The organism is Streptomyces sp. HUAS CB01, assembly GCF_030406905.1.
Taxonomy (GTDB): domain Bacteria; phylum Actinomycetota; class Actinomycetes; order Streptomycetales; family Streptomycetaceae; genus Streptomyces; species Streptomyces chengbuensis.
The window spans coordinates 2,705,560-2,932,609 of record NZ_CP129137.1; the positions used below are offsets into that span (position 1 = coordinate 2,705,560).

Below are 227,050 nucleotides of genomic sequence, written 5' to 3' on the forward strand. Positions count from 1 at the left end.
GCAGCCCCCGAACCCCCGGCACCCGAAGATCGCGGTCGTGGGTGGCGGGTCCACCTACACCCCCGAACTGATCGACGGTTTCGCCCGGCTGAGGGAGACCCTGCCGATCGGCGAGCTGGTCCTGATCGACCCCGCGGCCGTCCGGCTGGACCTGGTCGGCGGGCTCGCCCGGCGCATCTTCGCCCGGCAGGGCCACCCCGGGACCATCACGACCACCGCGGACCTGGACGCCGGGGTGGCGGGCGCCGACGCCGTGCTGCTGCAGTTGCGCGTCGGCGGCCAGGCCGCGCGGGAGAAGGACGAGACATGGCCGCTGGAGTGCGGCTGCGTCGGACAGGAGACGACCGGCGCCGGCGGTCTGGCCAAGGCGCTGCGCACCGTCCCGGTGGTGCTGGACATCGCCGAACGGGTGCGACGCGCCGCCCCGGACGCGTGGATCGTCGACTTCACCAACCCGGTGGGCATCGTGACCCGCGCACTGCTCCAGGCCGGCCACCGGGCGGTCGGACTGTGCAACGTCGCGATCGGCCTGCAGCGGAAGTTCGCCGCGCTGCTGGACACCGCCCCGGGCGATGTGCACCTGGAGCACGTGGGCCTCAACCATCTGACCTGGGAGACGGGTGTGCGGCTGGGCGGTCCGGAGGGCGAGAACGTCCTGCCGCGGCTGCTCGCCGAGCACGGCGACGCCATCGCCGGGGACCTGCGGCTCCCGCGACAGATCCTGGACCGCCTCGGCGTCGTCCCGTCGTACTACCTGCGCTACTTCTACGCGCACGACGCGGTCGTCCGGGAGATGCGGACCAGGCCCTCCCGGGCCGCGGAGGTCGCGGCGATGGAGAAGCGGCTCCTGGAGATGTACGGCGACCCGTCGCTGGACGAGAAACCGGAACTGCTGGCCTCACGCGGCGGCGCCTACTACTCCGAGGCCGCCGTCGACCTCGTCGCGGCGCTCCTCGGGGGAACGGGCAGCCCGTACCAGGTGGTCAACACGTACAACGACGGCACGCTGCCGTTCCTCCCCGACGACGCCGTCGTCGAGGTGCAGGCCGCCGTCGGCACCAAGGGCGCGGCGCCGCTGCCGCTGCCCGACGTCGACCCGCTGTACGGCGGGCTGATCGCGGGCGTCACCGCCTACGAGGAGCTGGCGCTGGAGGCGGCGCTGCGCGGCGGCCGCGACCGGGTCTTCAAGGCGCTGCTGGCCCACCCGCTGGTCGGTCAGTACGAGTACGCCGAAGCGCTCACGGAGCGCCTGGTCGCCCACAACCGGGAGCACCTTCCGTGGGCGTGAACGTCCCGGCCGCGCACGGCCCGTCCGTCCACGGCCCGGGGGCGGGCGGTCCCGCGGCCGCGGTGCTCGCCGTGGACGCCGGCAACAGCAAGACGGACGTGGCGGTGGTCGGCGCGGACGGCTCGGTGCTGGGCACGGCCCGCGGCGGTGGCTTCCAGCCTCCGAGGGTGGGGGTCGCGGCGGCGCTCGACGAACTGGACGGCACGGTGCGCGAGGCCCTCGGCAGCGCCGGGTTCGGGTCCGTCGCTCATGTCTCGGCCTGTCTGGCCAACGCCGATCTGCCCGTCGAGGAGGAGGAGTTGGCGGCCGCGGTACGGGCCCGCGGCTGGGGCGGGACGAGCGAGGTCCGCAACGACACCTTCGCGATCCTGCGGGCCGGGGTCGACGAGCCCAGGGGCGTCGCCGTCGTCTGCGGCGCCGGCATCAACTGCGTGGGCATGGCGCCGGACGGCCGCACCGCCCGCTTCCCGGCGATCGGCAGGATCTCCGGGGACTGGGGAGGGGGCGCCGGACTCGCCGAGGAGGCGGTGTGGTTCGCCGCACGGGCCGAGGACGGGCGCGGGGAACCGACCGCACTCGCCCGCACGCTCCCCGCGCACTTCGGCCTGCCGTCGATGTACGCGCTCATCGAGGCACTGCATCTGGGCCGTGTCGCACCCGGGCGCAGGCACGGGCTCGTCCCGGTCCTGTTCTCGACCGCTGCCGCCGGTGACGCCGTGGCGGGCGCGATCGTCGACCGGCTCGCCGAGGAGGTCGTCCTGATGGCCACGGTGGCGCTCGGCCGGCTCGGCCTGCTGGACGAGAAGGTGCCCGTGGTGCTCGGCGGCAGCGTGCTGGCGGCGCGGCATCCCCGGCTCGACGCCGGGATCGAGGAGTCGCTCGCCCTCCGGGCGCCGAAGGCCGTCGTGTCCGTGGTGACGGCACCACCCGTCCTGGGCGCGGCCCTGCTGGGCCTCGACCACCTCGGCGCGCCCGCCGCCGCACGGGCCCGGCTGCGGTCCCGCTACGAGGAACAGGCCGGTCCGCGGTAGGGGGCGCGCGCGGATCGCGCCCGGGCGCACGGCGGCGCGCCCGGCTCGTCGGGGACGGCCGCGCGGAACCGATCGGCCACCGGCGGCGTATTCATGGGAGGGGCGCTGAACAGGGGGCGGCATTGACGCGACACGCCGGATGGCACAAGATCCAGTGAATCCTGGGTGTGGAATGTCCGCCCCCGCGGCCATACTTCTGGCCGGAAGCCGTCCCCCGCCCGCGGGAGGTGGGACGCCGTCAGTGACCGAGGGGGAGGTCAAGTGACACACATGCCGAGCGCGGCAGGCCCGCCCGCGCCGCCGGCGCCGTACGTCCCGGCGCAGCCGGGGCCGCCGCCCGGCCCGGGATCGGGGCCCTCCGCCGAGGGGTCCGCACCGCCCCCGGCACCGCCCGCGCGGCGCAGTGCCTGGGCGGAGACGACGGCGCAGCTGCGCGCCGCCGCGACGACGGAGCCGGGCCGGCTGCGGATCATCGGCGCCGTACTGGCCGCGCTGGTCGTGGCGTTCGGCGCGGTGACGGCCCTCGAGATCGCCGACCGTGCCTCCTCCGCCGACGCCGTGGTCAACCGCAGCCAGCCGCTCAGCGCCGACGCGGCGAGCATCTACCGCTCGCTCGCCGACGCCGACACGGCCGCCGCGAGCGGCTTCCTGGCCGGGGCGCAGGAGCCCGCGGCGGTACGGGAGCGCTATCGCCGGGACATCGCCAGCGCCTCCCGGCTGCTCGTGAAGGCCGCCGCGAACACGGACGGCTCGACCGACTCGCGCCGCTGGATCACCACGCTCAACGAACAGCTCCCCCGCTACACGGGCCTCGTCGAGCGGGCCCGGGCCAACAACCGCCAGGGCCTGCCGCTGGGCGGCGCCTACCTGCGGTACGCGAACCAGCTGATGACCACCGAGCTGCTCCCGGCTGCCCAGAAGCTGTACGAGGAGGAGACGGCCCGGCTCGACGACGACCACGGCGACGCCCGGCTGTGGCCCTTCGTGTCGCTGGGGCTCGGAGTGGTCGCGATCGGCGGACTGGTCTGGGCCCAGCACCGCAACTACCGGCGCACGAACCGGGTGTTCAACCACGGACTGCTCGCGGCGACCGCCGCGTCCACGGTGGTGCTGCTCTGGCTGGGCGTCGGGCACGCCGTCGCCAGGGCGGGTCTCGACGAGGCCCGCGCCAAGGGGCAGGAGTCGCTGAAGGTCCTCAACGACGCCCGGATCAGCAGCCTGAAGGCCCGGGCCAATGAGAACCTGACCCTGGTCGCTCGCGGTGCGGTGCTCACCGCGGACGGCAAGAGCGACAAGTACGAGACGGACTACACCGCGGGCATGAGCAGTCTCACCGCCTCGCTCGGCCGCGCCGGGCAGCTCGCCGACGACGGCGCGGGCCGCACGCCGGTCGCCGACGCGGTCTCGGCGGCGTCGGAGTGGAAGAACCGGCACAAGGACGCCGGTGAGACGGACAGGGCGGGCGACTACGACGGCGCGCTGGCCAAGGTGATCGGCAGCGAGGGCTCCACGGGCCAGTGCTTCGACCGCGTGGACGCCGCGCTGGAGAAGGCGCTGGCGCACGAGCAGGCCGAGTTCACCGAATCCGCCGAGGGCGGCCGGGGCGCGCTGGCGGCCCTGCCGGTCGGCGCGGCCGTGCTGGCGGTCCTCGGGGCGGTCGGAGCCGTCCTGGGCATCGGCCGCAGGCTTTCGGAGTACCGGTGAGAGGAGGAGAGATGGCTGACTCGTTGCCGGGAGCGGCACCGGACGTGACACCGGAGGCCGGTGCCACCGCTGACGGCGGGGCCGCCCGGCCGCGCGTTCCGCGCCGGCGGGGACGCCTCGCCGACCGGCTGCGCGGCTGGGGCGGTGTCGCCGGGATGGCGGCGGCCTGCGCGCTGACCGCCGCCCTCACCCTGGTCCCCCTCTCGCACGGGGGGCCGCCCGCCGGTGTGACCCCGGGTGCCGATCCGGCGGCCGTGCCGCCCGCGAAGGCGGACGACTGCACGAGCCCGGAGGCGTCGCTGCGGCCGTCCTCGGCGGACGGCCCGGCGATCGAGGAGATCAAACGGCGCGGCAAGCTGGTCGTCGGCGTCGACCAGAACAGCTACCGCTGGGGCTACCGCCGGGCGGACGGCAAGCTGGAGGGCTTCGACATCGATCTGGCCCGGGCGATCGCGCAGGACATCCTCGGCGATCCCGAGAAGATCATCTTCCGGGCGGTGCCGACCAACCAGCGGATCACGGCGCTCAACAACGGCACCGTGGACCTCGTCGTACGGACGATGACCATCAACTGCGCCCGGATCGAGCAGGTCGCTTTCTCCACGGCCTACTTCCAGACCGGACAGCAGGTGCTCGCCCCCCGGCAGTCCGGGATCACCGGCTTCGACGGGTCCCTCAAGGGCCGGCGGGTCTGCTCCGCGGAGGGGTCGACGGCGTACGAGGCGCTGGAGAAGGACCCGCACGGGGCGGTCTTCCAGGACGAGGACGACGACGGCCCGGGCGACCGGAACAGGCTGACGGTCCCCAACCAGCTGGACTGCCTGGTCCGGCTGCAACTGGGCGAGGTGGACGCGGTCGTGACGGACGCGGCCCTCGCCGCGGGCCAGGCCGCCCAGGACCCATCCGTCGAACTCAAAGGCGACAGGCCTTTCACCACCGAGTACTACGGCGTGGCCGCCAGACTGGGCAGGGACGACCTGGTCCGCAGGGTGAACAAGGTGCTGGAGGAGTACCGGACGGGCCCCTGGATGCAGGCGTACGTCAAGTGGCTGAAGAAGGACCTGCCCGGTATATCGGGTCCCCCGGCACCGAAGTACCGGGACAATTGAGACCGTTGGGAAGACAGCCGGCGGAACAGGGCGGTCCGGCAGGGAAGCCGGGCCGGCCTGGACGTCCGGCCGTGGATCCGAGTACACGAGCGGAGAGGTGATCGATGGGCGTCGCGGGACCCCCTGGGCCGGTGATGGACCGGGACGAGGTGGACCGTGCGCTGGCGCGGCTCGGGGAGGAGCACGAGGCGATCGAGACCTCGCTCCTCGCCCTGCAGGACCATGCGGGCCGCAGGCTCCTGGAGGGGGCGGAGCTGACGGGTGTCACCAAGGACCGGTGGGCCTCCACCGAGCAGGCGATCACGCTGCTGTGGGGCTACTTCGACGCGTACGCGGGGGCCCTGCGTTCGGCGCGTGAGCTGCGGGCACGGCGCCGCTGGCCGAGCCGGGACGACCTGGTGGCGCTGACCGACCGGCTGCGCGGTCCCAGCGTCACCGTCGCGAGTGCCGCCGCCCATCCCGCGCCGTCCGTGACGGGACCGGCCAAGCTCTCCGAGCGCTTCACGCTGGAGGGCCTGGTCAGCCGGATGAACACGCTGTACGCCCGCTCCCTGGACGTGGTGGTGGCCGCCGACGCGGTGTGGTCGGCGCTGCCCGCGCGGATCGACCTCCTCTCAGCCGAGTTGCAGCGCACGCGTTCGCTGGCCCACTCGGTGGGCGTGCGGCCGGGCGAGCACCCGGCGGGCGACGAGCTGGAGGCGATCACCCACGAGCTGTCCTCGCTGCGGGCGCAGGTCGTGTCGGACCCGCTGGCCTTCTGGTCGCCGGCGACGGCGAGTTCGGCTCCGGGCGGCGGCCGGCCCGACACGGGACGTTACGACCACGCCGCGCGTGCGCTGGAGGACGTCCGCCGTGAGATCGAGGCGGTCCTCGCGGTACGGCAGGACTCGGAGACCCGGCTGCTCCGGCTGCGGGACGTGCTCTCCCGGGCGGACCGCACGCTCACGGAGGCACGTGCCGCACGCGGCGAGGTGCTGGCCAAGATCGCGGCGTCCGAGGTGCCCGCGGTCAGCGGCCCGCCGACCGTGCTGCAGGAGCGGCTGGCCACCGCCGCCGAGTACCGCAGGCACGCCCAGTGGCACCGGCTGTCCCCGCTGCTGGAGTCCCTGGAGCGGGAGGCGGAGGACGAACTGATGCGGGCCCGTGAGTCGTTGACGGCCGTGACGGCGCCGCTCGCGGTCCGTGCGGAGCTGCGCGGACGTCTCGACGCGTACAAGGCGAAGGTCGCCCGGCACGGTATGGCCGAGGACCCGCTGCTGATCGAGCGGTACGACGCGGCGCGCCGGATGCTGTGGAGCGCGCCGTGCGATCTGCGCGCCGCCGAGCAGGCGGTCCTGCGCTACCAGCGGGCCGCCGCGGAGGTCCTGGTGCCCCGGCAGCCGGGCCCCGTGGACGGCACCGGCCACCAGGGGGGATCGTGATCCGCGCACACGTCACCGCCGTGCCGCGGATCCCGTCCGCGGCATCGGTGACCGGGCAGGCGAGCAGGCAGGGGGAGCCGTGAGTGACCTGACGAAGTGCAGCCACCCGGGCTGCGAGGGCGCCTACGAGGACGTCGGCGGGGGCGAACTGTACTGCGACACCTGTGGACTCGCCCCGGAAGCGGGACGCACCGCCACACCCGCAACCGGCAACAGCACCAACGGCACCACCGCGGGCCCCGGCACACCCACGGGCGCATGCCAACGCCCGGGCTGCGAGGGCGCCTACGAGGACGTCGGCGACGGCGAACTCTACTGCGACACCTGCGGACTCGCCCCGGTCGTCGCGAGGAACGGAGCGCTGTCGTCGCCGCCCACCGGCATGACCGGGGGCGGGCGGAGCGGGAACAGCGGTTCGGACCGGGGAAGTTCGCCGTCGGGCTCCCGCTCGTCCCGTTCGGCCCGGTCGTCGCGCTCCTCGACGTCACGGCGGTCGGTCTCGGGCCGCCTGTCCCGTTCGCTGTCCGGCCGCACCTCGGGCCGCTCGGTGTCGGTCCGCAGCTCGGGCTCGTCGGCTTCCTCCTCCGGGCGGAACCGCCTGGGAGCCGGGCTGGTCTCCGTCCCGGACGTACCGCGCCCCGACCCGCGTTCCGCGGTGATGGCCGAGCCGGAGGTCCCGGAGCGGAAGCGATTCTGCAGCCGCAGCGAGTGCGGGGCGCCGGTGGGCCGGGCGCGCGGCGACCGGCCGGGCCGCACGGAGGGCTTCTGCACCAAGTGCGGCCACCCGTACTCCTTCGTGCCCAAGCTGCGCGAGGGCGACATCGTGCACGGGCAGTACGAGGTGATGGGCTGCCTGGCACACGGCGGCCTCGGCTGGATCTACCTCGCCATAGACCGGGCGGTCTCCGACCGCTGGGTCGTCCTCAAGGGCCTGCTGGACACGGGCGACCAGGACGCGATGGCGGCGGCGATCTCGGAGCGCCGGTTCCTCGCGGAGATCGAGCACTCCAACATCGTCCGCATCTACAACTTCGTCGAACACCTGGACCAGCGGACCGGCTCCATGGACGGCTACATCGTCATGGAGTACGTCGGTGGCAAGTCCCTCAAGGAGATCGCGAACGAACGGCGCGCCCCCGACGGCCGGCGCGACCCGCTGCCGGTCGAGCAGGCGTGCGCCTACGGGATCGAGGCGCTCGAGGCGCTGGGGCATCTGCACAGCCGCAACCTGCTGTACTGCGACTTCAAGGTCGACAACGCCATCCAGACCGAGGACCAGCTCAAGCTCATCGACATGGGCGCCGTGCGCCGGATGGACGACGACGAATCGGCCATCTACGGCACGGTCGGCTACCAGGCGCCGGAGGTCGCCGAAGTGGGCCCGTCGGTCGCCTCGGACCTCTACACGGTGGCGCGCACCCTCGCGGTGCTCACGTTCGACTTCCAGGGCTACACGAACGTCTTCGTGGACTCCCTCCCGGACCCGGACAACATCGAGGTGTTCCGGACGTACGAGTCGTTCTACCGGCTCCTCGTCCGCGCGACCGACCCCGACCCGGCCCGCCGGTTCGCCTCCGCGCAGGAGATGGCGGACCAGCTGACGGGCGTGCTGAGAGAGGTCGTGGCGCTCCAGACGGGCCGGCCGCGCCCGTCGCTGTCCACCCTCTTCGGCCCGGAGCTGCGCGTCACGGACACCCAACTGTTCGCCGAACTCCACGGCGAGGTCTCGGTGCTGGGTGCCCGGCGGACCCCGCGCCGCGGCGGCGGCACAGGAGCGGCCCCCGCCCCGCAGACGCCCGGCGCCTTCGGCGCACCGCGGCATCCCGGACAGCCGGCCCTCCCGCCCGCGCGGGTACCGGCCCAGTCGGCAGTCGGCCATCCGTACGCCGGCGCGGCGCCGGGGGCCACGGGAACGGCGGGACCCCCCGGGACCGGCGGCCCCGCCATCCCGTATCCGTACGCGCCCGCCCCGGCCGGTGCGACGGCGCCCGTACAGCGAGGGGAGCGGGCGGCGGCCCCGCAGTCGCACCTCGCCGGCCTGGACGTCCGCGCCACCGCACTCGCGCTGCCGGTCCCCCGGGTCGACCCGAACGACCCCAACGCCGGCTTCCTCGCCGGACTGATGGCCTCCGCGCCCGCAGAGCTGATCGCCGCGCTGCACGGCGCGCCGACGAACTCCCTGGAGCTGCGGCTGCGCGAGCTGCGGGCCCGACTGGAGATGGGCGAACTCACCTCCGCGACGACCTCGCTGGCGGATCTCGAGGCCCGGCACCCCGACGACTGGCGGGTCGTCTGGTACCGCGGCATCGCCTCGCTGGCCACCGGCGACGACGAGACGGCCGCGCTGTCGTTCGACGCGGTCTACGACGCGTTCCCGGGCGAGGCCTCGCCCAAGCTGGCGCTCGCCGTCTGCGCCGAGGTCCTGGGGCAGCTGGACAACGCCGCGGAGTACTACCGCCTGGTGTGGGCCACGGACCCGAGCTATGTGAGCGCCGCGTTCGGTCTGGCCCGGGTGCAGCTCGCGGCCGGCGACCGCGCCGCGGCCGTACGCACGCTGGACTCCGTCCCGGAGGCGTCGATCCACTACACGGCGGCCCGGGTCGCGGCGGTACGGGCACGGCTGCGCCGACGCGCCGTACAGGATCCGCTCATCGACGACCTCACGGCCGCCGCCGACCAGGTCACCGCGCTGGAGGGACTCGGACTTGACGCCGTGCGGCGCGAGCGGCTGTCCACGGAGGTTCTGGGCACGGCGCTGGACTGGGTACTCTCCGGCAGTGCCGGCGCCAGGCCGGCGAGGACTGTTCTGCTCGGCAGCGAACTGGACGAACGCGGACTGCGGTTCGGCCTTGAACGCTCGTTCCGGGTGCTCGCCCGGCTCGCCCCGAACGGCGAGGAGCGCATCGAACTGGTGGAGCGGGCCAACCGCTACCGCCCCCGGACGTGGGTGTGATGCTGTGCTGTCGCGGGGACAGGTCCCCGGACCTCCGGCGGAAGGACCGAGGCGCGCCCGGCACATCAAGGCGAGGTGAAAGCGAATGACGCCGCAGATGCCCCAGCAGGCGGCCTGGTCGAAGTGCCCCGGATGCGAGGAACCGCTCGAATCCGGCGATCTGTTCTGCGGAGCGTGCGGGTACGACCTGTCCGTCGTACCCGAACCGCCCCGGGACCGCCCCACGGTCGCGACGGGTACGCAGGTGGACTGGCCCGAGGCCGACGGCGCCGGCCGGCCGGGGACGTCGCAGCGGTCCGGTGAGGTGCCGGGTACGGACTCGGGCGGCCGGGAACTGCCCGGGGCCGCCGTCCGCTTCGACGGCCCGGCCGCGGCGCCGGCCGCCGCCGCGGCCCCCTCACCGGCCCAGCAGGCCGGTGCCGCCGCGCGGGTCGGACCGGGCGGACCGGAGGCCGGCGGCCCCGAGGCGCCCCGGGCCGCCGGTCCGGGATCCGCTTCGGGTTCCGCTCCCGGGTCCGGCGACTTCGAGCCGGCCGCTCCCGATCCACGTGCCGCCGGGCACTCCGGTGGACACGCCACCGCGCCCCCGCCCGGCGCGAAGCTCTGTGTCGCGTGCCGCGCGGGCCATGTGGACCCCGACGGCTACTGCGAGAACTGCGGGCACGCCCAGCCGCGCGAACGCGACCACATGGAGCAGGAGCTGGGTTCGGTCGCGGCGGTCAGCGACCGGGGTCTGCGGCACCACCGCAACGAGGACTCGTTCGCGGTGTCGTCCACGGCCCTGCCCGACGGCTCCCCCGCCGTGATCGCGATCGTCTGCGACGGCGTGTCCTCCGCCACCCGGCCCGACGACGCGTCCTCGGCCGCGGCGAGTTGCGCCAACGAGCACCTGCTGGAATCGCTGCCCCGGGGCACGCATCCGCAGCAGGCCATGCACGACGCGATCCTCGCCGCCGCCTCTGCGGTGAACTCCCTGGCGGCGGAGCCCGGCGCGGCCATGGAGCACGACCCGCACCGCCATCAGAACGCTCCCGCGTGCACGCTGGTGGGTGCCGTCGCCGCCGGCGACCTGCTGGTGGTGGGCTGGGTCGGCGACAGCCGCGCGTACTGGGTCCCCGACGACCGCGGCGGACCGCCCGCCCGGCTCACCGAGGACGACTCCTGGGCGGCCCAGATGGTCTCCGCCGGTCTGATGAGCGAGGCCGAGGCGTACGCGGACGAGCGCGCGCACGCGATCACCGGCTGGCTCGGCGCGGACGCCTACGAGCTGGAGCCCCACACGGCCTCGTTCAAGCCGGACCGTCCCGGTGTGGTGGTGGTCTGCACGGACGGGCTGTGGAACTACGCGGAGGCGCCGGAGGACATGGCGCAGGTCCTGCCGGCCGACGCTGCGGGCCGTCCGCTGCACGGGGCGCAGGTCCTGGTCGGCCACGCCCTCGACGGCGGGGGCCACGACAACGTAACAGTGGCCGTGCTCCCGTTCGCCGTGCCGCGACAGGGGGCAGGATCGGCCTGAACAAGGCCATATCCCCTCGCCCCGGCGCCCGTTCGGCACCCTTTTCCACACGTCTGTCTGCCCAGCTGAGCCTCGAGGAGCCAGTTCAGATGGCCAATTTCTCCAAGTCGAACGTGCCGCAGTTCTCCGTCGAGGTGTACCAGAACGAGTTCCTGCCCGAGGGCGGGCGCGAAGTGAACGCGATCGTGACGGTCACCTCCACCGGCGGCGGCACGAGCGGCGGCATTCCGCTCGCCGGAGCCTCCTCTTCCCCTTCCTCTGTTTCCTCCGTTTCCCCGATGTCCTCCATACCCGGACAGCGGACGGACGCCGCCGTGGTCGTGATGGTCGACTGCTCGGGCTCCATGGACTATCCGCCCACCAAGATGCGCAACGCGCGCGACGCCACGGCCGCGGCGATCGACACCCTGCGCGACGGCACGGCCTTCGCCGTGGTCTCGGGTACGCACGAGGCCGCCGAGGTGTACCCGGGCGGCGGGCGGCTGGCGACCGCCGACGCCACGACGCGGGCCCGGGCCAAGGAGGCGCTGCGCAGGCTGAGCGCCGGCGGCGGCACCGCGATCGGCACCTGGCTGCGGCTGGCGGACCGGCTGCTCGGCGACGCCGACGTGTCCATCCGGCACGGCATCCTGCTCACCGACGGCCGCAACGAGCACGAGACGCCGGAGGAGCTGCGCGCCGCCCTGGACGCCTGCGCGGGCCGATTCACCTGCGACGCCCGCGGCGTGGGGACGGACTGGGAGGTCAAGGAGGTCACGGGCATCGCCTCCGCGCTGCTCGGAACGGCCGACATCGTCGCCGATCCCTCAGGGCTCGCCGCCGACTTCACGCGGATGATGGAGAGCGCGATGGGCAAGGAGGTCGCGGACGTGGCGCTGCGGCTCTGGACGCCCGTCGGGGCGGAGGTCGCGTTCGTCAAGCAGGTGGCGCCCACGGTCGAGGAACTGACCGGCCGGCGCACGGAGGCGGGGCCGCGCGCCGGGGACTACCCGACCGGCTCGTGGGGGGACGAGTCCCGCGACTACCACGTGTGCGTGCGGGTGCCGGAGGCGGGCGTGGGCCGGGAGATGCTGGCCGCCCGGGCCTCCCTGGTCATTCCGGATCCGGCGGGCGGCACCCCGCGCCCCCTCGCCCAGGGGCTCGTACGGGCGGTGTGGACCGACGACATGGCGGCTTCGACCTCCATCAACCCCCAGGTCGCTCACTACACCGGTCAGGCCGAACTGGCACAGGTGATCCAACAGGGTCTGGATGCCCGCAAGTCGGGAGATTTCGACAACGCCACCGCGAAACTCGGGCGCGCCGTACAGCTGGCGGCGGCCTCCGGCAACGAGGACACTGCGAAGCTGCTGGCGAAGGTGGTGGACGTCGTCGACGCGGCGACGGGTACTGTGCGGCTGAAGGCAAGGGTCACGGAAGCGGACGAGATGACACTCGAAACACGCTCCACCAAGACAGTTCGCGTGAAGAAGTAGTTCACGCGGCGATCACAGACCAGCCGACAGCAGTCGAGAAACGACAAAGAGCACAAAGTGTCCGGCTCGCCGGCCGGACGGAGGAGAGGGGGAAGCGCCGACATGCCGACCTGCCCGAACGGACACCAGTCGGGTTCCGACGACTGGTGCGAGGTCTGCGGCCATCGCATGGCCGGGGCGGGGGCTCCGGCGGGCGCGGTTCCGCCGCCACCCCCGCCGCCGGCTCCTTCGCCGCCGCCCGCACCGGGCTACGGCTACCCGGGGCCCGGCGACCCGAACGCCACGGCCCAGGCGGAGCTGTGCCCCCAGTGCCGAACCCCCCGCGAGGCGATGGCGCCGTACTGCGAGGAGTGCCGCTGGAACTTCCTCACGAACACGGCGACGTCGTACACCCCGGTGGCCCCGCCCCACCGGCCGGGCCCCGGCGGTCCGGGTGGCCCCGGCGGTCCGCCGCCAGGGCTGAACCTGCCGCCCGGCTTCCAGGCCCAGCAGCCGCCGCGCCCGCCGGACCCCTTCGACTACCAGAGCTCGCGGCCCTCGCAGATGAACCGGCCCGCCGAGCCGCTCGGCGGCGAACCGCAGGCGCCCCGGCCGCCGCAGGCCGGTCCGCCGGCCCCGCCGCCGTTCCCGCAGCCGGGCCCGTCCGGCTCCGCGGACGTCTCCGAGTCGCCCGGACAGCAGCGCCACCCCGGCCCGCCCGAGTTCGGCCGGCAGGCCCCGCCTCCGCCGCCGCAGCAGCAGGGGTTCCCGTCGGGTCCGCCGGCGCCCCCCGGCTTCCCGCAGGCAGTACCGGCTCCGCCGCAGCGGCCGCAGGGCGGCGCCGACGACGACTGGACGATCCCCCCGCCCTCGCAGCCGCACGCCCCGCACCAGCCCGGGCGGCCCCAGCCGGCCCCGCCTCCGCAGCAGAATCCGTACGAGCCCGCCGGCTGGACGGCGGTCATCGCCCCCGACCGCGAGTACTTCATGGCGATGATGCAGCGCAGCGGCCCCGAGGCGGCCGGGCTGAACCTGCCCGCGTACTCGCCGGAGCAGCAACTCGCGCTCTCCGGCGACCAGATCACCATCGGCCGCCGCCGGCACTCCACGGGCGAGTCCCCCGACATCGACCTGTCGGTGCCGCCGGAGGACCCGGGCGTCTCGCACCAGCACGCCGTGCTGGTGCAGCAGCCCGACGGCTCCTGGGCCGTCGTCGACCAGAACTCCACGAACGGCACCACGGTGAACGGTGCCGAGGAACCCATCCAGCCCTACGTCCCCGTCCCCCTGCGCGACGGCGACCGGGTGCACGTGGGCGCCTGGACGACGATCACCGTCCGCCGGGGCTGACCGCGGTCACCGGGCGGGGCCGGGCGCGTCGAGGGGCCAGGCATACGGCCCTTCGGGCTCGTCCAGCCACGCCCACTGGCTGTCCCCGCTCACGGTGACCCCGAAGCGCTCCCGCTCCGGCCTGCCTTCGCGCTGCCACAGCGAGAGCGCCTCGTGCGGGTCCAGCACGCCCGCGGTCAGGGTGAGCAGGAAGCAGAACTGCCCGCTCTCCGCCACGCGCCGCGGCAGCCCGCCCACGTGCGGTACCGATGTCCGTACCGGCCCGCCTCCGCGCAGCGGGACGAAGTACGCGGGCATGTGCAGGAAGCGCCCCTCCGCGTGGCCCTCGGCACGCACCCGCAGCACCACCAGCCCGTTGGCGAGCGGGGCGAGGATCAGCCCGCCGGGCGTGCACTGCGGCAGCCAGGCCGGCGGCACCGACGGCAGGGCGCACGTGGCGACGACCCGGTCGAACGGGGCGCGCACCGGACAGCCGCGCGCACCGTCACCGGTGATCACGGTCGGGTGGTGCCCGGCGGCCGCGAGGTGGCCGCGCGCGGACTCGGCGATCTCCGGGTCCAGCTCGACGGTCGTCACGAGCGGGTCCCCGAGCCGGTGCGCCAGGAGCGCGGCGTTGTAGCCGGTGCCGGCGCCGATCTCCAGCACGCGGTGCCCGTCCGCCACCTCCAGCGCCTCCAGCATCCGCGCCATGAGCGACGGCCGGCTGCCGGAGGAGACGAGTTCGCCCTCGCGGACGCGGGTGGCGAGCGGACCGTCGGCGTACGCGCCCCTCAGCCAGCGTTCGCGCCGGTCGGGGTCGGAGTCGCCCGACCAGAGCCTCTCGTACCCGGCGAAGGCCGACACGTAGTAGTACGGCACGAACAGATGGCGCGGCACCGCCGCGAACGCCGCCCGCCAGGCCGGGTCGCGCAGCGCGCCGCTCGCGGCCATCCTCCGCACCAGCGCCGCGCGCAGTTCGGCGGCGGGCCCGGCGCAGGGGTCCCGTACCGCGCGCGCCTCCCGGTCCGCACCCATGCCTCCACTGTCCTGCGGGCCGGGGCGGGAGGCGAGCACCCGGGGCGGGCGCCTCCGGGCCGGAGTGCTCCCTCGGGGGGGTCCTAGGGCCCGGGTCCTCGTCCGGTCCGTCTGAGACCATGGAGCCGTGAACGAGATTCCGCGGGGCACACTTCAGGAGCAGACCTTCTACGAGCAGGTCGGCGGCGAGGAGACCTTCCGCCGCCTCGTGCGGCGTTTCTACGAGGGCGTCGCCGAGGACCCCCTGCTGCGCCCGATGTATCCCGAGGAGGACCTGGGCCCGGCCGAGGAGCGCCTCACGCTCTTCCTGATGCAGTACTGGGGCGGCCCCCGCACGTACAGCGAGAACCGCGGCCACCCGCGTCTCCGTATGCGCCACGCGCCGTTCGCCGTCGACAGGGCCGCGCACGACGCGTGGCTGAGGCACATGAGGGCCGCGGTCGACGAACTCGGCCTCTCCGAGGACCACGAGCGGCAGCTCTGGGACTACCTCACGTACGCCGCCGCCTCGATGGTGAACACGGCCGGCTGAGCTCCCGCGCCGCCCGCGCGCGTCCCGCACGAAGCGTCACCGCCTGGTCACTTCAGGCCACAGCTCGCCGACTTCCGGCCGTCTCGGCCCGCTCCCGTACCTGATCACCGCACCCACCCCATAAGTTCACAGCCGCAACACATCGAACGGGCATCCGCATCCGGCGGGTGCCCTCTTCCTGTGGAGGATTCGACGTGCGTCGGGGAACCTTGCGAGCGGGCGCGGTACTGATCGGCCTGACCACGGCTTTGCTGGGGTCGAGCACGGCGTACGGCGACAACTTCTACGTGTACCAGGGCGACGACTTCGGGTTCATCACGTACAACCACAAGGCCGCCGGGGCCTGCGACCGGGAAGCCGACGGCTTCAACGTCTACGCGAACTTCAAGCGCACCGTCCCGAACACGGTCGCCCGGGTCGAGGAGAAGGACGGCTACTGCAGGACCTCGACGACCGGCACCTACCCCGTCCACCGGATCCAGGCGTGCGAGAACATCCCGGTCTTCCCCGACGCCTGCTCCGCCTGGAAGCAGCACCCGTAGCCATGACCGCCCCCACCCTGGAGGTCCGCGGGCTCACCTGCGCGATCGGCCGGCGCACGCTGCTGCGGGACGCGGACCTGACCGCCCGGCCGGGGACCTCCCTGTCCGTCATGGGACCGAGCGGCAGCGGCAAGTCCACGCTGCTGTCGTGCCTCGCCGGGCTGCACACCCCGCAGGCCGGGACCATCAGGGTGGACGGGACGGACGTCGCCTCGCTGCGGCCCGCGCGGGCCGCGGCGTTGCGGCTGCGCACGATCGGCTTCGTCTACCAGTTCGGCGAACTGCTCCCGGAGTTGAGCGCCGTCGAGAACGCCGCCCTCCCCCTGCTGATCGCCGGCCGGGGACGCCGGGAGGCGTACGGCACCGCCGAGAGCCTTCTCGGCGAACTCGGCGTCGGCGGGGTCGCGGACTCGCCCGCGAGCGTGCTGTCCGGCGGCGAGCGCCAGCGCGTCGCCGTGGCCCGGGCCCTGTCCACGCGGCCGCCGCTGATCCTCGCCGACGAGCCGACGGGTGCCCTGGACGAGCGCACCACCGACGACGTCTGCGAGACGCTGTTCCGGCTGCCCGGCCGGTACGGCTGCGCGCTGGTCGTCGTGACCCACAACCCGGTGGTCGCCCACCACGCCGACCACCGGCTGACCCTGCGCGACGGCACGCTGCACGACTCGACGCCCGGAACCCCACCGGACACCACGACGGCGGAGGCATGACGAGGACCGCGCGGCGCGGCACCACCGCCCAGTTCCTCGCGGTGGGGCGCAGGCTGTCGCCGGTGCACCGTGACCCACGCAACGCGCTCCAGGCACTCTGCCTGGTCCTCGCCGCGATGGGCGCCACCCTGCTGGTCTGGGGACTGCAGGCGACCGACGCCGCCTACGACGGCCGGGACGCGCGGACAGCCGCCCGCCACCCGGTGCGCGCCGCGGCCGAGCCGGGCACCCGACCGACCGCCCGGTGGTGGGAGAGCCGTGACGTGGTCGGCGGCCGGGGCTTCTCCGTCGTGACGATCGAACCCCTCGCCGCGGACGCCCCGCTTCCGCCCGGTCTGCCGCGCTGGCCGGAACCGGGCGAGTCGTTCGTCTCACCCGCCCTGCTCGACGCCGTGCCGGCCGCGTCCACGCGCTACGGGAAGCACGCCGGCGCCATCGCCGCCGAGGGGCTCGCCGAGCCCTCCGAGTTCCTCGTCTACCGCCGGCCACCGCCGGGGACGGCGCTCTCCGCCGGCCCCGGCGGCTTCGCCGGCGTCGTCGGCTACGGAACTCCGCTCCCGGAGGCCTCCGACTTCGCCGGCCAGTCCTTCGACCGGGCCCGGTCCGACGTCCAGTTGCTGATGGCCCCGCTGCTCGCGCTTCCCGTCGTGGTCCTCCTCGTCACCGCCTCGCGGCTCGGCGCCCGGCAGCGCGACCGGCGTCTCGCCGTCCTGCACGCCATCGGTGCCGGACGGTCCGTACGCGCACGGATCGCGGTCGGCGAGTGCCTGGGCCCGCTGGCACTCGGCACCGCGGCCGCGGGCGCTCTGCTGACGGCCGTGACCCTGACCGGCGTACGGCTGCCCGTCACCGGGCACACGATCGCGGCGGCCGATCTCGCGCCCCTGCGCCTGTGGTTCCCGCTCTCCCTGCCACCTGCCCTGACGGTCCTGTGCCTGGCCTTCGCGGCGCTGCATCTGCGCATCCGTCCCGCCGGGGGCAACCGGCCACGGCCGGCGCGGGACCGGCCGTCCGCCTGGCCCGGGTACCTCTGCGGCACCGGCACACTCCTGGCGCTGTGGGGAGCGATGATCGGGCATCTGCCGGGCGTCCGGATCTTCGTGCTCGGCCTGGTCCTCGCCATGGCCGGGCTCCCGCCGCTGCTGGGACGCGCCGCCGCGCGGGCGGCCGTCCGGCTGACCGCGCACGGGCGCGGCGACGCCGCCCGGCTGATCGGAGGGCGCTGGGCATCGGCCCACCCCGGCGTGATCGCCCGGTCCTGCGCGTCGCTCGCCGTGCTCCTGGGCCTGCTGACCCAGGTCCAGGTCCTCATCACGGAGTTGACGTCGGAAGCCCGGCACGCCACTGCGCTCGCCGAACGGCTGGACGGCAGGCTGCTCCACGTCTCCACCGGGACCGGCGACGAGAAGGCGCACACCGCGTTCCTGGCCGCCCTGGGCCCGGAGCACCGCGTGCTCCGTCTGGCTCCGGGCGCCGGGGGCGCACCGCCCGTGCTCCTCGGGCACTGCCGCGATCTGGCGGCCCTGGCCCCCCTGTCCGACTGTCCCGGCACCGAACCCGTGCCCGCAGCCCGGGCGTTCCGGGAACGCACCGCCCGTACCGAGGCCCTGCGCTGGATGAGCTTCGGCGACGTGAACGTAAGGGCCGTCGCGTCTCGCGCCCCGCTCACGGGCGGGGAGGGCGACTACGTGGTGCTGACCCCGAGGTCCGACGGCCGGGAGCACGTCAGCCGGGTGGCGTTCGCGACGCTCGCCGCCCCGTCGGTGGGCGTGCCCGGTGACGAGTTCGTCATCGGCGCGAGCGCCCGCGCCCGTATCGCCGGCTGGGTCCTCCTCCTGGCCGCGCCGGGTTTCGCCCTCCTCGCGGTCACGGGCGCCGCCGGCCTGCTGCACGCCTACCTCGACCGGGCCGACGAACTGCGCCCGCTCGCCGGCTACACCTCGGGCGTACGGTTCCATCTGCGCACCGCGTGGTGGGGCATGGGCGTGCCCACGGCCTGCGCACTGGCCCTGGCGGCGGCGTTCGCCGGGCTGCTCGGGGCCGTCAACCTCGCGTTCCTCGCCCCGTCCGGCGACTCCCCGCTCCCCCTGCTCACCGGCGGGCTGGCGGCGGCCCTGGTGCTGTGCACGGGAGCGACCGTGGCCGGCGGACTGCTGTCGAGCCGCTTCACCCACCGCTGGGTGCCGCGCGGCGACTGAACGGGGAAGGGGCGGGGTGGGTGAGGGGTGGGGGGCGGGTTGAGGTGGGGGGCGGGCCGGTCTCGGCCCCTTGGCCGGGCGGGGGCGTGGCCCGTGGCGGCCGGGCACGAGGCCGGCACCGAACGGGCGCGACCCGGGCGCACGCGGGCCGCGAAGCCGGAACCGGACCGGCGTGGCCCGGGACAGGCCGGACAGGGACAATCGCCCCCGTCACGTAGACCTTGGCGGCCGAGACAGCCTCCGGGACGTCCCCGGAACCGAACGGGGCACGACCCAGGAACAGGCCGGACACGAAGCCGGAATCAGGCAGGGGTGACGTTCAGCGTGCCGAGTCCCGCCCTGCGTACCGCGACCGAGCCGAACGGCGTGCGCAGCCGGAGCCAGCCGCCCGCGGCCAGGAGCGCGGCTCCCGGGACGTCGTCCGGAGTGGGACGGAGGAAGCCCAGCGCCTGGGCGGCGTGCACGGCCCGCAGCGGCAGGCCGGTGTCGTCGAGGGTCCGGGACCAGATCTCGCGGCCGATCCGGTCGCGTTCGGCGCGGGTGCGCCGCTCCACGGGCAACGCCTGGTCACGTGCACGGAACTCGGCGACCGCAGCGGCCACCGCGCCCCGCATCCGGTCGACCGCGGGCAGTCCCGGAAGCTCTCGCCAGCCTCCGCGGGGAGGCAGCACACCGGCCCACGGCGGACCGGTGACGGCGGGCGGCACGGCGAGCGCCGAGCCCTCCACGGACTCCAGCAGTTCACCCGCGGACACGGTGGTGTCCAGCTCGACCGGCTCCGCCAGCCGCGCCGTCCGGATCGCGAGGACCTCGAACGACGGCGGTCGGCCGAACACGGCGAGCGCTCCCCCGCCGGCCTGCAACCGCACCGCGGCGGCCCGGTCGTAGTGGATCAGCCGGCCGAGGAAGGCGGCGAGGTCCGCCGCCTCCCGGCCATCGGCCAACCGCAGGGTCTGCACGGGCGCAGTCATGCCGCGAGCGCGTCCTTCACGCCTTCGTCCAGGTACTCCTGGAGGAAGGACTTCTCCTCGGCGGAGATACGGCGCGGGCGCCCGGCCGCCAGGTCGTACGGGACGACGACGGTCGAGGCCCGGACGTACACCTGGTCCGGGTCCTTGATCTCGTAGGCGATCGTGAGCGACGCCGCACCGATCTTCGTCACCCAGGACTCGACGGTCACCGGCTCGTGGCGGTGCACGAGCGGGCGCACGTAGTCGATCTCATGACGGGCCACGACGGACCCGCCGGAGAACGACGGAGAGCCGTTACCCGGCGCCAGCCGGAACATGAAGTCGATGCGCGCCTCCTCCAGATAGCGGAGGAAGACCACGTTGTTGACGTGCCCGAAGGCATCCATGTCCGACCAGCGCAGGGGACAGCGGTAGATATGGCGAGCCACGTGCTGCCTCAGCCCCGGGTGAGCTTCTTGTAGGTGGCACGGTGCGGACGCGCCGCGTCCGGACCGAGCCGCTCGATCTTGTTCTTCTCGTACGACTCGAAGTTGCCCTCGAACCAGAACCACTTCGAGTCGCCCTCGTACGCCAGGATGTGCGTGGCGACCCGGTCGAGGAACCAGCGGTCGTGGGAGACGACCACGGCGCAGCCCGGGAAGTCGAGCAGGGCGTTCTCCAGCGAGGAGAGCGTCTCCACGTCGAGGTCGTTGGTCGGCTCGTCGAGGAGCAGCAGGTTGCCGCCCTGCTTCAGGGTGAGCGCCAGGTTGAGGCGGTTGCGCTCACCGCCGGAGAGCACACCGGCCGGCTTCTGCTGGTCCGGGCCCTTGAAGCCGAACGCCGACACATAGGCGCGGGAGGGCATCTCGACCTGGCCGACGTTGATGTAGTCGAGCTCGTCCGAGACGACGGCCCACAGCGTCTTCTTGGGGTCGATGTTCTCCCGGCTCTGGTCGACGTAGCTGATCTTGACGGTGTCGCCGACCTTGATCTGCCCGGCGTCGGGCTGCTCCAGGCCCTGGAGCATCTTGAACAGCGTGGTCTTGCCCGCGCCGTTCGGGCCGATGACGCCGACGATGCCGTTGCGCGGCAGCGTGAAGCTCAGGTCGTCGATGAGGACCTTCTCGCCGAAGGCCTTGCTGAGGTTCTCGACCTCGACGACGACGTTGCCCAGGCGCGGGCCCGGCGGGATCTGGATCTCCTCGAAGTCCAGCTTCCGGGTCTTCTCCGCCTCGGCGGCCATCTCCTCGTAACGGGCGAGTCGGGCCTTGGACTTGGCCTGGCGGCCCTTGGCGTTGGAGCGGACCCACTCCAGCTCTTCCTTGAGGCGCTTCTGGCGCTTGGCGTCCTTCTGGCCCTCGACCTTCAGACGCGCGGACTTGTTCTCCAGGTAGGTGGAGTAGTTGCCCTCGTACGGGTGGGCGCGTCCGCGGTCCAGCTCGAGGATCCACTGGGCCACGTTGTCCAGGAAGTACCGGTCGTGGGTGATGGCGACGACGGTGCCGGCGTACTTGGCGAGGTGCTGCTCAAGCCACTGCACGGACTCGGCGTCCAGGTGGTTGGTGGGCTCGTCGAGCAGCAGCAGGTCGGGGGCCTCGAGCAGCAGCTTGCAGAGCGCGACGCGGCGCTTCTCACCGCCGGAGAGGTTGGTGACCGGCCAGTCGCCGGGCGGGCAGCCCAGCGCGTCCATGGCCTGCTCCAGCTGCGCGTCGAGGTCCCAGGCGTTGGCGTGGTCCAGGTCCTCCTGGAGCTTGCCCATCTCCTCCATCAGCGCGTCGGAGTAGTCGGTGGCCATCAGCTCGGCGATCTCGTTGAACCGGTCGAGCTTGCCCTTGACCTCCGCGACACCGTCCTGGACGTTCTCCAGGACCGTCTTGCTCTCGTCGAGCGGGGGCTCCTGCAGCAGGATGCCGACGCTGTAACCGGGCGAGAGGAAGGCGTCACCGTTGGAGGGCTGCTCAAGGCCGGCCATGATCTTCAGCACGGTGGACTTACCGGCGCCGTTCGGGCCGACCACACCGATCTTCGCACCGGGCAGGAAGCTCAGCGTGACGTCGTCAAGGATCACCTTGTCGCCGTGCGCCTTGCGCGTCTTGCGCATGGTGTAGATGTACTCAGCCAAGAGAAACCGTCCGGCAATCAGTGAGTGGGCAGATACACCCCATCTTGCCTGACCGCCACCCCGGGAACGAAACCAGTACGCCCGGGGTCCCACGACCAGCCATACTGCGACCCCCTTCCGCAGTCGCTCTGTCACCCTCGGTCGTCGGCGATCGGCGCCGAAGGCCCCTGCCGCGCGCAGGGCAGGTAGCGGCAGCCCCGAGCGGGTGCGGCAGCCGCCCGCGCCGTGGACGGCGCTCCGGTGCCGCGTCCTGCGGCCTCTCCGATACATGGCGTGCGGGCGGACGCAGTAGCCCGCCCAGTCGAGGCAGGCACGACCCCGGGGCCCGGGACGCCGTGCTCCGGGCCCGCATGCCCGGGTGCCCGGCAGCGCGCCCCGATCGCTCAGTCCTCCGTGGAGGGCGCCTTCTTCCTGCGCACGAACAGGATCGCGGCGCCGCCGACGACCACGAGTCCGATGGCCACGCCCGCGATGATCGGGGTGGCGCCGGAGGCGCCGGTCGCCGCGAGGTTCTCGTCGATGGGCGTTTGCCCGGCCGAGGCCGCGCTGAGCTGGGGCGCCGGCTCGTCCGGGACCGGACCGGCGCTGCCGGTGGTCCTGCAGTCCAGCACGCCCTTGAAGTTCTTCGAGAAACCGCCCGGCCCGGTGATCGTGAAGTCATAGGCCTGGTCCTCGGGCACGGGGACGGCCACGGTGCGGGACTCACCGGGGGCTATCGCGTGCTTGAGACCCAGCAGCTCGAAGGTGAACGTCTCGTCACCCCGGTTGGTGGCGGTGATGTCGATGCCACCCTCGGCACAGTTCTTCTTCGCGGTGAGCGCGGGTATCGCGCCCTTCTTCGCCCAGGTGGCCGCGGCGGTCGCGGAGACGGTGGAGCGGCTGGAGCCGGCGAGGATCTGCGTCTGGCTCTTGGTCACCCCGGAGAACGCCCGGCCCACCGGCACATTGGTGGTGGCCTGCAGGCTCAGGGCGGCCGTGCCGTCGGTGGCACCGGCCGGCACGTCGAAGTACAGCCTGCTGCCGTCGACCGCGGTGGTGACGGGCCGACCCGCCTGGTCCGTCACGATGACACCGCTGGCCGCGGAGTCCGCGGGCGGGGTCACGGTGACCCGGTCGGCGTCGGTGCGGACCGTGATGGGGCCGAGCCGCCCGCCGGCCTTCCCCGAGACCGCGTTCGGCTCCAGGCTCAGCGAGGCACGGGGCTCCCCGACGTTCCTGGCCTTCTTCTCCAGCCAGTCGGCGAGCTGCTCCGCCGCGGGGTCGAGCGCCTCGACCTCGGCCCCGTCCGAGTACCGCCAGATCGCGACCTGGGTGCCGGCCGCCGCCGTCCGCTCGGTGAGCGGTCCCGTGCCCGCCCTCTCGGCCAGCGCCGTGAGGTCGTCGACCTGCGGATAGGAGTGCTGCAGGATCCACCGGATCTTCCCGGCGCCGCCGTTGGCGCCGAGCGAGGTCTGCTCCCAGGGGGTCTCCAGGTACTTGGCCTGCTCCTGCGTGGGGTTGTGGATGTCGATGCAGTACGTCTTGAGTCTGCCCCCACCGTCGACGGTCATCTCGAAGAGCCCGGCGGGGAGTTCGTGCCGCTGTCCGCCGTCGTGCAGAACGGCCCGGTCGAAGGTGGTCAGGCCGTCCAGAGTCGCGGAGGCGCCACCCTGGTGCTGGGGGATGTCCTCGGCGGCGGCCGGCCCCGCGGAGGCCATGGCACACGCCGCGAACAGACCCGACACCAGAGCCGTCACGGCGAGCCGGGCGGCGCCCCGCCCGCATACAGAGAGCGCAGTAAACACAGAATTCCCCTTCGGGCGAGGCCGTTTCGCGTGGGGTGCGTGGGGGGAGTGCCTCGCCGGCAGACTCAAGTGCCCCGTGATTACTGAGGAATCCTAAGGACGTGGTGCGACCCGATCCCCCGTCATGCCGTCAGATAACCATTCCGAATCGGAATCGTTATCGCCGACGACGCACCCCCCGTTCGGCTGTCGACAAATCTCCACAGCCGCAGTTCAGGACGGTCGGAGGACACCGTCCGAAGCCCCGATCCGAGCGCCGGGGACCGTGCCGGAAAGGGCTCCCGAACCGGCGTGTGCGGACGCCGGGAGAGTCGCGGCGACCTCCGTGCCCCACAGGCTCCCGGTCGCCGTCGCGGTCGCCGAAGCGGCACGGGACCGGCTCGAACGCGTCCGCCCCAGCCGCCTCGAGCGGGTGGGAAAGCGGCGACGGTGCCGACGGGGTCGGGGAACCGTGAACGCCCGTGGCCGGGACCGTCGAGGACGCCGCTCCGGTCGATGTCGCGCTGGTCGTCGGGGTCGTCGGCGCCGTGGGAGGCATGGGCACCGCCGAGGGCACGGGAGGCGGCGGGCCCATGCCGGGTGCGGCCACGGCCGGTTGGCCCGCCGGCGGCGCCTCCGTTCTCGTCACACGGCGGAACGCCGAGGTACCGCGCGTGAGATCGTGCCCGGCCGCCATCGCGTCGACGTCGACCGAGGTCCTGAGCTTGCCCTCCCACTCCTCCTCGCGCACCCTCAGACGGCCGTGCACCACGAGCGGTTCGCCCACCCCGACCGATGCCGCGAGATTCGCGCCCAGCGCCCGCCAGGCCCACACCGTGTAGAAGCTCGTGGGCCCGTCGGTCCAGGCGTCACGCTGCCGGTCCCACCGCCGAGAGGGCACCGCGAACCGGAAACGCGCCCTGCCCCCGGTCGCGGACTCGCGGTATTCCACGGCCGTCGCGACATTCCCCACCAGTGTCACCATCACGTCACTCATGACGATCCCCCTGCCTCGTTGTCCCGTATCCGGTGTCCGCGCGCCGCCGCGCCGACGGATCCCATGCTGGGCCGTCGGGCGAATTCCCGCCGACGCCTGTGGACACGGGCACGACTGTGGAAAACCCCGCCACCCTCTCGGGTGACGGGGTCCCCGTGGGAGCGTCCCGGCGGCCTTTCCCACGGCCGTTCCTCGGTCTCTTCCGCAGCCTTTCCCACGACTGGTCCCCAGGGCTGCTCCCACAACCGTTCCCTCGGCCGTTCCCTCGGCCGTTCCCTCGGCGGGCCGGAAGCCGTTTCCGGCAGCCTTCGGCGTCCCTTCCCGGCGGTCCGCCGCCTCCACGCCGTCCTTCCGCAGGCCCCGCACCACCCCGGTCAACCGCCGGGCGGCCTCCCCCGCGCGGCGGCACGCCGCCCCGGTCGGTCCGCGACGGCCCCCGGCCGACGGCTCACCGCCGGAAGGACACGACCCCGTACTGTTCCCGCACCTCGCGGTAGCGCAGCAGCTCCGCCGCGATCGGATCCAGCACCTTCGCCCGGCCGCACGCCGCCGCGGCCTCCCGCAAGCGCCGCTCGGCATCCTGGCCGTACCGTCTCGCGGGTCCCTTGGCGGCTGCGGCACACGCCCACTCCACCAGCGGCCCGCCGATGATCCCGGCCAGCATGACCAGCACCGGCGGGAGCAGCCCCGGCTCCAGGACGCCGATGATCTGGCCCACCAGCCAGAGCCCTCCGAGGATCTGCAGCAGCGTCATGCACGCCTGGACGAGCACCGCGGCCGGCCACCACGCCGGCCGGGGCAGTCGGCCGCTGGGCGTACCCAGCTCGGCGGCCAGGTCGTCGAGCTCCTCGGGGAGTCCCTCCGCACCGCGCACCGCCGCCTCCCGCACGGCCTGCGCCCACGGAGCCGGCAGCCCGTGGGCCGCGTCGTCGACCACCGTCCGTACCGCCTGCTCGACCCGCTGACGGGCCGTGAGCTCCTCCTCCGCCGGTTGCGCGGGCTGGGGCAGACCCCCGCCGGGCATACGGACGCGCTCGTACCAGCGCCACAGCCGCAGCCACGGCGTGCCGCAGGCCCGTCCGGCGTTCCTGCGCCAATGGCGCTCGGCCTCCTCGCCGACGGCGGTGGCGCCGACCGCGTTCGCCAGCCGGGCCGTGAAGTCGTCGCGGGCGCGCTCGCTGAGGCCGGGCCGGCCGTCGGCCACGTACATGGACCGCAACCGGCCCGCCGCCGCGTCGATGTCGGCGGAGACACGACGGGCCGCGGCGGTCTTCTCCTGGACCAGCCGCCCGAGCAGCTCGCGCAGCTCGCCGACGCCCTCACCGGTCAGAGCCGACAGCGCGAGCACGGTCGCGCCCGGCTCGCCGTGCTCGCCGACCGCCATCCCGTCCTCGTCGAGCAGCCTGCGCAGATCGTCCAGCACCTGGTCGGCGGCGTCGCCCGGCAGTCGGTCGATCTGGTTGAGGACGACGAAGGTGATCTCGGCGTGGCCCGCGAGCGGCCGCAGATAGCGCTCGTGGAGTGCCGCGTCCGCGTACTTCTCCGGGTCGACGACCCAGATGACCGCGTCGACCAGCTTAAGCACCCGGTCGACCTGTTCCCGGTGGACCGTCATCGCCGAGTCGTGGTCGGGGAGGTCCACCAGGACGAGGCCCTGCAGTGCCTCGTCTCCGCTGCCCCCGGCGAGGGGCCTGCGGCGCAGCCGGGGCGGGATGGCCAGCCGGTCGAGCAGCCCGGCGGCCCCCTCGGACCAGCTCAGGGAGATCGGCGCGGACGTCGTCGGACGGCGCAGCCCGGTCTCCGAAATCGGCACCCCGGCCAGGGCGTTGAAGAGCGTCGACTTTCCGCTGCCGGAGGCGCCCGCGATGGCGACGACGGTGTGCCGGGCCGACAACTGCTGTCGCGCCGCCGCCTCGTCGAGCACCCGGCCCGCCTCGGCCAGGGCCTTCTCGTCGAGTCGGGTACGGGAGAGCCCGACGAGTTCGCGGAGCGCGTCCAGCCTGCTGCGCAGGGGGGCGGCGTACGGGCCGCCGATGGGGACGTGCCGTTCCTCGCCGACCAGCGAGCCGTCCTCCCCGGCGAGCTCCGACGGGTCGACCGCGCGGCGGGCGATGAGACCGTCGGCCCATTGCTCCCCTTCGCCGTCGTCGGGAGCGCCGGGCGACCGCCCGTCCTCGCTCTTCTCCACGGTCCGTGACGACGGGGACGTGTCCCCGGCGTCATCGGAGCTCCCGTGCTCGCCGTCGGGACGGGCCTCCTCGCCCAGCCGGCCGACTGCCCCCGGGGGCCCGCCCGGCGCAGTGCCGGCCGCGGCGCCTTCCTGCGCCCCCGGCTCGCTCTCCGTCCCGGACGCGTCCCCGGACGCCTTCCCGGTTCCGGTCCCCGAGCGACGGCCCTCGGTCTCGCCAGTGACTGCGGTCACCGCGGTCACCTCTCCTTCTGCAGTACGGACAGCGCGGCGATCAGCTCGGCCTGCGGCTCCGGGCACAGTTCGAGGGAGTCGAGCGGCGCGAGGCGCCGGTCGCGCTCCTCGTTCATGACACGTTCGATGCAGGTGGTGACGAGCTCCCCGCCCCTGTCGCGCAGCCTGAGCGCGCCCTGGGCGCCCATCCGCTCCGCCAGCATCTCCCCCGCGGCCCTGGCCCGCCTGCCGCCGAGCAGAGCGGTGGCGAGCAGTGCGGCGACCGTCTCCGGGTCGGGGGCCGCTGAGCGTTCCATCGCGCGGACCTCCTCCTCGGCGAGCTCCTCGATGACCCGCCGCCAGCGCCGTACGGCCATGCCGATGCGCTCGGGGGTCTCCCCGTCGGCGCGTGCGTGCCGGGCGAGTGCGGGCCCGGCCGGTTCGCGCCGCCATGACTCGTGGAGCCGCTCGTCCGCGGCGGCGACGGCGCACTGCAGCAGCGCGGTCAGGCTCTCCGCCAGCGCGTCGAGGAGTTCACCCGCCGAGCTGTCGCGCGGATAACCCCGCCATCGCGTCCGGGCGTCCCCTGCGAGGACGGAGCCGCGCTGCACCTGCTTGCGCACCCGCTCGGTCTCCACGCCGTATGCCGCCTCGACCGCGGCGGAGAGGCGCACGGCGGCGGCGTACTGCGCGGCCACGGCACCCGCGAGCTCCGGCATCCGGACGTTCAGCGAGTCGATGACACCGGCCGCGGTGCGGACGACCGTCTGCTGGCGCGCGGCGGGGTCCAGTGCCCGGTGCGCCAGCCAGTCGCGGAGCGCGGCGACCGCGGTGTCCGGGAGCAGCCCCCGGCCACCGCCCGCGGACTCGGGCAGCTCCGGGATCGTGAAGCGCGGTACGTGCCCGAGCCCCGCCTTCGTCAGCAGGGCCGCGTACTGCCGGGACACCTCGTTGATCACCTGGTGCGGCACCCGGTCGAGCACGGTCACGAGCATGGCGTCGTACTCCTTGGCCGTGCGGAGCAGATGCCAGGGGACGGCGTCCGCGTACCGGGAGGCCGTGGTGACCATGACCCAGACGTCGGCTGCGCAGATCAGCTCGGCGGCCATGATCCGGTTCTCGACGACGAGGGAGTCGATGTCGGGCGCGTCGAGCAGGGCCAGCCCCGGCGGCAGCGACGCCGCGGTCTCGATCCGCAGCGCCCTCTCCTCCGGCTTGGTCTTGGTCTTCGTCCGGCCGCGCACGGCTCCGGGCGACTGCTCCGTCTCGTCCTGCTGCGGCAGCCAGACGCGGGTGAAGTTCGGCAGTACGCGCGTATCGGCGAACCAGGGGCGATCGTCGGGGTGGCAGACGAGGACGGGTGTGCGGGTGGTCGGCCTCAGCACCCCCGCCTCGGTCACCCGCCGCCCGACAAGGGAGTTGACCAGCGTGGACTTGCCGGCGCCCGTCGACCCGCCGATGACCGCGAGCAGCGGCGCGTCGGGGTTTTTCAGCCGGGGCACCAGATAGTCGTCGAGCTGCGCGAGCAGCTCGGCTCTCGTCTGCCGCGCCCGCGGAGCACCTGGAAGGGGGAGTGGAAGACGCACGGCTGCGACTCGGTCGCGCAGGGCGGAGAGTGCGTCGATGAGCTGAGGCCGTACTTCCATGGTCACCACATGCGAAGAATGCCCAACTTTAGAGGTTTTTTGAAGCGTATGAGCCCCCCTGCGCGCCGATCAGGCAGACGGGACAGACGGGACGAGTGGGGCGCAGGCATAACGAGTGCACAACACCCGAGGTGTGACGTGAAAAAAGCGCTGCGAGAATCGCATCTGCCTGCGATTATCGGTTCGCTTCACCGAACCTCCACATCGTGCCACGCAGGTGAAGCATCCGGGGCAGGGCGATCGGAGCCCTATCCTTGTCCCGGCAAGGTCACGGCCGACCCACCAGGGGCTCCAGGCCACCGAGGCCACATCGGGCCCCCGTAGCTCAGTGGATAGAGCAGGCGCCTTCTAAGCGCTTGGCCGCAGGTTCGAGTCCTGCCGGGGGCGCACAGCGCGTACGGCCCGCAGGCCCTCCCACCGGGAGGGCCTTCTTGCTGGTCAGGGGGACTTTAGCGGGCGGGTGGTAGTGGACGCGTAAGCGCCGGACACCAACACGGCGTGCCCTACTCGCGGGCGGCCGCCCCGGCCCCGTGTCGTTTCGCGGAGGCGATCACGGCGGACACGGCGGTGGTCGCGACGAGGCTCCCCACCATCACCATCCCCGCACCGACCGCGTAGAGGCCGCTGGCGTCGTCCGACCAGTCGACGAAGGCGGCGGCGGTCAGGCCGGCCGTGGTGCCCAGCACGGCGCCTGCGATGTGGCCCCGGGACGCGGCCCAGTACACCGGCGCCGACAGGGTCAGTACCAGGCCGATCACCTGCCACGCCTGGTACGGGCCGGTCGTCGTGCCATCGGGGTGCACGTCACGGTGCTGGTCCCAGCCCAGCCAGACGGCCCACAGCGCCGACGCCGCGAGGGCCGGCACGGCGAACCCCGGCAACCGGGGAACCAACTTCAGGAGTCGTTGTCGCATGGCCCGAGCCTTCCGGCACGCTCCGCCGACAGGCCAGAGCGCACGTACTCAGTCCCGTCCGAGTACTTCGACCGGTACGCCTACGTCATGGGATCCCGCCCGCAGTCCCTCGCCGCACTCGCGGACTCCCCCGTCGGCCTCGCCGCCTTCCTCCTCGACCACGACCGCGACAGCCTCGCCCTGATCAGCCGCTCCTTCGCGGGCCACGACGAGGGCCTCACCCGCGACGACGTGCTGGACAACATGACCCTGTTCCGGCTGACCAACACCGCCCTGCCCGCCGCGCGCCTGTACGCCGAGAACACCGCCCCCTTCTTCGGCGCCAAGGGCGTCACCCTCCCCGTCACCGTCAGCGTCTGTCCCGACGAGCTCTACCAGGCGCCGCTCAGCTGGGCCCAGCAGGCCTACCCAAACCTGGTCCAGTACAACTGGCTGCCCAAGGGTGGCCACTTCGCCGCCTGGGAGCAGCCGGAGCTCTTCGTCCAGGAAGTCCGCACCGGTCTCCGGTCGCTCCGCTAGACCACCCCTCCGCCGCCTCCGTCAGGCGAGGGGCGGGCCCGGCACCCACGCGGTGCGCCAGCGGGCGTGAGCGGGGAGAGGACCGGCGGTGCCGGCCGTCCCGGGTCCGCGTTCAGGGAGCCGGTCTCGGCGCGAGCAGTTCGAGCGCCTCCTCCCAGCGGAACACATCGGCACCACCGGTCTCCGGCCGCGCGGACGGCTCATGGGAACCGATCAGCACACCCATCTCCCGCAGCCGGTCCAGGCTCTGGCGGTAGGCGGGGTGGGCGGCCTGGGCCGCGTTGAGGCACGGCAGCACGGCGATCGGGACGCCGGAGCCGTACGCCTCGCACAGGATGCCCAGGGCCAGGGTGTCGGAGATCCCGGCCGCCCACTTGTTGAGGGTGTTGAAGGTGGCCGGGGCCACCGCTATCGCGTCCGGGGGAGGCAGCGGGCGCGGGTCGCCGGGCCGTCGCCAGGCCGAGCGGACCGGGTGGCCCGTCAGGGCCTCGACGGCGTCCCGGTCGATGAAGTCCAGGGCCTGGGGGGTGGCGACGACCCCGACGTCCCAGCTCCGTTCCTGCGCCGCGGTGATGAGCTTGCCGACGCCTCCCGCGACCCCCGCGGCGCAGACGACGACGTACAGGACCGGCTTCCCGCGGGACCCGGACCGCCCGGGGGCGGCGTGCTGCGCGGGCCGGCCTGACGGCACGGGTTCGCTGGGCTGGTTCGGCTGGTCGCTCACGTGGGTCCCCCGGTCGGCGGCTGAGGCGGTACGGCTGCAGGCAGGGTAAGCGCACCGGTGACGCCGCCCGTACGGCCGTGCCCGACGGGACGGAGACGCGGATGCGTTCGCCGACAACGGCAGCCGCCGCCGGGACGGCGGTCGCCGGGGCCGCCCGCTCCCCGGCCCTGCGGTACGGCCGGCCACGTCAGACCGTCGGGTCCCGTTCCCTCCCGTGCGCGGACGCCTCTGCCTCCGGCGGCTCCGCTTCCCCCGGTGCGTCCGGCGAGTCCCCGGCTTCCGGGTCCGGGGACGCACCCCGCGCCGTCGCCCGCTCGACCAGCAGCGCCGCGACCGCGGCGGCGAGCGACGCCAGACCGCCCACCACCAGCCCGGAACGGGCGCCGAAACGCTCGGCGAGCCAGCCGGTGCCCAGGGCGCCCAGCGGCGTGGACCCCTGGACGATCAAGGTGTACAGCGCCATGACCCGGCCGCGGTAGCGCGGGTCGCTGCCCAGCTGGATGCGGTGGTTCGCCGCCTGGACGAAGTAGATCGAGGCGAAACCGGTGAGCGCGAGCAGCACCATGGCGGCCATGAAACCCGGCGACCAGCCCGCCACCGTCTCCAGCACCCCGAACAGGAGCGCCGACACGACCACCGTCCGGCCGGACGGGCGGCCGCGGCGCGCGGTGGTGACGAGGGCGGCCGCGAGCGAGCCGGCCGCGAACGCCGTGGTCAGCAGCCCGAACGCATCCGCGTCCGCCCCGAAGACGGTCTTCGCCAGCAGCGGGAGGGTGAGCTGGAAGTTCAGCCCGCACAGACCCACGACCCCGAGCAGCGCGAGTGGCAGCACCAGATCCGGCCGGGCCAGCACATGGCGCAGCCCGTCCACGATCCGCGCCCGGCTCTCCGGGGCGCTTCGGTACAGCTCCTCGGGACGCATCATGCGCAGCGCCACCACCGTCGCCAGATAGCTCGCCGCGTTGAGCAGCATCACCCAGCCCGTGCCCAGGGTGGCGATCATCAGCCCGGCCAGGGCCGGTCCGACGACACGGGCGGTGCTGAAGTACGCGGCACTCAGGGCCGAGGCGTTCGGGAGCAGTTCCGCCCCCACCATCTCGCTGACGAACGACACCCGGGCGGGCACCTCGACCGCGTTGACGACGCCGAGGGCCAGGGCGAACAGGCCGATGTGCCACAGGCGTACCGCCCCGCTCAGCACGAGCGCGGCGAGCAGCAGGGCGAGGACCGCCGAGACCGCGTTGGCCACCGTGAGCAGGAGCCGCTTGTCGTGGCGGTCCGCCAGGCGCCCGCCGAGGAGGGTGAGGAGGAGCAGCGGGGCGAACTGCAGGGCCGTCACCACGCCGAGCGCACCGGCGGAGTCGTCCGTCAGGGCGAGAACCAGCCAGTCCTGGGCGACGATCATCATCCAGGTGCCGGCCACGGACACGACCTGGCCGGCGGCGAAGAGCCGGAAGTTGCGTACCGTCAGCGAACGGAACGGGCCCGTCACGGATCAGACCGCCGCCGCGTGCTCGGGCGGCGCGCCGGACACGTCCCGCCCGCCGCCGGCGGACTGCAGGCACTCCTCCAGGAAGCCCAGCGCCCGCAGGTGGTAGGCGCGCGCCGCCCATCCGAGGCTGATGTTGTGGCCCGCGCCCGGCAGCCGGTCCACCACGGTCCGCGGCGCGGCGAGCTGCGCGGTCAGCTCGGCGACGGCCTCCTCGTCATGGCGCCACCACGCCTCGAACTCGGCGAAGGTCAGCCGGACGGGTACGCGGACGTCGGCGGCGACTGCGGGGAACTCCTCGGGCCAGCGGGCCGCTTCGGCGCGCTCCCGCGCCGGCATCCCGGCCACGACCGAGGCGGCGGTGGTGAAGGTCTCCGGCGGGTAGAGGCTGAGCGGCCCCCAGTTCAGCCTGCGGCTTCCGTGGCCGCCCTCGTCGGGCAGTTCCTCCGGGGTGACGTCGTAGCGGTGGCCGCAGCCGGAGACGTCCAGCCCGAGCAGCAGGTCGTGGACGCCCCGCGCGGCCGCCGTCAGCGCGAGCTTGCCGCCGTAGGAATGTGCGAGCAGGAACAGGCCCGCGCCATGGGGGTGGACGGAGGTGAAGCCGCGCAGCGCGGCGCTCAGCGAGGTGGCCTGCTCGGCCAGGGTCTGGCCCTCCGGCAGCCGTTCGGCGGAGGCTCCGTAGCCGGGGCGGTCCAGTGCGAGGACGGTGTAGCCGAGGCGGGCGCCGAGCGTGAGCAGGGACAGGCCGGGGTCCGCCTGGCCGTCGAAGTAGCCGGCGTTCATGCCCCCGCCGTGCAGGGCGACGACCGTGGCGCGCGGGGTCCCGGCGGGGACGGCCAGCAGGGCGGAGAGCGGCAGGCCGTCGGCGTCCAGGGTGATGCGCCGCACTCCTCGGGAGTGGAGGGGACGGGACATGGCTGCTCCTCGGGAGGGTCGGCGTACGGGACGGGGCGCCGGGTGGGCCCGGAGCCTCACGGGGCGGAGGGCGGCGGGCCTTCCCGTCGTGGCGGGTGCGCTCCGCGGTGGGCCGCGGACCCGGGTGCGCGGTGGGGCACGGGCGCGGCGCCGCCGTGGGCCGCGGGCGCGGAGCCGTGCCGGGGTGCGGGGTCCCGGTGTCGGGTGCGGACGGGAAGGAGCACGGGACGACCGTATGCGCATCCCTGTTCACGGCACCGTCACCACGGCACGACCACGGCGGGGCGGCTCACCCGCTCGGAGCAGCGCGAGTCGCGGGACGCCCGCACGGAGGGCCCCTCGGGCGGGTGGCGCAGGGTGGCTTGTCCGGTTCGGGCGGGTAGGCAACACGGGGTAACATGCGGGGCTTTGGGGTCCGGATGGATCCGGTGGGGACACGAGCGCAGGAGGAACGACACATGGCGCCCACTCCCCGGCCAGGCGTGCTCGCACTGCTGACCGAACTGACCGGCGATCTGCCCCCGGACCGGGCCGGCGCGCTCTGGCGTCTGGCGGAGGAGTCACGGCAGCTCGACGCGAACGTGGTGCGGTTGCCCGCCGGCGGCCGGATCGCCGGGCATGTGGAACCCGATCTGGACGTGCTGCTGTACGTGGCCGCGGGGGACGGGGTGCTCGAACTGGAGGGCCGGTCTCAGGACGTGGTCGCGGGCTCCGTGGTGTGGCTGCCGCGCGGCAGCCGGCGGGCGCTGCGGGCGGGGCCCGGGGGTCTGGTGCAGCTGAGCGTTCACCGGCGGCGTCCCGGACTCGCCATCAAGACGGCCGCCGCGACGTCCGAGGGAGGCGAGGCCGCCTGTCTGCTGGACCGGGTCTGCACGGATTGCGGACGTCTGGCGGTCGAGTCCGACGCCCGGTACTGCAGCCGGTGCGGGGAGGAACTGCCCGGCCGCTGAACCCGGTCCGGGGGTGCCTTCCCGAGGCGTCAGGCCAGCGCGGCGCCGACGAGGAGGACGAACGCGGCCAGGGCCAGGGCGGTACGGATGCGGTGGTAGCGGTTCCACTTGGCCTCGAAGGCGGCGCGGACCTCGGAGTCCGGCGACGGTTCCGAGGAGGCCAGCGCGTTGTTCAGCGGAATGTTCCCCGCGATGGTGACGAGGTGGTTCAGCGCGGCGCACACGAGCCCCGCCGCCACCAGCCACGTCCGGGTGCCCGAGCCGTCCTCGCCCGGCACGGCGAGGGCGGCGGCCGGGAACACGATCACGGTCAGGAAGACGACCAGGAACACCGGCCGCGGGACCTCTTCGTTGATCCGGCGCATCGCGGGGACGAACCGGTCGTCGGAGAGCCTGGCGAGCGCGGGCATCACACCGGTCTGGAAGATCAGCATGAAACCCGCGTACAGACCCGTCGCGATGACGGCCAGGGCGAGCAGCAGGTCGGCCATGGCGCTCATCATGGCGCCAACCGGGCCGCACCGCAGCCCACTTGCGGGGCCGCGGTTCGACCGAGACGGCGGGCCGGCCCGGTGGAAGGTGCCCTCGACCGGCCCGCCGTCGTCCCGTTCCTCCCGGCCTCAGTCCAGGAGCCGGTCCGCGCCGCGGATCGACTCGGCGAGCTGGCGCACGGAGGCGTCCTCCGTGCGGCGGGCCAGTCCGTCCGCCCGTTCCGCCAGGTCGGCCAGCCGGGGCGCGCCGGGGGTCTCCGCCCCTCGCAGCCGCTGGGCGAAGTACGCGGCCGCGGCGCTGATCTGGAGGCGCGGCGGGGTGCCGCGCGCCCACAGATCACCGTCGAGCCGGTCCGCCCCGACGGTGCCCGTCGCCTCGTGCGGCGCCCTGGTGCGCGGGTCGAGCCAGCGGACGGTCGCCGTGGCGACGCGCCCGGACGCGCCTTCCTTGAGCCGCACCGCGTACAGCGCCGTCACCGCGTGGCCGGGGCCGACCTCGCCGCCGTCCACCCGGTCGTCGCGGAAGTCCTCGTTGTCGACGTGCCGGTTCTCGTATCCGACGAGGCGGAACTCGCGGACCGTCCCCGGGTCGAAGGCGACCTGTGCCTTGGCGTCGCGGGCGCGCAGTTCGATGTGGGCGGGGAGCTGGTCGACGAAGACCTTCCGGGCCTGGGCGGGGGTGGAGACGTACGTGGTGTGCCCGTCGCCGCGGTTCGTGAGCCGTTCCATCAGCTGGTCGCCGTACTCGCTGCCGACCCCGACGCCGAAGAGGGTGATGCCGAACTCCTTCCGTGCGCTCCCGATCCGCTCCAGGATGGCGTCCGCCTCGGTCTCGCCGGTGTTGGCGAGTGCGTCGGAGAGGAGCACGACGCGGTTGTTGGCGCCGCGCCTGCGGCCCTCGACGGCCACGTCGTAACCGGTGCTGACACCCGCTTCCACGTTGGTGGAATCGGTCGGCTCCAGGGAGGCGACGACCTCGTGGACCCGGTCGCGGTTGCCGGCGAGACGGGTCATCGGCAGCCGGGTCTCGGCCTCGTCGCTGAAGGTGACGACCGCGAGGGAGTCGTCGTCGCGGAGCTGGTCGGTGAGGATGCCGAGGGATTCCTTGACCAGGTCGAGCCGGCCCGGCTCGGCCATCGACCCGGAGATGTCGACGACGAACGTCAGTGCGGCCGGGGGGCGTTCGGCGGTCCTGCTCGACGGGCGCGTGGCCAGTCCGACCCGCATCAGCGACCAGTCGCCGCCGTCCCCGCTCTCCACGCGCGCACCGTCCACGGTCACGGAGAAGCCGTTGCCCTCGGGGCGCGGGTAGTCCTGGCGGAAGCTGTTGACGAACTCCTCGGGCCGTACCGAGCCGGGCTCCGGCAGCCGGCCGGCGGCAAGTGTCCGGCGCGCGTAGCCGTAGGAGGCCGTGTCCACGTCCAGGGCGAAGGTGGACACGAGGTCCGGTGCGGGGACGGCGTCGCGCTCCTCCTCGCCCTGGGTTCCGTCCGCCGTGTCGTCCCGGTCGCCCTCGGCGACGCGGCCGCCCCCGTCCGGTGTCACGGGCGCGGGAGCCCCGTCCGCGCGGCGCTGGGCGCCGTCCGCCGAAGTGCCGTCGGACTGTGCCCCCGTCCCGCAGCCCGTCAGCAGCACCGCCCCGGCGAGCAGCGCCACCAGCGCTGCCCTCCTGCCGGCACGTACGCCTGACTCGGCCGATCGCGTCCTCGTCCAGGCTGTCATGCTCCACCCCCTGAAATCGTCAGCACTTGTGAATGTGACGTCCGGGGCGGCCGGAAGGAGCAGACGAACGCGTTGCGGATGCGTCTCGATGCGGCAACGGCCCTCCGTACCGGAACCGTTGGCGGGCGGCGGACACACGTACGGCGTGAGACGCCGGGAGCGCGTCTCACGCCGTACGGGCGGGCTTCCCGCGGCGGTCAGGACACGATGTCCTTGCGGGCGAACCCGCGGAAGGCAAGGGCGATCAGCACGAGGGCGAACGTCACGGACACCGCCGTGCCCTTCAGCATGCCGCCCCATTCGAGCTGGGGCTGGAGCGCGTCGGCCCAGGCGAACTGCCAGTGCGCCGGCAGGAAGTCGCGCCAGGAGCCCAGCGCCGTCACGGCGTCCAGGACGTTCCCGATGATGGTCAGCCCGACCGCGCCGCCGACCGCGCCCAGCGGTGCGTCGGTCTTGGTGGACAGCCAGAACGCGAGCCCGGCGGTGACCAGTTGGGAGACGAAGATGTACGCGACGACGAGTGCGAGCCTGGGAAGCGTGTCGGCCGTCGCCAGCGAGCCGCCGGTCGGCAGTCGCAGGGGCCCCCAGCCGTAGGCCACCGTCCCCACCGCCAGTCCCACCAGCGGCAGCAGGACCATCGCCGCCGCGCTGAAGCCCAGCGCGACCGCCAGCTTCGACCACAGCAGCCGGGACCGGGGCACGGGCGCCGCCAGCAGGTAGCGCAGGGACGACCAGCTCGCCTCGGACGCCACGGTGTCGCCGCAGAACAGCGCGACCGGCACGACCAGCAGGAAACCGGCCGACACGAACAGGCAGGTGGCCGCGAAGTTGGCACCGGACGCGGTCGCCGTGTCCATCAGGTTGATCCGGCCGCCACCGCCGTCGCCGCGCTCGTCCGGGGAGCCGCCGATCGCGAAGGCCACGATCAGCACGAACGGCAGCGCCGCCAGGATCGCGCCCATCACGAGCGTCCGCCGCCGCTTCAGCTGGCGGACCGCCTCGACACGCAGCGGCAGGGTGCGCCGCGCCCGATAGCCGGGCGCGGTCGCCACGCTCGCCGCGCGGGCCTCGGTGCGCACGGGGGTGGTGCTCATGCGGATGCTCCTCCGATCAGGGTGAGGAACGCGTCCTCCAGGCGCCGGTGCGGTCCCACTCCGGTCACCGGTACGTCCAGCCGGACGAGTTCGGCGACCAGGGCGGCGGCGCTCGCCCCGTCGAGGCGGACCAGCACACCGCCGCCTCCGTCGGCGCGGACGGCGGAGCCGACCCCCGGCAGTGCGGCGATCTTCTCCACGAGCGGTGCCGACAGGTCCTCGGCCGTGGTCACCAGCAGGGTGTCGCCGGCACCGGTGATGTCGGCGACCTGTCCCGCCTGGACCAGCCTGCCGCGGTCCATGACGACGAGATGCGTGCAGGACTGCTCGACCTCCGAGAGGAGGTGGCTGGAGACGATGACGGTCCGGCCCCCGGCCGCGTACCGGATCATCACGTCCCGCATCTCGCGGATCTGCGGCGGGTCCAGTCCGTTGGTGGGTTCGTCGAGGATGAGCAGATCCGGCAGTCCGAGCATCGCCTGGGCGATGGCGAGGCGCTGCCGCATGCCCTGTGAGTAGGTGCGGACCGCGCGGGCGAGGGCGTCGCCGAGGCCCGCGATCTCCAGGGCCTCCTCGACGTGGGAGTCCTCGGTGGGACGGCCGGTGGCACGCCAGTACAGCTCGAGGTTCTCCCGGCCCGACAGATGCGGCAGGAAGCCCGCGCCCTCGACGAAGGCGCCGACCCGGGAGAGGACGGGCGCTCCGGGCCTGACGGCATGTCCGAAGACCCTGATCTCTCCGTCGTCGGGGGTGATGAGTCCCATCAGCATGCGGAGCGTGGTGGTCTTGCCGGCGCCGTTCGGGCCGAGGAGCCCGAGCACCTGGCCCTTCTCGACGCGGAACGAGAGCTCACGTACCGCGTACTTGTCGGCCGATCCGGCGTACCGCTTGGTGAGTCCGGTGATCTGCAGCGGTACGCCGGCGAGCCCGGGGTCGGGGGCGGGCGCCGCGGTCCGGCGGTGCGCGGTGATCAGCAGGACCGCCGCCACCACCGCGCCTGCGGCGGGCAGGCCCCACACCCACCAGGGCAGCCCCGCCGCCTGGGTGGTGACGGCGGGCGCGGTGGGCACGGTCAGCGGTCCCACGGGGGTGACGGTGTAGGCCGCGGGGGCGGTCGGCGACGCGTGGGCGAGGTCGGTGGCCGCGAGCACGAGCCGCAGCCGGTGGCCCGCCTCGACCTCGTGGTCCACGGCGGGGAGCGTCAGTTCGACGGTCCGGCCCGCCTTGGCGTCCTCGATCCGGACGGGGGCGACGAGCTGGGCGGGAAGCACCTGCTGACGGCCGTCCGGGCCGACGTCGTAGACCTTGCCGAACAGGACCGCCTCGCCGCTGTCCGAGCCCACCTCCACGCGGACGGTGGGCGAGCCGGTGACGCGGGTGCTGCGGTCGAGCGGTGCGGAGTCGAAGCGGGCGTGCTGGCCGGGGAAGTCGAGCGAGAGGCCGACGCCGAGCGAGGAGAACCGGGAGAGCCCGCCGCCCAGTCCGGGCACGCTGGAGATTCCCGGGGGGTTGGCCCCGGCCGGGTTGCGGAAGGACTGCGTCCCGCCGGCCAGGGCGACCTCGCGGCGCCCCGCGCCCAGGCCGGGGTACGCATCGGCCGTGGCTCCGCGCAGCGTCGCCTGCCCGTCGGTGGAGTCGACGCCTCCGGTGCGGCTGACGCGGAACGCGGGGCCGGTGTCCGCGGCCTTGTCCCCGTTCAGGTACCGGTCGAACCAGGCGGAGATACGCCCCTGGACCCGCGCCGTCTCCAGATCGCCGCCGTCGTGTCCGCCGGCGATCCAGTCGACGGCCACGGGCGCGCCGTTGCCGGCGATCGCCCCGGCCATGGCGTCGGCGTGGGAGAGCGGGAAGAGCGAGTCGGACTGTCCCTGGACGATGAGCGCGGGGACCTTGATCCGGTCGGCCACGGCGGACGGGCTGCGGGCCTCCAGCAGGGCCCGCGCCTCGGCGTCGGGCCGACCGCTGGTCGCGACGCGCTCGTACATGGCGCACAGGGCGGGCTCGAAGCGTCCACAGGCCGCCGCGGGCTGCGTGGCGGAGGCGCGGGCGTCGTCACGGCCCGTGGCGCCGGGCTGCGTCGGAGCTCCGGTCCCGGTGCCTGCCGCGGCGTCGTCGCCGGTTCCGGCTCCGCCGCCGTCCCGTGCCCTGCCGGTGCCCGGTCCGTCCCCGGCGGGAGCGTCCGCCGGGGCTTCGCCCGCGTCGGGGACGAGCCCCGAGCCGCCGGCCGAACCGGCCGTGAAGAACATGCCCGCCCAGAGCTTCTTGAAGACGCCGTCCGGGAACAGCGCGTCGGCCAGGTTCCAGTACGTGATCTGCGGCGCGACGGCGTCGACCCTGCGGTCGTGGCCTGCCGCGAGCAGGGCGACGGCGCCTCCGTAGGACACCCCGGTGACCCCGACGCGGGGGTCGCCGTCGGCGTCCAGTTCGACCTCCGCTCGCCCGGCGAGCCAGTCGATCAGCCGCGAGACGTCCTTGACCTCGTGCTCGGGGTCGTTGAGCCCGATGGTGCCGGTGGACTCGCCGAAGCCGCGCGCGGACCAGGTCATGACGGCGTAGCCGTCTCTCGCCAGCGTCTCCGCCTGCTGCCGTACGGAGTCCTTGCTGCTGCCGAAGCCGTGCCCGATCAGCACCGCGGGACGGCGGCCGTCCCCGGAGGTGAAGTACGAGGTGTCGATCCTCGCGCCCGGCATGGTCAGTACGTGGTCCTCGCGGTGCACGGGGGGCTCGTCGTCCGAGACGGCGGCGGTCCAGGTGCCCGCCCCCGCGAGCACGGTGAAGGCGGCGACGGCCGCGAGCCATCGGCTTCGGCGCCGCGGCAGCACGGCTCGTCCGGGGAGTCGGATCCTCATGCCCGAAACCATAAGCGGACGGCCGGTCCGGCCGCCGCTGCCGCCGGTCGGAACTCCATGACCTCCTCGGGTAGTACCCGTCGGCCTCGCCGTACACCAGGCGCGGTACACGGGCCCGGGGTGCGGGCACTCCGTTGCGCGCCGCCCGTACGTCCGGTCCGGCGCCCGGAGACGTCCCGAGCAGGGCGGATCCACCGTCTTCGACCGGCACTTCACGGCGGGTCACTTTTGGCCGTTTCGCCCGAATGAACGGACGGGGCGCCAACACCTGCGTGCACCCTGCAGATGTCGCCGATGTCCACCAAATTGCCCATCCCACCAGGGCTTTTGATCCAAGCCATCGGTAACAACCCCTTGTGTGCCGCATCACCTCACGAGACGCTGTGCCGACGTCCGCACCGCCGCGCGGATGTTTGTCGTGTTCCGATCAAAGAGAGAGGTCAGGTGCACGAGATGAGATTCACTGCCCGCCGCTCCATACGCATGGGCGCGCTGCTCTCCGCAGCCGTCGTCGCGGCCGGTCTCCAGTTCGCCGTCACCCCCACAGCGCACAGTGCGCCGCTCGGCGATCTCCGTCTCGCCCCCACTGCAACCGCCGTACAGAACAGCTGGATCGTCGTCCTGAAGGACGGCAGCACCCGTGTCTCCGAACTGACCGCCGATCAGGACGTGACCCCCAAGCACGTCTTCCGGTCGGTGCTGAACGGCTTCTCCGCCTCCATGTCCAAGGCCGAGGCCGAGCGACTCGCCGCCGACCCGCGGGTGGCGTACGTGGAGCAGAACAGCGTCATCCGCCTCAACGAGACCCAGACCAACGCGACCTGGGGCCTCGACCGCGTGGACCAGCGCAGTCTGCCGCTGTCGACGACGTACACGCACAACACGGCGGCGTCGAACGTGAACGCGTACATCATCGACACCGGCATCCGCACCTCGCACGGAGAGTTCGGCGACCGGGCGAGCGTCGGCACCGACACCGTCGGCGACGGCCGGAACGGTCAGGACTGCCAGGGCCACGGCACCCACGTGGCCGGCACCGTGGGAGGCAGGACCTACGGCGTCGCCAAGGGCGTCAACCTGATCGCCGTGCGCGTCCTCGGCTGTGACGGCTCCGGCACGACCGAGGGCGTCATCGCGGGCGTCGACTGGGTGACGGCGAACGCGGCCAAGCCGGCCGTGGCCAACATGAGCCTCGGCGGCAGCGCCAGCGCCGCCCTGGACAGCGCGGTGAAGCGGTCCATCGCCTCGGGTGTCAGCTACTCGATCGCGGCGGGCAACGGCATCCTCATCGGCATCCCCGTGAACGCGTGCAACTACTCCCCGGCCCGCGTCCCCGAGGCCATCACGGTCGGCGCCACGGACAGGACGGACCGGCGGGCGTCGTTCTCCAACTACGGCACGTGCCTGGACCTGTTCGCCCCCGGCGTGGACATCACCTCGGCGTGGAAGGACAGCGACAGCGCGACGAGCACCATCTCCGGCACGTCGATGGCCACCCCGCACACCGCGGGTGTCGCCGCGCTCTACCTGGCGGACAACCCCACGGCGTCCCCGGCACAGGTCCGCGACGCCCTGGTGAACAACGCGACCAGCGGCAAGGTCACGGACCCGCGCACGGGGTCCCCGAACAAGCTGCTGCACTCGCTGTTCTGATCCCGGCGGCCCGGTCGGCACGGCCGGCCCGGTCCGGCGTCCCGGCCGGGCCGGCCTCCGCCCCTACGGTGCCGGCTCCGGCCGCGCCGGGGCCGTGAGATGCCCGAGGAGCCCCTCCCCCACGGGGTAGGCCCGCTCCTCGGGCATCAGCTTTCGGGCGGCCTCCAGATCCCCGCGCCGCACCCGGGCGTGGATCTCGTGCGCGAGCGGGGTCACGTCGTCGATGCGCACGGTCCACTCGTCCGCGAACCGGGCCGACGCCTCCCCGGCCAGTCCCAGCTGCAGAGAGCGGTACGGCAGCGGCGTCAACCGCAGGTCCCGCTCCGGATCCCACTGCACCCGGGCCGGCGCCTGCCGGAGCCGGCGCTTCCAGTCCGCCTGATCCCTGTGGACCCCCGGTGAGTAGTGGGACAGACAGGCGTTGTGCAGCGCCCATTCGAACCCGTCGCGGCCGATCTCGATCGCGAGGACGGTCTGCTGGCCCTCCTTGGTGCCCCAGCCGCAGCGGTACATCATCCACAGGAACGACGGCTTGATCCAGGTCATCCGGTCCCTCTTCCAGGAGACCGGGAACCGGCCGTCCCGGGCGGCGGGCACGCCGATCGCCGGGTCGTACGCCTGGTAGACCGTGATCGTCGTCTCGGTGTGAAGTGCGCGTATCTCGTACGTGGGTGGTGTCATGGCCCTCGCACGGTATCCGCGGGCACCGATGGAACGCCCGTGGATTTCCGCGGGCCCCGGGATGCGCCGCCGCCCCGGACGCGCCAAGGCCCTTGCCCCATGAGCAGATTCCCGTGCGCCGGGAGCTGCGGCCCGCGACGCCGGACGCGGCCCGTACGGGGTGAGGGTTCCGTACGGGCCGCGTGGCGTTGCGGGCCGCGTGGCACCCGGAGGGCCGGGCGCGGGGCCGTCAGTGGTTGCGCGGGAAGCCGAGGTCGACGCCGCCGTGCGGCTCGGAGGGGTCCGGCCAGCGGGTCGTCACGACCTTGCCGCGGGTGTAGAACTGCACGCCGTCGTTGCCGTAGACGTGCAGGTCGCCGAAGAGCGAGTCCTTCCACCCGCCGAAGGAGTGGTAGCCCACCGGGACCGGGATCGGCACGTTCACGCCGACCATGCCCGCCTGCACCTCCAGCTGGAAGCGCCGGGCGGCGCCGCCGTCGCGGGTGAAGATCGCCGTGCCGTTGCCGAACGGCGAGGCGTTGATGAGCGCGAGGCCCTCCTCGTAGGTGTCGGCACGCAGCACGCACAGGACGGGGCCGAAGATCTCGTCCCGGTACGCGTCGGAGTCGGTGGACACCTTGTCCAGGAGGGACAGCCCGATCCAGTGGCCGTCCTCGCAGCCGTCCACGGTGTAGCCCGTGCCGTCGAGGACGACGTCGGCGCCCTGGTCCGCGGCGCCGTGGACGTACGAGGCGACCTTGTCCCGGTGGGCCTTGGTGATGAGCGGGCCCATCTCGGACGACGGGTCGTCGCCCGGGCCGATCTTGATCTTCTCCGCGCGCTCGCGGATCTTGTCGACGAGTTCGTCGCCGACCGCGCCGACGGCCACCACCGCGGAGATCGCCATGCAGCGCTCGCCCGCGGAGCCGTACGCGGCGGAGACCGCGGCGTCCGCGGCCGCGTCCAGGTCGGCGTCCGGCAGGACGAGCATGTGGTTCTTGGCGCCACCGAGCGCCTGTACGCGCTTGCCGTTCGCCGAGGCGGTGGTGTGGATGTAGCGGGCGATCGGAGTGGAGCCGACGAAGGAGATCGCCGAGATGTCCGGGTGCTCCAGGAGGCGGTCGACGGCGACCTTGTCGCCGTGGACGACGTTGAAGACGCCGTCCGGCAGACCTGCCTCGGCGAGCAGCTCGGCGATCTTCAGCGCGGCGGACGGGTCCTTCTCGCTCGGCTTGAGCACGAAGGTGTTGCCGCAGGCGATGGCGAGCGGGAACATCCACATCGGCACCATCGCCGGGAAGTTGAAGGGCGTGATGCCGGCCACGACGCCGACGGGCTGGCGGATCGCCGCCACGTCCACCCGGTTCGACACCTGTGTGGACAGCTCGCCCTTGAGCTGCGTGGTGATCCCGCAGGCCAGGTCGACGATCTCGAGGCCCCGGGCCACCTCCCCGAGCGCGTCCGAGTGGACCTTTCCGTGCTCCGCGGTGATCAGCTCGGCGATCGCGTCGCGGTTGGCGTCGAGCAGCGCGCGGAAGCGGAAGAGGATCGAGGTCCGCTGGGCCAGGGAGGAGGTGCCCCAGGTCTCGAAGGCGGCCTTGGCCGCGGCGACGGCGCTGTCGACCTCCTCGACCGACGCGAGCGCGACCTTCGTGGTCACGGCACCGGTCGCCGGGTCGGTGACCGGTCCCCAGTTGCCGGACGCGCCCTCGACGGTCTTGCCACCGATCCAGTGGTTGACGGTCTTCGTCATGACGGAAAGCTCCTTCGGGTCCCTCAGAGATGGCGGCGCCGGGTCGCGGCCTGCCGGTCGTACTCCTCCCGGGCCTTGACCGCCGACGGCCGGGTCGCGGTCTCGGCCACAGGAACATCCCACCACGCCTGTGCCGGCGGCGCGCCCGACACAGTGTCTGCCGTTTCGGTCTCGACGTAGACACATGTGGGGCGGTCCGCCGCGCGGGCCTCGGCGAGGGCTTCGCGCAGGTCACGCAGGGTCTTGGGGCGGAGCACCCGCATTCCGAGGGAGGCGGCGTTGGCGGCGAGGTCGACCGGGAGGGGCGCTCCCGTGTAGGGGCCTCCCCCGGCGGCCCCGGGCCCTCCGGCGCGCGGCGCCCCAGGCTCCCGGTGGCGGTAGGCCGTGCCGAAGCGCTCCGAGCCGACCGCCTCCGAGAGGCAGCCGATCGACGCGTACCCGTGGTTCTGCAGGACGACCACCTTGATCGGGACGCCCTCCTGGACCGCCGTGACGATCTCGGTGGGATTCATCAGGTACGTACCGTCCCCGACGAGGGCCCAGACGGGCCGTCCGGGCGCTGCCATCGCGACCCCGATCGCCGCGGGGATCTCGTAGCCCATGCACGAGTAGCCGTACTCGACGTGGTACTGGTCGCGGGAGCGGGTCCGCCACAGTTTGTGGAGGTCGCCCGGGAGGGATCCCGCGGCGTTGATCACGATGTCGTCGCCGGTGACCAGGCCGTCGAGCGCGCCGAGCACCTGGGTCTGGGTGGGGCGGACGTCCGGGTCGGGCGCCTCGTAGGCGGCGTCGACCCGGCGCTCCCAGCGCTCCTTGGCGTCGGCGTACTCCGTCTCGTAGCGGGGCTCGGCACGGTGTCCGCCCAGGGCCGCAGTCAGCGCGTCCAGTCCGGCCCGGGCGTCCGCGACGAGCGGGAGCCCGGCGAGCTTGTGGGCGTCGAATCCGGTGATGTTGAGGTTGAGGAAGCGGACACCGGGGTGGGCGAAGAGGGTCGCCGAGGCGGTGGTGAAGTCGGTGTAGCGGGTGCCGACGCCGATGACCAGGTCGGCCGTCCGGGCGAGTTCGTCCGCGGTCGCGGTGCCGGTGTGCCCGATGCCGCCGACGTCCGCCGGGTGGTCGTAGGGCAGAGAGCCCTTCCCGGCCTGCGTCGAGGCGACGGGGATCCCGGTGGCCTCCGCGAAGGTCCGCAGGGCGTCCTCCGCCCCGCTGTGGTGCACTCCCCCTCCCGCGACGGCCAGGGGCCGGCGCGCGGACCGTACGGCGAGCACCGCAGCCGCGAGTTCCTCCGGGTCCGGCTGCGGACGGCGCACGTGCCAGACGCGCTCGGCGAAGAACTCCTCCGGCCAGTCGTACGCCTCCGCCTGCACGTCCTGCGGCAGCGCGAGCGTGACCGCCCCGGTCGCGGCCGGGTCGGTGAGGACCCGCGCCGCGGCGAGCGCGGCGGGGATCAGCGCCTCGGGCCGGGTGATCCGGTCGAAGTAGGCGGACACCGGACGCAGGCAGTCGTTGACCGAGACGTCCCCCGCGTACGGGACCTCCAACTGCTGGAGGACGGGATCGGCGGGGCGGGTCGCGAAGGTGTCGCCGGGCAGGAGCAGGACCGGGAGGCGGTTGACGGTCGCGAGGGCCGCCCCGGTGACGAGGTTGGTGGCGCCCGGGCCGATGGAGGTGGTGACGGCGTGCGTGGTCAGCCGGTTCGACTGGCGGGCGTGGCCGACCGCCGCGTGCACCATCGCCTGCTCGTTGCGCCCCTGGACGAAGGGCATGTCCTCGGACTCGAGGAGGGCCTGGCCGATTCCGGCTACGTTGCCGTGGCCGAAGATGCCCCACATGGCTCCGACGAGCCGCTGCCTGCGGCCGTCCCGCTCGGTGTACTGGCGGGCCAGGAACCGCACCAGCGCCTGGGCGACGGTCAGCCTCTGTGCGCTCATCGGTAGCCCTCCGTGTGATCGGGGTGGAAGCAGATGTGCCAGGCGCGCTCGGGCCCGGGGCCGGCCATGACGTTCAGGTAGTACATGGCGTGGCCCGGGGCGGCGATGGAGGGACCGTGCCAGCCGTCCGGGACGAGGACGGCGTCACCGCTGCGGACCTCGGCGAGCAGATCGGTGCCCCCGGGACGGGACGGTGACACCCGCTGGTAGCCGAAGCCGTGCTCGCCCTCGATCTCGAAGTAGTAGATCTCCTCGAGTTCCGTCTCCTCGCCGGGCCGGTGCTCGTCGTGCTTGTGCGGCGGGTACGAGGACCAGTTGCCTCCCGGGGTCAGCACCTCGACGGCGATGAGGCGGTCGCAGTCGAAGGAATCGGCGGCGGCGAAGTTGTGCACACGACGGGCGCAGCCGCCCGAACCCCGGTCCTCGACGGGGACCTCCGGCGCGGGGCCGCGGCGAGCGGGGAGTCGTCGCTCGCACTTCGCTCCTGCCAGGGCGAAGCGGCCTCCCGCGCCGGAGGCGATCAGCGCCTGGGCGTCGCGCGGGACGTACGCGAAGTCGGTGACTCCGGCGAACACGCTTGCTCTGCCCAGCAGTTCCATGGTCGCGCCTTCGGTGTGGACCGTGCACCCGCCCGTCAGCGGCAGCACGATCCACTCGCTGTCGCCGGTGTCCAGCAGGTGGGAGGCGCCGGGGGCGAGCTCCAGGATCCGCAGCGCGGAGTACCCCCAGCCGGCCGTCCTGGGGTCGATGTCGAGCGAGTACGGCCCGTCGGCCGCGGTCCCCGCCCGCAGATGCCGGTCGTGTGCGGTGTCGTCCCTGTGGTCCATGAGTTCTCCGTACCCCCTAGAGCAGGCCCACGGCCGTGTCGACAGCCGCCGTGACGTCGCCGTCGACCGGATAGAGCAGTGATCGGCCCACCACCAGACCCTGGACCGTGGGAAGTTGCAGCGCGCCGCGCCATTTCTCGTACGCCGCCGCCTGTCCGCCCGCGGTGTCTCCCACATCGCCTCCGAGCAGGACCGCGGGGAGCGTGGAGGTCTCCATCACCCGCGCCATGTCGTCGGGGTTCTCGGTGACGGGGATCTTCAGCCAGGTGTACGCCGACGTGCCGGCGAGGCCGGAGGCGATGGCTATGGAACGCGTGACGGCCTCGGCTGACAGGTCGTTGCGCAGTACCCCGTCGACGCGGCGGCAGATGAACGGCTCGACGAAGACCGGCAGCCGGTGGGCGGCCATCTCGTCGATGGCGCGGGCGGTGGAGTGGAGGGTGGACAGGGAGCCGGGGTCGTCGTAGTCGATGCGCAGGAGCAGCTTGCCCGCGTCGAAACCGAGGCGCGCGAGGTCCTCGGCGCGGTGTCCGGTGAACCGGTCGTCCAGCTCGAAGGCGGCACCGGCGAGTCCGCCGCGGTTCATCGACCCCATGACGACCTTGTCGTCGAGCGCCCCGAGCAGGAGGAGGTCCTCCAGGACGTCGGCGGTGGCGAGGACGCCGTCCACGCCGGGGCGCTCGAGCGCGGTGCACAGACGCTCCAGGAGGCCCAGCCGGTTGGCCATCGCGTACCGCTGGTCGCCGACCGCGAGCGCGCCCCGGGCGGGGTGGTCCGCGGCGATGATCATCAGTCGGCCGCTGCTGCCGACGAGGGGCCTGCGCCGGCGGCGGGCCGCCGCCTCGGCCACGGCCTCCGGGTGGCGGACCCTGATCCTGACGAGGTCGGTGAGGTCGACGCGGGTCACGACGCCGCTCCGGCCGCCGCCGGTCCGGGTCCGCGGTCCGTGCCGGGCCGGGGGTCGGGGCACGGTTCGGGGGCCGGTGCGTGGCCGTCGAGGAGGGCGTCCACCTCGGCGGCGTAGGGCATGGCCGACGAGCAGGCGAGACGCGCGGCGACGATCGCTCCCGCGGCATTGGCGAACCGCATGGTCCGCCCCAACTCCCAGCCGGCGAGGAGCCCGTGGACCATGGCCCCGCCGAACGCGTCGCCCGCGCCGAGGCCGTTGACGACGTCGACCTCCACCGGCGGCACCTGTGCGGTCGTGCCGTCGCGGTGCACGGCCAGGACGCCCTTGGGGCCCTGCTTGACCACGGCCAGCTCGACCCCCGCGCCGAGGAGCGCACGGGCGGCGGCGTACGGTTCGCGCTCCCCGGTGGCGATCTCGCACTCCTCGAGATTGCCGACGGCGACGGTGGCGTGGGCGAGCGCCTTCGCGTAGTGCGGCCGGGCCTCGTCCGCCGGCGTACCGGTGGGGCCCTCCCAGAACATGGGCCGCCAGTCCAGGTCGAACACGGTCGTCCCGGACTTCGCCCGGTGCTCGAGCGCGGCCAGGGTGGCCTCCCGGCTGGGCTCGGCGCACAGACCGGTGCCGGTCGTCCAGAAGACCCGCGTTGCGCCGATCGCGGCCATGTCCAGTTCCTCGGCGCGCAGTTCGAGGTCGGGGGCCTTCGGCTGCCGGTAGAAGTACAGCGGGAAGTCGTCCGGCGGGAAAATCTCGCAGAACGTCACGGGGGTCGGCAGCCCCGGCACCGCCGTCACCCAGCGGTCGTCGACCCGGAACTCGCGGAGCGCCTCGTGGAGGTAGTCCCCGAAGGCGTCCTGGCCGGTCCGGGTGACGACAGCGGCACGCCGGCCGAGCCGGGCCGCGGCGACCGCCACGTTCGTGGCGGACCCCCCGAGGAACTTCCCGAAGGTGTCGACCTGCGCCAGCGGGACCCCGGTCCGAAGGGGGTAGAGGTCCACTCCGATCCGGCCCATCGTGATGACGTCGTACGGCTGAGGCATACGTGTCCCTTCGGTTCCGCGCCCGGCTGTCCCCTGGTCTAGCCCGCTCCACTGAGCACTGTCAACATTTTGTCCTTACATTCGGACGAAAGCTTGACACCTTTCTCCGGCGGCCGGAAAGCTGGCCGCCATGACCTCCTCCGCAGCATCGTTCAACCGCATCCGGATCGGGTCGGCCCCTGACTCCTGGGGCGTGTGGTTCCCCGACGACCCCCGGCAAGTGCCGTGGCAGCGCTTCCTCGACGAGGTGGCGCGGGCCGGATACGAGTGGATCGAACTCGGCCCGTACGGCTACCTCCCCACCGACCCCGCACGGCTCGCCGAGGAGACCTCCTCCCGAGGACTGAAGGTCTCGGCCGGCACGGTCTTCACCGGACTGCACCACGGCCCGGCCGTCTGGGAGAAGACCTGGGCCCATGTCGCCGGCATCGCCGCCCTCACCCGGGCGATGGGTGCGGACCACCTCGTCGTCATCCCGTCCTTCTGGCGCGACGACAAGACCGGTGAGGTACTGGAGGACCGGACCCTCACGGCCGAGCAGTGGCGCCATCTCACCACCCAGACCGAGCGCCTGGGGCAGGAGGTGGGCGACCGCTTCGGTCTGCGGATCGTGGTCCATCCCCACGCGGACACCCATGTCGACACCGAGGAGAACGTCAGCCGCTTCCTCGACGCAACCGACGCGGACCTGGTCTCGCTCTGCCTGGACACGGGCCACTACGCCTACTGCGGTGGCGACAGCGTCAAGCTCATCGAGACCTACGGAGAGCGGATCGGCTACCTCCACCTCAAACAGGTGGACCCGGCAATCCTGGCGGAAGTGGTCGCGAACGAGGTGCCGTTCGGCCCCGCGGTGGCGCGCGGCGTGATGTGCGAACCGCCGGGGGGAGTGCCCGCGCTGGAGCCGGTCCTGGCCGCGGCCCAGCGCCTCGACGCCGAGTTGTTCGCCATCGTCGAGCAGGACATGTACCCCTGTCCTCCGGACAAGCCCTTCCCCATCGCCGAACGCACCCGGCGCTTCCTCCGCTCCTGCGGCGCGTGAGCCCCTGCGCCCCTGCCGCCCCTTTGCCTCCGTCATGTCACAAGAGTCGCCTCCTCGTCACACATGTCTCCGTTACGCGGGTCTTGCGTCACAGAACCTCGACAGCCCCTCCCCTGTCGTCACTCTGCGTCGTTCAACGGGCACAGGCTGAGTGATCGCCAGCGCCCGCGCCGCAGCTCCCCCGACGGCTCCCCCGGCCGCCGCTGCCGCGCGTACAGGGAGGTGCCACGGATGACGGACAGAAGACTCTGGTCCTACAAGGACATCGCCGCGCACATCAAGGTGCAGACAGACACGGTGCGTTCGTACCGCAAGCACGGTCTCCTGCCTCCACCGGACCATGTGGAGGCGGGCAAGCCGTACTGGTACGCCGACACCATCCGGGTCTGGGTGGCCAACCGCCCCGGCAACAGGGGGCGCAGGAGCTGAGGTCCCGGGCCCCGCATCCCCGGCTGCGGGGCCATGGCAGCAAACCGCTTGCCCCTGGCACCGGGTGCTTCCGACAATCCCCGGGTGACCGAGCGACGACCGGCGGACTTCTCCGCCAAGCCGACCCTCACCGGAACGAAGGTGGTCCTGCGCCCCTTCACCGAGGAGGACGCCCCGACGATGGCGGCGATCCTCCGCGACCCGGAGGTACTCCTCCTCACCGGTTCCGCCGGCACCCCTCCCTTCCCGGACGAACGGCTGCGCTCCTGGTACGCCGGCCGGACCGAGCAGAACGACCGTCTCGACCTGGGTGTGGTCGACCGCGCCTCGGGTGAACTCGTCGGCGAGGCCGTCCTCAACGAGTGGGACGAGCGGAACCGCAGCTGCAACTTCCGCACCCTGATCGGCCCCCGCGGCCGTGACCGCGGCCTCGGCACCGAGACCGTCCGGCTCATCATCGGCTACGGCTTCGAGCGCCTCGGGCTGAACCGGATATCCCTGAGTGTCTTCGACTTCAACCCCCGGGCCCGCCGCGCCTACGAGAAGGCGGGTTTCGTCGCCGAGGGCACCGAACGCGAGGCCCTGCGCCACGAGGACGGCTGGGTCGACGCGACGACCATGTCGGTCCTCGCCCGCGAGTGGGCCGTCCACCGGGGCCGGCCGGTGGCCTGAACCGACAGGGCGGGAGGCCCGTCACGGCTCGATGATCGTCACTCCCGCCCCCGGTGCCGTGCCCATGGCCGACAGGGCGGCGGGAGCCGCGTCGAGCGGGATCACGGACGTCACCAGCAGGTCGGGGCGCAGCGCTCCCGCGCGGACCATTTCCAGCATCGGCCCATAGGCATGAGCGGCCATGCCGTGGCTGCCCAGGATCTCCAGCTCCTCCCCGATGACCCGTCCCATGGGAACCACGGGGTCACCGGCGGCCGAGGGCAGCAGACCCACCTGAACATGGCGTCCCCGCCGGCGCAGGCTCTGCACCGACGCCACACAGGTGGCGGGGGAGCCGAGGGCGTCCAGCGAGAGATGGGCGCCCCCGCGCGTCAGCTCGCGCACCTCCTCGGCGGTGCCCTCGGCGCCCCCGGGCCCGGTCGCGTCCACGCACTCCGCCGCGCCGAACTTCCGCGCCAGCTCCAGGGCCCGGGGCGAGATGTCCACCGCCACGACCCGCGCCCCGCAGGCCGCCGCGATCATCACCGCGGAGAGCCCGACCCCGCCGCAGCCGTGGATCGCGACCCATTCACCCGGGGTCACCCGCCCCTGGGCGACGACGGCCCGGAAGGCGGTGGCGAACCGGCAGCCGAGTCCCGCCGCCGTCGCGAAGGACAGATCCTCGGGGACCCGTACGAGATTGACGTCCGCGTGCTCCAGCGCGACGTACTCGGCGAAGGAGCCCCAGTGCGTGAAGCCGGGCTGCGTCTGACGCTCGCAGACCTGCTGGTCCCCCGCGGAACAGGCCGCGCAGCGGCCGCAACCGCACACGAACGGCACAGTGACCCGGTCGCCCGGGCGCCAGTCGGCGACACCGGGCCCGACGGCCTCGACCACTCCGGCCAGTTCATGGCCGGGCACGTGCGGCAGCGAGATGCCGGGGTCGTGACCCATCCATCCGTGCCAGTCGCTCCGGCACAGTCCGGTGGCCCCGACGCGCACGACCACACCGTGCTCGGGCACCACGGGGTCGGGGACCTGGCGCACCTCGGGCATCTGCCCGTACCGCTCGAACACGACGGCCCTCATCCGCCCCGCCTTTCCCCGGCTCCGCTCGCCTCGGCTCGAACCTAACCGCCCACGGGTACGTTGTCGCGGTCCCGGTCGTCCTCCCCGTCCGGGGTTCCGCCCCCGCCGGCAGGGGGGAGCCCGCCCCGTTCGTCGGCGCCGCGCTCCTGTGCGACGGCGCCCGCCGGGACGGGCCCGGGTATCCCGCCCTCGCTGAGACCGAACCTCGCGTGGAGCGCCCGCAGCGGGGCCGGGGCCCACCAGGTGGCCCTGCCCGTCAGCTTCATCACCGAGGGGACCAGCAGGCTGCGCACCACCATGGCGTCCACGAGCACGGCGAGGGCGATGCCGAGACCGAGCATCTTGGTGTTGCTCACCCGCGAGGTGCCGATCGCGACCATCACCACCGCGAGGATCACGGCCGCGGCGGTGATCAGCCCTCCGGTACGGCGCAGCCCGAAGGCCACGGCGTGCTCGTGGTCGCCGGTGCGGTCGTACTCCTCCTTGATGCGGGAGAGCAGGAACACGCCGTAGTCCATGGAGAGTCCGAAGGCGACGCAGAACATCAGCACCGGAAGCGTCGTCTCGATGGCGCCCGTGGCGGTGAAGGAGAGCGGGCCGGACAGATGCCCCTCCTGGAAGACCCAGACGACGGCCCCGAACATCGCCGTGAGGCTCAGTCCGTTGAGCACGACGGCCTGGAGCGGGATCAGCACGCTTCCGGTGAGCAGGAAGACGAGCAGGAGGGTGACGACGGCGATGATCGCCGCGGCCCACGGCAGCCGATCGCCGATCGCGTCCTTGGAGTCAACGAGCATCGCCGCCGCACCGGCCACGGAGGTCTCGAACGGGGCCGGCTCCGCACGGAGGTCGCGGACGAGTCGCTGTGACTCCTCCCCGACGGCCTCCTCCTCGGGCAGCACCGTGAACACCGCGTGCTCACCGGAGACCAGCGGTCCGTCGACGCGCCGGACCCCTGGAAGGGCCTCGACGCGCGTGCGGTAGTCGGCGTAGTCCTGCGGGTCGGCCGCACCCTCGGCGAAGACGTCGAGACCACCGCCGGGACTGCCGGGGAACCCGTCCCGGATGTGCTGCTGCACGACATGCGACTCCGCGTCGGACGGCAACTGCCGGTCGTCCGCCGGTCCGAACCTCACTCCCAGGAACGGCAGTCCGAGCAGCACCAGTCCGGCCGTGGTGGCCGCGGCGAAGACGGGTGCCCGGCGCATCACGAGGCGCACCAGTCGTGCCCAGCGCACCCCGTCGGCGTCATCCGCGGAGCCGGCCGCCGAGTGCGACGGGGCCTCGCCCGCGGGCTGCCGGCGCCCGCGGCGGAACAGCTTCCGCAGATCGAGTGCGTTCACACGGTCGCCGAGGAGCATCAGCGCGGCGGGGAGGAGCACGAGCGCGGCCGCGGCGGCCAGCAGGACCACGGCGATCCCCGCGTAGGCGAACGACCGAAGGAAGTACTGCGGGAAGACCAGCATCGCGGCGAGTGACACGGCCACCGTCAGCGCCGAGAAGAGGACCGTGCGGCCGGCGGTGCGGATCGTGGTCGCCATGGCCTCCCGCGTCTGCGCCCCGCCCGCCAGTTCCTCCCGGAAGCGGCGCACGATGAACAGGGCGTAGTCGATGGCGAGTCCGAGACCGAGGGCCGTCGTGAGGTTCTGCGCGAAGACCGAGACGTCGGTGAACTCGGTCAGTCCGCGCAGGACCGCGTTCGTCCCCAGGATGGCGACGATGCCGATGCCCAGCGGCAGCAGGGCGGCGACCGCGCTGCCGAAGACCATCACGAGCAGGACCAGCGTCACCGGCAGCGCGATCATCTCCGCGCGGAGGAGGTCCTCCTGGATGATCGTCTCCATGTCGTGCATGACCGCGACGGGCCCGCCGACGGAGACTTCCACCGGTCCGTGCGTGCCCCGGTACGCGGGCGCGATGCGCTCCAGCACCCCGGCGGCCGTCTTCTCGTCGCCTTCGATCCGGGCGGCGATGAGTGCTTCGCGGCCGTCCTCGGCGCGCAGGGCGGGGGACTCGGTCCGCCAGTAGGAGCCGACGCCCGTCACGCCCTCCTCGCCGGCGAGTCGCCCGGTCAGCCGCTCGGCCTCGGCGGCGACGGACGGATCGTCGACGCCTTCGGGCCCGGTGCGGACGAGGAGGAGCAGATTGGGACGTGCGGCCGGGAACTCGCGGTCGAGGGCTTCGGTGGCGTAGGTCGACTGGGCGTCGGGGTCCTCCCATCCTCCGCTGCCCATCCGGTCCGCGACACCGCTGCCCGCGAGGACGGCGAGCGCGGTGACGACGAGTGCCAGCAGCAGCGACAGCCGTGGTCGCGCGGTGACGAAGCGGGTCCAGCCGCCCGGGCGCGGCTCGTGATTGACGTCGGACATCGGGCAGTGTTCCCCTCCCCCGGGACCGGTGCCGCGCAGCAGGCAGCACGGGTCGGCCATTGCCATAGACTGGCAAACACGAGTCATCGCTCGCGTTTCACAAGAATGCGAGCGCGCACTCGTGTTTGTCAACCGAGCCCGGAGAACTGGGGATTGGTGGTTCACATGCCAGAGGCGCCCGACACCGAGGAGCAGGCCGGCCCCGCACAGCCGCGCCGCCGCCAGGCACGGGGCGAGCGCCGGATCGCCCAGCTCCTGGAGGCCGCCGCGGGGGTGTTCTGCCGCAGCGGCTACACCGCCGCGAGCACCAACGCCATCGCCCGCGAGGCAGGCGTCTCACCGGGCACGCTGTACCAGTTCTTCCCGAACAAGGAGGCCATCGCCGTCGAACTGGGCGGCCGGCTGATGCAGCGCTGGCGCGAGACGCACGGCGCCGCCTTCGACGCGATCGACCCGAGCCTCCCGCTCGACGAACTGCTGGACTCGGTCCTCGACCCGCTGATCGAGTTCAACTGCCAGAACCCCGCCTTCGCCGTCCTCATGCACGGCTCCGAGATCCCCGGCCGGATCACCGAGGAGCACGACGCCGTGCACTCGGCGCTCCTCGAGCGCGTGGAACGGATCCTCGGCGACTTCCTCCCGGACGCCGCACCCGCCGAGCTGAGCCGCATCGCGAACATGACGTTCTCCTCGGTCAAGGGCGGGCTGGAGCTGATCCTCGCCCACGAGGGGGCGGAACGGGACGCGTACAAGGCCGAGCTGAAGACGATGGTGCAGCGCTACCTCGGACCTCTGGTCGACGCGACCCCGGAGCCGGAGGGCGCTCGCACTCATACCCCCTAGGGGTATAAACTCGGGACGAGCCCAGGGGAGTCCCGGCATCAGCACGACTCCCCTGGTGCACCATGACTTCGCCGCACGAAGTGATCGCACGACGACACATCCGCAAAGAGGGAGAACGCCATGACCGCCGAGACGAACACCGGCACCATCGAGGCCACCGGCTCCTGCTGCTCGCCGACGGGTTCCTGCCACGGCGGTGCGGCCGGTGCCGAGACGAGCGGCACCACCGCGGTCTACCTGGTACAGGGCATGACGTGCGGCCACTGCGAGGGCGCCGTGACCGAGGAGATCTCCGCGATCGCCGGCGTCACGTCCGTCAAGGCCGTCGCCGCGACCGGGCAGGTCACCGTGACCTCGGCCGCGCCGCTCGACGAGGCCGACGTGCGCGCCGCCGTGGACGAGGCCGGCTACGAGCTCACCGGAAGGGCCTGACGCCTCCGGCGGGCGCGGCCCCGAAGAGCCCCGAAAGACCCCGACCGCACCCCTCGCCGCCCCGGACTCCACCCGGGGCGACTTTGCCGTTCCACCGGGCCCCAGGGGCCACGCGACGCCCCGGCCGTCCCGAGTTCACCGGGTACCGGCCCTTGCACCTGCCGGGCCCCCGAAGGGCGTCCTCACCCCGCCGCCACCGCCCCCGGGAACACCTGACCGGCCCCGCGGGAATTCCCGGGACCTACTCGTTGGTTTCCGTGGTCATCAGGAGCCTGCATCTGCGATCCTTCACGTGGTACACAGGACCTTCACAAAGAGACCCAGATCACAGATATTGATGGGTAACCATTCGGGCTCTTCGCGAGTCTAAGTGGGCGATGCCAGAGCGTCTTGGGGGACGCTCATGGGATGTCTTGGGGGACGTCCCAGGCAAGCGTTGGCCGGGGCACGTACGACCGGGGAGCTTTGAGCGGCCCTCCCGTAGATACGTACCCCGGCAGACCGCGTCGCGAAGAGCTTCTGCTGGACACCAGCAGACGCCCGGCCGGATCCCGTGGGGGGAATCCGCACCGGGGATATGGGAAGCGCCCCGCTTGTCGACCCGTGGGGGGATCGGCAGCGGGGCGCTTCTCTGCGCACAGGGTCCCGCCGCGCCCGGGGCACGGCGGGACCGGGAGTCAGGCCTCAGCGGGCCTCGACGGGGACGAAATCGCGAAGGACCTCGCCCGTGTAGATCTGGCGCGGGCGACCGATGCGGGAACCCGGCTCCTTGATCATCTCGTGCCACTGGGCGATCCAGCCCGGAAGGCGGCCGAGGGCGAAGAGCACGGTGAACATCTCGGTCGGGAAGCCCATGGCCCGGTAGATCAGACCGGTGTAGAAGTCCACGTTCGGGTACAGCTTGCGCTCGACGAAGTAGTCGTCGGAGAGCGCGTGCTCCTCCAGCTTGAGGGCGATGTCCAGCAGCTCGTCGGACTTGCCGAGCGCGGAGAGCACGTCGTGGGCGGCGGCCTTGATGATCTTGGCGCGGGGGTCGAAGTTCTTGTAGACCCGGTGGCCGAAGCCCATCAGACGGACGCCGTCCTCCTTGTTCTTCACCTTGCGGATGAAGGTGTCGACGTCGCCACCGGTGGCCGCGATGCCCTCGAGCATCTCCAGCACGGACTGGTTGGCGCCACCGTGCAGCGGGCCCCACAGGGCGGAGATGCCGGCGGAGATCGAGGCGAACATGTTCGCCTGGGAGGAGCCGACCAGGCGCACGGTGGACGTCGAACAGTTCTGCTCGTGGTCCGCGTGCAGGATGAGCAGCTTGTCGAGGGCGGCCACGACGACCGGGTCCAGCTCGTACTCCTGCGCCGGGACCGAGAAGGTCATCCGCAGGAAGTTCTCCACGTAGCCGAGGTCGTTACGCGGGTAGACGAACGGGTGACCGATCGACTTCTTGTACGCGTAGGCAGCGATCGTCGGCAGCTTCGCCAGCAGCCGGATGGTGGAGAGGTGGCGCTGCTTCTCGTCGAACGGGTTGTGGCTGTCCTGGTAGAACGTCGACAGCGCGCTGACCACGGACGAGAGCATGGCCATCGGGTGGGCGTCGCGCGGGAAGCCGTCGAAGAACCGCTTGACGTCCTCGTGCAGCAGCGTGTGCTGGGTGATCTCGCCCCGGAACGCCGCCAGCTGGTCGACGGTCGGCAGCTCACCGTTGATCAGCAGGTAGGCCACCTCGAGGAAGCTGGAGCGCTCGGCCAGCTGCTCGATGGGGTAGCCGCGGTAGCGCAGGATGCCCTGCTCGCCGTCGAGGTAGGTGATCGCGGATTTATAGGCGGCCGTGTTGCCGTAACCGCTGTCCAGGGTCACCAGACCGGTCTGCGCCCGGAGCTTCCCGATGTCGAAGCCCTTGTCGCCGACGGTGCTCTCGACCACCGGGTAGGTGTATTCACCGTCCGCGTACCGCAGTACTACAGAGTTGTCGCTCACGTCATCCCTCACCGACGTAGTGCCTCTTCTTCGAGGTGCCCTGACTGTCTCTACCATCCCCCATTTGGCTGAGGAGAGTGCACTCGGGGTCGACCATTCGGCCGGTCAGCGGCACTCAGTGCCGCCCAGCCTGCTCATCCTGCCCCCTTCGCCCCGGTTCCGGAAGTGTTAGGTGATCTTTCCCACGAACCCTCCACCTGTCAGCCTGTGGTCGAGTGCGGTAAAGCGCGTGCCTGCCGAGACTGTGCGGACCGCCTGACCCATCGCTCTGCGGGAGCCGACGAGCACGACGAGCTTCCGCGCGCGCGTCACGGCCGTGTAGAGCAGGTTCCGCTGGAGCATCATCCAGGCCCCGGTGGTGACCGGAATCACCACCGCCGGATACTCGCTGCCCTGGGAGCGGTGGATCGTGACGGCGTAGGCGTGGGCGAGCTCGTCCAGCTCGTCGAAGTCGTAGGACACCTCCTCGTCCTCGTCCGTCAGCACCGTCAGCCGCTGATCGACCGGATCGAGCGAGGTCACCACGCCGACCGTGCCGTTGAAGACCCCGTTCTTCCCCTTCTCGTAATTGTTGCGAATCTGAGTGACCTTGTCGCCGACGCGGAAGACCCGGCCGCCGAACCGCTTCTCGGGGACATCGGGGCGGGCCGGGGTGATCGCCTGCTGGAGCAGGCCGTTCAGGGTGCCCGCGCCGGCGGGACCTCGGTGCATGGGCGCCAGGACCTGCACATCACGCCGCGGGTCGAGCCCGAAGCGGGCGGGAACCCGCCGGGCGGCGACGTCGACGGTGAGCCGTCCCGCCTCCTCGGTGTCGTCCTCGACGAAGAGGAAGAAGTCGCTCAGCCCCTGGGTGAGCGGCTGGGCCCCGGAGTTGATGCGGTGGGCGTTGGTGACCACCCCCGACTGCTGGGCCTGACGGAAGATCCGGGTGAGCCGGACCGACGGGACCGGGCTGCCGTCGGCGAGGAGATCACTGAGCACCTCGCCCGCGCCGACGCTCGGGAGCTGGTCCACGTCGCCGACGAGCAGCAGATGGGCACCCGGCGCCACGGCCTTCACCAGCTTGTTCGCCAGAAGCAGGTCGAGCATCGAGGCCTCGTCGACCACCACGAGGTCGGCGTCGAGCGGCCGGTCCCTGTCGTAGGCCGCGTCGCCACCCGGTTTCAGCTCCAGGAGCCGGTGCACGGTGGACGCCTCGGCCCCGGTCAGCTCGGCGAGGCGCTTGGCGGCCCGGCCCGTGGGTGCGGCGAGCACCACCTTGGCCTTCTTGGCGCGGGCGAGTTCCACAATGGAACGGACCGTGAACGACTTGCCGCAGCCGGGGCCGCCGGTCAGCACCGCCACCTTCCTGGTGAGGGCGAGACGGACGGCCTGCTCCTGCTCGGGCGCGAGCTCCGCGCCCGTGCGGTCGGCGAGCCAGGCCAGCGCCTTGTCCCAGGCCACGTCCTGGAAGGCGGGCATACGGTCCTCGTCCGTGCGCAGCAGCCGGGCCAGTTGACCGGCGAGGGACAGCTCCGCGCGATGGAAGGGCACCAGATAGACGGCGGTGACCGGGTCCCCGCCGTCCGGCGACGGCACCTGCTCCCGGACGACTCCTTCCTCCTCGGCAGCCAGTTCGGCGAGGCAGTCGATCACCAGGCCCGTGTCGACCTGGAGGAGCTTCACGGAGTCCGCGATGAGTCTCTCCTCCGGGAGGTAGCAGTGCCCCTGGTCCGTGGACTGGGACAGGGCGTACTGCAGTCCGGCCTTGACCCGGTCCGGGCTGTCGTGGGGGATGCCCACCGCCTGGGCGATCCGGTCGGCGGTGAGGAACCCGATGCCCCAGACGTCCGCCGCGAGCCGGTACGGCTGGTTCTTCACGACGGAGATCGACGCGTCCTCGTACTTCTTGTAGATCCGCACGGCGATGGACGTGGAGACGCCCACCCCCTGGAGGAAGACCATGACCTCCTTGATGGCCTTCTGTTCCTCCCAGGCGGCGCCGATCAGCTTCGTGCGCTTGGGGCCGAGGCCGGGGACCTCGACGAGTCTGCCGGGCTCGCGCTCGATGACGTCCAGGGTGTCGGCGCCGAAGTGGTCGACGATGCGCTCGGCGATCCGGGGTCCGATGCCCTTGATGAGGCCGGAGCCGAGATAGCGCCGGATGCCCTGGACGGTGGCGGGGAGGACGGTGGTGTAGTTCTCGACGGTGAACTGCTTGCCGTACTGCGGGTGGGAGCCCCAGCGGCCCTCCATCCGCAGTGATTCACCCGGCTGCGCCCCGAGGAGGGAGCCGACCACCGTGAGAAGGTCGGCGCTGCCGCGACCGGTGTCGACGCGGGCGACCGTGTAGCCGTTCTCCTCGTTGGCGTAGGTGATCCGCTCCAGGACCCCTTCGAGCACTGCCAGATTGGACATGGACCGACGCTACCGCCCGGCTCGGACAACGTGACCGGCCCGTCCGGAGCCGTTTCGTACGGCGTTCCCCGGAGTGCCGCCGGGGTGGCCGCCCCGGACGGTCAAGGGGGCCCGGTCGACCGACCGGGCCCCTCGTTCCCCCACCCTCTGGGCTCCCCTGAATCCCCCCCGGAATCCCTCCCCAGGAGCCCTGATGCCACATACGACTCACGCCACGCCGGAAGGGTTGCACGACTGCGGGCAGTTATTTTTCCGGAATCTCAAAATGCCGACATATAGGCGGAGACTTAGCGTTTCCGGCATGACTGACGATTCATTTCAGCAGGAGGTCCTGGACGAGCTCGGCGACCACCGGCTCCAGGAGATCGCGGACGCCCTCGACACCGACACCGGTGCGGCCGCGGCCGTCGTCGGCACCTCGGTGTCCACCCTGTCGGGCGAATTGAAGGACGCCGCGGAGACGCCCGATCAGGCCGGCGAGGTGCGCGACGCCCTCGGCGAGCTGACCGAGCCTCCCCTGCGGGGCGCGGTCACGCTGGGCGGTGGGCTCGGCGGAGGGCTCATGGCCGGTGTGCTGGCACGGCTGGCCAGGCCCGCGGCCGCGGCGGTGGCCGAACGGACCGGCATGCCGGTCGCCACCGTCAGCAAGGCCTTCGAACTGCTGATCCCGGTCGTGCTGACCGTCCTCACCCGGCGCGCGGCGAACCGCCGGTCCCCAGGGGCGGCACCCGGCACGCCGGGCGCCCCGGGGGCCGGTGTCGGCGACGTGCTCGGCGATCTGCTGGGAGGAGGACGGAAGAGGCCCTGACGTCCTCGCCCGCCCACGAGGACGTCGTCACCTCCGGGCGCGCACGACTTCCCCGAGCAGAGGGGCGAGTCCGCCCTACAGCGCGTGGCGCACGTACCGCGTCGCCGTCTCCGCCAGGACCTCCACGCCGTCCCTCGCCCACAGCCCTTCGTTGAAGAGCTCCACCTCGACGGGGCCCGAGTAGCCCGCCGCGTCGACCCGTTCGCGCCAGGCGCGCAGGTCGATCGCGCCGTCACCCAGCTGTCCGCGTCCGTTGAGCACCCCCGCCGGCAGCGGGGTGACCCAGTCGGCCAGCTGGAAGGCGTGGATCCGCCCGCCGGCGCCCGCGCGGGCCACGTCGAGGGGCGCCCGGTCGTCCCACCAGACGTGATAGCTGTCCACGACGACACCCACCTCCTCGGCCGGGAACCGCTCCGCGATGTCGAGCGCCTGTCCGAGCGTCGAGACGGCACAGCGATCCGCGGCGAACATCGGGTGCAGCGGCTCGATCGCGAGACGTACGCCGCGCTCCCTGGCGTACGGGGCGAGGACCCCGATCCCCTCCGCGACGCGTTCCCGGGCACCGGGCAGGTCCCTGCTGCCGGGCGGCAGTCCGCCCGAGACCAGGACGAGCGTGTCCGTGCCCAGCGCCGCCGCCTCGTCCAGGGCCGCGCGGTTGTCGTCCAGGGCGCGTTCGCGTGCCGCCGGTTCCGTCGCGGTGAGGAATCCGCCCCGGCACAGGGTGGTGACGGCGAGTCCCGCGTCCCGTACGAGCCGGGCCGCAGCCTCGACGCCGTACCTCCGTACGGGCTCCCGCCACAGTCCGACCCCGGGCACGCCGAGCCGTGTGCATGCCTCGGTGAGCTCCGGCAGTGTCAGCTGTCTGACCGTCATCTGGTTGATGCTGAAACGGGCGAGTCCAGGGGAGCCGGGCACGATGACCGGGCTGATCCGTTCTGTCACCGCACGCCTCCGTACACGGCGAGCAGCGACGTCAGCCGGGACGCGGCCAGTTCGGGGTCGGGGAAGAGGCCCAGCCCGTCGGCCAGTTCGTACGCACGGGCGAGATGGGGCAGCGACCGAGCGGAGTGAAGACCTCCGACCATGGTGAAGTGCGACTGGTGCCCCGCCAGCCACGCCAGGAACACGACCCCCGTCTTGTAGAAGCGGGTGGGTGCCCGGAAGAGATGGCGTGACAGCTCGACGGTGGGATCGAGGAGTTCGCGGAACGCCCGTGTGTCGCCGGTGTCCAGGACCCGCACCGCGTGGGCGGCGAGCGGGCCCAGCGGGTCGAAGATCCCGAGAAGCGCGTGGCTGAACCCCTGGTCGTCGCCCGCGATGAGCTCCGGGTAGTGGAAGTCGTCGCCGGTGTAGCAGCGCACCCCCCTCGGGAGGCGCCGGCGCAGGTCGACCTCCCGCCGGGCGTCCAGCAGGGAGATCTTGACCCCGTCGACCTTGTCGGGATGTTCGGCGATCACCTCGAGGAAGGTCTCGGTGGCCGCGTCCAGGTCACGGCTCCCCCAGTAACCCTCCAGCGCCGGGTCGAACATCGGTCCGAGCCAGTGGAGGACGACCGGTTCGGACGCCTGCCTCAAGAGGTGGCCGTACAGCTCGAGGTAGTCCTCGGGCCCGCGGGCGACGGCCGCGAGGGCCCGGGACGCCATGAGGACCACCTGCGCTCCGGACTGCTCGACGAGCGCGAGCTGTTCCTCGTAGGCCGCACGGACGGTGGCCAGGTCCGCGACGGGGCCGGTCAGCTGGTCGGTGCCGGCGCCGCAGGCGATGCGGCCACCGACCGCCCTCGCCTCCGCGGCCGAGCGCCGGATCAGCTCCGCCGCACCGGCCCAGTCGAGTCCCATGCCCCGCTGCGCGGTGTCCATCGCCTCGGCGACACCGAGTCCGTGCGCCCACAGATGGCGGCGGAACGCGAGAGTGGCGTCCCAGTCGACGGCGGCTGGTCCGTCCGGGGTGGTGTCCGCGTACGGGTCGGCGACCACGTGCGCGGCGGAGAGGACCGTGCGGGAGACGAGCGGCGCACCACCCGTGGCGTGCACGGCGCCGTCGCGGCGGGGCTCGTGGGTGCGGAACGTGCCGTCGGCGCCGGGCATCAGGACCGTCACGGCGTCAGCTCCGGCACGTCGTAACGCCGCCCGTTCGCGGAGGACTTGAGCCCCAGCTCCGCGAGCTGGACGCCCCGGGCTCCGGCCAGCAGGTCCCAGTGGTAGGGCTCGCCCAGGGCGACGTGCCTCAGGAACAGTTCCAACTGCGCCTTGAACCCGTTGTCGAACTCGGTGTTGTCCGGAACCTCCTGCCACTGGTCGCGGAAGGACTCCGTGGCGGGCAGGTCCGGGTTCCAGACGGGCTTCGGCGTGGCGCTGCGGTGCTGGACGCGGCAGCGGCGCAGCCCCGCGACGGCCGATCCGTGGGTGCCGTCCACCTGGAACTCGACCAGTTCGTCACGGTGGACGCGGACCGCCCAGGACGAGTTGATCTGGGCGATCGCGCCGTTCGCCAACCCGAACACGGCGTACGCGGAGTCGTCGGCGGTCGCCTCGTAGGGCTTGCCCCGCTCGTCCCAGCGCTGGGGGACGTGCGTGACGACATGCGCCTGGACGCTGGTGACCCGGCCGAAGAGCTCGTGCAGCACATACTCCCAGTGCGGGAACATGTCGACGACGATGCCGCCGCCGTCCTCGGAACGGTAGTTCCACGAGGGTCGCTGGGCCTCCTGCCAGTCGCCCTCGAAGACCCAGTAGCCGAACTCCCCCCGCACGGAGAGGATCTCGCCGAAGAAGCCGCCCTCGACCAGGCGCTTCAGCTTCAGCAGGCCCGGCAGGAAGATCTTGTCCTGGACGACGCCGTGCCGGATGCCTGCGGCCCCGGCGAGACGGGCCAGTTCGAGGGCGCCGCCGACATCCGTCGCCGTGGGCTTCTCGGTGTACACGTGCTTGCCCGCCGCGATCGCCTTCTTGATCGCTTCGACCCGCGCGTAGGTGGCCTGCGCGTCGAAGTAGACGTCGACCGTCGCGTCGGCGAGCACCGCGTCGAGGTCCGTCGACCACTCGGTCAGGCCGTGGCGTCCGGCGATCTCGCGCAGAGCGTGCTCACGACGGCCGACCAGGACGGGCTCGGGCCACAGCACCGCGCCGTCGCCGAGGTCGAGGCCGCCCTGGTCGCGTATCGCGAGGAGCGAGCGCACCAGGTGCTGCCGGTATCCCATCCGGCCCGTGACGCCGTTCATGGCGATGCGCACTGTTCTGCGTGTCACGAAGGTGCCTCCATGTCTCCCCGATTGCTCGAAACGGCGGCGAAACGGTCATGGTAAGCGCTTTCTACAAGCGATGACGCTAGCCTGCGGACAGCAGCCCGGACAAGGGCCCGGCCGGATCTCCCTCGGAGGAAAGCGATGACAGTCACGCTGGCTGATGTGGCGGCTCGCGCCCGGGTCTCCGCGGCGACCGTCTCCCGGGTCCTCAACGGCAACTACCCGGTCGCGGCGTCGACCAGGGAGCGGGTGCTGCGCGCGGTGGACGAACTCGACTACGTCCTCAACGGTCCGGCCAGCTCGCTCGCCGCCGCCACCTCCGACCTGGTCGGGATCCTCGTGAACGACATCGCCGACCCGTTCTTCGGGATCATGGCCGGCGCCGCGCAGACCGCGATCGGCGAGGGCGCCTCGGGCCGGGCGGGCGGCGAGAAGCTGGCGGTGGTGTGCAACACGGGCGGCTCACCGGAACGCGAACTGACCTACCTCACGCTGCTGCAGCGGCAGCGCGCGGCCGCCGTCGTCCTGACGGGCGGGGCGCTGGAGGACCCTGACCACATCACGGCCATGACGGCCAAGCTCGGGAAGCTCGCGGACGCGGGGACCAGGGTCGTGCTCTGCGGCCGCCCGCCCGTCCCCGGCGGCGCCGTCACCGCCACGCTCGCCTTCGACAACCGCGGCGGAGGACGACGGCTCTCGGAACACCTGATCAGTCTGGGGCACCGGCGGATCGGGTACGTCGCGGGGCCCGCGGAGCGCACCACCACACGGCACCGGCTCGAAGGGCATCGCGCGGCACTCGAGGCGGCGAGGGCGGCCGATGTCGCGAGCGGGGGCGCGGGGGCGGCCGGATCGGTGCCGGACGACCAGGAACGACTGACGATCCACGGACTGTACGACCGGCGCTCGGGATACGACGCCACGCTGGAACTTCTGCGCCGCGATCCGGACCTGACCGCGATCGTCGCGGCCAACGACACCGTGGCACTGGGTGCGTGCGCGGCGCTGCGCGACCTGGGTCTGCGCATCCCGGAGGACGTCTCGGTGGCCGGATTCGACGACCTGCCGTTCTCGGTGGACGCCGTGCCGGCCCTGACGACGGCGCGACTGCCGCTGCACGAGGCGGGGGTGCGCGCGGGCCGCCTCGCCATGGGCAAGGAGGCGCCGCCGCCGGGCGGCATCGCGACGATCGGCGCCGAACTGATGGCACGGGCGTCGACCGCTCCGCCGCGCAAGGACTGAGGCGGGCGGACCGTGGCACGCGGGGTCCGAGGCGGCACCCACGGCCCGGCGGCTCGGCGCTCTCCTCCGGGCCGGCCGCTCGGTACGACGGGGGGTCGGGGCGGTTATCCACAGGCCTTGCCGGTCACCTTCGCCCGAACCTAGCCTTGACTCAGTCAAAGGAAAGTTCGGGGGTACGTCATGACCGTCCAGGAGATCCGCGCCTTCAACCGCTTCTACACCAATCTCATCGGCGCGCTCGACTACGGCAAGCACCTCTACACGCCGTACACGCTCACGGAGTCGAGGGTGCTCTACGAACTGGCCCACGCCCCGCGGACCGACGCCGCGGACCTCCGGCTGGAGCTGTCCCTGGACGCGGGCTATCTGAGCCGGTTGCTCGGCAAGTTCGAGCGCGACGGCCTGGTCGAGCGCGCTCCGTCGGAGGAGGACTCCCGGCGGCAGCGCATAACGCTGACGGCTCGCGGACGTGAGGCGACCGCCCTGCTGGACGAGCGCTCCCGTGAGGCGGTGGGCAAGTTGCTGGTCGACGTACCCGCGGAGGAGCAGCCCCGGCTGACCGAGGCCATGCGTACGGTGCGCGACATACTGGGCGAGGTCCGGACCGAACCGCAGCGGCGCGGAGACGGACCGGTGCTGCGCCATCCGATGCCCGGCGAACTGGGCTGGATCGTCCAGCGGCACGGCGCGCTCTACGCCGCGGAGTACGGCTGGAACGCGGACTTCGAGGGGCTGGTCGCCCGGATCGTCGCGGACTTCGCCCAGGACCACGATCCCCACCTGGAGCGGGTGTGGATAGCCGAACTGGACGGCCGCCCGGTCGGCTCCGTGATGTGCGTACGGGACGAGACCCCGGCGACCGCCCGGCTGAGGCTGCTGCTCGTCGAACCCGAGGCGCGCGGCCACCGCCTCGGGGAGCGGCTGGTGGGCGCCGTCGTGGATTTCGCCCGTGAAGTGGGGTACCGGGAACTGGTGCTCTGGACCAACGACGTCCTGACGGCCGCCCGGAAGATCTACCAGCGTGCCGGCTTCACGCTCGTCACGGAGAAGCCGCACCGCTCCTACGGGGCCGACCTGGTCGGCCAGGACTGGCGGTTGTCTCTCCAGGAAGGATCGCCCACGTGAAACTCGCCTTCTCGACCCTCGGCGTCCCCGGCATGCCCGTTCCCGAGGTGGCCGCGCTGGCCGCCTCGACCGGCTGGCAGGGGGTGGAACTGCGCACCCACCCGGAGGAGCCGGTCAACCTGGCCATGGGGACACGTGAACGGGCCGCGGTCGTGGACGAGTTCGCCCGGGCGGGCGTGGAGATCGCGACGGCCGCCGGGTACGCGCAGGTGGCGGCGGCCGGAGACGAGGCGGCCTTGGGCGAGGAGCTGACACAACTGGTCTGGCTGGCCAGGGACCTGGGGGCGTCCTTCGTACGGGTCTTCCCCGGGGCGGTGACCAGCCCCGGGAGACGGCGGACGCGACGGCGGCCCGGCGGCTCGCCGCCGCGGCCGAGACCGCCGCCGACGCGGGAGTGCGGGTCCTGCTGGAGACCCATGACTCCCACCGCACGGGCGCCGCGGTCTCCCGCATCGTGGGCCAGGTGGGGCACAGGCACGTGGGGGCCCTGTGGGACGTCCTGCACCCCTGGCTGGAGGAGGAACCGCCCGTCACCACCCACGCGGCGCTCGGACCCTATCTGGGCTGCGTCCAGGTCAAGGACGTCGCCTCGACGGAGGACCTCACACCGCTGCCGCTGGGCGCCGGCGTCCTGCCTCTCGCCGAGTGTCTGGCCCTGGCGGACGACGACGGCTGGGTGTGCTGGGAGTACGAGAAGCGCTGGTACCCGGGCGCGGCGGAGCTACCGGGGATACTCGCGGCAGGACGGGAGCATCTGGAGTCGCTGGTGCCCTCCTGAATCTTCCGGCTCCCGGCCGGATGCCGTGCGGGAGCCGGGGCCGCGCAGGGCAGGGCCCTGACCGGCGCCATCCGCGCCCTGACCGTACTGCCCTGTGAGGTCGGGGACGCGGCCCGCACTCGTCACCGTCGGGCCACGCGATCACCGTCCGGCCGGGCGGGGCCCGGTCGCCACCGGGCGGGGACCGGATGCCGCCCGGACGCCGTCCCGGCCCTCCGACCGCCGGCCGGGAGCGATCACCGGGCGGGCCGTCGCAGTACGCTGAAGTACATCGGCAACCGTGGAGACCGCCCATGAGCCGGCACCCTCAGCACCCGAACGCACAACGCCCGAACGCACAGCATCGGAACGCCCGGGACCCGGGCGCCCAGGACCCGAGCACCCGGCACCCGACCGTCCGGCGGCCTGGCGCGGCGGCCCCGAACGCGCAGGACCGGCAGGGTCAGGACCCGGCCGTCACCGGCTGGAGCCACGGCGACCGCGTCGTCCGCTGGACGCACGGCGGCGGGATCGTGCAGAAGGACTTCGCGGGACCGACCCAGGCGGCCCTGGCGTGGAACGGCCGGGTGCTCGTCGTCGAGGCGCTGGACGACACCCCCTACACACCCACGGACAACGCGGTCGTGTACGAGGCGGACGGGACGGAACTGGTCCGGCTGGCGCCCCCGCGGGACCTGGTGGCCGAGCCGTCATGGGTGTTCGGGTTCTTCACGGCGCACCTGGACGCCGAAGGGCGCCCGGTGCTGGTGGTCGCCACGCAGGTCGGCGACTTCTGGGGCCATCCGGATCTGGCGTCGGGCACGGTCGTGGACGTGCAGGAGTGGCGTTGACCCCGTGACGGCCCACCGGCCACCGCTCACCGCCCGGCGTCGCGGGCCTGCCCCGGAACCGTCCGTGGGGCCGGGAATTCCCGGTCGGAGGGAACCCGTGCCGAGGGCGCGGCGTCCAAGTGCCGTGCCGCGGACGAGTCACCGCAGAGCGGCGTCGTCGGCCCTCGTTGCCGGCTGCGATCGCTGACTCCCTCCCTGGCCGCCTGCGGCCTGCGGTACGCCGCCACCGGGGCGCCCCCTCCCAGCTCCGGTGGCGGCCCCTCTCCCCCGTGCCGCTTCCCGGCCCCGCCCCGCCCTCTCCTCACCGTTCCCTGTCCCCCTGCGCGTCACCTGCGCTGTCTCCCTTGTCCCCTGCCGTGTCCCCCAGCCCTGTCCCCCGCCCTCTCCCCCTGCCGTGTCCCCAAGCCCTGTCCCCCCGTCCCCCGTCCCCCGTCCCCCGTCCCCCGTCCCCCGTCCCCCGTCCCCCGTCTCCCGCTTCTCCCCCTTGCCCTCACCCCTCTCCCAGCCCTTCCTCCGCCCCGCTCTTCCCTCACCCCTCTCCCAGCCCTTCCTCCGCCCCGCTCTTCCCTCACCCCTCTCCCAGCCCTTCCTCCGCCCCGCTCTTCCCTCACTTCCTCCCAGCACCACGCCGCCGCGGTCTTCCCGGCGAGCCCTTCCCGCCGCGGTCGCGCCTCCGTCCGGCCGAATCCCTTGACTGGCAGTTACTTTCCGGATATCCGTGGCCCTTGGAAGTTTCCTTCAGGGAAGGAGCACCAGTGCCCGACCGGACCACCCCGTCCAGACGTTCCGTTCTCGCCGCCACCGCCGTAGGTGCCGCGGCCGCAGCCCTCGCCACCACCCCCGCACACGCGGGCTCGGCCGACCGCAGCACCACCCGTGCCCGTCTCCGGCGGCTCATCGCCGGGATGAGCCTGGAGGAGAAGGTCGGACAGCTCTTCGTGATGCGCGTGTACGGGCACTCCGCCACCGCACCCGACCAGGCCGACATCGACGCCAACCTCAAGGAGATCGGGGTCCGTACGGCCGCCGAGCTGATCGAGCGGTACCACGTCGGCGGCATCATCTACTTCGTCTGGGCCCACAACACCCGTGACCCGCACCAGATCGCCGAGCTGTCCAACGGGATCCAGCGCGCCGGACTCGCCCAGCCCACCCCGATCCCGCTGCTGATCTCCACGGACCAGGAGCACGGCATCGTCGCCCGGGTCGGCAAGCCCGCCACCCTCATGCCGGGCGCGATGGCGCTGGGGGCGGGAGGTTCCCGTTCCGACGCCCGGGAGGCCGCCCGGATCGCGGGCACCGAACTGGCCGCGATGGGCATCCGGCAGAACTACGCGCCGGTCGCCGACGTCAACGTCAATCCGGCCAACCCGGTCATCGGGGTGCGGTCGTTCGGCTCCGACCCCCAGGCGGTGGCCGGCCTGGTCGCCTCCCAGGTGCGGGGCTACCAGGGCGCGGGCATCGCGGCCACGTCCAAGCACTTCCCGGGGCACGGGGACACCGTGTCCGACAGCCACACCTCGCTGCCGACGATCCACCACACCCGCGAGGAATGGGGGGTGCTGGACGCGCCACCGTTCCGGGCCGCGATCGCCGCGGGCATCCGCTCCATCATGACGGCGCACATCGTCGTCCCGGCGCTCGACCCGAGCGAGGACCCGGCGACGCTCTCCCGCCCGATCCTCACGGGGATACTGCGCGAGGAACTCGGCTACGACGGCGTCGTCGTCACCGACGCGCTCGACATGGCGGGCGTGAGGCAGAAGTACGGCGACGACCGGGTCCCGGTGCTGGCGCTGAAGGCCGGCTGCGACCAACTGCTCAACCCGCCCAACCTGAGCGTCGCCTGGAACGCCGTCCTGCAGGCCGTTCGGAACGGCGAGCTGACCGAGCAGCGCATCGAGGAATCGATCCTGCGCATTCTGCTGCTGAAGTCCGAACTGGGGCTGTTCCGCAGTCCGTTCGCCAGTCGCGAGGGCGTGGACCGCACCGTGGGCAAGCGGTCGCACCTGGCCGCCGCCGACCGGATCGCCCAGGAGACCACCACCCTGCTCGCGAACCCGGCCGGTCTGCTGCCGCTCTCCCGCCGCAGCCACCGCAACGTGCTGGTGGTCGGCGCCGATCCGGCCTCCCCGTCCGGGACGACCGGACCCCCGACCACCACGCTCGCGAAGGCCTTCACCGAACTGGGCTTCACCGCCACGGCGCTGTCCACCGGCATCACCCCCACGGCCGCCAGGATCGAGGAGGCGGTGGCCGCGGCGGCGGGGAAGGACGTCGTGGTCGTCGGCACGTACAACGTATCGGCGACCAGTCCGCAGCGGACCCTGGTCTCCCGGCTGGCGGCCACCGGCGTCCCGGTGGTCACGGTCGCCATCCGCAATCCGTACGACGTCGCGCAGCTGACCGGATTCGCGGCCTCCCTGGCGACGTACAGCTGGACGGACGTCGAACTGCGGGCGGCGGTGCGGGTGATCGCGGGCCGGGCCGAGCCCGAGGGGCGGCTTCCCGTACCGGTGCAGCGCGCCGACGACCCGACGCAGGTGCTGTACCCCGTCGGACACGGCCTGAGGTATCAGACGTAGCGCGGCGTACGCCGCGCTGCCGGCGCACCACCCTCACGCGGCGGAAAGCCCCCTGCTCCCCTGGCGTGTACCCGCACCCGCGGGCCACGCTGGAGCGACCGAGCAGGGGGATCCATGCACGTACGGCGTCTTTGGGTGGGGGTGGTGTGCGCCGTGCTCGTCTCCTGCCGGACGGTCTCCGGCGACGGGAGCGAGGGCTCCCAGGAGCGCGGGAAGGCGACGGCTGCGGCGCCGTCCGCGCCCGGCGCGCAGTTCCTCGGCCCGGGGGACTGCAGCGGCCGCGGCCGCGCCGACGTCCGTGAGGTGCCCTGCACCAGTGAGAAGGCGACGGCGCGCGTGATCGCCCGCCATGACGGCCGCCAGAAGGACGGGCCGGCCTGCCCCGCCGTCACGGACTTCGTGCTGCACATCTCGGAGCACCGGCCGGCGTTCGACGAGGACGGCGACGGTTCGGTGCCGCGGGGATACGCCTGCATGCGCAATCTGGAGCAGCCGCATCCCGGTGATCCCGGGGGCGGAGGCGGACCGCACACGGTCGTCGGCGACTGCCTCCACTCCTCCCGCAAGGGGCAGGTGGAGGAGACCGCTTGCGACGGGTCCGGAGAGCACCGGCCCGGTTTCACCGTGGTGTCGGCCGTGGACGAGCGATCCGAGTGCCCGCCGTCGACCGATCTGTTCGTGGAACTGCCCGCCGGCGAAAGGCCGGTGGGCTGCGCCCGCCGCCTCTGACCCGGCGCGTCGCGAGTCGTCGGCGGCGGGGCACAGCCCACCGGTCACCAGGCACTGGTCACGGGTCCCGGCTCACGGGGCCCGGTCCCGGTGCCGGTCACGGGCGCAGCGTCGGCTCCCGCTCGATGTCCTGCTTGTCGAGCTTCGTGTCGGGCTTCGTCAGCCGCTTCGCCTTGGCCGGGTCCTCCTGGACGGCGGCCGGGGCGACGCCCGCCCACTGAAGGATCCGGGCGGTGGCCTTGGCCCGCTGGTCCGCCTTCAGGCCGGCGACGTTGGCACCGTGGTTGGCGCCGGGAGCGGTGAAGACGTAGCTGTCACGCGCGCCCTTGCCGAGCCGGAACGGTTCGGCACCCCACGGGTCGTTCTCGCCGTAGACGAACAGCATCTGCCGTGCGTGGTGGCGGACCCAGCCGTCCACGTCGTCCATCACCCACGGCTTGAAGCGCATGGGGATGTCCCGCGGCACGAAGTTGCGCGGCGCCTGGTAGCCGTAACGGCTCAGGCCCTTGAGATGGGGCAGCTCGATGGACGGTGCGCCGAGCTCCGTGCCCGCCTGGTAGTAGTACGGCGTGTACGGCTCCAGGCCCTGATCGGTGTAGAAGGAGAAGCCGGAGATCGCGTCGACGCTGTCCCAGATCTCCTGGTCCGAGGCGGTCGCCGCGGCCGGGACGGACGCGCAGTCGGCCGCCAGGCTGTACTGCCAGAAGGCCCAGGTGTAGTCGAGGACCACAGCCTCGAACGCCTTGTCGAGCGAGCCGATCGTCTTGAAGGTGTAGCCGTTGTCGGCCGCGTACTGCGTGTACAGCGCCTCCAGCGACTCACGGCGGACGAGCGCCTCGCGCTGCACCGCGTTCAGCCTGTCGCGGCACTCGGCGGTGCCGACCTTCTCGAAGAACCGGTCGTAGGCGGAGTCCTCGTTGTTGTTCACGTCGTTCGGCGCGACGTAGGCGACGACACCGTCCATGTCCCGCGGGTAGAAGCGCTCGTAGTACGTGGCGGTCATGCCGCCCTTCGAGCCGCCCGTGGCGATCCACTTCTTGCCGTAGATCTTCTTCAGCGCGGTGAAGACGCGGTGCTGGTCGCTGGCGGCCTGCCAGATGTCGAGCTTGGACCAGTCGGCCGGGTCTGGCCGCGACGGGCTGAAGTACCGGTACTCCAGGTCCACCTGGTTGCCGTCGACGATCTGGGTGGGCTCACGCCGGCGCGGGGTCGTGCCGACGTTGTAGCCGCTCGTGTAGAAGACGGTCGGACGGGTGGTGTCCTTGTGCAGCACGGTGATGCGCTGCTTGAACGTGCCCTTGGACGGGCGCCGGTGGTCGACCGGCTGGGTGTAGTTGAGGACGAAGTAGCGGTAGCCGGGGTACGGCTTCTCCTCGATGAGGCTCATCCCGGGGATCGCGAGGATCCGCTCCTTGATGTCCTGGGACGTGACGCCCTTGGGCGCCGCGGGTGAGCCGATGGCGGGTTCGGCGGCGGTGGCCGCGCTCGCCGTCGTCCCTGCGCCACCTATGAGCACCACGAGCGACAGCAGCCATCTCAGTGTTTTCCGCATGCACACACTCCCCTTGGTTCACAGCGGTCGCGGTGAACCTAGCGGGGGCAATGCTCATATGGCCAGGGTGAGTTGAACGGGAGTACGAAACCGGCACCCTCAGCACAGCATCCAGCCGGTCGAGGCGCTCTTTCCGGCGACGGTGCCGGACACCCGGACGCAGCGGTTGAGGGCGTGCACGGTGACGGGCCCCGCATGCCGGGTGAACCGCCCCCTGTCCACGACGGCGCGCCCGCCACGCGGCTGGAGGGACACCGACATCGCCCGTAGGGCGCCGGGCCGTCGGACGACGGTCAGGGCGCAGACGAGAGTCCGCTTCTTGTAGATGCGCAGCTCTCCCGTGGGGAACCCGATCGCCTTCACGGGACGGCCGGAGCAGACGGATGCGGCTTCCGCCCGCTGGACCCCCGGTCCGGGCAGGGAGAGGGCACCGACGATCGTGAGCACGGCGAGTACACGCCTCAGCAGCTTCCCGAACACACTTTCTGCCCTCCCGCATCAGCCGTACTGACGTACGACGCAACCGGGGCGCGGACGGTTGCCGTCCGCACCCCGGAAGCGCGGAACCCGTCGTCCCTGGAAGGGCAGACCCGACGAAGAGGTGCGGAACCCGTCGCGCCGAGCGCCGGAACGTGCTCGGGACGGGCGGTTGCAGGACCGGCCCGTACGGCCGGGGCCGGGCCCCACCCCGCTCAGGACCGGGACGCTGCGGGCTCCTCCTCGCCGATGAAGGTCCGCCACAGCTCGGCGTACCGCCCTCCCCGCGCGAGCAGTCGGTCGTGCGTGCCGTCCTCGACCACCCGGCCGTGCGCCATGACGACGACCCGGTCCGCGCGGGCAGCGGTGGTGAGGCGGTGCGCGACGACCAGCGTGGTACGGCGGCCGGTGAGCCGGTCGGTGGCCTGGTTCACCTGCGCCTCGGTCGCCAGGTCGAGCGCCGCCGTCGCCTCGTCGAGCAGCAGCACGTCCGGGTCGACCAGTTCGGCCCGGGCCAGGGCGATGAGCTGGCGCTGGCCGGCGGAGAGGTTGCGGCCGCGTTCGGCGACCTCGTGGAGGTAGCCGCCCTCCAGGGTGGCGATCATGTCGTGGGCGCCCACGGCACGGGCCGCGGCCTCCACCTCTGCGTCGCTCGCGCCCGGGCGCCCGTACGCGATGGCGTCACGGACCGTGCCGGAGAAGAGATACGCCTCCTGCGGCACCACACCGAGCCGGTGCCGGTAGGACGTCAGGTCCAGGTCCCGCAGATCGGTGCCGTCGACGGTGACGCGTCCGCTCGTCGGGTCGTAGAACCGCGCCACCAGCTTGACCAGCGTGGACTTGCCCGCGCCCGTCTCGCCGACGAACGCGACCGTCTGTCCGGCCGGGATCCGCAGGTCGACGCCGCTGAGCGCCGCCTCCCCGCCCCCGTCGCCGCCGGCGTACGCGAAGGAGACGTTCTCGAAGGCGATGTCACCGCGCAGCGAGAGCACGTCCAGGGGCTCACGGGACTGCTTCGTCGACGTCGGCTCCCGCAGCAGCTCCTGGATCCGGCCGAGCGACACGGTGGCCTGCTGGTAGCCGTCGAAGACCTGGGACAGCTGCTGCACCGGGGCGAAGAACAGATCGATGTAGAGCAGATAGGCGACGAGCGCGCCCGTGGTGAGCGTGCCCGCCTCGATCCGGCCGGCGCCCACGATCAGCACGGCCGCCACGGCGACGGAGGACAGCAGTTGCACGAAGGGGAAGTACACGGAGATCAGCCACTGGCCGCGCACCCGCGCCTCGCGGTAGCTCTCGCTGCGCTCGGCGAACCGCCGGTTGCCGGACCGCTCGCGGCGGAACGCCTGCAGGATGCGCAGTCCGCTCACCGACTCCTGGAGGTCGGCGTTGACGACGCTGATCCGCTCGCGCGCCAGCTCGTACGCCTTCACCGACTGGCGGCGGAAGAAGTACGTGCCGACGACCAGGACGGGCAGTGTCGCGAAGACCACGAGGGCCAGCTGGAGGTCGAGCGCGACCAGGGCGACCATGATCCCGAAGAAGGTGACGACGGAGACGAACGCGGTGACCAGACCGGTCTGCAGGAAGGTCGAGAGCGCGTCCACGTCCGTGGTCATGCGGGTCATGATCCGTCCGGTCAGCTCGCGCTCGTAGAAGTCGAGGCCGAGCCGCTGCAGCTGCGCGAAGATCTTGAGCCGCAGGGCGTAGAGGATGCGCTCGCCCGTGCGCCCCGTCATCCGCGTGGCGCCGATCTGGCCGGCCCACTGGACGAGCACGGTCAGCAGCGCCAGGGCGGAGGCCACCCAGACCGCGGTCATCGCGGCCTGCTCGACACCGTCGTCGATGCCGTGCCGGATCAGCACCGGCAGCAGCAGGCCCATGCCCGCGTCGACGGCGACCAGCAGCAGGCTGAAGAGCAGCGGCAGTCCGAAGCCGCGCAGCAACCTGCGCAGGTCGTACGTGTCCTCGGGGGTCACCGCGCGGACCTCGTCGACCTGGGGAGTGTCGTCGGCCGGAGGAAGCGCCGCGACCTGGGCGAGGAGCTCAGGGGTGGCGCCGGCCACCTCGTCCTCCTCCTCTTCCTCCTTGCGGACCCACAGCGGGGGCGTGATGCCGCGCTCGGCGTCGAACTCGGCGTCCATCTCGGCACGGAGGGTGCGGTCCTCCGGGATCTCGACGGGGAGCCTGTGGCCCGGGGAGACCCCGCCCATCTCGTCCGGGTCGGTGAGCAGCCGCCGGTACAGCGCGGATCGTTCCTGCAGTTCCTCGTGGGTGCCGATGTCGGCGAGCCGGCCGCCGTCGAGGACGGCGATGCGGTCGGCCAGGCCGAGGGTGGACCGGCGGTGGGCGATCAGCAGGGTGGTGCGTCCGGCCATCACCCCGCGCAGCGCCTCGTGGATCTCGTGCTCGACCCGGGCGTCGACGGCGGAGGTGGCGTCGTCGAGCAGCAGCAGCCGGGGGTCGGCGAGGATCGCGCGGGCGAGGGCGATCCGCTGGCGCTGGCCACCGGACAGGGTGAGGCCCTGCTCGCCGACCTTGGTGTCGTATCCGTCCGGGAGCTCGCTGATGAAACGGTCCGCCTGTGCCGTCCGGGCGGCCTCGACGATCTCCTCGTCCGTCGCGTCCGGCTTTCCGAAGGCGATGTTGGAGCGGACGGTGTCGGAGAACAGGAAGCTGTCCTCCGGTACGAGCCCGACGGCGGCCCGCAGCGACTCCAGGGTGAGTTCGCGGACGTCGTGGCCGCCGACGAGGACCGCGCCGTGCGTGACGTCGTAGAAGCGCGGCAGCAGCAGCGACACGGTGGACTTGCCACTGCCCGAGGAGCCGACGACGGCGACGGTCTCGCCGGACCGGATCTCCAGGGAGAAGCCGTCGAGGACGGGCCGGGCGCCCTCCCCGTCCCCGTAGGAGAAGCCGACGTCGTCGAACTCGACGGTCGCCGGGGCGTCGGCCGGGAGCTCCTTGGTGCCGTCCTCGATCCCCGGCTCGGTGTCGATCAGCTCCAGGACGCGCTCGACACCGGCCCGGGCCTGCTGGCCCACGGTGAGGACCATGGCCAGCATCCGCACGGGTCCGACGAGCTGCGCGAGGTAGGTCGAGAAGGCGACGAAGGTGCCGAGGGTGATCTGCCCGCGGGTGGCCAGCCAGCCCCCGACCGCCAGCATCGCCACCTGGCCGAGCGCGGGCACGGCCTGCAGCGCCGGGGTGTAGACGGCGTTCAGCCTGACCGTGCGCAACCGTCCGGCGAAGAGTCTGCGGCTGACGTCCCTGAGCTTGCCGGTCTCCTGGTCCTCCTGGCCGAAGCCCTTGACGACCCGCACCCCGGAGACGGCTCCGTCGACGACCCCGGCGACCCCGGCGGCCTGCTGCTGCGCGTACCAGGTGGCGGGGTGGAGCCTCACCCGGCTGCGTCTGGCGATGAACCACAGGGCGGGGGCGACGGCCAGTGCGACCAGGGTGAGCGGCGGCGACAGCCAGGCCATGACGCCGAGGGAGACGAAGAAGAGCACGAAGTTCCCGATGGTCATCGGGAGCATGAAGAGCAGGCCCTGGATCAGCTGGAGGTCGCTGGTGGCGCGGCCGACGACCTGCCCGGTGGAGAGCTCGTCCTGGCGGCGACCGTCGAGCCGGCTGATGGTCCGGAACATGTCGGTGCGCAGGTCGTGCTGGACGTCGAGGGCGAGCCGGCCGCCGTAGTAGCGGCGCACGTAGGTGAGCGCGTAGACGACCAGTGCCGCGGCGAGCAGCAGGCCCGTCCAGACGGCCAGTGACCGTGAGTGATCGTCGATGACGTCGTCGATCACCACCTTGATGATCAGCGGGACGATGGCCACGACCGCCATGCCGACGAGGGACGAGGCCAGTGCGAGCACGACGTTCCGCCGGTACCGCCAGGCGTAACCGGCCAGTCTCCGTGCCCACGATCGCTCTGCCGCCGCCGTCACCGGTTGCCTCCCCGTCGTCCTGTGCTGCCGGAAGGCACCAACGCGGCCCGCGCCCGATTTCATCCCGCCGCAACACGACGCGACGAGAGAACGGTCCCTGGTCCCAGGACCAGGGACCGTTCCCCGGGGCTCGCGGGCTCATGGACCCACGGGCCGATGGGCGCGCGGGCTCACGGGCCCCGCGCCCGTGGGGGTGCGGGGCCCGGCCCGCTACCGGAGCGCCGGGTTCGCGGACACCGAGTCCTGGGCCGGGCGTCCCGGAACGGCCGGGACGGACTCCTGCGGGTTGTCCGTCGGCACATAGCCGAGACGCGCCGGGGCCGTCGGGTTCAGGTCCTTGTGGACGGCACGCGCGACGGCCTGGATGGTGGCGATGCCGTCGTTCATGGTCTTGTTGTCGTGGGTGAGCACGGTGATCTGGTAGTTGTGCGCCGTACCGGTGAAGGCACCGATCGAGTGGACGCGCCAGCCGTGCGTGGCCCGCGGGAGCCAGCCGTTCTTGACGTGGATCTTCGCGGTGGAGGGGGCGCCTGCGGGCGTGCCCCAGCGCTGGTCCGCCACGACGGCGTTCATCAGCTGCAGCACGTAACCGCGCGAGGCGTCGGTGAGGACGGCGTTCCTCGCCGTCAGGATCGCGAGCAGCCTCTGCTGGTCGCGGGCGGTGATCTGGGTGAGGCCCCAGTAGCCGTTCGCGCCGGGCACGGTCCTGGTCATGCCGGCGGCGGCGAGAAAGCCCTTGACCTTGGTCAGGCCGAGCTGGCGCCACAGCGCGCTGGTGGCGTCGTTGTCCGACCTGGTGATCATGGCCGTGGCGCGTGACTTCTCGGTGGCGGTCAGCTGGCGGCCGGTCTTCTGCGCGTCCCAGAGCAGGGTCGCGAGGACGGTCGTCTTGACGACGCTGGCGGAGTCGAACGTCTGGTCGGGGCGGAGAATGCAGCTGGTCTTGGTCACCCGGTCGTTGACGAGCACCGCGGTCGTCGACGTACGTCCCTTGAGGGCGGCGGTGATGTCCGTGACCAGCTTCGCCGCCAGTCCGGCCTTCTGCGAGGTGCAGGCCACGGCGGGGGTGGCCGCGCCCGCCGTGCTCTGGGTGGCACTGACGGTCACCGGCACGAGCACACCGAGAGCGGCAGCCGCGCAGAGAGCCCCACGTCTGCGGCGGCGGGGTATGGAGTGTCTCTTCACGACTCACATGACTCCGCAGACTCCGAAAGGTTGTACGGAAGACGGCGGCTGCGGCCGGGGACCCGGGCCGACGGCGGTCCGGCCGCGTGGGAGCCCGCCGGGCGGCGGGGCAACGCGCGCGGCGTTCGCCGGACACGGGCCCGGGGTAGCCATGAGCGGTGTCCGCCGGCCGGACCGGCGGGGAAGGGGGAGACCGTGGCAGACGCGAAGGAGAGCGCGGCGTACCGGAGCGGGAGGCTGTGGGCGGCGCTGCACATCCTGCGGGTCCTCGGGGGCGTCCCGATGAAGGGGAAGCTCGGCACGGACGCCAGGCTCCGTATGGTGGAGCGGCAGCCCGGCCTCCACATACCGAGGCAGCTGGACAAGGCGCTGAAGCACCTGGTCGCGGCCCGGCGGCGGGACGCCGCGCGCGGGAAGGCGGCGGACGAGGTGCTGAAGGGGGTCCTCGCGTCCATACCGGACGACGGGGGGTTCCCCCCGGCCTACGACGCGGCCCAGCGGAAGGACTTCCGCGAGGGCTTCAAGACCCAGAAGGGCACGTACACGGCCGCGCACCGGGCACTGCTGAGGTGACCGGTGCGCGGCCGCGTCGTCCTGCGGCCGCACCCGGGGCGCCGCCGCCGTCGCCCCGCGGACGGGACGAAGAGCGCCGAAGCGCCCCGCCTACAGATGCGTCGGCGCGAACATCCTGAGCACCGCGGGCAGCACGACGACCGACGGGCCGGGCTGCGCGAGGGCCTTGGCGAGGTCCTCGCGGAGCGACTCCGTGGTGGTGCGTACGGCCGGGACGCCGAACGACTCGGCGAGCGCGACGAAGTCCGGCCTGGACAGCTCGGTCGCGGTCGCCTCGCCGAAGGCGTCCGTCATGTACTCGCGCAGGATGCCGTAGCCGCCGTCGTCGACGATCAGCCAGGTCACCGGCAGCGCGTACTGCTTCGCCGAGGCAAGCTCCGCGATGGAGTACATCGCGCCGCCGTCGCCCGAGACCGCGAGCACCGGCCTGTCGCGGTCCGCCGCGGCCGCGCCGAGGGCGGCGGGGAAGCCGTATCCGAGCCCGCCCGCGCCCTGGGCCGAGTGCATGGTGTTCGGCCGGCGGGCGTCGAATGCGGACCAGGCCCAGTAGGCCAGGATCGTCATGTCCCAGAAGCTCGGGGAGTCGTCCGGCAGGGCCTCGCGGACCGCGGCGAGCACCTCCTGCTCCAGCGTGAGCTCCTGGCCGGCGATCCGCTCCCGGACCTTCGCCAGCAGCGCGGAGACCCGCTCGGCGGCCGACGGGTCGCGGCGTTCCTCCACGGTCTCCAGCAGCGCGGTGAGCGCGATCCGGGCGTCGGCGTGGATGCCGAGCGCGGCATGGTTGGACTCCAGCTTGCCGAGGTCGGCCTCGATCTGGACCACCCTGCCGCGCGGCGCGAACGTGTGGTAGTTCGAGGAGAGTTCACCGAGGCCGGAGCCGACGACGAGCAGGACGTCGGCGTCCTCCAGGAAGTCGGTGGTGTGCCGGTCCTCCAGCCAGGACTGCATCGACAGCGGGTGCTCCCAGGGGAACGCGCCCTTGCCGCCGAAGGTGGTCACGACGGGGGCGTCCAGCTTCTCGGCGAGGGCGAGCAGCTTGCCGGAGGCGTCGGAGCGCACGACACCGCCGCCCGCGATGATCGCGGGGCGCTCGGCGTTCTGGAGCAGGTGCGCGGCGACGGCGGTGAGCTCCGGGCGGGGCACGAGGTCGTGCGGGGTGGCGTCCAGGGCCGTCACGACCGGCAGGGTCGTCTCGGCGAGCAGCACGTCCTGGGGGATCTCCACCCAGACCGGCCCGTGCGGGGCGGTCAGCGCGGACTCCCAGGCGGCGGCGATCGCGGAGGGGATCTGGGAGGCGGTGCGGACGGTGTGCACGGACTTCACGACGTCCCGGAACGACGCCTTCTGGTCGCGCAGTTCGTGCAGATAGCCGTGGCGGCCGCCGCCGATGCCCGGGCTCGGCACCTGGCTGGAGATCGCCAGGACGGGGGCGCTGGCCGCGGCGGCCTCCTGGAGCGCGGCGAGCGAGGTGAGCGCGCCGGGGCCGGTGGAGAGCAGCAGCGGGGTGGCCTGTCCGGTGATCCGGCCGTGGGCGTCGGCGGCGAAGCCCGCGTTGTTCTCCACGCGCAGCCCGACGTACTCCAGGTCGGAGCGGCGCAGCGCGTCGAACATGCCGAGGGCGTGCTGGCCCGGCAGGCCGAACACCGTGGTGGCGCCCAGCCCGGCCAGGGCCTCGACGACGAGGTCCCCGCCGTTGCGGCCGGCCGGCGGGCTGAGCGCGGCGGCGACCTGCCGCGCCGTGGGGCGCAGCACGAGGTCGTGGTCGTGGGTCACTTGTCGTTCCTCGACGCGGCGATCTGACGGGCCATGATCGTGGTGAGCTCGTACGCGGTGTGGGAGGCCGCGACGGAGGTGATCTCGGCGTGGTCGTAGGCGGGGGCGACCTCGACGACGTCGGCGGAGACCAGGTTGCAGGAGGCGAGTCCGCGCAGGATCTCCAGCAGTTCGCGCGAGGTCATGCCGCCCGCCTCGGGGGTGCCGGTGCCGGGGGCGTGGGCGGGGTCGAGGCAGTCGATGTCGATGGAGATGTAGAGGGGGCGGTCGCCGATGCGCTGGCGCAGCTGGTCGGCGACCTCGTCGGCGCCGCGGCGGTAGACGTCGGAGGAGGTGACGATGCCGAAGCCCATCTTCTCGTCGTCGGTCAGGTCCTGCTTGCCGTAGAGCGGGCCGCGGATGCCGACGTGGGAGAGGGCCTCGGTGTCGAGGATGCCCTCCTCGACGGCGCGGCGGAACGGGGTGCCGTGGGTGTACTCGGCACCGAAGTAGGTGTCCCAGGTGTCCAGGTGGGCGTCGAAGTGCAGCAGCGCCACGGGGCCGTGCTTCCTGGCCACCGAGCGCAGCAGCGGCAGCGCGATGGTGTGGTCGCCGCCGAGGGTCATCATGCGCGCGCCGGTGCCGAGGATGTCGTCGGCGGCGGCCTCGATGGTCTCGACGGCCTCGTTGATGTTGAACGGGTTGGCGGCGATGTCGCCCGCGTCCGCCACCTGGGCGAGCGCGAAGGGCGAGGCGTCCTGGGCCGGGTTGTACGGCCGCAGGAGCCTCGACGCCTCACGGATGGCGTTGCCGCCGAAGCGGGCGCCGGGACGGTACGACACCCCGGCGTCGAAGGGCACGCCGACGACGGCGACATCGGTGCTGCCGACCTCGTCGAGCCGGGGCAGCCGGGCGAACGTCGCGGGTCCGGCGTACCGCGGGATGCGGGACGAGTCGATGGGGCCGCGCGGCGTCTCGTTGCTGCTCATGACCATGCCTCTTCTTCCTGCGCTTTTCTGCTTATCCGTCGGTTTGCAGTCGTTTGACTGTAACGGGGTTCACGGGGTGGCCGGGACCGACTCCTGCGCGGTCCGCCGCTCGGCCTCGGGGTCGCGGCCCGCGAGGCGCTCGCGCCAGTTGGCCAGGATCGCCTCGTCGGTGGGCCTGGTGGCCAGCGAGACGACGACGTAGGTGACGAGGGAGGCGAGCAGGCCGTAGTAGATGGGCTCGTTGGCGAGGATGCCGAACTTCCACATCAGGGTGATGACGGCCACGCCGCCGACGACGACGGAGGAGAGGGCGCCGTACACCGTGCCGCGCCTCCACAGCAGCCCGCCGAGGATCGGCACCAGCAGACCGCCGACGAGCAGGTTGTAGGCGACCGTCAGGGCCTCGACCACGTTGTTGAGGGCGATGGCGATGCCGATCACGGCTATGCCCATGACCAGGATGAACATCCGGTTGCCCTTGACCTCGTCGTGCGCCTCGCCGTCCGCCCGCCGTGTCACGGCGCCGCGCAGCCGCTGCCAGATGTCGTTGTTGGCGACGGTCGCGCAGGCGATCAGGGCGCCGGAGGAGGTGGACATCACGGCGGCGAGGGCGGCGGCCAGGACCAGGCCGCGCACGCCCAGCGGGAGTTCGTCCTTGACGATGGTGGCGAAGGCGTCGTCGGCGTTGGCGAGGTTCGGGTAGAGCACCTTGGCCGCGGTGCCGATGACGGCGCCGGCGAGGGCGTAGGCGAGACAGTACGTACCGGCCACCGTGCCGCCCCAGCGGGCGACCTTGTCGTCGCGGGCGGTGAAGACGCGCTGCCAGATGTCCTGGCCGATGAGCATGCCGAACGTGTAGATGAGCACGTAGGTGAAGATCGTCTCGCCGCCGATGCCGAACGGCGCGAAGTACTCGGTGGGCAGCTGGGCCTTCATCTCGGCGAAGCCGCCGGCCTTGACCACGGCGATGGGCAGCAGCAGGAGCAGCACGCCGATCGTCTTGACGACGAACTGCACCATGTCGGTGAGGGTGATCGACCACATGCCGCCGAGCGTGGAGTAGGCGACGACGATCGAGCCGCCGAGGACGATCGCGACGGTCCGGTTCATGTCGAAGAGGACGTCGAAGATCGTGGCGTAGGCGATGGTCGAGGTGACCGCGAGCATCAGCGTGTAGGCCCACATCACCACACCGGTGATGAGTCCGGCCCGGCCGCCGTAGCGCAGGTCGAGCATCTCGGAGACGGTGTAGACCTTCAGCCGGGCGATGCGGGCGGAGAAGAAGATCGACAGGGCCAGGAGGCCGAGGCCGATGGTGAAGACCATCCAGGCCCCGGAGAGGCCGTACTTGTAGCCGAGGCCCACACCGCCGATGGTGGAGGCGCCGCCGAGCACGATCGCGGCCATGGTGCCGGAGTACATCGAGGGGCCGAGCCTGCGCCCTGCCACCAGGAACTCGCTCTTGGACTTGGCGCGGCGCATGCCCCACCAGCCCATGGCCAGCATGCCGGCCAGATAGACGACGATCACTGCGTAGTCGACGGCCATGGGGCCCTCCTTCGCTTTCACCTCGGTGGCGTGTCGTGCAGAAGTTCAAGGGGACGCAGCGGCTCCTGCGCGGGGACATCCGCCCGTACCCGCGGCCGCTGGACGACTCGACGATAGGTGGCTTAAAAGCGACGATGAAGTGTACGTTTCCTCCATTCCCGAAGACGATCAAGGATGGAACGTCCACCATGCCGGACTCCACCGCTCCCCAGGGCGCCCCTTCGGCCCCACCCACCCCGCCCGTCCCGCTGACCGCACTGCTGGCCCGGGAGGATCTCGGGCTGCGGCTGGTCGCGGGCGTCCCCGAGTCCGGGGGCGCCGAGGGCGTCCGTATCCAGTGGGTGCACACCTCGGAGATGGCCGACCCGTACCCCTACCTCCTGGGCGGCGAGCTGCTGCTGACCGCGGGCGTCCTGCTGAAGGACCCGGAGATGTACGCCGCGCGGGTCGTCGAGGCCGGCGGCGCGGCGATCGGCTTCGGGGTGGCGCCGGTGTACGACACCGTCCCGGACGCGCTCGTCGCGGCGTGCGAGCGCCGTGGGCTGCCGCTGCTCGAGGTGCCGCCGCAGACCCCGTTCACCGCGATCGCCCGCGCCGTCTGGGGGCTGATGGCCCAGGCCCGGCTCCGGGAGGTGCGCCGGGTCAGCGAGGCCCAGCAGGGCCTCGCCGGCGCGGCGGCCCGCCCCGACCCGGTGCCGGCGGTACTGCAGCAGCTGGCGTCCCGCCTCGGTGGCTGGGCCGTGCTGCTGGCCCCGGACGGCTCGGCCCTGCACGTGGCCGGCCGGGCGCCGTCCCGCGAGGCGCGCGAGGCCGTGGGGCGGCTGGCGCGCGTGGTGAGCCCGGAGCCCGATGGCGCGGAACCCGCCGACGACACGGCCGCTCCCCCTTCACGGGCCGCCGGCGCCCAGGCGGAGCCGGGCGCACCGGCGGGAACCACACGTCGGCCGCCCTCGTCGGCGACCGACACCGTCGGGGAGACGCACCTCGCGGCCTACGCCCTCGGCGGCGGCCAGGGTCTGGTCCTCGGAGTCGCCGCCGAGGGGCGCGAACCGGGAGGGCACACGATCGCCGGGGTCGCCGTCGTCCTGCTGTCCCTGCTCACCGCGCCGCACCAGGGAGCCGACGCGAGCGGGCGGACCGCCGCGCTGGTACGGCTGCTGCTGGGCGGTACGCCCGCGGAGGTGGTCCGCGACCTGGGCCCCGGTCCCTGGACGGTGGTGCACGGGACGCGACCGGGGCAGCCGGACCGGATCGCGGCCTCCGCCCTCGGCGCGGCCCTGGGCAGCACGCTGGTGGACACCGACGGGGAGACGGTACGGATCCTGCTCTCCGGCGACCGGCGCATCGAGCCCCAGCCGGGCTGGACCCTGGGCGTGAGCGCCCCGGCCACGGCGGAGGAGCTGGGCACCGCCGACACCGCCGCCGCCCGCGCCCTGCGCCGTGCGGAGGCGACCCGGGTCCCGCTCGCCCGCCAGCGCGACGCGGGCCTCGGCGAACTGGTCGCGCCCGACGAGGCCGCCGTCCACGCCCGCACCCTGCTCGCGCCGGTCGCGGACTCCCCCGCGCTCGCCGAGACCCTGCGGGTCTGGCTCTCGCTCCACGGCAGCTGGGACCGCACGGCGGTGGCCCTGGGCGTCCACCGCAACACCGTCCGCCAGCGCATCGCGCGGTGCGGCACGCTGCTGGGCGTCGACCTGGACGACGCGGACGTACGGATGGAGCTGTGGTTCGCGCTGCGGTACGCGTGAGGACCGGGCGGGTCGCGTTGCGGAACGTTGCCCCGCGGTTCCGTGGGGAACCCACGATTCTGCCGCCCCAAGGCTGTCGCTCCGCCCCAAGTCCCCAACCGCTCAGCCGTGTTGGAATTCCGGCATGGCCTCTTCCGCCGACGGAACCATCACCCCGGCCCCGGACGGGACCGGCAGCCGCCTGCGCGCCGAGATCGAAGGACTCCGGGAGGAGGCGACGCGCCAGAGGAATCTGGCCCACCGCAGGGCCGAGTTCTGGGCCAGGACCGATATCGCGCTCGGCTTCCCCGCCGCGCTGCTCGCCGGCGTCGCCGGAGCGACGGGGCTGGCCACCGCGGGCGCCCGGATCCCCGCGGCGCTACTGGCCCTCGCCTCCGCGGGATTCGCCGCGGGCGCGGGGTTCCTGCGGAGCGCCACCCGCTGCCGGGCCAACAAACGCGCCCGGCACGCGTGGGCGACCGTGGAGGGCCGGGCCGCGGTGAAGCTGGCGCAGTCGCGCACGACCCCCGCGGACCTGGCCGAACTGCTGGATCACCGCCTCGCCGCGCTGTCGGCGTACGACGGCGAGGACCCGCAACCGGGGCAGCCGTCCGTCACGGCGGGCTGAGCGCCCACCGGCTGCCGACTGTAGTCACCGGACTGCGACTGCACGCAGCGGGGCCGACTAGATGATCTCCCCCATCCACATGCGCCGCCCCAGCTCGTCCAGCTCGGTCCGCCGCTCCGCGTACTCAGGCAGGGCGTGCCCCAGCAACCGCCAGAAATCCTCCCCATGCCCGGAGACACGTACATGCGCGAGCTCGTGGGCAACGACATAGTCCACGAGATGCATGGGCAGTTGGAACAGCGGCCAGCCGAGACTCATCCGCCCGGCTCCGATTCCGCCGTCGGACGGACGATAGCTGCCCCAGCGGCCGCCGAGATCCGACACGTCCAGTGCCGGTTCCGCGACTCCCATACGCGCCGCCCAGGGTTGGAGCCTGCCCCTGGCCCACTCACGGCCCGCGCGGCAGTACCAGTCGACCAGCGCAGACCGACCCCGGGACGGGTTCTCAGCCTGTTCCTGATTGAGGAGCAGGCGCCCGGCGACGAGCCGGACTCCGGCGTCCTCCGGGCGCTCGGCGTCGATGGCCAGCCGATACGTCCGCCCCAGATACCGGAACACCTCGCCCTCGACGAGACGCTTGGGCGGGTTCAACGGTCGGGTTCGCTCCCTTTGCGCCGTCTTGGCTACCACCCATGCCCGGTGAGCCCGGACGAACGCGAGGGCGTCGGCCGCCGGACGTCCCTGGGGCGCGTGAAGGGTGACCGCAGCATCCATCTCCACCGTGAGCGCGAACCGCTTGCGCCGGGTACTGACGCGCACGTCGAGTTCCAGTCCGTCAACAGCGAGCCGATCACCCTCGACAAGGGCGATCGGCTCGGCTGGATCGACGGTGGAGGCGGTCACCCTGCCTATTCTCCCCTCAGCCTGGCCAGAAAGGACGCCCGGTTCTGCGCGGCGTAGGCGGCGAGCCGTTCCGCGAGATCGCGAAGTGCCGTCCACTCCGCGCCCACTGGCCGCAGCCGGCCCTTGACCAGATCCATCCTGATCTTGTCGGCGAGGAGGGCAAGATCCTGGTGCTGGCCCTGGTATGCGGCCTTGGCCATGGTGTGGGCCGCTGTGTCACACACCGTTCCGACCACCGACCGCAGGTCCGCCGCACTCGTGTCGATGTCCGGGTTCTCCCCCGCCTCCCTGTCCAGCAGCCGGTACAGCCGCTGCTCCAGCGGGGAGAGTCCCGCAAACCTGGGATCCTCCTCGTCCTCCTGCCGGGCCTGCTCGAAGAGCGGCCCGAAAGCCTCGATCTGCTCCTCGAACCGCCCGGGCATCTCTCGCAGGATCTCTTGCAGCCGCTCCGAGAGCCGGACGTACTTCTCCGGGTCCTCCCGCTTGACCCGCTCCTCCAGGTGGAAGCGGAGGGCATGCCCCATCTCGGCTGCCGCCTCACGCGGGGGCATGGCGCGTACCTTCTCGTCGAACAGCGGCGACGCCAATGACACCGGAGCGATCACCTGGTCGATCTCGGGGCCCTCCAGATGCTCGGCGATCAGCGCGCGCACCTTGCGCCCGTATGTGCGCATCGTGAAGGACCCGCCCGCCGCGTCACGGTGGAGGGTGCGGATGCGCTTCTGCAGCAGGCCCCAGCGACGTGCGTCGCCCAGATGGTCCAGGCCGTCCTCATGCGGCAGCACCCGCTCCAGGACGGTGAGGAAGTGGTGCAACACCTCGTCGAAGCCCTGGCGGGTCGATTCGTCGTCGAAGGCGAGGGCGGCGGAGCGCACGGCGGCGAAGTCGACGAGGTCGGCGTCGGTGACGCCGACCTGAGCGCTGAGGTAGCGGCGCACCGCCTCGGCCGCCGGCTCCAGACCGTCGATCTCCTCTGCCATGCTGCGCATCGTGTCGTCGACGTCCTCCTTCCGGTAGTCGGCGAGTGCGCTGCTCAGGTGCTCGAAGACGCCGTAGTAGTCGACGACGTACCCGACCTTCTTGTCCGTCATCGGCCGGTTCACCCGGGCCACTGCCTGGAGCAGTTCGGCATCCCGGATCGGGCGGTCCAGGTAGAGCGCCTGTTCACGCGGCGCGTCGAACCCCGTGAGCAGCATGGACTTGACGATCAGGAAGGCCACGGGGCTCTCCGGGTGCACCGGGTCGGGGCCGATGGCCGATGCCTCCGGCTGCTCCACTCCTTCCTGTGACCACGGGTTGTCCCCCATGCCGCCCGGCTCCTGCGTCTCCTGCACCGGGGAGTGGAACGGGGTGGTGGCGACCCACTCGGGCTCTGGCGGCGGCGTGGGGAACGCCTCGTGGAAGCGCTCGATGTACGCCGCCTGCCGCACCGGGTCCGTCCAGTAAAGCCACCGGCGCCACTTGCGCTCCTTGCCCGGCGAGATGACGGGCACGAAGTCGATCCGGCGCAGCAGTGAACGGAACTGGTACGCCTGGAACAGATAACGCGTGCGCGAGGGCAGCTCGTCGAGAGGGATTCCGGCGACCGACTCCGGCCGGAACGCGGCCAACTCCACCATCAGAGCGTCCCGCGCGGCACGCAGCGCGTGGTGGTACTCGACGGCCGCTTTCCGACTCACTGCGGCGACCTGCGCCTTGAACCCTCCGCCGGGCAGCACCGTCGTCACCCAGTGCTCCAGCATGTCCTCGGCCTTGGCCCGGATCATCGGCGTCGACTCGGCGACGTCCCGCTCGGTGGGCCAGCGGTTCAGCAGCTCGCGCCGCTCCTCGTCGGTGCGGTCTTGGATGAGGTCCTCGAAGTTCCGGTCCAGACCGTCCTTGTCGAAGACCTGCCCCTCGCCGGTACGGCCCTCGTAGCGGATCCGCACGACGACGCCGTCGTTCTCGGCGTCTGCCATCCGGTACATGTCCAGGAATTTCCGGTCCGGTCCACCGCTGAAGATCCGGCGGGTGTCCTCGGCCTTGCCCGTCATGATCGGGGTGCCGGTGAAGCCGATTTTCGCCGCGTTGGGGATCGCCTTGCGCAGGGCGGCATGCAGCAGGCTCGTGTGCGACCGGTGTGCCTCGTCGACGAGGACGAGGATGTCCGGGGAGGTGTTGCACTCGGGAAAGTTCGGCGCCGACGGCAACTTCGCCGCCCGCCGCTCCCGTCGGGCCTTCTCGGCATCGTCGTACTCGGCAGCCAGATCCCGCTCGTCGCCGTCCCCGTCCGCCTCCGCCGCGAAGGCGAATCCTCCGGCACCGTACTTCTGGATCATCGCGAACACGATCCGCCGGCCGCCGTCCCTCAGCAGCCCCTGCATCTGGGTCGCGGTCTTGGCGGTCTCCACCTCGGACTCGCTCAGCTTGAGCGTACGGGCCAACTGCTCCTGCAACTGGGTACGGTCCGTGACCACGACCACCATGAACTCGCTGAGTCGGTGGTGCAGATGCATCCGGCGGACGAGGAACGTCATGGTGAGGCTCTTGCCGGAGCCCTGGGTATGCCAGATGAGACCGCCGCGCTCGTCCTCGAGGACCGGTCCGCCACGCGTCTTGCCCGTGAGCAGCTTGCGGACCGCCTTCTCGGCAGCCCGGTACTGCTGGTGCCGTGCGACGGCCTTGACGGTACGGCTGCCGCCCGACTCGGTCTGAACGGGCAGAGGGATCACGTAGTGGCGCACGACCCTCAGCAACGCGGCCGGACGCAGGACGACACCCACCAGCATGTGCCGCTCGTTGAGCTTGCCGATGCCGTCGGGCAGTTCGGCGGTGAGAGTCGCCTTGCTCTCCGGCTCGATGCTCCGCCAGGGGTGGAAATGCTCCGGGGTGGACGTGACCGTGCCGAGGTACGCGGTCTCGGCCGTGGCCGCGACGAGCAGTTGGACGGTACGGAAGAGCTCCGGAACCCCGGCGGGCAGCGCCAGGTCCGTCGCGTCCCGTTCGTCGTCGGGCAGCGGGTCTCCCGCGTAGTGCCGCAGGTCGAGGACGGCATCGCGGATCGGGTCGGCGAGGTCGGGGCTCTTGCACTCGACGGCGACGAGCGGAATCCCGTTCACGAAGAGGACGATGTCGAGGATCGACACCTCGCCGGAGCGGTTCCGCACGTGGAGCTGGTCGACGACGGTGAACTCGTTGCGCCCGGTGCGGTCCTCGTGCCACTCGATGTACTGGACGATGGCGGAGGGTCCGCCGTGCTCGGTGGAGGGACCGGCGAGGAGCAGCCCGCTGAGGAGCAGGTCGGTGGCGGCGAAATTGGCCTTGTCGATGCCGGCGCCGAGGGACACGGACGCAAGCTCGCTGATGGAGCGTCTGACGTCCGTCTCGCCCATCCACGGCTCGCCGTCGGCGGCACGGAGGTTGATGCGGCGCAGCGCCTTGCCGAGCGTGTCGACGAAGAACGGGGCATCTGCATCGAGGGTGCCGACGTCCTTGCCCGGGACGTGCGTCCAGCCCATCGCCCGGAGCTGCGCGACGGTCGGCCGCTCCACCTCGTCCCGCTCGACCTGCATTGCCGCCATGCCCCCACGCCCCTCGCCCGCCGCCACACCCGTGCAGGTGATCCATTCTGTGCGATGGGCGGGCGACGGGCGAGAGTTTCAGCCGCTTGGGCCACCTGCTATTCGGGGTGGTCGGCGCGGACTGGAACGGTGTGCCGGGCACCCCGGCTCCACGCGATGCGGTGCACGTCGCGCAGGGACTCCACAAGTCGGGCGATGACATAGCGGAGCTGCTCGGGGGTAGCGGAGCGGTCACCCAGGAGGTCGTCGGTGTGATCGAGGAGATCGGCGGCCATGCCGAGCTGCACGCTTTCGATGTTGTCGGCGAGGCGTGAGACATAGCCGTCACCGTCGCCGATGAGGTAGCAGGGCTTGCCCTCGGCCCCGGTCCAGGGAAGCAGGCGAAGTGCCTCCGTGGTGTGACGGATCACGCCGCCACCTCCCGTCCGTGGATGACGCACGGGCCGATGTCGACGCCGTGAACCGTGAGCCAGAGGGCCCGGCGACGGGCCCGCTGGCGGCGGGCCTCGGCCTGGCGGCGTTCGTGGGCGAGGAGGTAGGGACGTACGAGGGGGCTGTCCTCGCCTCGGTAGTACGGGGTGGGGGCGTGGGTGGGGCGGGGCGGAAGCGGCAGCCGAGGCGCGGGGCGGTGGTCTACGGCTGGCGGAGGCCACAGGAGCCTCCGGAGCGGGTCGATCAGTCGGGCGATACAGTGCGACACGTCATCAACTCCTGGTTAGTTGAGGGCCACGCCCCCGGACCGTTCACGTCGGTCGCGGGGGTCTGTGCTTGCGGCTCTCCCGGGCGGTTCCGGCGGGCCAACTCGCTCTGTAGCGATTCATTCACAGCCTGAGACCGGTAGGACTACCCTGACCAGGGGGTTCGGTGTGACAGAGCGCTTGTCTCAAGGGAGTTGACGGATGAGCAACGTCTACGGGGAGTGGCTGAAGGCCCAACGTGAGGCCGCCGACCTCACCCAACAGGAACTGGCCGACATCGCGTTCATGACCCGCTCGCATATCGCGCACATCGAGGCGGGCCGCCGCACGCCGTCGAAGGAGGACGCGAAGCGGCTGGACAGGGCGCTGGGCACGGGGGACGTGCTGAGCAGCTTCCTGCCGCAGGAGGACGTGGCGGTCGCGGACTACTTCGAGACGGCGCGGCAGCTGGAGCAACAAGCGACGGTGATCCAGGAGTTCGCGCTCTCGCTCGTGCCCGGCATCCTCCAGACGGAGGGGTACGCGCGTGCCGTTCTGCGGCCTGGTGCCACCCCTCGGAGTGAAGAGGAATGTGACAGGCTCCTCGTCACACGGCTGGAGCGAGGGCAGGTCCTCTCCAACCCAGTTACTCCACTGGTCTGCGTTCTCTTGGATGAGGCGGTACTGCGCCGCCATGTCGGGAACCACAAGATCATGTCGGAGCAACTGAACCACATCGTTCGCATGGCAGAGAGCGAACGTGTTCGAGTGCACGTCCTTCCCTTCGGAGTCGGCTACCACCAGTTGCTCCAAGGGATGCTGTCGCTGATGACGTTCGACGACCAGCCCCCCGTTGCCTACGGCGAGGGTGTCCTCATGGGCAGGTTGCACGACTCCCCCGCCCTGGTTGAGACCATGCAACGCACCTACACTCTCGCCTTGGGCGACGCGCTCCCCCGCAAGGAATCGGTCGCCCTACTGAAAGCGACAGCGAAGGATTACGGGCAACATGACTGACGGCATCGTCCCGAACGCGGCTGCATTGATCGGTTGGCGCAAGTCGTCCTACAGCAGCGGGGATGGTGGAAGCTGCGTCGAGGTCCTGGACGACTACCCGTCAGGCGTCCCGGTCCGCGACTCCAAGGATCCGCACGGACCTGCGCTGGTCTTCCCGTGCGCCGTCTGGGACAGCTTCGTGGAGGCCCTGAAGGAAAACTGCGTCTGACTCAGGCGCTGCCGCCCAGCAGGTCGCTCACCATGCCTCGCTTGAAGTCCCTCAGCTTCGCGAGCTCTGCCTCGTCAAGGCGCTGCTGCACCGTAACCGCCGCCAACCGCTTAAGGATGGCCAACTGCTCCGTAACCGCGAGTCGAGGGAATGGACAGTCGCGAACGTCCTCCCCATTGATGCTGGCCTGAGAAATGGCACTCTTCGCGCGCACCCGAAAGTGCTTCCTCGACAGCACGTCACCCAGCCACATTTCAACAAAGGCGGGAACGGCTCGGTCAGCGCGAATCTTGCATCGCATCATGTTCGACTCGAACACGGTAGGCTCAGCCAGTTCACGGACTGCTGTTGATTTCCCGACCAGTTCGGGGGTGTTGACACGGTTGATGACAATGTCGCCGACCGCGAGCCCGTAACGGCTGACCTCTGTTTTCGTAGTCGAAATGCGAAGCAGATTCCTCGTGAAATCCGATGGCCCCCCTCTAAAGCTTTCGATACGAACAATGGGAGTACCCTCGACCCCGTAGGAAGATGCAGATTTGTAAATCCCGTTCTGGGGGCCGTACTCGATAACATCCTCGAATGAACCCACCCCGACACCAGCGAGCTGTGCAGCGGTCATCCCCGTCCTGAGCTGCTCCAACTTTACGAGGGACCTCTCGACGGCACGCTCCTGCGCCGATACAGATTCGATCAACTCGACGATCCGTCGCTGCTCAGACAACGGCCTCACCGGAAACAGCAGCGCTCCGAACCGGTTTCCGCCAAGGTGCGAAATGCTCGTCTTCTCTGCAACGCTGGCAAAAACACCCTGGGCCCGCCACCGCACAAACACCGCTTGCGCATATTCTGAGAGAACCTCACCTCCTGGGCGAAACCTGATCAGCGTGTTCTGGAAGCAATAGGCTCCCGGAGCGCCCGTGTAAATTGCGCTACGTCCCACCATCCGAAGGTTCTCCTGCCCTTCGTTGAGCAGGATGTCTCCTGGACGCAGCCCATATACCTCACGCTCCGTTCGCGAGAACCCCATTGTCTTGATGTCGGACAGATCGATCTGCCCTTCGTAGACGTTGGCGACTCTCAGGTAAGGATGCTGCCCCGCAGCGTCTCGGCTGCTCGGCGAGAGCTGCTTGCCCATGCGCACCTCGCCGATTTCCCGTACGGGAACCCAACGGATCCCGGCGTCAGCTGACATAGCCCAGCTCCTCCAGGAACCCGTCCAACGTCGCCGCCACACGCTCGCGCTCCGCGCGGATCTCCGTCAGCGACACCGCGTACTTGTCCGCCCACGCCCCACACACGTCGACCAACTCCCGCCGACGCCGCACCACATGCCCCTCCAGCTTCCCCGCCAAGTCATCCCGCAGCAGCTCCAGCACCACCCGGCGCTCCCCCTCCGGGTCCTCCGCGTACCGCTGCCGAGCGGCAATCAGCCTCGGCGGGTCCTCGGTCAATTTGGTCGGGTCCGGCCACGGCGTGAACCAGAACTCCGCCTCCAGCTTCTTGATGCGCGCCGCGGCCTTCGTGCGTTCCTTCTTCACGTGCGCCAGCTCCGCGAGCTGCTCCACGCTCAGCTCGGCCTGCTCCCGTGTGACATCGTCCTCGTCACCATCAGCCTCACCGTCCTCCGACGGTTCCGGCTCCGCGTTGAGTTCCTTCCACCGGGCATCCAGCTCCGTCTTGCGCGCGTCCGCCTCGGCCAGTTCCGTCAGGAACTCCGGCACGATCGCGGCGACCACCTTGTGGGCGTACGCCTGGCGCCGCTCCGCAGCCGTGCGCTTGCGCAGCTTCTTCGTCTTCGGGTCCTGTTCCGGCGCGAGTAGCGTCTCCACGTTCTCGACCCAGCCGTCCAGCACTCCGGCGAAGCCGTTCTCCGACAAGGCCAGCAGGTCGTACTTCGCCTCGTACCACCAGCCGGCCACCGCGCCCGCCAACGCGTACCGGTCGAGCAAGCCGATGCCGCCCAGCCGCTCCACGAACGATTCGATCAGGGAGCCGCGTACGGCCATAAGGGCCGCCTTGCGCTCCGACGCCGTCAGGTCGGCAAGCCGCTCGGGCGTGGCGGCCACCGCCTCCAGGTGGCGGGCCTCTTCCTCCCACCACTTGGCGAACGCGACACGCAGCGCCTCCTCACGGGGACGCGCCAGCTCCGCGAGCCGGGCCGCGTCCGGGCGCTCGCCCTCCGGGAGGAAGTCCACATACTCCGGGTCCAACGGCTCCCGCTCCGCGAACAGGTCCTCCAGCCCGATCTCGTACGCGTCGAGCAGTTCCCTCTTCGCCTCGATCTCCGCACGCGGCATCCCGCCCACCAAGTGCGCCCGCACATCCTGCGGCTCCGGTGGAGGCGTGTTGTCCACGTACCGGCGGATGTTGAGGTTGTAGTCGTTCTCCCGCAGCTCCTCGCGCTTGACCACGCGCGCGAAGCCGGGAACGTTTTCGTACTCGCGGAACGTGGTGACGATCTTCTCCGCGTGCTCGGGAAGCAGCACGTTCTGCGCCCGCTCCGCGTGGAACTCGCGATCCGCGTTGATGAAGAGGACCCGGCCGTCCCGCTGCGGGTCCTTCTTGCCAGGCGGGCGGAGTACCAGGATGCAGGCGGGGATGCCGGTCCCGTAGAAGAGGTTCGGAGCGAGGCCGATAACCGCCTCGATCGCGTCCTGCTCGATCAGCTCGGACCGGATGTCCTGCTCACCGCCGCCCCGGAACAGCACGCCGTGCGGCATGACCGTGATGACCATGCCGCCGTGCCCCTCCCGCTTGGTCATCCAGAGCATGTGCTGGAGGAACATCAGGTCGGCCTTGCCGCGTTCACTCGTCTCGCCGTACTTCGCCCGCTCCGCCTTGTGCGGGAAGTCGGTAAGCGAGTAGTCCATCGAGAACGGCGGATTGCTCAGGACCCCGTCGAACCGGTCCGCATCCGACTTCGGCGTGTGCGCCGGCTCGGACAGCGTGTCGCCCGTCCGCAGGTCGAAGCGGGTGCTGACGCCGTGGAGCACCATGTTCATCGTGGACATGATCCAGGAACCGCTGTTGGCGTCCTGGCCGGCGAAAAACATGTCCGTGGCGTCCCCGCCATGCTCTTCCACGTACTCCTTGGCATGGATGAGCATGCCGCCCGAGCCGACGCACGGGTCGTAGATCCGGGTGTTCTGCCGGGGGTCCAGCAGCTCGACCATCATGCGGACGACCGCACGCGGGGTGTAGAACTCGCCGCCCTTGCGGCCCGCCGAGTCCGCGAACTCCTTGATCAAGTACTCGTAGGCGGCGCCGATCAGGTCGGGGAACTCGAAGTCCTCCGTCCTCAGCCGCACTCGCCCGAAGTGCGCGATCAGCAGCTTCAGCCTCTGGTCGGCGAGCTTCGCCGCACCCGCGGCGGCACCTGAGCCACCGATGCGGTTGAAGTCGAGCTGGTCGAACAGGCCCTTGAGCTTGGCGTTCTGCCCCTCAAGGGCCTGGAGCGCGGGCCGCAGCCGCTCCTCGTTGACGTTGTGGATGCCGGACGAGATCCACTTCCAGCGGGCGTTCTTGGGGACGAAGAGAACACCGCGCTCGCTGTACGGGGCCGCGTCCTCCAGGAAGCTGTCCAGCAGCTCCCCCGACAGTCCCAGCTCGTTCTCCGCCTGCTCTCTGATCCGCTCGCGTGCCGCCTCGAACTCGTCGTTGGCCCGCTTCAGGAACAGCAGACCGAAGATGTAGTCCTTGTACTCGGAGGCGTCCATCGTGCCGCGGAGGATGTCCGCGGCGGCGAAGAGATGGCGCTCCAACTGCGCGAGCGTGAGCTTGGCCACGTACCCGTCTTCCTACGACCCGATATGACGTAGGAACCCTACGGCGATCCCGGGTCGGGGTGAAAACGATCGCCCGAATTCGGTCTGCTTCCGTCAGTACGCGGTGATCCCGAGTCCCTTCTCGACGAACTCGAACACATCCGTGTACGGATCGCGCAGGCTCTTCGGCACATGCTCCGCATGCGCCTCGTTCATCTTCCGCGCCCGCTTCTTCGCCTCGGCGAAGCTGCCTGACGGGATCTGCTCCGGCAGCACCGTCTTGATGTTCGCCGCGCTGCCCGCGAACGGCAGCCTGTCCGCCGCCATGTCACAGACGCCGCCGAAGGTACCGGTCACCGACTTGTGGTGGAGCAGTCTCCACACCTCGAAGCACGGGTGCGAGAAAGCAACCTCGACGCCGGCTTCACGGGCCTCCTTCAGCGCCGCGTCGATGTGATCGTGCTGATCGCGGTCGAACAGGCACCAGACCGCAGGCCAGTACTTCTTCTCCAGGCCGCTGCGTTTGGCCGCTCGCATCTCCTCGCGGATCAGCCGCACCGCCGCCTCGACGAGCTTGATCGGCTTGCGCTGCGAGCCAGGGGCCGACTGGTTGGCGATGCGGACCTCGATGCCGTTCGTACCCGCCCGCTCCCGGACGATCTTGATGTACTCGGGTTCGGTCACCCTGCCCTCGGTGAAAACGTGCACGACCTTCCGACGTCGCTCGCCCTTCTTCGCAGGGCCCAGCGAGTCCTTCCCCCTCGTGCGCGCCATCAGCTACCGCTCCGCTCCGCCTCGTACTCGCGTTCCTGTTCGTTCGCCGCCAGCAGCCGCCGCGCGATCTGACCCTCCAGAAGAGAGGGCACCGCGCCAAAGGCACCCGCCAGGTAGGACCTCATCAGGTCCTCGTCCTCCCCCGGGGACGCCGCCGTCAGCGGGTACAGGTCCGTCGCGCCTTCCTTGTCCTTCTCCGTCAGCCATACCTGTCCGGGCTCCAGCAGCCGGCCGCCGCTCGGGGTGCTGAGCACGGAGGGGTCGTGCGAGGTGAAGACGAGCTGCGCCCCCCGCGGATTCGCCTGCGGGTCGTGGAACAGCCGGACGACCTCCGCGGCGAAGCGCGGGTGCAGGCTGGCGTCCAGTTCGTCGACGAGCAGGACGGCGCCCTCGTCGAGGGCGAGGAGCAGGGGACCGAGCAGAGCGAACCAGGAGCGGGTACCGAAGGACTCCTGAGTCCAGTCGAAGGCCACGTCTCCCGCGGCGGAGCGGTGGGTGAGCTTGACCGTTGCAGGCCCCCGGCCCTCCTGGACGATCTCCGCACCGGTGATTCCGAGGTCCGCGACCCGCAGCAGTTCGTTGATGCGGCGCGCGCGGCTGCCGGTCAGCTCCCGCGTCGTGAAGGCCTCGCGCTGCTCGCGCTCGTCCTCCGGGTTGATCAGCCAGAGGTTGCGGCGGAACCAGTGGAAGAGCGGGGTCAGCTGCGGATGGTTGTCCGTGCCGGCCGTGGACAGCAGCAGGGCGTTGGGCCGGGTGCGCCGCTCGAGTCCTGCTCGGTCCTTCACACGGTTTCCCGGCCAGTCGTAGACCTTGGCGCGGGAGGCGTCGCGGTCCAGCCACACCTGCCGATGGCCCCGGGGGTAGCTGTGCAGCCACTCGGCTTCGACCCGCTCCGCCCCGAGCTCGAAGCCGTACGTCCAGCGCACGCCGTCCAGGACGAGGTCCACCTCGAAGAAGCTGGCCGGCTCCTGCCCGTCCTTGCCGTCCAGGGCGAAGGGAATGCGCGCGGTCCCGTCGAAGGCCGCCCAGCGTGCGTACGAGTTCATGACGGCGGCACGCATGTCCGTCATCGCGGCCAGCACGTTCGACTTGCCGGAGGCATTGGCTCCGAAGATGCCGATCAGTGGAAGCACGGCGAGTGACTGGTCACCCGCAAGCCTCACCGGGCGTGCGGACGTGCCCGGGTCGTCTTCGGGCACGACGAACGTCAGCTCTTGTTCGTCGCGCAGTGACCGCACGTTCGCTGTGCGGAATCTCAGCAGCATGCCGACCCCTCTCCGCCGCCAGAGTAGTGGCCGCGAAGGACAGCGGCTCGATCCGGGCACGGCCCGTACACCCTCCCCGGCCACCATGTGTGACGGTGCCGTCGTCACGTCCGGCCCCCGCTCGCGCACGTGCCCCTCGTCACTCTGGACAGTTTCAACAACCGCCGGGTAACTTATTCTGAGCAAGCGCTTAGAAAGCGCTCTGTGCCCAGCCAGTGACCCGACACCGTGCCGAGGAGGCGTCCGTGCGCCGGACCGTATTCAACGAGGACCACGAAGCGTTCCGGGAGACCGTCCGCGCCTTCATCGAGGCCGAGGTCGTCCCCGTCTACGACGAGTGGTTCGCCGCCGGCCAGGCGCCGCGCGACTTCTACCACAAGCTCGGCGAGCTGGGCATATTCGGTATCAACGTGCCCGAGGAGTTCGGCGGCGCGGGTCTGGACACCCACAAGTTCGAGGCCGTCCTCTACGAGGAGACCGCGCGCGCGGGCGTCAACTTCGGCGGCTCCGGTGTGCACGTGCTGCTCGCCCTGCCGTACATCAAGATGCTCGCCACCGACGAGCAGAAGAAGCGCTACCTGACGAAGTTCGTCACCGGCGAGGAGATGTGGGCGCTGGCGATGACCGAGCCGGGCACCGGCTCCGACGTCGCGGGCATGAAGACCACCGCCAAGCTGTCCGAGGACGGCACGCACTACGTCCTCAACGGCGCCAAGACGTTCATCACCGGCGGTGTCCACGCCGACCGCGTGATCGTGTGCGCCCGGACCTCCGCCCCGCGCGAGGACGACCGCCGCTTCGGCATCTCGCTCTTCGCCGTGGACACCAAGTCCGAGGGCTACTCCATCGGCCGCAAGCTGGACAAGCTGGGCCTGCGCACCTCCGACACCGCCGAGCTGGCGTTCGTCGACGTCAAGGTCCCGGTCGAGGACCTGCTCGGCGAGGAGAACAAGGGCTTCTACTACCTCGGCCAGAACCTGCCGTCCGAGCGCTGGGGCATCGCCTTCGGCGCGTACGCGCAGGCCAAGGCCGCGATCCGGTTCGCCCAGGAGTACGTGCAGGACCGCACGGTCTTCGGAAAGACGGTCGCGTCCTTCCAGAACACCAAGTTCGAGCTGGCCGCCTGCCAGGCCGAGGTGGACGCCGCCGAGGCCGTCGCCGACCGTGCCCTGGAGGCGCTGGACGCGGGCGAGCTGACCGCGGCCGAGGCCGCCTCCGCGAAGCTCTTCTGCACCGAGGTCGCCCACCGCGTCATCGACCGGTGCCTCCAGCTGCACGGCGGCTACGGCTACATGAACGAGTACCCGATCGCCCGCCTCTACGCGGACAACCGCGTCAACCGCATCTACGGCGGCACCAGCGAGGTCATGAAGTCGATCATCGCCAAGTCGATGGGTCTCTGACCCTGTGAGCGAGGCTCTCGACGACCTGCTCGATCTGCTCGACCTGGAGCGGATCGAGCAGGACATCTTCCGGGGCCGGTCGCGTTCGGCGATCGTGCCCCGCGTCTTCGGCGGTCAGGTCGCGGCCCAGGCGCTCGTCGCCGCGGGCCGCACCGTCCCCGACGACCGCACGGCGCACTCCCTGCACGCGTACTTCCTGCGCATGGGCGACCCGGGCGCCCCGATCGTCTACACGGTCGACCGCATCCGCGACGGCCGGTCCTTCGCGACCCGGCGCGTCGTGGCCGTCCAGCACGGCCAGCCGATCTTCCATCTCTCGGCGTCCTTCCAGACGTACGAGGAGGGGCTCGACCACCAGGCGCCGATGCCGGACGCCCCGGCCCCGGACAGCCTGCCCTCGGCCGAGGAGATCCTGCCGCAGCACGCCGGGCGGTTCATCGCCCCGGAGATCGCGGAGCGGATGCTCGAAGCACGGGCCGCCGTCGATCTGCGCTATGTGGACGCTCCCCCGTACGCGAGCGTGGGCCAGCCCCGGGAGGCCCGCTCGCAGGTGTGGTTCCGCACCAACGGCAAGCTCGCGGACGACCCGCTGCTGCACGTCTGCCTCGCCACCTACGTCTCCGACATGACGCTGCTCGACTCGGTGCTGCTGGCCCACGGGCGCGGCGGCTGGACCGTCGGCGACGTCGTCGGGGCGTCGCTGGACCACGCGATGTGGTTCCACCGTCCGTTCCGCGCCGACGAATGGCTGCTGTACGACCAGGAGTCGCCCAGCGCGCACGGCGGCCGCGGCCTCGGCCAGGCGCGCATCTACACCCAGGACGGGCAGCTGGCGATCTCGGTGATCCAGGAGGGCGTGGTCCGCGTCCCGCGCGGCTGAGGAACCCTCTCCCGCACGTCTCGGGCGGTCCGCCGCGCGCCCGAGCGAGGGGGACACAACGGACATACGCTCCCCTCATGGCGAGCGACGAGATCACCGGCGGTCCGCCCGGGGCACCGCGCGTGCCCGGCGGACCGGCCGACGCCCCCGTGCCCCGACCGGAGCGGATCGAGCCCGTCAAGGCGCCGGAGAGCACCTTCACCGTGATCGTCGCGGCGCTCGCCAACCTCGGCCTCGCCGTGGCCAAGGCCGTCGCCGGCGTCATCAGCGGATCGAGCGCGATGCTCTCCGAGGCCGCCCATTCGGTCGCCGACACCGTGACCGAGGTGCTGCTGCTGACCGCCCTGCGGCGGAGCGCCAAGCCGGCCGACGAGGAGCATCCGCTGGGCTACGGCCCCGAGCGCTACATCTGGGCCATGCTCGCGTCCGTCGCCACGTTCGTCGGCGGCGCGGTCTTCTCCGTCTACGACGGCGTCCACACCCTCACGCAGGGCGAGAAGCTCGGCAATCCCCTGCCCTCGTACATCGTCCTGGCCGTCGCCGCCGTGCTGGAGGGCTACTCGCTGCGGACCGGCGTCCGGCAGATCCGCGGCGAGGCGTCCCGCTTCGGCACGCCCGCGCGCCGCTATCTGCGCTACACCCCCGACACGGCGGTCAAGGCCGTGGTCATGGAGGACTCCGCCGCCCTCAGCGGGCTGCTGCTCGCGGCAGGCGGCCTGGCGGGCGCCCAGCTCACGGGCTCCCCGGTCTGGGACGGGATCGCCTCGATCCTCATCGGCCTGCTGCTGGTGTACGTGGCCTGGGTGCTCGGCCGCAGCAACGCCCAGCTGCTGATCGGCCGGCCGCTGCCGCAGCGGATGCGGAGGGCGGTTCACGAGGAACTGCTCACGGTCCCCCACATCGTGGAGGTGCTGGAGCTGACAACCCTCGTCCAGGGGCCGGCCGAGGTCCTGATCGCGGCGAAGGTGAACTTCCGCGACGTCGCCTCGGCGGAGCAGGTGGAGTGGGCGTGCGAGGACGCCGAGGAGCAGCTGCGCCAGCGCTTCCCGGCGATCCGCCGGGTGTACCTCGACCCGACGCCGGCGGTGCACCAGGTGCGGCCGGCCTCGGCCGGGGAGCCGCCGGGGCTCAGAGGAGACCGGCCGCGTCCAGGAGGTAGGCCGTCATCGGGTCGTAGAAGCGCGGGTCCGTGACATGGTCGTCCAGCGGGACCGTCACCTGCACGGTGCCCTCCGCCTCGCCGATGAACAGGGCCGGGTCGTTGCTGTCGGCGAAGCCGACCGCGTCGACGCCCCGCTGTCCCGCGCAGCCCGCCCAGCCGTGGTCGGCGACGACCAGGTCCGGTCGCGCCCGGCCGTCCCGCTCCAGCCCGTCCAGGATCGCGGCCATCGGCTCGGGGGAATGCGTGTGCCACAACGTCGCGCCGCGCTCCAGCATGGCCACGTCGGCGAACTGGTAGACCATGCCCTCGTCCGCGGTGAGCCCGGAGGGGATCCGGACGATCTCGCAGCCCGCGGATCCGAGCGCGCCGGCGATCTGCCGGTGGACGTCGAGCAGCCCGCCCGGGTGGCCGGTGGCGAAGAGGACCGACTCGGTCCCGGCGGCGGCCTGCTTCAGCCGGGCCGCCATCCGGTCCAGGGCGTCGACGGTCAGCTCCGGGTCGATGGTGTCCTGGCCGTACCGGTACTGCGGATCGTCGTTGACGCCGCAGCGCTCGGCCATGACCGCCAGGACGTCCTGCTCGTCGCTCCAGCGGTCGCCGAGCTCGAGGCCCAGCCAGTAGTGGCGGTCGCCGTTGGCGAGCCTGCGGTAGTGGGAGAGGTTGTTGTCGCGCGGGGTGGCGACGTCTCCGGCGATACGCGTACGGACGAGGTGGTCGACGAGGGCGGCGCGGTTCGGTATCGGCATGCGCCCATTGTGCCGTCAGGTGTGCGGAGCGTGCCCGGCGTCCCGGTGGCCGGACACCCGCGGCGCCGCGGGCCGACGGGGGCGGCCCCCTACGACAGCGACGCGAACGCCCCGTGGGCGAGCTTGCGCAGCAGGTCCTCCATGGCCGCGCGGCCCGGCAGCCCGTTGCCGTACGAGCCCAGGTGCGGGGTGGAGTTGAGCAGGCCGAAGACGGCGTGGACGGCCGCCCTGACCTGGCCCTCGACGGTCTCCGGGTGCAGCTTGCGGACGACGTCCACCCACAGCTCGACGTACTGGCGCTGGAGCTGGCGGACCAGCTTGCGGTCGCTGTCGCGCAGCCGGTCCAGCTCCCGGTCGTGGAGGGTGATCAGCGGGCGGTCGTCGAGGGCGAAGTCGATGTGCCCGTCGATGAGCGAGGAGAGCACCCGCTCGGGGACGCCGTCCGCCTCGGCGACCCGGCGCCTGCCGCCGTCCAGGAGCCGGCCGGAGATGCCGACGAGCAGCTCGGCGAGCATCGCGTCCTTGCCGGGGAAATGGCGGTACAGCCCGGGGCCGCTGATACCGACGGCGGCGCCTATCTCGTCGACGCCGACGCCGTGGAAGCCGCGCTCGGCGAAGAGGCGCGCGGCCTCCTTGAGGATCTGCTCGCGACGGGTCGGCGCGTCGGTCCTGGTGCTCATGCCACTGATTCTAGACAAGGCAGTTAGCGCTCGTTAACCTGAATGCGTGGGTTAACGCTCATTAACACGAACGATGCTCTGACAGGGGGCTCGACACGATGCGGCAAGCACCTGTGCTGACGAGTGCGGCGGATCCCGCCTCGGACGCCTGGCAGGCCAACGAGGCGGCACACCACGCCCTGGCCGACACCCTGCGCGCGAAGCTGGCGGCGGCCCGGCTCGGCGGCGGGGAGAAGGCCCGGGCGCGCCACACCGCGCGCGGGAAACTGCTGCCGCGCGACCGGGTGGACACGCTCCTGGACCCGGGCTCGCCCTTCCTGGAGCTGGCCCCCCTCGCGGCCGACGGCATGTACGACGGACAGGCCCCGGCGGCCGGGGTGATCGCCGGCATCGGCCGGGTCAGCGGCCGGGAGGTCGTCGTCGTCGCCAACGACGCCACGGTCAAGGGCGGCACGTACTACCCGATGACGGTGAAGAAGCACCTGCGCGCCCAGGAGGTGGCCCTGGAGAACCGGCTGCCCTGCGTCTACCTGGTCGACTCGGGCGGCGCCTTCCTGCCGATGCAGGACGAGGTCTTCCCCGACCGCGAGCACTTCGGCCGGATCTTCTACAACCAGGCCAGGCTCTCCGCGGCGCGCATCCCGCAGATCGCCGCGGTGCTCGGCTCCTGCACGGCCGGCGGCGCCTACGTCCCCGCGATGAGCGACGAGGCCGTGATCGTGCGGAACCAGGGCACGATCTTCCTCGGCGGCCCGCCGCTGGTGAAGGCCGCGACCGGTGAGGTCGTCACGGCCGAGGAGCTGGGCGGCGGCGAGGTCCACTCCCGGGTCTCCGGCGTCACGGACCACCTCGCGGAGGACGACGCCCACGCGCTGAGGATCGTGCGGAACATCGTGTCCACCCTGCCCGGGCGCGGTCCGCTCCCCTGGTCGGTGGAGCCGGCCGAGGAGCCCAAGGCGGACCCGTTCGGGCTGTACGGGGCGGTGCCGGTGGACTCCCGCACGCCCTACGACGTCCGGGAGATCATCGCCCGCGTCACGGACGGCTCCCGCTTCGCCGAGTTCAAGGCGGAGTTCGGCACGACGCTGGTCACCGGCTTCGCCCGGATCCACGGCCACCCGGTCGGGATCGTGGCCAACAACGGCATCCTGTTCGCCGAATCGGCCCAGAAGGGCGCCCACTTCATCGAGCTGTGCGACCAGCGCGGCATCCCGCTGCTGTTCCTGCAGAACATCTCGGGCTTCATGGTCGGCAAGGACTACGAGGCGGGCGGCATCGCCAAGCACGGGGCCAAGATGGTCACGGCCGTGGCCTGCACCCGGGTGCCGAAGCTGACGGTCGTCGTCGGCGGGTCGTACGGCGCGGGCAACTACTCCATGTGCGGCCGCGCCTATTCGCCCCGCTTCCTGTGGATGTGGCCCAACGCCAAGATCTCGGTGATGGGCGGCGGGCAGGCCGCGTCCGTGCTGGCCACCGTCAAGCGGGACCAGTTGGAGGCGCGCGGCGAGGAGTGGCCCGCGGATGCGGAGGAGGCGTTCAAGGACCCCATCCGCGCCCAGTACGAGCAGCAGGGCAACGCGTACTACGCCACGGCCCGGCTGTGGGACGACGGAGTCATCGACCCGCTGGAGACCCGGCAGGTGCTGGGGCTCGCCCTGACCGCCTGTGCCAACGCCCCGCTGCCCGAGAGGGACGCCTCGGCGCCCGGCTTCGGCGTATTCCGGATGTGAGGACCACTGTGACGTTCGAAGGACAGCGGATGTTCGACACCGTGCTGGTTGCCAACCGAGGCGAGATCGCGGTCCGCGTCATCCGTACGCTGCGGGCCCTCGGGGTCCGCTCGGTCGCCGTGTTCAGCGACGCCGACGCCGACGCCAGGCACGTCCGGGAGGCGGACACCGCCGTCCGGCTCGGCCCGGCGCCCGCCGCCGAGAGCTATCTCTCCGTGGAGCGGCTGCTGGAGGCGGCCCGCCGGTCCGGGGCCCAGGCGGTCCACCCGGGCTACGGCTTCCTCGCGGAGAACGCGGGGTTCGCGCGCGCCTGCGAGGAGGCGGGCCTGGTCTTCATCGGCCCGTCCGCCGACGCGATCTCCCTGATGGGCGACAAGATCCGCGCCAAGGAAACGGTGCGGGCGGCCGGGGTCCCGGTCGTACCGGGCTCCTCCGGATCGGGCCTCACGGACGACCAACTGGCCGAGGCGGCACGCGAGATCGGCATGCCCGTCCTGCTGAAGCCCTCGGCGGGCGGCGGCGGCAAGGGCATGCGGCTGACCCGGGTGGAGTCCGCCCTGCTGGAGGAGATCGCGGCCGCCCGCCGGGAGGCCCGCGCGTCGTTCGGCGACGACACCCTCCTGGTGGAGCGGTGGATCGACCGCCCCCGGCACATCGAGATCCAGGTCCTCGCGGACGGCCACGGCAACGTGGTGCACCTCGGCGAGCGCGAGTGCTCCCTGCAGCGCCGCCACCAGAAGATCATCGAGGAGGCGCCCTCCGTCCTGCTGGACGAGAGCGTCCGGGCGGCGATGGGCGAGGCGGCGGTCCAGGCGGCCCGGTCCTGCGGGTACCGGGGGGCGGGCACGGTCGAGTTCATCGTCCCCGGCGGCGACCCGTCCTCGTACTACTTCATGGAGATGAACACCCGGCTCCAGGTCGAGCACCCGGTGACCGAGCTCGTCACCGGACTGGACCTGGTGGAGTGGCAGCTGCGGGTGGCCGCGGGCGAGGAACTGCCCTTCGGCCAGAAGGACATCGCGCTCACGGGCCACGCGGTCGAGGCCCGCATCTGCGCGGAGGACCCCGCCCGCGGCTTCCTGCCGTCGGGCGGCACGGTCCTCTCCCTGAGCGAACCCCAGGGCGAAGGGGTGCGCACCGACTCGGGCCTCAGCGAGGGCACGGAGGTCTCCAGCCTCTACGACCCGATGCTGTCCAAGGTCATCGCGTACGGCCCCGACCGCCCGACCGCCCTGCGCAAGCTGCGCGCCGCCCTGGCGGACAACATCACCCTGGGCGTGCCGACCAACGCGGGCTTCCTGCGCCGGCTGCTCGCCCACCCCGACGTGGTCGCGGGCGACCTCGACACGGGACTCGTCGAGCGGGAGGCGGACTCCCTCGTCGACGGCACGGTCCCGCCCGAGGTGTACGCCGCCGCCGCGCTGCTGCGGGAGACGCCCGCGCCGGTGGACGCGTCCGGCTGGACGGACCCGTTCTCCGTGCCCGGCGGCTGGCGCCTGGGCGGTGAACCCGCGTGGACGGTGCACCACTTCCGGGTCCCGGGCCACGAGCCGGTGGAGGTCCGGCTGCGCGGCTCGGAGGCCGTGCTGGACGGGGTGCCCGTGCGGCCCGTCCGGCGTGCGAAGGACACCGCACCGGCCGCGGGCGCGGCGACGGTCACCGTCGAGATCGACGGCCTCACCCACACCCTCCACCACGCCGCCGCTCCCGGCGGGACCTGGCTCGGCCGGGACGGCGACTCCTGGTACGTCCAGGACCACGACCCGGTCGCGGCGAGCCTGAGCGGGGCGGCCCGGCAGGGCGCCGACACGCTCGCCGCGCCGATGCCCGGCACCGTCACGGTCGTGAAGGTGGCGGTCGGGGACGAGGTCGACGCGGGCCAGAGCCTGCTCGTCGTGGAGGCGATGAAGATGGAGCACGTCATCTCCGCCCCGCACGCCGGGACCGTCACCGAACTGGACGTCACCCCGGGGACGACCGTCGTCATGGACCAGGTCCTGGCGGTCGTCGCCCCGCACGGCGACGAGGGCAAGGAGGACACGCCATGACCGAGGGACTGCCGATGGAGGTGCCCGCCGCCGGTCTGCCGCCCCGGGTGCGGATCCACGAGGTCGGGCCCCGCGACGGGCTGCAGAACGAGAAGGAGGTCGTCCCGACCGAGGTGAAGGCGGAGTTCGTCCACCGCCTCGCCGGGGCCGGGCTGACGACGGTCGAGGCGACCAGTTTCGTCCACCCCAAGTGGGTGCCCCAACTGGCGGACGCCGAGGACCTGTTCCCGCGGCTCTCGGACATCGAGGGCGTGGCCCTCCCGGTCCTCGTACCGAACGAGCGCGGGCTCGACCGTGCCGTCGCCCTGGGCGCCCGGCGGATCGCCGTCTTCGCGTCGGCGACGGAGACCTTCGCTGCGCGCAACCTCAACCGCACGGTCGAGGAGTCGCTGGCCATGTTCGAGCCCGTGGTGGCCCGGGCGAAGGACGACAAGGTCCACGTCCGCGGCTATCTCTCGATGTGCTTCGGCGACCCGTGGGAGGGCGCTGTGCCCGTCCATCAGGTCGTCCGCGTGGCCCGGCGGCTGATGGACCTGGGCTGCGACGAGCTGAGCCTCGGCGACACCATCGGCGTCGCCACCCCGGGCCACGTCCAGGCCCTGCTCGCCCGGTTGAACGAGGAGGGTGTGCCCACCAGCGCCGTCGGGGTGCACTTCCACGACACCTACGGCCAGGCGCTGGCCAACACCCTCGCGGCGCTCCAGCACGGCGTCACCACCGTGGACGCCTCCGCGGGCGGTCTCGGCGGCTGCCCGTACGCGAAGAGCGCCACCGGGAACCTCGCCACCGAAGACCTCGTGTGGATGCTCCACGGCCTCGGCATCGAGACCGGGGTCGACCTCGGCCGGCTCACCGCCACAAGCGTGTGGATGGCCGAGCGGCTGGGCCGTCCCAGCCCCTCACGCACCGTTCGCGCCCTCGCGGGCACGGCTTCCCACAAGGAGTCCTAGCCATGTCGCTCGACCACCGCCTCGCCCCCGAGCACGAGGAACTGCGCCGCACCGTCGAGGAGTTCGCCCACGACGTGGTCGCCCCCAAGATCGGCGACTTCTATGAGCGGCACGAGTTCCCGTACGAGATCGTCCGCGAGATGGGCCGGATGGGCCTGTTCGGCCTGCCCTTCCCGGAGGAGTACGGCGGAATGGGCGGGGACTACCTCGCCCTCGGCATCGCCCTGGAGGAGCTGGCCCGGGTCGACTCCTCCGTCGCCATCACCCTGGAGGCCGGGGTCTCGCTCGGCGCCATGCCCGTCTTCCGGTTCGGCACCGAGGAGCAGAAGCGCGAGTGGCTGCCCCGGCTCTGCTCGGGCGAGATCCTCGGCGCCTTCGGGCTGACCGAGCCGGACGCCGGTTCGGACGCCGGGGGCACGAAGACCACGGCCGTGCGCGACGAGTCGACCGGCGAGTGGGTGATCAACGGCAGCAAGTGCTTCATCACCAACTCCGGCACCGACATCACGGGCCTGGTCACGGTCACCGCCGTCACCGGCCGCACGGACGCGGGCAAGCCCCTGATCTCCTCCATCATCGTCCCGTCGGGCACCCCCGGCTTCACCGTCGCCGCCCCGTACTCGAAGGTCGGTTGGAACGCGTCGGACACCCGGGAGCTGTCGTTCTCGGACGTCCGCGTGCCGTTCGCGAACCTGCTGGGCGAGGAGGGCCGGGGATACGCCCAGTTCCTGCGCATCCTCGACGAGGGCCGGATCGCCATCGCCGCCCTCGCCACGGGTCTGGCGCAGGGCTGTGTGGACGAGTCGGTGAAGTACGCCAAGGAGCGTCACGCCTTCGGCCGCCCGATCGGCGACAACCAGGCCATCCAGTTCAAGATCGCCGACATGGAGATGCGGGCGCACATGGCCCGGATCGGCTGGCGGGACGCGGCGTCGCGCCTCGTCCTCGGTGAGCCGTTCAAGAAGGAGGCGGCGCTGGCGAAGCTGTACTCCTCGACGGTCGCCGTCGACAACGCCCGTGACGCCACGCAGATCCACGGCGGGTACGGCTTCATGAACGAGTACCCGGTGGCCCGCATGTGGCGCGACTCCAAGATCCTGGAGATCGGCGAGGGCACGAGCGAGGTCCAGCGGATGCTGGTCGCCCGCGAGTTGGGGCTGCAGTCGTAGGACCCACGGGCCGTCCGGCGGTGCCGTGCCCGCCGCCGAACGCCCTTCTCACGCCGCGGTGATCAGCGTCACGTGGGGGCGGCCTCTCGACAAGATCTGAGGTTAGGCTAACCTATCTTCGACTTGCTCAGAGGCCGTCCCTACCGGCACGCACCGAAAGCGAACCCTTTCATGCCTGATGCCCGCGCTTCCCACCTCACCCGACGCGGTCTGCTCGCCGCGGGCGGCGCTCTCGGCCTCACCGCCGCCCTCACCGCCTGCGCCTCCGAGGACAAGGGCGACTCGGCCTCGGACGCGAAGAAGTCCGGCCCCTGGCAGTTCAAGGACGACCGCGGCCAGGTCGCCAAGACCAAGGCCACGCCGAAGAACATCGTCGCCTTCACCGGCATGGCGGCCGCGCTCCACGACTTCGGCATCGAGGTGAAGGGCGTCTTCGGCCCGACCTACGTCGAGGACAAGGGCAAGGGCACGAAGACCCCGGACGTCCAGGCGGGCGACCTCGACATCGACAAGGTCAAGGTCCTCGGCAACGTCTGGGGCGAGTTCAACGTCGAGCAGTACGCGGCGCTCGCGCCCGACGTGCTCATCACCGACATGTGGGAGAAGGACGCCCTCTGGTACGTGCCGGACCAGTCCAAGGACAAGATCCTGAAGCTGGCCCCGAGCGTCGCCCTGTGGGCCTCCGACCACTCGATGCCGAAGGTCCTGCAGCGCCACGTCGAACTGGCCGAGTCCCTCGGCGCCGACGTCAGGACCAAGAAGGTCACGGACGCCAAGGCCGCCTTCGAGAAGGCCGCCGCCCGGCTGCGCGCCGCCGCGAAGGCCAAGCCCGGGATCAAGGTGCTGATCGGCTCGGCGAGCGCCGACCTGTTCTACGTCTCGACCCCGGCCCGGCCGACCGACACGCTCTACTTCAAGGAGCTCGGCGTCAACTTCGTGACGCCCGACAAGCTCGACGCCGGCGGCTGGTTCGAGGGCCTCAGCTGGGAGAACGTCGACAAGTACAAGGCCGACATCATCATGATGGACAACCGCGCCTCGGCCCTGCAGCCGGAGGCCCTGAAGTCCAAGCCGACCTGGGCCCAACTGCCCGCCGTCAAGGCCGGACAGGTCATCCCGCGCGTGACCGAGCCGATCTACTCGTACGAGAAGTGCACGCCGATCCTCGAGGACCTGGCCAAGGCCATCGAGAACGCGAAGAAGGTCGCCTGACCCATGCCGACAGCCGTAGCCGCCCCGTTTCGCTTCTTCCCTCTCCAGGTCGTGCGGACGCGGCGGCTCGGCCCGTCGCTGATCCGGGTCACCTTCGGGGGCGAGGCCCTCGAAGGGTTCGCCTCCGGCGGGCGCGACCAGTCGCTCTCGCTCTTCCTGCCGCACCCGGGACAGGAGGAACCCGTCATCCCGCTCCCCGGCGAGGAGGACATGTACGCGCGCCTCGGCGCCTGGCGGGCACTGCCGGACGACGAGCGTGCCGTCCTGCGCTCGTACACGGTCCGCGAACAGCGACCCGACGCCGGCGAACACGGCGAGATCGACATCGACTTCGCCGTCCACGAGGACGGCGGCCCTGCCTGCCGCTGGGCGCAGAGAGCTTCCGCCGGTGACCGGGTGACGATCCTCGGACCCGCGATCGCCGACAACACCGCGGTGCGCTTCCGGCTGCCGGAGGATGCCGACTCGGTGGTGATCTGGGCGGACGAGACGGCGCTGCCCGCCGCCTCGGCCATCCTGGAGTGGCTGCCCGCCGGGATCCGCGCGCAGGTCTGGATCGAGGTCCCGCACGCCGGCGACCGGATGGACCCGGTGACCGCGGCCGACGCCACCGTCACCTGGCTGGTGCGGGACGAGGGCGCGCCGTCGGCCGTCGAGGCCGTGCGCGCCGCCGAGTTCGCGGGCTCCGCGCCGTACGCCTGGATCGCGGGCGAGTCGGGCTCCGTCAAGGCGCTGCGCCGCCATCTCGTGCACGAGCGCGGACTCGACCGCCGCCGGGTCACCTTCGTCGGCTACTGGCGCAGGGGCCTCAGCGAGGACGCCCTGCGCGAGACACCCGACGACGACACGTAGGCCCGACCTCCGTCCCGCTCCACGCCCGTTGATCGCGGCCCCGTCGATGCCTGCGACGGGGCCGCGCTGCCGTGCACTCCACCGGAACACGGTCCCCGGACCCGGGTGTGAGCCAACTCGCCGCCGCTTCCGCGGAGTAGGGGCGGACGGAGTCAGAAATTCAGGTTAGGCTAACCTAAGTCCCACGCCGCCCCACCGCCCCGCTCCTGCCCCGAGGGGCGGTCTTGTCACGTCCCCGGACCGGGAGGACCCCCACCATGCGCTCGCACCTGCTCAACGGCACAACGGCGGAGCTCTACCGCAGCTCCGTGACCGAAGGAGTCGAGCGAGTGGCGAGCAAACTCGCCACGACCAGGCGGCCGTTCACCGGCGTGACCCCGGACGAGCTGGCCCCGACGATCGCCGCCGTCGACCTCGACCAGCCGCTCGGCGACTCCTCCGCCGCCCTGGACGAGCTGGAGCGGGTGTACCTGCGCGACGCGGTCTACTTCCACCACCCCCGCTACCTCGGCCACCTCAACTGCCCGGTCGTCATCCCCGCCGTGCTGGGCGAGGCCGTCCTCTCCGCCGTCAACTCCTCGCTGGACACCTGGGACCAGAGCGCCGGCGGCACCCTGATCGAGCGCAAGCTCGTCGACTGGACCACCGGCCGCATCGGCCTCGGCCCCGCCTCCGACGGCGTCTTCACCAGCGGCGGCACCCAGTCCAACCTCCAGGCGATGCTCCTCGCCCGCGAGGAGGCCAAGACGGACGACCTGGCGAAGCTGCGCGTCTTCTCCTCCGAGTGCAGCCACTTCAGCGTCCAGAAGTCCGCGACCCTCCTCGGTCTCGGCCGGGACGCCGTCGTGTCCGTGCCCGTCGACCGCGACCGGCGCATGCAGACCGTGGCCCTCGCCGCCGAGTTGGAGAAGTGCCGACGTGCCGGGCTGGTCCCGATGGCGGTCGTTGCCACCGCCGGCACCACGGACTTCGGCTCCATCGACCCGCTGCCCGAGATCGCGGCGCTGTGCGACGAGTACGGCGCCTGGATGCACGTCGACGCCGCCTACGGCTGCGGGCTCCTCGCCTCGCCGACCCGGCGCGGCCTCCTGGAGGGCGTCCAGCACGCCGACTCGGTGACCGTCGACTACCACAAGTCCTTCTTCCAGCCGGTGAGTTCGTCCGCCCTGCTGGTGCGGGACAGTGCCACGCTGCGGCACGCCACCTACCACGCGGACTACCTCAACCCCGCGCCGACCGTGGAGGTGGGGGCACCTCCCGTGCCCGAAGGGCTACGGGGGAGGATCCCCAACCAGGTGGACAAGTCCCTCCAGACCACCCGCCGCTTCGACGCCCTCAAGCTGTGGATGACGCTGCGCGTCATGGGCGCGGACGGTGTCGGGCAGCTCTTCGACGAGGTCTGCGACCTCGCGGCCGAGGGCTGGCGGCTGCTCGCCGGCGACCCCCGCTACGACGTCGTCGTCGAGCCCCGGCTGTCCACCCTGGTCTTCCGCTACGTCCCGGAGCAGGTCACCTCCCCCGCGGAGATCGACCGCGCCAATCTGTACGCCCGCAAGGCCCTGTTCGCCTCCGGCGAGGCCGTCGTCGCCGGGACCAAGGTCGACGGTCGCCAGTACCTGAAATTCACCCTGCTGAACCCCGAGACGACCGTGGCCGACATCGCCGCCGTCCTCGGCCTCATAGCCGGCCACGCCGAGCAGTACCTTGGAGAGAACCTTGTCCACGCCTCCTGAGCACCGTGACATCCACGATTTCATCGGTATCGGGCTCGGTCCGTTCAACCTCGGCCTCGCCTGCCTGACCGAGCCCGTCGACGAGCTGAACGGTCTCTTCCTCGAGTCCAAGCCGGACTTCGAGTGGCACTCGGGCATGTTCCTCGACGGCGCCCACCTGCAGACGCCGTTCATGTCGGACCTGGTCACGCTCGCCGATCCGACGTCGCCGTACTCCTTCCTCAACTACCTGAAGGAGAAGGGCCGGCTCTACTCGTTCTACATCCGCGAGAACTTCTATCCGCTGCGGACCGAGTACAACGACTACTGCCGCTGGGCGGCCGCCAACCTGAGCAGCATCCGTTTCGGCACCGCGGTCACCCGGGTCGAGTTCGAGGCGGAGGACGAGGTCTACGCCGTCCGCACCGCCGACGGCGAAACGTTCCGCGCGCGCAGACTCGTCCTGGGCACCGGCACCCCGCCGTACGTCCCGGACTCCTGCCGGGAGCTCGGCGGCGACTTCGTCCACAACTCGCGCTACCTCCAGGCCAAGGAGGAGCTGCGGAAGAAGGAGTCGATCACCCTCGTCGGCAGCGGCCAGAGCGCCGCGGAGATCTACTACGACCTCCTCGCCGAGATCGACGTCCACGGCTACCGGCTCAACTGGGTCACCCGCTCCCCGCGGTTCTTCCCGCTCGAGTACACCAAGCTGACCCTGGAGATGACCTCCCCCGAGTACGTGGACTACTTCCACGCGCTGCCGGAGGCCACCCGCTACCGGCTGGAGACCCAGCAGAAGAACCTCTTCAAGGGCATCGACGGAGACCTCATCAACGAGATCTTCGACCTGCTCTACCAGAAGAACCTCGACGGTCCGGTGCCGACGCGTCTGCTCACCAACACCGCGCTGTGCACGGCCTCCTACGAGAACGGCGCGTACACGCTGGGTCTGCGCCAGGAGGAGCAGGAGAAGGACTTCGAGATCCGGACCGAGGGCCTGATCCTCGCCACGGGCTACAAGTACGTCACCCCCGCGTTCCTGGAGCCCGTGCACGACCGGCTGCGCTGGGACGGCCAGGGCCGCTTCGACGTCGCCCGCAACTACTCGATCGACACCACGGGGCGCGGCGTCTTCCTGCAGAACGCGGGGGTGCACACGCACTCCATCACCTCGCCCGACCTGGGCATGGGCGCGTACCGCAACGCGTACATCATCGCCGAGCTGCTCGGCCGTGAGTACTACCCCGTGGAGAAGACCATCGCGTTCCAGGAGTTCGCCGTATGAGCACCACCGCACCCGCCCCGGGGACGTTCTCCGTCCGTCCCCTCGACCCGATCGCCGACGCCGAGCTGCTGCACCGCTGGGTCACCGACCCGAAGGCCGCGTTCTGGATGATGCAGGACGCCGAGCTGCAGGACGTCGAGCGCGAGTACATGAGGATCGCCGCGCACGAGCACCACGACGCCTTCATCGGGCTGCACGACGGCGAACCCGCCTTCCTGATGGAGCGCTACGACCCGCGCCACGTGGAGTTGGTCGGTCTCTACGAGCCCGAGCCGGGCGACGTGGGCATGCACTTCCTGGTCGCCCCGACCGACACGCCGGTCCACGGCTTCACCCGGGCCGTGATCACCGCCGTGATGCGGGAGCTGTTCGCCGACCCGGCGACGCGGCGGGTCGTCGTCGAGCCGGACGTCGGCAACAAGGCCGTGCACGCGCTCAACGCCGCCGTCGGCTTCGTGCCCGAGCGCGAGATCCGGAAGCCCGAGAAGACGGCGCTGCTGAGCTTCTGCACGCGTGAGCAGTTCGAGGGGGCCGTCGGCGACGTGGAGGTGCCGCGATGAGCACGGCGATCGAGAGCGTCTCCCACCTCACCCCCGAGCTGTGGGCCGAGGCCAACCGCCTGCTGATCCGCAAGGGTCTCGCCGAGTTCTCCCACGAGCGGCTGCTCGCGCCGAAGGACCTCGGGGACGGCCGCTGGGCGGTGCTCAGCGACGACGGCAGGACCGAGTACCGGTTCACCGCGGGCCGGCTGGCGCTCGACCACTGGCAGGTCGAGGCGGACTCCGTGACCCGCCATCGCGACGGGACGGAACTCCCGCTGGACGCGCTGGAGTTCTTCACCGAGCTGCGCGGAGCGCTGGGCCTGTCCGACGAGATCCTGCCCGTGTACCTGGAGGAGATCTCCTCCACCCTGTCCGGCACGGCCTACAAGCTCACCAAACCCGAGGTGTCCGCGGCCGAGCTCAGCCGGGCCGATTTCCAGGACATCGAGACCGGGATGACCGAGGGCCATCCCTGCTTCGTGGCCAACAACGGGCGGCTCGGTTTCGGCATCCACGAGTACCACCGGTACGCGCCGGAGGCCGCGGCCCCGGTCCGGCTGCTGTGGGTCGCCGCGCACCGCTCCCGCGCCGCGTTCACCTCCTGCGCCGACCTCGGCTACGAGAACCTGATGCGGGCCGAGCTGGGTCCCGGGACGCTCGACCGGTTCGACGCCCGGCTGCGCGGTCTCGGGCTGGACCCGGCGGACTATCTGCTGATGCCCGTCCACCCCTGGCAGTGGTGGAACAAGCTCTCCGTCACCTTCGCCGCCGAAGTGGCCCGGCAACGGCTGGTGCCGCTCGGTGAGGGCGACGACGAGTACCTGGCCCAGCAGTCCATCCGCACCTTCTTCAACACCAGCAACCCCTCGAAGCACTATGTGAAGACGGCGATGTCCGTCATCAACATGGGCTTCATGCGGGGCCTGTCGGCCGCCTACATGGAGGCCACACCGGCCATCAACGACTGGCTGGCCGGGCTGATCGCCAGTGACGAGGTGCTGACGGCGGCGCGCTTCTCGATCATCCGCGAGCGGGCGGCGGTCGGGTACCGGCACCTGGAGTACGAGGCCGCGACGGACCGTTTCTCCCCCTACCGCAAGATGCTGGCCGCGCTCTGGCGCGAGAGCCCGGTGGACACCCTGGAGGACGGCGAGCGGCTGGCGACGATGGCCTCGCTGCTGCACACCGACCGGTCCGGGAAGTCCTTCGCCGGCGCGCTGATCACCGAGTCGGGGCTGGCGCCCGAGGTGTGGCTGCGCCGCTACCTGGACGCCTACCTGCTGCCGGTGCTGCACTGCTTCTACGCGTACGACCTCGTCTACATGCCGCACGGGGAGAACGTCATCCTGGTGCTCGGCGAGGACGGCGCGGTGAAGCGCGCGATCTTCAAGGACATCGCCGAGGAGATCTGCGTGATGGACCCGGACGCGGTCCTTCCGCCCGCGGTCGAGCGGGTGCGCGCCGAGGTCCCGGAGCACATGAAGCTGCTGTCGGTGTTCACCGACGTCTTCGACTGCTTCTTCCGGTTCCTCGCCGCCGCGCTGGTCACGGAGGGCGTGCTGGACGAGGACGCGTTCTGGCGGACGGTCGCCGAGTGCGTCGGCGGCTACCAGGGGTCGATGCCGCACCTGGCGGAGAAGTTCGCCCAGTACGACATGTTCGCCCCGGAGTTCGCGCTGTCCTGCCTCAACCGGCTCCAGCTGCGCAACAACAAGCAGATGGTGGACCTGGCCGATCCTTCGGGCGCCCTCCAGCTGGTGGGTGACCTGGAGAACCCGATCGCGCGGTTCCGCTAGGTGTATTGCTCACGAGCGTTGTTGACGCTTGTGAGCAATACAGCTAGGCCGTGACCGGACAGGGGTACCGGCGCCCCCTTCCGGGAACGGCACCGGCCCTGACGGGCCACCGGACCGGGCGGGCGCCCGGCGGAGTACGGTCCTCCGCCGGGCGCCGGCTCCTGCGCGCCCCCGTGTGCCCGCCGCTTCGGGCCGCGGGCGGCGTGGGGCTCGCGCGGCCCGCGCACCGCCGCGTCAGCCGGCGGGCCAGGGCACCTGCGGCGAGCGGTAGTAGTCGATGCCGAGCGCCGACATCCGCGGCCCCTGCGCCGCGAGACGCACCCGGTAGTCGTCCCAGTCGTGCGTGGACGCCGGGGACCAGCCGAGTTCGGCGACCCCGGGCAACCTCGGGAAGGCCATGAACTCCAGCTGGTCGCTGGTGGCCAGGGTCTCGGTCCACAGCGGGGCCTCGACCCCGGCGATCGCGGACGCGGGCGCGCCCGGCAGATAGGCGCCCGGGTCCCAGTCGTAGGACCGTTGGACCTCGACGTACCCCGCCCAGGCCAGGCCGAGGGGGGTGTCCTTGTGGTACTTCATGTCGAGGTAGATCCGGTCGGCGGGGGACAGGACGATCCTGGTGCCGTTCCGCGCGGCCTTCGCGACCTGTTCCTTCTCCGCGGCGCTCGTGCCGTCCAGCCCCCAGTACTGGGCGACGGCGCCCTCGGCGGGGGTGGCTCCGGTCAGCTGGTGCCAGCCGACGACCGTCTTGCCGTACTTGGCGACGACGGCCTGCGCCCGGTCCATGAACGCCACGTAGTCCTCGTGGCTGGTGGAGTGGGCCTCGTCCCCGCCGATGTGGAGGTACCGGCCGGGTGTCAGCGCGGCGAGCTCGCGCACGACGTCGTCGACGAAGTCGTACGTGACGGCCTTGGGCACGCACAGCGAGCTGAAGCCGACCGCCGTGCCGGTGTAGAGCGGCGGGGCGACGCCGTCGCAGTTCAGCTCGGCGTAGGAGGCGAGCGCCGCGTTGGTGTGGCCCGGCATGTCGATCTCCGGGACGACCTCCATGAAGCGGGATCCGGCGTAGGCGACGAGTTCCTTGTACTGGGCCTTGGTGTAGTGGCCGCCGGGGCCGCCGCCGACCTGGGTGGACCCGCCGTAGGTGGCGAGCCGCGGCCAGGAGTCGACGGCGATCCGCCAGCCCTGGTCGTCGGAGAGGTGCAGATGCAGCTTGTTGATCTTGTAGAGCGCCAACTGGTCGATGTAGCGCTTGACCTGGTCGACGGTGAAGAAGTGCCGGGAGACGTCGAGCATGGCGCCGCGGTGCCCGAAGCGGGGCGCGTCGGTGATGGTCCCGCCGGGGACCCGCCACGGTCCGGCCTGGCGGGTGTCCTTCTCCACGGCGGCGGGCAGCAGTTGCCGCAGCGTCTGGACACCGTGGAAGAGGCCCGCGGGCTTCCGGGCGGTGATGGTGACGCCTGCGCGGCCGGACTCCAGCCGGTAGCCCTCGTCACCGAGTCCCCTGTCGCGCGAGCCGAGCACGAGCCGGATGCCGCCGCGGCCGTCGTCGTCGCTGACCGGCAGCGCGTACCCGGTGGACGGGCGCAGCAACGACGCGAGCCCGGCCGCGACGCGGCGGGCCTCACGGGAGTCCTCGTCGACGCGGATCCGGGTGGCCGGCGTGAGGGTGTAGGGCGAACCCGCCGGGCGTACGGAGGCGGGTGCCGGCACGACCTCGCCGAGCGGTCTGGGCGCGGGGGGCTGCACGGGAGCGGGGGCCGCGCCGACACCGGCGACGCCGGCGGCCGCGACCAGCAGGAGTGATCCGAGGAGCCGGGGGAGCGTTCTGCGCTGTCTCACAGGCTGGGTCCCTTCGAGGGGCGTGGCGACTGTGGTGCTGAGCAACCGAACGGTCACCATGCGTACCGTGCGTCACATGAGCGGTCAAGGTGTAGACCACTCATCGATACAGGTGCAGACCACTCGCACCCCTTCGCACCCTTCGCGCCGCCTCGGGACTCCCGGCCTCCGGTGCGACAATCCTCCAATGGCGGAAATCATCCAGAAGGACGGCACCTGGACCTTCGACGGGCAGACCGTGCGCATCGTCCCCGCCGCCGGCAAGACGCACCCCCTGCGGCAGGCCCTCGGCGAACTCGCCGTGCCGCTGGAGGCGTTGGCCGGTGTCGCGTTCGAGCCCGGGCGCCGCGGCGGGCGGCTGCGGCTGAAGCTGCGGGACGGCAGCGACCCGCTGCTGCTGGCCGCCGACGGACGGCTGCCGGAGAGCGGCGACCCCTACCGGCTGCCGGTGGAGAACGACCGCAGCGGCGTGGCCGAGTACTTCGTGGACGAACTGCGCAACGCCCTGCTGCTGGACCAGGTCCCGGACGGACCGGTGGACCGCTTCCTGCTGCCGGGCCCGGCCGTGCCCGTCTCGGGTGGCGGGGGCGACGGCACGGCCTCCTTCGACGGGGACACGATCCGCCTCGCGTGGAACTGGAAGGCCGAGGAGTCCAAGGCGTCGTCCGGGGCGAGCACCTTCCCGTTGTCGGAGGTGAGCGGGGTGCGCTGGCTGCCGGCGATCGGGCTGGAGAACGGGCATCTGCGGTTCGTGCTGAACGGCCGGCCGGCCCAGCGGCCCGCCAAGCACGACCCGTACGCGCTCGACCTCTGGGGCCTCTCGCGCAAGGAGTACACCGCCGTCCTGGTCGCCGCCGCCGTGATCGCGCGGCTCCCGCACCCGAGCGCCCCCGCCCGGACGCCCGGGGAACTGCCGGCCGCCGCTCCGGGCGCGGACGATCACGATGTGCTGCTGCGGCGCCTGCGGGAGCTCGGGGAGCTGCACCGGGCGGGGACACTGACCGACGAGGAGTTCTCCACGGCCAAGCAGGCCGTCCTCAAGCGCATGTGAGCGGCCCCGTAGGCACCCCCCTAAAACGGACGTAAACCCCGACTGTAATCATGATCACGCAGGTTCCTGCCCGAATTCGGGCAGGAATCTTGCGTTCAAGGCCGATGACGCCCCAATATCTACGGGTGCTCGAACGCCGCACGTCGCATGACGACCTCATCGACCATCTGGTGCGCAGCACCGCGCTCCAGCGCGGTGAGGCGGCCCGGGTGGTACTGGACGTGCTGGCGTTCTTCGACGAGACGACCGAGGAGTTCGTGCGCCGCCGCCACCGGGAGATGCAGGCCGACGGAGGCGTGAACACGGACATCTTCGAGCGGATCGCGGCCGAGCTGCCGCACCGCGCGGTGGCTCCCCCGGAGCTCTCGCTCCGGCAACTGCGCCGCATCGTCTACGGCTGAGCCGCCGCGGAGGCCGCGTGCACCGCGCACCCGCGCGCGGCACGGCCGGGCACACACACGAACGTCGTTGGAGGGGCAGAGACTCTATGTGCGGAATCGTCGGTTACATCGGGAAGCGCGACGTCGCGCCGCTGCTGCTGGAGGGCCTGGCGCGTCTGGAGTACCGGGGCTACGACTCCGCCGGCATGGTGATCACCAGCCCCAAGAGCGCCGGCCTGAAGATGGTCAAGGCCAAGGGCCGCGTCCGTGACCTGGAGGCCCGGGTCCCCAAGCGCTTCACCGGCACCACCGGCATCGCCCACACCCGCTGGGCCACCCACGGCGCCCCGAGCGACATCAACTCGCATCCGCACCTGGACCCCGAGAACAAGGTCGCCGTCGTCCACAACGGCATCGTCGACAACGCCGACGAGCTGCGCGCCAAGCTGGAGGCCGACGGCGTCGTCTTCGCCTCCGAGACCGACACCGAGGTGATCACCCACCTGATCGCCCGCTCCCAGGCCGAGACCCTGGAGGAGAAGGTCCGCGAGGCGGTCAAGGTCATCGAGGGCACGTACGGCATCGCCGTCATGCACGCCGACTTCAACGACCGCATCGTGGTCGCGCGCAACGGCTCCCCCGTCATCCTCGGCATCGGCGAGAAGGAGATGCTCGTCGCCTCCGACGTCGCCGCGCTGATCGCCCACACCCGCCAGGTCGTCACCCTCAACGACGGCGAGATGGCCACCCTGAAGGCCGACGACTTCCGGACCTACACCACCAGCGGCACGACGACCACCGCCACCCCCGAGACCGTCGAGTGGGAGGCCGCCTCGTACGACATGGGCGGCCACGACACGTACATGCACAAGGAGATCTCGGAGCAGCCCGACGCCGTGGACCGCGTGCTGCGCGGCCGCATCGACGACCGGTTCTCCACGGTGCACCTGGGCGGTCTGAACCTGGACGCCCGCGAGGCCCGCGGCATCCGCCGGGTCAAGATCCTCGGCTGCGGCACCTCCTACCACGCGGGTCTGATCGGCGCCGGGCTCATCGAGTCCCTGGCCCGCATCCCCGCCGACTCCGAGCCGGCGTCCGAGTTCCGCTACCGCAACCCGGTCGTGGACCCCGACACCCTCTACATCGCCGTCTCCCAGTCCGGTGAGACCTACGACGTGCTCGCGGCCGTCCAGGAACTCAAGCGCAAGGGCGCCCGCGTCCTCGGCGTCGTGAACGTGGTCGGCTCCGCCATCGCCCGCGAGACGGACGGCGGCGTGTACGTGCACGCCGGTCCCGAGGTCTGCGTCGTCTCCACCAAGTGCTTCACCAACACGGTGGTCGCCTTCGCGCTGCTCGCGCTGCACCTGGGCCGCATCCGCGACCTGTCCGTCGCCGAAGGCAAGCGGATCATCGAGGGCCTGCGCAAGCTGCCCGCCCAGATCTCCGAGATCCTCGAGTCCGAGGACGAGATCAAGAAGCTGGCGGCCGAGTACGCCGACGCCAAGTCGATGATGTTCATCGGCCGGGTCCGCGGCTACCCGGTGGCGCTCGAGGCCTCCCTGAAGCTCAAGGAGATCTCCTACATCCACGCCGAGGCCTACCCGGCCTCCGAGCTGAAGCACGGCCCGCTGGCGCTGATCGAGCCGGCACTGCCGACGGTCGCCATCGTCCCCGACGACGAGCTGCTGGAGAAGAACCGCGCCGCGCTGGAGGAGATCAAGGCCCGCAGCGGCCGGATCCTCGCGGTCGCCCACCAGGAGCAGGAGAAGGCCGACCACACGATCCTGGTGCCCAAGAACGAGGACGAGCTGGACCCGATCCTCATGGGCATCCCGCTCCAGCTCCTCGCCTACCACACGGCCCTGGCCCTCGGCCGGGACATCGACAAGCCGCGCAACCTGGCCAAGTCGGTCACCGTGGAGTAGTCCCGTACGGCACGCGCCGACAGAACGGCGACCCCCTTGCGCACGCCACCAGTGCCGCAAGGGGGTCGCCTCTTTCGTCGCCGGCGTCGGGACGGCTCACGCCGGCGGCCCGCCGCTCAGCCGGTGGCCGTCACACCCCGGCCTGCGGCACGCCCCGAGAAGGTGGGCCAGTGCGCCAGCGCCGCGGTGGCGCCGTACCAGGCCACGAGACCCGCGACCGCGGCGGCCCAGCCGCCGGCCTTCGCCAGCCCGTCGTTCCCCGCGAACGAGGCGATCGCGAGGAGCAGCATCGACACGCACAGCAGCCCGTACACGCCCTGGCCGAGGATCCCGCTGCCGGACGCGCCCGCGGTGAGCGTGAGCGCCAGGAGCGCGAACAGGAGCATGAACAGCCCGGCGGCCTCCGCCGAGACCTCCGCGCCGGTGCCGGTCCCCCAGGTGAACCAGAAGGCACCGAGGCCCGCGAAGGCCGTACCCGTACCGCCGTTGCCCGCACGGAACTCGAGCAACCCGACGACGAACAGTGCGACCCCGCCCACCCAGGTCGCGAGGGCTGCGGCGTCGGACGCCGCGACATTGTCGATCACACCGGTGTTGCCGACCCCGAACGCCAGCAGCGTCAGGCCCAGTGCGAGGTGGCCGAGAGTGGTTGACGTGGCGCTTCCCGCGGAGACGTCCTTGTCCACGGCGGGCTCCCTTCGTGCGCGCTTGGTGCTGATTCCCAGCCACCCTTGTCTACCCTTCACAAGCGCACAATCCACCCCGTACGGCCGAGTAGCCATGACGGTCGTCAAAAAGTTACAAAACCCGCCCCGACCTGCGAGAACGATGGTGCGAAAGGGGCTCGTGCGGCCTCTGAGGGCTAGGGGATGACGACGACGGGCCGCTGCGCGCGGCGCGCCAGCCGTCCGGCGACGGAGCCGAAAATGCGCCCCACGATGCCATGGGTGGAGCCGACCACGATGGCGTCCGCCGAATACTCCCGGCCGACCTCCTCGAGCTCGTGGCAGATGTCGCCGCCGCGCTCGACGAGGATCCACGGAACCTCGGTGAGGTAGTCGGCACAGGCGAGTTCGAGACCCAGCACCTCGGTCCGGTGATCGGGGACGTCGACGAAGACCGGCGGTTCGCAGCCCGCCCACACCGTGGTGGGAAGGCGGTTGGCGACATGCACGATGATCAGGCCCGAACCGGAGCGCCTGGCCATGCCGATCGCGTACGCCAGGGCCCGCTCGCTGGAGGTCGATCCGTCGAAGCCGACCACGACGCCGTGCCGGAACGCGGGATCGCAGGAGTGGCGCGACTGCTCCGCCGCCTGCAGATCCGACAGGGGGTCGGCGACCTGCTTGCGGTCCGCGGGTTCGGGAATTTCGTGACCGGCCATCGGTTGTCTCGGCGTTCAGATCCTCATGGGAGGGCGACGGTTGGCTGCGGAGCTCTGTCCGGGAATCAACTTCCCAAGCCCATACCCCCAAGGGTACGGCGCCACTCCTTGCCTGCCCAGAGCTCGGGGGTCCTACTCCCGGCGAGCCAAGGAGCATGCGTCCCAGGGAGCATGCACGAGCACGCTCCGTATGGCAATGGCGGCTGCACCGTACAGGCTTCGGCCGGAACGCCCTTCGGCGCCTACCGTCGCCCACGGTCCGGGGCGGCGGGCGCGACGTCCGGAGACGGGCGGAAGGCCCCGAAGAACCGCTGGGGGAAAGGGGGAAGACGCGGCAGTGACCGGAGGGCTCCGCTCCTCGTTGGTCTCCCGTCGCCCCACCGACGAAACGGATCCGCCACCTCCGCCACTCCCCTTCCGCGTCTCCGTCACGAGGAGTCCCCGTGCCCGCATCCCCGGCCGCCCGCACCTCCGCCCCGACCCCCGGCCGGGCTCCTCGACGGGGCCGCCGCCGGGCGCCGCGGACGACGGCCGCGCGTCCTGCGGTGGTCCCCGCACCCGCCGCACCGGCCCCCGGAAGGGCCCGTCGAGCCGCCGAGCGCACGGACCCCGCCACCCGTCCCCCGGACGGCCGCGGGAGGTCCGCACGTGCCGCCGTGCGCATCCCGGCAGGCGACGCCACGGGCGAAGTGGTTCGATGGGCAACTTTCGGCTGCGTCGTCGTGCCGGTCGTGCTTGTGGCGTACGGCACGTCCGTCGGCGACGCCGCCGCGATCGCGGCCGGCCTGGCCGCCGTGACCGGCGCCTCGCGGGCGCTGATGCGCCGGTCCGAGCGGGCGACGCCGCGCGCCGCGGGGACACGAGGACGCCGGGGCGGCGGCCGTCGGGCGCGTTGCAGCCCCGGGGACTGACGGATTCGCACGCACGGACCCATATGTTTTCAGCCAACTTCGCCTGTACGGGCATTCCTTGGAGAAATGGCCCGTCAACCCCCGTGCGACCAGGGAGGAAAGGACCGCACGCGCCGCTCGCACCCTACGGGGATGGGCCATGCATGCGTCGCGCACTTCCCTGCGCGGCCTCCGGATGCAACGCTTCGTGATCGAATGCTTCGCGCCAAGTTGCCTTGTCGACAATGTGCCGGATCTGGAACTTGTCACGCCGGCACCACGGGACGCAGTAGATTCGATCATGAGTATCGAAGGCTGGGGACTCGTGCAAAACCGAGGGGAAACGTGCAGGAGCGACAGGCCCGACAAGAACGGGGAGACGCGAACACCGAGGGGGGCTTAGCGTCATGAGTCAGGACTCCGCCGCGCCGGAGGCCGTAAGGAAGCTGTCGGGGCGCCGCCGCCGGGAAGTCGTCGCGGTGCTGCTGTTCAGCGGCGGTCCCATCTTCGAGAGTTCCATTCCGCTCTCGGTGTTCGGAATCGACCGCCAGGACGCCGGAGTTCCCCGCTACCGGCTGCTCGTGTGTGCCGGTGAGGAGGGCCCCCTGCGGACCACAGGGGGACTCGAACTCACCGCGCCCTACGGGCTGGAGGCGATCGGCAGAGCGGGCACCGTGGTCGTGCCGGCCTGGCGGTCCATCACCTCACCACCGCCACCGGAGGCGCTCGAGGCCCTGCGCCGGGCCCACGAGGAGGGCGCCCGCATCGTGGGGCTGTGCACCGGGGCGTTCGTGCTGGCCGCCGCGGGACTGCTCGACGGCCGCCCGGCGACCACCCACTGGATGTACGCGCCGACGCTCGCCAAGCGCTATCCGTCGGTCCATGTGGACCCGCGGGAGCTCTTCGTCGACGACGGCGACGTCCTCACCTCCGCCGGCACCGCGGCCGGCATCGACCTCTGTCTGCACATCGTGCGGACGGACCACGGCGCGGAGGCAGCCGGGGCACTGGCCCGCCGGCTGGTCGTCCCACCGCGGCGCACCGGCGGGCAGGAGCGCTACCTCGACAGGTCTTTACCCGAGGAGATCGGCTCCGACCCGCTCGCCGAGGTCGTGGCCTGGGCGCTGGAGCACCTCCACGAGCAGTTCGACGTGGAGACCCTGGCGGCCCGTGCGTACATGAGCAGGCGGACCTTCGACCGCAGGTTCCGCTCGCTCACCGGGAGCGCTCCCCTGCAGTGGCTGATCACCCAGCGGGTGCTGCAGGCGCAGCGGCTGCTCGAGACCTCCGACTACTCGGTCGACGAGGTCGCGGGCCGGTGCGGCTTCCGCTCCCCGGTGGCACTGCGCGGGCACTTCCGCCGCCAGCTGGGGTCCTCCCCCGCGGCGTACCGGGCCGCCTACCGGGCACGGCGTCCGCAGGGCGACCCGGTGGGGTCCGCGGCGGAGCAACACGTCGTGCCGCCCCAGGCGTCCGCGGGGCACACGAGGAGGCCACCGGCCGCCACGGGTGCGCCCTCCGGTTCCCCGGAACCGGGCAAGCCCGGCTCGGACGCCTACGCCCATGGGCGTCCGGCGCTCCCCGGCCAGCGGAGTGCGCCATAAGGTAGGACGCATGAACGATCGCATGGTGTGGATCGACTGCGAGATGACCGGGCTCTCGCTGGCCGACGATGCACTCATCGAGGTGGCCGCGCTGGTCACCGACTCGGAACTGAACGTGCTCGGTGAAGGGGTGGACATCGTGATCCGCCCGCCGGACGCGGCGCTGGAGACCATGCCCGAGGTGGTGCGGCAGATGCACACCGCCTCGGGCCTCCTCGACGAGCTCGCGGCCGGCACGACCCTGGCCGACGCCGAGGAGCAGGTCCTCGCGTACGTTCGCGAGCACGTCAAGGAGCCGGGCAGGGCGCCGCTGTGCGGGAACTCGGTCGGCACCGACCGCGGCTTCCTGCTCCGTGACATGCCGAAGGTGGAGGAGTACCTCCACTACCGGATCGTCGATGTCTCGTCGGTCAAGGAGCTGGCCCGACGCTGGTACCCGAGGGCGTACTTCAACAGCCCGGAGAAGAACGGCAACCACCGGGCGCTCGCGGACATCCGCGAATCGATCGCCGAGCTGCGCTACTACCGCGAGGCGATCTTCGTCCCCCAGCCGGGCCCGGACTCGGACACCGCGAAGACGATCGCGGCGCGCCACGTGGTGCCTGCGGCGCAGTGACCCGCACCCGCCGGGCGGAGCAGCGACGGCTGCCCGCCCGGCGCGCGTGTGTCCGGGCGCTTCGGGGGGCCGGAGCGCGCCAGGCCGGAAGGCTTGCCTGCGTTGCCGCCAGGCGGGAAGGCATGCCTGCGTTGCCGCCAGGCCGGAAGGCATGCCTGCGTCTGTCGCCAGGCGGGGGCGGCCTACGGAATCGGCGGGCCCCGGCTCGCGTCCGGAGTCGCCCTACCCGCGAAGCTCGCGCACCGAACCGGCGGGCCCCGGCTCGCGTCCGGAGTCGCTGTACCCGGTTCGGCTCGGGCTGGCCGTCATTCCCGGATCGGCTGGGCCAGGCGTTCGGATCCGAGGTCCGGCCCGCGGCCGACACGCTTCCGTGTCGGGACGTACGACGGTCGTCGTTCCGCGCCGGCGTGCGGGGGACGCTCCTCCCGGGGCGTCATGCCTGTCAGGGGCCGTGTCGGGGCCGTGGTGCCCCCGGGGCTCCCGGGCAGGCGCCCGTACGGCCGTCCGGCCGCGTGCACGAGGACCTTCGTCCGGGGGAGCCCGCCGCCGTGCGTCCCAGGTCCGGCGGTCCGCGTCACCGTACGCGCGGGACCCGCGCCGGGCCGACGTAAACGCGGGCGCGAGCACCCTCCCGGACCCTGTACACTTTTTCTCGGCCGGTCGGGAAAACGACCGGTCGTGGTGGGTGTAGCTCAGCTGGTAGAGCACCTGGTTGTGGTCCAGGATGTCGCGGGTTCGAGTCCCGTCACTCACCCTGTACGGCGAAGGGCCGATCCTCGGATCGGCCCTTCGCCGTGTCCGCCCGACGCCGCCCTCGTCCGCACGCCGCCGCGCACGGACTCGTGCGTCCGGGGCCACGAGACGGGCGGGCGCCTCCGGCCCCGGGAATCTGCACGACGATCTGAAGCGGTCCCGGCGGACGAGGACGAGGATGGCGCTGCCGAGGAGGCGTCGGAGCCGCTGCCGGATGCACCGTCCCGCCGCGGGATCATGCACCGTCGCGCCGCCGGAACCGCCGTCAGGACGAGTCCCGGACCACCAGCTCCGTCGGCAGGATGATCCTGGGGCGTTCCGGGCCGCTGCGGTCCGCGATCTCCCGGAGCAGCAGGCCCGCCATCGTGCGGCCCATCTCCTCGATCGGCTGGCGGACGCTCGTGAGGGCCGGGTCCATGTGACGGGCCACCGCGGAGTCGTCGAAGCCGACCAGGGCAACGTCGTCGGGGATGCGCCGGCCCGCCTCGCGCAGCACCTGACGGGCACCGGCGGCCATGACGTCGGAGGCGGCGAAGACCGCGTCCAGCGAAGGGCGACGGTCGAGCAGCGCGCTCATGGCCCGGCGGCCGCCCTCCTCGGTGAAGTCGGCCGGCGCCACCAGCCGCTCGTCGACCGCCGCGCCCGAATCCCTGAGGGCGTCCCGGTAACCGTCGAGGCGGCACTGGGCGCCGTAGACGTCGAGCCGTCCCGTGATCGTCGCGACGGTCCGGCGGCCTCTGGCCAGCAGATGGGCGACGGCCGCGCGGGCGCCCCCGGTGTTGTCGGAGTCGACGGCGGCGAGCGGGTCGTCGGCCGAGCGGCGGCCGCTGATGACGGCCGGGATCCCCAGCTGTTCCAGCAGGTCGGGCAGCGGGTCGTCCGCGTGCACCGACACCAGCAGCACGCCGTCCACCCGGCCCGCGCCGAGGTAGTCGGCCAGTCTGAGCCGCTCGCGGTCCGAACCCGCGAAGGTGAGCAGCAGTTGCATGTCGGTGTCGGCGAGGGCCGCGCCGACACCGCGCACGATGTCGGAGAAGTAGGGCTCCGCGAAGAAGCGCGCCTCGGGCTCGGGGACGACGAGCGCGATGGCGTCGGTGCGGTTGGCGGCGAGCGAGCGGGCGGCGCGGTTGGGTACGTAGCCGAGTTCGGCGATGGCCGCCTCGACGGCGGCCCGGGTCGTCTCGCTCACCCGGGGCGAGCCGTTGACCACCCGCGAGACCGTGCCGCGGCCGACGCCGGCCCGTGCGGCGACCTCTTCGAGGGTCGGTCTGCCGCCGCTGCGGCCCGAACCCCTGCTCCCGCCGCGGGAGGCCGTGCGGGCCCCGCCACCCACGGGGAAACCGGCATTCCGGCGATCCACCATGATCCGCCTCCCGTCCTCCGTGCCCCAGAACATTACGCGCCAGGAGCCTTGACACCCCCGCGGGGAGCCGCGACCCTTCAACGCATCACGTATGGGAGCGCTCCCACCGTACCTGACTCATTCAGAACCCGCACGTTCCCCGCCCGAGCCGCAGCTTCAACCGATGGGCGCACCACGAGAGTTGGCCGGGGGGTCGGCACGTCAGGGCACTAGGAGGACGCAATGCGCAGGACCGTAATCCTGGCGGTCGTAGCGGCGCTCGGCGCCGGGCTGCTGGCCGGCTGTGCCGAGGACAGCGAGGAACCCGGCGGCGGCTCCGCGAGCGGCGGGGGCGGCAAGGTCAGGACCACCATCACCGTGGGCGTCTTCGGGGCCTTCGGCCTCAAGGAGGCCGGGCTCTACGACGAATACATGAAGCTCAACAAGAACATCGAGATCAAGCAGACCTCGATCGAGCGCAACGAGAACTACTACCCGCAACTGCTCACCCATCTGGGCAGCGGCAGCGGACTGGCCGACATCCAGGCCGTCGAGGTCAACAACATCGCCGAGATCACCGCCACCCAGGCGGACAAGCTCGTCGACCTCGGCAAGTCCGAGGGAGTCAGCAAGGACGCCTTCCTGCCCTGGAAGTGGGCGCAGGCGACCAACAAGGACGGAAAGACCGTCGGACTCGGCACCGACATCGGCCCGCAGGGCATCTGCTACCGCAAGGACCTCTTCGCCAAGGCCGGCCTGCCGACCGACCGTGAGGCCGTCGGCAGGCTCTGGGCCGGCGACTGGAACAAGTACCTGGCGGCCGGCAAGCAGTTCAAGGCCAAGGCCCCCAAGGGCACGGCCTTCGTGGACTCGGCCTCCGGGGTCATGGCCGCGATCACCGGCAGCAGCGCGAAGCGGTTCTACGACGAGAACGGCGAGGTCGTGTACAAGACCAACCCGGCCGTGAAGGAGGCCTGGGACATCGCCGCCGCCTTCGCGACCGAGGGACTGACCGGCAAGCTGCAGCAGTTCACGCCCGCCTGGGACCAGGGCTACGCCAACGGCACCTTCGCGACGGTCTCCTGCCCGGCGTGGATGCTGGGCTACATCCAGGACAAGGGCGGGGCGGCCGGCAAGGACAAGTGGGACGTCGCCCCCGCGCCGAAGCCCAGCAACTGGGGCGGTTCGTTCCTGATCGTGCCCGAGGCCGGCAAGAACAAGACCGAGGCGGCGAAGCTCGCGGCCTGGCTGACCGCGCCCGAGCAGCAGGCGAAGCTCTTCGAGAAGCGCGGCAGCTTCCCGAGCGCCAAGGCGGCGTACTCGCTGCCCGCCGTGTCCGGTGCGAAGCACGACTACTTCGGCGGCGCGCCGATCGGCGAGATCTTCTCCCGGGCCGCCGAGGGCATCCCGGTCACCATCGTCGGCCCGAAGGACCTGGTGATCGCCCAGAACCTCGCCGACGTCGGCATGCTCCAGGTCGACCAGAAGGGACGGTCGTCCAAGGAAGGCTGGGAGGCCGCCGTGAAGGCCATCGACAACGCACTGGACCAGTGACCGGACAGGTGACACCAGTGACCGGCATGGCCAGTGACGCCGCTGCCGCCGCGCCCTCCCAGGAGGAGGGCGCGGCCCCGGCGCAGCGGCCCCCCGCCCGGGACCTCGCCGCGGCCGAGCGGCGCCGGGCACGGCGGAGCCGCTGGTACCGGCGGGACGTGCGGTGGAGCCCGTACGCCTTCATCGCGCCGTTCTTCCTGTTCTTCGCGGCCTTCGGCCTCTTCCCGCTGCTCTACACCGGCTGGGCCTCCCTGCACCGGGTGGAGCTGACGGCCCCGACGGACATGGAGTGGGTGGGCCTGCGGAACTTCTCGCGGCTGATCGAGGACGAGTTCTTCTGGAACGCGCTGAAGAACACCTTCACCATCGGGATCATCTCGACGGTGCCGCAACTGCTGATCGCCCTGGGTATCGCGCATCTGCTCAACTACAAGCTGCGCGGCTCGATGTTCTTCCGGGTCGCGGCGCTCACCCCGTACGCCACGTCCGTCGCGGCGGCCACACTCGTCTTCGTCCTGATGTTCGGCCGGGACTACGGGATGGTCAACTGGGCGCTGGGGCTCGCCGGGATCGATCCGGTCGACTGGCAGAACGGCGAGTGGACCTCGCAGATCGCGGTCTCGACGATCGTCATCTGGCGCTGGACCGGCTACAACGCGCTGATCTATCTGGCCGCGATGCAGGCGATCCCGAACGACCTGTACGAGTCCGCGGCGCTCGACGGGGCCTCCCGCTGGCAGCAGTTCGTCCATGTGACCATCCCGTCGCTGCGGCCGACGATCCTGTTCACGTGCGTCGTGTCGACGATCGGCGCGACGCAGCTGTTCGGCGAGCCCCTGCTGTTCAACGGCGGGGCGGGGGCGACGGGCGGCGCCGACCACCAGTTCCAGACGCTCGGGCTCTATCTGTACGAACAGGGCTGGGTGAACCTCCATCTCGGCCGGGCCTCGGCGATCGCCTGGACGATGTTCCTGATCCTGCTGCTGATCGGCGCGGTGAACTGGCTGCTCGTCCGCCGGCTCCGCAAGAGCGCCTAAGGGGCTGACGTGCTGAAGACCACCGAAGAGCCGGCCATCACCGGGCCCGCGACGACCACCGGGCGCCCGCGGGTGCGCGCCGGCCGGCACCTGCACGGCGGGCGCATCACCCATGCCGTGCTGATCGTGTTCACCCTGGGCTCGCTCTTCCCGCTGGTGTGGACGGCGATCGCGGCGTCCCGCAACAACACCCGGCTCGCCCAGACTCCCCCGCCGTTCTGGTTCGGCGGCAACCTGTTCAAGAACCTCGAAATCGCCTGGACCGACGCCAACATGGGCGCGGCGCTGCTCAACACGACCGTCGTGGCGGGGTCCGTCGCGGCCGGCACCGTGGTCTTCTCGACCCTCGCCGGCTTCGCCTTCGCCAAGCTCCGCTTCCGGTTCAAGAACCTCCTGATGCTGCTGGTGATCGGCACGATGATGGTCCCGCCGCAGCTCAGCGTCGTCCCGCTGTACATGCTGATCGCGGAACTGTCCTGGACCGACCGGCTGCAGTCCGTCATCCTCCCCACGCTCGTCAGTGCCTTCGGTGTGTTCTTCATGCGGCAGTACCTGAGCGAGGCGCTGCCGACGGAGCTGATCGAGGCGGCCCGGACGGACGGGGCGAGCAGCTGGCGCGTCGTGTGGCACGTGGTCTTCCCGGCGGCCCGGCCCGCGATGGCGGTCCTCGGGATGCTCACCTTCGTGATGGCGTGGAACGACTTCTTCTGGCCGATCATCGCCCTCACGCAGAACGGCAGTCCCACGGTCCAGGTGGCGCTCACCGGACTGGGCCGCGGCTACATCCCCGACCAGTCGGTGATCATGGCCGGTGCGCTGCTGGGCACGCTGCCGCTGCTGCTCGCCTTCGTGGTCTTCGGCCGGCAGATCGTCGGCGGCATCATGCAGGGCGCGGTCAAGGGCTGACACCGCCTCCACTTCCTCCTCCTTCACACATCGGGAGCTCCTTGATGACCGTCAGCTTTCCGCCCGGATTCCTGTGGGGCACCGCCACCGCCGCCTACCAGATCGAGGGCGCGGTGGGGGAGGGCGGCCGCACGCCGTCGATCTGGGACACCTTCAGCCACACGCCCGGCAAGGTGGAGAACGGGGACACCGGCGACGTCGCCGTGGACCACTTCCACCGCCGCGCGGACGACGTCCGGCTGATGTCCGAGCTCGGGGTCAACGCCTACCGCTTCTCGGTCTCCTGGCCACGGGTGCAGCCCACCGGCCGGGGCCCGGCCGTCCAGCGCGGCCTCGACTTCTACCGGGCGCTCGTCGACGACCTGCTGGACCACGGCATCACGCCCGTACTGACCCTGTACCACTGGGACCTGCCGCAGGAGCTGGAGACGGCCGGCGGCTGGCCCGAGCGGGACACGGCGCACCGCTTCGCCGACTACACCCGCATCGTCGCCGACGCGCTGGGCGACCGGGTGGAGCGGTGGACCACGCTCAACGAGCCCTGGTGCAGCGCGTTCCTGGGGTACGCCTCGGGCGTGCACGCCCCGGGCCGCACGGATCCCGTGGCCGCCCTCCGCGCCGCGCACCATCTGAACCTGGCTCACGGGCTGGCCGCCCAGACGCTGCGCACCGCTCTGCCCGCCCGCGGCCAGGTGTCCGTGAGCGTCAACCCCAGTGCGGTCAGGGCCAGGACGGACTCGGAGGCGGATCTGGACGCCCGGCGCAGGATCGACGCCCTGGCCAACCGCGTCTTCACCGACCCGATGCTCCACGGCACGTACCCCGCGGACCTCCTCACGGACACGGAACACCTCACGGACTGGTCCTTCGTCCACGCCGACGACCTGGCCGCCATCCGGCACCCCCTCGACTCCCTGGGCATCAACTACTACTCACCCACCGTTGTATCCGCCGCCACTGACAGTGACGGACCGCGGGAGCGGAAGGACGGCCACGGCGCCGCCCCCCACTCCCCCTGGCCGGGTGCCGACGCGGTCGTCTTCCACCGGGCGCCGGGCGACGTCACGGACATGGGCTGGCCGGTGGACCCGACGGGCCTCCACGAGCTGCTGATGCGCTACACCCGCGAGGCCCCGAGGCTGCCGCTCGTGATCACCGAGAACGGCGCCGCCTACCCCGACAAGCCGGGCGCCGACGGGAGCGTGCACGACCCCGAACGGATCCGCTACCTCCACGGCCATCTGTCCGCCGTGCACCGCGCGATGGCGGACGGCGCGGACGTCCGCGGCTACTTCCTCTGGTCCCTGCTGGACAACTTCGAGTGGGCGTACGGCTACGGGAAGCGCTTCGGCGCGGTGTACGTCGACTACGACACCCAGGCCCGCGTCCCGAAGTCCAGCGCCCGCTGGTACGGCGAGCTGGCCCGGACGGGGATGCTCCCCGGCTGCTGAGGGCCGCAACGGGCGCGCGCCCCGGCCGGGTGGGGGGTCACCGGCCGGGGCGCGCCGTGGGGGTGCCGTCGCCTCGGGCCACCGGTGGTGCGGGAGGGAGCCCCACCGGTGCCGTGGCCACGGCATGGACGGCTACGAGTAGGCGGCGAACGCCTTCGTGAACGCCAGCGGCTGCTGGAGGATCGAACTGCACGTCGCGTCGGCGGAGTTCTGCGCCCCGCCCGGGCACTGCTTGTCGCGGGTCGAGGACCACATGGCCAGCCACCCGATCCCCTTCGACTTCGCGAAGTCGACCAGTTGCGTCGCGTCGTCGACCGTGAAGATCTCGGTCGTGACGTCGTTGACCCCGATCATCGGGGTGACCGCGACGGTCTTCCACGCGGCGGCGTCGGAGAGACCGAGGACGCCCTTGATCTGGGCCTGGGTGGCGGTGGCCGCCTGGATCGCGTAGGTGCCCATGTCGCCGCTGTAGGCCGGCCCGTAGTCCATCGCCATGATGTTGACCGCGTCGATCCGCACGCCGTTCCTCCTGGCGTCGGCGAGCAGATCGACCCCCGGCTGGGTGAGCCCCTCGGGCATGACGGGCAGGGTGAACGAGACGTCCAGCCCCGGATGCTTCTTCTGGAGCTGGGCGATGGCCAGCGAACGGCGGGTGTTGGCGGCCGCGTCGGGCAGCGCGGCGCCCTCGATGTCGAAGTCGACCTTGGTGAGCCCGTACCGTTCGACGACCTTGCCGTACGCGGCGGCGAGTTCGCCGGAGGTGGCGCAGTTGAGGGCGAGCTCATGGCCGGCCGCGCCGCCGAAGGAGACCCGGACGTCGCCGCCCTTGGCACGCAGCGCGGAGATCTGGGCGGCGACCCTGTCGTTCGCGAGGTCGGTGACGCCGCCCCACAGCGGGGCGCAGCCGCCGCCGGAGGTGACGAAGGCGAGCGTGAAGTCCTTCACCCCGGTCCTGGCCGCGGTGTCGAGCATGTCGTACGCCGGGTACAGGGACGTGTCGATGTACGGGGCGAACCTCCCGGCGCCGTCGGCGGACGGGGGCGTGGCGGTGACGGTGGCCGTCGGTGGGGCGGTGGGCGACTGCGTGGCCGTGGCGGTGGGGGCCGGGGGCTTCGTGGTAGCGCTCGCCGTGGGGGACGGCGCGGGCTGCTCGGTCGGGCGTCCGCTGGGCCTCGGCGTGGCGCCGCCGTCGGGGGAACAGGCCACCTCGTCGATGAGGCAGCCGGACGGGTCGCCGGCCGCGCCGCTCGCGGAGGTGACGAAGCCGACGGTGACCGACGCGCCGGGGGCGAGCTCCTTGTTCCAGCTCGCCGGCCTGACGGTGACGTGCCGTCCGCTGAAGGTGTGGTCGCCGTTCCAGAGGGAGCCGATGCGCGTACCGGCGGGCAGGTCGAACTCGAGCGTCCAGCCGGAGCGGGCCTCGCCGCTGTCGTTGGTGATGACGTACTGCCCGGTGTAGCCGCCGTCCCAGGAGCTGGTCCTGGTGTACGCGGCGCCCACCGCGGCCGCCTGCGCCGTCCCGGTGAACGCGAACGCCGCGCCGGCGACGACCGCGGCGGCGGCGACCGCGCCGATCGCCTTCGCTCTGCCGCTCGCCCTGCGCCGGTGCGTGCTGGTGCCCATCGCGTGTGCCTGCCTCTGCGTCGACGGAAGTGGGGGTGCGGCAGCACGCTAGCGACCCCGGAACGGACAAAGCGCCTGATCCGGACGGCGGTCGGGGTTCTTAGGGTGCGCTTAAGGACGGCATCGGGAGCGATTAACCGTGCGCGCCCCGCGGCCTCAGACCTCCGCGCCCCTGCGGCTTCCTGAACCGCCCTTCCTGCGCCGCTTGGTGCGGTGGCCGATCCGGCCCTGCGGGCGCTGCGAGGCACCCCCGAAGCCGATCCAGATGCGGACCTCCGTACCGCCCAGCACGGAGTGCCCGATGCGGACGTCGCCGCCGGTCGACTCGGCGACCCGCCGCACGATGTCCAGGCCGAGCCCCGTCGAACCGTCCCTGGCACCGCTGTTGCCGCGGGTCAGGGCCGCCTCCGGGTCGGCGATGCCGGGGCCGGCGTCCGAGACGAGCACGATCACGGCGTCGTCGCCGTTGTGCACGTCGACGGAGAAGGCGGTGCCCTCCGGCGTGTGGCGGAAGACGTTGCCCAGCAGCGCGTCCAGGGCGGCGGCGAGTTCGGGCCTCGCCACGGGGATGCGCACCGGGCGGTCCACGCCCGCGAGGCGCACCTTGCGCCCCTCGTCCTCGGCGAGCGCCGACCAGAACTCCATCCGCTCCCGGACGACTTCGGAGACGTCGCAGCCCGCGCCCGGCCCGGTGGCCTGGGTCTGGGGCTTGGCCTCCCGCGCCGTACGGATGATCGTGTCGACCTCGCGCTCCAGTTGCTCGACGGCGGCCCTGGTCTGGTCGGCCGCCGGGCCGGTGCCCAGCGAGGCCGCGTTGAGCCGGAGCACGGTCAGCGGGGTGCGCAGCCGGTGCGACAGGTCGGCGGCCAGCTCGCGCTCATTGGCGAGCAGCTGGACGACCTGGTCGGCCATGGAGTTGAAGGCGACGGCCGCGGACCGCAGTTCGGTGGGCCCCTCCTCCGGCACCCTGGCCCCCAGCTGTCCTTCGCCGAGGTCGTGCGCGGCGCCCGCCAGCCGCTGGGCGGGCCGCACCATCCGTACACCGAGCCGGTCGGCGACGGCGACGGAGCCGACGACCAGCGCGACGCCGACGCCCGCGAGCACCAGCCAGGCGGTGGTCACACCGTTGCTGACCTCGCCCTCGGGGACGTACACCTCGACGATCGCGATCTTCCCCGAGCTGAGCGCGGTGGGCTGCAGCAGCGCGGAGCCGTCCGTGACCTCCGTGATGGACGCGCGTCCGATCCGCTGGGTGGTGGCGAGGTCCCTGACGGTGGCCCGCCGGATGCCGATCTCCAGATCCTGGCCCCCGGTCTCCCCCGAGGCGGGGACGTGCACGGCCATCCGCCCCGCCGCCCCGGCCTGGGTGGAAGCGACGGCCCGCTCCAGCTGCCGCCGGTCGGTGGTGATGGACAGCGTCGGGCCGATCGCGGCGGCCTGCCGCTCGGCGTTGGAGAAGGCCCGGTCCCTGGCCATCTCCTGGACGACGAGCCCGAGCGGTACGGCGAAGGCGAGCACGACCATCGTGGTGACGGCCAGGGACACCCTGACCAGGGCCCATCTCATCGCGGCGGCTCCAGTTTCACCCCGACGCCGCGGAGGGTGTGCAGATAGCGGGGGCGCGCGGCGGTCTCCCCCAACTTCCGTCGCAGCCAGGACAGGTGCACGTCGATGGTCTGGTCGTCCCCGTAGGACTGCTGCCACACCTCGGCGAGCAGTTCCCTGCGGGGGACGACGACACCCGGACGCCCGGCCAGGAAGGCGAGCAGGTCGAACTCGCGCCGGGTCAGATCGAGTCGGCTGCCGTCCAGTTCCGCCTGCCGGCGCAGCGGATCGATGGACAGTCCGCCGACCTGGATGACCCTGCTGGGCGGAGCCTCGCCGGCGGCGGCGCGCGACCGGCGCAGCACGGCCGACATCCGCGCCGACAGGTGCTCCACCGAGAACGGCTTGGTGAGGTAGTCGTCCGCGCCGTCGTTGAGGAGCCGCACGATCTCCGTCTCGTCGTCCCGCGCGGTCGCGATGATCACGGGTACGTCGGTGATTCCGCGCAGCATCTTCAGCGCCTCGGCCCCGTCGAGATCCGGCAGTCCGAGGTCGAGAATGACGACGTCGAACCGGAAATGGGCCACTTCGCGCAGCGCCTCCAGGGCCGTCCCGACGCTCCTGACGGTGTGGGAGGCCTCGGTCAAGTGCCTGATGAGGGCGGAGCGCACGAACTGGTCGTCCTCGACCACGAGCACACTTGCCATGGGCGGCACCGTACGCCATCCGGAGTAACGGAGTCCCCCTGGGACAGGGACGACGGACGTGGTGCAAGATGGCCCGGATGCGGAGAGGACTCGTACACGCCATGGCGTGGTCGCTCGCCACGGGCGCGGCGGTCACACTCTCGTGGTGGGGTGTGCACACGGTGATGGCGGGCACGGCGTACGACAGGCCGCGCGCCCTGCCCATCACGGCCGACGCCCGCACCCCGCAGGTGTCCGCCCCCCGGTCGTCCTCGACGCCCGGCCCCGGCACGCCGAGTCCGGCGCCGTCGTCCGAGGAGCCGGAGGACGGCGGCGGCCCCCCGGCCGCGACCCCGCCGGCCGGGAAGCCGGCGGCGCCCCCCAGCAGGAGCAAGAGCCCCTGGTCGCCGCCGCCTTCGGGCAATGTGAAGAGCTACACGGTCGAGGGCGGACGGGTCGCGTTCGACATCGGGCCCGGTTCGGCCGAGCTGGTCTCGGCGACTCCTTCGGGCAGTTGGACGATGCAGATCTGGAAGCAGCCGACCTACATCCGGGTGACGTTCTCGCAGAACGGCCGGGAGATCGACGTCTTCTGCACCTGGCACGACACCGCGCCGCGCGTCGAGATCGAGGAACGCTGAGCCCTCCGCGCCGAAGCCGTGCCGGGGCTCGGCGCCCGTGTGCCGGGCCTCAGCGGAAGACGGAGGACGGCGGCACCGGCGAGGGTTTGGCGGCCGCGTCGGTCACGGCGACCGCGCCGCCGGTGAAGTCCGTGAGCACCTTGCCGTGTTCGACCCGACCGGCGTGCGGGTCGCTCGCCACCCGTCGGGTCAGTTCGGCGACGGGCAACGGCCGGTCGGAGCCCACGAGTACGGCGTTCCCGAAGCGGCGGCCGCGCAGCACGGTCGGGTCGGCGGCGAGGGCGAGCTCGGGGAAGACGGTCGCGGCGGTCGCGATCTGCCCGCGCAGATGGGCGAGCGGCGGGCCGTCCGCGAGGTTGGCGGTGTAGGTCCCGCCGGGCTTCAGCACCCGCCGCACCTCCGCGAGGAATTCGGTGCTGGTGAGGTGCGCGGGGGTGCGCGCGCCGCTGAAGACGTCGGCGATGACGAGGTCGGCCCAGCCGTCGGGAAGTTTCCCGAGTCCGGCCCGGGCGTCGACGGAACGGACCCGTATCCGGGCGCCCGGGTCGAGCGGGAGCCGGTCGCGGACGAGCCGGACGAGGCGTCCGTCCACCTCGACGATCTGCTGGGTGGAGCGCGGGCGGGTCGCCGCGAGGTACCGCGCGAGGGTGAATGCGCCACCGCCGAGGTGGACGGCCTGCAGCGGCCGGCCGGCGGGTGCGGCGAGGTCGATGACGTGCCCGAGACGACGCTGGTACTCGAAGGTCAGCAGGCCGGGATCGTCCAGGTCGACGTGGGACTGCGGCGCCCCGTCGATCAGCAGCGTCCAGCCGCGGGGCCGGTCGCGGTCGGGTACCAGCTCGGCGAGCCCGCCGTCCACGGCCTCGACGACCCCTTCCGCCGCCCGGGACCGACCGCGCTGTCTGTTTCTCGCCACACGGCCATTATCGACGGGCGCCGGTGCGGTCGGGTACGCGCGTGGCGACGGGCGCCGGTGCGGTCGGGTACGCGCGTGGCGACGGGCGCCGGTGTGGCCGGTTTCCCGGGGGGACGGCCGCCCGTGCCGGGCGGGATGTGCCGGGACCCACTGCCGCGTCGGGCGAGGTTCGCCCGCCGAGCAGCGGCGTCCGGTGCATGGGGTCTCCCCCGGCCCTCCGGGCCGAGGGGCGCAAGGCTCCGGATCGACCTCGCAGTGGGTCTCCTCGGTGGATTCGGCACCGCCGCGAGTCGCCGTGACGGGCGTCGCGACGGGCGGAACGTTGCCTGATGCGGCACCAGGCCGTGTGGCGAAAGTCCCTCCTGGCCCGCGACGCCCGGCACGCACGCTCGCTGCGTTGTCGGAGTCATCCACGTACGTCCAGTACGAGGACGATCCTCCGTCCTGCGATCGCACGCACCGGACGCCGCAGACCCCGCGCTGCGGGCGGACGGAGCTGCTTCCGCATCACGGCCTGGCCTAGATGCTGTCCGCGGCCTCGATCATGCGGGCCGCCTCGCCCAGGGCCTCGCGGAGCATCACCGGGTCGGTGAGCGGGGCCTGGTCGGTGTCGCCGGGCGGCAGCAGCCAGTCCGAGCCCGCCATCGAGGCCTCCGAGGCCGGGCCCACCGGGGCACCCGCCGAGGCGCCCGGGATCCGGATGCCCCGGCCCGACGTCTCCGTGCACGCGCTGCCGGGCATGTCCCAGCACGCGGCCGTGCCGGACGGCACCAGGAAGCCGAGGGTGTCGCAGCTTCCGTCGTGGAGCACGGGGCCGACGACGGGCGCACCGCCGCGGCGCAGGATGTCCACCGCCTCGAGACCCTGCCTGGCGGGCACGGTCACCAGGTCGCAGGGCTCTTCGGCGCCACCGGGTCCCGGTGCGGCCGGGCCCGGTGCCACGCTGTACTCCTGGGTGGGCAGGTGCTGGGCACTCGTCCGTGAGCCGCCGCTGGTATCCACGCCAACCTCCAACAAGGGAACCCTCCTCGCCGAGCAGGGGCACGTACCGCGTCCCCGCACGGTTCAACGCCCGTCGGCGTCAAGGGCTACGGCGGCACGCCGCCGCAAAGGGTGGCAGTTCATGGCAGATCGTGGGTGAGATATCCCGTTTGTAGCCAAACGCTGCGTGGCGGACCCGTCACAGCAGGTACGTTCTTCCTCCGCCGGAGCCAGGCATCTCACATCCGCACGGATCTGGAGGCTCCGGGAGTGGCACAGGAGAGGGCTCGGCCATGGCGTCGTCACGGGCAGTTCCCAACCTCAGGTTCCGGCAGTTGCGCGGACAGCGCTCGCCCGGCGAGTTCGCCGCGCTCGTCCGGCGGGCGGCGCGGGAGATCGGCGAACAGGTGGCCTGTGACGCCCGTTACGTCGGCCGGGTGGAAGCGGGTGAGATCCGCTGTCCCAACTACGCCTACGAACGGGTCTTCCTCCACATGTTCCCGGGCCTGACGCTGGCGGATCTGGGGTTCTCGGACCGCGAGACGGTCCGGGGCCGCGCGGCCCGCGGGCGAACGCCACGGCCCCCGGACCCGTACTACAGCGGCAACGGCACCAACAGCAAAGACCGCAGCAACAGCACCAACCGCACCAACAGCACCTACAGCAACGAGGAGAGCGACGTGCTGCGTCGCGCGTTCATGACCGGCGGCACCGTCACCGTGGCGGCCGCGTCCCTGGGGTTCGGCCCCCTGCCCGGCACCGAGGCCCTGCGTTCCGACCTGCCCCGGCAGCGGGTCGGCGCGTCCGAGGTGAGTGCCGTCGAGGCCGCGGTGCGGCAGATCCGGCTGCTCGACGACCGCCACGGCGCGGACGGGCTCTACAGACGGGCCGCGCAGCCGCTGCGCGCCGCCTACGCGCTGCTCGACGCCGGTGCCACCACGCGCGGCTCGACGGCGGACCGGCTGGCCGCGGGCGCGGGCGAACTCGCCATCTCCGTCGGCTGGCTGGCCCACGACTCGGGCCGGCTGGAGGACGCCCGCTCCCACTACGCGGAGGCGCTGGCGACCGCACGCGTCGCCGGCGACACGGCGCTGGAGGCGCACGCCTTCTGCAACACCTCGTTCCTCGCCCGGGACGCCGGCCGGCACCGGGAGGCGGTGCGCGCCGCCCAGGCGGGGCAGCGGGCGGCGGGACAGCTCGGTTCGGACCGGCTGCTGGCACTGCTCACCCTGCGCGAGGCGGGCGCCTGGGCCGGGCTCGGCGACCGTCCCGGCTGCGAGCGCGCGCTGTCCCGCGCCCAGACGCTCTTCGGCCGCGGCCCCTCGGACACGGACCCGGAGTGGATGTCGTTCTTCGGCGAACCGGAGCTCCAGGCCCTGGAGGCCCAGTGCTGGTCGGCGCTCGGCGACTGGCCCCGCGCCGCCCGTCACGCGCACCGGGCGGCGGCGCTGCAGGACCCGCACTTCGCCCGGAACCTCGCCCTCTACCGGGCCCAGCTCGCCGCGGACCTCGCCCGTGCCGACGCGCCCGCCGAGGCGGCCGCGGTCGGCGAGCAGGTGCTCGACGCCCTGGAGGGCGACGTCGAGTCCACCCGCATCCGGGCGATGCTCGCCGACACGGCCCGCGTTCTCGGGTCGCGCCGGGGCACGCCCGGGGTGGCGTCGTTCCTCGACCGCCATGCGGCGACCGCGACCGCGGCGGCCCGGGTCTGAGCGGGCCTCAGGTACCGAGGTGGCCCGTGTCGTTCCAGCGGTCGACCGCCGGGGCGCCGTAGGCCCAGCCGAGCACCGAGAGACTGGCGGGGCTCAGCTTGACGCGGGCGGCGAAGGACACGTCCTCGCCGAGCCAGCGGGCGCACAGGACGCGCAGGATGTGCCCGTGCGCGAACGCCAGCACGTCGCGGTCGGCCGAACGCACGTTCTCGATGATCCCGTCGGCGCGGTCGGAGAGCTCCGCCAGGGTCTCCCCCCGTGAGGCCGCGCCCGGTACCCCGACGGGAACGCCGTCCCGCCAGATGAACCAGTCGGGGTCCGTCTCCTGGATCTCCGCCTGCGTCCTGCCCTCGTACGCGCCGTAGTCCCACTCCATCAGCGCGTCCCAGTCCTGGGCCCGGTCCCCGAATCCGGCGAGGTCGCAGGTCTCGCGGGCGCGGGAGAGCGGGCTCGTGCGGACCTCGACGTCCGGGAGGCCGCCCCAGGGGGATCTGTGCAGGCGCTCCCCCAGGAGCTTCGCCGAGCGGCGGCCCTCGTCGAGGAGCGGGATGTCGGTGCGGCCGGTGTGCCGGCCGAGCAGGGACCATTCGGTCTGGCCGTGCCGGGCCAGGAATATGCGCGGTGCCATGGGTCCATCATCACCGGCGGTCCCGGCGGGCGCCCGGCGATGACGCGGCGAACGACGGAAGGACGGGTTCCTGTACGGCGTACGTCGACGGTCGCCACAGCCGTGTCGCCCTGCAGCCGCAGCTCACCGGACGGGCGGGGCGGACCGCCGACCGGGCCCCGGACGGGGTCCGGCCCGGGGCGGACCGCGGGTCGCGGGGGCAGGTCGCGGGGCGGGGCGCGGAGGACACTGCGGAAGACGCCGCCGCACCGGTCACGACCGGTGGGCGACTGCGGGCCGAGGCGCGCGAGACGTCGCGGCGGGGTCGCGCGAATGGCGTGCGGAACGGAGTGCGGGAGGGCGCGCGGGCTGCCGGGTCAGGAGACCGCTCCCCCGTTGTCGGTGGCGGATGCGAGACTTCCGCGGGTGAGCACATCCCTCGACAGCGGACCTCTCCCCCAGGCGCCCGCGACAGCGCTCCGGCAGCGGCTGGCCGAGCTGCGCGGGCCGTCCACCGCGCCGCATCCGCTCGACGCCCGGGCGCTGGCGGCCCTCGCCGCGAACCCCGGGTGCAAGCGGCGTGCGCTGCTGGACGGCGCGGGGGTGGACAAGGCGGCGCTCGCCCGGGCGCTGGGCTCGCCCGCCACCTTCGGCCAGTCCCAGTTCGCCTTCATGCGGGGCAACGCGTTCGAGGCGAGAGTCAAGGCAGACGGCGGCACGGAACTGCTGAGACTGCTCGGGGTGGCCGACCCGCACGGGGCGCACGTCCCCGATCTGGCCGCGGCCGGCCCGGAGGGGCGCGCGGCGCGCACCGCGCTGGCCCTGCGCGAGGCCACGGGGGCGGGGGCATGGACGCTGCTCGACCACCCCATGCTGGCGCTGGAGGTCGCGGGCTCGCCGGCGTACCTCGAGCCGGACGCCGTCGTCGTGCACCCCGACGGCCGGTGGACGGTCGTCGAAATCAAGTCCTTCCCGATGGTCGACAGCTCCGCCGATCCGTCGAAGGTCGGCGCGGCGGCCCGCCAGGCCGCGGTGTACGTCCTGGCGCTGGAGCGGGTCGCGGCGCTGACGAAGGACGCGTCCGTGGACCACTCCGTCCTCCTGGTCTGCCCGAAGGACTTCTCCAACCTGCCGACCGCGTCGGCCGTCGACGTGCGCAAACAGCTCTCCGTCACCCGGCGGCAGCTGGCGCGGCTGACCCGGGTCGAGGAGATCGCCTCGGCGCTGCCGGACGGCGTCAGCTTCGACGTGGAGTCCTGCTCGTCCGCCCAACTGGCGTCGGCCGTCGAGTCGGTCCCCTCCGCCTACGCCCCCGAATGCCTGTCCGCCTGCGAGCTCGCCTTCCACTGCCGCGAGCGGGCCCGGTCCGCCGGCGCGGTCGAGTCCCTGGGCCGGGCGGTGCGGGGCGAGCTGGGCGGACTGACCGCGGTCGGCGAGGTCCTCTCGGCGGCCCGCGGCGAGTCGGGCGACCCGGCGGACCCGACGGTCTCCGCGCTGCGCCGCGCCCAGCGCCTCCGCGCGGAGGCGCTGGGCGCGGGCGCGCTCGGCGTGCAGGCGCCGGGTACGGGCGTGCGCGAGGACGCGGTCGCGGGTCGGGGGACGGCATGACGGCCCGCATCGGGGTTCGCGGTCCGCGGAACCGCGGCTGGGAGCCCCGGACCACGACGAGGCGGGGCACCGCCTGCGCGGGCCGGGATGCGAGGCCCGGGTGCGCAGCGGCCGGCTCCCACGCGAGGGGCGCGGCCTCGGTGACGGACGCCGTCCTGAGGGGGCCGGGATGTCGCTGATCAACACGCTCGCCCGGCTTGAGGCGGTCGAGAGCGGGCGGGCGCAGCCGCTCGCCACCGTGCGGCACCGGCATCTCTCGTCGCGCCCACTGGTGTTCGTCCCCCTCACCACGGCCGGTGAGGCCGGCGCCCCGCTCGGGGCGCTCGTGGGCACGGACCGGGACGCGCCGCGTCTGCTGGCCGTCGCCCAGCCGAGGGACCGTGAGCTGCGGTTCGCCTTCCTCGCCGAGCTGGCGGAGACGCTGCTTCCGTACCTCGACGGCTACGCCGACGACGTGGAGCCCGCCGAGCGCAACGAGACGGACCCGGAGACCGGCAAGCGGGTCAAGGTCGAGGTGGAGCTGTGCGCGGACGCGCCCCAGCTCGTCGTGCCCAGCAGGCCCGGCGTCGACTTCGTGCGCCTCCTGGGGCGGTCCATGCGGTTCCGCCGCACCGCCGAGCAGGACCCCGACACGCCCTACCCGGCGCCCCCGCGAGTGCCGTTGCTCGGGCGCTGGCTGACGCACTACGGCGAGCGGGCCCGGGTGCCCGGCTCGTCCCTGCTGCTCGCGATGACGGACGCGCTGGGCCGGCACTGGGCGACCGGGCAGTCCCATCTGGAGGACCAGCACCTGGGCGCGCTGCTCGCCTGGATCGCCCCGCCGGACGGCGGGTCCGGCGCCGAGGCGGCGCTCCGGGCCGAGGTGGAGCGGGACGGCCGGGGCCAGTTGGTGTGCCCGCCGGCCGGGCCCGCGACGGACCCGGCGTTCGACAACAAGCTCCTCGCGCCCGCGATGGAGCGGTACGACCGTGCACGCCAGGCGCTCGCCGCCGCCGAGGACGGCGCCGCTGCCGACGAGCAACTGGCCCGGCTCACCTCGGCCGAGCGGGAGATCCGCGCGCTGCTCGAAGGAGTGCTGCGGCCCACGTGGGACGCCGTGTGGGACGGCATCGGCCTGCTCCGGGCACTCCCGGAGGGCCCGCACGTCGCCGACCGCTGGACCCGCGACCGCTGGTCGTTCACCGCTCACCGCGACCGGGTGCGGGCCGGTGAGCCCCCTCAGCCGCGCCGCGACGACGCGGTGACCGCCGCGCAGAAGCTGGCCGCCCGCGAGACGGCCCAGGCGCAGTTGGAGGCGCAGGAGGCGCTGGACGATCCGCTGGTGCTGGCGGGGCGGCGGCTCGCGGGCGAGGCGTTCGTCGGCGTGATCACCGAGGTGGTCATGGCCTGGTCCGAGTCCAAACGCCCCTCGCCCCGACCGCTGCTGACGGTGCGTTCGGACGACAGCCCCCATCTGGGCGCCGGGGTGAAGGCCTACCGCTCGCTGGACGGAAAGCCGCAGTCCGCCGAGTTCGTGCGGTACGAGGAGGACGGCGCGATCGTCCTGCGGCTGCTGGACAGGATGGGCCGTTCCAGGGACCCGGCGGAGGGGTCCGTGCCGGAAGCGGGCGAGACCGTCGCCTGGACGCTGTTCGAACACGACCAGCGCGGCGGGCCGAAACTGCCCGAGCCGGAGGACACGCCGTGGACGCACGGCGGTCCGCCGCGTACCGACGCCGCCGAGAGCCCCGACGCCGTGACCCCGGAGGACCTGCTGTGACGGGTACCGTGATCCCGCTGTTCGACCCCGGCTCGGAGGCCGCCCGCGCGACCGCGGCCATCCTGGAGGACACCCTCCACGGGGATGCGCGCGGTGTCGTCGTGGACTCCCCTCCGGGCGCCGGGAAGTCGACGCTCGTGGTGCGGGCGGCACGCGAACTCGCTTCGGCCGGGCGCCCGTTGATGGTCGTGGCGCAGACCAACGCCCAGGTCGACGACCTGGTGGTGCGGCTCGCGGAGAAGGAGCCGGAGCTCCCGGTCGGCCGGCTGCACAGCAACGACCCCGACCCGTACGACAGGACGCTCGACGGACTCCCGAACGTACGGAAGTCGGCGAAGGCCGGCGACCTCGCCGGGCTGGACGTGGTGATCTCGACCGCCGCGAAATGGGCGCACGTCAAGGGTGTCGAGCCCTGGCGCCACGCGATCGTGGACGAGGCGTACCAGATGCGCTCGGACGCGCTGCTGGCCGTGGCGGGGCTGTTCGAGAGGGCGCTGTTCGTCGGGGACCCGGGCCAGCTCGACCCGTTCTCCGTGGTCGGGGCCGAGCAGTGGGCCGGGCTGTCGTACGACCCGTCGGCGAGCGCGGTGTCCACGCTGCTCGCCCACAACCCGGAGCTGCCGCAGCACCGGCTGCCCGTGTCCTGGCGGCTGCCGGCCTCGGCCGCGCCCCTGGTCTCGGGGGCGTTCTACCCGTACACGCCCTTCCGCAGCGGTACGGGGGCGGGCGACCGGCGGCTGGCGTTCGGCGTCGCGTCGGACGGCTCGGGCCCCGACCGGGTGCTGGACGAGGCGGCCGAGTCCGGCTGGGGCCTGCTGGAGCTGCCCGCCCGGCACACCCCGCGCACGGATCCGGAGGCGGTACGCGCCGTGGCACTGGTCGTCCGGCGGCTGCTGGACCGCGGAGGCGCGTCGGTCTCGGAGCGCTCCCCGGACCCGGTGCCGCTCACCGCGGACCGCGTCGCCGTGGGCACGGCCCACCGCGACCAGGCCGCCGCGGTGCGGTCGGCGCTCGCGGAGCTGGGCGTGGGGGGTGTGACGGTGGACACGGCCAACCGGCTCCAGGGCCGGGAGTTCGATGTCACCGTCGTGCTCCACCCCCTGTCGGGCCGCCCGGACGCGACGGCCTTCCACCTGGAGACGGGCCGTCTCTGCGTGCTGGCGTCCCGGCACCGTCACGCCTGCATCGTGGTGTGCCGGGCCGGCGTCACCGACCTGCTCGACGAGCATCCGTCGACGGAGCCGGTGCAACTCGGCGTCACGGTGAAGTTCCCGGACGGCTGGGAGGCGAACCACGCGGTGCTCTCGCACCTGGAGGAGCACCGCGTCACCTGGACGCCGTAACGGACCCGGCCCGGTTTCCGGGCCCGGGCCGTCCGTCCCTGCCCTCTTGTGCGGAGCGGGACAATGGGGTGGTCCGGAAGCACGAGAAGGAGATGCGCATGGCGGAGTCGTCGGGGCGGAGCGAGCGGCGGGTACGGCCCTCACCGCTGCTTTTCGAGCCCGCGGAGGTCGCCTCCGACCCGGAGCACTTCTTCGATCTGGAGTCGATCGAGGACCCCCGGGACCTGCTGGCACGGGCGACCGAGCTCACGCAGGCGTTCCAGGCGGCGACGGACCGCGCCCTGGAGTACCAGGCGATCGCCGCCGCGCAGCTCGCCGACCCGCGCCGCTTCGACCGGCTGACGGCGGAGGAGATCGCGCGCCGGGCGGAGTGGAGCGAGGACTATGCGAAGCGCATGATCGACTTCGGCCGTGATCTGCTGCGGGGGCCCGACCCCCGACCGGCGCCCCGGCCGTAGGCCGTGTCCGGCGCCGCTCAAACGGGGGACGGCCCGGCCCTGGAGCGTCACCCGCGCGGCGGACGCCCGGCGCCGCCTCATACGAGGGTCCGGGCCCGCTCATCCGATGCCGTCCGCATATGACTCCGGGGATGCCGGGGGGCAAGATACTCCTCCCCCCGCCCGCTGTCCCCGATTTCGGCAACTGCTGGAAACCGGTCGATGACTCCGCGTACACGTAATCGTCATGAGTACTCGGCCGCGAGACGACATCAGCGCCGCACCGTGCAGTCCCGCCCTTCACGACGAGCGGCGGCGGGACATCTTCGCCTTCCTCAGGGAGGACGGGCGGCACCACACCGCCCAGATCACCGCGCCCGGCGCGGACTGGCTCGCGTCCGCCGGCACGCACCCGCGGTCCTCGCTGGCGCTGTGGGAGTCGCGGCCGTCCGCGCCCTTCGTCGTGTCGTGCGGGAGCGGCGTCTTCGACGTGGTGAACGTGCCCGCGATGTTCGGGCGCCGGATGCTCGACCGGCTGTGGTCGGAGGGCCCCGGGTCGGGGCCGGTCGCACACCACCGCGGCAGGATGCTGCTGTTCGTCGCCCCCGGGACGGCCCAGCGGCTGCCGAGCCTGCTGGAGTGGGAGGAGTGGGGCGGGTCCGTGCCGCCCCTGCTCTGCCACGGCACGGGCGACGCGATCACGGTTCCGCCGCTCGCCCCGGTGCCCGCGGGTGGCACCGGTCCGCGCTGGGTGGTCGCCCCCGACACCCGGCACCCGTGGCTCCCGGGACCGGAAGTGCTGCTCTGGGCCTGTGTGCGGGCGGCCCGTACGACCTCCGCGGCGACGGTGCGTATATCGATTTTTCCTCCCGCCGATCAGGGTGCTAAGGTCTACGACGTCAGCAGGCGCCGCTAGCTCAGTTGGTTAGAGCAGCTGACTCTTAATCAGCGGGTCCGGGGTTCGAGTCCCTGGCGGCGCACAGACGGAAGAAGCCCCTCGCGGAAGCGGGGGGCTTCTTCGTGATGGCGGCCGGTGGTCCGTCCGCCCGCTCAACGCACCGTCGTGATCTTGATCGTCCACGCTCCCGTCCGCGTACGGTCCGCCACCTCGACGCGCACCCGCTCGCCCGGCACGGTGAAGGACTCACCCACGCCGAGCGGGGCGTCCGCCAGCTGCGGGTAGACCGAGCGGTCCCAGCAGGCGCCGCTCCTCGGATGGGTGTCGATCACCTCGACGGGGCCGGCGCCCGAGGCCTCCTCGTTCCGCACCCGGTAGAGCAGGACGCCCTCCCTGCAGGTGTCCCGGTCGTTGCCCGTCGCCCCGCGCGCCTCGATGGCCAGCGCACTGTTCTGCCCGGTCCTGACGACCGCCAGCCTGGTCCCCGCGGGGCGTCCGGGCGTGGGCGCGGCCGCCAGCGGCTCCAGTGTGAGTACGCGGTCGGCGGGGCCGGTGACGCACCGGACCTGGTCCCGGTCCAGCCATCCCAGCTTCCACTTGTGCCAGCCGAGGAACTCCGGCGCGAGGCCGAACTGGCTGCCCATCACGTCCCAGTCCCCCACGTGGGTGTCCCAGTCGCCCTTGCCGTCCGTGGGCCGGTGGTAGAGGTCGGGCAGGTCGAACACGTGCCCGGTCTCGTGCGCCAGGACGTGACGGTCGGGCGGATGGCGCTCGAACACCGTGACGGCCCGTTTCAACTCGGTGCCGTCGGCCTTGGTCGCCTGCTCGAAATTGACCACCTTCGTCGCGTCGGAGTCCACCCCGGGGGCGTCCGGGTCGGCGACCAGGTAGACGACGTCGTAGCGGGAGAAGTCCACGAGCGGGTCCGCGACGGAGACCGCGTCCCTCAGGTACGCGGCGCGCCGTCCGGCGTCCCAGTCCCGCTTTATGCGGTACTCGGTCGACGCCTTCGGCATCCGGATCCACTTGCGCACGGGGTGCGGCCGCAGCAGGAACTTCCCGTACGAGGCGCTGCGGAAGAAGTCGCCGGTCGCGGGGAAGTGGTCGGCGACGAGGTCGTCGGGCCTGGTCAGCGGGGTGGAGTCCGGGAAGGAGAGGAAGACCATGACGGCGTCGACGACGCGGTCGGGCCGCGGGTAGGCGGAGTTCCAGCTGTCCAGTCCGAGCGAGTGGTGGGCCGCGGTCCGGGGCAGGGCGCAGGGGTGCGGGGAGGTGTCGGCCGAGGCGGGACCGGCCGCGAGGGTCGTCGCGGCGAGGGCCACCAGGGAGGTGAACACCGCGGCGCCGGCGCGCAGGGTCGGCCGTTCCACCCCGTCGGGTGGATCCTCGAGCGTCTGCTGACCCTCCACGTGGACCTCCGGCTGCGGAATGCGGGACATCCAACCCAGCTTGTGCGGTTTTATGATGATTCGCACTGTTCCGCTGCACCGGTCGGGTGAGCAGACGACGACACCCCGGTGATACACAGAAAGTCACAACCGATCACGAGAGCCCTGGCCTGGCTCTCACCCGTGCAGAAACGATCGGTCTGGACCTTCCCGTGCTCCTGATCACGGTCCCGAAGCTGGAACGCCCACCCGGCCAGCCTCTATGATCGGCACACTTTCCCGAGTTTCCGGCCCCGGACTGGGCTGAACGACACGACTGCACTGCGGGAGCGAGCGGTGAGCGGACACACGGAAGGACGGGGCCCCGCGACCGTCGCGGCACCCGGAAGCGCCCATCCATCCCTCACGGAGGGTGAGCGCCCGGCGCCCCTCTCCGGTCCGGCGGACGCCGCCCCCGGCCTGCCGGCCGGGGCGCAACTCGCGGACTACCGCGCCGCGTTCAACGCCTCCCAGCTCGCCATGGCCCTCGTCGACCACGAGGGCCTCGTCGTCTCAGCGAACGACGCGCTCGCCGCGCTCCTCGGCGCCGAACCGGACGCCCTCTGCTCCCGGCCCGCCGCCGACCTCGTCGACCTCGCCTCGGACGGCCGCTCCCTGCTGGCCTACGGAGAGGTGCTGAACGGGCGGAGCTCACGGTTCCGGTGCACCCGGCGGCTCAAACACGCGGACGGTCATCCCGTCTGGGCCGAGGTGACGGTCGCTCCCGTGCCGGGCGGCGGGCGGGTACTGCTCTCGGTCACGGACGTCAGCGAGCGTCGCGAACTCCAGGCACGGCTGCGCCACCTCCAGATGCACGACCCGGTGACCCGGCTGCCCAACCGCACCCTGTTCTTCGAGCGGCTCAGCACCGCACTCGACTCCTCGTCGTACGAGCACGGCGGCACGGGCCGGATCGGGCTGTGCTACCTCGACCTCGACGGCTTCAAGGCGGTCAACGACACCCTGGGCCACCGGGTGGGCGACCGGCTGCTCACGGCGGTGGCGGCCCGGCTGACCGAGTGCGCGGACCGGGACGGCCAGTCGCGCGGCGGCGGCCATCTCGTGGCCCGGCTCGGCGGCGACGAGTTCGCCGTCCTGGTGGAGGACTCCACCGGTACGGAGCAGCTCGCCGATCTGGCACGGTCCGTACTGGCCGCGCTCCAGCAGCCGTTCGACCTGTCCGGGCAGCGGCTGTCGGTGTCCGCCTCGATCGGTGTGGTGGAGCGCGCGGCGGACGGCACCACCGCGACCGAGCTGATGCAGGACGCGGACACGACGCTGTACTGGGCGAAGGCCGACGGCAAGGCCCGCTGGACGCTCTTCGACCCGGAGCGCAACGCCCACCGGATGACCCGTCAGGCACTGTCGTCCATGCTCAGACCGGCGGTGGAGCGGGGGGAGTTCACGCTGGAGTACCAGCCGCTCGTGTGCATGGCGGACGGTGCGGTCCGGGGCGTGGAGGCCCTGGTGCGCTGGCGGCACCCGCAGTTCGGCACGCTCGCGCCGAATCGGTTCATCGGAATCGCCGAGGAGGACGGTTCGATCGTCCAGCTGGGCCGCTGGATCCTCCGCACCGCGTGCAGGCAGGCCCGTGCGTGGGAGCTCGAACACCCCGCGGACCCCCCGCTCTTCGTGAGCGTCAACGTCGCCGTGCGCCAGCTGTGGGACTCCGACCTTGTCGCCGACGTGGCCGGGATCCTCGAGGAGACGGGTCTCGCGCCGCACCTGCTCCAGCTGGAGCTCACCGAGTCCGCGGTGATGGGCTCGGCGGGGCGTCCGCTGCAGGTGCTCCAGGCGCTGAGCGACATGGGGGTGCGGATCGCGATCGACGACTTCGGGACGGGCTACTCCAACCTGGCCTATCTGAGCCGTCTTCCGGTCTCCGTGCTCAAGCTCGACGGATCGTTCGTGCGCGGCTTCCGCTACGACGACGGCACGCACCCGAACCCCGCCGACGAGACGATCGTCGAGGCGATGGTCGAACTCGCCCACCGGCTCGGCCTCACCGTCACCGCCGAGTGCGTCGAGACCGCGGGCCAGGCGGAACGGCTGCGGCGCATCGGCTGCGACACCGGCCAGGGCTGGCTGTACTCGCGCGCGGTGGCGCCGGACCGGATCGCCGGGATGATCGGCGTCAGTCCGCTCGCGGTCTGATCCGAAGGACAGGACCCGTCGGCACGGCCCGGCATGGAAACCGCCCCCGGCCGGACCGTGACGGCCCGGGCGGGGGCGGTGCTCTGGAGGGTGGTGCTCAGGGGGTGGTGCTCGGAGAGGCGTGCTCCGCGAGCGGGCCCCCGGGCGCATCAGCAGGCGCCGAGGTCCTGCCAGACGCCCCATTCGCCGGTGGTGCCGGGCTCCTCGCCCTGGGTCCACCACTTGGCCCGCCAGGTGCGGCCGTTGTGGGAGACCTGGTTGTCGGCGGTGTAGGTGGAGGTCCGGTTCCAGGCCGCCGCGGTGCATCCGGCAGGCGGTTCGGTCGGGGTGGGCGTCGGCGTCGGGGTCGGGGTCGGCGTGGGGTCGGTGGGGGTCGGGGTCGGGTCCACCGGGGAGGAGCCGACGGCCGCGACGACCTCGTCGAACAGGGTCGTGCCCGCGTCCAGGCCGAGCAGGGAGTACATCATCGCGCCGGCGAGACCGCGGCTGTGCGCGTAGTCGGCGCGGGCCTGGATCGCCCGCTTGTCCAGACCGGTGAAGAACTCGCCGTCCTTGTGGAAGTACGCGGCCTTCGCCTCGTCGTCCCAGAAGGTCGTCGCCGGGTTGTCGACGATGCCGCCGAGCTCCTTGTAGTGCGCGATGCCCGCCTGCCGGCTGACGGGACGGGCCGCCGAGGCGCCGGTCGCCGGCTGGGCCAGGCCGTTCCTCGCGCCCGCGGGGACGCCCTTCCAGCCGCGGTAGTAGAACTCGTACCCGAGCGTGAGCTTGTTCGCGGGGAAGCCGCCCGCGATCCCGTAGGCCGCGTCGCCGTCGAGCCAGGCGTCGACGGCGTTGTCGATCGAGTACTTCTCGGTGCCGGGGGCGATCGGGTCCGTCGGGTCGCCGGCGCCCGAGTGCAGCGGGGACTGGTGGTAGGTCGGCCCGTCGCCGTCCCAGGCGCCGTGCATGTCGTAGGTCATGACGTTCGCGTAGTCGAGGTACGCGCCGATCTTGTCCGTCTCGATGTGCCGGATCTTGTCCTGGCCGGCCGGGAGCGCGGCCGTGAGCAGGTACTTCTTCCCGCCGTTCGCGGCGCCGTGGGCGTCGAGCTGCTTGCGGAACTCGGCGAGGAGCAGGGTGAAGTTGGCCTTGTCCTCGGGGCCGTAGTGGTTGCCGAGGTGGCCGTCGGGCGAGCCCGGGTACTCCCAGTCGATGTCGATGCCGTCGAAGATCCCGGCCGCGGTGCCGGGGCCGCCGTGGCCGCCCTCGACGGGCAGGTCGCCCTGGATGTACTGCTTGATGCAGGAGGCCACGAGCTTCTTGCGGCTCGCGTCGGTCCTGGCCGCGTCGTGGAAGTACTTGGAGTAGGTCCAGCCGCCCAGCGAGATGTTGATCTTCAGCTTGGGGTACTTGGCCTTCAGTTCCCTGAACTGGTTGAAGACGCCCACGATCGGCTGGTCCCAGGTGTCGGCGACCCCGTCCACGCTGTCGGCCGCGCCGAAGGTGCGCTGGTAGTCGGCGTACGAGTCGCCCGCGCCGTCACCGGCGTTCGGGTCGTCGTCGTCGCCCGCCGCCTTGTTGGCCTGGAAGCAGGTGAGGTCGGTCGGGTGGATGTTGCCGAACGAGTAGTTGATGACGTCCAGCTCGCCCGCGATGCCCCGGGTGTCGAGGTGCTTGGGGTAGAAGGCGTTGCCGTACACGCTCCACTGGTCGTAGTACGCGATCTTCACTCCGCCCGAGGACGGGGCCGCAGCGGCGGCCGGCTGGGCGGAGCCGGGGCCGGCGGCCACGGTGAGCGCCCCGAGGGCGAGTGCCGCGGTGGTGAGCGCGGCGATCAAGGGTCTGCGGGCGTGCACGGACGGCCTCCGAAGGGGGTGTGCGTTACGGGAGTTGGAGAAGTGATAGCCGTCGCGCGAACGCCGCGTCAATGGTCTGAACCACTTTGAGGACTAGACCAATCCAGTCCCGTCTCGCAGCGAAACCCCTTGTCAGATGCGCTACTTGGGCAGAAGCAACCGCTCGCCACCCTCGATGACGAGCGGTTTAAGGCTGCCTTCAGGAAGCCCGGGCAAGGCCGTTCGGGAATGGACCACTCCGCCCCGGCACCCGGGTTTCACGCGGGCAGACCGTACGCGTCCGCGATCAGCTCGTAGGAGCGCAGCCGGGCCCCACCGCCGTGGGCGTTCGCCGTGATCATCAGCTCGTCCGCCCCCGTGCGCTTCTGGAGCTCGTCCAGTCCGGCGCGCACCTCGTCGGGGGTGCCGTGCACGATGTTCCCCAGCCAGCCCTCCACGAACTCCCGCTCCATCGGGGCGAAGTCGTACGCCTCGGCCTCCTCGGGCGTCGGGATCAGCCCCGGCCGGCCCGTGCGCAGCCGCAGCATCGACAGCGCGCCGGTCATCACCTGTCGGCGCGCCTCGCGGGCGTCGTCGGAGGCGAGCGCGGCGACGCCGATCAGCGCGTAGGGGGCGTCCAGGACCGCCGACGGGCGGAAGGAGTCCCGGTAGAGGTCGAGCGCCGGGACGGTGTTCCGCGCCGAGAAGTGGTGGGCGAAGGCGAACGGCAGCCCGAGCACTCCGGCGAGCCGGGCGCTGAAGCCGGAGGAGCCGAGCAGCCAGACGGGGGGCCGGGCGACGGACTGCACCCCGCCGGGTGCGGTGGCCTGCACCGGACCGGGCACCGCGTGGATCCGGGCGTAGGGGTGCCCGTCCGGGAAGTCGTCGTCCAGGAAGCGCGTCAGCTCGGCGAGCTGCTGCGGGAAGTCGTCGGCCCCGCCTCCCCCGGCCTCCGGCATGGAGGACCCCAGCGTGTCGGTGCGGCGCAGCGCGGCGGCGGTGGCTCCGTCGGTGCCCGGCGCCCGGCCGAGGCCGAGGTCGACCCGGCCCGGCGCCAGGGCCTCCAGGGTGCCGAACTGCTCGGCGATCACCAGTGGGGCGTGGTTGGGCAGCATGACGCCGCCGGAGCCGAGGCGGATGCGCTCGGTGTGGGCGGCGAGGTGGGCCAGGATCACGGCCGGGGACGACGAGGCGACACCGGGCATGGAATGGTGCTCGGCGACCCAGTGCCGGTGGTAGCCGCGCCGCTCGGCGAGCCGGGCGAGCTCCACGCCGGTGCGCAGCGCCTGGCCGGCGGTGCTGCCGCTGCCGACGGTGACCAGGTCCAGTACCGACAGCGGCACGGGCGCGGTGCCCTGCGCCGTTCCCCGGATCCCGTCGGCTGCGCCCGCTGCGTCCGGTGTGTCCACGAAGGTGCCTCCTGCGTCGTCGTGCCGATCCCCGGCACCAACAGGAGGCTATCTCCGGTTATTCCCCCCGCCGGGCCGCACAGATCCCCCGGCGGGACCGGCGGGGGTCCTATTCGTCGTCCGGCCAGTGGTCCGGGCGGGCGAACAGGGCGCCCAGGCCGTCCGCCCACGCCCTTCGCTCGGCCAGCCGCAGGCCCTCCCAGACGGTCACCTGGTTCGCCGTGAGCACCGGTTTTCCGAGGGTCTCCTCCAGCTCCTGGAGGTGGGCGGCGGTGTGCAGCGCGGTGTCCGGCATGAGCACCGCCTCCGCCAGGGGGTCGTCCCCGGCACGGGCCAGCTCCAGCACCTGCTCGCGCCCCCACGTGGCGACCTCGGCGGCCGTGACGATCCCGCTCGCCCGCGCCGCGACCACCTCGATGCCGGCCGACTCCAGGAACTTCCCGAAGAGCCCGGTCACGTCGTCCGGATAGGTGGCCGCGACCGCCACCCGGCCCACGTCCAGCGCCTGGGCGGCGTGGACGAAGGCGAACGACGTGCTCGACGCGGGCAGCCCGGCGGCCTGCGCCAGCTCGCGGATCTGCTCCTGGGCGCCGTCCCGGCCCCGGACGAAGCTGCCGCTCGTGCAGGCCCACACCAGGGACTCCGCTCCGGCCAGCCGCAGTTCCTCCACCCCGGCCGCCAGCCGTTCCGCCGCCCCCATCTCGATCAGCGCGTCCTCACGGTGCGCGTCCTCGCCGATGTCGGTGTGGAAGACGGGCAGCCTGATGTCGCTGTCGAGCAGGACCGCGATCCTGGGGTAGTCGTCCTCGGCGGAGTGTCCCGGGTAGAGGAGTCCGACGGTCGTCATGTCCATCCTTCCTGTTCCTCCGGCTGGGCGACGGGGGGTACGGCCGGCGGCGCGGGCGGGGCCTGCGGGGGCGGCGGCTCCTCGTGCGGACCGGCGGTCCGCATCAGGAGGGCCTGGTAGGGACCGACGGCGTACACGCCGATCCTGCGCAGCGCCGCCCACATCGTGACCTGGTTCGCGGAGAGCACCGGCATGCGCAGTTCCGCCTCCAGCTGGGGTATCGCGTCGTACGTCGGCAGATTCGTGCAGCTGATGAAGAGGGCGTCCACCGCGCCGGCCACGGCCTGGCGGGCCATGTCCACCACCGACCGGTACGGCACCCTCCAGATGTGCCGGGTCAGTCCGAGGAAGGCGCGGCCCGTGACCGCTACCCCGGCCTCGGCCAGGTAGTCCTCCAGCGACCGCGTGACCGACTCCGTGTACGGCGTGACGACGGCGATCCGGCGGGCGCCCAGTTCCTCCAGGGCTTCGAGCAGAGCGCCCGAGGTGGTCACCGAGGCGACCTCCCCCGCCGTGGTCATCGCCTCGCACATCGCCCGCTCGCCCGCCACGCCGCCGACGAAACTGCCGCTGGTGCAGGCGTAGGCGACGACCTCGGGCTCGGAGGCGGCCAGCGCCCGGACCGCCTCGCGGAGCGTCTCGTGCTCGCTGACGAGCCGGGCGAGGTCGAGCGAGACCTCGACGGGCACGAACGGGGTCCGGGTCAGGCGCAGCGAGACGCCGTCGGGCACCCAGCGCCACAGCTCCCGGTCGAGTGCGAAGTCGAACGGGGCGACCACACCGATCCCGCGCTGCGGGTCGGGGCCGCCCAGAAACGAAACCTCGAGGGACACGTCCATCACAGGCCCCCTTACGACGTCTTGTTGACGACGGTAGGTTCGGGTGCGAGCGTGGGTCAATCCGTACATGTCAGACGTTCAGAAACGGTTTCCGCGCGATGTCCGTACCGGTTCTTCTCGTACTGGAAGCAGACCCTCCGCCGCGGCTCGGCAGCCTCACCGGACGCGCCGACGTCAGGTACGCCGACGCCGGCGCCCTCGCCGCCGAACTGCCCGGGGCGGACGCCCTGCTGGTCTGGGACTTCACCTCCGACGCGGTACGGCTGGCCTGGCCCGGGAGCGGCCCCCGGCCGCGCTGGGTGCACACCCCGAGCGCCGGCGTCGACCGGCTGCTCTGCCCGGAGTTCTCGTCCTCGGACACGGTCCTGACCAACGCCCGCGGGATCTTCGAGCAGCCCATCGCCGAGTACGTGGCCGCGCTGGTGCTCACGATGGCCAAGGACCTGCCGGGGACGCTGGAGCTCCAGCGGCAGCGGCGGTGGCGGCACCGCGAGTCCCTGCCGGTGGCGGGCGGCCGGGCGGTCGTGGTCGGCGCCGGGCCGATCGGGCTGGCGATCGCCCGCACGCTGCGGGCGCTGGGCCTGGACGTCGCCGTCACAGGGCGCACGGCCCGGCCCGGGGTGCACGGTTCCGACGAGCTGGACGGGCTCCTCGCGCTCGCCGACTGGGTCGTGTGCGCGGCTCCGCTGACGGAGGCCACGCGGGGCATGTTCGGCGCCCGGCGGTTCTCCCTGATGCGCCCCTCGGCCCGCTTCGTCAACGTCGGACGGGGCGCCCTGGTGGTCGAGGACGAGCTGGTCGCGGCGCTGAGCGGGCGGCGGATCGCGGGAGCCGCCCTGGACGTCTTCGAGGAGGAGCCGCTGCCGCCCGGCAGCCGGCTGTGGGACGTCCCGGGGCTGATCGTCTCGCCGCACATGAGCGGCGACACCGTGGGCTGGCGCGATCGACTGGGCGAACAGTTCGTCGAACTGTTCGACCTCTGGTCGGCCGGAAAGCCGCTGCCGAACGTGGTCGACAAGAAACGTGGGTACGTCCCCTCCCATGACTCCTGAGCCGAACGACCTGAGTGCCCTGACCGCTCGTCACCTCATCGCCGGCTACGAGCGCGGGGACTTCTCCCCGCTGGAGGCGGTCCGCGCGGTCCTCGACCGGGCCGAGGCGGCGCAGCGCCTCACGAACGCGTTCGTCCGCATCGACGGCGAGCAGGCGCTGGCGCAGGCGGAGGCGGCGACCGAGCGCCGGCACAGGAAGGAGCCGCTGGGACCGCTCGACGGCGTACCGGTCACGGTCAAGGACATCCTGCTGCAGGCGGGCGGCCCGACTCTGCGGGGCTCCCGGACGGTGCGTCCGGACGCCTCGGCCTGGGACGAGGACGCCCCTGCCGTGGCGCGGCTGCGGGAACAGGGCGCGGTGCTCGTCGGCAAGACGACCACGCCGGAGTTCGGATGGAAGGGCGTCACGGACTCCCCGCTGACCGGGGTCACCCGCAATCCGTACGACGTCTCCCGCACGGCGGGCGGCTCCAGCGGCGGGAGCGCGGCGGCCGTCGCGCTGGGCGCCGCCCCGCTGTCGATCGGCACGGACGGCGGCGGATCGGTCCGCATCCCGGCCTCGTTCTGCGGGATCTTCGGGCTGAAGCCGACGTACGGCCGGATCCCGCTCTATCCGTCGAGCCCGTTCGGCACGCTGGCCCACGCCGGGCCGATGACCCGGGACGCGGCGGACGCGGCGCTGCTGCTGGACGCGCTCAGCGGCCCGGACTGGCGGGACTGGTCGCAACTGCCGCCCTCGACGGCGACGGGCGAGGGCCTGGCCGAGGGCGTGAAGGGGCTCCGGATCGCGTACTCCCCGTCCTTCGGCGGTCAGGTGGCGGTCCGCCCTGCGGTGGCCTCGGCGGTGCGCGGCGCGGTGGGCCGGCTGGCCGAGCTGGGCGCGTACATCGAGGAGGCGGACCCGGACATCGCCGACCCGGTGGGCGCCTTCCACACCCTGTGGTTCACCGGTGCGGCACGCGTGGTGCAGCACTTCGGCAGGGAGCAGCGGGAACTGCTGGACCCGGGGCTGCGGGAGATCTGCGCCGAGGGCGAGCGGGCCTCGGCGCTCGACTACCTCGCGGCCGTGGACGTCCGGATGGAGCTCGGACGCCGGCTGGGGCGGTTCCACGGCACGTACGACCTGCTGATCACGCCGACGCTGCCGGTCACCGCATTCGAGGCGGGTGTGGAGGTGCCGAAGGGCTCCGGGCACCGGCGCTGGACCGGCTGGACCCCGTTCACGTACCCGTTCAACCTCACCCAGCAGCCGGCGGCGACGGTGCCGTGCGGGGTGGACGAGGACGGGCTGCCGGTGGGGGTCCAGTTGGTCGGCCCCCGCCACGCGGACGCCCTGGTCCTGCGCGCGGCGCACGCGCTCTACGCGTCGGGCGCGGCGGCGCTGCCGGCACCGCCGGCCGCCGGGTAGGCCGGGTGATCCGGCCCTCGGCGGGCCGGGGCGCGGGCCCGGTCAGGCGCGGCGGAACGACAGCGTCTCGCCGAGCGCTCCGGCGCGCCACAGGTCCTGGCAGGCGTCGGCCATCCGGTCGAGGCCGTCCACCACCTGGCCCCAGACGATGCCCGGCACCCAGCCCGTGTCGCCGTTGAGCAGAAGGTTGTTGCGTTCGTAGAAGAGGGCGAGGTCGACGGTCACCGGCCGGGACAGGTCCCGGTCGTAGCCGTACGCCGCGGTCCCCAGCTCCGTGCCGCTGAAGGTGAAGTAGCAGAGGTCGCCCGGGATCGGGGTCACCGTCGGGTTCTCCAGCGGCGGCTCCCGGTCGGCGAAGGCGGGGAACAGGGCGTAGATCTCGTTGCGTGCGTACTTCGCGTGGTACACGTCGCTGCCGAGCGGCAGCGCGTCCCACACCGCCTGGCAGGTCAGCGGCGCCCGGTCGTCCAGGAGCCGCGCGGTGCAGTGCACTCCGCGCTTGGTGAGCGAGACTTCGATGAATCGATCGGCCATTGCTTACGCATACCCCGCCTGAGGTCGGGTAGCCGCGCCGCCATGGCTCCACACACGGCACCAGACACCAGACACGCGATACGCAGGCGCAGCCTGCTCCTGGGGACCGCCGGCGCACTCGGTGCGGTAGGCGTTGCCAGTGCGACGGGTTGCGCACGGGTCCCCTCCGGCGACGGCCTGGCCAGGCTGAGATCCCAGGGCACGGTGCGGCTCGGCATCGCGGGCGAGGTGCCGTACGGATACATAGACGAACAGGGCGAGTTCACCGGGGAGGCCCCGGAACTGGCGAAAGCGGTCTTCAAGCGGCTCGGGATAGCGAACGTGCAGCCCGTGGCGACCGACTTCGCCTCCCTCATACCCGGCCTCAATTCACAGCAGTTCGATGTCGTTTCGGCCGGAATGTACATCAACAAGGAACGCTGCGCGCAGGTCATCTTCTCGGATCCCGAATACCAGATGCTCGACTCCTTCATCGTGCCCAAGGGAAACCCGAAGAATCTTCGCAGTTACGAGGATGTCGTACGGACCAAGGCGAAATTCGCAACGGGCACCGGTTACGCCGAGATCGACTACGCCGTGGCGGCCGGGTACCCCGAGAAGGACATCGTCATCCTCCAGGACCAGGTGGCCGGACTGAACGCCGTCGAGTCCGGGCGCGTCGACGTCTTCGCCGGTACCGCCCTCACCGCCCGCGAAGTGGTCCGCAGGAGCAGGAAGGCCGAGGCGACCGACCCGTTCGCGGCGGTCGTCGACGGCAAGAAGAAGATCGACGGCGGGGGCTTCGCCTTCCGGCCGACCGACACCGAGCTGCGGGACGCCTTCAACGCCGAGATCCACAAGATGAAGAAGAGCGGCGAGCTCTTCCGCATCCTGAGCCGGTTCGGCTTCACCAAGGCCGAGATGACCGAGCTCACGGCGAAGGAGCTGTGCCGATGACCTCCGGACTCTGGCAGAACTGGGTGCTCCCGGGCATCTGGATCACCATCCAGCTCACCCTCTACAGCGCCGCGTTGGCCACCGCCGTCGCGTTCGGCGTCGGCATGGCCAGAACCCATCGCTCGAAGGCCGTCCGCTTCGTCGCGGCCTTCTACACCGAGGTCTTCCGCGGGACCTCGGCGCTGGTCCTGATGTTCTGGCTGTTCTTCGTCCTCCCGCCGCTGCTGGGCTGGCAGTTGGTGCCCATGTGGGCGGCGGTGCTCGCCCTCGGCCTGTCCTACGGCGCGTACGGCGCGGAGATCGTGCGCGGCGCGCTGAACTCCGTGACGCCGGCCCAGCGGGAGGCGGGCATCGCGCTCAGCTTCACGCCCTGGCAGCGGATGCGGCTGATCCTGCTGCCCCAGGCCGTGCCCGAGACGATCCCGTCCTTCTGCAATCTGGCGGTGGAGCTGCTGAAGGGCACGGCGCTGGTGTCGCTGCTGGGTGTGGGCGACGTGTCGTTCGCGGCCTACCTGGTGCGGCTGGCGACCCAGGAGAGCGCGCAGATCTACACCGTCACGCTGGTGATCTACTTCGTGCTCGCGTTCCTCATCACCCGTTCGATGAAGGCCCTGGAACGGAAGACCAAGGCGAACCTGGGGGTGGTGGTCAAGTGACCTGGGACTGGTCCGCGGTCGCGGACTTCATGCCGCGTTTCTGGGAGGGCGTGCTCGTCACGCTGCAGATCCTGGTGCTGGGCTCGCTGATGTCCTTCACGCTCGGCCTGGTCTGGGCGCTGGGGCTGCGTTCCGGCTCGCGCTTCGTGCGCTGGCCGGTGGGGCTCGTCACCGAGTTCATCCGGAACACCCCGCTGCTGGTGCAGCTGTTCTTCCTGTTCTTCGTGCTGCCGGAGTGGGGAGTGCAGTTCTCCGCGCTCACCACCGGCACCATCGCGATCGGCCTGCACTACTCGACGTACACCGCGCAGGTGTACCGGGCCGGCATCGACGCCGTACCCGCCGGGCAGTGGGAGGCGGCGACCGCGCTGAGCCTGCCCGCCCACCGGACCTGGACCGCCGTGATCCTGCCGCAGGCGGTCCGCCGCATCGCGCCCGCCCTCGGCAACTACGTGATCGCGATGCTGAAGGACACTCCGCTCCTCGCCGGGATCAGCGTGCTGGAGATGCTCCAGCAGTCCCGGCTGGAGAGCGCGGCGACCTTCCAGTACACGGAGCCGCTGACGGTCGTCGGCATCGCCTTCATCCTCATCGCCTACCCGGCATCCCTGCTCGTACGGACCCTGGAGCGCCGCCTTGCCCGCTGACACCACCCCCGCCACGCAGAACGAAGAGCTCATCCGCTTCACGAACGTCACCAAGCGCTTCGGGGACAACACCGTCCTGGACGACCTGTGCTTCTCGGTCCGCCCGGGCAAGCACGTCACGCTGATCGGGCCCTCCGGGTCCGGGAAGACCACGATCCTCCGGCTGCTGATGACGCTGGCGCGGCCCGACTCGGGCACGATCGACGTCAACGGCGGCCGGCTGTTCCCGGCCGACGAGAAGGAACGCAGAGAGGTCCGCAAGAAGATCGGCATGGTCTTCCAGCAGTTCAACCTCTTCCCCAACATGACCGTGCTGAGGAACATCACCGAGGCCCCGGTGCGGGTGCTCGGGCTCTCCAAGGACGAGGCCGAGGAACGCGCCCGCGAGCTGCTGGACCTGGTAGGTCTCGCCGACCGCGCCGACGCCAGGCCCTCCCAGCTGTCGGGCGGCCAGCAGCAGCGGGTGGCCATCGCCCGGGCGCTCGCGATGCGGCCGCAGGTGCTGCTGCTGGACGAGGTGACCTCGGCGCTCGACCCCGAACTGGTCGCGGGGGTGCTCGACGTCCTCAGGGACATCGCGCGCACCACCGACATCACGATGCTCTGTGTGACCCACGAGATGAACTTCGCCCGGGACATATCCGACGAGGTCCTGATGTTCGACGCCGGGAAGGTGATCGAGTCCGGATCCCCGGAGAAAATCTTCTCCGACCCCGAGCACGCACGTACTCGTGAGTTTCTCAGTGCGGTGCTCTGACCTCTTACTCCGCACACCACTCGTGACCCTGGCATATGCCAATGACGTGCGCCCCAGGATATGAGCCTGGGGCGCCTCACATTTCTCGCCAACAGCCGCCCACTAAACGGTTCTTGGCGGCTATCGTGGTACGGAAGCTTGCGGTCACAACCTGGTAGGGGGAAACCGTGGCGCTGAAGCCCGAGCCGACCGCGCCGTTCCACTCGGTGCAGTACGCGCTGCGAGTCCTGGAGACGATCTCCAGGCACAGCGGCGGTGTGACCGATGTCCAGATCGCGCGCGAGACCGGTCTGCCGACCGGCCACCTCACGTCCCTGCTGCTGATGCTCCGGCGCGAGGGCTACGTGGAGCAGGTGGCGGACGGGGCGTACGTGATCGGCGACTCCCTGGTCCTGCTGGGTTCCGGCGTCACCCGGCGGGAGGCCCTGGAGCGCAAGCTCCAGGAGACGCTGAGCGAGCTGCGCGACTCGGTCGGCGCGGCGGTCTACATCAGCCGGTACATCGACGGCGAGGTCAAGATCACCCAGTTCGCCGACGGCCCTCGCACCCCCAAGGTCAACGAGTGGGTCGACTTCCGCTCGGCGGCCCACGCCAGCGCGGTCGGCAAGTGCCTGCTGACCCAGCTCGACCAGAACGGCCGCCGCGACCATCTCGCACGGCACAAGATCGCCAGGCTCACCTCCCGGACGATCACCAACGAGAAGATCCTCTTCTCCAAGCTGGACGCCCAGCCGCCCACGGTCCCGGTGCTGGACCTCCAGGAGTACGCGGTGGGCACGGTCTGCGCCGCGGTGCCGCTGACGGCCGGAGCATCCGTGGGCTGCCTGGCGCTCTCGCTCCCGATCGAGCACGCGCACCGGCTGCGCGCCGCCGCCGACACCCTGAACCGCCGGGCGGCCCCGGTGGTGCTGTCACTGGCCCTGTGAGCGACCGGGCCGCCGGGCCCGCGGAACCGCCGGTGGCCACGGACCGCGCACGACCGGCCGAGCCCGGCGCACGGTGACCGGATCCCGGGCGACGGACTCCGGATGATCGGATCGAGTGGTCGGGAGCACCCCTGCGGACCGGGTAGTATTACTTCTGTCGTCAGCCGCGAAGCGGCGAGAACGACAGCCCGCGCCGCTAGCTCAGTTGGTTAGAGCAGCTGACTCTTAATCAGCGGGTCCGGGGTTCGAGTCCCTGGCGGCGCACAACCTCCCGAGGGGCCCTCGCAGTTGCGAGGGCCCCTCGTGTTGTGTCCGGGGCTCCCCCGCCTCGGCCCCGGCAGCCGTCGCCGCGCACCGCCCGGCCCCCGAGGACCCGCCCGCCGGGACGGCCTGCGGACGGGCATGCGTCCCGCCGGCCCGTCCGCGGGCCGGTCTCCGCGGTTCACCACGGGCGCGAAGACGCCCCCCGCCGTGATATGCGTCACGTGTACCGGGTGCCGCGCAATGCTCCCTCGGATCGTGGTGCTCTGCCACGCACGGTTCCTTCCGTCCGGGCGCGATGCGGCCGCGCGCGGGACGACGGGGCGCCGCGCTCCCGGCGCGGACGGGCCGCCGACCCGATGGCGGGACCGACGTGAGCGCGGACAGGCGACGAGATCCCGGCGGATGCCGGGATCTCGTCGGCGGGCTCAGCGCAGATAGGCGAGGACGGCGAGCACCCGGCGATGGGTGTCCTCGGCCGGCGGCAGATCGAGTTTGGCCAGGATGTTGCCGATGTGCTTGCCCACGGCGGCCTCGCTGACGACGAGCCGGCGCGCGATCGCCGCGTTGGAGCGGCCCTCGGCGACCAGGGCGAGGACTTCGCGCTCGCGCGGCGTGAGCCGCTCCAGCGGGTCGCGGCGCCGGCGCAGCAACTGCCGTACGACCTCGGGGTCGACAACGGTACCCCCGTCCGCGACACGTTCGAGCGCGGCCACGAACTCCTCCACCTGGCCGACGCGGTCCTTCAGGAGGTAGCCCACGCCGGTGCCGTCGCCGGTGTCGAGCAGTTCGGCGGCGTAGGCCTGCTGGACGTAGTGGCTGAGGACGAGGACGGGCAGGTGCGGGCGCCCGGTGCGCAGCGCGAGGGCGGCGCGCAGGCCCTCGTCCTGGAAACCGGGGGGCATCCGGACGTCGGTCACCACGATGTCCGGGTCGTGCGCGGCGACGGCCGTGCACAGCGCCTCGGCGTCGCCCACGGCGGCGACGACCTCGTGGCCGAAGCGCCCGAGGAGTGCGGTCAGGCCGTCCCGGAGCAGGACGCCGTCCTCGGCGAGGACTACGCGGAGGGGTGTGTGCCGGTCCGGCATGGGATCTCCAGTCGCAGGACGGTGGGCCCGCCCGGCGGGCTGGTGATCGCCAGTGTGCCATCGAGTACGGCGAGCCGGTCGGCCAGTCCGGTGAGCCCGGTGCCCCGCTCCGGGTCCGCTCCGCCGGTGCCGTCGTCGTGTATCTCGACGGCGAGGAGGTCGCCGGTGTGCCGGGCGGTGAGGCGTACCCGGCTCGCGCCGCTGTGCTTGGCGGCGTTGGCGAGCGCCTCGCCGACGGCGAAGTACGCGGCGGTCTCCACGGACCGTTCGAGCCGATGCAGTTCGACGTCGGTGACCACCGGGACCGCGGACCGGTCGGCGGCGTCGGCGAGCGCGGCGGCGAGGCCGCAGTCGGACAGCACCTGCGGGTGGATGCCGTGGACCAGCTCGCGCAGTTCCGTGAGCGCCTTGCCGGCCTCGTCGTGGGCGAGGGCGAGCCGTTCGGCGAGCGGCCCGTCGGGCGGGACGTCCAGCCGGGCGAGGCCGAGGCTCATGGTGAGCGCGACGAGCCGCTGCTGCGCACCGTCGTGCAGATCACGCTCGATACGGCGGCGTTCGGCCTCGAAGGCGGCGACGAGCCGGGCGCGGGACCGGGTCACCTCGCCGATCCTCGTGCGCAGTTCCGCCTCGCGGGGCGCGAGCACCGCACGGGCGAGAGCGGCCCGTGCCGCGGCGAGCGCGCCCAGCGGGTAGAGGAACAGGGCGAGCAGCACGAGGCCGGCGGCGGCCGAGGCGAAGGCGGCGGGGTAGCCGGTGACGAGCCACAGCTTCGCCACGCGGGCCTCGTGGCCGCCGTCCACGGCCAGTTGCAGCGGGGCGGCCGTCATCGCGAGCGGCGCGCCGATGCCCACGCCGAGGGCGAGCAGTTCGAGCGGCCACAGCACGGTGGCGTGGAGCAGTGCGTACGCGAGCTCGCGCCAGGTCGCCTGTTCCCGGACGCGAGTACGGGCCCAGACAGTGATCCCGGGCTCCGGCGGCGTACGGTGCGGGTCCGCCGCGGGCTCGGCGTCGGCGATCCGCAGCCGCCACCGCTCCGTCCCGGCGAGCGCGACGCCGCTGAACAGCAGCAGCGGCAGCCCCACCAGGACCGCGGAGAACGCCACGAGGACCAGCACACCGACGAGGGCCACGGCTCCGCTGAGCACCCCGGTCCCGAGGTACGCCACGCCGCGCCACGGCCAGGCGGTCCGCAGGTACGCGCGGCCGGTGAGGGCCTGCCAGAGGTTCCGTGGGGTCATGCGGGCCACGCTAGGCCCCGGCGGGTCGGGCGGGCCATGGGTCCAGGGCGAGTACGGGGGTGGGGCGGGCCCCACCCCCTGGGCGGCAACGGCGCGGGGATCGCCCGCCGTCCCGGGCCGACCGCTTCCCGGCAACCGGCCCTGAGGTTCGAGGCCGATGGGCGCTCCCGGCCGGGCCGCCGAGCCGCCGGCGCCCGGCACCCGGCACCCGGCACCCGGCACCCGGCACCCGGCACCCGGCACCCGGCAGTGAACTCCAGGGCCGACGGCCTCCCCCGGCAGGCTCCGGCGCGCCGGACACCTGGCGCCCGACACCCGACAGTGAGCACCAAGGCCGGCGAGCCCCACCCCCTGGGCGGCAACGGCGCGGGGATCGCCCGCCGTCCCGGGCCGACCGCTTCCCGGCAACCGGCCGTGAGGTTCGAGGCCGATGGGCGCTCCCGGCCGGGCCGCCGAGCCGCCGGCGCCCGGCAGTCGGCACCCGGCACCCGGCACCCGGCACCCGGCACCCGGCAGTGGACTCCAGGGCCGACGGTCTCCCCCGGCAGGCTCCGGCGCGCCGGACACCTGGCGCCCGACACCCGACAGTGAGCACCAAGGCCGGCGGCCACCAGCGGCACGCTTCGCCGCCGGACACCCGATACGCGGCACCCCGCACCCCGCACCCGACCGCGAACCCCCGAGGCCGCGGCCACCACCGGCCGCTCCGTCGCCGGACAACCGGCGTGCGGCAACGCATCGTTGCCCCGGGCCGACGGACGCTGACGGGACTCGCCGGCGCCGGACCGGCCGACTGGCGGACCGGCGACCGGCCACCGGCGTGGGATCAGGGGCCGGTGCGGGACCGGGGCTCATCGGTCCAGCAGCCCGGCCCGGCCCTGTCGTTCGTAGGCCCGGTGCAATCGTGCGGTGTCGGCCGGGGTCAGGGGGCGGTAGCCGTCCGTGCCGGGCGGGCGCCACCAGACGGGGTCCGGCGCGCGATGGAAGCCCTCGCGGCGCAGGGCGACCCGGTGGATCTTGTTGGTGGCGGTGACCGGGAGGCGGGGGACGACGCGGACGAAGCGCGGCGGCATCTTCGTCCCCAGGTCGGGCTGGGCGGCGAGGAAACCGGCGAAGGCCGCCGGGTCGAAGGACGCACCGTCGCGGAGGGCCAGGGCGCACATCACCTGGTCGCCGGCGACCGGGTCGGGCACCGCGTACACCGCGACGCCCACCGCGGGTTCCCAGCGGGCGAGGATGTTCTCGATGAGCGCGGCGGCGAGGTTCTCGCTGTCGACGCGCAGCCGGTCGTCGCAGCGTCCGGCGAAGTACAGGAAGCCCTCGGCGTCCCGGTAGAACAGGTCGCCGCTCCAGTACCAGCCTCCCCGCAGCCGTTCCGCGTCCGCCTCGGCGTTGCGCCAGTAGCCCTCGAAGGGGCCGGGGCCGCGATTGACCAGTTCGCCTATCGCCCGGCCGCCGTTCAGCAGCCCGCCCGCCGGGGAGAAGCGGGCCGGCTCGCACTCCTCTCCGCTGGACGGGTCGACCACCGCGAGGTCGTTGCCGGGCGCGGCCCTGCCGATCGCGCCGCGCGGGGGTACCGGGCGTGCGCCGGACGGCGGCACCGCCCTCGGAGGAGCCGTAGCCCTCCACGAGCCGTACGCCGAAGCGCGCCTCGAAGCGCTCCGCGTCGACCGCCCCCGCCTCGGTCCCGAAGCCGAGCCGGAGCGAGTGGTCGCGGTCGTCGTCGCGTTCGGGGGTGGCGAGCAGGTACTGCACGGCCCGGCCCACGTAGGTGAAGTACGTGGCCCCGTAGGACCGGACGTCGGAGAGGAAGCACGACGCGGAGAAGCGGCGCCGCAGTGCCACCGCCGCGCCGGCCACCAGCGCGGGAGCCCAGCCGGCGATCACGGCGTTGCCGTGGAACATCGGCATGCAGATGTAGTGGACGTCGTCGGGCCGGACCCCGAAGTGGGAGGCGAGGGAGGCCCCGGCGGCGGCGAGCCTGCCCTGACTGCAGATCGCGGCCTTGGGCGCGCCGGTCGAGCCGGAGGTGAAGTACAGCAGCAGCCGGCTGCCGGGCCGCACGGTGCGGCCCGGCAGCGCGTCGATGTCGGCGGGGACGGCCCCTTCGTACGGGGCGAGGAGCCCGGCGAAGGCGTCCTGGTCGGTCACCAGCACCCGCACGCCCGGCAGTTCGAGACCGTCGAGCAGGGGAAGGTGCGCGCGCTCGGTGACCAGCACCCGGCAGTCGGTGTGCAGTATGTCGCGGGCCAGCTCCGCGCCCCGGCGCGTCGGGTTGATGCCGGCGACGGCGGCCCCGGTGAGGGCCGCCGCGCCGATCCAGAGCGGGAACTCCGCCGTGTTGTCGAGCAGGACCCCGAGGTGCGGCTCGGCTCCCCGGGGCAGCAGCTCCGTGAGCAGTGCGGCCCGCGCGGCGGCACCGGAGGCGACCTGGTGGTGGCTGAGCACGAGATCCTCGTGGATCAGCCCCACCCGGTGGTCGCCCCACCGGCGCCGTACCAGCTCCGCGACGGTCGTACCGCTCCCCGTGTCGCCCATGGCGCGCACGGTAACTGACGAAGCATCAGAACTGAACGTCCGAGCAGGCGTAGAAGGCGTTCGGGGTGTCGGCGATGGTCCACACCGCCAGGATCAGATGGCGGCCCGATTTCGACGGCAGCGTGCCCGAGTGACTGAGCGTCGCCGGGGGCCGCTGGCCGTTGTACGGGATGGTCAGGAAGGGCTGCGGATCGAGCGCGGCCCGGGTGAGCGGCTGGCTGGGGTTCCAGCCGTTCCTGGTGATGTAGTACTTGAAGTCGGTCGTGGCGTGCATGGCGGTGAACTGCCACCGGAAGGTGTGGTTCTGCCCCGAGGAGACCCTGGTGGTGGGCCAGGCACCGCCGCGCGGGTCGTCGAGCTGTGCGAAGCGGCTGTTGCCGCCGGCACAGATCTTCCCGTCGGCGGGACCCCCGGCGGGGAAGCCCTTGGGCCCCTCGACGCTCTGGGGCTCCCACTGGATCTCGCCGCAGTTGCCCACGGTGCCGTTGGCACAGAGCTTCTGACGGCTGATCGGGGAGTCGGTGTAGCCGTGGCTACTGGCGCTCCCGGTGGCGAGCAGGGTCGTCCCCGCCACCGCGAGCCCGACCATGGCCGCGCCTATTCGCTTTCGCATGCTGTCGCTCCTGGAGAACGTGGGGGAGTCCTGTGAGCCGTGCAGTGCAGCTGCGCTTGTGCGGTCGTGCGGATTCCGGTCTAGACCAAGTCCCAGATTATTGACGAACTTTGAACATGTCCAGACCAATCACGGGGTCTCCGCGCCACTCGTCCTCGCCGTGCAGAACGCCACGGTGAGATCGCGGACGAGGGCCTTGCGCTCGTAGTCGTCGAACTCCACCAGCCCGCGCATCGTGAGCCGTTGCACCGTGTCGTCCACCGCGTCGACGACCGAGCTCAGCACGGTGTCCCGGCGCTCGGCCTCCAGAGCCGCGACCCGCCGGCGGCGCATCGCCGCAGCCACCTCGGGCGCGTACTCGATCCGCGTCGGCTGTGCCGAGAAGACGTCGATCCCGATCGGGGCGCACTCCACCGCGAGCGTCTTCGTCAGGGCGTCGCCGACGGCCTCGGCGTTGCGGAGCGTCGGGCGCAGCTCGAGCGCGGGACCGCCGCCCGCGGGCGGCGCCGAGGCGTCGGCCGGGAGCTGGGAGAGCACTCGGGCGAGCGCCGCCTCCACCTGCTCCCTCAGGTACGCCTCGTGGTTGGCGACCCCGAGCACTGCCCGGGCCGTGTCCCTGACCCGCCACACCACGAGGACGACGGCCTCGAGCGCGGTCCCCTCGGCGTCGACCGCCGGCATGGGGTCGCTGCGCCAGTGCCGCAGGCGTACGTCGACCCGGCGGCGGAGCAGCAGCGGGCTCACCCACATGAGGCCGCTGCTGCGGACACTGCCGCGGTACTCGCCGTACAGCGTCAGCACCCACGCGTGGCCGACCCGGCCGCGCGCCAGCCCGCCGAGCGAGAACAGCGCGACGGTGAGGGACACGGCGAGCACGCCCCAGTGCACGAACCCGAGCCCGCCGTAGGGGCGTTCGCCCAGTCCGAACAGCGTCGTCACCTCGGGCGGGAAGGCTCCCGCCCAGTGCAGCACGCCCGCGCAGGCGACGAGGGAGAGGACCCCGGCGAGCAGTGCCGCCCAGCCGGGCAGGACCGGCCCGGGCCGTTCGATCAACCGGGGGTCGGGCGGCGGGGCGGGCCGTCGGGTGGCCTGGCCGGCGCCCGGCGTGGACCGTCGTCCGGTGGGCGCCACCGGGGGCATGGCGATGGTGTCGGGGCCGCCGTCGCCGTCGGCGTCCTTGGTCAGCCCGTTCACGCCGAAGGCGCTCCGGCGGTCCTTGACCCTTGCGGCGCCGTCCGGGTTCTCGGAGGACGGCGCTCCGGTACCGGACGCACCCTGGGCGGACGGTCCTCCGGCGGACGTTCCGTTGAGCGGGCGGGCGGCGCCCGCGCCGGAGGCGGCGTCCGTGCTCGGGCCCGCTTCGGTCTTCTCCGCGGCGCCCCGCGCGGTGGCCCCGACGGACGCGACGGCGTCCCGGTAGAGCAGATGGACGGGAATGGCGCCGGTGGTCTCGGTGCCGATGACGACCGTCCGGCGGCCGCCCGCGCCGCTGAACTGCCGCTCGAAGCGCTCGGTCGCGGGCGCGGTGTCGCGGGCGCCGTCGATCCTGGTCGCGGTCCCCGCGGCATCGGACGGTGCCTCCGGGCGCGGGCCGGCGGAGTCGTCGGTCGCGGTGGCCCCGGGGCCCGCGCCGGACGGGCCGTCCGAAGGGGGCTCCTGGGCGGGGGCCGGCAGTCCGGCCTCCGTGGGCGCGCCCCGCCCGGGACTGCCGTGCGCGTCGGGGGTGGCGTACGGGCCGGACGTGCTCCGGGCATCGGGGGTGCCGGGCGCATCGGGCGTGGCGTACGGATCGGGGGTGGCGTACGGGTCGGGGCGGGTCTCGGGAGCGGGGGCGCCGGCGGCTGTGACGCCCGTACCGGGAAGCCCCGCGCTGTGCACGGCCACCGACGCGGTGGTCAGCCGGCCGAGCGGGAGAGAAGAACCCGGTGGGTCCTCGGGACAGGGGGTCGTGGGGGTCACCGCGGTCGCCTCCTCGCGAGGTCGGTGCACATCGGAGTGGTGGGTCATGAGAAGAGCCGCCGCCAGGTCTCGGGGCCCGGGTAGCCGTCGGCCGCCGCGCCGTGCCAGCCCTGTGCGCGCTGGAACGCCTCGACGCTGCGGCGGTCCGCGTCGCCCCAGCGAGGGCCGGGGCGGGAGGAGTAGTGCCTGCCGAAGCCCCGCTGCACCAACTGCCTGCGGAGCGTGTCCACATGACTGCCGGAGCTGCCGGGGCGGAAGTGGCCGTGGCCGGGGAAGCCCGGCGCGGAAGCGGTGCCTGCGGGCGCCGCCCTCCGGGGCCCGGCAGGAACGGATCGCACGCCGGGGCCGCGCCCGGCAGGTCCCGCGGCGGGACCGGGCCGGGCGGGAGCGGCCACGGCGCGGCCGGACGGAGCCGTCCCGGCCGCCGGGAGGGACGCGGCCGGTGCCTGCCGGGACCCCGCGGGCACGGACGCCGCTGGAGTCGAACCGGACCCACCGGGGGCCGGGACCGACGCCGCCGGTGCGGCCGGCGGCGCCTGTCCCGAACCTGCCGCGGTCGTGCCGGCAGCCGGCGCCGGCCCTCCCGCCGCCTGCCGGGGCCCGTCGGACGGGGCCGCGACCGCCCCGGGCACGGCCTTCCTGCCGGTCCCGTTCACCAGAAGGCGCCAGGTGTCCGGGCCGGGCATGCCGTCCGCCTCCGGGCCCGTCCAGCCCTGGGCCCGCTGGAACGCCTGAGTGGCCTGCCGGTGTGCCTCCCCCCAGCGCGACCCCGGGCCGGGCGTCGCGTGGTTTCCGAAGCCGTACTCCCCCAGCAGCCTGCCGAGCCGGGCGACGTACGCGTTGTCCTCGCCGGGCCCGAAGACTCCCGCACCGGGGAAGAGGATCCCGCCGTCCCACGCGGTCCCCGCGTCCTCCGCGGGCTGCCCACCCCCGGTGGCCACGCCCTTCAGCGCCTTGTAGCGGTAGGCCACGTACTGGTCGGAGTTGCTCCAGTAGGCCAGGGGCGTGGTCTGTCTGCGGGTCTTCGGCCTGGCCTGCTCGTAGGCGATGTACTTCGTCCGGGCGCTGTCCGCCCAGCCACCGAAGAGCGTGACGTGGGAGCCCTTGGACGGATTGCTCAGGTTGTGGAAGAGCAGGATGTCGCCGGGCTGCAGGTCCTTGCGCTCGATGCGCGTGCCGAACTGGGCCAGGCTGCCCGTCCACTCGTTGCCCGGCAGGTGCCAGGCCATGGAGACGTAGCCCGAGCAGTCCTGCCGGTAGCCGTCCGCCCAGTACCTGCTCATGGAGTACGGGACCTTGGCGTTCACCCAGCGCTTCGCCCGGTTCATGATGTCGGCGCGGGCCATCTTGCGCAGACCGGCCGTGCCGGCGGGTCCGGCGATCGGTCCGCCGTGCAGCGGTCCCTGGCCGCCCTGGGGAGTCTCCGGGTCGGGTCCCGGCTCACGACCGTCCGTACGGAGAGGCCCCACCCGGGCGGGGTGTGCGCCTCCGGGGCCGGTGGGGGTGCGGTCCCTACCGGCCCGTTCCACCCGCGACCGCGCCGTGGCGGCGGCCCGGGCCTGCTCCGGCCGGGCCCGCCCGGCCCGGGCGGGGTGCGTGCCCGCCGCCCGGGCCCTGACCGCCCGCGGCGCCGGGGCCGCCTCGTCCGCCTCGTCCGCGTGGACGGCCGTCCCGCCGGGCCGCGCCGCGGACGGTGCGGCCCCTGGCACGGCGGCCTCCGGCTCGGGCACCGGGGCGCGCCCCGCCGCGGAATCGGCGAGGGCCCCCGTGCCCCCGCCGCTCAGTACCGCTCCCGCCGCGGTGACCAGTACGAGGGCGCGACGGGCACCGTGCGCGGCCGGGTGGCCGCCGGCGCGCACCGGCAGGGCGCGGGCGCGTTCCCGTCGCTGCTGGGCGCAGCCCGGGCAGACGCAGTCGCCGGCCGGCTCGTACTCCTCGAACACCGGAACGGACATCCCGTACCCCTCCAGATCCACCACGCTCTTCCGTCATGACAAATCGCATTTTGACGGAGCAAAGCGAAAAAACGACCATCCGACAGGCCGGAACGCGCAAGGAAATGGTCAGGAGCATCGCCGGGGGTCCGGTAGAGTTCTCCAGGTCAGCAGGCGCCGCTAGCTCAGTTGGTTAGAGCAGCTGACTCTTAATCAGCGGGTCCGGGGTTCGAGTCCCTGGCGGCGCACAAGCGATCAGTTCGCTGACCTGGGCGTCCTCGGTTTCCGAGGACGCCCTTCTGCATGCGTGCGCGATCCCCGTCGGGCGCGGGACCGCCGGTTCCCAGAGATCCTCGGACGGCCGCCGGCCGGACGAGGCGGACCCGCGTGCGGCATAGACTCGGACTCGCCCGTACGCGTCACCCCGTCCCACGGCAGGGAGAATCCACCGCGTGGCCAACGCACTGCAGGAATTGGTGAAGAGCCGGCTGGAGCAGCAGGGCTGGTCCTACGGCGACGTGGCCCGGCGGGGCGGCATCCCGCGATCCACCGTGCACCACCTGGCCACCGCCGGACCGCTCACCCGCATGCCCCAGCAGGCCACCCTCGAGGGCCTGGCCAGAGGACTGGAACTACCCCTCGACACGGTACGCAGAGCCGCCGCCGAAGCCTGCGGGATCCACCTCTACTTCGAGGAGACGCCCGGCACCACCGCCGACCCCGAGGTCGCCACCCTCATCGCCAGCGTCCAGCGACTGTCCCCCGCCGACCTCCGCCACGTCACCGCACTCGTCGAATCCCTCCTCCGCAACACCCGCACCACCGGCACAGACACAGACACCGGCACCGGCACCGGCACCGGCACGGACGCCGACACCACCCGGGAAACCGGCACCGACCCCGCGACCGCCCCCGACTGAAACCCACCCCGCACCGTCATCGGACTCCCGCGGTCACCGATCGCTCAGGATCCGCAGCCAGCCGATCACGGCGTTCACCGTCTGGTAGTCGAGCTCGGCGATCCGGGCGACGGCACGGGTGTCGGTCAGCCGCACGGGGACGCATGCCGCGTCCAGCGCGCAGTGCAGCATCACCTGGTGCGCCTGCGTCGCCGGCAGGTCCTCCCCCACCCGCAGGTAGGGGCGCAGGTACCCGGAGATGGGCAGCGGCGGTGTCGGGAACGTCGGATATTCCATGCTCATGGTCGGATCGCTCTCTCGTTCAGGTCCGAAACCTCGAAGGAGTCGGCCGGGTACGTCGCCGCTCGCCTGCGGAGAGTCCCTGGATCCCGGCCCGGCGCATGAGGAGCTGCACCGTTCCGTGGCTGACCGCGATGCCGTGGCGCGAGGTCAGTTCGTCGTGGATGCGCCGGTATCCATAGGTCCCGCGCGAGGCGGCATGGATGGCGGTGATGACTTCGGTGAGCCAGGAGTGGCGGACGGAACGCGCGGAGGGAGGACGGGAACGCCAGGAGAAGTACCCCGACTCGGTCACTCCCAGGACGCTCGTGGCGATCCGCACGGGCAGGCCGTCGTGGGCCATCACGCGTACTGCCTCGAATCGTCTTTTGGGGACGTCGCGTCCCGCAGCAGTTCGGTCGCGCGCCGGAGGACGGCGACTTCGGTCTCCAGTTCCGTGATGCGTCTGCGCGCGGCCCCGAGTTCGCTCTCCGTGTCGGGGAAGAACCGCTGGTGCCGCAGTTGCGGCAGGTACCTGCGCCGCCACTGGTAGAGCGTCCGCTCGCTGAGGCCGAGGTCGACCGCGACCTTCTTCACGGGCTCGCCCACGGCCAGCAGGTCGAGGGCACGACGACGCACCTCGGGTGGGTAACTCATGGATGGTGGTCCTCCGGAGGACTGGAGACGGGTGCACCTGCCGGCCCGGGGACGGGTCCCGGGCCGGCAGGCGGTGGGGGTTCGGTGCGGAAGGGCACCGGGGCACGGCCTCGTCGACGGGGCGCCCAGTGCGTGTTGCGGAAGTCCCTCCTGGCCCGGCGGGCGGACGGAGCCGCTTCCGCAACCCGCCCTAGTCGATGTGGCGCCGCAGCGTGACGGTGGGCCGGAAGCCCTGCAGCGGGCTGACCGCCTCCCCGCGGGGTGCGGCCGCCACCGCTCCCCTGAGCAGGGTGACGACCTCGGCGGCCAGGGAGTCCGCGCGGGCCTCGACGGTGCTGATCGGCTCGCGGCTGCGCTCCAGCTCGCCCAGCCGCCGTTCGAGCCGCGCGAGTTCGTTCCGGACCGGGCGGCTCAGCGTGAACGAGTACGGGGTCGACACGATGAACTGGTAGGCGCCGGCGAACGTCTGGCAGCCCTCGCAGTGGTCGTTGACCGCACGGCTGGTGTTCGCGGCGTTGAGGCGCGTGATCGTGCCGGTCACGGTGACGACCTGGAAGGACAGTGCGACCGAGCGGCACGGCCTGTCGAGGGAGCAGCCCGCGGAGCGGGCGACCGCCCTGTTGCGCGCGCCGACGCCGAGCCGCGTTCCGAGTTCGTGGACCGCGAACTCGTCGTCGTAGTCGACGCGGTTCGCGGGGCCGGCGTTCGCGTGCGCTTCGTCCACCGCGATGCCGACGTAGCGGTTGCCGGTCGACGCGGACGATGCGGCTCCGGCCGGGCTCGCCGTGGCGAAGCCGGCCGTGCAGGCGGCGACGAGCATGCCCAGCCGTGCGACTCTGCGGCCGCCGTGGCCATGGCGTGGTTTTCGGTGCGTCACTGAGTGCTCCTTTGCGGACGTACGGGGGGATCGGAGGCCGGGCCGGCGGGCCTACGGCTCCTCCGTCGCGCTCTGCGACTCCGAAGGGGTCGCCGAGGGCGAAGGGGATCCGGACTGCGTGGCGCTCGGCGTCGGCGAGGTGCTGGGACTGGCCGAAGGTGACGCCGAGGTCCGGCTCGGACTCGGGGTCGGGCTCGTCGGTCCGGGTGTCGGCACGTCCCTGACGGGGCTCGCGGACGGGGAGCCGCCGACGGTGGCGGCCGGACCGGAGGGGCTGCTCCCGGCGGTGGCGGTGGCGGTGGCCGCGAGGGTCTCGGACGGCGGGCCGCTGAGGACGGCCGGGTCCGGAGTGGCGGGGGCGGGCCGCTCCTCGGCCGGGGCCGCCGCCGGTGGACGGACCGTGGGGACGCCGGGCTGGAGGATGGGGGCGATGGGCGGCTGCCTCGGCAACGGCTCCGGGGTCATGCCGGTCAGCCACGCCGCGCAGAGCGCGCCCGCCCCCACCGCCAACCCGCCCCAGATGGCCACCCGCAGCCGGGTGTTGCCCTCCGTGGCCCGGGCGATGACCTTCACGAGCCGCCCCACCAGGCGTACGGCGAGGTAGGTCGCCCCGGCGAGGGGGCAGACGAGCATGAAACTTCCGACGACCCCGACGAGGCCGGCGGAGACCTGACCGTCGGCGAAGGCCGACCAGGTACCGGACACCTGCTCCGCCAGTGAGCGCAGGCTCGTGCCGAGAAGGCGGGGAAGGTTCCACAGGACGTAGCCGAGTTCGGCGACGATCAGCGGCACCATGGTCACGACCCAGCCGGTGACCATGATCCTCGCGGGGCGCTTGAGTCCGGCCACCTCCGGGGACAACGGACGTCCCGGCAGCATGGACCGGAGGATGGGCTTGATCTTCCCGAAGAGGTCGGGGATTCCCGCGAGGTCTCCGAGAATGTAGTAGCCGTCCAGCCGGACCACCGGCAGCAGCTGCTCCAGGATCTCGAAGTGCACGAGGTAGATCGCTGCGAGGAAGAGCGGCTGGCCCGTGAGGACGTACGCCAGTGCGAGCCCCAGCACGAAGACGATGTTGAAGTAGATCCCGCCCAGGTCGGTCCGGATCCGGCCGGCCCGCCCGATGCGGTAGACGTCGGTGACCTCGGTGTACATCGAGGGCCAGATCAGGAAGAGGCCGCAACCGATGCTGCCCGGTCGCGCGCCGCCGTACCTGCAGGCCGAGGCGTGGCCGAATTCGTGGAAGACCAGCGAGGCCACGATCAGCACGAAGACGGCGAGCATCAGAACCGGTTGCTCCAGCACCTGCAGCACCGGCGCGATGGCCCCGTGGACGGCGAACAGCCAGATGTCCACGCAGAGCGCCGCGGCCAGCACCAGGATCACGACCGGAGGCCGGTGCAGCCAGGCGAGCGCCTTGGCGATGCGGGCCACCTGCCGCTCGCGGAAGATCACCCGATGGCCCTTGAGGACGAGCAGGAGGTCGGTGGTGGGACCGGCCACCTGGTCGCTCTCCTGTCCGAAGGGGACGGTGATGCCGAGCGGTTCGAGCTTCTGCTCGATGAGGTACTCGACGTTGTCTGCGCTGACCTCCCGTCCGTAGCGTCCACTCACCCGGTGCGAGACGGTCTCGGTGTTCCGTACGCCGTCGATGGCCTCGGCCACCAGATAGAGCAGCCGCGAGAGCTGGACGACCTGCCCGTCCCCCCGGCGCACCAGGTACTTGCGCTCGGTGGAGCCGGATCCCTGGTACTCGCCGAGGAACTGGAGTCCCGCGCCGAGGCGCGGAACGGGGAACAGGGTCTCCGTGTACTCGTACGGGGGAGCCGTGTCGCCCGTTTCGCAGGCCGCCGCCCCCACGGGACCAGGGTGGACCTTCTGGCTTTTGGTCACCGTCCTGCTCTTCCTCCCGGAGCGGGCCGCGCCTCCAGGAACGCGGCCCGCACGTCCGGGCGTTGTTACTGGTTGATCGTGATGGACTGGGTCGCCTCGGAGGCCGCGACGGCGTCCGGGGAGTCGACGTTGGCGGCGAGCGACTCGTTGTGGGCGCTGACGTAGGCGATCCGCTCGCTCACGTTCGTCGTCCGGACGAAGTTGAACCGGAGCCGGCCCAGGGCCTCGCGCCCGGGCAGCAGCTCGGCTGCGGCCTCGGCGTTGAGCTGGTCGTTGTTCATGGAGAACCCCTCTCGGGAGGAAGCGCCGGCTACTGGCTGACGCTGATGGACTGGGCGGCGGACGAGGCCGCGATGGCGTACGGGGAGTCGACGTTGGCGGCGAGCGACTCGTTGTGGGCGCTGACGTAGGCGATCCGCTCGCTCACGTTCGTCGTCCGGACGAAGTTGAACCGGAGCCGGCCCAGGGCCTCGCGCCCGGGCAGCAGCTCGGCTGCGGCCTCGGCGTTGAGCTGGTCGTTGTTCATGGAGAACCCCTCTCGGGAGGAAGCGCCGGCTACTGGCTGACGCTGATGGACTGGGCGGCGGACGAGGCCGCGATGGCGTACGGGGAGTTGATGTTGGTCGCGAGCGACTCGTTGTGGGCGCTGACGTAGGCGATCCGCTCGCTCACGTTCGTCGTCCGGACGAAGTTGAACCGGAGCCGGCCCAGGGCCTCGCGTCCCGGCAGCAGCTCCGCGGCGGCCTCGGCCTCGAGTTCTTGGACGTTCATGGTGGAAACCCCTCTTCGGGAGGAAGCGCCGCTACTGGCGGACGCTGATGGACTGGGAGGCGTCGGAGGCCGCGACGGCGTCCGGCGAGCAGACGTTGGCCGCGAGCGACTCGTTGTGGGCGTCGACGTAGGCGATCCGCTCGCTCACGCTCGTGGTCCTGACGAAGTTGAACCGGAGCCGGCCCAGGGCCTCGCGCCCGGGCAGCAGCTCCGCGGCGGCCTCGGCGTCCAGTTCTCGCATGCCAAGCATGGGTGGGTCCTTTGCGCGTAGGGCATGGGCGGACGGCGCCCGTTCCCGAACGCGTCCATCCATGCCGGACGATCTGTCTGACGAGATTGGACAGTAGGGCCGCGGCCATCCCCCGACAAGGGAACGGAACTTCCCGCATTTCACGGCCGCGGCGCCTCGCGACCACCCAAACCGCAGGTCAGAGAAGCGGAGTGTCAGGCCGTCACTGATGCGGGCCCACCCGAAGCCTCACCCGATCGGCCCAGCTCCGTGAATTTCCAACGACGATGACGGGGCCCCTCATGGCTATCCTCCGTGCCTCAAGACGGGTGAACCGCCCGAAACCTCCGTGAGAGGGGTGCACGTGCTCGTCGTTCCAGGTGCGCTCGCGACCGCCGTCGTCCGGGACCGGACGGGAGAGCCGGTGGTCCTGCTGTCCGGTGAACTCCCCTCCGCCCTCACCCCCTCCGGCGTCCAGGAACTGCTCAACCTGGCCGCCGCCGTACTCGAAGCAGAGGAACTGGAACTCTTCCGGCGCTGCCTCTCGGCACTGAGTTGCGGCGAGAAACTCCGGGAAACCCGCATCGAGGTCAGCGGAGCCGTACTGACCATCTACCGCAGCTGAACGGCGGACCGACTGCACACAACACGGGTCGCATTGCATGCGAAAGCGCAATTCCCCGGCAGCAATTCCCGACGCCCCCGCACCCGGAGCAGCTTTTCGTCCACTCAGGACCCGGTGCACCTCCGTCACATTTCGCCAATTCTCACCACCTGCCCAACCAGCCTGCGAAACGCCGGAGTTGGATCACCCTCGCGAGTGTTTCACGAAACCGCCGCCATGCTCTCCGAAATCCCCTCCAACCAAAGCTCAGGGCCGGTTCACGGGGTTTCTGCAGCAGCGGACCGCCATGCGCCGACAGGACCTCCGTCCGCAAAAGCGCGAATGAACGGGATTCGGGATCCGCGTATGGTCCGGAGGGCCACCAGAAATACCTCGAACCAGGAGAAAAATGGTGAGAACATTCGCACGCGTCTTTGCGACGGCGGCCCTGGCCGCCACCGCGGCCGCCATTCCCCTGTCGGGAACGGCGATGGCCGCACCGGCCCATTCACCGGTCGCGGCCCACCAGTTCCGCGACGTCGACCGATGCACCGATTTCGGCCGGAGGCACGCGGGGCACCACGCCCGGGACCGCCACCGGAACCGGTGGGACCGCGACTGCCGGTACCGCTGGGACCGTCGGCCCGCGCACAGGGCGCACTGGTACGACGCCTACGGCAGATACCGCACCCACGCCTGGTACGGCTGGGACTGCGGTCGCCGGATCTGATCCGGCCCGATTCGCCGCCCGATCCGAGGGGCGGTCGGCGTGGGCTCCCGGAGACGGCTCCCGGGAGCCCGCTGCCGTTCGGCGGTCAGTCGCGGTAGATGGTCAGTACGGCTCCGCTGACCTCGATGCGGGTTTCCCGGAGTTTCTCGCCGCAACTCAGTGCCGAGAGGCAGCGCCGGAAGAGTTCCAGTTCCTCTGCTTCGAGTACGGCGGCGGCCAGGTTGAGCAGTTCCTGGACGCCGGAGGGGGTGAGGGCGGAGGGGAGTTCACCGGACAGCAGGACCACCGGCTCTCCCGTCCGGTCCCGGACGACGGCGGTCGCGAGCGCACCTGGAACGACGAGCACGTGCACCCCTCTCACGGAGGCTTCGGGCGGTTCACCCACCCGCGGAGGTGAGCGTAGACCCCCAATCGACACTATTTCCGGCCGATCTGATACTTCGCCAGCAAATGCATCAAAGGGGCGCGGCATGCGTGCTACCGCCCCGAAGTCTCCGATCCCCATCGAAATGTCACGGCCGATGACGGTGCGGGGTGGGTTTCAGTCGGGGGCGGTCGCGGGGTCGGTGCCGGTTTCCCGGGTGGTGTCGGCGTCCGTGCCGGTGTCTGTGTCTGTGCTGGCGTCTGCGTCTGTGCCGGTGGTGCGGGTGTTGCGGAGGAGGGATTCGACGAGTGCGGTGACGTGGCGGAGGTCGGCGGGGGACAGTCGCTGGACGCTGGCGATGAGGGTGGCGACCTCGGGGTCGGCGGTGGTGCCGGGCGTCTCCTCGAAGTAGAGGTGGATCCCGCAGGCTTCGGCGGCGGCTCTGCGTACCGTGTCGAGGGGTAGTTCCAGTCCTCTGGCCAGGCCCTCGAGGGTGGCCTGCTGGGGCATGCGGGTGAGCGGTCCGGCGGTGGCCAGGTGGTGCACGGTGGAACGCGGGATGCCGCCCCGCCGGGCCGCGTCGCCGTAGGACCAGCCCTGCTGCTCCAGCCGGCTCTTCACCAATTCCTGCAGTGCGTTGGCCACGCGGTGGATTCTGCCTGCCGTGCCGCCGGATGACCAAACTCCGGCGAAGGGATCGCGCCGGAGACCTCGGGAGAGGCTCCCGCCCCCGATGGATGGGACGCGTCGTCCAAACTCACTGGACACACGACGGCGCACCGGGCGCCGCCCCACCGGTGCCCGGCGCCCCGGCCGCGACGATCCGCCGCCTCCCGGGCCGCGCGCCGGCCGACGACTCCGGATGCCCTTGCGATCACGCCCCCGCTCCGAGACCCTGTCCTGTGAGTCCGCGGACCCAAGGGGTCAGCGGGCTCAAACAGTTGCGACTTGGGGTGATTCGAGGGAATTCTCCCGTCGCAGTCTGCCCGGGGTGGGGGTCCCGTTCACGAACGAACGCGGAGACGGGCATCATGCAACCGGAAGACCATCGTCTTATGTCTACGGATACGGTGGCCTGCCACTGATGCATCCGGTACCGGCCGGCTTAGGGGAGCCCCGGCCCGGAGACGACCGAACGATCACGCAGCCAGCAGGCATGCGGGGGGATGAAAGATGACGTCGACGCCGAACGGCGCCCGGCAGCAGGAAGACGACCCTTCCCGGACCACGCAGCTTCGGGTTCCCCCGCAGCTCAGGACAGGGGGCCACCGGCTGCGCCCCAAGAAGGCGCTGCCGAGATACGACTACGAGCACTACAGCCGGCTGGCCGGTCCCCTGACCCAGCCGGACCCGTCGAAACCGTACAAGGTGCAGTACCGCTCGCTGCTGTCGCAGGAGCCGCACCGCATCCGCGCCGCGCTGCTCCTGGGCGCCGCGCCGCTGGTGTCCCTGGGCCTGTTCGCCTGGCTGATGCAGCCGCAGCACTGGACCGAGCGCGACCCCAATCTGAACAACGAACTGCTGCTCTGGCTCGACATCGTCATGCTCGTCTCGATCGGACTGATCGAGCTCTTCCGCACGATGAACGTCCTGTCGAACGCGCATGCGACGCTCGTCGCCCGTGACCCGATCCCCGTCGTGCCGGAGTCCGGCACCCGCGTCGCCTTCCTCACCTCCTTCGTGCCGGGCAAGGAGCCCCTGGAGATGGTGACGAAGACGCTCGAGGCGGCCGTGAAGATCCGTCACCGCGGCCTGATGCACGTGTGGCTGCTCGACGAGGGCGACGACCCGGCCGTCAAGGAGGTCTGCGCACGGCTCGGCGTCCACCACTTCTCCCGCAAGGGCATAGCCAAGTGGAACCAGGAGAAGGGCGCCCACCGGGCCAAGACCAAGCACGGCAACTACAACGCCTGGCTCGAGGCGCACGGCGGCGACTACGACTTCTTCGCGTCCGTCGACACCGACCACGTACCGCTGCCGAACTACCTGGAGCGCATGCTCGGGTACTTCCGCGACCCGGACGTCGGTTTCGTCATCGGCCCGCAGGTCTACGGCAACTACGACACGTTCGTCACCAAGGCCGCCGAGTCCCAGCAGTTCCTCTTCCACGCCCTGATCCAGCGCGCCGGCAACCGCTACGGCGCCCCCATGTTCGTCGGCACCTCCAACGCCGTGCGCATCAGCGCCATCAAGCAGATCGGCGGCCTGTACGACTCGATCACCGAGGACATGGCCACCGGCTTCGAGATGCACCGGGCCAGGAACCCGGCCTCCGGCAACAAGTGGCGCTCCGTCTACACCCCGGACGTGCTGGCCGTCGGTGAGGGCCCGTCCGCCTGGACCGACTTCTTCACCCAGCAGCTGCGCTGGTCCCGCGGCACGTACGAGACGATCCTCAAGCAGTACTGGAAGGGCTTCGGCACGCTGCCCGCCGGCAAGCTCTTCAACTACACGATGATGATCATCTTCTATCCGATGTCCGCCCTCAACTGGATCCTGGCGGCACTCAGCTGCGCGCTGTTCCTGGGCATGGGCGCCTCGGGTGTGCAGATCGACCCGGCCATCTGGATGATGCTGTACGGCAACGCCTCGGCCCTGCAGATCGGCCTCTACATCTGGAACCGCCGCCACAACGTGTCGCCCCACGAGCCGGAGGGCTCGGGCGGCCTGGCCGGCATGGTGATGTCCGCGCTCTCCGCGCCGATCTACGCGCGCTCCCTGATGGACGCCGTGCTGCGCCGCAAGAGCAAGTTCGTGGTGACGCCCAAGGGCGACTCCTCCAGCCCCGACACGCTCTTCGGCACCTTCCGCATCCACCTCTTCTTCATCCTGGTCTTCGGCGGCTCGCTCGCCTCCTCGTTCTGGTTCGGGCACGACCACCCGGCGATGATCACCTGGGCCGGTCTGGCCCTGCTGATCACGGCGGCGCCCATCTTCGCCTGGCGGTACACCATCCGCGAGGAGAAGAAGAAGCGGAAGGGGCGGCGCCGGGCCAAGCCGGGGACAGGAGGCGGGGCCTCCGGGGCCGTGCCGCCGGCCGCCCGTGAGCAGCAGCCGCACCAGTCGGCCCCCGCGGACCAGACCATGCAGATCGCCCTTGGGGGACGTAAGAAATGAGCGCACTTCCCGTCCGGCCGAACCACCGCAAGAACCGGGCCCGACGGATCCTGATCGGCGCGGCTGTCGTGGCGGCGATCGCCGGGTTCAACGGGCCGGCGATGTACCGGTACGGCTCGGAGCAGTACCACGAGTACAAGATCAACCGGCCCGAGTACAAGGCGGCGAACGGCCACTGGGACTACCTCGACGTTCCCGACAAGTACAAGATCAACACGATCCACGCGGCACTGCTGCACACCGGCAAGGTGCTGCTGATCGCGGGCTCCGGCAACAACCAGAAGAACTTCGACGCCAAGAAGTTCGAGTCGGTGCTGTGGGATCCGAAGACGAACGACTTCACGCACATACCCACGCCCAAGGACATGTTCTGCGCCGGGCACACCCAGCTGCCCGACGGCAAGCTGCTGGTCGCGGGCGGCACCAAGCGGTACGAGAAGCTCCAGGGTGACGTCACCAAGGCCGGCGGCCTGATGATCGTCCACAACGAGGACCCGGACAAGCCGATCACCCTGCCCGCGGGCACCAAGTTCACCGGCAAGAAGAACGGCAAGACGTTCGTCTCCAAGGACCCGGTCCTCGTCGAGAAGGCGAAGAAGGTCTTCGACAAGGAGACCGGGCGCTTCCTGCGCACCGAGGCGGGACTCGGCCGGATCTACGTCGAGGCCTCGAAGTCCGGGAAGTCCTACGAGACCGGCACCGAGGACAACTACCGGGTGCACGGCCTCAAGGGCTCGGACAACCGGAACGTCTACGGCATCGCGCAGAAGCTCGCCCTCGACAAGAAGGACTTCCAGGGCATCAAGGAGGCCTACGAGTTCGACCCGGTCGCGGAGAAGTACATCACCGTCGACCCGATGAACGAGGCCCGCTGGTACCCGACGCTCACCACGCTCGAGGACGGCAAGGTCCTGTCCCTGTCCGGCCTGGACGAGATCGGCCAGATCGTCCCGGGCAAGGACGAGATCTACGACCCCAAGACGAAGAAGTGGAAGTACACCGGCTTCGAGCGGCGCTTCCCGACCTACCCCGCGATCTTCCTGATGGACAACGGGAAGCTCTTCTACTCCGGCTCCAACGCCGGCTACGGGCCCGCCGACGTCGGCCGTGACCCTGGGGTCTGGGACCTGGACACCAACAAGTTCACCAAGGTCCCCGGGCTGAGCGACCCGGACCTGATGGAGACCTCGGCGACCGTGATGCTGCCGCCCGCCCAGGACCAGCGGTTCATGGTCATCGGCGGCGGCGGGGTCGGCGAGTCCGAGAAGTCCAGCGAGAAGTCCCGGCTGGTCGATCTGAAGGACCCGAAGCCGCGCTTCAAGGACGGCGCCTCCCTCGACAAGGGCACGCGCTACCCCAGCGCCTCGCTCCTTCCCGACGACAGCGTGCTGGTCACCGGCGGCTCCGAGGACTACCGGGGCCGCAGCGGCTCCAACGTGCTGGAGGCACGCACGTACGACCCGAAGTCGGGTGAGTACACACGGGTCGCCGACCCCCGGGTCGGGCGCAACTACCACTCGGGGTCCGTGCTGCTTCCCGACGGCCGCGTGATGATCTTCGGCTCGGACTCCCTCTTCGGCGACGACGCCAACACCAAGCCGGGTGTCTTCGAGCAGCGGATCGAGATCTACACGCCGCCCTACCTCTTCCGGGACTCGCGGCCGGAGATCGGTACCGGGCCGAAGAAGATCAAGCGCGGCGGGTCGGCGACGTTCAAGAGCACCGACGCGGCGAAGCTGAGGTCGGCGAAGCTGATGCGGCCCAGCGCGGTGACGCACGTGACCGATGTCGACCAGCGGTCCATCGCGCTGGAGATGACGAAGACGGCGGGCGGTTTCGAGGTCACCGTGCCGAAGAACCGCTCCCTCGTCCCGTCCGGCTGGTACATGCTGTTCGTGACGGACGACAAGGGCACCCCGTCGGAGGGCGTCTGGGTCGAGGTCCCGTAGACCGGGACGGCAGGACACGACGGAGAAGGGGGCTCCCGCGGCGGGAGCCCCCTTCTCCGTGCTGCGGACGGCTACTTGGTGTTGCGGGCCAGTTCGAGCGCGTACTCCGGGTACCAGTCGCCGGCCTTGGGGCCGCCCTTGCAGTCGCCGTCGGACTCGCCCGGCCGCTTCACCCACAGATAGGCGTCGACGAGCGGGTCACCGGTCTTCGTCGTGGGCTCCTCGCCGAGGGCGCGGCCCGGCGGGTTGCACCAGTTCTCCTTCGGATCGCCCTGCGTGTACGGCCCGTTGCCGTTGCGGCTGGTGTCGACCACGAAGTGCTTCCCGCCGACCTTGGCGGAGAGCTTGTGGCCGAAGTCCTTGCTGGCCCGGGTGGTCTGGAAGTTGGAGACGTTGACCGCGAAGCCGTCGGCCCGGTCGATGCCGGCCCGGCGCAGCGGATCGGGGAGGGAGTCCGGGTCGGCCCAGCCCGCGTTGCCCGCGTCCAGGTAGACCTTGGTGGCGGGGAGCTCCTGGAGCCGTTCGATGGCGCCCTTCAGCAGGTCGTACCGCTCCTGGTGGTACTCCTGCGGGGTGCAGCCGTCGACCAGGTGCAGCACCGCGTCGGGCTCCAGGACGACGGTGGTCCGGCGGTCGCCTATGCCCTTGGCGACCTTCTCGACCCACGCGCGGTAGGCGTCGCCGTCCGATGCCCCGCCCTTGGAGAACTGCCCGCAGTCCCGGTGCGGGATGTTGTAGAGGACCAGCAGGGCGTCGCGGTCCGCCTTCGCGGCCGCCTCCGTGTAGCGCCTCGCGTCGCCCTCCGGGTCGTCGGGGCCGATCCACTCGCCCACCGGCTGGGCCGCGATCTTCTTGATCAGCTCGGCGTTGGCGCTGTCGCCCTCCTCGAGGTACGAGGCCACCTGCTTCGCCGCGTTGCCCTCGGGGTTGACCCAGTACGGGTCCGTCGCCTTCGGCTGCTGCGCCGTGGGCTTGTCGCCGTCGCCGTCCGAGGAGGAGCACCCCACCATCAGCAGGGCGGCCCCCATCGCGGCCGCCGCCCATCGGGCGCGCCCGACTCGACTGCCGTACATCCACTCCCCCTTGGTGCACTGTGGTACGTGCCGGGCCACCCCCCAGGCGCCCCGCTGCCGGAACGAGTCCGGCCGGATCCATCCTGACACACGGCGTCCGCCGACCACGAAGCACCGAGGCTTCGCCGGCTGCGGCCGGCTGACGGCACGAGCGCGCGGCGCCGGTACCCGCTGCCCCCGCTCGCCGGACGGACGGCCGGGCCCGGACACGTGGTGGCGGCCCGTCGGCTTCCCCTCTCCGGTACGGGGCTCAGACGCCGCGCGCGTCCGTGAGGTACGCGGACACGACGACGTTCGCCGTGTACGAACTGGTCTTCTTGTCGTAGGTGCCGCCGCAGGTGATGAGCCGAAGCTCGGCGCGGCCCGGCCGGTGCGCCCCGTAGACCTTCCGGGCGTCGAACCGCTCCCGGCTGACGACCTGGACGTCCTCGATGGTGAAGACGGCGACCGACCCGTCGGTCCGGGTCACCCTGACCGTCTCGCCCGGGCGGGCCGAGCTGAGGCCGTAGAACACCGCCGGCTCGGTCCTGGTGTCGACGTGGCCGACGAACAGCGCCGCGCCTTCGGCGCCGGGCCGGGTGCCCGTGCCGAACCAGCCGACGGTGTCCGGCGTCGCGAACGGCGGCGGTTCCACCGCGCCCGTCGTGTCCAGACCGCGGGCGACGACGGGGGCCGAGACCCCTATCGAGGGGATGTCCACCTTGGCGGGTCCCACCGGTGCCAGCGGTTCACGGGCGGGCGGCAGCGGCACGCCGAGCGGACGGCCCACGGCCGCCACGTCCCCGGTCGTGGGGGCGGAGGAGCCCCCGGCGCCGTCACTGGCCTCACGGCCCCAGAGCCACAGGCCCATCAGCAGGATCGCCCAGGCCACTCCCGTGAGCAGCCGGCCGCTGCCCGAGGGTGTCTCGTCACCGGCGGACACGGCGGGTCAGTCCCGGTCCGGGGAGCCGACGCGTCGGCGGCGGGCGCTGCGGAAGGCCACGGCGACGGCCGCCGCGCCGGCCAGGAGCAGCCCGATCACCGTGTGCGGAGTGCCGGGGCCCTGGGTGTCGGCGGACTTGGCGTCCCGCGCGGCCAGTCGGTCGGCGGCGCCGCCTCCACCGGCGCGGACGGGGGCGACGGGGCTCTCGGCCGGGTCGGGGTCCTCGATCAGGTCCTCCGGGCCGTCGCCCTCGTCGGACTCGTCGTCGGAGCCGTCCCCGGAACCGTCCCCGCGGTCCTGGGACCCGTCGTCCTTCTTCCCGTCCTGGGACCTGTCGTCCTTCTTGCCGTCGTCCTTCTTGCCGTCGTCCTTTTTCCCGTCGTCCTTCTTGCCGTCCTGAGAGCCCTCGTCCTTCTTCCCGTCGTCCTTCGTGCCGTCGTCCTTCTTCCCGTCCTGGGACCCGTCGTCCTTCTTGCCGTCGTCCTTCTTCCCGTCGTCCTTCTTCCCGTCCTGAGAGCCCTCGTCCTTCTTCTCCTGGCCCTCACGGTCCCTTTTGGCGTTCTCCTCCTCGCCCTGCTTGTCATCCGGCTCGAAGCGGGAGGGCGGAGTGAGCGTGATGATCTGGAGGCGGTCGACGGCGCCGCTCTCCCGGCCGTCCTGCGGCTCGCTCCCGGGTTCCGCTCTGACGGGGTGGACCGTGTCCGTGAGCTGGGCACTTTCCTCCGCGTGCGCGGTCCCTGGAACGGGCGCCAGAATCAGGAAGCCGGCGGCCGCCCCTACGACACGGAGAGCAATCGGAACTGAACGCATTGTGAACCTCCTGGTGTAAAGAGATTCACGCGTTCCGCCCAGTTCCGCATCTCCAGGGGACCCGGACGGGTCAGTGCGCCGACGGGTCCGGCGCCTCCGACCGGGTCAGATCCGGTCCACGAGGTCGGCGATGGAGTCGACCACCTTGGAGGGCCGGAAGGGGTAGCGGTCGATGTCCGCGGGCGCCGTCAGGCCGGTCAGGACGAGGAAGGTCTTCATGCCCGCCTCGAGACCCGCCAGCACGTCGGTGTCCATCCGGTCGCCGATCATCGCGCTGGACTCCGAGTGGGCGCCGATGGCGTTCAGCCCGGCCCGCATCATCAGCGGGTTCGGCTTGCCCACGAAGTACGGGTCCTTGCCCGTCGCCTTCGTGATCAGCGCGGCGACCGACCCTGTGGCGGGCAGCGGGCCCTCGGCGGACGGCCCGGTCTCGTCCGGGTTGGTGCTGATGAACCTGGCACCGCCGAGGATCAGCCGGATCGCCTTCGTCAGCGCCTCGAAGCTGTACGTACGGGTCTCGCCGAGGACCACGTAGTCGGGGTCCTGGTCGGTGAGGACGTACCCGATCTCGTGCAGGGCGGTGGTCAGGCCCGCCTCGCCGATGGCGTACGCCGTACCGCCCGGGCGCTGGTCGTCCAGGAACTTGGCGGTGGCCAGGGCGGACGTCCAGATGTTCTCCATCGGCACGTCCAGCCCCATCCGGGCCAGCCGGGCGTGCAGGTCGCGCGGGGTGTAGATGGAGTTGTTGGTGAGAACGAGGAAGGGCTTGTCGCTCTCGCGGAGCTTCTTGATGAAGGAGTCGGCGCCCGGGATCGGGACGCCCTCATGGATGAGGACACCGTCCATGTCGGTGAGCCAGGATTCGATCGGCTTGCGCTCTGCCATGAAGCGGACTCCTGCCGTACGCGTAGTGCGATGTGCGGTGTGCTGACGGGGCGCCGCCACGACGATGTACCGGCGCCCTCCAGCCTAATCAGGAAGCCGTGACCTTGACCCCGTCGATCACCCAGTACCAGTTGTTGGCCCCGGTGTAGCGGAAGCGGAAGCTCACGCTGGAGGCCCCCGCCGGGACCGGGACGGACACCGACTGCGGCTGCGAGACCACGTCCGAGGTGTAGCTCCTGACCACGGCCGGCGTCCCGCCGTTGAAGGAGGCCAGGATCCGGGCGGTCTGGCCGCCCTCCTGGCGGTAGAGGGTCGTGAAGTCGAGGCGCACGGTGCTGCGGCCGCTCACGTCGTACGCGGGGGTGACGAGCGTGGAGTCGTAGCCGCCCGAGTTCGCCTTGTCGTCCCACTCGTCGGAGTCCGCGACGGCGAAGACGCCGCGCGAGCGCACGTTCAGCTCGCGCCACTGGTCGCGGTGGGTCCTGGACCAGAACTCGTCGGTCGCGAAGGACCAGCCGCGCCATTCGCTGACGCCGCCGGTGCCCATCGCGTTGTTGATCACGGACCAGCCGCCGGGGGCGGTGTGCGTGAAGCCCAGGACGGACGCCGGAATGCCCGTTTCGTCGACCCGGCCGGTGAGTGCGGCCCGGAGCGAGTCGAAGGGGTCGTCGGTGCGCTCCTGGACGGGCTTGCCGTCGAGGCCCCAGGACGGGTCGGGGGTGACGCCGAGCTGCTTGAAGACGGTGGCGGCGACGTCGACGAGCCGGGTGTCGACGGGCCGGGCGCCGGCGGCGATGCCCGGCCCTTGGGCCAGGACGAAGGTCCGCCGCTCCTCGATGGAGCTGCCGCCGTGACCGCCCGCGTCGACATGCCCGTGGTCGGTGGCGACGATGACCGTCCACCGCTCGGTCGGGTACGCGGGCCGGGCCTTGATCGCGGCGAGCAGCCTGCCGAGGTGGGCGTCCTGGACGGCGATGGCGTCGAGGTACTTCCGGCCGGTGCCGGAGCCGTGCGCGACGACGTCGGTGTTGCCGAAGTAGACGAAGAGGACGTCCGGGTTCTGGTTGCGCAGGATCGACTCGGTCTCGCCGGCGATGGTGGCGTCGTGACCGGGGTAGCCGTCGGCGTCGCCGTCGAGCACCAGTTTGGCGTCGGCGCCGGGGGTGACGGTGCCCTGGGTGTCCAGGGGCTTCCAGTCGACGGCGGCGTATGTGGACAGCTCGGGCCGCACCTGCGCCAGGCGGGCCAGGAACCCCGGGTACCTGCCGTAGTTCTTGCCGATGAAGGTGTTGTCCCTGACGCCGTGCTTGTCGGGCCAGACGCCGGTGGAGATGGTCGACCAGCCGGGGCCCGAGGAAGTCGCCGCCATGGGGGCGGAGTAGAGCAGGGACGTGCCGTACGTCCCGTTCGCCATCAGCGACTTGAGGTGCGGGGCGTCGGCTGCGTCGATCCGGTCGTGACGGAGCCCGTCCATCCCGACGACGAGAACCTTGTCCCTGCTGGTGCCGTTCGGGAGGGCGGGGGCGGCCGCCAGGGCCGCGGGGGCGTGGGTCAGCGCCGTGGCGGACGCTGCGGTCGCGGCGCCGGCCGCGAGCACGGACCGGCGGGTGACTGCGGATCGGCGGGGTGTGCCGTGGGTCGGCATCGTGTCCTCCGTCGGAGTGTGGTGACGTGATGGAAGTCGCGCCCAGGGCAACGCCCCCGCCGGGGCGGGGGCGTTGGTCCGTGCCCGTCATCCTTCCGCGACCGCTGACGGGTCACCAGGGGCGTACGGTGAACTCCTGGCTGCGAGGGGGCCCGTGGCCGATTCGGTACGAGTGACGGCCGGTCCGGGCGGTGCCGGTCGGGCGGTGCGCCGCATCGCGTTCGGTGGGCAGCGTGCCGCCCTCCCCCACTCGTCGATCAGCCGCGGCGCCCCGGGTCCTCACCGCGTCGTACTCGGTGCTGCGGCCGCGCTCGGGGACGCCGGAGCGTACGGGGGGACCGGGGGCCTGGTCGTTCGGGCAGTCCATGCCGGGACGTTGCCAGACGCCGGTGAACGGTCCGGCGGTCCTACCGCAGCCGGCGGCGCCTCATCATGACCAGCACCACCGCTCCCACGAGGAGCCCACCCCCGGCCGTGGCGATGCCCACCGAGTGCCAGGGGCGGGCACCGGTCGCGGCGAGCTCGTGCGCCTCCTGCCACGCCTTGCCGTCCTTGCCGGGCCCGTCGCCGGGAGCGGACTCGCTCGCCTCCGGTTCGTGGGCGGGCCGGGAGGGCCGGTCGGTGGGCTCCGGGCCGAGGATGTCGAAGCGGTAGTCGTTGGACTCCCCCACCCAGTCGCCATCGGCCCCCCGCCGCTGGACGACCGCGGCGTTCGCCACGACGGAGTCGGGGGCCGTGGTGCGGTCGGGGAAGGCGAGCCGCACCCGGACGGAGAACGTGCCGTCGGCCGGCAGCGACAGACCAGCGAAACCGCCCGAGCCCGCACCGAAGGCGCCGACGGCCTCCCCCTGGTCCGTCTTCTCGATGCTGACGGTCCGCCACATCTGCGCCGCTCCGTCGAAGAACTCCAGCCGGACCCGGTCCGGCGGGATCGCCCGGCCCTGCCCGGCGAGCACGACCACGGGATGGATGTTCAGACACGGCCGGCCCGTGGTGTTCGAGAGTTCGACGGAGAACTCGTGGGCGTCGCCGCCGGCCCGGTACTCCTCGGGACCACGCACGATGCGGGTGGCGATCGGGAACTCGGCCGCGTTCAGGTCGCCGCAGGACGGCTGCTGCTCGACGGGCGCCGCGCCGGGGACCGAGGGCGCTGCGGAGTTCGGCGCGGCGGGCTGGGGCGCGGTGGGCTGGGGTGCGACGGGGGGCGGGACCACCGGGAGCGGCGCCGCGGGTTGGGGGGCCACGGGTTGCTGGGGTGCCGGGGGCTGGGGGACCAAGGGCTGCGGCACGGTGGATGCGGGCGGGACGGGCTGCGGGGAGATGCGCCGGGGCGGGGTCCGCCGCGCCGCGGGGGCGGACTGGGGCGGTGCGGGCTTCTGCCGTACGGCGCCCGGCGGGGCGGGCGGAGGTGCGTCCGAGCGGGGCGGCGCGGGACGCGGTGCGGTCGAACTCGGCGTCGCCGGTGCGGGCTGCGGGGTCACCAGGGCGTGCGCGGGGACCGGTCCGATCAGGACGAGGGCGGCCGTGACGGCTCCGGCGGCGAGGGCGGTGCGCAGACGCATGGGGAACCTCAGCAGATCGCGGGCGTGGGCGGCGTCGGCAGCGACGCTGCCACGCGGCGGCCCGGCTGCCGTGCACCGACGCCGCCCCACGACCTGAAAATCACACCATTACGCCCGGTTGGCGGAGCCCGTCGCCTCCATGCGCCCGAACAGCGGGGCCAGCACCAACTGGGCCGCGCCCTCCGCGACCGGGTACGCCCCGGTCTCGGCCAGCGCGACGTGCACGGCGTCGTCGCCGACCACCGCGCGGACACCCCGGACGAACGTCTCCCCGTCGGCGAGGACCGTACGGCCGCCGAGCAGCACCTGGTCGACGTCGAGCAGGCGTACGAGGTTGGCCGCGCCGGTCCCCAGGACCCGGGCGGCCTCGCCGAGCTCACCGCGGGCGACGGCCGCGAGGCACAGCGCCTCGATGCAGCCCCTGTTGCCGCAGGGGCAGAGGGGGCCGTCGAGCTGCACGACCTGGTGGCCGAACTCCCCCGCGCCGGTGCGGGCCCCCCGGTGCACCACCCCGCCGATCACGAGCCCGGCGCCCAGTCCCGTACCGAGGTGGAGATACGCGAACGACCCGGGCGCGGCCGTGGCGGAGCCGGGGGACCCGTCGACCGGGCCCGCCCCGGAACCGACGGCGACCACCGGGGTGGGCGGGTCCGCCACTCCCGAAGGGCGCACGGATCGCGGTCCCGGGCCACCGGCCGCCTGCGGTCCCGGAGTTGCCACGGGCTCGGACCCGGCACCGGATCCGGACGCGGCACCGGACCCGGAACCACCTGCGCCGTCCGGGCCCGCCCCGCCCACTCCCGCCGGCCCGGAATCCGGCCCCGGTGCCGGTGTCGGTCCCGGTGCCGGTGTCGGTCCCGGTGCCGGTGTCGGTCCCGACGCAGACCCCGAATCCGGCTCCGGCCGCGCCCGGAGCGCGAGCGCCAGCGCCGCCGCGTTCGTGTCCTTGTCCAGGACGACCGGCAGGCCGAGTCGTTCCGCGAGCTCGTCGCGGAGCGGGACGCCCGCCCATCCCGGCGCCCCGGTCACCCGGCCCGGCACTCCGCTCCAGTGATCGAGGGGCCCGGGCATGCCGACGCCCACGCCGAGCACCCGGTCCGGTCCGCCCGCCAGCAGCGCCCGTACCTCGCCGGTCGCCGCCGAGATGACGTCCGGCACCGCGCCGCCCAGGTCCAGCCCCCGGGTACGGGACGCGACGACCGTGCCGGCGAGGTCGACGAGGACCGCCGTCAGCTCGTCACGGTCCAGGTGGAGCCCCACGGCGTGCGCGGCGGACGGGACGAGGCGCAGGACCGTCCGCGGTTTGCCGCCGGTGGACGCACGACGGCCCGCCTCGGTCGCCAGCCCGTCCGCCCGGAGCCTCGCCGTGATCTTGCTGACGGCCTGGGGCGTGAGCCCGGTGCGCTCGGCCAGCTCCAGCCGGCTGATCCCGTCCTCGTCGGCCGCCCTCAGCAGATCCAGTACCAGCGCCGCGTTGTGGCTGCGCAGCACCGGAAGATTCGCACCCGCGTTGCTCCACTTCACCCCGCCATTGTGCGGTGCGCTTGCGCTTTGGCAACAGCGTTGCTTAAGTGGGGCCCATGACTGGCAGCACTGGCAACGGCGCCACGTCCGGGAACGCCACCCCGGCCGGGACGCCCTTCCGCGTCGGACTCGTCGGCTACGGCCTGGCGGGTTCCGTCTTCCACGCCCCGCTCATCGCGGCCACCGAGGGCCTCGTCCTCGACACGATCGTGACGTCGAGCGAGGAGCGCCGGGAGCAGGCCGGTGCCGAGTTCCCCGACGTCCGCTTCGCGGCCACGGCCGACGAGCTGTGGGAGCGCGCGGACGAGCTCGATCTGATCGTCATCGCGTCGCCGAACAAGACGCACGTCCCCGTGGCGACCGCCGCCCTGGAGGCCGGGCTTCCCGTCGTCGTGGACAAGCCGATCGCCGGAACCGCCGCCGAGGCCCGGGCGCTCGCCGACCTCGCGGAGAAGCGCGGCCTGCTGCTCTCCGTCTTCCAGAACCGCCGCTGGGACAACGACTTCCTCACTCTCCGCCGCCTGGTCGAGGACGGCGAACTCGGCGAGGTGCAGCGCTTCGAGTCCCGCTTCGAGCGCTGGCGCCCCCAGCTCAAGGGCGGCTGGCGCGAGTCGGGCGCCCCGGAGGAGATCGGCGGTCTCCTGTACGACCTGGGCAGCCATGTCGTCGACCAGGCGCTCGCCCTCTTCGGGCCGGCCGTGCGCGTGTACGCGGAGTCCGACGTGCGCCGCCCGGGTGCCGAGACCGACGACGACACGTTCATCGCCCTCACGCACGCCGGAGGCGTCCGCTCACACCTGTATGTGAGCGCGACAACGGCCCAGCTCGGCCCGCGTTTCCGGGTCCTGGGATCGGCCGCCGGCTATGTGAAGTACGGCCTGGACCCGCAGGAGGCCGCGCTGCGCGACGGCGCGCGGCCGGAGCCGGGCCTTCCGTGGGGCGAGGAGCCGCAGGAGCTGTGGGGGCGCGTGGGCTCCGGGGAGTCGCCGCTGACGGGCGGCGGCCACCCCGTCGAGACCCTGCCCGGTGACTACCCCGCGTACTACGCCGGGATCGCCGCGGCTCTGCGCGACGGAACCGCCCCGCCGGTCACCGCGTACGAGGCCGCCGACGCCCTCGACGTCCTGGAGGCCGCCCGCCGCTCCGCCCGCGAGGGCGTCACCGTGGAACTCGGCGCATGAGCGGCGGCGGCACCCGGCCCGGCTTCCCCGACATAGCCGTGCTCGAGGCCCAGGAAGAGCGGCTGACGCTGCGCCGCTTCACCCACGAGGACGCCTGGACCCTCGGCTCGGTGCTCGTCGGGCTGGCGCGCGGGCGGCAGGCCCCGGTCGCGATCGACATCCGGCGCGGCGGGCAGCAGCTCTTCCACTGCGCCCTCGCCGGGTCGTCGGCGGACAACGACGCCTGGATCGACCGCAAGCGACGGGTCGTCGAACGGTACGGCGAGAGCTCGCTCCTCGTCGGCAGCCGGTTCCACGCCAAGGGCACCACGTTCGAGGAGTCGTCCCGGCTCGACCCCGACCGGTACGCGGCGCACGGCGGATCGTTCCCGGTCCGCGTCGAGGGCGCCGGGGTCATCGGCACGATCACGGTCTCCGGCCTTCCACAGGTCGAGGACCACGCGATGGTGGTGGAGGCGCTGGAGCGCCTCCTCGCCACCTGAGGACCCGCGGAGGGGGTGAATCCCCCGCACCCCCTCCGCGACCCTCCCCTTTTCCCCTTCTTCTCCTCCTCTTCGCCCCTGCTCATGCGGCGGCCGCCCACGGCCCCCCTGACCGTGCGGCCCTGCGCGAACCGTCCGGCCCCGAGCGAACCTTGCGGCCCTGCGCGAACCGTGCGGCCCTACGCGCCCTTCAGCACCTGCCGCTGGCGTCCGAGTCCCTCGATCTCCAGCTCGACGACGTCCCCAGGCCGCAGATACGGCTTGGGCTCCGGCTGCCCCATCGCCACACCGGCCGGCGTACCCGTGCTGACGACGTCCCCCGGGTAGAGGGTCATGAACCGGCTGACGTACCGGACCACTTCGGCGACGGGGAAGATCTGGTCGGCGGTGGAGCCGTCCTGCTTCAGCTCGCCGTTGACCCAGAGCCTCAGGCGCAGCGCCTGCGGGTCCGGTACCTCGTCCGGGGTCACCAGCCAGGGCCCCAGCGGGTTGAACGTCTCGCAGTTCTTGCCCTTGTCCCAGGTGCCGCCGCGCTCGATCTGGAACTCCCGCTCCGAGACGTCGTGCGCGACCGCGTACCCGGCGATGTGCGCCAGAGCCTCCTCGTCGGACTCCAGATAGCGCGCGGTGCGCCCGATGACCACCGCGAGCTCGACCTCCCAGTCCGTCTTCCCGCTGCCGCGGGGCACGAGGACGGTGTCGTCGGGGCCCACGACCGTGTCCGCCGCCTTGAGGAAGACGACGGGCTCGGACGGGGCCGCCGCGCCGGTCTCCGCCGCGTGATCGTGGTAGTTCAGCCCGATGCACACGACCTTGCCGATACGGGCGACAGGCGGGCCGATCCGCTCCCCGGCCGCGTCGAGCACCGGCAGCTCGCCCGACTCCGCCGCCGACCGGATCCGGCCGAGCGCGTCCTCGTCGGCGAGCAGCGCCCCGTCGATGTCCGGCACCAGCCCGGACAGGTCCCGGAGCGTCGTCCCGTCCCGGTCGAGCAGCGCCGGCCGTTCCGAGCCCGCCGTACCGACACGCAGCAGCTTCATCTCTGTTCTCCCTGTGGTCCCTGTTGTCGAGGTGGCCCCGGTTGAGGAGTCCCCGCGTGCGGCGGAGGGGAGGGTGCGGCTCATCGGAGGTTGGCCGATCCTCCAAGAGAACCGGACAGCCTGCAAGACCCTGTTCACAACCTGGACCATTACCCTGCGGTAGCAAGGGCTCCGGCCGCCGGGGCGTCCCGGTACAGGAACACCCTCTCCACGGCGCTCCAGGTCGTGCTCGTCACCACGTAGAGCGCGGCCGCCAGCGGCACCACGGCCACGGTGATCAGCGTGGCGAACGACATCAGCGGCAGCACCTTCGTCATCGCGCCCATGCCCGGCAGCGCCTGCTCCGGCCCGACCGGACCGGCGGTCGCGAGCTGCCGCCTGGTCCGTACGTACGTGAAGGTGGCCACGACGGCGACGATCCCGAACAGCGCGAGGTACACCGACCCGGCCGGGCCGAACATCCCGCCGTCCCCCAGCGCGTCGGCCCACCGGCCGCCCAGCCCGGCACCGAACAGGCTGTGCCCGAGCAGTTCGTTCGCCTCGCCGCCGATCCGGGAGCTGGAGAACAGGTGGTACATGAGGAAGAACGCGGGCAGCTGCAGCAGGCCGGGCAGACAGCCCGCCAGCGGCGAGACCTGCTCCTTCGCGTGCAGTTCCAGAACGGCCCGCTGCAACCGGTCAGGGTCCTCGCCGTGCTTCCTGCGCAGCTCCGCCATCTGCGGCGCGAGCCGGGCCCGTTCCTTCTGGCCCCGCGCCGCCGCGCGGGAGAGCGGGTGGACGGCCAGCCGTACCAGCGCGGTGAACAGGACGATCGCCGCGGCGGTGGCGGAGGCGTGGAACAGCGGCTGGAGCAGGTCGGCGAGCGCGCCGACCAGCGAAGCGAACAGGGACATGAATGCGGACATGGAGGCCCTCCGGGTCTCGTCGTGCCGGGAAAAAGTGACATGTCGGCATGACGACCCGCGCAGGGACGCATGACCCCGGGAAGGGGCACGCGTGAAAAGGTCAGGGGAAGCTGGCGCCCCTACGCGGCCGTCGTCGAGGGACGGCCGGGAGCCCTGGGCCGGCAGCGGCCCGCCGCGTCGGGATCGCGCTGCGGCAGGAACGCCGTGCGCTGCTCACGATCGCGGAGAGCGGTGCGTATTCGCGTGGGCGGCACCCGCGGCACCGACCGCGAGAGGATCAGCGCGCAGGCGACCAGCGCGGCACCGGCCGCCGCCGTGGCGGCGAGGGCCACGGCCGTCGAGAGGCCGATGCCCTCGGCGACGAAGACCTCGACGAGGATGAAGAGCAGCAGCGCGAGCGGGCGCAGCACACGCCAGGTCTGACCTGCCATGCGTGCCCCTCCCTTGCTTCCGCGCTCCCCCGCTCCGTGCGCGGTGGCGGCTGTACGAGCGATACGAACCTTCATTCGTTATACACGAGCGGAATCTCCTCCGGGTTCCCTGTGGAAAACCCCGGCGACGCACGTCACGTCCGGCCCGCGGAGCGCCCGCGGTCGGGGCCCTGCGGTCCGGGCCCCGCCCGCGCGCCGAGCCCCGACGTTGCCGGGTCCGACCGCGCCCGGGCCCCGCGTCCGGGCCCCGCGTCGTGGCCGCCGGGTCACCGCGGCCGCACAGCGGCGAGCTTCCCCCACACCACCAGCCGGTACCGGGACGTGTACTCGGGCGTGCACGTCGTCAACGTCATGTAGTGACCGGGCTCGCCGTAGCCGTACCCGGGCCTGACCGCACTCCGCGGCACGGCGGCGATCACCCCTCCGTCGTGGGCGGCCGTCTGCGGCAGCTGCTGGTCCACGACATAGGTGAAGACGCCGGTGCGGGTCTCCACCTCGATCCGGTCGCCCTTGCGCAGCCGGTTGATGTACCGGAACGGCTCGCCATGGGTGTTGCGGTGCCCCGCGACCGCGAAATTGCCCGGCTGCCCGGGCTGCGCGGTCCTCGGGTAGTGCCCGACGTACCCCTTGTCCAGCACGCCCCGCTTGGCGACACCCCGCGCGACGGGCGCGACGACACCGAGCCGGGGGATGCGCAGCACGGCGTACGCCCGGTCCCAGCGCTGCGCGGCGTCGCCTGCGCCCCCGCGCCGCGTACCCGGCGCCGGAGCACTCCCGGCCGACCCGTCGGCCGGGTCCGTGCCGCCGTCGGCAGCGTCCGCCCCGGCATCGGGGCCGGGCGCCCGCGCCTGCCACTCCCGTTCCAGTGCCTCGACCTGCCGCGCCGCGCCCTCCTCGGCCTGCCGGTTGGTCCACCAGAGCTGGTGGGCGACGAGCAGCAGCACCACCACGCCCAGCGTCACGGCGATCTCGGCGCCGGCCCAGAGCACACGGGCGAGCCCCGGCCCGGCGCCGGCCCGGCCCGCCCGGGTCCGCCGCCCCTGTACGACCACAGGTATCCGCCCGGCTCCCCGCCGGGGCATCCGCTCCCGCACGGGCGCACGATAGGGGCAGCCCCTCCAAGTCACCAGGCCCCTGCAAAGCCCCGTACAGCAGTACGGTGTGCTGCATGCGCCCCGACACGCCTGCCGACCACACCGCCGAAGCCGAGCGTCTGCTGCGCACAGCGGAGCAGTACCCGGAGGACCGTGAACCGCTGCTGCTCCAGGCCGCGGCCCATCTGGAGCTCTCGGGCGACCGGGCCCGCGCGAGCGGCCTGTACGACAGCCTCCTGGCCGACGAGCCGGACAACACCCACCTGATCAAGGCCCTCCAGGCGGCCAACTTGTGGGAGTACGGCCACGAGGCGGAGGCCCGCACGCTCATCGACGGCATCCGCGCGGCGGCCCCGGACGACGCGGCGCCGTGGGAGATCGTCGCCGAGACGCTGGAGGCCCACGACGAACTCGACGCGGCGCACGCCACCTTCACCGATGCCGTCACCCGGCTCATCGCCCCGGACGAGGAGACCTCCCACTCGACCCAGTCCCTCCTCTCGGGCCGCCACCGCGTACGCCGCCTCCTGGCGCTGCCGCACGACGACTGGGACACCCTCGCGGACCGCCTCCACACCGCGGCCGTCCCCCTGGACGAACTGCACGACCCCAAGCGGCTGTGGTCCCTCGGCTCCTCCGACCCGGTCGAGCTCCGCGCCGAGATCGACCGTCTCCGCTCCGAACTGGGCACCTACCGTGCGGCGCTGTCCCGCCCCTTCCCGGTGGCGGTCCTGCACTGGCCGGCGCCCGAACTCTCCGAACTCCTCGGCACGTACCCCTCGCTGACCGCGGAGTACCCGACCCACGACGCCCATCTGGCGGCCATCGAGTCCGCCCTCCGCGACCTCTCGGCGACGGGCACGGGCAACCTCGGCATCGTCACGGGCACGGTCCCCTCCTACGAGGCCTTCGCCGCCTCGGAGGCCACCTCCCCCGCCGACGCCTCCCTCCTCCCCCAGTACGCCACGACCCTGGCGGCCCGCGGCAAGGCGACGCCGTGGCCCCCGACGAAGGGCGCGCTGTGCTGGTGCGGGTCGCGGGCGGCGTACGGGGAGTGCCACGGGGTGGGCAGGCCCTGATGTCCTTCGCCGTCGCCGCACGGCGTGCGGGACGCCTCCGCTAGCCGCGCAAAAATGCGTGGACAGCGGAGGCGATTGCCGTACCCAATGGGATGGGGACCGCATTGCCGATCTGTCTGGCGATGTCCGTCTTGGAGCCGCACCAGCGGAATTCGACGGGGAATCCCTGGATGCGGGCGGCTTCGTAGTGGGTGATCGGCCGGGGGAGTACGGGGTGCAGATAGCGCCCCTTCTCCGGCTTGAAGAACTCCGTTCGGATGGTGACCGAAGGCTGCCCCAGTCGCAGCCTGCCCATCACGTCGCCGGTTCCGGAGTTGTGGTTGTCCCAGCTCTCGGTCGAGAGATACCTGGCCGAACTGCCCGCACCAGGAGGATTCTGATTGTCGAGAATGTGGATCCGGCCGAATTCATCGACCGTGTACCACTTGTCCCTCAGATCCTTGCGGTTTCCGCCCGGCGGGATGGCGCGGTAACGGGCCCTGGAGAGCAGCTCCGGGGTACGCCCGAAATGAAGGTCCCGCGTCGTGAAGACGCCGGGAACAACGCCGTCGATCTCGGCGATGTGCTCCTTTCCGTCGGGCAGTTCCGTTCCTCTCACCTCCAGCAGTTCGGACTCGTCGAACACCCCGTCGACGGCCCGCCAGAAAGGCAACCCGGCGTCGAGACCCTCAATGGGCTGCGCGGGGATGCCGACCTCGCCCTTACGACGCCGAGTGTGCGTGACCGCCGGGTAGGTCAATTCACGACCGTTGTCGATGTCGCGACGCACACCGATGACAATGGCCCGCCTGCGCGCTTGAACAGCGCCGTAGTCGGCCGCATTGAGCAAATAGCGCCTGGCCTTCGTCTCGGGGGTGTCGCTCGGTTCGTGACCGGGAGGATCCACGAGGCGGTACTCGGCCAACAGGCCGCCCTCCTCCACCTGACTGAGCAGATTCCGGAACTCGCCCGACTTCAGAAAGCGATCGACATTCTCGATGACGAAGACCTTCGGGCGAACTTCGGCGACGATCCGGACGTACTCCTCCCACAGCCGGTTGCGCTCACTACCCTTCCTGTCACGATTCAATGCCGAGAAGCCCTGGCACGGCGGACCTCCCACGATCACGTCCGCGTCGAGTACATCCGCCGTGGGAACCCAGGCCTCGATGTCCCCCAAGTGAACACGCGCGCTCGGAAGGCTCATGTCGTTTCGGCCGCTGCCGAAGTTCACCGCGTACGTGGCGGCAGCAGCGGTGTCGTGCTCGACCGCGGCGATGCTGTGGAAAACGGGACCGTCGCCCGATGCCCCCGTGGGACGGAACTCGTGAAATCCCTGCGTGAAGCCGCCGCAACCGGCGAAGAGATCGACCACCGTGACGGGCTCAGGAGCATGGGGACGGGACGCGCGCATGGAGCGATCCTAGCCTCGCAGAGCTGTCGCGATTGCCCGCCCGACCGCTGTGGCCAGCGGAGGTGGCATCGCGTGTCCGATCTGGCGGTACCTGGACGTCTTGCCTCCGAACAAGCGCCAGTCTGCAGGGATCGCCTGGATCATCGCTGCCTGGTCGACGGTCAGTCTGGGTTGACCGTCCGCAGGGAAGTCCGCGCCGGGAGGTTCGTCCCCGAGGCTGCTGCCGTTCACCCCTAGCGCGGCCCATGCCTTCTTGCTCCCGGTCGGTCCCAGATCCGCGCCACCCCTGCGGTCCGACCCGCCGACGAGGGCAGGGGCCGCGCGGTCCGCACCCTTGATCCAACGCTCCGCCCCGGCCCATCCCTGAGCGGCCATGGAGGCTCCGAGAACCTGGCCGACGGTCGGTGAGGGCTTCTCCTCCGGTACCGGCCAGGAGAATCCGGCGAAGTACGGCTCCTGCAAGGCGATCAGGAAGCCACTGCTGCGATTCTGCGGCACGCCGAAGTCCGCGGCGTTCAGCACGTGCCAGTCCGTGCGGTAGCCGGCCCCGCGGAGCTCCTCCTCGATCCATGTGCGGTCGGTGAGGAAGTCGAGGCCCGCGACGAGGTCCGGAACGTTCTCCACAAGTAGCGCCTTGGGCCGGATGTCGCGGGTCAGGGCGATGACGGCCCGGAGAACGGCCCTCTCCTCCGAGTCGTCGCCCCGCCCCGACGAGGCCCCCGACCGCACGCGGGGAAGTCCCCCACTGATCAGGTCCACACCCACTGTGTCCGGCCTCATACTCGGGTGGAACTGCACGACGTCCATGCAGACCACGTCCCAGTCGGGGCGGTTGAGGTCGATCGTGAAGCAGGCATCGGCCTTGCTGTCGATGAGGAGCACAGGATCGAAGCCGGCTTCCTCGAGGCCCAGGGCCTGCGCGCCGGCACCGGCGCAGACCTCGACGGATCGGAAACGCGGCTCGGGAACCGACGGTTCCTGACCGGAAACCGATTGCGCCGGAATCAACCCGGTCACCTGTCCCGACACGTCCGACCACCGACTCCTCAGCCGGTCGGCCCGTGTCGCCCCTTCCTCTCCGTCCGCCCGGGCGGGTGCCAAGGCCCCCGAGGCAGGCGAGGGTGCCGAGGACGAAACGCGCTGAGCCGCCAGGGACTCCTGGGCGACAGCACGCAGCTCCTCCTCCAGTGCGGCCTGTTCAATGCCGTCGAAGAGCACGAACGGGGCCAGCCGGAGCAGCCGCTTGAGGAAGTCCCTCAGCGCGTCACGTTCGTTGAGCCCGGTCAGGTCGAGGTCTTTCCAGACCCTGAGAATGGCCCGGACCATGTGCGGGCTTCCGCCGAGCGCGGCTCGACGTGCGTAGATCTGGTCGAAGGCAGCCTCACCCAGAATTCGGAGTGCCCCGTAAGGCTCCTGCTCGTCCGACGACCTCACCAACTGGGCGCGCCACCACAGGCGACCGAACACGTGACGGGTGAGATCCGTGCCGAGGACGCGATCCTTGGGGGGCGACGGGTAGCGCCAGAAGGCGACATCCGGGAGCAGGACCAGTGCGAGGAACGCCCAGACGTCCCGCGAGGCGGCCTCGGCCGGCACCATGCCCGTCTCGGCGTGCAGAAAGGCGGCGAGCCGGATGTCGAAGTCGGCATTGCCGGCACGGTCGGAATCCTCGGGGAATCCGGCACGTCCGGCCAGGGCGAGGACGCCTTCTCGCAGTTCGTGGAGCTGTCCGGCAGAGACGCGGTCACCACCGGTGGCCACGTACACCGCGGACTCGTGCGCCACGTCCACGCGAGCGGTCAGCGCGTCGATGGTGCGGTGCCGGTACTCCTCGAAGAGCGGTCGGGCCTGTTCTGCGAGGAGTCGTGGATAGAGAAGGCTCTTCATCAGACCTCGAACAACTTGACGGCCGCCTGGAGATCCGAGGCGAACAAGGTGGGTGACTGACGCTGACGCAGACGAATGTCGGTGATCGATTGCGCCGGGAACAGTTGGTCGATCAGGCTCAGCATGGTGGCGCCGAGCGAGCCGTCGGGGAAGTCGGCGTGCTCGTCGAAGTCGTCATTCGCGAGCGCGTGCTCGACCATGACCCTGGCCGCGTCCGCGTGGACGGCGGAGAGCACGACCCGATCCACCGGGGTCGGCTTGGCCGCTCGCGCGAACGCCCCGGCCGTGACCGTGTTCCTCACGTTGACGAGCAGCAACAGCGCGCCCATGGCGGCGCTTTCCATGCCGCCGCTGATCTGGAGGTGCCAGGCCGCGGCGTCCGGGAACGAGGTGAGGGAGAAGTCGATGACGGCCATCGGGAACTGCGGTGCGTCGCCCTGTAGGCGCAGGGACTCCCGATCACTCCAGAGGACGGAGCCGGCCCGACGCGGTGAGGACGGACGTGCGTCGGCGCGGCGCTCGGACAGTACAAGGGCGGTGTCCAGGAGGAGCAGTCCGCCGAGGTCCGAACCAGGCAGTCGGACGCTCAACTCCGCTTGGTGGACTCCTTCTTGGCTCAGGCGGACGTGGTGGCCGGGCCCGCTGAGATTGGAACCCGTGGCCGTCCACGCGGCGGCCAGAGTCAGTGCCGCGCCCGGCGGCAGGCTCGACTGAGAACGCGCTCGGTCCAGGTCCACCCGGACCACCCTGCGCACATGCAGGTTCATCCGGTAGTCCCAGTTCGGCAGCGCCTCGGGCATGGCGACTTCGCCGTCCTCTGTGACCAGGAGCCACGGGCCGGCCTCCACGACGTCGTCATGCGGTACGCGATAGGGCAGGACCCGCCGCGTCACGAGGTCTTCACCGCCTCGACCTTGATGCCGATCTCGGTCATGGTGTCCGGTGCGGGCCGTACCACGGCACGCCAGACCGCGTCCCCGCCCTCGATCACCTGTGTCTCCGAGGTGTGCAGCCTGCCGTCGTCGCTCTCCCATCCGACCAGCACCGGCATACTGGCCCCGATGGGCGGATCGGTCTCCCGCCCGCCCGTACCGGGAAGCGTGACCGCCAGGTCGATCCGCACACGTTGGGCACCGGTGACGGGCAGACGGAACTCCTGGACGAGCACCACGTCCGCGCCACGATCGTCGTAGTAGGGCTCCCCGACGTACTGCACTCGCGGACGGCGTTGCACCGCGGCCCCGCCGTGGGCTGGGCCTGCCTCGACGAACGTCCTCGGGTCGCCTCCGGGTCCGCCCGGAACCGGATCGGGCCCGGAGGGCCGTCCCGACGCCGATCGGCTCGTCGCGGGAGCAGGTCCCGCCGCCTCCCCGCCCTCCCTCCCGGAGGGCCGGACGGTGGTGCTGCCGGGCATGGAGTAGGCGGTGGCCCCACCGATCCCCCAGGCGCCGCCCATCAGTCCGGAGAACATGGAGCTGGCCGCGCCCAGTGCGACGCTGTCCGCTCCCGGGTGGACGCTGCCTCCGAGCGAGAGCAAACCGTCCAACGCATCACCGATGCGCCGGAACGTGGTCTTCACGTACGTGCTCTCGGGCCGCTCCAGGGACTGCGGGTTCCAGGCGTCGTGTGTCGGGGGCTCCGCCCTGGCGTAGGTCTCGTCCATGCCCTCGTCCGCCCGGAAGACGCCCGCGTAGCCTTGGTTCGCGCTCGGTGGCTTCGGCCCGGGGCGGTAGGTGACGACCAGTTCCGCCGGACGCATCAGGCACACGTGGTGAACGAGATCCTCGATGTCGAGCATGCGTGAGGCGCGGGTCGGTTCGAGAGGCGGCATGATGCGCTTCACCAGCCCGAGGCGGCCCAGGTGCTGACGTGGCTTCAAGCAGTAGAGGTCTTTGCCCTCCGAGCCCGTCATCTTCTCGTAGGCGGCCACGAACAAGGCCAGCGGACGGGTCTCACGCGGATCCGGAACCGGGTGCTCCACGCCGTCGCACACGACTCCGAAGCGCATGGCCGCCCGTTTGCCGGCGGTGGAGATCATCTTTGGCCAGAGGTGCCAGGCGACGGTGTCGGCCAGGTAGTCGGCTGCCGCGGCAGGCTCGAGGCCGTCCAGGTTCGGGTCGATGACGACGATGGTCGTCCCCGTCTCCTCGGGTCCGAAGGGGCGCAGCCCCATGCGTTGTGCCGTGGCGTCGGCCTGCGCCCCCACGAGTGGCTCCACGACGTCACCGGAGGTGTCGCCCCACCAATGCCGGCCCGTGTAGCGCCGGTCGCCCGCGGGCTCGGCGGCAACATAGCTCTTCCAGAGCGTGCAGCCGATGAGCCTGGTCTCATGGCGTCCGTCCGGGGTGCGGCAGCGGGAATGAACAACGATGGTGCCGGACTTGGACAGCAGGTAGAAAATGCCTTTGCCGAAACCGTAGGTGCCACCGCCCAGCTCGGTGTCGCGCGGCTCGCCTATGTTGCGGATGAACGAGACGAAGTCGCGGTCGCGACCCACGGCGTCGTCAGCTCGGGTGGGCCCTCCCAACCCTCGGGTCCCCCTGTCGGACACGGTGAGGACCCGGACGGGGCCACGTCGAAGGGTTTCCCCCAGCGGGAAGTTGTCCGATTTCGACGGGGCGCCCGCGAGCAGGAGCTCTCGCCACGCGACCGCGTGTGCCGGCCCCACCGTCCACATGTCGATGCGGTAGTCCACGGGGCCCTGGGACTCCATGAGACGTGCGTCCCAGCTGTTCTGGGCCGACTCGCGCACCAGGATGGTGAGCAGATCGAGCTCCGGACGACCGAGCTGGTTCCGGATGCCCTCGGCCGCGCTTGCGCCCTCGGGCGGGTAGGGCTGGGAGAACCAGCGGGGCTCCGTCACACGGCCTCCTGAACGAGAGTGTCGATCACCCGGCCGACTTGGCCGGGTTCGAGGGGAACCGGAGTCGCCTCGGGCAGGTCGACGGTGTACTCGACGTCATGCACCGACACTCCGACACCTGCCACGGCCAGCGCCCGACTCGTAAGACCGGGGAAGTCGGCATCCACCCGATACCACCGTTCCTCCATGACGGAAAAGCGCGCGTCCGCGTATCGGTCGGTGTCGGAGAGTCGGTATCCGGTCCGTGCCAGAAGGTCCAGGAGCGCACTCTCGTCGTCGCACAGCCGAAGAACTCGCTCGACCATCGTCGTGAGCGCGGTGCCGCCGGTCGCCTCCGTGCGAGCCAGACGGAACCAGGCGAGCCACAGCATCCCCCCGGCAGGCTCCTCGAGTTGGTCGAGACCGTGAACCCGCATTCTGCGGCTGCCGGACTGCGTGCTCGACTTCACCTCGACGGCCACGGTCGAGGAGGAGAAGTCGTGACGATGGCCCTCCGGGCCGCGCCACAGGCGATGGGCACTGGGATCAGCCTCGAGGAGGCGGCTGAGCACGAGCAGCTCGCCGAACAGCCCGGCGAGCTGCTCGGGTCCCAACAGCTCGCCCCGGGCCCGAAAGAGGGCCCGCCATCGATCGAGCACGTGGTAAAGGGCCTTCACAGGGTTGCCCGGTTGTTCTGCGGTCGCCTCCAGGACGTCGAGGCAGAGTTCTGTGAACAGGTCACTGAGGTCGTCTCGCAAACAGACCAGGTCCGCGTACGTCTGATAGGTCTCCTGGTCCTCCAGTGCCCTCTTGCGCAGCCGGAGCACCGGTCCGTCGAGACCGGGACGGAGCTTGCGCTGCGACGGTACGGGCATCAGGAGGTGTCGGTGACCGTCGTGGTCCACGGCCACCGACAGTGGTCCGTGGGCGGCGACCACAGGCAGTTGGGAGACCCTCAGACGACGCTCATCGGTGGTCCGCTCGGCTTCGAGTTCGGTCCAGCGCTCCTCGACGAGGTCACGCAGAGCGTGGTCGTTCATACGTCCTCGCTGTCGAGGAGGCTGTAGTCCTCGTCCTCGATCCGGACATTCGACAGATTGGCCGAGATGTACTTGCTCACCGTGCTGTCCGCATCGGGCGGCATCGGGAAGACGAGACCGACACCGATGACATGGTCCTCGGCGTTCAGCGGGGCGCGTCGCCTCTTGGAAGGACTCGGCCGGGACACCTTGTCGATCGGGTAGACGACCAGAAGGCCCGTGTTCGGGAGCAGCGACCGCCGACGGTCCATGATGGCCGCCTCGGCCAATGTCGCTGTGTCCCCGGCCAGGTCCACGGCGGCGTCGCGACGGCTCATCAAGGTCTTGATGTCGGCGAAGTCCGGAGTGGGGTTGGGCAGCTCGAGGCGGGCACGAGTGTTGAGCCCGACCGTCACCCCGGGCCCGACAGTGAACCCCTCGCCCCTGGGGTTGCCCACGACGGCGACGTTCCACCTGCGCAGTGAGCCGACCGTGGAGACTCTCTTCCGGATGTACTCGATGATCAGGTCGGCGTCGTTCTCCGGCGACTTCTCGTGGAACTGGTACGCCGACAGGAAGTCCGTGACGACGTCGTGCGGAACGTCGTGGAAGATGTAGCGTCCGTCGGCACGACGCTCCTCGGTCCGCACCGCGTTCGCACTCGCCCCGGCAACGAGGGCGCGAGCCGCATCGATGTTGCCGCGGAGCCAGTCGGCGTTGGTGTGGAAGTAGTGGGTTTGGACGCGCTTGCCCCCGTAGGACGACGCGGCAGTGACGGCGTCACGCATCTTGGCCGCGGCGGTCACCCTCAGGGCGGGATGGGTCCGCAGACGAACAGCGAAGGTGAGGGGGGTCTCGGCCTCGGTCATGTAGACGTCGATGTCACGACGCATCTCGGTCTCGACGGTGGCAAGGTGTCGGAACCACTCGGCGAGTTCGTCCGTCATCCAGATGCGGGGCAGGTCCGCGTAACCGTTCCGGAACCCGAACCAGCGCCCCATCTGCAACAGGGTGTCGTAGGCCGAAACCGCACGGACGAAGTAGCTCACCGACAGCCCCTCGAGGGTCAGCCCTCGCGACAGGGTGTTTCCGCCCACGGCGATCGCGACGACAGGACCGTTCTCGTAGTCGAGGCGGTCCTCGCTGCTCGAGTTGTCCATGATCACGCGGCAGCTCTCGAGAACTCCGGGCAACTCGGCCAACAGCTCCGCGAAGGACACTCTCCTCTCGTCGAAGTCCTCGGCCGCCACACGGCTGGTCTCCAGGTCCCAGAGTCCGCGCAGGCGCTTGAGGAAGTCGCTGTCGGAGAGTGACCTCGCAGCCCGGTCGCGCAAGCGCCTCAGCGGCCTCTCGAAGCTGTTGTGCACGGCCGTGTTGACGCTGGTGTGGATCAGCATGGTGCTGTGGGGGTTACCCGTACCGCGCACTCTCCGAGCCGCCGTGACCAGCCAGAAGTACTCCACAGCCGTCCGAAGGGTGTCGGTGATGACCGGCTCGAAACCCTCGACGTCCGCTCTGGTCTCGGGGCGCACACACGGTACGTCTTCCTTGGGGACCGAACGGATCATGTCGTGACCGTCGTCGAGCGACTCCGGGTCCTCACCGTCGAGGGCGTAACGACCGAACAGGACCTCGGTGCCGAAATGTCCCGCTGGCTTGGGCAGATTGACGACGAAGTCCTTCGGATAGAGGTCCTCGGCGCTCGGATCGATGAGCAGGTTCGCGAACGGCGAGGCCGTGTACCCGACGTACGCGGACCTGGGCAGTGATCCCATGATGTCCAGGATCAGGGGGTTGATCGACTTCGTGGCGACGGTGGCCTGGTCGGCCTCGTCGTCGATGATCAGCGCGGGGCAGTCCTCGAGGTAGTCCGATGCCTTCTCGAGCCACCGCGCAAGCTTCCGCAGGACAGTGGCGTTCTTCTTCACGACGCACAGAACCCGGGTCCTGTTGCTCTTCCCGAAGTAGGAAGCGGGGTTCTCCTGCGGGGTGAAGTCCTTCCCGAGTCCGGTCAGCTGCGACCACATCGACGGGTTCGGCTCGACCAGCTGCTGCACCAACCGGGCCTGGGTCTGTCGGCGTAGACCGTTGTGGATACCCGCCAGGACGATGAAGAGTTTGTAGCCGCGGTCGGCGGCCTTGGCCATGACCGAGGTGAAGTTCGTCGTCTTGCCCGACTGCACGTAGCCGACGACGAGACCTCGGGTCGAGAACTCCTTCTCCTTGGGATGATTGAGCAAGGAGACGATACGGGTGGAGGAGTCGTCCAGCCCGTCGATCGCCGGCTGTTGCCAGCCGTCCTTGCCGAGCAGTCCCACGATCGCGGGCCAGCACTTGTCCCTCGAGTGGGGCCCCGTGTACCAGGTGTCGCGGTTGCCCAGAACCACGGCATGCGGTTCCTCGAGTTCCTTGATCCGTACGGTCTGCTGTTCGTGCGTCCTTCGGATCCGCTCGATGACCTCCGGACCGGTACCGAGCCGCTCCAAGCGCTTGACTGCCTCGACCGGGGGGAAGGCGTCCAGGAGCGCCTTGAACGTCTCGTACACGTCGTCGAACTCATCGGTCATCGACATCGACCGAGCCCCGCCCTTCCTCGCCCCGAACCCCGCAGAACGTCCTGGTCACCAAGCAGCTCTCCGTAACCGGACGCACACCCTCACACAGAGTGTGTACACCCTATTGGGCGAGATAGGTGCCCGTGACCGATAACAAGTTGAAATTTGGCCTTGGCGCAGAGGGGCGGCCGCGGCCGCCCTGCCGGAGCCGGGAAAGCCACGGCCACGGTCAGGCCTCGGCCAGCGGGATTCGCTTGGACGCAACGGTCGTGGAGATCTGCTCGGCCACGTGCTCGACGGACTCGTGCTCCCAAAACCTGAGAACCGTCCACCCGGCGGAGACCAGGTGGTCTGTCGTTTCACGGTCCCGCGTCATGTTGCGGTCGAGCTTCGTGCGCCACCACTCGGCGTTCGCCCGCGGACTCGTGGCATGTTCCGGACAGCCATGCCAGAAGCAGCCGTCGAGGAACACCGCGATCTTCAGCTTCCCGAAGACGATGTCCGCCGTGCGTCGGGGCATCCCCGGAACGGGAACGTGGACCCGGTACCGCAGACCGGCGCCGTGCAGCAGGCGGCGAACCGCCAGTTCCTGAGCCGTGTCGCGCGAGGCCTGACGACTCATGCGCGCGGCAACGGTCGGCGACGATGCTGTGGGAGCCATGGGACAAGTCTCCAACACCGAAGTCGCGAGGCAAACAAGAGGATCCTCGGAGAAGTGGTCTCGGGCTTCCCTGCGGAGACGAGGCGTGGGGGTCAACTGCCCCGGGCGGCAGGCCCGGTTGGCCGACGCCGGACCGTCGCTGGCATCCGGACCGCCCATGCGACGCATCGGCCACCGGAGCCGGCCAACGAGGGACCCGAGGAATGACGACTTTTGCGCCTCACCGGAAATTGGCTCTGTAAGTGGTGGGTCCCCCGGTGCGGTCGTAGCGTCGATACAGGAGCAACCGTGCGAAGGAGGTCGGGAGCGCCTGCCGGGATGCGTAGTGGGGTGCGGGGCCGCGCTGGGCGGTAGGGGTGCGTGGGGACGGTGGGCCAGGTGGCTCGGGGAGAGACGGCTGGGAGCAGACATGCAGAGACGAAAGCTGAGGACCGCGGCCATGATCTTCGCCGCGACGTCGCTCGCCGTAGGCCTTGTACCGGCAACCGCCTCGGCGTCCCCTTCCGTGGCGGCACAGCCCGGTGACCAGGTCGTGGTCGTGGACTGCTTCATGAAGGCGCAGGTGCGCCCGAGCGAGTTCCTGATCGCCTGCGGTGACGGCAACAGCGGGCTGACCGAGCTCAAGTGGTCGTCGTGGGGGTCGACGTCCGCCGTGGCCACCGGGCTGAACGTGGTCAACGACTGCAAGCCCTACTGCGCCGCGGGCAAGTTCCACTCGTACCCCGTGAACGTCAGGTTCGAGCGCCCCGAGGCGTGGGAGAAGAACCCCGACCAGCAGCGGTACGGGCAGCTCCACCTCAGCTTCCCCGGCAGCAGGCCCGAGCACCTGCCACCCGAGGTGACCTACAAGCTGTGGGACTGACCGACGGCGAGGTGCGCGCCTGAGAGAGGTGCGTGCCCGACGCGGCCGGTCCGCGCGATCGTGTCCCCGGCGGTCCGGGCGGACGGATCCGTGCCGCCGCCACGACGCGTCGCGGCGGGCAGCGGGACGCCGGCTCGTACGATCCGGAGGCATGGTGCGCAAGCGCGTAGTGGTCTCCGGGACGGTCCAGGGCGTGTTCTACCGGGACACATGCAGGCGGGTCGCCGAGGAGCACGGGGTGTCCGGGTGGGTACGGAACCTGGCCGACGGCCGGGTCGAGGCCGTGTTCGAGGGCGGGCCCGATGCCGTGGAGACACTCGTACGGTGGGCGCGGCTCGGGCCGCCTTCCGCCGAGGTGCGCGCGGTGGAGGTACGGGACGAGGAACCCGAGCGGCTCGTGGGGTTCGAGGTACGGCACAGCGCCCGCGGTGACGGCTGAGCCTCCCGCAGGACACGCGTGCCCGGTACCGCGCCGGGCTGTCGCCGGGCGCGTACGGTGCACACGCCGACGGTCCGGCGGCCGGGCAGGCCTTTCCCCGGCCGCCGGGCTCGTGCTGCGGGTCGAGCGCCGGCCTGTGGTGCCGGTGCGTCTCACATGCCGATGTTCGCCGGCCGGTGGGTGTGGCTCTCGACGTCGGCCGCCGCGCGGCCGACGAGTTCATGGGCCAGTTCGGAGCAGGCTCGGGCCGCCGCCAGCTCCTCCCCGATCTTCGCGTCCGGGCTGTCGCCCGGATTCCGTCGCGCTATGCCCTTGCCTTCGACGCCGGGAGCGTTGGGACCGCTGAGAGAGGCCTTGCAGGCCGTCCGCGTTCCGTCCTCCTCGAACGACAAGTCGATGTTCCAGTGCTGCGTCGTCATGACGGGTCACCTTCGCCGTACGGTTCCGTCGGCCCCGTCCACCGCGGGGCACTGTGTGGTCAGGTGAGGGGGTGCGCCCTTTCCACCAGGTCCTTGAACTGGTGGAGGTCCGCCCGGACGGTCCTTTCGATCGCGGACGACTGGGCAAATCCCCTGGGGCCCCCGAAGGCGTCGTGCGCCTCCGCGGGGTCGTACTCCATGCGTAGCTGCATCCTCGTGTGCGTCGCGTCGATCGGGAGGAGCGAGACGGAACCGCTGAGGTGCGGCGCCTCCGTCGTCCTCCAGGCCATCGTCCGTTGCGGACGGAGGTCGTCCGTGGCCGCGTCGAGCCCGAAAGTGCGCCCCGCCGCGGTCTCCACGTCCATGTGCACGCCGGAGGTTCCCTCGCGCCGGGCGTCCCGGACGCCTCCGACGAACTGCGGATAGTCCTCGACCTGGTGCAGGTGGTCCCAGACCACGTCGCCGGTCGCCGTGATGTCGATCTGTTCCTCGAGAGTGGGCATGACCGTCTCCCTGCCTCTCCCTCCAGGGTGCGTTCCGCGACGCGTCACCGCAACGGTTCAGGGACCGGGCGCGGGGAGCCGAGGGCGTCTCGCGAAGCCGGGTCACGACTGCCAACCGGCCAGTGGGGGAAGGGGTCTTCACCGCCACCCGTGCGGCAAGTCCCCCCCGAAGTCCACCCGCCGAGCGGTCGCGCCCCCGCCCACGGCGACGGAAAGGGCTCGGTGGAGCTCGAATATGATCGACGGGCCGGTCCCCCGGACGGATCGGCCGGGCCGGCGTACCGCCCCACGGGCGGGTCGAGTCCGGGACCTGTGCAAGCACTGGACGAAGGGCGGCACCCATGGCCTGGATTCCCGCAGGGGCGGTCGCGGCGAGCGGCCTCATCGGCGGCTACGGCGTGGCCAGGTGGACCAGGAAGCGGCCGCTCGGCGGGGTCGCGCTGGCGGCTGCCGGGGTCGCCGCGGCGCGCCAGTGGCAGCAGGACGCGGGCGGCAAGGCCGCAGCCGGGCTGAGCGCGGTGTACGTGGCCGCCTTCGCCGGATCGCACCCGCTGGCGAAGAAGGTGGGGGCCTGGCCGGCGGTGTTCACCGTGGCCGGCGGCATGGCGCTCGCGTCGTGGGCCGTCACCCGCCGGGCCGGTCGCTGAAGAGCACGCTCACGGCGCGGCCGCTCCCCGAGAAGGAGCCCTCCGCGCCGGGGACGGGCCGAATGCGGTCCACAGGGCATTGAACGGGGGCGGCTGCCCGTCCGTATTCAGGGGCAACTCCCCCATGGTGGCTGGGTGCGTAACCGGAAGACAGGGTCCGGTTACGCACCCAGCGCTTTTTGCACGGCTTCCTCGTCGTTTCGCGGTGGCGTGCCCCGTCGCGTCCGGGCGGCGCACCCCGTCACTTCTCCGACGACATCCCCGTCGCTTCGGCACTCCTTCCTCGCCGCAGGCACACCGTCGCCCCGGGTCCGTCGCCCCGGGCACCCCGTCACCGGCTCCCCCGCGCGCCCGCTCAGCCGCCGAGCGCGTGCGCCACCGTGTAGATCAGGAGGCCGGTGAGCGCACCGACGACCGTGCCGTTGATCCGGATGAACTGCAGGTCACGGCCGATGTGCGCCTCGATCTTGCGCGAGGTGTGCTCGGCGTCCCAGCTCGCGACCGTGTCGCTGATCAGGGACGTGATCTCCTCGCGGTACGTCGTCACCACGTGCACCGCGGTGTTCTCGATCCAGCCCTCCAGCTTGCGCTGCAGCCTGCCGTCCGTCGCCAGCCGGGCGCCGAGGGACATCAGGGAGGCACGGGCCCGCAGCCGCAGTTCGCTGCGCTCGTCCTCGGCCGCAGAGATGATCATGGCGCGTACGGACGACCAGGCCGACGCGATGATGTCCTGCACCTCGGGGCGGGAGAGCATGTCGGACTTCATGCGCTCCACCCGCGTCCGGGTGTCGGTGTCGGCCTGGAGGTCGGAGGCGAAGTCGGCGAGGAAGCGGTCGATCGCGGTGCGCGCGGGGTGGTTGGGGGCGTCACGCATCTCGGTGACGAAGCGGATCAGTTCCTTGTAGACCCGCTCGCCGACCTTCCTGTCGACGAAGCGCGGCGTCCAGCCCGGGGCTCCGCCCTGGACGGCGTCGATGACGGAATCGCCGTGGGTGATCAGCCAATTGTGGGCACGGGCACAGATCAGGTCGACCGCGCGGTGGTGGGCACCGTCGGCGACGATCCTGTCGAGGGTCTTGCCGATGCCCGGCGCGATCTCGACGGTCTCCGCACGGCGGGTGATCGCCTCACCGACGACGGCCTGGACGTCCGAGTCCCGCAGGACGGCGAGCGCGCCGCGCAGGGCCGTGGACAGTTCGGCGGTGACGCGGTCGGCGTGCGCGGGCTCGGCGAGCCAGGCGCCGAGCCGGCCGCCGAGGGAGAGGCCGCGCAGCCGGGTGCGTACGACGTCCTCGGACAGGAAGTTCTCCCCTACGAAGTTCCCGAGGGAGGCGCCGAGCTGGTCCTTCTTGTTGGGGATGATCGCGGTGTGCGGGATGGGGATGCCGAGGGGGTGCCGGAACAGTGCGGTGACCGCGAACCAGTCGGCCAGGGCACCGACCATGCCCGCCTCGGCGGCCGCGGCCACATAGCCGGGCCAGCCCTGGACACCGGAGTTCTCGGCCCATGTGGCGAGCGTGAAGACCAGCGCCACGAGGAGGAGCAGACCGGTGGCCGTGGTCTTCATCCGGCGCACGCCTCGGCGCTTCTCCTCGTCGGCGGCGGTGTACGCGAAGGAGGCGAGCGGCGCGGGGTGTGGGGGACGGGCGCGGCCGGGGGCGGCCCCGTCGGCCGTGTTCGCCCTGTCGGCCGCGGACGTCCCGTCCGCCGGGTCCGCCGTATCGGCCCTGTCCGCCCTGCCGGCCGTATCGGCCCCGTCCGCCGGGTCCGCCGTCCCGGCCGCGGACGCCGTACCTGCGCCGTCCGCCGTCCCGGCCGCGGACGCCGTACCTGCGCCGTCCGCCGTCCCGGCCGCGGACGCGGGGCCACCGGCCTTGCTCACGCCGTCCGTGCCACCGGGCCGTGCCCAGGCTCCGGGGCGATGACCGGCGCCCCGGCCCTCGGCCCCCGGCCACCCACCACGGGCGTCCCCTGATCCGCCCAGGCGGCCCGCCCCCGGGCCCTCGGCCCCGGTACGGCCCTCCGCACCCGGCCCCCCGGCCCCCGCGCTTCCCCCTCCGGGCCCCGGACCTGACCGGCCGCCCTCCACGTCGTCGGCCGCTGCGTCGGCGGGCGATGCGTCGGCGGGCGATGCGTCGGCGGCCGCTGCGTCGGCGGCCGATGCGGACCCGGGCTCCGCGACCCTGCCGTCGTCCCGGGCGTCCCCTCCCCCTCCGCCGTCACCCGTTCGGCCCAACGCACCCTCGGGCCCGGAGCCGCCGCCCCCGGGGCCGCCGGGACCGTGCCCGCTGCCGGGTGCGCCGGCGGCCGCGCCGCTGTCCGCCGCCGAGGCAACCGACCGGCCTCCGGGGCCCGCTACGTCCGCCGGTGGCAGCGTGGAGGCGCCTCCGGCCTGGCCGTTCCCGTCCGGCGCACCCGGAGTGGGGCCGGGGCGGCCGGCGGCCGGATCCTCGCGCTCAGGTCGTTCAGTTCGCTTCATCGACTCCACCCGTCCGCGTACGCGACGCTCCTACCCGATCGCGGTACGCCTTCTGCCTACCTGTGGTACTCCCGGGGCGCACGTCGAGTTCCCACGGCCATATCGGATGATGTGCTCATGAAAACCCAGCGGGCCGGGTACGGCCTGTTCGCCGCACTCGTCGCCCTGACCCTGCTGATCTGCGGCGCGATCATCACCACCTTCACCCTCGTCGGGCCGGACGACCGGCGCCAGGCGGCCTCCGGGGCCGGAACGGGCGGCCGGACCGGCAACACGACGGCGCAGGCCGTGGGCACGGGAGGCTGGGCCGGGACCTGGTCCGCCGCGCCCGGGAAGGCCGGAGTCGCGCCCGCGGGCGGGCATTCCGTACGGAACGTGGTCCACACCAGCCTCGGCGGCAGCGAGGCCAGGATCACCCTGTCGAACCTCTACGGGACCGAGCCCCTGCACATAGGCCGTGCCTCCATCGCCGTCGCCGCCGGGGGTGCCGCCGCCGTGCCGGGCAGCCTGCGCACGGTGCTCTTCGACGGACGCCGGTCCGTCACGGTGCCGCCCGGCGGGCACGTCGTCGGCGACCCCGCCCTCCTCGCCGTTCCCGAGGACGGCCATCTGCTCGTCACGCTCTTCGTCCCGGCGCCGGGCGGGGGCACGGTCACCCTGCACGCCCGGGCGCGCCAGACCTCGTACCTGGCCGAGGGCGACCGCACCCGCGACACCGACGCGGGCGCCTACACCCGGCGCACGTCCTCCTGGCACCACCTGACGGCCGTGGACGTCCGCAATCCTGCCGCGCGCGGTACGGTGGTCGCCCTCGGCGACTCGCTCACCGACGGCGCGGGATCCACTCCCGACACCGACCGCCGCTGGACCGACCGGCTGGCCGAACGGCTGCGGTCGGGCCGCTGGGGGTACGGCGTCGTCAACCAGGGCATCAGCGGCAACCGGCTCCTCCGGGACGGCATCGGCCCGAGCGGGCTCTCCCGCCTCGACCGTGACGTCGTCGACCGCCCGGGCGCCCGGGTCGTCGTGGTCGCCCTCGGCATCAACGACCTCCTCCGCCCGGCCGGCACCGCGGACCCGGCGAAGGTCACGGCCGGGCTGCGGAGCCTCGCGGAGCGGGCCCGGGCCAGCGGACTGCGGGTGGTCGGGGCGACGCTCATGCCCTTCGAGGGGCACCCCCGCCACAGCCCGGCGCTGGACGCCTCCCGGCAGGAGATCAACGCGGCGATCCGCGCGGGAACGGTCTTCGACGCCGTCGTCGACTTCGACCGGGCACTGCGTGATCCGTACGCCCCCGAGCGGCTCCACCCGGCGTACGACTCCGGGGACCATCTGCACCCGAACGACGCGGGGTACGAGCGGATGGCGCGCAGCGTGGACCTCTCCGTGCTGATAGGCGAACGGGCGGCGGCCCGCCTCTGAGGCGCGGCGGCCGCCCGGGGCCCGCGATCCGGACCCCCTCGGCCCGGCCCTTCGGATCGCCCGGCCCGGCACGCCGTCGGAGTCCCCGGCCCGCCCCCGCACAGGGGTCGGAGTCGCCGGCCCGGTGGCCCGGCCGCCACCCGGCTCGGCCTCGTCCGTGGTCACCGCGGGCGGCGAGCCACTCCACGGCGTTGCCGAGAGACGCCGCTTTCACGGCTCGTCCGACGGCTGCCTCGTCCGTGACCGTGACGTCCTGGAGTCCGTCCCCCCGGCCCGTGCGCTCCATGACGGTCCCTTCCGCAGGGGACGTGCACGGAGGGCGTCTTCTCGATCCGGAGGGGGACGAACCGCCTCGAACCGCGACACCCCGTCCGGATGCCCGGCCCGTTCGCGAACGGCCCGGGACGCCTCAACGGCACCGGGCGGGCCGCCGACCGGGCCCCGGCGTGCGCGGGGGGACTCCGGCCGGCCGCGGTGTGCTCGTCAGAGGCCCAGGTCCTTGATGACCTTCGCCACGTGGCCGGTGGCCTTCACGTTGTAGAGCGCCCGCTCGACCTTGCCGTCCTCGTCCACGACGACCGTCGAGCGGATGACGCCCGTCACCGTCTTGCCGTAGAGCTTCTTCTCGCCGAACGCGCCGTACGCCTCCAGGACCGCCTTCGAAGGGTCGCCGACGAGCGTGACCTTGAGGTTCTCCTTCTCCCGGAACTTCGCGAGCTTCTCCGGCTTGTCCGGAGAGACCCCGATCACGTCGTAGCCGGCGCCCGCCAGCAGGTCGAGGTTGTCGGTGAAGTCGCAGGCCTGCTTGGTGCAGCCAGGGGTCAGGGCCGCCGGGTAGAAGTACACGATGACCTTGCGGCCCTTGTGGTCGGCGAGCGAGACCTCGTTGCCGTCCGCGTCGGGCAGGGTGAAGTCCGGGGCGGTGTCGCCGGGCTGCAGTCGCTCGCTCATTCTCGGTTCTCCTCAGGGATGTGGGCGTACGGCACCGAGCGTAATAGGGGTGCCGTGGGGTGCGGTCGGCGTCGAGCTGACAGACTGTCGAGGAAGGATTACCGGATACGACGACGGAGGCGGCGCGGTGTCGGACGCCAGGACCCCTGCGCAGATCGAGGCGGACATCGTCCGCCGGCGCGACCAGCTCGCCGAGACGCTCGACGAGATCGGGGTGCGGATGCACCCGAAGACGATCATCGGGGACGCGAAGGCGAAGGTCGCCTCGACCGTGGACCAGACCGCCGGGCGGGCGTTCGTGGCCGCGAATCGTGTGGTGACCGATGTGAGGAACCGGTTCGTGCACCCGGACGGCGCGCCCCGGCTGGAGCGTGCGGTGCCGGTGGCGCTGGCCCTGGTGGGCGTGGTGAGTCTGCTCGCCCTGGCCGCCAGGAAGCGGAAGGCGTGAGCCCGCTCCGCCCCGGCGGCGGCCGGACCGGCGCCCGGCAGGTAGGTTCGATGTCGTGAGCGACAACACCCTCGACAAGCACGACAAGCTGCCCATCAAGATGCTGCACGACCGGGTTCTGGTCCGGTCGGACGCCCCCGAGGGCGAGCGGCGGTCCGGCGGCGGCATCCTGATTCCGGCGACCGCTGCGGTCGGCCGGCGTCTGGCCTGGGCGGAAGTGGTCGCCGTCGGGCAGAACGTCCGTACGGTCGAGGCCGGTGACCGCGTGCTGTACGACCCGGAGGACCGCGCAGAGGTCGAGGTGCGCGGCGTGGCGTACGTACTGATGCGGGAGCGCGATCTGCACGCCGTCGCGGCGGACCGCTTCGAGGGCGCCGAGGACTCGACGGGGCTGTACCTGTAGGGCCCCGCCCGGACCTTCGACGGCCGGCCCGGGGGCTGCGACGGCCCCGTCCGGCGCGGGTGACAGCCCGCCCGGGGGTCCGGCCACGCCGCCGCCCGGTACGCCTGGCGGGCCCGCCCCGTGCGCCGGCCTGCCCGTCACCCCGTCCGCCCCGTCCCGTGGCGGTACGCACCGTCCGGCGCACGCCCGAGGCACACGCCCGGACGAGGCAGGCGCCCGCCGGGATCGGAAGGGCAGGCGCCCGCCCGGCTCGGAAGGGCAGACGCCCGCCCGGCTCGGAGGGGCAGACGCCCCGACGAAGCGAGCGGCCCTCGGCGGCGGCAGCGGCCTCGCGGCAGGGAAAAGGCCTGGTGACACCGGTCACCAGGCCTTCCTCACGCCTTTGCTACGGTGGGATCACCCGACGAGACGCGCCGTACCGGGCAGGCAAAGACGACGCACCGCACGAAGTCCGCGTCTCGGAGGTGCCTGTCATGGCCTGGGTCCTGCTCCTTCTCGCCGGTCTGCTCGAGGTCGGCTGGTCGATCGGCATGAAGTTCACGGAGGGCTTCACCCGGCTGTGGCCGAGTGTGTTCACGGCCGCCGGGATCGTCGCCAGCATGCTGCTGCTGTCCCATGCCGCCCGGACGCTGCCCATCGGCACCGCGTACGGAGTCTGGGTCGGCATCGGGGCGGCCGGGGCCGCGATCGTGGGGATGGCGGTCCTCGGCGAGCCCGCGACCACCGCCCGGATCTTCTTCGTGGTGCTGCTCCTGGTCGCCGTGGTCGGCCTGAAGGCGACCTCGGGCCACTGATCCCGACCCGCCTCCCCGACGCTCACGGCCGGTCCGGGAACACCCCCCAGTCGTCCGTGCCGCCCGTCCCCTGCGTCCCCGGCCCGCCGTCGCCGCCGCCGGTGGTCCCCCGGGTGACTCCGCCCTGTGCCCCGCTCTGGCCGGTACCGCCGCCGGGTCCGCCGCCCGTCACCGGGCCGCCGGTGGCCTGCCCCGCGGTCGACGGGCGGACGCCGGTGGTTCCGCCCGACGGCGGAGTACCTCCGTCGGGCGGCGTCCCGCCGTCCGTCGCACCGACGGCGCCCGCCCCGTTCGCCGCCGGCGGCGAGACGCCGGCGGAACGGCCGTCCTCTCCACGTCCACGGTCCTCGCCCCAGGCCGGCCCGGAAGGGTCGGCACCGGGCCCACCCGGCTCTTCGGGCGGGTAGAACTCCTCCTCCGCGCCCTCGGCGATGGTCAGGTCGAAGTCCTCCGCCTCGCTGCCGGCCAGCGCGGCCGCCGTGAACTCGCCCCAGATCGCCGCGGGCGCCCCGCCTCCGTTGATCCTCGGCAGGCCCAGCGCCCCGTAGAGCGACTTCTGGACGCCGGTGTCGGGGTCCTGGCCCATGACGGCGACGACCGTCGCCAGATCCGGCGTGTAGCCGGCGAACCAGGCGGCCTTGTCGCCCTCCGCCGTGCCCGTCTTGCCCGCCGCGGGCCGCCCCGCGGACAGCGCCGCCATGCCCGACCCCTCCCGCACCACGCCCATCAGCACGGACGTGGTGGTGTCCGCGGCCTCGCGGCTGATGACCTGTCTGGCCGGCGTCTCGGGCAGCTCCAGCTCCATGCCGTCCTTGGTGATGCGCTCGACGAGCGTGTACGTGCCGTGCCGGCCGTGGTTGGCGAGCGTCGCGTACGCCTCGGCCATGTCCAGCACGCTCGCCGTCGCCACGCCGAGGGCGATGGACGGTGTCGCGGTCAGGTCCGGGGTGCCCTCCGGGACGCCGAGGGCGATGGCGGTCTCCCGTACCCTGCGCGGCCCGACGTCCTGGGCGAGCTGCGCGTACACCGAGTTGACCGACTGGTCCGTGGCCAGGCGCAGGCTCAGCGGACCGTACGAGACGTTGTCCTCGTTCTCCGGCGCGTAGCCCGTCGGACCGTACCTGCCCTGCACCTGGCGCCGATCCGTGCCGTCGTAGAGCGTGTCGGGGGTGATCCGGCGGCCGTCCTGGGTCAGGGAGCCGTTCTCGACGGCCGCGGCGAGGACGAACGGCTTGAACGTCGAACCGACCTGGTAGTCACGGCGGGTGGCGTTGTTGACGTACTGCTTGGTGTAGTCGATGCCGCCGTACATGGCGACGACCTTGCCGCTCGCCGGGTCGATCGACGCCCCGCCGACGCGGACGTTGCGGTCGGCGGCGCGGCCGGGATCGCGCCGGGACATCACGTGCCGGTCGACGGCGGCGGCGAAGGCGTCCTGCTTCCTCCGCTCCAGAGTGGTCGTGATCCGGTAACCGCCGCGCGCCAGGGTCTTCTCGTCGACGATCCCGTTGCCGGTGATCCAGTCCTCGACGGCCTGGACGATGTAGCCGCGCTGTCCGGACAGCCCCGTCGCGGGACCCGCCGTCTGCGGCATCGGGAAGATCATGGTGGCCCGCTCGGAGAGGGGCAGCCAGTGCTCCGTCACCATGCCGTCGAGCGTGTAGTTCCAGCGGGCGAGCGCCCTGGGCCGGTTCTCGGGGTGGGCGGCGACGTCGTAGGCGCTGGGCGCGTTGAGCAGCGAGGCCAGGTAGGCGCCCTCGGCGGTGTCGACCGCGCCGATGTCCTTGCCGTAGTAGGCGTGGGCGGCGGCCTGGATGCCGTAGGCGTTGCGGCCGAAGTAGCTGGTGTTGAGGTAGCCCTCCAGGATGTCGGCCTTGCTCTGCTCCCGGTCGAGCTTGATCGCGATGAAGAACTCCTTCACCTTGCGGGTGACCGTCTGCTCCTGGGCCAGGTAGTAGTTCTTGACGTACTGCTGGGTGATGGTGGAGCCGGACTGCCTCCCCTTGCCGGTGACCGTGTTCCACGCGGCCCGGACCATCGCCTGGGGGTCCACGGCCCGTTCGGAGTAGAAGTCGCGGTCCTCGGCGGCGAGCACCGCGTGCTGGACGGACAGGGGGATCTGGGAGAGCCGGACGCTCTGCCGGTTGACCTCACCGTCGCGGGCGATCTGCGTGCCGTCCCTGTAGAGGTACACGTTCGACTGGGCCGTGGCGGCGGAGTTGGCCGGGGGGATCTCGACCAGCAGATACCCGGTGACGAACCCGCCGAGCAGCACGAGGGCGAAGAGCAGCGACGCGCCGAGCACCGTCCGCCAGGTGGGGACGGCCCGCCGCAGACCGGTGCGCCGGGGGCGGGTGCGCCCGGGGCGGGACTCCGCGGGCGGCGCCTCCGCCCGGACCTCCCGGTCCTCGCGCCCCTCCGGAGCCTCCCCGCCGTCCCTGCCGGCCCGCACCTCCCCGCCGTCCCTGCCGGCCCGCGCCTCCCCGCCCTGTTCGCGCGGCGGGCCGGGCACCGGGCCGACGGCCGTCGGATCCCTCGGGTCCCGGCGCTGCTGCAGTGGCTCGTGACTCATGGCTGTGGAGACTCCTCGGCCCCGCCCGGGAGAACACCCCGGACCGACACGGACATTTCGGGCGATTCGCTGAGTGCCCATACTGCACTTCCCACCCCCCTAACCCCCGCACCGCCGCCCGGAATACGGTCGCGGCGACCCGTACCCCTGAGCTAGGGTCATGCGCTTTGGTGCGTCCGCCCCGGACGCGGCGCTCCCCGCGACGATTCCTGCTCAAGGAGGCTGTGGTGCGGCTCTACGCAGTCGTCGTGGCAGGTGGCTTCCGGCGCTATGCGACGTACCGGATCGCGACGGCGGCGGGCGTCTTCACCAACACCGTCTTCGGCTTCATCATGGCCTACACCTATATCGCCCTCTGGGACGAACGCCCTCGGCTCGGCGGCTACGACCTCTCCCAGGCCGTCACCTATGTGTGGCTGGGCCAGGCGCTACTGATGACCTGCGCCATGATGGGCGGCGGCTTCGAGGACGAACTCATCGAACGCATCCGCACCGGCGACATCGCCATCGACCTCTACCGCCCCGCCGACCTCCAACTGTTCTGGCTCGCGGGCGACCTGGGCCGCGCCGCCTTCCACCTCCTCGGCCGCGGCGCCGTCCCCCTGCTGCTCGGCGCCCTCGCCTTCGACCTCGCGCTGCCCACGTCGCCGCTCCCCTGGCTGGCCTTCCTCACCGCCGTGGTCCTGGGCGTCGTCGTCAGCTTCGCCCTCCGCTACCTCGCCGCCCTCTCGGCGTTCTGGCTCATGGACGGCGCCGGCGTCCTCCAGTTCACCTGGCTGGCCGGGCTGTTCTTCTCCGGCATGCTGCTGCCTCTCACCCTCTTCCCCGGTGCCCTCGGCGAACTCGCCCGCCTCCTCCCCTGGTCCTCGCTGCTCCAGATCCCCGCCGACGTCCTCCTCGGCAAACGCACCGGCTGGGGACTCGTCCACGCCTACGCCTTCCAGCTGGGGTGGGCGGCCGCGCTCCTCGGCGCCGGCCGGATCCTGCAGTCGGCCGCCACGAGAAGGGTGGTCGTCCAAGGTGGCTGAACAACCACGCTCCGGCGGACCTCCGCAACTCGCCGAACACCTGCGCACACTGCGCTCCGGACTGCGCGCCTACGGACTCATCGCCGCCATGTGGATGCGCTCCACCATGACCTACCGCGCCTCCTTCGCCATGACCGCGCTCGCCAACCTCGCCGCCACGTCCTTCGACTTCGTCGTCATCCTGCTGATGTTCGCGCACGTCGACACCCTCGCCGGATACAGCCTCCCGGAGATCGCCCTCCTCTACGGAGCGGCCGGAACCGCCTTCGGCCTCGCCGACCTCGCCATGGGCTCCATGGACCGGCTCGGGCGACGCGTGCGCGACGGCACGCTCGACACCCTCCTCGTACGACCCGCCCCCGTACTCGCCCAGGTCGCCGCCGACCGCTTCGCCCTCCGCCGCCTCGGCCGCATCACCCAGGGCCTGCTCGTCCTCGGCTACGCCCTCCTCGCCCTGGACATCGCCTGGACCCCGCTCAAGGCCGCCATGGTGCCGATGATGCTGCTCAGCGGAGCCACGATCTTCGCCGCCGTGTTCGTGGCCGGCGCCGCCTTCCAGTTCGTCGCCCAGGACGCCGCCGAAGTGCAGAACTCCTTCACCTACGGCGGCAACACCCTGCTCCAGTACCCGCCCACCGTCTTCGCCAAGGACCTCGTGCGGGGCGTCACCTTCGTCGTACCGCTCGCCTTCGTCAACTGGCTGCCCGCGCTCTACGTCCTCGGACAGCCCTATCCGCTCGACCTGCCCCACTGGCTCGCCTTCACGCCACCGCTCGTCGCCGCCGTGTGCTGCGCGCTCGCCGGGGCCGCGTGGCGGGCGGGCCTCCGTACGTACCGCAGCACCGGGAGCTGAACCGTGACCGAGGAAGCCACCGACACCGCGCACCCCGTCCGGACCGCGAACCTGATCGAACTGGAAGGCGTGGAGAAGGTCTTCGACGTACGCCGCAGATCGGGCCTGCTGCGCCGCGAGAAGACACGCGTACGAGCCGTCGACGGCATCAGCTTCACCGTGCCGCGCGGCGAGATGGTCGGCTACATCGGACCCAACGGCGCCGGGAAGTCCACCACCATCAAGATGCTGACGGGCATTCTGACCCCCAGCGGAGGCCGGCTGCGCGTCGCCGGGATCGACCCGTCACGCGAACGCACCCGGCTCGCCCGGCGCATCGGCGTGGTCTTCGGGCAGCGCACGACGCTCTGGTGGGACCTGCCGCTCATCGACTCGTACCGGCTCGTGCACCGCATGTACCGGATCCCGGACGCGCGCTACCGGCAGAACCTGGAGCGCTGCGTCGAACTGCTGGACCTCGGCGCCCTGCTGGACGTACCCGTACGCCAGCTCTCCCTCGGACAGCGCATGCGCGGCGACATCGCCGCGGCCCTGCTGCACGACCCCGAAGTGCTGTACCTCGACGAACCCACCATCGGCCTCGACGTCGTCTCCAAGGCGAAGGTGCGCGAGTTCCTGCGCGACCTCAACGCCGAACGCGCCACGACCGTCCTCCTCACCACCCACGACCTCACCGACATCGAGCAACTGTGCAAACGCGTCATGGTCATCGACCACGGGCGGCTCGTCTACGACGGCACCCTCGCCGGACTCCACGAGATCGCGCCGGGCGAGCGCACCCTCGTCGTGGACCTCGAACGCCGGCTCCCGCCCATCGAGGTGGCGGGCGCACGCCCGGTACGGGTCGAGGGTCCGCGCCAGTGGCTGGCCTTCCCGGCCTCGGCCTCGGCGGCACCGATCGTCGCGGCCCTCGCCGCCGACTACCCGCTGGTGGACCTGTCGGTGCGGGAGCCCGACATCGAGGCCGTGATCGCGAAGATGTACGCGGAGCGTTCGACGGCGCCGTGAGCGCCCCGATTGACTAGGCTGATCGTATGACGAGCGACCTTCCGGACATGCGGGCCTCCGACGCCGAGCGGGAGCGGATCGCCGAACGACTGCGGGACGCCGTCGCCGAGGGCCGCCTCGACATGGACGAGTTCGAGGAGCGGCTCGACGCCGCCTACAAGGCACGCACGCACGGGGAACTGGAACCCCTCGTCCGGGACCTCCCCGCCCCGGGCGGCAGCCCGGCGCTTCCACTCGCCAACCCGGCGCCGGGCGCAGGCGCCGCGGACTACGCACGGCGCATCGGCCAACCCGCCACCTCCAAGGGCGCGTTCGCCTTCTGGAGCGGCTTCGGCCGCAAGGGCACCTGGACCGTCGCCCGCAGATTCACCGCCGTCGTCCTGCAGGGCGGCGGCGAGATCGACCTGCGGGAGGCCGGCTTCGAGGACCGGGACGTCGTCATCCGCTGCTTCACGGTCATGGGCGGCATCCAGGTCACCGTGCCCCCGGACATGCACGTCGACGTCAGGGGCTTCGGCTTCATGGGCGGCTTCGGCGAGACGGGCCCCGGCGGCGACCCGGACGACATCGCCCCCGGCTCACCCCGGGTGACCGTCACCGGCTTCGCCCTGATGGGCGGCGTCGGCGTCGAGCGCAAGCTCCGCAAGGCCGACAGACAGCGCCTCAAGGAGGCCCGCCGGCGGGAACGGCTGGAGAAGCGCGAGGGCGGCGGGGCACGGGACGAGCTGGAGTAGCCCCACCCCGGCGGGGACGGGCGGACACCGGGCGTGACCATCCGACCGTCGGTTCGTTACTCCGTGCGAGGCCACGAACACACGGCCGAGCACGGAGGGGGACGCGAGGCATGCCGGAGAGCCCGCACACACGAGAACGCCTGACGGAGGCGGCGAGGACGTCGCGGACGCTGTCCGAGGCACTGGGGAAGCTGGGGGTGGAGGCGCGGGGGGCTTCACGGCGGTACGTCCACGACCGGATGAAGCGGATGGGTGTGGACACCTCGCACTTCGAGCGCGAGGGAGCCCGGTGGACGAAGGACGTCCTCGAACCCGTGGTCGCGGTCTCGACCAGCGTCACCGAGGTTCTGCGCCGGCTCGGCCTGGACGTGGTCGGCGGCCACCACGCCAACATCAGCCGGCGGATCCGGGGCTACGGCATCGACACCTCGCACTTCGTCACGCCGTCGAGGGCAGGCGCGGGCGGGGATTCGAAGAAGCCCGGAGGGCTCCTGGTGGAACAGCCCCGGGAGAACGCCCGGCGGACCGCCGGCCGTCGATTGCGACGCGCCCTGGCCGAGGCGGGCGTACCGGAGCGGTGCGCGCTCTGCGGGACCGGACCCGAGTGGCGCGGGCGTCCGCTGCCCCTGGAGGTCGATCACATCGACGGCAACTGGCACGACAACCGTCCCGAGAACCTGCGCCTGCTCTGCCCCAACTGCCACTCGGCGACGGACAACTACCGGGGACGCGGCAAAGCCCGGCGCCGGGAGCCCCGATGAGCCGGCACTTCCTCGGCGACGACGTGCCGCACCCTCCGCGGCGCGCCTACCCCAGGGCGGGCGACCGGCCCCCGGCGGCGGAACTGGCCGCAGCCGTCAGCGCCTCGTCCTCACTGGCCGAGGTGCTGCGCCGCCTGCTGCGGCCCGACAACACCAGCCGGCGCACGAACCTCAAGCGGTGGATCGCGGACGACGGTCTCGGCACCGACCACTTCCTCGGCCAGGCGCACATGAGGGGCAGACCGGGAACCCGGGCGCGGCGCGCCACGGCGGTCCTGGTGAAGCGGGAATCGGGTCGGCGCACCAGAACTCCGCACCTGCGGCGTGCGCTCCGGGAGATCGGCGTACCCGACGAGTGCGCCGGCTGCGGCACCGGCCCCGAGTGGTTCGGGCGGGCCATGACGCTCGAGGTCGACCACATCAACGGCGACCGGCTGGACGACCGCCCCGGCAATCTGCGCCTGCTCTGCCCCAACTGCCA

At 72.1% G+C, this 227,050-nt stretch carries 192 protein-coding genes, 5 tRNA genes, 2 pseudogenes and 1 riboswitch (2 of these 200 running past the window's edge); of the genes and pseudogenes, 97 read left to right on the forward strand and 102 right to left on the reverse strand.

The window, feature by feature from the left end; translation table 11 throughout:
* The 9 genes from QRN89_RS11995 to QRN89_RS12035 form a co-directional block, all read left to right on the forward strand.
* A protein-coding gene (locus tag QRN89_RS11995) for a 6-phospho-beta-glucosidase (RefSeq protein WP_290349336.1) crosses the window boundary here: on the forward strand, window positions 1-1,288 show its 3' portion. 20 nt of this gene lie to the left of the window's left edge; 1,288 of the gene's 1,308 nt are visible here — the last part of the coding sequence; its start codon lies beyond the left edge, outside the window; the stop codon is at window positions 1,286-1,288.
* The gene (locus tag QRN89_RS12000) at window positions 1,279-2,319 is read left to right on the forward strand and encodes an N-acetylglucosamine kinase (RefSeq protein ID WP_435833248.1); all 1,041 of its coding nucleotides are present in this window, start codon (window positions 1,279-1,281) and stop codon (window positions 2,317-2,319) included. Before QRN89_RS11995 ends, QRN89_RS12000 begins: the two co-directional genes overlap by 10 nt.
* A gap of 270 nt (window positions 2,320-2,589) precedes the next feature.
* On the forward strand, window positions 2,590-4,023 hold the full coding sequence (locus tag QRN89_RS12005) for a GlnX family signal transduction membrane protein (protein WP_392856616.1): 1,434 nt from the start codon (window positions 2,590-2,592) through the stop codon (window positions 4,021-4,023).
* Between the two features lie 11 nt (window positions 4,024-4,034).
* Complete coding sequence (locus QRN89_RS12010) at window positions 4,035-5,132, forward strand: glutamate ABC transporter substrate-binding protein (RefSeq protein WP_290349338.1); 1,098 nt, start codon at window positions 4,035-4,037, stop codon at window positions 5,130-5,132.
* A gap of 104 nt (window positions 5,133-5,236) precedes the next feature.
* A complete protein-coding gene (locus tag QRN89_RS12015; RefSeq protein ID WP_392856613.1) occupies window positions 5,237-6,553 on the forward strand; it encodes a coiled-coil domain-containing protein in 1,317 nt (438 codons plus the stop codon).
* A 79-nt stretch (window positions 6,554-6,632) separates the two neighbouring features.
* Window positions 6,633-9,506 carry a serine/threonine-protein kinase gene (locus QRN89_RS12020; RefSeq protein WP_290349339.1) on the forward strand — a complete coding sequence of 958 codons (2,874 nt, stop codon included), beginning with the start codon at window positions 6,633-6,635 and terminating at the stop codon, window positions 9,504-9,506.
* Window positions 9,507-9,591: 85 nt separating this feature from the next.
* Window positions 9,592-11,022, forward strand: coding sequence for a protein phosphatase 2C domain-containing protein (locus tag QRN89_RS12025; RefSeq protein WP_290349340.1), 1,431 nt, complete (start codon window positions 9,592-9,594; stop codon window positions 11,020-11,022).
* Window positions 11,023-11,111: 89 nt separating this feature from the next.
* Entirely contained in the window at window positions 11,112-12,497 is a 1,386-nt protein-coding gene (locus QRN89_RS12030) for a vWA domain-containing protein (RefSeq protein ID WP_290349341.1), read from the forward strand.
* A gap of 102 nt (window positions 12,498-12,599) precedes the next feature.
* Window positions 12,600-13,826 (forward strand): FHA domain-containing protein, encoded by a 1,227-nt coding sequence (locus tag QRN89_RS12035; RefSeq protein ID WP_290349342.1) that lies wholly within the window; start codon window positions 12,600-12,602, stop codon window positions 13,824-13,826.
* A gap of 6 nt (window positions 13,827-13,832) precedes the next feature.
* Here QRN89_RS12035 and QRN89_RS12040 read toward each other — a convergent pair whose 3' ends face one another.
* Complete coding sequence (locus QRN89_RS12040) at window positions 13,833-14,840, reverse strand: methyltransferase domain-containing protein (protein WP_290349343.1); 1,008 nt, start codon at window positions 14,838-14,840, stop codon at window positions 13,833-13,835.
* Window positions 14,841-14,967: 127 nt separating this feature from the next.
* Here QRN89_RS12040 and QRN89_RS12045 point away from each other — a divergent pair, with 127 nt between their 5' ends.
* The 4 genes from QRN89_RS12045 (at window position 14,968) to QRN89_RS12060 (ending at window position 18,822) form a co-directional block, all read left to right on the forward strand.
* Window positions 14,968-15,372 (forward strand): globin, encoded by a 405-nt coding sequence (locus QRN89_RS12045; protein WP_290349344.1) that lies wholly within the window; start codon window positions 14,968-14,970, stop codon window positions 15,370-15,372.
* Window positions 15,373-15,566: 194 nt separating this feature from the next.
* Window positions 15,567-15,914: a hypothetical protein gene (locus tag QRN89_RS12050; protein ID WP_290349345.1), complete on the forward strand. Its 348-nt coding sequence runs from the start codon at window positions 15,567-15,569 to the stop codon at window positions 15,912-15,914.
* Window positions 15,915-15,916: 2 nt separating this feature from the next.
* The gene (locus tag QRN89_RS12055) at window positions 15,917-16,624 is read left to right on the forward strand and encodes an ABC transporter ATP-binding protein (RefSeq protein WP_290349346.1); all 708 of its coding nucleotides are present in this window, start codon (window positions 15,917-15,919) and stop codon (window positions 16,622-16,624) included.
* A complete protein-coding gene (locus tag QRN89_RS12060) occupies window positions 16,621-18,822 on the forward strand; it encodes a hypothetical protein (protein ID WP_290349347.1) in 2,202 nt (733 codons plus the stop codon). The genes QRN89_RS12055 and QRN89_RS12060 overlap by 4 nt, the downstream gene beginning before the upstream one ends.
* 302 nt (window positions 18,823-19,124) lie before the next feature.
* Here the strand turns inward: QRN89_RS12060 and QRN89_RS12065 are convergent, their stop codons facing one another.
* The 7 genes from QRN89_RS12065 to QRN89_RS12095 form a co-directional block, all read right to left on the reverse strand.
* A complete protein-coding gene (locus QRN89_RS12065) occupies window positions 19,125-19,793 on the reverse strand; it encodes a DUF8010 domain-containing protein (protein ID WP_290349348.1) in 669 nt (222 codons plus the stop codon).
* Complete coding sequence (locus tag QRN89_RS12070; protein ID WP_290349349.1) at window positions 19,790-20,221, reverse strand: acyl-CoA thioesterase; 432 nt, start codon at window positions 20,219-20,221, stop codon at window positions 19,790-19,792. The genes QRN89_RS12065 and QRN89_RS12070 overlap by 4 nt, the downstream gene beginning before the upstream one ends.
* An 8-nt stretch (window positions 20,222-20,229) precedes the next feature.
* Window positions 20,230-21,894 (reverse strand): energy-dependent translational throttle protein EttA, encoded by a 1,665-nt coding sequence (gene ettA, locus QRN89_RS12075; RefSeq protein ID WP_290349350.1) that lies wholly within the window; start codon window positions 21,892-21,894, stop codon window positions 20,230-20,232.
* Window positions 21,895-22,277: 383 nt separating this feature from the next.
* The gene (locus tag QRN89_RS12080) at window positions 22,278-23,630 is read right to left on the reverse strand and encodes a Cys-Gln thioester bond-forming surface protein (RefSeq protein WP_435833249.1); all 1,353 of its coding nucleotides are present in this window, start codon (window positions 23,628-23,630) and stop codon (window positions 22,278-22,280) included.
* A gap of 205 nt (window positions 23,631-23,835) precedes the next feature.
* Window positions 23,836-24,654, reverse strand: coding sequence for a single-stranded DNA-binding protein (locus QRN89_RS35815; RefSeq protein ID WP_435833250.1), 819 nt, complete (start codon window positions 24,652-24,654; stop codon window positions 23,836-23,838).
* A gap of 448 nt (window positions 24,655-25,102) precedes the next feature.
* Window positions 25,103-26,842: a YfjP family GTPase gene (locus QRN89_RS12090; RefSeq protein WP_435833299.1), complete on the reverse strand. Its 1,740-nt coding sequence runs from the start codon at window positions 26,840-26,842 to the stop codon at window positions 25,103-25,105.
* A gap of 239 nt (window positions 26,843-27,081) precedes the next feature.
* Complete coding sequence (locus QRN89_RS12095; RefSeq protein ID WP_290349353.1) at window positions 27,082-28,701, reverse strand: dynamin family protein; 1,620 nt, start codon at window positions 28,699-28,701, stop codon at window positions 27,082-27,084.
* A gap of 314 nt (window positions 28,702-29,015) precedes the next feature.
* On the opposite strand from QRN89_RS12095, the gene QRN89_RS12100 reads away from it, so the two are divergent.
* Window positions 29,016-29,088, forward strand: a tRNA-Arg gene (locus QRN89_RS12100).
* A gap of 116 nt (window positions 29,089-29,204) precedes the next feature.
* Here the strand turns inward: QRN89_RS12100 and QRN89_RS12105 are convergent.
* Window positions 29,205-29,615 carry a hypothetical protein gene (locus QRN89_RS12105; protein ID WP_290349354.1) on the reverse strand — a complete coding sequence of 137 codons (411 nt, stop codon included), beginning with the start codon at window positions 29,613-29,615 and terminating at the stop codon, window positions 29,205-29,207.
* 87 nt (window positions 29,616-29,702) lie between these two features.
* On the opposite strand from QRN89_RS12105, the gene QRN89_RS12110 reads away from it, so the two are divergent.
* Window positions 29,703-30,134, forward strand: coding sequence for an alpha/beta fold hydrolase (locus tag QRN89_RS12110; protein WP_290349355.1), 432 nt, complete (start codon window positions 29,703-29,705; stop codon window positions 30,132-30,134).
* 112 nt (window positions 30,135-30,246) lie between these two features.
* On the opposite strand, the gene QRN89_RS12115 is transcribed toward QRN89_RS12110, so the two are convergent.
* The 3 genes from QRN89_RS12115 to QRN89_RS12125 form a co-directional block, all read right to left on the reverse strand.
* Window positions 30,247-30,825 carry a flavoprotein gene (locus QRN89_RS12115; protein ID WP_290353674.1) on the reverse strand — a complete coding sequence of 193 codons (579 nt, stop codon included), beginning with the start codon at window positions 30,823-30,825 and terminating at the stop codon, window positions 30,247-30,249.
* Between the two features lie 220 nt (window positions 30,826-31,045).
* A complete protein-coding gene (locus tag QRN89_RS12120; RefSeq protein ID WP_290349356.1) occupies window positions 31,046-32,350 on the reverse strand; it encodes an MFS transporter in 1,305 nt (434 codons plus the stop codon).
* Between the two features lie 3 nt (window positions 32,351-32,353).
* Window positions 32,354-33,262: an alpha/beta hydrolase gene (locus tag QRN89_RS12125; RefSeq protein ID WP_290349357.1), complete on the reverse strand. Its 909-nt coding sequence runs from the start codon at window positions 33,260-33,262 to the stop codon at window positions 32,354-32,356.
* Window positions 33,263-33,720: 458 nt separating this feature from the next.
* Between QRN89_RS12125 and QRN89_RS12130 the strand changes: the two genes are divergently transcribed.
* Window positions 33,721-34,212, forward strand: a complete 492-nt coding sequence (locus QRN89_RS12130; RefSeq protein WP_290349358.1) for a hypothetical protein — start codon at window positions 33,721-33,723, stop codon at window positions 34,210-34,212.
* A 29-nt stretch (window positions 34,213-34,241) separates the two neighbouring features.
* Here QRN89_RS12130 and QRN89_RS12135 read toward each other — a convergent pair whose 3' ends face one another.
* The 4 genes from QRN89_RS12135 to QRN89_RS12150 form a co-directional block, all read right to left on the reverse strand.
* Complete coding sequence (locus tag QRN89_RS12135; RefSeq protein ID WP_290349359.1) at window positions 34,242-34,703, reverse strand: anthrone oxygenase family protein; 462 nt, start codon at window positions 34,701-34,703, stop codon at window positions 34,242-34,244.
* Between the two features lie 129 nt (window positions 34,704-34,832).
* Window positions 34,833-36,425, reverse strand: coding sequence for a vWA domain-containing protein (locus QRN89_RS12140; protein WP_290349360.1), 1,593 nt, complete (start codon window positions 36,423-36,425; stop codon window positions 34,833-34,835).
* 197 nt (window positions 36,426-36,622) lie between these two features.
* Window positions 36,623-37,519 (reverse strand): ABC transporter permease, encoded by an 897-nt coding sequence (locus QRN89_RS12145; RefSeq protein ID WP_290349361.1) that lies wholly within the window; start codon window positions 37,517-37,519, stop codon window positions 36,623-36,625.
* Entirely contained in the window at window positions 37,516-40,368 is a 2,853-nt protein-coding gene (locus QRN89_RS12150; RefSeq protein WP_290349362.1) for an alpha/beta fold hydrolase, read from the reverse strand. The genes QRN89_RS12145 and QRN89_RS12150 overlap by 4 nt, the downstream gene beginning before the upstream one ends.
* Before the next feature lie 483 nt (window positions 40,369-40,851).
* Between QRN89_RS12150 and QRN89_RS12155 the strand changes: the two genes are divergently transcribed.
* The gene (locus tag QRN89_RS12155; protein ID WP_290353675.1) at window positions 40,852-42,021 is read left to right on the forward strand and encodes a S8 family peptidase; all 1,170 of its coding nucleotides are present in this window, start codon (window positions 40,852-40,854) and stop codon (window positions 42,019-42,021) included.
* 63 nt (window positions 42,022-42,084) lie between these two features.
* Here the strand turns inward: QRN89_RS12155 and QRN89_RS12160 are convergent, their stop codons facing one another.
* The 6 genes from QRN89_RS12160 to iolC form a co-directional block, all read right to left on the reverse strand.
* Window positions 42,085-42,702, reverse strand: a complete 618-nt coding sequence (locus QRN89_RS12160) for a DUF4291 domain-containing protein (RefSeq protein ID WP_290349363.1) — start codon at window positions 42,700-42,702, stop codon at window positions 42,085-42,087.
* 229 nt (window positions 42,703-42,931) lie between these two features.
* A complete protein-coding gene (mmsA, locus tag QRN89_RS12165) occupies window positions 42,932-44,434 on the reverse strand; it encodes a CoA-acylating methylmalonate-semialdehyde dehydrogenase (RefSeq protein ID WP_290349364.1) in 1,503 nt (500 codons plus the stop codon).
* Between the two features lie 23 nt (window positions 44,435-44,457).
* Window positions 44,458-46,365 (reverse strand): 3D-(3,5/4)-trihydroxycyclohexane-1,2-dione acylhydrolase (decyclizing), encoded by a 1,908-nt coding sequence (iolD, locus tag QRN89_RS12170; protein WP_290349365.1) that lies wholly within the window; start codon window positions 46,363-46,365, stop codon window positions 44,458-44,460.
* Window positions 46,362-47,192, reverse strand: coding sequence for a 5-deoxy-glucuronate isomerase (iolB, locus tag QRN89_RS12175; RefSeq protein ID WP_290349366.1), 831 nt, complete (start codon window positions 47,190-47,192; stop codon window positions 46,362-46,364). The genes iolD and iolB overlap by 4 nt, the downstream gene beginning before the upstream one ends.
* A 16-nt stretch (window positions 47,193-47,208) precedes the next feature.
* The gene (locus QRN89_RS12180; protein ID WP_290349367.1) at window positions 47,209-48,099 is read right to left on the reverse strand and encodes a Cgl0159 family (beta/alpha)8-fold protein; all 891 of its coding nucleotides are present in this window, start codon (window positions 48,097-48,099) and stop codon (window positions 47,209-47,211) included.
* Complete coding sequence (iolC, locus tag QRN89_RS12185) at window positions 48,096-49,139, reverse strand: 5-dehydro-2-deoxygluconokinase (RefSeq protein WP_290349368.1); 1,044 nt, start codon at window positions 49,137-49,139, stop codon at window positions 48,096-48,098. The genes QRN89_RS12180 and iolC overlap by 4 nt, the downstream gene beginning before the upstream one ends.
* 130 nt (window positions 49,140-49,269) lie before the next feature.
* Here iolC and QRN89_RS12190 point away from each other — a divergent pair, with 130 nt between their 5' ends.
* From QRN89_RS12190 to QRN89_RS12200, 3 genes are all read left to right on the forward strand, one after another.
* Window positions 49,270-50,181: a sugar phosphate isomerase/epimerase family protein gene (locus QRN89_RS12190; protein ID WP_290349369.1), complete on the forward strand. Its 912-nt coding sequence runs from the start codon at window positions 49,270-49,272 to the stop codon at window positions 50,179-50,181.
* 231 nt (window positions 50,182-50,412) lie between these two features.
* Window positions 50,413-50,610: a helix-turn-helix transcriptional regulator gene (locus QRN89_RS12195; RefSeq protein WP_290349370.1), complete on the forward strand. Its 198-nt coding sequence runs from the start codon at window positions 50,413-50,415 to the stop codon at window positions 50,608-50,610.
* A gap of 84 nt (window positions 50,611-50,694) precedes the next feature.
* Complete coding sequence (locus QRN89_RS12200; protein ID WP_290349371.1) at window positions 50,695-51,282, forward strand: GNAT family N-acetyltransferase; 588 nt, start codon at window positions 50,695-50,697, stop codon at window positions 51,280-51,282.
* A 21-nt stretch (window positions 51,283-51,303) separates the two neighbouring features.
* On the opposite strand, the gene QRN89_RS12205 is transcribed toward QRN89_RS12200, so the two are convergent.
* Together QRN89_RS12205 and QRN89_RS12210 are read right to left on the reverse strand one after the other, a co-directional pair.
* Window positions 51,304-52,350 (reverse strand): zinc-dependent alcohol dehydrogenase family protein, encoded by a 1,047-nt coding sequence (locus QRN89_RS12205; protein ID WP_290349372.1) that lies wholly within the window; start codon window positions 52,348-52,350, stop codon window positions 51,304-51,306.
* Between the two features lie 41 nt (window positions 52,351-52,391).
* Window positions 52,392-54,719 carry an MMPL family transporter gene (locus QRN89_RS12210; RefSeq protein WP_290349373.1) on the reverse strand — a complete coding sequence of 776 codons (2,328 nt, stop codon included), beginning with the start codon at window positions 54,717-54,719 and terminating at the stop codon, window positions 52,392-52,394.
* A gap of 165 nt (window positions 54,720-54,884) precedes the next feature.
* On the opposite strand from QRN89_RS12210, the gene QRN89_RS12215 reads away from it, so the two are divergent.
* Window positions 54,885-55,562, forward strand: coding sequence for a TetR/AcrR family transcriptional regulator (locus tag QRN89_RS12215; protein WP_290349374.1), 678 nt, complete (start codon window positions 54,885-54,887; stop codon window positions 55,560-55,562).
* 120 nt (window positions 55,563-55,682) lie between these two features.
* On the forward strand, window positions 55,683-55,994 hold the full coding sequence (locus QRN89_RS12220) for a heavy-metal-associated domain-containing protein (protein ID WP_290349375.1): 312 nt from the start codon (window positions 55,683-55,685) through the stop codon (window positions 55,992-55,994).
* Window positions 55,995-56,678: 684 nt separating this feature from the next.
* On the opposite strand, the gene QRN89_RS12225 is transcribed toward QRN89_RS12220, so the two are convergent.
* Window positions 56,679-57,968 (reverse strand): citrate synthase, encoded by a 1,290-nt coding sequence (locus tag QRN89_RS12225; protein ID WP_269730317.1) that lies wholly within the window; start codon window positions 57,966-57,968, stop codon window positions 56,679-56,681.
* 168 nt (window positions 57,969-58,136) lie between these two features.
* Window positions 58,137-60,365 carry an SF1B family DNA helicase RecD2 gene (recD2, locus tag QRN89_RS12230; RefSeq protein ID WP_290349376.1) on the reverse strand — a complete coding sequence of 743 codons (2,229 nt, stop codon included), beginning with the start codon at window positions 60,363-60,365 and terminating at the stop codon, window positions 58,137-58,139.
* A 301-nt stretch (window positions 60,366-60,666) separates the two neighbouring features.
* Between recD2 and QRN89_RS12235 the strand changes: the two genes are divergently transcribed.
* The gene (locus QRN89_RS12235) at window positions 60,667-61,173 is read left to right on the forward strand and encodes a DUF937 domain-containing protein (protein ID WP_290349377.1); all 507 of its coding nucleotides are present in this window, start codon (window positions 60,667-60,669) and stop codon (window positions 61,171-61,173) included.
* A 75-nt stretch (window positions 61,174-61,248) separates the two neighbouring features.
* Here the strand turns inward: QRN89_RS12235 and QRN89_RS12240 are convergent, their stop codons facing one another.
* From QRN89_RS12240 to QRN89_RS12250, 3 genes are all read right to left on the reverse strand, one after another.
* Window positions 61,249-62,046 (reverse strand): sugar phosphate isomerase/epimerase family protein, encoded by a 798-nt coding sequence (locus QRN89_RS12240; RefSeq protein ID WP_290353676.1) that lies wholly within the window; start codon window positions 62,044-62,046, stop codon window positions 61,249-61,251.
* 65 nt (window positions 62,047-62,111) lie between these two features.
* On the reverse strand, window positions 62,112-63,272 hold the full coding sequence (locus tag QRN89_RS12245) for a dihydrodipicolinate synthase family protein (protein WP_290349378.1): 1,161 nt from the start codon (window positions 63,270-63,272) through the stop codon (window positions 62,112-62,114).
* Window positions 63,269-64,420: a Gfo/Idh/MocA family protein gene (locus QRN89_RS12250; protein WP_290349379.1), complete on the reverse strand. Its 1,152-nt coding sequence runs from the start codon at window positions 64,418-64,420 to the stop codon at window positions 63,269-63,271. Before QRN89_RS12250 ends, QRN89_RS12245 begins: the two co-directional genes overlap by 4 nt.
* Window positions 64,421-64,558: 138 nt before the next feature.
* Between QRN89_RS12250 and QRN89_RS12255 the strand changes: the two genes are divergently transcribed.
* The 6 genes and pseudogenes from QRN89_RS12255 (at window position 64,559) to QRN89_RS12280 (ending at window position 71,706) form a co-directional block, all read left to right on the forward strand.
* Window positions 64,559-65,659 carry a LacI family DNA-binding transcriptional regulator gene (locus QRN89_RS12255; protein ID WP_290349380.1) on the forward strand — a complete coding sequence of 367 codons (1,101 nt, stop codon included), beginning with the start codon at window positions 64,559-64,561 and terminating at the stop codon, window positions 65,657-65,659.
* A gap of 180 nt (window positions 65,660-65,839) precedes the next feature.
* A complete protein-coding gene (locus QRN89_RS12260; protein WP_290349381.1) occupies window positions 65,840-66,784 on the forward strand; it encodes a bifunctional helix-turn-helix transcriptional regulator/GNAT family N-acetyltransferase in 945 nt (314 codons plus the stop codon).
* Window positions 66,781-67,562: pseudogene (locus QRN89_RS12265) on the forward strand (sugar phosphate isomerase/epimerase family protein). The gene QRN89_RS12260 and the pseudogene QRN89_RS12265 overlap by 4 nt, the downstream one beginning before the upstream one ends.
* 293 nt (window positions 67,563-67,855) lie before the next feature.
* Window positions 67,856-68,392, forward strand: coding sequence for a hypothetical protein (locus QRN89_RS12270; RefSeq protein ID WP_290349382.1), 537 nt, complete (start codon window positions 67,856-67,858; stop codon window positions 68,390-68,392).
* A 755-nt stretch (window positions 68,393-69,147) separates the two neighbouring features.
* Window positions 69,148-70,977, forward strand: coding sequence for a glycoside hydrolase family 3 protein (locus QRN89_RS12275; protein ID WP_290349383.1), 1,830 nt, complete (start codon window positions 69,148-69,150; stop codon window positions 70,975-70,977).
* Between the two features lie 114 nt (window positions 70,978-71,091).
* The gene (locus QRN89_RS12280) at window positions 71,092-71,706 is read left to right on the forward strand and encodes an LppU/SCO3897 family protein (RefSeq protein WP_290349384.1); all 615 of its coding nucleotides are present in this window, start codon (window positions 71,092-71,094) and stop codon (window positions 71,704-71,706) included.
* Window positions 71,707-71,803: 97 nt separating this feature from the next.
* On the opposite strand, the gene QRN89_RS12285 is transcribed toward QRN89_RS12280, so the two are convergent.
* The 4 genes from QRN89_RS12285 to QRN89_RS12300 form a co-directional block, all read right to left on the reverse strand.
* Entirely contained in the window at window positions 71,804-73,258 is a 1,455-nt protein-coding gene (locus QRN89_RS12285; RefSeq protein WP_290349385.1) for a S28 family serine protease, read from the reverse strand.
* Between the two features lie 99 nt (window positions 73,259-73,357).
* Window positions 73,358-73,738, reverse strand: a complete 381-nt coding sequence (locus QRN89_RS12290) for a hypothetical protein (RefSeq protein ID WP_290349387.1) — start codon at window positions 73,736-73,738, stop codon at window positions 73,358-73,360.
* 212 nt (window positions 73,739-73,950) lie between these two features.
* Window positions 73,951-77,745, reverse strand: a complete 3,795-nt coding sequence (locus QRN89_RS12295; protein ID WP_399011183.1) for an ABC transporter ATP-binding protein — start codon at window positions 77,743-77,745, stop codon at window positions 73,951-73,953.
* 147 nt (window positions 77,746-77,892) lie between these two features.
* The gene (locus QRN89_RS12300; protein ID WP_290353677.1) at window positions 77,893-78,801 is read right to left on the reverse strand and encodes a serine hydrolase; all 909 of its coding nucleotides are present in this window, start codon (window positions 78,799-78,801) and stop codon (window positions 77,893-77,895) included.
* Between the two features lie 261 nt (window positions 78,802-79,062).
* On the opposite strand from QRN89_RS12300, the gene QRN89_RS12305 reads away from it, so the two are divergent.
* Window positions 79,063-79,440 carry a hypothetical protein gene (locus QRN89_RS12305; protein ID WP_290349389.1) on the forward strand — a complete coding sequence of 126 codons (378 nt, stop codon included), beginning with the start codon at window positions 79,063-79,065 and terminating at the stop codon, window positions 79,438-79,440.
* 90 nt (window positions 79,441-79,530) lie between these two features.
* Here QRN89_RS12305 and QRN89_RS12310 read toward each other — a convergent pair whose 3' ends face one another.
* The 3 genes from QRN89_RS12310 to QRN89_RS12320 all read right to left on the reverse strand — a co-directional run bounded on the left by QRN89_RS12310 (window position 79,531) and on the right by QRN89_RS12320 (window position 83,729).
* Complete coding sequence (locus QRN89_RS12310) at window positions 79,531-81,213, reverse strand: thiamine pyrophosphate-binding protein (protein WP_290349390.1); 1,683 nt, start codon at window positions 81,211-81,213, stop codon at window positions 79,531-79,533.
* Window positions 81,210-82,181: an agmatinase gene (speB, locus tag QRN89_RS12315; RefSeq protein ID WP_026164802.1), complete on the reverse strand. Its 972-nt coding sequence runs from the start codon at window positions 82,179-82,181 to the stop codon at window positions 81,210-81,212. Before speB ends, QRN89_RS12310 begins: the two co-directional genes overlap by 4 nt.
* Before the next feature lie 69 nt (window positions 82,182-82,250).
* Complete coding sequence (locus QRN89_RS12320; RefSeq protein WP_290349392.1) at window positions 82,251-83,729, reverse strand: sodium:solute symporter family protein; 1,479 nt, start codon at window positions 83,727-83,729, stop codon at window positions 82,251-82,253.
* 188 nt (window positions 83,730-83,917) lie between these two features.
* On the opposite strand from QRN89_RS12320, the gene QRN89_RS12325 reads away from it, so the two are divergent.
* Both QRN89_RS12325 and QRN89_RS12330 read left to right on the forward strand, forming a co-directional pair.
* Window positions 83,918-85,477, forward strand: a complete 1,560-nt coding sequence (locus QRN89_RS12325; protein WP_290349393.1) for a PucR family transcriptional regulator — start codon at window positions 83,918-83,920, stop codon at window positions 85,475-85,477.
* Window positions 85,478-85,601: 124 nt separating this feature from the next.
* On the forward strand, window positions 85,602-86,084 hold the full coding sequence (locus QRN89_RS12330; protein ID WP_290349394.1) for a hypothetical protein: 483 nt from the start codon (window positions 85,602-85,604) through the stop codon (window positions 86,082-86,084).
* A 57-nt stretch (window positions 86,085-86,141) separates the two neighbouring features.
* Here the strand turns inward: QRN89_RS12330 and QRN89_RS12335 are convergent, their stop codons facing one another.
* The 4 genes from QRN89_RS12335 to QRN89_RS12350 form a co-directional block, all read right to left on the reverse strand.
* Window positions 86,142-86,927: a M48 family metallopeptidase gene (locus QRN89_RS12335; RefSeq protein ID WP_290349395.1), complete on the reverse strand. Its 786-nt coding sequence runs from the start codon at window positions 86,925-86,927 to the stop codon at window positions 86,142-86,144.
* A 5-nt stretch (window positions 86,928-86,932) separates the two neighbouring features.
* Window positions 86,933-90,487, reverse strand: a complete 3,555-nt coding sequence (locus tag QRN89_RS12340; protein WP_290349396.1) for a type I restriction endonuclease subunit R — start codon at window positions 90,485-90,487, stop codon at window positions 86,933-86,935.
* Window positions 90,488-90,585: 98 nt separating this feature from the next.
* Window positions 90,586-90,897: a hypothetical protein gene (locus tag QRN89_RS12345; protein WP_290349397.1), complete on the reverse strand. Its 312-nt coding sequence runs from the start codon at window positions 90,895-90,897 to the stop codon at window positions 90,586-90,588.
* Window positions 90,894-91,187, reverse strand: a complete 294-nt coding sequence (locus QRN89_RS12350) for a hypothetical protein (RefSeq protein WP_290349398.1) — start codon at window positions 91,185-91,187, stop codon at window positions 90,894-90,896. The genes QRN89_RS12345 and QRN89_RS12350 overlap by 4 nt, the downstream gene beginning before the upstream one ends.
* 199 nt (window positions 91,188-91,386) lie before the next feature.
* Between QRN89_RS12350 and QRN89_RS12355 the strand changes: the two genes are divergently transcribed.
* Window positions 91,387-92,181, forward strand: coding sequence for a helix-turn-helix domain-containing protein (locus QRN89_RS12355; protein ID WP_290349399.1), 795 nt, complete (start codon window positions 91,387-91,389; stop codon window positions 92,179-92,181).
* Window positions 92,174-92,389, forward strand: a complete 216-nt coding sequence (locus QRN89_RS12360) for a DUF397 domain-containing protein (RefSeq protein WP_290349400.1) — start codon at window positions 92,174-92,176, stop codon at window positions 92,387-92,389. Before QRN89_RS12355 ends, QRN89_RS12360 begins: the two co-directional genes overlap by 8 nt.
* 1 nt (window position 92,390) lies before the next feature.
* Here the strand turns inward: QRN89_RS12360 and QRN89_RS12365 are convergent, their stop codons facing one another.
* The 4 genes from QRN89_RS12365 to QRN89_RS12380 all read right to left on the reverse strand — a co-directional run bounded on the left by QRN89_RS12365 (window position 92,391) and on the right by QRN89_RS12380 (window position 98,195).
* A complete protein-coding gene (locus QRN89_RS12365) occupies window positions 92,391-93,584 on the reverse strand; it encodes a restriction endonuclease subunit S domain-containing protein (RefSeq protein ID WP_290349401.1) in 1,194 nt (397 codons plus the stop codon).
* Window positions 93,574-96,177 carry a type I restriction-modification system subunit M gene (locus tag QRN89_RS12370; protein ID WP_290349402.1) on the reverse strand — a complete coding sequence of 868 codons (2,604 nt, stop codon included), beginning with the start codon at window positions 96,175-96,177 and terminating at the stop codon, window positions 93,574-93,576. The genes QRN89_RS12365 and QRN89_RS12370 overlap by 11 nt, the downstream gene beginning before the upstream one ends.
* A gap of 93 nt (window positions 96,178-96,270) precedes the next feature.
* Entirely contained in the window at window positions 96,271-96,930 is a 660-nt protein-coding gene (locus QRN89_RS12375; RefSeq protein WP_290349403.1) for an RloB family protein, read from the reverse strand.
* Window positions 96,930-98,195: an AAA family ATPase gene (locus tag QRN89_RS12380; RefSeq protein ID WP_290349404.1), complete on the reverse strand. Its 1,266-nt coding sequence runs from the start codon at window positions 98,193-98,195 to the stop codon at window positions 96,930-96,932. The genes QRN89_RS12375 and QRN89_RS12380 overlap by 1 nt, the downstream gene beginning before the upstream one ends.
* 245 nt (window positions 98,196-98,440) lie before the next feature.
* Here QRN89_RS12380 and QRN89_RS12385 point away from each other — a divergent pair, with 245 nt between their 5' ends.
* From QRN89_RS12385 to QRN89_RS12395, 3 genes are all read left to right on the forward strand, one after another.
* The gene (locus tag QRN89_RS12385) at window positions 98,441-99,598 is read left to right on the forward strand and encodes an acyl-CoA dehydrogenase family protein (RefSeq protein ID WP_290349406.1); all 1,158 of its coding nucleotides are present in this window, start codon (window positions 98,441-98,443) and stop codon (window positions 99,596-99,598) included.
* 4 nt (window positions 99,599-99,602) lie between these two features.
* Window positions 99,603-100,478, forward strand: coding sequence for an acyl-CoA thioesterase II (gene tesB, locus QRN89_RS12390; protein WP_290349407.1), 876 nt, complete (start codon window positions 99,603-99,605; stop codon window positions 100,476-100,478).
* A gap of 77 nt (window positions 100,479-100,555) precedes the next feature.
* Window positions 100,556-101,671, forward strand: coding sequence for a cation diffusion facilitator family transporter (locus QRN89_RS12395; protein ID WP_290349408.1), 1,116 nt, complete (start codon window positions 100,556-100,558; stop codon window positions 101,669-101,671).
* On the opposite strand, the gene QRN89_RS12400 is transcribed toward QRN89_RS12395, so the two are convergent.
* Together QRN89_RS12400 and QRN89_RS12405 are read right to left on the reverse strand one after the other, a co-directional pair.
* The gene (locus tag QRN89_RS12400; protein ID WP_290349409.1) at window positions 101,607-102,386 is read right to left on the reverse strand and encodes a phosphatase; all 780 of its coding nucleotides are present in this window, start codon (window positions 102,384-102,386) and stop codon (window positions 101,607-101,609) included. The genes QRN89_RS12395 and QRN89_RS12400 overlap by 65 nt on opposite strands.
* Window positions 102,387-102,475: 89 nt before the next feature.
* Entirely contained in the window at window positions 102,476-103,066 is a 591-nt protein-coding gene (locus QRN89_RS12405; RefSeq protein WP_290349410.1) for an SACE_7040 family transcriptional regulator, read from the reverse strand.
* Window positions 103,067-103,164: 98 nt separating this feature from the next.
* Between QRN89_RS12405 and QRN89_RS12410 the strand changes: the two genes are divergently transcribed.
* The 10 genes from QRN89_RS12410 to QRN89_RS12455 all read left to right on the forward strand — a co-directional run bounded on the left by QRN89_RS12410 (window position 103,165) and on the right by QRN89_RS12455 (window position 116,362).
* A complete protein-coding gene (locus tag QRN89_RS12410; protein ID WP_290349412.1) occupies window positions 103,165-104,796 on the forward strand; it encodes a carboxyl transferase domain-containing protein in 1,632 nt (543 codons plus the stop codon).
* Window positions 104,797-104,825: 29 nt separating this feature from the next.
* The gene (locus QRN89_RS12415) at window positions 104,826-106,844 is read left to right on the forward strand and encodes an acetyl-CoA carboxylase biotin carboxylase subunit (protein ID WP_290349413.1); all 2,019 of its coding nucleotides are present in this window, start codon (window positions 104,826-104,828) and stop codon (window positions 106,842-106,844) included.
* The gene (locus tag QRN89_RS12420; protein WP_290349414.1) at window positions 106,841-107,794 is read left to right on the forward strand and encodes a hydroxymethylglutaryl-CoA lyase; all 954 of its coding nucleotides are present in this window, start codon (window positions 106,841-106,843) and stop codon (window positions 107,792-107,794) included. Before QRN89_RS12415 ends, QRN89_RS12420 begins: the two co-directional genes overlap by 4 nt.
* A gap of 2 nt (window positions 107,795-107,796) precedes the next feature.
* The gene (locus QRN89_RS12425) at window positions 107,797-108,963 is read left to right on the forward strand and encodes an acyl-CoA dehydrogenase family protein (RefSeq protein WP_290349415.1); all 1,167 of its coding nucleotides are present in this window, start codon (window positions 107,797-107,799) and stop codon (window positions 108,961-108,963) included.
* A 171-nt stretch (window positions 108,964-109,134) separates the two neighbouring features.
* Complete coding sequence (locus QRN89_RS12430; protein ID WP_290349416.1) at window positions 109,135-110,175, forward strand: ABC transporter substrate-binding protein; 1,041 nt, start codon at window positions 109,135-109,137, stop codon at window positions 110,173-110,175.
* A 3-nt stretch (window positions 110,176-110,178) separates the two neighbouring features.
* A complete protein-coding gene (locus QRN89_RS12435) occupies window positions 110,179-111,027 on the forward strand; it encodes a siderophore-interacting protein (RefSeq protein ID WP_290349418.1) in 849 nt (282 codons plus the stop codon).
* A gap of 257 nt (window positions 111,028-111,284) precedes the next feature.
* Window positions 111,285-112,760, forward strand: a complete 1,476-nt coding sequence (locus tag QRN89_RS12440) for a pyridoxal phosphate-dependent decarboxylase family protein (RefSeq protein WP_290349419.1) — start codon at window positions 111,285-111,287, stop codon at window positions 112,758-112,760.
* Window positions 112,744-114,024, forward strand: coding sequence for a lysine N(6)-hydroxylase/L-ornithine N(5)-oxygenase family protein (locus QRN89_RS12445; RefSeq protein WP_290349420.1), 1,281 nt, complete (start codon window positions 112,744-112,746; stop codon window positions 114,022-114,024). The genes QRN89_RS12440 and QRN89_RS12445 overlap by 17 nt, the downstream gene beginning before the upstream one ends.
* Window positions 114,021-114,584, forward strand: a complete 564-nt coding sequence (locus tag QRN89_RS12450; RefSeq protein ID WP_290349421.1) for a GNAT family N-acetyltransferase — start codon at window positions 114,021-114,023, stop codon at window positions 114,582-114,584. Before QRN89_RS12445 ends, QRN89_RS12450 begins: the two co-directional genes overlap by 4 nt.
* A complete protein-coding gene (locus QRN89_RS12455; RefSeq protein WP_290349422.1) occupies window positions 114,581-116,362 on the forward strand; it encodes an IucA/IucC family protein in 1,782 nt (593 codons plus the stop codon). The genes QRN89_RS12450 and QRN89_RS12455 overlap by 4 nt, the downstream gene beginning before the upstream one ends.
* Window positions 116,363-116,596: 234 nt before the next feature.
* On the opposite strand, the gene QRN89_RS12460 is transcribed toward QRN89_RS12455, so the two are convergent.
* Window positions 116,597-118,201, reverse strand: coding sequence for a beta-N-acetylhexosaminidase (locus QRN89_RS12460; protein ID WP_290349423.1), 1,605 nt, complete (start codon window positions 118,199-118,201; stop codon window positions 116,597-116,599).
* 187 nt (window positions 118,202-118,388) lie between these two features.
* On the opposite strand from QRN89_RS12460, the gene QRN89_RS12465 reads away from it, so the two are divergent.
* The 3 genes from QRN89_RS12465 to glmS all read left to right on the forward strand — a co-directional run bounded on the left by QRN89_RS12465 (window position 118,389) and on the right by glmS (window position 121,557).
* Window positions 118,389-119,252 (forward strand): DUF4429 domain-containing protein, encoded by an 864-nt coding sequence (locus QRN89_RS12465; protein ID WP_290349424.1) that lies wholly within the window; start codon window positions 118,389-118,391, stop codon window positions 119,250-119,252.
* Between the two features lie 125 nt (window positions 119,253-119,377).
* Window positions 119,378-119,653: a hypothetical protein gene (locus QRN89_RS12470; RefSeq protein ID WP_290353678.1), complete on the forward strand. Its 276-nt coding sequence runs from the start codon at window positions 119,378-119,380 to the stop codon at window positions 119,651-119,653.
* Window positions 119,654-119,739: 86 nt separating this feature from the next.
* On the forward strand, window positions 119,740-121,557 hold the full coding sequence (gene glmS, locus QRN89_RS12475) for a glutamine--fructose-6-phosphate transaminase (isomerizing) (RefSeq protein WP_290349425.1): 1,818 nt from the start codon (window positions 119,740-119,742) through the stop codon (window positions 121,555-121,557).
* Window positions 121,558-121,673: 116 nt separating this feature from the next.
* On the opposite strand, the gene QRN89_RS12480 is transcribed toward glmS, so the two are convergent.
* On the reverse strand, window positions 121,674-122,243 hold the full coding sequence (locus QRN89_RS12480) for a GPR1/FUN34/YaaH family transporter (protein ID WP_093654163.1): 570 nt from the start codon (window positions 122,241-122,243) through the stop codon (window positions 121,674-121,676).
* A gap of 176 nt (window positions 122,244-122,419) precedes the next feature.
* Window positions 122,420-122,941, reverse strand: coding sequence for a universal stress protein (locus QRN89_RS12485; RefSeq protein ID WP_290349426.1), 522 nt, complete (start codon window positions 122,939-122,941; stop codon window positions 122,420-122,422).
* A gap of 722 nt (window positions 122,942-123,663) precedes the next feature.
* On the opposite strand from QRN89_RS12485, the gene QRN89_RS35575 reads away from it, so the two are divergent.
* From QRN89_RS35575 to QRN89_RS12505, 4 genes are all read left to right on the forward strand, one after another.
* Window positions 123,664-123,852 carry a hypothetical protein gene (locus tag QRN89_RS35575; protein WP_356948621.1) on the forward strand — a complete coding sequence of 63 codons (189 nt, stop codon included), beginning with the start codon at window positions 123,664-123,666 and terminating at the stop codon, window positions 123,850-123,852.
* 386 nt (window positions 123,853-124,238) lie between these two features.
* Window positions 124,239-125,435: a helix-turn-helix domain-containing protein gene (locus tag QRN89_RS12495; RefSeq protein ID WP_290349429.1), complete on the forward strand. Its 1,197-nt coding sequence runs from the start codon at window positions 124,239-124,241 to the stop codon at window positions 125,433-125,435.
* A 10-nt stretch (window positions 125,436-125,445) separates the two neighbouring features.
* Complete coding sequence (orn, locus tag QRN89_RS12500) at window positions 125,446-126,051, forward strand: oligoribonuclease (protein WP_290349430.1); 606 nt, start codon at window positions 125,446-125,448, stop codon at window positions 126,049-126,051.
* Between the two features lie 681 nt (window positions 126,052-126,732).
* A tRNA-His gene (locus QRN89_RS12505) sits at window positions 126,733-126,805 on the forward strand.
* Window positions 126,806-127,069: 264 nt separating this feature from the next.
* On the opposite strand, the gene QRN89_RS12510 is transcribed toward QRN89_RS12505, so the two are convergent.
* Window positions 127,070-128,167, reverse strand: a complete 1,098-nt coding sequence (locus QRN89_RS12510) for a LacI family DNA-binding transcriptional regulator (protein WP_290349431.1) — start codon at window positions 128,165-128,167, stop codon at window positions 127,070-127,072.
* A 222-nt stretch (window positions 128,168-128,389) separates the two neighbouring features.
* Here QRN89_RS12510 and QRN89_RS12515 point away from each other — a divergent pair, with 222 nt between their 5' ends.
* From QRN89_RS12515 to QRN89_RS12530, 4 genes are read left to right on the forward strand one after another with little or no spacing between them, the layout of a single operon-like run.
* Complete coding sequence (locus QRN89_RS12515) at window positions 128,390-129,700, forward strand: ABC transporter substrate-binding protein (RefSeq protein ID WP_290349432.1); 1,311 nt, start codon at window positions 128,390-128,392, stop codon at window positions 129,698-129,700.
* A 26-nt stretch (window positions 129,701-129,726) separates the two neighbouring features.
* Window positions 129,727-130,737 (forward strand): carbohydrate ABC transporter permease, encoded by a 1,011-nt coding sequence (locus QRN89_RS12520; RefSeq protein ID WP_290349433.1) that lies wholly within the window; start codon window positions 129,727-129,729, stop codon window positions 130,735-130,737.
* Window positions 130,738-130,746: 9 nt separating this feature from the next.
* A complete protein-coding gene (locus tag QRN89_RS12525; RefSeq protein ID WP_390701691.1) occupies window positions 130,747-131,643 on the forward strand; it encodes a carbohydrate ABC transporter permease in 897 nt (298 codons plus the stop codon).
* 44 nt (window positions 131,644-131,687) lie between these two features.
* Window positions 131,688-133,094: a GH1 family beta-glucosidase gene (locus QRN89_RS12530; RefSeq protein ID WP_290349434.1), complete on the forward strand. Its 1,407-nt coding sequence runs from the start codon at window positions 131,688-131,690 to the stop codon at window positions 133,092-133,094.
* Window positions 133,095-133,226: 132 nt separating this feature from the next.
* Here the strand turns inward: QRN89_RS12530 and QRN89_RS12535 are convergent, their stop codons facing one another.
* The 3 genes from QRN89_RS12535 to QRN89_RS12545 form a co-directional block, all read right to left on the reverse strand.
* Window positions 133,227-134,717 (reverse strand): glycoside hydrolase family 18 protein, encoded by a 1,491-nt coding sequence (locus tag QRN89_RS12535; RefSeq protein ID WP_290349435.1) that lies wholly within the window; start codon window positions 134,715-134,717, stop codon window positions 133,227-133,229.
* A 156-nt stretch (window positions 134,718-134,873) separates the two neighbouring features.
* Window positions 134,874-136,283, reverse strand: coding sequence for a sensor histidine kinase (locus QRN89_RS12540; protein WP_290349436.1), 1,410 nt, complete (start codon window positions 136,281-136,283; stop codon window positions 134,874-134,876).
* On the reverse strand, window positions 136,280-136,969 hold the full coding sequence (locus QRN89_RS12545; RefSeq protein ID WP_290349438.1) for a response regulator transcription factor: 690 nt from the start codon (window positions 136,967-136,969) through the stop codon (window positions 136,280-136,282). The genes QRN89_RS12540 and QRN89_RS12545 overlap by 4 nt, the downstream gene beginning before the upstream one ends.
* Before the next feature lie 68 nt (window positions 136,970-137,037).
* Between QRN89_RS12545 and QRN89_RS12550 the strand changes: the two genes are divergently transcribed.
* Window positions 137,038-137,589 carry a hypothetical protein gene (locus QRN89_RS12550; RefSeq protein ID WP_290349439.1) on the forward strand — a complete coding sequence of 184 codons (552 nt, stop codon included), beginning with the start codon at window positions 137,038-137,040 and terminating at the stop codon, window positions 137,587-137,589.
* Between the two features lie 49 nt (window positions 137,590-137,638).
* Here QRN89_RS12550 and QRN89_RS12555 read toward each other — a convergent pair whose 3' ends face one another.
* Entirely contained in the window at window positions 137,639-138,505 is an 867-nt protein-coding gene (locus QRN89_RS12555) for a spermidine synthase (RefSeq protein ID WP_290349440.1), read from the reverse strand.
* Window positions 138,506-139,024: 519 nt separating this feature from the next.
* Window positions 139,025-139,507 (reverse strand): hypothetical protein, encoded by a 483-nt coding sequence (locus QRN89_RS12560; RefSeq protein WP_290349441.1) that lies wholly within the window; start codon window positions 139,505-139,507, stop codon window positions 139,025-139,027.
* Between the two features lie 272 nt (window positions 139,508-139,779).
* On the opposite strand from QRN89_RS12560, the gene QRN89_RS12565 reads away from it, so the two are divergent.
* Window positions 139,780-141,198: an NsdA family TPR-like regulatory protein gene (locus QRN89_RS12565; protein ID WP_290349442.1), complete on the forward strand. Its 1,419-nt coding sequence runs from the start codon at window positions 139,780-139,782 to the stop codon at window positions 141,196-141,198.
* A gap of 7 nt (window positions 141,199-141,205) precedes the next feature.
* Here QRN89_RS12565 and QRN89_RS12570 read toward each other — a convergent pair whose 3' ends face one another.
* Entirely contained in the window at window positions 141,206-141,826 is a 621-nt protein-coding gene (locus QRN89_RS12570; RefSeq protein WP_290349443.1) for a histidine phosphatase family protein, read from the reverse strand.
* 405 nt (window positions 141,827-142,231) lie between these two features.
* On the opposite strand from QRN89_RS12570, the gene QRN89_RS12575 reads away from it, so the two are divergent.
* The 6 genes from QRN89_RS12575 to QRN89_RS12600 all read left to right on the forward strand — a co-directional run bounded on the left by QRN89_RS12575 (window position 142,232) and on the right by QRN89_RS12600 (window position 147,932).
* Complete coding sequence (locus QRN89_RS12575; RefSeq protein ID WP_290349444.1) at window positions 142,232-143,413, forward strand: hypothetical protein; 1,182 nt, start codon at window positions 142,232-142,234, stop codon at window positions 143,411-143,413.
* 169 nt (window positions 143,414-143,582) lie between these two features.
* Complete coding sequence (locus tag QRN89_RS12580) at window positions 143,583-145,172, forward strand: hypothetical protein (RefSeq protein WP_290349445.1); 1,590 nt, start codon at window positions 143,583-143,585, stop codon at window positions 145,170-145,172.
* The gene (locus QRN89_RS12585; protein ID WP_390701694.1) at window positions 145,169-146,515 is read left to right on the forward strand and encodes an AAA family ATPase; all 1,347 of its coding nucleotides are present in this window, start codon (window positions 145,169-145,171) and stop codon (window positions 146,513-146,515) included. The genes QRN89_RS12580 and QRN89_RS12585 overlap by 4 nt, the downstream gene beginning before the upstream one ends.
* A gap of 98 nt (window positions 146,516-146,613) precedes the next feature.
* Window positions 146,614-146,973 (forward strand): DUF8844 domain-containing protein, encoded by a 360-nt coding sequence (locus QRN89_RS12590; RefSeq protein WP_290349446.1) that lies wholly within the window; start codon window positions 146,614-146,616, stop codon window positions 146,971-146,973.
* A gap of 226 nt (window positions 146,974-147,199) precedes the next feature.
* Complete coding sequence (locus QRN89_RS12595; protein WP_290349448.1) at window positions 147,200-147,868, forward strand: bifunctional DNA primase/polymerase; 669 nt, start codon at window positions 147,200-147,202, stop codon at window positions 147,866-147,868.
* Window positions 147,859-147,932, forward strand: a tRNA-Lys gene (locus QRN89_RS12600). The genes QRN89_RS12595 and QRN89_RS12600 overlap by 10 nt, the downstream gene beginning before the upstream one ends.
* 70 nt (window positions 147,933-148,002) lie before the next feature.
* On the opposite strand, the gene QRN89_RS12605 is transcribed toward QRN89_RS12600, so the two are convergent.
* On the reverse strand, window positions 148,003-149,289 hold the full coding sequence (locus QRN89_RS12605) for a M6 family metalloprotease domain-containing protein (RefSeq protein ID WP_290349449.1): 1,287 nt from the start codon (window positions 149,287-149,289) through the stop codon (window positions 148,003-148,005).
* A 285-nt stretch (window positions 149,290-149,574) separates the two neighbouring features.
* On the opposite strand from QRN89_RS12605, the gene QRN89_RS12610 reads away from it, so the two are divergent.
* Window positions 149,575-151,431, forward strand: a complete 1,857-nt coding sequence (locus tag QRN89_RS12610) for a putative bifunctional diguanylate cyclase/phosphodiesterase (RefSeq protein ID WP_290349450.1) — start codon at window positions 149,575-149,577, stop codon at window positions 151,429-151,431.
* Between the two features lie 149 nt (window positions 151,432-151,580).
* Here the strand turns inward: QRN89_RS12610 and QRN89_RS12615 are convergent, their stop codons facing one another.
* The 4 genes from QRN89_RS12615 to QRN89_RS12630 all read right to left on the reverse strand — a co-directional run bounded on the left by QRN89_RS12615 (window position 151,581) and on the right by QRN89_RS12630 (window position 156,340).
* Window positions 151,581-153,266 (reverse strand): glycosyl hydrolase family 18 protein, encoded by a 1,686-nt coding sequence (locus QRN89_RS12615; RefSeq protein WP_290349451.1) that lies wholly within the window; start codon window positions 153,264-153,266, stop codon window positions 151,581-151,583.
* 257 nt (window positions 153,267-153,523) lie between these two features.
* Window positions 153,524-154,654: an LLM class flavin-dependent oxidoreductase gene (locus QRN89_RS12620; protein ID WP_290349452.1), complete on the reverse strand. Its 1,131-nt coding sequence runs from the start codon at window positions 154,652-154,654 to the stop codon at window positions 153,524-153,526.
* A gap of 109 nt (window positions 154,655-154,763) precedes the next feature.
* Window positions 154,764-155,501 (reverse strand): maleate cis-trans isomerase family protein, encoded by a 738-nt coding sequence (locus QRN89_RS12625; protein ID WP_290353681.1) that lies wholly within the window; start codon window positions 155,499-155,501, stop codon window positions 154,764-154,766.
* On the reverse strand, window positions 155,498-156,340 hold the full coding sequence (locus tag QRN89_RS12630; protein WP_290349453.1) for a maleate cis-trans isomerase family protein: 843 nt from the start codon (window positions 156,338-156,340) through the stop codon (window positions 155,498-155,500). Before QRN89_RS12630 ends, QRN89_RS12625 begins: the two co-directional genes overlap by 4 nt.
* Window positions 156,341-156,438: 98 nt before the next feature.
* Here QRN89_RS12630 and QRN89_RS12635 point away from each other — a divergent pair, with 98 nt between their 5' ends.
* On the forward strand, window positions 156,439-157,392 hold the full coding sequence (locus QRN89_RS12635; RefSeq protein WP_290349454.1) for a D-2-hydroxyacid dehydrogenase: 954 nt from the start codon (window positions 156,439-156,441) through the stop codon (window positions 157,390-157,392).
* Entirely contained in the window at window positions 157,382-158,800 is a 1,419-nt protein-coding gene (locus QRN89_RS12640; protein WP_290349455.1) for an amidase, read from the forward strand. Before QRN89_RS12635 ends, QRN89_RS12640 begins: the two co-directional genes overlap by 11 nt.
* 42 nt (window positions 158,801-158,842) lie before the next feature.
* On the opposite strand, the gene QRN89_RS12645 is transcribed toward QRN89_RS12640, so the two are convergent.
* Complete coding sequence (locus tag QRN89_RS12645) at window positions 158,843-159,334, reverse strand: DUF3830 family protein (RefSeq protein WP_290349456.1); 492 nt, start codon at window positions 159,332-159,334, stop codon at window positions 158,843-158,845.
* A gap of 42 nt (window positions 159,335-159,376) precedes the next feature.
* Here QRN89_RS12645 and ehuB point away from each other — a divergent pair, with 42 nt between their 5' ends.
* The 6 genes from ehuB (at window position 159,377) to QRN89_RS12675 (ending at window position 163,520) form a co-directional block, all read left to right on the forward strand.
* A complete protein-coding gene (gene ehuB / locus QRN89_RS12650) occupies window positions 159,377-160,270 on the forward strand; it encodes an ectoine/hydroxyectoine ABC transporter substrate-binding protein EhuB (protein ID WP_290349457.1) in 894 nt (297 codons plus the stop codon).
* Window positions 160,267-160,926: an ectoine/hydroxyectoine ABC transporter permease subunit EhuC gene (gene ehuC, locus QRN89_RS12655; protein WP_290349458.1), complete on the forward strand. Its 660-nt coding sequence runs from the start codon at window positions 160,267-160,269 to the stop codon at window positions 160,924-160,926. The genes ehuB and ehuC overlap by 4 nt, the downstream gene beginning before the upstream one ends.
* Complete coding sequence (gene ehuD, locus QRN89_RS12660) at window positions 160,923-161,573, forward strand: ectoine/hydroxyectoine ABC transporter permease subunit EhuD (protein WP_290349459.1); 651 nt, start codon at window positions 160,923-160,925, stop codon at window positions 161,571-161,573. Before ehuC ends, ehuD begins: the two co-directional genes overlap by 4 nt.
* Complete coding sequence (gene ehuA, locus QRN89_RS12665; RefSeq protein ID WP_290349460.1) at window positions 161,563-162,330, forward strand: ectoine/hydroxyectoine ABC transporter ATP-binding protein EhuA; 768 nt, start codon at window positions 161,563-161,565, stop codon at window positions 162,328-162,330. Before ehuD ends, ehuA begins: the two co-directional genes overlap by 11 nt.
* A 167-nt stretch (window positions 162,331-162,497) precedes the next feature.
* Window positions 162,498-163,256 (forward strand): IclR family transcriptional regulator, encoded by a 759-nt coding sequence (locus QRN89_RS12670; RefSeq protein WP_290349461.1) that lies wholly within the window; start codon window positions 162,498-162,500, stop codon window positions 163,254-163,256.
* 190 nt (window positions 163,257-163,446) lie between these two features.
* A tRNA-Lys gene (locus QRN89_RS12675) sits at window positions 163,447-163,520 on the forward strand.
* A gap of 425 nt (window positions 163,521-163,945) precedes the next feature.
* Here QRN89_RS12675 and QRN89_RS12680 read toward each other — a convergent pair.
* The 6 genes and pseudogenes from QRN89_RS12680 to QRN89_RS12705 all read right to left on the reverse strand — a co-directional run bounded on the left by QRN89_RS12680 (window position 163,946) and on the right by QRN89_RS12705 (window position 172,908).
* The gene (locus QRN89_RS12680) at window positions 163,946-164,605 is read right to left on the reverse strand and encodes a LuxR C-terminal-related transcriptional regulator (RefSeq protein ID WP_290349462.1); all 660 of its coding nucleotides are present in this window, start codon (window positions 164,603-164,605) and stop codon (window positions 163,946-163,948) included.
* Window positions 164,575-165,843 (reverse strand): sensor histidine kinase, encoded by a 1,269-nt coding sequence (locus QRN89_RS12685; protein WP_290349463.1) that lies wholly within the window; start codon window positions 165,841-165,843, stop codon window positions 164,575-164,577. The genes QRN89_RS12680 and QRN89_RS12685 overlap by 31 nt, the downstream gene beginning before the upstream one ends.
* 851 nt (window positions 165,844-166,694) lie before the next feature.
* Window positions 166,695-168,381: pseudogene (locus tag QRN89_RS12690) on the reverse strand (AMP-binding protein).
* A 25-nt stretch (window positions 168,382-168,406) separates the two neighbouring features.
* Window positions 168,407-168,994, reverse strand: coding sequence for a lytic polysaccharide monooxygenase auxiliary activity family 9 protein (locus QRN89_RS12695; RefSeq protein ID WP_290349464.1), 588 nt, complete (start codon window positions 168,992-168,994; stop codon window positions 168,407-168,409).
* A gap of 129 nt (window positions 168,995-169,123) precedes the next feature.
* Window positions 169,124-171,001 carry an SPFH domain-containing protein gene (locus QRN89_RS12700; RefSeq protein WP_290349465.1) on the reverse strand — a complete coding sequence of 626 codons (1,878 nt, stop codon included), beginning with the start codon at window positions 170,999-171,001 and terminating at the stop codon, window positions 169,124-169,126.
* Window positions 170,998-172,908 carry a peptidoglycan-binding protein gene (locus tag QRN89_RS12705; RefSeq protein ID WP_435833300.1) on the reverse strand — a complete coding sequence of 637 codons (1,911 nt, stop codon included), beginning with the start codon at window positions 172,906-172,908 and terminating at the stop codon, window positions 170,998-171,000. Before QRN89_RS12705 ends, QRN89_RS12700 begins: the two co-directional genes overlap by 4 nt.
* A gap of 153 nt (window positions 172,909-173,061) precedes the next feature.
* Between QRN89_RS12705 and QRN89_RS12710 the strand changes: the two genes are divergently transcribed.
* A tRNA-Lys gene (locus QRN89_RS12710) sits at window positions 173,062-173,135 on the forward strand.
* A 204-nt stretch (window positions 173,136-173,339) separates the two neighbouring features.
* A complete protein-coding gene (locus QRN89_RS12715) occupies window positions 173,340-173,807 on the forward strand; it encodes a helix-turn-helix domain-containing protein (protein ID WP_290349466.1) in 468 nt (155 codons plus the stop codon).
* A 33-nt stretch (window positions 173,808-173,840) separates the two neighbouring features.
* Here the strand turns inward: QRN89_RS12715 and QRN89_RS12720 are convergent, their stop codons facing one another.
* The 9 genes from QRN89_RS12720 to QRN89_RS12760 all read right to left on the reverse strand — a co-directional run bounded on the left by QRN89_RS12720 (window position 173,841) and on the right by QRN89_RS12760 (window position 178,504).
* A complete protein-coding gene (locus QRN89_RS12720; protein WP_290349467.1) occupies window positions 173,841-174,089 on the reverse strand; it encodes a hypothetical protein in 249 nt (82 codons plus the stop codon).
* Between the two features lie 19 nt (window positions 174,090-174,108).
* A complete protein-coding gene (locus QRN89_RS12725) occupies window positions 174,109-174,429 on the reverse strand; it encodes an IS3 family transposase (RefSeq protein ID WP_290349468.1) in 321 nt (106 codons plus the stop codon).
* Window positions 174,429-174,722 (reverse strand): transposase, encoded by a 294-nt coding sequence (locus tag QRN89_RS12730; RefSeq protein ID WP_290349469.1) that lies wholly within the window; start codon window positions 174,720-174,722, stop codon window positions 174,429-174,431. Before QRN89_RS12730 ends, QRN89_RS12725 begins: the two co-directional genes overlap by 1 nt.
* 190 nt (window positions 174,723-174,912) lie before the next feature.
* On the reverse strand, window positions 174,913-175,599 hold the full coding sequence (locus tag QRN89_RS12735) for a hypothetical protein (protein ID WP_290349470.1): 687 nt from the start codon (window positions 175,597-175,599) through the stop codon (window positions 174,913-174,915).
* Between the two features lie 51 nt (window positions 175,600-175,650).
* Window positions 175,651-177,492, reverse strand: coding sequence for a M50 family metallopeptidase (locus tag QRN89_RS12740; protein ID WP_290349471.1), 1,842 nt, complete (start codon window positions 177,490-177,492; stop codon window positions 175,651-175,653).
* A gap of 65 nt (window positions 177,493-177,557) precedes the next feature.
* Window positions 177,558-177,773 (reverse strand): hypothetical protein, encoded by a 216-nt coding sequence (locus QRN89_RS12745; RefSeq protein ID WP_290349472.1) that lies wholly within the window; start codon window positions 177,771-177,773, stop codon window positions 177,558-177,560.
* 29 nt (window positions 177,774-177,802) lie between these two features.
* On the reverse strand, window positions 177,803-178,018 hold the full coding sequence (locus QRN89_RS12750) for a hypothetical protein (protein ID WP_290349473.1): 216 nt from the start codon (window positions 178,016-178,018) through the stop codon (window positions 177,803-177,805).
* Window positions 178,019-178,047: 29 nt separating this feature from the next.
* Entirely contained in the window at window positions 178,048-178,263 is a 216-nt protein-coding gene (locus QRN89_RS12755) for a hypothetical protein (RefSeq protein ID WP_290349474.1), read from the reverse strand.
* A gap of 31 nt (window positions 178,264-178,294) precedes the next feature.
* Window positions 178,295-178,504 (reverse strand): hypothetical protein, encoded by a 210-nt coding sequence (locus tag QRN89_RS12760; protein WP_290353683.1) that lies wholly within the window; start codon window positions 178,502-178,504, stop codon window positions 178,295-178,297.
* 352 nt (window positions 178,505-178,856) lie between these two features.
* Here QRN89_RS12760 and QRN89_RS12765 point away from each other — a divergent pair, with 352 nt between their 5' ends.
* On the forward strand, window positions 178,857-179,117 hold the full coding sequence (locus QRN89_RS12765) for a hypothetical protein (protein ID WP_290349475.1): 261 nt from the start codon (window positions 178,857-178,859) through the stop codon (window positions 179,115-179,117).
* A gap of 388 nt (window positions 179,118-179,505) precedes the next feature.
* Window positions 179,506-179,826, forward strand: coding sequence for a hypothetical protein (locus tag QRN89_RS12770; protein ID WP_290349476.1), 321 nt, complete (start codon window positions 179,506-179,508; stop codon window positions 179,824-179,826).
* Between the two features lie 85 nt (window positions 179,827-179,911).
* Here QRN89_RS12770 and QRN89_RS12775 read toward each other — a convergent pair whose 3' ends face one another.
* The gene (locus QRN89_RS12775) at window positions 179,912-180,172 is read right to left on the reverse strand and encodes a hypothetical protein (RefSeq protein WP_290349477.1); all 261 of its coding nucleotides are present in this window, start codon (window positions 180,170-180,172) and stop codon (window positions 179,912-179,914) included.
* 195 nt (window positions 180,173-180,367) lie between these two features.
* A complete protein-coding gene (locus QRN89_RS12780) occupies window positions 180,368-180,835 on the reverse strand; it encodes a helix-turn-helix domain-containing protein (protein ID WP_290349478.1) in 468 nt (155 codons plus the stop codon).
* A 528-nt stretch (window positions 180,836-181,363) separates the two neighbouring features.
* Here QRN89_RS12780 and QRN89_RS12785 point away from each other — a divergent pair.
* Together QRN89_RS12785 and glxA are read left to right on the forward strand one after the other, a co-directional pair.
* On the forward strand, window positions 181,364-183,307 hold the full coding sequence (locus QRN89_RS12785) for a glycosyltransferase family 2 protein (protein ID WP_290349479.1): 1,944 nt from the start codon (window positions 181,364-181,366) through the stop codon (window positions 183,305-183,307).
* Complete coding sequence (gene glxA / locus QRN89_RS12790; RefSeq protein ID WP_290349480.1) at window positions 183,304-185,256, forward strand: radical copper oxidase GlxA; 1,953 nt, start codon at window positions 183,304-183,306, stop codon at window positions 185,254-185,256. Before QRN89_RS12785 ends, glxA begins: the two co-directional genes overlap by 4 nt.
* A gap of 71 nt (window positions 185,257-185,327) precedes the next feature.
* Here the strand turns inward: glxA and QRN89_RS12795 are convergent, their stop codons facing one another.
* The 7 genes from QRN89_RS12795 to QRN89_RS12830 all read right to left on the reverse strand — a co-directional run bounded on the left by QRN89_RS12795 (window position 185,328) and on the right by QRN89_RS12830 (window position 193,644).
* Complete coding sequence (locus QRN89_RS12795; protein WP_290349481.1) at window positions 185,328-186,329, reverse strand: glycoside hydrolase family 6 protein; 1,002 nt, start codon at window positions 186,327-186,329, stop codon at window positions 185,328-185,330.
* Between the two features lie 250 nt (window positions 186,330-186,579).
* Window positions 186,580-187,251: a class F sortase gene (locus tag QRN89_RS12800; RefSeq protein ID WP_290349482.1), complete on the reverse strand. Its 672-nt coding sequence runs from the start codon at window positions 187,249-187,251 to the stop codon at window positions 186,580-186,582.
* Between the two features lie 6 nt (window positions 187,252-187,257).
* Complete coding sequence (locus tag QRN89_RS12805) at window positions 187,258-188,061, reverse strand: hypothetical protein (RefSeq protein ID WP_290349484.1); 804 nt, start codon at window positions 188,059-188,061, stop codon at window positions 187,258-187,260.
* Window positions 188,062-188,166: 105 nt separating this feature from the next.
* On the reverse strand, window positions 188,167-188,946 hold the full coding sequence (locus tag QRN89_RS12810) for an HAD-IIA family hydrolase (RefSeq protein ID WP_290349485.1): 780 nt from the start codon (window positions 188,944-188,946) through the stop codon (window positions 188,167-188,169).
* An 88-nt stretch (window positions 188,947-189,034) separates the two neighbouring features.
* On the reverse strand, window positions 189,035-190,591 hold the full coding sequence (locus tag QRN89_RS12815) for an alkaline phosphatase family protein (protein ID WP_290349486.1): 1,557 nt from the start codon (window positions 190,589-190,591) through the stop codon (window positions 189,035-189,037).
* A 407-nt stretch (window positions 190,592-190,998) separates the two neighbouring features.
* Entirely contained in the window at window positions 190,999-192,153 is a 1,155-nt protein-coding gene (locus QRN89_RS12825) for a hypothetical protein (RefSeq protein WP_290349488.1), read from the reverse strand.
* Window positions 192,154-192,261: 108 nt separating this feature from the next.
* Window positions 192,262-193,644 carry an ROK family transcriptional regulator gene (locus tag QRN89_RS12830; RefSeq protein WP_435833301.1) on the reverse strand — a complete coding sequence of 461 codons (1,383 nt, stop codon included), beginning with the start codon at window positions 193,642-193,644 and terminating at the stop codon, window positions 192,262-192,264.
* A gap of 89 nt (window positions 193,645-193,733) precedes the next feature.
* Here QRN89_RS12830 and QRN89_RS12835 point away from each other — a divergent pair, with 89 nt between their 5' ends.
* Together QRN89_RS12835 and QRN89_RS12840 are read left to right on the forward strand one after the other, a co-directional pair.
* Window positions 193,734-194,858: a Gfo/Idh/MocA family protein gene (locus tag QRN89_RS12835; protein ID WP_290349491.1), complete on the forward strand. Its 1,125-nt coding sequence runs from the start codon at window positions 193,734-193,736 to the stop codon at window positions 194,856-194,858.
* A complete protein-coding gene (locus QRN89_RS12840; protein WP_290349493.1) occupies window positions 194,855-195,340 on the forward strand; it encodes a heme-degrading domain-containing protein in 486 nt (161 codons plus the stop codon). Before QRN89_RS12835 ends, QRN89_RS12840 begins: the two co-directional genes overlap by 4 nt.
* Before the next feature lie 179 nt (window positions 195,341-195,519).
* Here QRN89_RS12840 and QRN89_RS12845 read toward each other — a convergent pair whose 3' ends face one another.
* The 4 genes from QRN89_RS12845 to QRN89_RS12860 all read right to left on the reverse strand — a co-directional run bounded on the left by QRN89_RS12845 (window position 195,520) and on the right by QRN89_RS12860 (window position 198,810).
* Window positions 195,520-196,380 (reverse strand): fumarylacetoacetate hydrolase family protein, encoded by an 861-nt coding sequence (locus tag QRN89_RS12845; RefSeq protein ID WP_290349494.1) that lies wholly within the window; start codon window positions 196,378-196,380, stop codon window positions 195,520-195,522.
* 149 nt (window positions 196,381-196,529) lie between these two features.
* The gene (locus QRN89_RS12850; protein WP_290349496.1) at window positions 196,530-197,285 is read right to left on the reverse strand and encodes a YidC/Oxa1 family membrane protein insertase; all 756 of its coding nucleotides are present in this window, start codon (window positions 197,283-197,285) and stop codon (window positions 196,530-196,532) included.
* A 119-nt stretch (window positions 197,286-197,404) separates the two neighbouring features.
* Entirely contained in the window at window positions 197,405-197,716 is a 312-nt protein-coding gene (locus QRN89_RS12855; protein ID WP_093660535.1) for a DUF6412 domain-containing protein, read from the reverse strand.
* 266 nt (window positions 197,717-197,982) lie between these two features.
* Window positions 197,983-198,810, reverse strand: a complete 828-nt coding sequence (locus QRN89_RS12860; protein ID WP_290349497.1) for a class E sortase — start codon at window positions 198,808-198,810, stop codon at window positions 197,983-197,985.
* Window positions 198,811-198,884: 74 nt separating this feature from the next.
* Between QRN89_RS12860 and QRN89_RS12865 the strand changes: the two genes are divergently transcribed.
* Window positions 198,885-199,889, forward strand: coding sequence for a hypothetical protein (locus QRN89_RS12865; RefSeq protein ID WP_290349498.1), 1,005 nt, complete (start codon window positions 198,885-198,887; stop codon window positions 199,887-199,889).
* A gap of 40 nt (window positions 199,890-199,929) precedes the next feature.
* On the opposite strand, the gene QRN89_RS12870 is transcribed toward QRN89_RS12865, so the two are convergent.
* From QRN89_RS12870 to QRN89_RS12905, 7 genes are all read right to left on the reverse strand, one after another.
* Complete coding sequence (locus tag QRN89_RS12870) at window positions 199,930-201,282, reverse strand: DNA cytosine methyltransferase (RefSeq protein ID WP_290349499.1); 1,353 nt, start codon at window positions 201,280-201,282, stop codon at window positions 199,930-199,932.
* 9 nt (window positions 201,283-201,291) lie between these two features.
* The gene (locus QRN89_RS35580) at window positions 201,292-203,169 is read right to left on the reverse strand and encodes a DNA cytosine methyltransferase (RefSeq protein WP_356948624.1); all 1,878 of its coding nucleotides are present in this window, start codon (window positions 203,167-203,169) and stop codon (window positions 201,292-201,294) included.
* Window positions 203,169-204,062, reverse strand: coding sequence for a hypothetical protein (locus QRN89_RS12885; protein ID WP_290349501.1), 894 nt, complete (start codon window positions 204,060-204,062; stop codon window positions 203,169-203,171). The genes QRN89_RS35580 and QRN89_RS12885 overlap by 1 nt, the downstream gene beginning before the upstream one ends.
* Window positions 204,059-206,032, reverse strand: a complete 1,974-nt coding sequence (locus QRN89_RS12890) for a hypothetical protein (RefSeq protein WP_290349502.1) — start codon at window positions 206,030-206,032, stop codon at window positions 204,059-204,061. Before QRN89_RS12890 ends, QRN89_RS12885 begins: the two co-directional genes overlap by 4 nt.
* Window positions 206,029-207,051: a PD-(D/E)XK motif protein gene (locus QRN89_RS12895; protein WP_290349503.1), complete on the reverse strand. Its 1,023-nt coding sequence runs from the start codon at window positions 207,049-207,051 to the stop codon at window positions 206,029-206,031. Before QRN89_RS12895 ends, QRN89_RS12890 begins: the two co-directional genes overlap by 4 nt.
* A complete protein-coding gene (locus tag QRN89_RS12900) occupies window positions 207,048-209,603 on the reverse strand; it encodes a Z1 domain-containing protein (protein WP_290349504.1) in 2,556 nt (851 codons plus the stop codon). Before QRN89_RS12900 ends, QRN89_RS12895 begins: the two co-directional genes overlap by 4 nt.
* Window positions 209,604-209,814: 211 nt before the next feature.
* Window positions 209,815-210,246 carry a very short patch repair endonuclease gene (locus QRN89_RS12905; protein WP_290349505.1) on the reverse strand — a complete coding sequence of 144 codons (432 nt, stop codon included), beginning with the start codon at window positions 210,244-210,246 and terminating at the stop codon, window positions 209,815-209,817.
* 409 nt (window positions 210,247-210,655) lie between these two features.
* Between QRN89_RS12905 and QRN89_RS12910 the strand changes: the two genes are divergently transcribed.
* On the forward strand, window positions 210,656-211,108 hold the full coding sequence (locus QRN89_RS12910) for a hypothetical protein (RefSeq protein ID WP_290349506.1): 453 nt from the start codon (window positions 210,656-210,658) through the stop codon (window positions 211,106-211,108).
* 151 nt (window positions 211,109-211,259) lie between these two features.
* The gene (locus QRN89_RS12915; protein WP_290349507.1) at window positions 211,260-211,547 is read left to right on the forward strand and encodes an acylphosphatase; all 288 of its coding nucleotides are present in this window, start codon (window positions 211,260-211,262) and stop codon (window positions 211,545-211,547) included.
* A 152-nt stretch (window positions 211,548-211,699) separates the two neighbouring features.
* On the opposite strand, the gene QRN89_RS12920 is transcribed toward QRN89_RS12915, so the two are convergent.
* Together QRN89_RS12920 and QRN89_RS12925 are read right to left on the reverse strand one after the other, a co-directional pair.
* A complete protein-coding gene (locus tag QRN89_RS12920) occupies window positions 211,700-211,966 on the reverse strand; it encodes a DUF1876 domain-containing protein (RefSeq protein WP_283301333.1) in 267 nt (88 codons plus the stop codon).
* A gap of 59 nt (window positions 211,967-212,025) precedes the next feature.
* Window positions 212,026-212,469: an SRPBCC family protein gene (locus QRN89_RS12925; protein WP_290349508.1), complete on the reverse strand. Its 444-nt coding sequence runs from the start codon at window positions 212,467-212,469 to the stop codon at window positions 212,026-212,028.
* 341 nt (window positions 212,470-212,810) lie between these two features.
* Between QRN89_RS12925 and QRN89_RS12930 the strand changes: the two genes are divergently transcribed.
* A complete protein-coding gene (locus QRN89_RS12930) occupies window positions 212,811-213,116 on the forward strand; it encodes a hypothetical protein (RefSeq protein ID WP_290349509.1) in 306 nt (101 codons plus the stop codon).
* Window positions 213,117-213,471: 355 nt separating this feature from the next.
* Here QRN89_RS12930 and QRN89_RS12935 read toward each other — a convergent pair whose 3' ends face one another.
* Window positions 213,472-214,998, reverse strand: coding sequence for a DUF445 domain-containing protein (locus QRN89_RS12935; RefSeq protein ID WP_290349510.1), 1,527 nt, complete (start codon window positions 214,996-214,998; stop codon window positions 213,472-213,474).
* A 714-nt stretch (window positions 214,999-215,712) separates the two neighbouring features.
* Here QRN89_RS12935 and QRN89_RS12940 point away from each other — a divergent pair.
* Window positions 215,713-217,017, forward strand: a complete 1,305-nt coding sequence (locus QRN89_RS12940) for an SGNH/GDSL hydrolase family protein (RefSeq protein ID WP_290349511.1) — start codon at window positions 215,713-215,715, stop codon at window positions 217,015-217,017.
* Window positions 217,018-217,500: 483 nt separating this feature from the next.
* On the opposite strand, the gene bcp is transcribed toward QRN89_RS12940, so the two are convergent.
* The gene (bcp, locus tag QRN89_RS12945) at window positions 217,501-217,968 is read right to left on the reverse strand and encodes a thioredoxin-dependent thiol peroxidase (RefSeq protein ID WP_290349512.1); all 468 of its coding nucleotides are present in this window, start codon (window positions 217,966-217,968) and stop codon (window positions 217,501-217,503) included.
* A gap of 127 nt (window positions 217,969-218,095) precedes the next feature.
* On the opposite strand from bcp, the gene QRN89_RS12950 reads away from it, so the two are divergent.
* From QRN89_RS12950 to QRN89_RS12960, 3 genes are all read left to right on the forward strand, one after another.
* A complete protein-coding gene (locus QRN89_RS12950) occupies window positions 218,096-218,416 on the forward strand; it encodes a DUF3618 domain-containing protein (RefSeq protein ID WP_290349513.1) in 321 nt (106 codons plus the stop codon).
* Window positions 218,417-218,471: 55 nt separating this feature from the next.
* On the forward strand, window positions 218,472-218,819 hold the full coding sequence (locus QRN89_RS12955) for a GroES family chaperonin (RefSeq protein ID WP_017948036.1): 348 nt from the start codon (window positions 218,472-218,474) through the stop codon (window positions 218,817-218,819).
* Between the two features lie 379 nt (window positions 218,820-219,198).
* A riboswitch (guanidine-III (ykkC-III) riboswitch) is annotated at window positions 219,199-219,261 on the forward strand.
* A gap of 31 nt (window positions 219,262-219,292) precedes the next feature.
* Window positions 219,293-219,613, forward strand: coding sequence for a DMT family transporter (locus QRN89_RS12960; RefSeq protein ID WP_290349514.1), 321 nt, complete (start codon window positions 219,293-219,295; stop codon window positions 219,611-219,613).
* A gap of 22 nt (window positions 219,614-219,635) precedes the next feature.
* Here QRN89_RS12960 and QRN89_RS12965 read toward each other — a convergent pair whose 3' ends face one another.
* A complete protein-coding gene (locus tag QRN89_RS12965; protein WP_290349515.1) occupies window positions 219,636-222,185 on the reverse strand; it encodes a transglycosylase domain-containing protein in 2,550 nt (849 codons plus the stop codon).
* 227 nt (window positions 222,186-222,412) lie between these two features.
* Between QRN89_RS12965 and QRN89_RS12970 the strand changes: the two genes are divergently transcribed.
* From QRN89_RS12970 to QRN89_RS12995, 6 genes are all read left to right on the forward strand, one after another.
* A complete protein-coding gene (locus QRN89_RS12970; protein WP_290349517.1) occupies window positions 222,413-223,213 on the forward strand; it encodes an ABC transporter permease in 801 nt (266 codons plus the stop codon).
* Window positions 223,214-223,253: 40 nt separating this feature from the next.
* The gene (locus tag QRN89_RS12975; RefSeq protein ID WP_290353685.1) at window positions 223,254-224,066 is read left to right on the forward strand and encodes an ABC transporter permease; all 813 of its coding nucleotides are present in this window, start codon (window positions 223,254-223,256) and stop codon (window positions 224,064-224,066) included.
* 3 nt (window positions 224,067-224,069) lie between these two features.
* Complete coding sequence (locus tag QRN89_RS12980; RefSeq protein ID WP_290349518.1) at window positions 224,070-225,074, forward strand: ABC transporter ATP-binding protein; 1,005 nt, start codon at window positions 224,070-224,072, stop codon at window positions 225,072-225,074.
* A gap of 26 nt (window positions 225,075-225,100) precedes the next feature.
* Window positions 225,101-225,808, forward strand: a complete 708-nt coding sequence (locus QRN89_RS12985; RefSeq protein WP_290349519.1) for a DUF1707 SHOCT-like domain-containing protein — start codon at window positions 225,101-225,103, stop codon at window positions 225,806-225,808.
* Between the two features lie 110 nt (window positions 225,809-225,918).
* Window positions 225,919-226,569, forward strand: a complete 651-nt coding sequence (locus QRN89_RS12990; protein WP_290349520.1) for an HNH endonuclease — start codon at window positions 225,919-225,921, stop codon at window positions 226,567-226,569.
* A protein-coding gene (locus tag QRN89_RS12995) for an HNH endonuclease signature motif containing protein (RefSeq protein WP_356948625.1) crosses the window boundary here: on the forward strand, window positions 226,566-227,050 show its 5' portion. 49 nt of this gene lie beyond the right edge of the window; 485 of the gene's 534 nt are visible here — the first part of the coding sequence; it begins with the start codon at window positions 226,566-226,568; the stop codon falls past the right edge of the window. Before QRN89_RS12990 ends, QRN89_RS12995 begins: the two co-directional genes overlap by 4 nt.

Excerpts from the sequence above, each read along its gene's own strand:
- QRN89_RS12005 (WP_392856616.1), top strand. The coding sequence starts at position 2,590 with ATGCCGAGCGCGGCAGGCCCGCCCGCGCCGCCGGCGCCGTACGTCCCG.
- QRN89_RS12010 (WP_290349338.1), top strand. The coding sequence starts at position 4,035 with ATGGCTGACTCGTTGCCGGGAGCGGCACCGGACGTGACACCGGAGGCC.
- QRN89_RS12015 (WP_392856613.1), top strand. The coding sequence starts at position 5,237 with ATGGGCGTCGCGGGACCCCCTGGGCCGGTGATGGACCGGGACGAGGTG.
- QRN89_RS12025 (WP_290349340.1), top strand. The coding sequence starts at position 9,592 with ATGACGCCGCAGATGCCCCAGCAGGCGGCCTGGTCGAAGTGCCCCGGA.
- QRN89_RS12030 (WP_290349341.1), top strand. The coding sequence starts at position 11,112 with ATGGCCAATTTCTCCAAGTCGAACGTGCCGCAGTTCTCCGTCGAGGTG.
- QRN89_RS12035 (WP_290349342.1), top strand. The coding sequence starts at position 12,600 with ATGCCGACCTGCCCGAACGGACACCAGTCGGGTTCCGACGACTGGTGC.
- QRN89_RS12040 (WP_290349343.1), bottom strand. The coding sequence starts at position 14,840 with ATGGGTGCGGACCGGGAGGCGCGCGCGGTACGGGACCCCTGCGCCGGG.
- QRN89_RS12055 (WP_290349346.1), top strand. The coding sequence starts at position 15,917 with ATGACCGCCCCCACCCTGGAGGTCCGCGGGCTCACCTGCGCGATCGGC.
- QRN89_RS12060 (WP_290349347.1), top strand. The coding sequence starts at position 16,621 with ATGACGAGGACCGCGCGGCGCGGCACCACCGCCCAGTTCCTCGCGGTG.
- QRN89_RS12065 (WP_290349348.1), bottom strand. The coding sequence starts at position 19,793 with ATGACTGCGCCCGTGCAGACCCTGCGGTTGGCCGATGGCCGGGAGGCG.
- QRN89_RS35815 (WP_435833250.1), bottom strand. The coding sequence starts at position 24,654 with ATGAGTGACGTGATGGTGACACTGGTGGGGAATGTCGCGACGGCCGTG.
- QRN89_RS12095 (WP_290349353.1), bottom strand. The coding sequence starts at position 28,701 with ATGGAAGTACGGCCTCAGCTCATCGACGCACTCTCCGCCCTGCGCGAC.
- QRN89_RS12105 (WP_290349354.1), bottom strand. The coding sequence starts at position 29,615 with ATGCGACAACGACTCCTGAAGTTGGTTCCCCGGTTGCCGGGGTTCGCC.
- QRN89_RS12110 (WP_290349355.1), top strand. The coding sequence starts at position 29,703 with ATGGGATCCCGCCCGCAGTCCCTCGCCGCACTCGCGGACTCCCCCGTC.
- QRN89_RS12125 (WP_290349357.1), bottom strand. The coding sequence starts at position 33,262 with ATGTCCCGTCCCCTCCACTCCCGAGGAGTGCGGCGCATCACCCTGGAC.
- QRN89_RS12130 (WP_290349358.1), top strand. The coding sequence starts at position 33,721 with ATGGCGCCCACTCCCCGGCCAGGCGTGCTCGCACTGCTGACCGAACTG.
- QRN89_RS12135 (WP_290349359.1), bottom strand. The coding sequence starts at position 34,703 with ATGGCCGACCTGCTGCTCGCCCTGGCCGTCATCGCGACGGGTCTGTAC.
- QRN89_RS12140 (WP_290349360.1), bottom strand. The coding sequence starts at position 36,425 with ATGACAGCCTGGACGAGGACGCGATCGGCCGAGTCAGGCGTACGTGCC.
- QRN89_RS12145 (WP_290349361.1), bottom strand. The coding sequence starts at position 37,519 with ATGAGCACCACCCCCGTGCGCACCGAGGCCCGCGCGGCGAGCGTGGCG.
- QRN89_RS12150 (WP_290349362.1), bottom strand. The coding sequence starts at position 40,368 with ATGAGGATCCGACTCCCCGGACGAGCCGTGCTGCCGCGGCGCCGAAGC.
- QRN89_RS12155 (WP_290353675.1), top strand. The coding sequence starts at position 40,852 with ATGGGCGCGCTGCTCTCCGCAGCCGTCGTCGCGGCCGGTCTCCAGTTC.
- QRN89_RS12160 (WP_290349363.1), bottom strand. The coding sequence starts at position 42,702 with ATGACACCACCCACGTACGAGATACGCGCACTTCACACCGAGACGACG.
- mmsA (WP_290349364.1), bottom strand. The coding sequence starts at position 44,434 with ATGACGAAGACCGTCAACCACTGGATCGGTGGCAAGACCGTCGAGGGC.
- iolD (WP_290349365.1), bottom strand. The coding sequence starts at position 46,365 with ATGAGCGCACAGAGGCTGACCGTCGCCCAGGCGCTGGTGCGGTTCCTG.
- iolB (WP_290349366.1), bottom strand. The coding sequence starts at position 47,192 with ATGGACCACAGGGACGACACCGCACACGACCGGCATCTGCGGGCGGGG.
- iolC (WP_290349368.1), bottom strand. The coding sequence starts at position 49,139 with ATGCCTCAGCCGTACGACGTCATCACGATGGGCCGGATCGGAGTGGAC.
- QRN89_RS12190 (WP_290349369.1), top strand. The coding sequence starts at position 49,270 with ATGACCTCCTCCGCAGCATCGTTCAACCGCATCCGGATCGGGTCGGCC.
- QRN89_RS12195 (WP_290349370.1), top strand. The coding sequence starts at position 50,413 with ATGACGGACAGAAGACTCTGGTCCTACAAGGACATCGCCGCGCACATC.
- QRN89_RS12205 (WP_290349372.1), bottom strand. The coding sequence starts at position 52,350 with ATGAGGGCCGTCGTGTTCGAGCGGTACGGGCAGATGCCCGAGGTGCGC.
- QRN89_RS12210 (WP_290349373.1), bottom strand. The coding sequence starts at position 54,719 with ATGTCCGACGTCAATCACGAGCCGCGCCCGGGCGGCTGGACCCGCTTC.
- QRN89_RS12215 (WP_290349374.1), top strand. The coding sequence starts at position 54,885 with ATGCCAGAGGCGCCCGACACCGAGGAGCAGGCCGGCCCCGCACAGCCG.
- QRN89_RS12220 (WP_290349375.1), top strand. The coding sequence starts at position 55,683 with ATGACCGCCGAGACGAACACCGGCACCATCGAGGCCACCGGCTCCTGC.
- recD2 (WP_290349376.1), bottom strand. The coding sequence starts at position 60,365 with ATGTCCAATCTGGCAGTGCTCGAAGGGGTCCTGGAGCGGATCACCTAC.
- QRN89_RS12235 (WP_290349377.1), top strand. The coding sequence starts at position 60,667 with ATGACTGACGATTCATTTCAGCAGGAGGTCCTGGACGAGCTCGGCGAC.
- QRN89_RS12240 (WP_290353676.1), bottom strand. The coding sequence starts at position 62,046 with ATGACGGTCAGACAGCTGACACTGCCGGAGCTCACCGAGGCATGCACA.
- QRN89_RS12255 (WP_290349380.1), top strand. The coding sequence starts at position 64,559 with ATGACAGTCACGCTGGCTGATGTGGCGGCTCGCGCCCGGGTCTCCGCG.
- QRN89_RS12260 (WP_290349381.1), top strand. The coding sequence starts at position 65,840 with ATGACCGTCCAGGAGATCCGCGCCTTCAACCGCTTCTACACCAATCTC.
- QRN89_RS12270 (WP_290349382.1), top strand. The coding sequence starts at position 67,856 with ATGAGCCGGCACCCTCAGCACCCGAACGCACAACGCCCGAACGCACAG.
- QRN89_RS12280 (WP_290349384.1), top strand. The coding sequence starts at position 71,092 with ATGCACGTACGGCGTCTTTGGGTGGGGGTGGTGTGCGCCGTGCTCGTC.
- QRN89_RS12285 (WP_290349385.1), bottom strand. The coding sequence starts at position 73,258 with ATGCGGAAAACACTGAGATGGCTGCTGTCGCTCGTGGTGCTCATAGGT.
- QRN89_RS12295 (WP_399011183.1), bottom strand. The coding sequence starts at position 77,745 with ATGAAATCGGGCGCGGGCCGCGTTGGTGCCTTCCGGCAGCACAGGACG.
- speB (WP_026164802.1), bottom strand. The coding sequence starts at position 82,181 with ATGAGCAGCAACGAGACGCCGCGCGGCCCCATCGACTCGTCCCGCATC.
- QRN89_RS12320 (WP_290349392.1), bottom strand. The coding sequence starts at position 83,729 with ATGGCCGTCGACTACGCAGTGATCGTCGTCTATCTGGCCGGCATGCTG.
- QRN89_RS12325 (WP_290349393.1), top strand. The coding sequence starts at position 83,918 with ATGCCGGACTCCACCGCTCCCCAGGGCGCCCCTTCGGCCCCACCCACC.
- QRN89_RS12330 (WP_290349394.1), top strand. The coding sequence starts at position 85,602 with ATGGCCTCTTCCGCCGACGGAACCATCACCCCGGCCCCGGACGGGACC.
- QRN89_RS12340 (WP_290349396.1), bottom strand. The coding sequence starts at position 90,487 with ATGGCGGCAATGCAGGTCGAGCGGGACGAGGTGGAGCGGCCGACCGTC.
- QRN89_RS12355 (WP_290349399.1), top strand. The coding sequence starts at position 91,387 with ATGAGCAACGTCTACGGGGAGTGGCTGAAGGCCCAACGTGAGGCCGCC.
- QRN89_RS12360 (WP_290349400.1), top strand. The coding sequence starts at position 92,174 with ATGACTGACGGCATCGTCCCGAACGCGGCTGCATTGATCGGTTGGCGC.
- QRN89_RS12365 (WP_290349401.1), bottom strand. The coding sequence starts at position 93,584 with ATGTCAGCTGACGCCGGGATCCGTTGGGTTCCCGTACGGGAAATCGGC.
- QRN89_RS12375 (WP_290349403.1), bottom strand. The coding sequence starts at position 96,930 with ATGGCGCGCACGAGGGGGAAGGACTCGCTGGGCCCTGCGAAGAAGGGC.
- QRN89_RS12380 (WP_290349404.1), bottom strand. The coding sequence starts at position 98,195 with ATGCTGCTGAGATTCCGCACAGCGAACGTGCGGTCACTGCGCGACGAA.
- QRN89_RS12395 (WP_290349408.1), top strand. The coding sequence starts at position 100,556 with ATGGCGAGCGACGAGATCACCGGCGGTCCGCCCGGGGCACCGCGCGTG.
- QRN89_RS12400 (WP_290349409.1), bottom strand. The coding sequence starts at position 102,386 with ATGCCGATACCGAACCGCGCCGCCCTCGTCGACCACCTCGTCCGTACG.
- QRN89_RS12405 (WP_290349410.1), bottom strand. The coding sequence starts at position 103,066 with ATGAGCACCAGGACCGACGCGCCGACCCGTCGCGAGCAGATCCTCAAG.
- QRN89_RS12410 (WP_290349412.1), top strand. The coding sequence starts at position 103,165 with ATGCGGCAAGCACCTGTGCTGACGAGTGCGGCGGATCCCGCCTCGGAC.
- QRN89_RS12415 (WP_290349413.1), top strand. The coding sequence starts at position 104,826 with ATGTTCGACACCGTGCTGGTTGCCAACCGAGGCGAGATCGCGGTCCGC.
- QRN89_RS12420 (WP_290349414.1), top strand. The coding sequence starts at position 106,841 with ATGACCGAGGGACTGCCGATGGAGGTGCCCGCCGCCGGTCTGCCGCCC.
- QRN89_RS12425 (WP_290349415.1), top strand. The coding sequence starts at position 107,797 with ATGTCGCTCGACCACCGCCTCGCCCCCGAGCACGAGGAACTGCGCCGC.
- QRN89_RS12430 (WP_290349416.1), top strand. The coding sequence starts at position 109,135 with ATGCCTGATGCCCGCGCTTCCCACCTCACCCGACGCGGTCTGCTCGCC.
- QRN89_RS12435 (WP_290349418.1), top strand. The coding sequence starts at position 110,179 with ATGCCGACAGCCGTAGCCGCCCCGTTTCGCTTCTTCCCTCTCCAGGTC.
- QRN89_RS12440 (WP_290349419.1), top strand. The coding sequence starts at position 111,285 with ATGCGCTCGCACCTGCTCAACGGCACAACGGCGGAGCTCTACCGCAGC.
- QRN89_RS12450 (WP_290349421.1), top strand. The coding sequence starts at position 114,021 with ATGAGCACCACCGCACCCGCCCCGGGGACGTTCTCCGTCCGTCCCCTC.
- QRN89_RS12455 (WP_290349422.1), top strand. The coding sequence starts at position 114,581 with ATGAGCACGGCGATCGAGAGCGTCTCCCACCTCACCCCCGAGCTGTGG.
- QRN89_RS12465 (WP_290349424.1), top strand. The coding sequence starts at position 118,389 with ATGGCGGAAATCATCCAGAAGGACGGCACCTGGACCTTCGACGGGCAG.
- glmS (WP_290349425.1), top strand. The coding sequence starts at position 119,740 with ATGTGCGGAATCGTCGGTTACATCGGGAAGCGCGACGTCGCGCCGCTG.
- QRN89_RS12485 (WP_290349426.1), bottom strand. The coding sequence starts at position 122,941 with ATGGCCGGTCACGAAATTCCCGAACCCGCGGACCGCAAGCAGGTCGCC.
- QRN89_RS12495 (WP_290349429.1), top strand. The coding sequence starts at position 124,239 with ATGAGTCAGGACTCCGCCGCGCCGGAGGCCGTAAGGAAGCTGTCGGGG.
- orn (WP_290349430.1), top strand. The coding sequence starts at position 125,446 with ATGAACGATCGCATGGTGTGGATCGACTGCGAGATGACCGGGCTCTCG.
- QRN89_RS12510 (WP_290349431.1), bottom strand. The coding sequence starts at position 128,167 with ATGGTGGATCGCCGGAATGCCGGTTTCCCCGTGGGTGGCGGGGCCCGC.
- QRN89_RS12515 (WP_290349432.1), top strand. The coding sequence starts at position 128,390 with ATGCGCAGGACCGTAATCCTGGCGGTCGTAGCGGCGCTCGGCGCCGGG.
- QRN89_RS12520 (WP_290349433.1), top strand. The coding sequence starts at position 129,727 with ATGGCCAGTGACGCCGCTGCCGCCGCGCCCTCCCAGGAGGAGGGCGCG.
- QRN89_RS12530 (WP_290349434.1), top strand. The coding sequence starts at position 131,688 with ATGACCGTCAGCTTTCCGCCCGGATTCCTGTGGGGCACCGCCACCGCC.
- QRN89_RS12535 (WP_290349435.1), bottom strand. The coding sequence starts at position 134,717 with ATGGGCACCAGCACGCACCGGCGCAGGGCGAGCGGCAGAGCGAAGGCG.
- QRN89_RS12540 (WP_290349436.1), bottom strand. The coding sequence starts at position 136,283 with ATGAGATGGGCCCTGGTCAGGGTGTCCCTGGCCGTCACCACGATGGTC.
- QRN89_RS12545 (WP_290349438.1), bottom strand. The coding sequence starts at position 136,969 with ATGGCAAGTGTGCTCGTGGTCGAGGACGACCAGTTCGTGCGCTCCGCC.
- QRN89_RS12550 (WP_290349439.1), top strand. The coding sequence starts at position 137,038 with ATGGCCCGGATGCGGAGAGGACTCGTACACGCCATGGCGTGGTCGCTC.
- QRN89_RS12565 (WP_290349442.1), top strand. The coding sequence starts at position 139,780 with ATGGCGTCGTCACGGGCAGTTCCCAACCTCAGGTTCCGGCAGTTGCGC.
- QRN89_RS12570 (WP_290349443.1), bottom strand. The coding sequence starts at position 141,826 with ATGGCACCGCGCATATTCCTGGCCCGGCACGGCCAGACCGAATGGTCC.
- QRN89_RS12580 (WP_290349445.1), top strand. The coding sequence starts at position 143,583 with ATGTCGCTGATCAACACGCTCGCCCGGCTTGAGGCGGTCGAGAGCGGG.
- QRN89_RS12590 (WP_290349446.1), top strand. The coding sequence starts at position 146,614 with ATGGCGGAGTCGTCGGGGCGGAGCGAGCGGCGGGTACGGCCCTCACCG.
- QRN89_RS12595 (WP_290349448.1), top strand. The coding sequence starts at position 147,200 with ATGAGTACTCGGCCGCGAGACGACATCAGCGCCGCACCGTGCAGTCCC.
- QRN89_RS12605 (WP_290349449.1), bottom strand. The coding sequence starts at position 149,289 with ATGTCCCGCATTCCGCAGCCGGAGGTCCACGTGGAGGGTCAGCAGACG.
- QRN89_RS12625 (WP_290353681.1), bottom strand. The coding sequence starts at position 155,501 with ATGACGACCGTCGGACTCCTCTACCCGGGACACTCCGCCGAGGACGAC.
- QRN89_RS12630 (WP_290349453.1), bottom strand. The coding sequence starts at position 156,340 with ATGGACGTGTCCCTCGAGGTTTCGTTTCTGGGCGGCCCCGACCCGCAG.
- QRN89_RS12635 (WP_290349454.1), top strand. The coding sequence starts at position 156,439 with ATGTCCGTACCGGTTCTTCTCGTACTGGAAGCAGACCCTCCGCCGCGG.
- QRN89_RS12640 (WP_290349455.1), top strand. The coding sequence starts at position 157,382 with ATGACTCCTGAGCCGAACGACCTGAGTGCCCTGACCGCTCGTCACCTC.
- QRN89_RS12645 (WP_290349456.1), bottom strand. The coding sequence starts at position 159,334 with ATGGCCGATCGATTCATCGAAGTCTCGCTCACCAAGCGCGGAGTGCAC.
- ehuB (WP_290349457.1), top strand. The coding sequence starts at position 159,377 with ATGGCTCCACACACGGCACCAGACACCAGACACGCGATACGCAGGCGC.
- ehuC (WP_290349458.1), top strand. The coding sequence starts at position 160,267 with ATGACCTCCGGACTCTGGCAGAACTGGGTGCTCCCGGGCATCTGGATC.
- QRN89_RS12680 (WP_290349462.1), bottom strand. The coding sequence starts at position 164,605 with ATGCCGGACCGGCACACACCCCTCCGCGTAGTCCTCGCCGAGGACGGC.
- QRN89_RS12685 (WP_290349463.1), bottom strand. The coding sequence starts at position 165,843 with ATGACCCCACGGAACCTCTGGCAGGCCCTCACCGGCCGCGCGTACCTG.
- QRN89_RS12695 (WP_290349464.1), bottom strand. The coding sequence starts at position 168,994 with ATGCGAAAGCGAATAGGCGCGGCCATGGTCGGGCTCGCGGTGGCGGGG.
- QRN89_RS12700 (WP_290349465.1), bottom strand. The coding sequence starts at position 171,001 with ATGACCCACCACTCCGATGTGCACCGACCTCGCGAGGAGGCGACCGCG.
- QRN89_RS12705 (WP_435833300.1), bottom strand. The coding sequence starts at position 172,908 with ATGTCCGTTCCGGTGTTCGAGGAGTACGAGCCGGCCGGCGACTGCGTC.
- QRN89_RS12720 (WP_290349467.1), bottom strand. The coding sequence starts at position 174,089 with ATGAGCATGGAATATCCGACGTTCCCGACACCGCCGCTGCCCATCTCC.
- QRN89_RS12725 (WP_290349468.1), bottom strand. The coding sequence starts at position 174,429 with ATGGCCCACGACGGCCTGCCCGTGCGGATCGCCACGAGCGTCCTGGGA.
- QRN89_RS12730 (WP_290349469.1), bottom strand. The coding sequence starts at position 174,722 with ATGAGTTACCCACCCGAGGTGCGTCGTCGTGCCCTCGACCTGCTGGCC.
- QRN89_RS12745 (WP_290349472.1), bottom strand. The coding sequence starts at position 177,773 with ATGAACAACGACCAGCTCAACGCCGAGGCCGCAGCCGAGCTGCTGCCC.
- QRN89_RS12750 (WP_290349473.1), bottom strand. The coding sequence starts at position 178,018 with ATGAACAACGACCAGCTCAACGCCGAGGCCGCAGCCGAGCTGCTGCCC.
- QRN89_RS12755 (WP_290349474.1), bottom strand. The coding sequence starts at position 178,263 with ATGAACGTCCAAGAACTCGAGGCCGAGGCCGCCGCGGAGCTGCTGCCG.
- QRN89_RS12760 (WP_290353683.1), bottom strand. The coding sequence starts at position 178,504 with ATGCGAGAACTGGACGCCGAGGCCGCCGCGGAGCTGCTGCCCGGGCGC.
- QRN89_RS12770 (WP_290349476.1), top strand. The coding sequence starts at position 179,506 with ATGGTGAGAACATTCGCACGCGTCTTTGCGACGGCGGCCCTGGCCGCC.
- QRN89_RS12785 (WP_290349479.1), top strand. The coding sequence starts at position 181,364 with ATGACGTCGACGCCGAACGGCGCCCGGCAGCAGGAAGACGACCCTTCC.
- glxA (WP_290349480.1), top strand. The coding sequence starts at position 183,304 with ATGAGCGCACTTCCCGTCCGGCCGAACCACCGCAAGAACCGGGCCCGA.
- QRN89_RS12795 (WP_290349481.1), bottom strand. The coding sequence starts at position 186,329 with ATGTACGGCAGTCGAGTCGGGCGCGCCCGATGGGCGGCGGCCGCGATG.
- QRN89_RS12805 (WP_290349484.1), bottom strand. The coding sequence starts at position 188,061 with ATGCGTTCAGTTCCGATTGCTCTCCGTGTCGTAGGGGCGGCCGCCGGC.
- QRN89_RS12810 (WP_290349485.1), bottom strand. The coding sequence starts at position 188,946 with ATGGCAGAGCGCAAGCCGATCGAATCCTGGCTCACCGACATGGACGGT.
- QRN89_RS12815 (WP_290349486.1), bottom strand. The coding sequence starts at position 190,591 with ATGCCGACCCACGGCACACCCCGCCGATCCGCAGTCACCCGCCGGTCC.
- QRN89_RS12825 (WP_290349488.1), bottom strand. The coding sequence starts at position 192,153 with ATGCGTCTGCGCACCGCCCTCGCCGCCGGAGCCGTCACGGCCGCCCTC.
- QRN89_RS12835 (WP_290349491.1), top strand. The coding sequence starts at position 193,734 with ATGACTGGCAGCACTGGCAACGGCGCCACGTCCGGGAACGCCACCCCG.
- QRN89_RS12840 (WP_290349493.1), top strand. The coding sequence starts at position 194,855 with ATGAGCGGCGGCGGCACCCGGCCCGGCTTCCCCGACATAGCCGTGCTC.
- QRN89_RS12845 (WP_290349494.1), bottom strand. The coding sequence starts at position 196,380 with ATGAAGCTGCTGCGTGTCGGTACGGCGGGCTCGGAACGGCCGGCGCTG.
- QRN89_RS12850 (WP_290349496.1), bottom strand. The coding sequence starts at position 197,285 with ATGTCCGCATTCATGTCCCTGTTCGCTTCGCTGGTCGGCGCGCTCGCC.
- QRN89_RS12855 (WP_093660535.1), bottom strand. The coding sequence starts at position 197,716 with ATGGCAGGTCAGACCTGGCGTGTGCTGCGCCCGCTCGCGCTGCTGCTC.
- QRN89_RS12865 (WP_290349498.1), top strand. The coding sequence starts at position 198,885 with ATGCGCCCCGACACGCCTGCCGACCACACCGCCGAAGCCGAGCGTCTG.
- QRN89_RS12870 (WP_290349499.1), bottom strand. The coding sequence starts at position 201,282 with ATGCGCGCGTCCCGTCCCCATGCTCCTGAGCCCGTCACGGTGGTCGAT.
- QRN89_RS35580 (WP_356948624.1), bottom strand. The coding sequence starts at position 203,169 with ATGAAGAGCCTTCTCTATCCACGACTCCTCGCAGAACAGGCCCGACCG.
- QRN89_RS12895 (WP_290349503.1), bottom strand. The coding sequence starts at position 207,051 with ATGAACGACCACGCTCTGCGTGACCTCGTCGAGGAGCGCTGGACCGAA.
- QRN89_RS12900 (WP_290349504.1), bottom strand. The coding sequence starts at position 209,603 with ATGTCGATGACCGATGAGTTCGACGACGTGTACGAGACGTTCAAGGCG.
- QRN89_RS12905 (WP_290349505.1), bottom strand. The coding sequence starts at position 210,246 with ATGGCTCCCACAGCATCGTCGCCGACCGTTGCCGCGCGCATGAGTCGT.
- QRN89_RS12910 (WP_290349506.1), top strand. The coding sequence starts at position 210,656 with ATGCAGAGACGAAAGCTGAGGACCGCGGCCATGATCTTCGCCGCGACG.
- QRN89_RS12915 (WP_290349507.1), top strand. The coding sequence starts at position 211,260 with ATGGTGCGCAAGCGCGTAGTGGTCTCCGGGACGGTCCAGGGCGTGTTC.
- QRN89_RS12920 (WP_283301333.1), bottom strand. The coding sequence starts at position 211,966 with ATGACGACGCAGCACTGGAACATCGACTTGTCGTTCGAGGAGGACGGA.
- QRN89_RS12925 (WP_290349508.1), bottom strand. The coding sequence starts at position 212,469 with ATGCCCACTCTCGAGGAACAGATCGACATCACGGCGACCGGCGACGTG.
- QRN89_RS12930 (WP_290349509.1), top strand. The coding sequence starts at position 212,811 with ATGGCCTGGATTCCCGCAGGGGCGGTCGCGGCGAGCGGCCTCATCGGC.
- QRN89_RS12940 (WP_290349511.1), top strand. The coding sequence starts at position 215,713 with ATGAAAACCCAGCGGGCCGGGTACGGCCTGTTCGCCGCACTCGTCGCC.
- bcp (WP_290349512.1), bottom strand. The coding sequence starts at position 217,968 with ATGAGCGAGCGACTGCAGCCCGGCGACACCGCCCCGGACTTCACCCTG.
- QRN89_RS12960 (WP_290349514.1), top strand. The coding sequence starts at position 219,293 with ATGGCCTGGGTCCTGCTCCTTCTCGCCGGTCTGCTCGAGGTCGGCTGG.
- QRN89_RS12965 (WP_290349515.1), bottom strand. The coding sequence starts at position 222,185 with ATGAGTCACGAGCCACTGCAGCAGCGCCGGGACCCGAGGGATCCGACG.
- QRN89_RS12985 (WP_290349519.1), top strand. The coding sequence starts at position 225,101 with ATGACGAGCGACCTTCCGGACATGCGGGCCTCCGACGCCGAGCGGGAG.
- QRN89_RS12990 (WP_290349520.1), top strand. The coding sequence starts at position 225,919 with ATGCCGGAGAGCCCGCACACACGAGAACGCCTGACGGAGGCGGCGAGG.